At 70.5% G+C, this 228,981-nt stretch carries 206 protein-coding genes, 2 tRNA genes, 1 rRNA gene, 3 pseudogenes and 1 riboswitch (1 of these 213 only partly in view); of the genes and pseudogenes, 93 read left to right on the forward strand and 119 right to left on the reverse strand.

The features are described from left to right. Together AB0H86_RS19600 and AB0H86_RS19605 are read right to left on the reverse strand one after the other, a co-directional pair. Positions 1-85, reverse strand: a 16S ribosomal RNA gene (locus tag AB0H86_RS19600); the annotation flags it as partial. Positions 86-655: 570 nt separating this feature from the next. Then, positions 656-1,663: a stage II sporulation protein M gene (locus tag AB0H86_RS19605; RefSeq protein ID WP_362439768.1), complete on the reverse strand. Its 1,008-nt coding sequence runs from the start codon at positions 1,661-1,663 to the stop codon at positions 656-658. A gap of 131 nt (positions 1,664-1,794) precedes the next feature. Between AB0H86_RS19605 and AB0H86_RS19610 the strand changes: the two genes are divergently transcribed. Then, complete coding sequence (locus tag AB0H86_RS19610; protein WP_362439771.1) at positions 1,795-2,799, forward strand: RDD family protein; 1,005 nt, start codon at positions 1,795-1,797, stop codon at positions 2,797-2,799. A gap of 103 nt (positions 2,800-2,902) precedes the next feature. Here the strand turns inward: AB0H86_RS19610 and AB0H86_RS19615 are convergent, their stop codons facing one another. Beyond that, complete coding sequence (locus AB0H86_RS19615) at positions 2,903-3,517, reverse strand: hypothetical protein (protein WP_362439774.1); 615 nt, start codon at positions 3,515-3,517, stop codon at positions 2,903-2,905. A gap of 213 nt (positions 3,518-3,730) precedes the next feature. After that, a complete protein-coding gene (gene ahcY / locus AB0H86_RS19620; protein WP_362439777.1) occupies positions 3,731-5,185 on the reverse strand; it encodes an adenosylhomocysteinase in 1,455 nt (484 codons plus the stop codon). Between the two features lie 522 nt (positions 5,186-5,707). Here ahcY and AB0H86_RS19625 point away from each other — a divergent pair. Together AB0H86_RS19625 and lepB are read left to right on the forward strand one after the other, a co-directional pair. Next, positions 5,708-7,855 carry a PTS fructose transporter subunit IIABC gene (locus AB0H86_RS19625; RefSeq protein WP_362439780.1) on the forward strand — a complete coding sequence of 716 codons (2,148 nt, stop codon included), beginning with the start codon at positions 5,708-5,710 and terminating at the stop codon, positions 7,853-7,855. A gap of 154 nt (positions 7,856-8,009) precedes the next feature. Then, entirely contained in the window at positions 8,010-8,681 is a 672-nt protein-coding gene (lepB, locus tag AB0H86_RS19630) for a signal peptidase I (protein WP_362439783.1), read from the forward strand. A gap of 82 nt (positions 8,682-8,763) precedes the next feature. Here the strand turns inward: lepB and AB0H86_RS19635 are convergent, their stop codons facing one another. From AB0H86_RS19635 to AB0H86_RS19665, 7 genes are all read right to left on the reverse strand, one after another. Beyond that, positions 8,764-9,744, reverse strand: a complete 981-nt coding sequence (locus AB0H86_RS19635; protein WP_362439786.1) for a cation diffusion facilitator family transporter — start codon at positions 9,742-9,744, stop codon at positions 8,764-8,766. A gap of 140 nt (positions 9,745-9,884) precedes the next feature. After that, positions 9,885-11,036 carry a mannose-6-phosphate isomerase, class I gene (manA, locus tag AB0H86_RS19640; protein WP_362439789.1) on the reverse strand — a complete coding sequence of 384 codons (1,152 nt, stop codon included), beginning with the start codon at positions 11,034-11,036 and terminating at the stop codon, positions 9,885-9,887. A gap of 133 nt (positions 11,037-11,169) precedes the next feature. Continuing rightward, positions 11,170-12,303, reverse strand: coding sequence for an SIS domain-containing protein (locus tag AB0H86_RS19645; RefSeq protein WP_362439792.1), 1,134 nt, complete (start codon positions 12,301-12,303; stop codon positions 11,170-11,172). A gap of 64 nt (positions 12,304-12,367) precedes the next feature. Beyond that, positions 12,368-12,538, reverse strand: a complete 171-nt coding sequence (locus AB0H86_RS19650) for a Trm112 family protein (protein ID WP_362439795.1) — start codon at positions 12,536-12,538, stop codon at positions 12,368-12,370. A 231-nt stretch (positions 12,539-12,769) separates the two neighbouring features. After that, a complete protein-coding gene (locus AB0H86_RS19655) occupies positions 12,770-14,176 on the reverse strand; it encodes a phosphomannomutase/phosphoglucomutase (protein ID WP_362439798.1) in 1,407 nt (468 codons plus the stop codon). 116 nt (positions 14,177-14,292) lie between these two features. Next, positions 14,293-15,909 (reverse strand): L-lactate permease, encoded by a 1,617-nt coding sequence (locus AB0H86_RS19660; protein ID WP_362440644.1) that lies wholly within the window; start codon positions 15,907-15,909, stop codon positions 14,293-14,295. A gap of 174 nt (positions 15,910-16,083) precedes the next feature. Next, on the reverse strand, positions 16,084-16,464 hold the full coding sequence (locus AB0H86_RS19665) for a DUF3499 domain-containing protein (RefSeq protein WP_362439801.1): 381 nt from the start codon (positions 16,462-16,464) through the stop codon (positions 16,084-16,086). 342 nt (positions 16,465-16,806) lie between these two features. Between AB0H86_RS19665 and AB0H86_RS19670 the strand changes: the two genes are divergently transcribed. After that, complete coding sequence (locus tag AB0H86_RS19670; RefSeq protein WP_362439804.1) at positions 16,807-17,256, forward strand: metallopeptidase family protein; 450 nt, start codon at positions 16,807-16,809, stop codon at positions 17,254-17,256. Between the two features lie 28 nt (positions 17,257-17,284). On the opposite strand, the gene AB0H86_RS19675 is transcribed toward AB0H86_RS19670, so the two are convergent. The 3 genes from AB0H86_RS19675 to AB0H86_RS19685 form a co-directional block, all read right to left on the reverse strand. Next, positions 17,285-18,775, reverse strand: a complete 1,491-nt coding sequence (locus AB0H86_RS19675) for a DUF5719 family protein (RefSeq protein WP_362439807.1) — start codon at positions 18,773-18,775, stop codon at positions 17,285-17,287. Further along, complete coding sequence (locus AB0H86_RS19680) at positions 18,772-22,452, reverse strand: glycosyltransferase (protein WP_362439810.1); 3,681 nt, start codon at positions 22,450-22,452, stop codon at positions 18,772-18,774. The genes AB0H86_RS19675 and AB0H86_RS19680 overlap by 4 nt, the downstream gene beginning before the upstream one ends. Before the next feature lie 243 nt (positions 22,453-22,695). Beyond that, positions 22,696-22,959, reverse strand: a complete 264-nt coding sequence (locus tag AB0H86_RS19685; protein ID WP_003975777.1) for a WhiB family transcriptional regulator — start codon at positions 22,957-22,959, stop codon at positions 22,696-22,698. 737 nt (positions 22,960-23,696) lie between these two features. Between AB0H86_RS19685 and AB0H86_RS19690 the strand changes: the two genes are divergently transcribed. The 4 genes from AB0H86_RS19690 (at position 23,697) to AB0H86_RS19705 (ending at position 27,790) form a co-directional block, all read left to right on the forward strand. After that, positions 23,697-24,242 (forward strand): cysteine dioxygenase family protein, encoded by a 546-nt coding sequence (locus tag AB0H86_RS19690; protein ID WP_362439813.1) that lies wholly within the window; start codon positions 23,697-23,699, stop codon positions 24,240-24,242. 73 nt (positions 24,243-24,315) lie between these two features. Next, the gene (gene cofD / locus AB0H86_RS19695; protein WP_362439816.1) at positions 24,316-25,275 is read left to right on the forward strand and encodes a 2-phospho-L-lactate transferase; all 960 of its coding nucleotides are present in this window, start codon (positions 24,316-24,318) and stop codon (positions 25,273-25,275) included. Further along, complete coding sequence (locus AB0H86_RS19700; protein ID WP_362439819.1) at positions 25,272-26,582, forward strand: coenzyme F420-0:L-glutamate ligase; 1,311 nt, start codon at positions 25,272-25,274, stop codon at positions 26,580-26,582. Before cofD ends, AB0H86_RS19700 begins: the two co-directional genes overlap by 4 nt. A gap of 203 nt (positions 26,583-26,785) precedes the next feature. Further along, positions 26,786-27,790 carry a DNA-3-methyladenine glycosylase 2 family protein gene (locus AB0H86_RS19705; protein ID WP_362439822.1) on the forward strand — a complete coding sequence of 335 codons (1,005 nt, stop codon included), beginning with the start codon at positions 26,786-26,788 and terminating at the stop codon, positions 27,788-27,790. Positions 27,791-27,926: 136 nt separating this feature from the next. Here the strand turns inward: AB0H86_RS19705 and AB0H86_RS19710 are convergent, their stop codons facing one another. Next, entirely contained in the window at positions 27,927-29,009 is a 1,083-nt protein-coding gene (locus AB0H86_RS19710) for an NDP-sugar synthase (RefSeq protein WP_362439825.1), read from the reverse strand. A gap of 287 nt (positions 29,010-29,296) precedes the next feature. Further along, positions 29,297-30,817 carry a peptidoglycan recognition protein gene (locus AB0H86_RS19715; protein WP_362439828.1) on the reverse strand — a complete coding sequence of 507 codons (1,521 nt, stop codon included), beginning with the start codon at positions 30,815-30,817 and terminating at the stop codon, positions 29,297-29,299. 140 nt (positions 30,818-30,957) lie between these two features. Between AB0H86_RS19715 and AB0H86_RS19720 the strand changes: the two genes are divergently transcribed. The 5 genes from AB0H86_RS19720 to AB0H86_RS19740 all read left to right on the forward strand — a co-directional run bounded on the left by AB0H86_RS19720 (position 30,958) and on the right by AB0H86_RS19740 (position 39,059). Next, positions 30,958-31,713: a TIGR03089 family protein gene (locus AB0H86_RS19720; RefSeq protein WP_362439831.1), complete on the forward strand. Its 756-nt coding sequence runs from the start codon at positions 30,958-30,960 to the stop codon at positions 31,711-31,713. Positions 31,714-32,204: 491 nt separating this feature from the next. Beyond that, positions 32,205-33,446, forward strand: a complete 1,242-nt coding sequence (locus AB0H86_RS19725) for an LCP family protein (protein ID WP_362440647.1) — start codon at positions 32,205-32,207, stop codon at positions 33,444-33,446. Between the two features lie 225 nt (positions 33,447-33,671). Beyond that, positions 33,672-35,399, forward strand: coding sequence for an LCP family protein (locus AB0H86_RS19730; protein WP_362439834.1), 1,728 nt, complete (start codon positions 33,672-33,674; stop codon positions 35,397-35,399). A gap of 77 nt (positions 35,400-35,476) precedes the next feature. Further along, on the forward strand, positions 35,477-37,192 hold the full coding sequence (locus AB0H86_RS19735) for an LCP family protein (RefSeq protein ID WP_362439838.1): 1,716 nt from the start codon (positions 35,477-35,479) through the stop codon (positions 37,190-37,192). A 121-nt stretch (positions 37,193-37,313) separates the two neighbouring features. Continuing rightward, complete coding sequence (locus tag AB0H86_RS19740; RefSeq protein WP_362439841.1) at positions 37,314-39,059, forward strand: LCP family protein; 1,746 nt, start codon at positions 37,314-37,316, stop codon at positions 39,057-39,059. A 53-nt stretch (positions 39,060-39,112) separates the two neighbouring features. On the opposite strand, the gene AB0H86_RS19745 is transcribed toward AB0H86_RS19740, so the two are convergent. Beyond that, positions 39,113-40,165, reverse strand: a complete 1,053-nt coding sequence (locus AB0H86_RS19745) for a glycosyltransferase family 2 protein (RefSeq protein WP_362439844.1) — start codon at positions 40,163-40,165, stop codon at positions 39,113-39,115. Between the two features lie 128 nt (positions 40,166-40,293). On the opposite strand from AB0H86_RS19745, the gene AB0H86_RS19750 reads away from it, so the two are divergent. Next, positions 40,294-41,760 (forward strand): LCP family protein, encoded by a 1,467-nt coding sequence (locus tag AB0H86_RS19750; protein ID WP_362439847.1) that lies wholly within the window; start codon positions 40,294-40,296, stop codon positions 41,758-41,760. A gap of 155 nt (positions 41,761-41,915) precedes the next feature. Further along, positions 41,916-42,275, forward strand: coding sequence for a four-helix bundle copper-binding protein (locus AB0H86_RS19755; RefSeq protein ID WP_362439850.1), 360 nt, complete (start codon positions 41,916-41,918; stop codon positions 42,273-42,275). A gap of 69 nt (positions 42,276-42,344) precedes the next feature. On the opposite strand, the gene AB0H86_RS19760 is transcribed toward AB0H86_RS19755, so the two are convergent. After that, positions 42,345-42,971 (reverse strand): HAD-IA family hydrolase, encoded by a 627-nt coding sequence (locus AB0H86_RS19760; RefSeq protein WP_362439853.1) that lies wholly within the window; start codon positions 42,969-42,971, stop codon positions 42,345-42,347. Further along, complete coding sequence (locus tag AB0H86_RS19765; protein ID WP_362439856.1) at positions 42,968-44,263, reverse strand: LCP family protein; 1,296 nt, start codon at positions 44,261-44,263, stop codon at positions 42,968-42,970. The genes AB0H86_RS19760 and AB0H86_RS19765 overlap by 4 nt, the downstream gene beginning before the upstream one ends. A 335-nt stretch (positions 44,264-44,598) precedes the next feature. Between AB0H86_RS19765 and AB0H86_RS19770 the strand changes: the two genes are divergently transcribed. The 6 genes from AB0H86_RS19770 (at position 44,599) to AB0H86_RS19795 (ending at position 47,528) form a co-directional block, all read left to right on the forward strand. Then, entirely contained in the window at positions 44,599-44,790 is a 192-nt protein-coding gene (locus AB0H86_RS19770) for a hypothetical protein (RefSeq protein WP_362439859.1), read from the forward strand. Further along, complete coding sequence (locus AB0H86_RS19775; protein WP_362439862.1) at positions 44,774-45,298, forward strand: DUF6879 family protein; 525 nt, start codon at positions 44,774-44,776, stop codon at positions 45,296-45,298. The genes AB0H86_RS19770 and AB0H86_RS19775 overlap by 17 nt, the downstream gene beginning before the upstream one ends. After that, positions 45,295-46,125 (forward strand): helix-turn-helix transcriptional regulator, encoded by an 831-nt coding sequence (locus AB0H86_RS19780; RefSeq protein ID WP_362439865.1) that lies wholly within the window; start codon positions 45,295-45,297, stop codon positions 46,123-46,125. Before AB0H86_RS19775 ends, AB0H86_RS19780 begins: the two co-directional genes overlap by 4 nt. A gap of 244 nt (positions 46,126-46,369) precedes the next feature. Next, positions 46,370-46,624, forward strand: coding sequence for a hypothetical protein (locus AB0H86_RS19785; protein WP_362439868.1), 255 nt, complete (start codon positions 46,370-46,372; stop codon positions 46,622-46,624). Positions 46,625-46,731: 107 nt separating this feature from the next. Then, positions 46,732-46,956: a DUF397 domain-containing protein gene (locus AB0H86_RS19790; protein ID WP_362439871.1), complete on the forward strand. Its 225-nt coding sequence runs from the start codon at positions 46,732-46,734 to the stop codon at positions 46,954-46,956. Between the two features lie 92 nt (positions 46,957-47,048). After that, entirely contained in the window at positions 47,049-47,528 is a 480-nt protein-coding gene (locus AB0H86_RS19795; protein WP_362439874.1) for a hypothetical protein, read from the forward strand. 66 nt (positions 47,529-47,594) lie between these two features. On the opposite strand, the gene AB0H86_RS19800 is transcribed toward AB0H86_RS19795, so the two are convergent. The 3 genes from AB0H86_RS19800 to AB0H86_RS19810 all read right to left on the reverse strand — a co-directional run bounded on the left by AB0H86_RS19800 (position 47,595) and on the right by AB0H86_RS19810 (position 50,511). Continuing rightward, on the reverse strand, positions 47,595-48,011 hold the full coding sequence (locus AB0H86_RS19800; RefSeq protein WP_362439877.1) for a site-specific integrase: 417 nt from the start codon (positions 48,009-48,011) through the stop codon (positions 47,595-47,597). 594 nt (positions 48,012-48,605) lie between these two features. Then, positions 48,606-49,238, reverse strand: coding sequence for a hypothetical protein (locus AB0H86_RS19805; protein WP_362439880.1), 633 nt, complete (start codon positions 49,236-49,238; stop codon positions 48,606-48,608). Positions 49,239-49,353: 115 nt separating this feature from the next. Then, positions 49,354-50,511: an acyl-CoA dehydrogenase gene (locus AB0H86_RS19810; RefSeq protein ID WP_362439883.1), complete on the reverse strand. Its 1,158-nt coding sequence runs from the start codon at positions 50,509-50,511 to the stop codon at positions 49,354-49,356. 230 nt (positions 50,512-50,741) lie between these two features. On the opposite strand from AB0H86_RS19810, the gene AB0H86_RS19815 reads away from it, so the two are divergent. From AB0H86_RS19815 to AB0H86_RS19840, 6 genes are all read left to right on the forward strand, one after another. After that, positions 50,742-52,085 carry a UDP-glucose/GDP-mannose dehydrogenase family protein gene (locus AB0H86_RS19815; RefSeq protein ID WP_362439886.1) on the forward strand — a complete coding sequence of 448 codons (1,344 nt, stop codon included), beginning with the start codon at positions 50,742-50,744 and terminating at the stop codon, positions 52,083-52,085. 545 nt (positions 52,086-52,630) lie between these two features. Further along, positions 52,631-53,275: a hypothetical protein gene (locus tag AB0H86_RS19820; RefSeq protein ID WP_362439889.1), complete on the forward strand. Its 645-nt coding sequence runs from the start codon at positions 52,631-52,633 to the stop codon at positions 53,273-53,275. Continuing rightward, on the forward strand, positions 53,272-54,624 hold the full coding sequence (locus AB0H86_RS19825; RefSeq protein ID WP_362439892.1) for a copper resistance protein CopC: 1,353 nt from the start codon (positions 53,272-53,274) through the stop codon (positions 54,622-54,624). The genes AB0H86_RS19820 and AB0H86_RS19825 overlap by 4 nt, the downstream gene beginning before the upstream one ends. Before the next feature lie 27 nt (positions 54,625-54,651). Further along, the gene (locus AB0H86_RS19830; RefSeq protein ID WP_362439895.1) at positions 54,652-55,707 is read left to right on the forward strand and encodes a plastocyanin/azurin family copper-binding protein; all 1,056 of its coding nucleotides are present in this window, start codon (positions 54,652-54,654) and stop codon (positions 55,705-55,707) included. 118 nt (positions 55,708-55,825) lie between these two features. Next, positions 55,826-56,437, forward strand: a complete 612-nt coding sequence (locus AB0H86_RS19835; RefSeq protein ID WP_362439898.1) for a hypothetical protein — start codon at positions 55,826-55,828, stop codon at positions 56,435-56,437. Positions 56,438-56,481: 44 nt separating this feature from the next. Then, the gene (locus AB0H86_RS19840) at positions 56,482-57,171 is read left to right on the forward strand and encodes a cupredoxin family copper-binding protein (protein ID WP_362439901.1); all 690 of its coding nucleotides are present in this window, start codon (positions 56,482-56,484) and stop codon (positions 57,169-57,171) included. Positions 57,172-57,257: 86 nt separating this feature from the next. On the opposite strand, the gene AB0H86_RS19845 is transcribed toward AB0H86_RS19840, so the two are convergent. Beyond that, on the reverse strand, positions 57,258-57,761 hold the full coding sequence (locus tag AB0H86_RS19845) for a CGNR zinc finger domain-containing protein (protein ID WP_362439904.1): 504 nt from the start codon (positions 57,759-57,761) through the stop codon (positions 57,258-57,260). A 121-nt stretch (positions 57,762-57,882) separates the two neighbouring features. Between AB0H86_RS19845 and AB0H86_RS19850 the strand changes: the two genes are divergently transcribed. The 3 genes from AB0H86_RS19850 to AB0H86_RS19860 all read left to right on the forward strand — a co-directional run bounded on the left by AB0H86_RS19850 (position 57,883) and on the right by AB0H86_RS19860 (position 58,975). After that, positions 57,883-58,242 (forward strand): VOC family protein, encoded by a 360-nt coding sequence (locus AB0H86_RS19850; RefSeq protein ID WP_362439907.1) that lies wholly within the window; start codon positions 57,883-57,885, stop codon positions 58,240-58,242. Positions 58,243-58,256: 14 nt separating this feature from the next. Further along, positions 58,257-58,649: a VOC family protein gene (locus tag AB0H86_RS19855; RefSeq protein WP_362439910.1), complete on the forward strand. Its 393-nt coding sequence runs from the start codon at positions 58,257-58,259 to the stop codon at positions 58,647-58,649. A gap of 101 nt (positions 58,650-58,750) precedes the next feature. After that, positions 58,751-58,975 (forward strand): hypothetical protein, encoded by a 225-nt coding sequence (locus AB0H86_RS19860; protein ID WP_362439913.1) that lies wholly within the window; start codon positions 58,751-58,753, stop codon positions 58,973-58,975. A 35-nt stretch (positions 58,976-59,010) separates the two neighbouring features. Here AB0H86_RS19860 and AB0H86_RS19865 read toward each other — a convergent pair whose 3' ends face one another. The 3 genes from AB0H86_RS19865 to AB0H86_RS19875 form a co-directional block, all read right to left on the reverse strand. Further along, positions 59,011-60,198, reverse strand: a complete 1,188-nt coding sequence (locus AB0H86_RS19865; protein WP_362440650.1) for a dipeptidase — start codon at positions 60,196-60,198, stop codon at positions 59,011-59,013. A gap of 32 nt (positions 60,199-60,230) precedes the next feature. Next, entirely contained in the window at positions 60,231-60,731 is a 501-nt protein-coding gene (gene purE / locus AB0H86_RS19870) for a 5-(carboxyamino)imidazole ribonucleotide mutase (protein WP_362439915.1), read from the reverse strand. 77 nt (positions 60,732-60,808) lie between these two features. Continuing rightward, positions 60,809-61,969 carry a 5-(carboxyamino)imidazole ribonucleotide synthase gene (locus AB0H86_RS19875; protein ID WP_362439918.1) on the reverse strand — a complete coding sequence of 387 codons (1,161 nt, stop codon included), beginning with the start codon at positions 61,967-61,969 and terminating at the stop codon, positions 60,809-60,811. A gap of 152 nt (positions 61,970-62,121) precedes the next feature. Between AB0H86_RS19875 and AB0H86_RS19880 the strand changes: the two genes are divergently transcribed. Beyond that, positions 62,122-62,667, forward strand: a complete 546-nt coding sequence (locus tag AB0H86_RS19880; RefSeq protein ID WP_362439920.1) for a GtrA family protein — start codon at positions 62,122-62,124, stop codon at positions 62,665-62,667. Between the two features lie 15 nt (positions 62,668-62,682). Here the strand turns inward: AB0H86_RS19880 and AB0H86_RS19885 are convergent, their stop codons facing one another. Together AB0H86_RS19885 and AB0H86_RS19890 are read right to left on the reverse strand one after the other, a co-directional pair. Then, complete coding sequence (locus AB0H86_RS19885; protein ID WP_362439923.1) at positions 62,683-63,966, reverse strand: ATP-binding protein; 1,284 nt, start codon at positions 63,964-63,966, stop codon at positions 62,683-62,685. 59 nt (positions 63,967-64,025) lie between these two features. Next, the gene (locus AB0H86_RS19890) at positions 64,026-64,703 is read right to left on the reverse strand and encodes a response regulator transcription factor (RefSeq protein WP_356772541.1); all 678 of its coding nucleotides are present in this window, start codon (positions 64,701-64,703) and stop codon (positions 64,026-64,028) included. 343 nt (positions 64,704-65,046) lie between these two features. Here AB0H86_RS19890 and AB0H86_RS19895 point away from each other — a divergent pair, with 343 nt between their 5' ends. After that, positions 65,047-66,585 carry an oligopeptide:H+ symporter gene (locus tag AB0H86_RS19895; RefSeq protein ID WP_362439927.1) on the forward strand — a complete coding sequence of 513 codons (1,539 nt, stop codon included), beginning with the start codon at positions 65,047-65,049 and terminating at the stop codon, positions 66,583-66,585. An 84-nt stretch (positions 66,586-66,669) separates the two neighbouring features. Here the strand turns inward: AB0H86_RS19895 and AB0H86_RS19900 are convergent, their stop codons facing one another. The 6 genes from AB0H86_RS19900 to AB0H86_RS19925 form a co-directional block, all read right to left on the reverse strand. Then, positions 66,670-67,935, reverse strand: a complete 1,266-nt coding sequence (locus AB0H86_RS19900) for a hypothetical protein (protein ID WP_362440653.1) — start codon at positions 67,933-67,935, stop codon at positions 66,670-66,672. A 65-nt stretch (positions 67,936-68,000) separates the two neighbouring features. Continuing rightward, positions 68,001-69,149 (reverse strand): hypothetical protein, encoded by a 1,149-nt coding sequence (locus AB0H86_RS19905; protein ID WP_362439930.1) that lies wholly within the window; start codon positions 69,147-69,149, stop codon positions 68,001-68,003. Continuing rightward, a complete protein-coding gene (locus tag AB0H86_RS19910) occupies positions 69,146-69,523 on the reverse strand; it encodes a hypothetical protein (RefSeq protein WP_362439933.1) in 378 nt (125 codons plus the stop codon). The genes AB0H86_RS19905 and AB0H86_RS19910 overlap by 4 nt, the downstream gene beginning before the upstream one ends. A 62-nt stretch (positions 69,524-69,585) precedes the next feature. Beyond that, on the reverse strand, positions 69,586-70,281 hold the full coding sequence (locus AB0H86_RS19915) for an LPXTG cell wall anchor domain-containing protein (RefSeq protein ID WP_362439936.1): 696 nt from the start codon (positions 70,279-70,281) through the stop codon (positions 69,586-69,588). Between the two features lie 265 nt (positions 70,282-70,546). Then, positions 70,547-71,083, reverse strand: coding sequence for an ATP-binding protein (locus AB0H86_RS19920; protein WP_362439938.1), 537 nt, complete (start codon positions 71,081-71,083; stop codon positions 70,547-70,549). Between the two features lie 211 nt (positions 71,084-71,294). Then, entirely contained in the window at positions 71,295-71,690 is a 396-nt protein-coding gene (locus tag AB0H86_RS19925) for an STAS domain-containing protein (protein ID WP_362439942.1), read from the reverse strand. 251 nt (positions 71,691-71,941) lie between these two features. On the opposite strand from AB0H86_RS19925, the gene AB0H86_RS19930 reads away from it, so the two are divergent. Next, positions 71,942-72,835 (forward strand): RNA polymerase sigma factor SigF, encoded by an 894-nt coding sequence (locus AB0H86_RS19930; RefSeq protein ID WP_362439945.1) that lies wholly within the window; start codon positions 71,942-71,944, stop codon positions 72,833-72,835. Positions 72,836-72,946: 111 nt separating this feature from the next. On the opposite strand, the gene AB0H86_RS19935 is transcribed toward AB0H86_RS19930, so the two are convergent. Genes AB0H86_RS19935 through AB0H86_RS19945 form a run of 3 tightly spaced genes read right to left on the reverse strand, consistent with a single transcriptional unit; the run spans position 72,947 to position 74,647 of the window. Continuing rightward, complete coding sequence (locus AB0H86_RS19935; RefSeq protein ID WP_362439948.1) at positions 72,947-73,243, reverse strand: hypothetical protein; 297 nt, start codon at positions 73,241-73,243, stop codon at positions 72,947-72,949. A gap of 3 nt (positions 73,244-73,246) precedes the next feature. Beyond that, complete coding sequence (locus AB0H86_RS19940; RefSeq protein WP_362439951.1) at positions 73,247-74,182, reverse strand: hypothetical protein; 936 nt, start codon at positions 74,180-74,182, stop codon at positions 73,247-73,249. Positions 74,183-74,215: 33 nt separating this feature from the next. Then, complete coding sequence (locus AB0H86_RS19945; RefSeq protein ID WP_362439954.1) at positions 74,216-74,647, reverse strand: ATP-binding protein; 432 nt, start codon at positions 74,645-74,647, stop codon at positions 74,216-74,218. A gap of 220 nt (positions 74,648-74,867) precedes the next feature. Between AB0H86_RS19945 and AB0H86_RS19950 the strand changes: the two genes are divergently transcribed. Then, positions 74,868-75,719: a helix-turn-helix transcriptional regulator gene (locus AB0H86_RS19950; RefSeq protein WP_362439957.1), complete on the forward strand. Its 852-nt coding sequence runs from the start codon at positions 74,868-74,870 to the stop codon at positions 75,717-75,719. A gap of 8 nt (positions 75,720-75,727) precedes the next feature. After that, positions 75,728-75,934, forward strand: a complete 207-nt coding sequence (locus AB0H86_RS19955; protein WP_362439960.1) for a DUF397 domain-containing protein — start codon at positions 75,728-75,730, stop codon at positions 75,932-75,934. Between the two features lie 19 nt (positions 75,935-75,953). Here the strand turns inward: AB0H86_RS19955 and AB0H86_RS19960 are convergent, their stop codons facing one another. The 6 genes from AB0H86_RS19960 to hutU form a co-directional block, all read right to left on the reverse strand. Further along, the gene (locus tag AB0H86_RS19960) at positions 75,954-76,325 is read right to left on the reverse strand and encodes a hypothetical protein (protein ID WP_362439963.1); all 372 of its coding nucleotides are present in this window, start codon (positions 76,323-76,325) and stop codon (positions 75,954-75,956) included. Continuing rightward, positions 76,322-76,585 (reverse strand): hypothetical protein, encoded by a 264-nt coding sequence (locus AB0H86_RS19965; RefSeq protein WP_362439966.1) that lies wholly within the window; start codon positions 76,583-76,585, stop codon positions 76,322-76,324. The genes AB0H86_RS19960 and AB0H86_RS19965 overlap by 4 nt, the downstream gene beginning before the upstream one ends. Before the next feature lie 50 nt (positions 76,586-76,635). Then, the gene (gene hutI, locus AB0H86_RS19970; protein ID WP_362439969.1) at positions 76,636-77,826 is read right to left on the reverse strand and encodes an imidazolonepropionase; all 1,191 of its coding nucleotides are present in this window, start codon (positions 77,824-77,826) and stop codon (positions 76,636-76,638) included. A 32-nt stretch (positions 77,827-77,858) separates the two neighbouring features. After that, complete coding sequence (locus tag AB0H86_RS19975) at positions 77,859-79,205, reverse strand: formimidoylglutamate deiminase (RefSeq protein ID WP_362439972.1); 1,347 nt, start codon at positions 79,203-79,205, stop codon at positions 77,859-77,861. Then, the gene (locus tag AB0H86_RS19980) at positions 79,202-80,404 is read right to left on the reverse strand and encodes an allantoate amidohydrolase (protein WP_362439975.1); all 1,203 of its coding nucleotides are present in this window, start codon (positions 80,402-80,404) and stop codon (positions 79,202-79,204) included. Before AB0H86_RS19980 ends, AB0H86_RS19975 begins: the two co-directional genes overlap by 4 nt. A 290-nt stretch (positions 80,405-80,694) precedes the next feature. Further along, a complete protein-coding gene (hutU, locus tag AB0H86_RS19985) occupies positions 80,695-82,377 on the reverse strand; it encodes a urocanate hydratase (protein WP_362439978.1) in 1,683 nt (560 codons plus the stop codon). Positions 82,378-82,492: 115 nt separating this feature from the next. Between hutU and AB0H86_RS19990 the strand changes: the two genes are divergently transcribed. The 5 genes from AB0H86_RS19990 (at position 82,493) to AB0H86_RS20010 (ending at position 86,370) form a co-directional block, all read left to right on the forward strand. Further along, a complete protein-coding gene (locus AB0H86_RS19990; RefSeq protein ID WP_362439981.1) occupies positions 82,493-83,908 on the forward strand; it encodes a diaminopimelate decarboxylase in 1,416 nt (471 codons plus the stop codon). 169 nt (positions 83,909-84,077) lie between these two features. After that, on the forward strand, positions 84,078-84,488 hold the full coding sequence (locus AB0H86_RS19995; RefSeq protein ID WP_362439984.1) for a hypothetical protein: 411 nt from the start codon (positions 84,078-84,080) through the stop codon (positions 84,486-84,488). Then, a complete protein-coding gene (locus AB0H86_RS20000) occupies positions 84,485-85,414 on the forward strand; it encodes a hypothetical protein (RefSeq protein ID WP_362439987.1) in 930 nt (309 codons plus the stop codon). The genes AB0H86_RS19995 and AB0H86_RS20000 overlap by 4 nt, the downstream gene beginning before the upstream one ends. Before the next feature lie 46 nt (positions 85,415-85,460). Beyond that, positions 85,461-85,985 carry a roadblock/LC7 domain-containing protein gene (locus AB0H86_RS20005; protein ID WP_362439990.1) on the forward strand — a complete coding sequence of 175 codons (525 nt, stop codon included), beginning with the start codon at positions 85,461-85,463 and terminating at the stop codon, positions 85,983-85,985. A gap of 10 nt (positions 85,986-85,995) precedes the next feature. Beyond that, the gene (locus AB0H86_RS20010) at positions 85,996-86,370 is read left to right on the forward strand and encodes a hypothetical protein (RefSeq protein WP_362439992.1); all 375 of its coding nucleotides are present in this window, start codon (positions 85,996-85,998) and stop codon (positions 86,368-86,370) included. A gap of 38 nt (positions 86,371-86,408) precedes the next feature. Here the strand turns inward: AB0H86_RS20010 and AB0H86_RS20015 are convergent, their stop codons facing one another. The 3 genes from AB0H86_RS20015 to AB0H86_RS20025 all read right to left on the reverse strand — a co-directional run bounded on the left by AB0H86_RS20015 (position 86,409) and on the right by AB0H86_RS20025 (position 89,491). Then, positions 86,409-86,993: a hypothetical protein gene (locus tag AB0H86_RS20015; RefSeq protein ID WP_362439994.1), complete on the reverse strand. Its 585-nt coding sequence runs from the start codon at positions 86,991-86,993 to the stop codon at positions 86,409-86,411. A gap of 84 nt (positions 86,994-87,077) precedes the next feature. After that, the gene (locus AB0H86_RS20020; protein ID WP_362439997.1) at positions 87,078-87,986 is read right to left on the reverse strand and encodes a MurR/RpiR family transcriptional regulator; all 909 of its coding nucleotides are present in this window, start codon (positions 87,984-87,986) and stop codon (positions 87,078-87,080) included. Next, a complete protein-coding gene (locus tag AB0H86_RS20025; protein WP_362439998.1) occupies positions 87,983-89,491 on the reverse strand; it encodes an aromatic amino acid ammonia-lyase in 1,509 nt (502 codons plus the stop codon). Before AB0H86_RS20025 ends, AB0H86_RS20020 begins: the two co-directional genes overlap by 4 nt. A gap of 142 nt (positions 89,492-89,633) precedes the next feature. Between AB0H86_RS20025 and AB0H86_RS20030 the strand changes: the two genes are divergently transcribed. The 5 genes from AB0H86_RS20030 to AB0H86_RS20050 all read left to right on the forward strand — a co-directional run bounded on the left by AB0H86_RS20030 (position 89,634) and on the right by AB0H86_RS20050 (position 93,483). Further along, entirely contained in the window at positions 89,634-90,680 is a 1,047-nt protein-coding gene (locus tag AB0H86_RS20030) for an ATP-binding cassette domain-containing protein (protein WP_362440000.1), read from the forward strand. Continuing rightward, positions 90,677-91,318, forward strand: a complete 642-nt coding sequence (locus tag AB0H86_RS20035; RefSeq protein WP_362440003.1) for an ABC transporter permease — start codon at positions 90,677-90,679, stop codon at positions 91,316-91,318. The genes AB0H86_RS20030 and AB0H86_RS20035 overlap by 4 nt, the downstream gene beginning before the upstream one ends. Then, entirely contained in the window at positions 91,318-91,980 is a 663-nt protein-coding gene (locus tag AB0H86_RS20040) for an ABC transporter permease (protein ID WP_362440656.1), read from the forward strand. The genes AB0H86_RS20035 and AB0H86_RS20040 overlap by 1 nt, the downstream gene beginning before the upstream one ends. Positions 91,981-91,991: 11 nt before the next feature. Beyond that, positions 91,992-92,927, forward strand: coding sequence for an ABC transporter substrate-binding protein (locus tag AB0H86_RS20045; RefSeq protein ID WP_362440005.1), 936 nt, complete (start codon positions 91,992-91,994; stop codon positions 92,925-92,927). Positions 92,928-93,042: 115 nt separating this feature from the next. Beyond that, a complete protein-coding gene (locus AB0H86_RS20050; protein WP_362440659.1) occupies positions 93,043-93,483 on the forward strand; it encodes a hypothetical protein in 441 nt (146 codons plus the stop codon). 406 nt (positions 93,484-93,889) lie between these two features. On the opposite strand, the gene AB0H86_RS20055 is transcribed toward AB0H86_RS20050, so the two are convergent. Continuing rightward, complete coding sequence (locus AB0H86_RS20055; RefSeq protein ID WP_362440007.1) at positions 93,890-95,278, reverse strand: cystathionine beta-synthase; 1,389 nt, start codon at positions 95,276-95,278, stop codon at positions 93,890-93,892. A 160-nt stretch (positions 95,279-95,438) separates the two neighbouring features. Between AB0H86_RS20055 and AB0H86_RS20060 the strand changes: the two genes are divergently transcribed. The 3 genes from AB0H86_RS20060 to AB0H86_RS20070 all read left to right on the forward strand — a co-directional run bounded on the left by AB0H86_RS20060 (position 95,439) and on the right by AB0H86_RS20070 (position 98,952). Further along, a complete protein-coding gene (locus AB0H86_RS20060) occupies positions 95,439-96,464 on the forward strand; it encodes an SGNH/GDSL hydrolase family protein (RefSeq protein WP_362440009.1) in 1,026 nt (341 codons plus the stop codon). A gap of 177 nt (positions 96,465-96,641) precedes the next feature. Then, positions 96,642-97,862, forward strand: coding sequence for an acetyl-CoA C-acetyltransferase (locus tag AB0H86_RS20065; protein ID WP_362440012.1), 1,221 nt, complete (start codon positions 96,642-96,644; stop codon positions 97,860-97,862). A gap of 289 nt (positions 97,863-98,151) precedes the next feature. Then, complete coding sequence (locus AB0H86_RS20070) at positions 98,152-98,952, forward strand: hypothetical protein (protein WP_362440015.1); 801 nt, start codon at positions 98,152-98,154, stop codon at positions 98,950-98,952. 266 nt (positions 98,953-99,218) lie between these two features. Here the strand turns inward: AB0H86_RS20070 and AB0H86_RS20075 are convergent, their stop codons facing one another. Then, positions 99,219-99,530: a hypothetical protein gene (locus AB0H86_RS20075; RefSeq protein WP_362440018.1), complete on the reverse strand. Its 312-nt coding sequence runs from the start codon at positions 99,528-99,530 to the stop codon at positions 99,219-99,221. Positions 99,531-99,634: 104 nt separating this feature from the next. Between AB0H86_RS20075 and AB0H86_RS20080 the strand changes: the two genes are divergently transcribed. Further along, entirely contained in the window at positions 99,635-99,865 is a 231-nt protein-coding gene (locus AB0H86_RS20080; protein WP_362440021.1) for a DUF4287 domain-containing protein, read from the forward strand. A 65-nt stretch (positions 99,866-99,930) separates the two neighbouring features. Here the strand turns inward: AB0H86_RS20080 and AB0H86_RS20085 are convergent, their stop codons facing one another. From AB0H86_RS20085 to AB0H86_RS20095, 3 genes are all read right to left on the reverse strand, one after another. Continuing rightward, a complete protein-coding gene (locus tag AB0H86_RS20085) occupies positions 99,931-100,827 on the reverse strand; it encodes a Bax inhibitor-1/YccA family protein (RefSeq protein WP_362440024.1) in 897 nt (298 codons plus the stop codon). Between the two features lie 149 nt (positions 100,828-100,976). Beyond that, positions 100,977-102,152, reverse strand: a complete 1,176-nt coding sequence (locus AB0H86_RS20090; RefSeq protein ID WP_362440027.1) for a 4-hydroxybenzoate 3-monooxygenase — start codon at positions 102,150-102,152, stop codon at positions 100,977-100,979. 221 nt (positions 102,153-102,373) lie between these two features. Then, a tRNA-Leu gene (locus tag AB0H86_RS20095) sits at positions 102,374-102,457 on the reverse strand. Positions 102,458-102,857: 400 nt separating this feature from the next. On the opposite strand from AB0H86_RS20095, the gene AB0H86_RS20100 reads away from it, so the two are divergent. Both AB0H86_RS20100 and AB0H86_RS20105 read left to right on the forward strand, forming a co-directional pair. Continuing rightward, a complete protein-coding gene (locus AB0H86_RS20100) occupies positions 102,858-103,628 on the forward strand; it encodes an ABC transporter ATP-binding protein (RefSeq protein WP_362440030.1) in 771 nt (256 codons plus the stop codon). Then, positions 103,628-106,156, forward strand: a complete 2,529-nt coding sequence (locus AB0H86_RS20105; protein WP_362440033.1) for an ABC transporter permease — start codon at positions 103,628-103,630, stop codon at positions 106,154-106,156. The genes AB0H86_RS20100 and AB0H86_RS20105 overlap by 1 nt, the downstream gene beginning before the upstream one ends. Positions 106,157-106,245: 89 nt before the next feature. Here the strand turns inward: AB0H86_RS20105 and AB0H86_RS20110 are convergent, their stop codons facing one another. The 15 genes from AB0H86_RS20110 to AB0H86_RS20180 all read right to left on the reverse strand — a co-directional run bounded on the left by AB0H86_RS20110 (position 106,246) and on the right by AB0H86_RS20180 (position 124,896). Next, on the reverse strand, positions 106,246-107,547 hold the full coding sequence (locus tag AB0H86_RS20110) for a cyclopropane-fatty-acyl-phospholipid synthase family protein (protein WP_362440036.1): 1,302 nt from the start codon (positions 107,545-107,547) through the stop codon (positions 106,246-106,248). A gap of 435 nt (positions 107,548-107,982) precedes the next feature. Then, positions 107,983-109,389 (reverse strand): NAD(P)/FAD-dependent oxidoreductase, encoded by a 1,407-nt coding sequence (locus AB0H86_RS20115; RefSeq protein ID WP_362440039.1) that lies wholly within the window; start codon positions 109,387-109,389, stop codon positions 107,983-107,985. Between the two features lie 464 nt (positions 109,390-109,853). Beyond that, positions 109,854-110,795, reverse strand: coding sequence for a Ppx/GppA phosphatase family protein (locus AB0H86_RS20120; RefSeq protein ID WP_362440042.1), 942 nt, complete (start codon positions 110,793-110,795; stop codon positions 109,854-109,856). Beyond that, a complete protein-coding gene (locus AB0H86_RS20125) occupies positions 110,792-111,322 on the reverse strand; it encodes a DUF501 domain-containing protein (protein ID WP_362440045.1) in 531 nt (176 codons plus the stop codon). The genes AB0H86_RS20120 and AB0H86_RS20125 overlap by 4 nt, the downstream gene beginning before the upstream one ends. Before the next feature lie 35 nt (positions 111,323-111,357). After that, positions 111,358-111,834: a septum formation initiator family protein gene (locus AB0H86_RS20130; RefSeq protein ID WP_362440048.1), complete on the reverse strand. Its 477-nt coding sequence runs from the start codon at positions 111,832-111,834 to the stop codon at positions 111,358-111,360. Positions 111,835-111,994: 160 nt separating this feature from the next. Next, positions 111,995-113,281 (reverse strand): phosphopyruvate hydratase, encoded by a 1,287-nt coding sequence (eno, locus tag AB0H86_RS20135; RefSeq protein ID WP_362440051.1) that lies wholly within the window; start codon positions 113,279-113,281, stop codon positions 111,995-111,997. A 348-nt stretch (positions 113,282-113,629) separates the two neighbouring features. Continuing rightward, the gene (locus AB0H86_RS20140; protein WP_362440054.1) at positions 113,630-114,334 is read right to left on the reverse strand and encodes a transglycosylase family protein; all 705 of its coding nucleotides are present in this window, start codon (positions 114,332-114,334) and stop codon (positions 113,630-113,632) included. A gap of 3 nt (positions 114,335-114,337) precedes the next feature. Further along, positions 114,338-114,503: riboswitch (cyclic di-AMP (ydaO/yuaA leader) on the reverse strand. 193 nt (positions 114,504-114,696) lie between these two features. Next, a complete protein-coding gene (locus tag AB0H86_RS20145; RefSeq protein WP_362440057.1) occupies positions 114,697-115,701 on the reverse strand; it encodes a transglycosylase family protein in 1,005 nt (334 codons plus the stop codon). 124 nt (positions 115,702-115,825) lie between these two features. Beyond that, positions 115,826-117,139 (reverse strand): cytochrome P450, encoded by a 1,314-nt coding sequence (locus AB0H86_RS20150; RefSeq protein WP_362440060.1) that lies wholly within the window; start codon positions 117,137-117,139, stop codon positions 115,826-115,828. Further along, positions 117,136-118,188: a nucleoside triphosphate pyrophosphohydrolase gene (locus tag AB0H86_RS20155; RefSeq protein ID WP_362440662.1), complete on the reverse strand. Its 1,053-nt coding sequence runs from the start codon at positions 118,186-118,188 to the stop codon at positions 117,136-117,138. The genes AB0H86_RS20150 and AB0H86_RS20155 overlap by 4 nt, the downstream gene beginning before the upstream one ends. A gap of 163 nt (positions 118,189-118,351) precedes the next feature. After that, a complete protein-coding gene (locus tag AB0H86_RS20160) occupies positions 118,352-118,999 on the reverse strand; it encodes a SurA N-terminal domain-containing protein (RefSeq protein WP_362440063.1) in 648 nt (215 codons plus the stop codon). Between the two features lie 145 nt (positions 119,000-119,144). Continuing rightward, positions 119,145-119,972, reverse strand: a complete 828-nt coding sequence (locus AB0H86_RS20165; RefSeq protein ID WP_362440066.1) for a glycoside hydrolase domain-containing protein — start codon at positions 119,970-119,972, stop codon at positions 119,145-119,147. A gap of 331 nt (positions 119,973-120,303) precedes the next feature. Continuing rightward, on the reverse strand, positions 120,304-121,797 hold the full coding sequence (locus AB0H86_RS20170; RefSeq protein ID WP_362440665.1) for a protein kinase: 1,494 nt from the start codon (positions 121,795-121,797) through the stop codon (positions 120,304-120,306). A gap of 38 nt (positions 121,798-121,835) precedes the next feature. After that, positions 121,836-122,507 (reverse strand): hypothetical protein, encoded by a 672-nt coding sequence (locus AB0H86_RS20175; RefSeq protein WP_362440068.1) that lies wholly within the window; start codon positions 122,505-122,507, stop codon positions 121,836-121,838. Positions 122,508-122,715: 208 nt separating this feature from the next. Beyond that, positions 122,716-124,896 (reverse strand): N-6 DNA methylase, encoded by a 2,181-nt coding sequence (locus tag AB0H86_RS20180; RefSeq protein ID WP_362440071.1) that lies wholly within the window; start codon positions 124,894-124,896, stop codon positions 122,716-122,718. A gap of 205 nt (positions 124,897-125,101) precedes the next feature. Here AB0H86_RS20180 and AB0H86_RS20185 point away from each other — a divergent pair, with 205 nt between their 5' ends. Beyond that, the gene (locus AB0H86_RS20185) at positions 125,102-125,797 is read left to right on the forward strand and encodes a hypothetical protein (RefSeq protein WP_362440074.1); all 696 of its coding nucleotides are present in this window, start codon (positions 125,102-125,104) and stop codon (positions 125,795-125,797) included. Positions 125,798-125,965: 168 nt separating this feature from the next. Beyond that, positions 125,966-127,693, forward strand: coding sequence for a murein biosynthesis integral membrane protein MurJ (murJ, locus tag AB0H86_RS20190; protein ID WP_362440077.1), 1,728 nt, complete (start codon positions 125,966-125,968; stop codon positions 127,691-127,693). Positions 127,694-127,791: 98 nt separating this feature from the next. On the opposite strand, the gene AB0H86_RS20195 is transcribed toward murJ, so the two are convergent. Continuing rightward, complete coding sequence (locus AB0H86_RS20195; RefSeq protein WP_362440668.1) at positions 127,792-128,568, reverse strand: HNH endonuclease family protein; 777 nt, start codon at positions 128,566-128,568, stop codon at positions 127,792-127,794. A gap of 164 nt (positions 128,569-128,732) precedes the next feature. On the opposite strand from AB0H86_RS20195, the gene AB0H86_RS20200 reads away from it, so the two are divergent. Beyond that, positions 128,733-128,915: an Rv0909 family putative TA system antitoxin gene (locus AB0H86_RS20200; protein ID WP_362440080.1), complete on the forward strand. Its 183-nt coding sequence runs from the start codon at positions 128,733-128,735 to the stop codon at positions 128,913-128,915. A 147-nt stretch (positions 128,916-129,062) separates the two neighbouring features. Here AB0H86_RS20200 and AB0H86_RS20205 read toward each other — a convergent pair whose 3' ends face one another. Continuing rightward, positions 129,063-129,977, reverse strand: coding sequence for a hypothetical protein (locus tag AB0H86_RS20205; RefSeq protein ID WP_362440083.1), 915 nt, complete (start codon positions 129,975-129,977; stop codon positions 129,063-129,065). Between the two features lie 121 nt (positions 129,978-130,098). Here AB0H86_RS20205 and AB0H86_RS20210 point away from each other — a divergent pair, with 121 nt between their 5' ends. The 3 genes from AB0H86_RS20210 (at position 130,099) to AB0H86_RS20220 (ending at position 132,021) form a co-directional block, all read left to right on the forward strand. After that, positions 130,099-130,683, forward strand: a complete 585-nt coding sequence (locus AB0H86_RS20210) for a TetR/AcrR family transcriptional regulator (protein ID WP_362440086.1) — start codon at positions 130,099-130,101, stop codon at positions 130,681-130,683. A gap of 118 nt (positions 130,684-130,801) precedes the next feature. Continuing rightward, positions 130,802-131,611, forward strand: a complete 810-nt coding sequence (locus tag AB0H86_RS20215; RefSeq protein WP_362440089.1) for an SDR family oxidoreductase — start codon at positions 130,802-130,804, stop codon at positions 131,609-131,611. Positions 131,612-131,649: 38 nt separating this feature from the next. Then, a complete protein-coding gene (locus AB0H86_RS20220; RefSeq protein ID WP_362440671.1) occupies positions 131,650-132,021 on the forward strand; it encodes a MerR family transcriptional regulator in 372 nt (123 codons plus the stop codon). 18 nt (positions 132,022-132,039) lie between these two features. Here the strand turns inward: AB0H86_RS20220 and mfd are convergent, their stop codons facing one another. Beyond that, a complete protein-coding gene (gene mfd / locus AB0H86_RS20225) occupies positions 132,040-135,594 on the reverse strand; it encodes a transcription-repair coupling factor (RefSeq protein WP_362440092.1) in 3,555 nt (1,184 codons plus the stop codon). A gap of 403 nt (positions 135,595-135,997) precedes the next feature. On the opposite strand from mfd, the gene AB0H86_RS20230 reads away from it, so the two are divergent. Next, positions 135,998-137,455 carry a DUF2079 domain-containing protein gene (locus AB0H86_RS20230; protein WP_362440095.1) on the forward strand — a complete coding sequence of 486 codons (1,458 nt, stop codon included), beginning with the start codon at positions 135,998-136,000 and terminating at the stop codon, positions 137,453-137,455. 137 nt (positions 137,456-137,592) lie between these two features. Here AB0H86_RS20230 and AB0H86_RS20235 read toward each other — a convergent pair whose 3' ends face one another. Further along, positions 137,593-140,157 carry an FtsX-like permease family protein gene (locus tag AB0H86_RS20235; protein WP_362440098.1) on the reverse strand — a complete coding sequence of 855 codons (2,565 nt, stop codon included), beginning with the start codon at positions 140,155-140,157 and terminating at the stop codon, positions 137,593-137,595. Beyond that, positions 140,154-140,942, reverse strand: a complete 789-nt coding sequence (locus AB0H86_RS20240; protein WP_362440101.1) for an ABC transporter ATP-binding protein — start codon at positions 140,940-140,942, stop codon at positions 140,154-140,156. The genes AB0H86_RS20235 and AB0H86_RS20240 overlap by 4 nt, the downstream gene beginning before the upstream one ends. A gap of 522 nt (positions 140,943-141,464) precedes the next feature. Here AB0H86_RS20240 and AB0H86_RS20245 point away from each other — a divergent pair. After that, positions 141,465-142,958 (forward strand): MFS transporter, encoded by a 1,494-nt coding sequence (locus tag AB0H86_RS20245; protein ID WP_362440104.1) that lies wholly within the window; start codon positions 141,465-141,467, stop codon positions 142,956-142,958. A 19-nt stretch (positions 142,959-142,977) separates the two neighbouring features. Here AB0H86_RS20245 and AB0H86_RS20250 read toward each other — a convergent pair whose 3' ends face one another. Next, the gene (locus tag AB0H86_RS20250) at positions 142,978-144,174 is read right to left on the reverse strand and encodes an alpha/beta hydrolase (protein WP_362440107.1); all 1,197 of its coding nucleotides are present in this window, start codon (positions 144,172-144,174) and stop codon (positions 142,978-142,980) included. A 231-nt stretch (positions 144,175-144,405) separates the two neighbouring features. Here AB0H86_RS20250 and AB0H86_RS20255 point away from each other — a divergent pair, with 231 nt between their 5' ends. After that, a complete protein-coding gene (locus AB0H86_RS20255; RefSeq protein ID WP_362440110.1) occupies positions 144,406-144,894 on the forward strand; it encodes a GNAT family N-acetyltransferase in 489 nt (162 codons plus the stop codon). Positions 144,895-144,919: 25 nt separating this feature from the next. Here AB0H86_RS20255 and AB0H86_RS20260 read toward each other — a convergent pair whose 3' ends face one another. From AB0H86_RS20260 to AB0H86_RS20270, 3 genes are all read right to left on the reverse strand, one after another. Further along, a complete protein-coding gene (locus tag AB0H86_RS20260) occupies positions 144,920-145,807 on the reverse strand; it encodes a cellulose-binding protein (protein WP_362440113.1) in 888 nt (295 codons plus the stop codon). 213 nt (positions 145,808-146,020) lie between these two features. Next, positions 146,021-149,017: an SUKH-4 family immunity protein gene (locus AB0H86_RS20265; RefSeq protein WP_362440673.1), complete on the reverse strand. Its 2,997-nt coding sequence runs from the start codon at positions 149,015-149,017 to the stop codon at positions 146,021-146,023. 8 nt (positions 149,018-149,025) lie between these two features. After that, complete coding sequence (locus AB0H86_RS20270) at positions 149,026-150,015, reverse strand: SMI1/KNR4 family protein (RefSeq protein ID WP_362440116.1); 990 nt, start codon at positions 150,013-150,015, stop codon at positions 149,026-149,028. Positions 150,016-150,379: 364 nt separating this feature from the next. Between AB0H86_RS20270 and AB0H86_RS20275 the strand changes: the two genes are divergently transcribed. Together AB0H86_RS20275 and AB0H86_RS20280 are read left to right on the forward strand one after the other, a co-directional pair. After that, entirely contained in the window at positions 150,380-151,027 is a 648-nt protein-coding gene (locus AB0H86_RS20275) for a YwqJ-related putative deaminase (RefSeq protein WP_362440119.1), read from the forward strand. Between the two features lie 92 nt (positions 151,028-151,119). Beyond that, complete coding sequence (locus AB0H86_RS20280; protein WP_362440122.1) at positions 151,120-151,614, forward strand: SUKH-3 domain-containing protein; 495 nt, start codon at positions 151,120-151,122, stop codon at positions 151,612-151,614. Between the two features lie 56 nt (positions 151,615-151,670). Here AB0H86_RS20280 and AB0H86_RS20285 read toward each other — a convergent pair whose 3' ends face one another. Continuing rightward, entirely contained in the window at positions 151,671-152,984 is a 1,314-nt protein-coding gene (locus AB0H86_RS20285; RefSeq protein WP_362440125.1) for a histidine kinase, read from the reverse strand. 260 nt (positions 152,985-153,244) lie between these two features. Here AB0H86_RS20285 and AB0H86_RS20290 point away from each other — a divergent pair. From AB0H86_RS20290 to AB0H86_RS20315, 6 genes are all read left to right on the forward strand, one after another. Continuing rightward, positions 153,245-153,316 (forward strand) — tRNA-Gln (locus AB0H86_RS20290). Between the two features lie 116 nt (positions 153,317-153,432). Then, positions 153,433-154,881 (forward strand): bifunctional UDP-N-acetylglucosamine diphosphorylase/glucosamine-1-phosphate N-acetyltransferase GlmU, encoded by a 1,449-nt coding sequence (gene glmU, locus AB0H86_RS20295; RefSeq protein WP_362440128.1) that lies wholly within the window; start codon positions 153,433-153,435, stop codon positions 154,879-154,881. A 133-nt stretch (positions 154,882-155,014) separates the two neighbouring features. Beyond that, positions 155,015-155,995: a ribose-phosphate diphosphokinase gene (locus AB0H86_RS20300; protein ID WP_362440131.1), complete on the forward strand. Its 981-nt coding sequence runs from the start codon at positions 155,015-155,017 to the stop codon at positions 155,993-155,995. Between the two features lie 187 nt (positions 155,996-156,182). Next, positions 156,183-156,776, forward strand: a complete 594-nt coding sequence (locus tag AB0H86_RS20305) for a 50S ribosomal protein L25/general stress protein Ctc (protein ID WP_362440134.1) — start codon at positions 156,183-156,185, stop codon at positions 156,774-156,776. Positions 156,777-157,022: 246 nt separating this feature from the next. After that, positions 157,023-157,619, forward strand: coding sequence for an aminoacyl-tRNA hydrolase (gene pth, locus AB0H86_RS20310; RefSeq protein ID WP_362440137.1), 597 nt, complete (start codon positions 157,023-157,025; stop codon positions 157,617-157,619). A 53-nt stretch (positions 157,620-157,672) separates the two neighbouring features. Continuing rightward, positions 157,673-158,179, forward strand: a complete 507-nt coding sequence (locus AB0H86_RS20315) for a hypothetical protein (protein WP_362440140.1) — start codon at positions 157,673-157,675, stop codon at positions 158,177-158,179. A gap of 65 nt (positions 158,180-158,244) precedes the next feature. Here the strand turns inward: AB0H86_RS20315 and ppc are convergent, their stop codons facing one another. Next, a complete protein-coding gene (gene ppc, locus AB0H86_RS20320; RefSeq protein ID WP_362440143.1) occupies positions 158,245-160,998 on the reverse strand; it encodes a phosphoenolpyruvate carboxylase in 2,754 nt (917 codons plus the stop codon). 291 nt (positions 160,999-161,289) lie between these two features. Here ppc and AB0H86_RS20325 point away from each other — a divergent pair, with 291 nt between their 5' ends. From AB0H86_RS20325 to AB0H86_RS20335, 3 genes are read left to right on the forward strand one after another with little or no spacing between them, the layout of a single operon-like run. After that, the gene (locus AB0H86_RS20325) at positions 161,290-162,300 is read left to right on the forward strand and encodes a fatty acid desaturase (protein ID WP_362440146.1); all 1,011 of its coding nucleotides are present in this window, start codon (positions 161,290-161,292) and stop codon (positions 162,298-162,300) included. Then, positions 162,297-162,974 carry a TetR/AcrR family transcriptional regulator gene (locus AB0H86_RS20330; RefSeq protein WP_362440149.1) on the forward strand — a complete coding sequence of 226 codons (678 nt, stop codon included), beginning with the start codon at positions 162,297-162,299 and terminating at the stop codon, positions 162,972-162,974. The genes AB0H86_RS20325 and AB0H86_RS20330 overlap by 4 nt, the downstream gene beginning before the upstream one ends. 51 nt (positions 162,975-163,025) lie before the next feature. Further along, the gene (locus AB0H86_RS20335) at positions 163,026-163,304 is read left to right on the forward strand and encodes a type II toxin-antitoxin system prevent-host-death family antitoxin (protein ID WP_362440151.1); all 279 of its coding nucleotides are present in this window, start codon (positions 163,026-163,028) and stop codon (positions 163,302-163,304) included. Here the strand turns inward: AB0H86_RS20335 and AB0H86_RS20340 are convergent. Next, positions 163,246-163,662 (reverse strand): glyoxalase, encoded by a 417-nt coding sequence (locus AB0H86_RS20340; protein ID WP_362440154.1) that lies wholly within the window; start codon positions 163,660-163,662, stop codon positions 163,246-163,248. The genes AB0H86_RS20335 and AB0H86_RS20340 overlap by 59 nt on opposite strands. Then, a complete protein-coding gene (locus AB0H86_RS20345) occupies positions 163,662-164,474 on the reverse strand; it encodes a trans-aconitate 2-methyltransferase (RefSeq protein WP_362440157.1) in 813 nt (270 codons plus the stop codon). Before AB0H86_RS20345 ends, AB0H86_RS20340 begins: the two co-directional genes overlap by 1 nt. Positions 164,475-164,592: 118 nt before the next feature. On the opposite strand from AB0H86_RS20345, the gene AB0H86_RS20350 reads away from it, so the two are divergent. After that, on the forward strand, positions 164,593-165,090 hold the full coding sequence (locus AB0H86_RS20350) for a MarR family transcriptional regulator (RefSeq protein ID WP_362440159.1): 498 nt from the start codon (positions 164,593-164,595) through the stop codon (positions 165,088-165,090). On the opposite strand, the gene AB0H86_RS20355 is transcribed toward AB0H86_RS20350, so the two are convergent. Continuing rightward, positions 165,049-165,816: a response regulator transcription factor gene (locus AB0H86_RS20355; protein ID WP_362440162.1), complete on the reverse strand. Its 768-nt coding sequence runs from the start codon at positions 165,814-165,816 to the stop codon at positions 165,049-165,051. The genes AB0H86_RS20350 and AB0H86_RS20355 overlap by 42 nt on opposite strands. A gap of 259 nt (positions 165,817-166,075) precedes the next feature. On the opposite strand from AB0H86_RS20355, the gene AB0H86_RS20360 reads away from it, so the two are divergent. Then, a complete protein-coding gene (locus tag AB0H86_RS20360) occupies positions 166,076-166,531 on the forward strand; it encodes an N-acetyltransferase (RefSeq protein WP_362440165.1) in 456 nt (151 codons plus the stop codon). A 1-nt stretch (position 166,532) separates the two neighbouring features. Here AB0H86_RS20360 and AB0H86_RS20365 read toward each other — a convergent pair whose 3' ends face one another. The 21 genes from AB0H86_RS20365 to rsmI form a co-directional block, all read right to left on the reverse strand. Further along, the gene (locus AB0H86_RS20365) at positions 166,533-167,318 is read right to left on the reverse strand and encodes an enoyl-CoA hydratase/isomerase family protein (RefSeq protein ID WP_362440168.1); all 786 of its coding nucleotides are present in this window, start codon (positions 167,316-167,318) and stop codon (positions 166,533-166,535) included. Continuing rightward, entirely contained in the window at positions 167,221-168,579 is a 1,359-nt protein-coding gene (locus AB0H86_RS20370; protein ID WP_362440171.1) for a cytochrome P450, read from the reverse strand. Before AB0H86_RS20370 ends, AB0H86_RS20365 begins: the two co-directional genes overlap by 98 nt. Positions 168,580-168,720: 141 nt before the next feature. After that, positions 168,721-170,025, reverse strand: a complete 1,305-nt coding sequence (locus AB0H86_RS20375) for a cytochrome P450 (protein ID WP_362440676.1) — start codon at positions 170,023-170,025, stop codon at positions 168,721-168,723. A 101-nt stretch (positions 170,026-170,126) separates the two neighbouring features. Beyond that, positions 170,127-170,729, reverse strand: coding sequence for an ATP/GTP-binding protein (locus AB0H86_RS20380; RefSeq protein WP_362440174.1), 603 nt, complete (start codon positions 170,727-170,729; stop codon positions 170,127-170,129). Then, positions 170,704-171,078, reverse strand: coding sequence for a DUF742 domain-containing protein (locus AB0H86_RS20385; protein WP_362440177.1), 375 nt, complete (start codon positions 171,076-171,078; stop codon positions 170,704-170,706). Before AB0H86_RS20385 ends, AB0H86_RS20380 begins: the two co-directional genes overlap by 26 nt. After that, positions 171,075-171,476: a roadblock/LC7 domain-containing protein gene (locus AB0H86_RS20390; RefSeq protein ID WP_362440180.1), complete on the reverse strand. Its 402-nt coding sequence runs from the start codon at positions 171,474-171,476 to the stop codon at positions 171,075-171,077. Before AB0H86_RS20390 ends, AB0H86_RS20385 begins: the two co-directional genes overlap by 4 nt. Beyond that, positions 171,473-172,696, reverse strand: a complete 1,224-nt coding sequence (locus AB0H86_RS20395) for an ATP-binding protein (RefSeq protein ID WP_362440183.1) — start codon at positions 172,694-172,696, stop codon at positions 171,473-171,475. Before AB0H86_RS20395 ends, AB0H86_RS20390 begins: the two co-directional genes overlap by 4 nt. A gap of 282 nt (positions 172,697-172,978) precedes the next feature. Continuing rightward, positions 172,979-174,142, reverse strand: a complete 1,164-nt coding sequence (galK, locus tag AB0H86_RS20400) for a galactokinase (RefSeq protein ID WP_362440186.1) — start codon at positions 174,140-174,142, stop codon at positions 172,979-172,981. A gap of 31 nt (positions 174,143-174,173) precedes the next feature. After that, complete coding sequence (gene galE, locus AB0H86_RS20405) at positions 174,174-175,139, reverse strand: UDP-glucose 4-epimerase GalE (RefSeq protein WP_362440189.1); 966 nt, start codon at positions 175,137-175,139, stop codon at positions 174,174-174,176. Beyond that, positions 175,136-176,221, reverse strand: a complete 1,086-nt coding sequence (gene galT / locus AB0H86_RS20410) for a galactose-1-phosphate uridylyltransferase (RefSeq protein ID WP_362440192.1) — start codon at positions 176,219-176,221, stop codon at positions 175,136-175,138. The genes galE and galT overlap by 4 nt, the downstream gene beginning before the upstream one ends. Before the next feature lie 585 nt (positions 176,222-176,806). Continuing rightward, positions 176,807-177,514: a LuxR C-terminal-related transcriptional regulator gene (locus AB0H86_RS20415; RefSeq protein ID WP_362440195.1), complete on the reverse strand. Its 708-nt coding sequence runs from the start codon at positions 177,512-177,514 to the stop codon at positions 176,807-176,809. Positions 177,515-177,755: 241 nt separating this feature from the next. After that, complete coding sequence (locus AB0H86_RS20420) at positions 177,756-179,597, reverse strand: PQQ-binding-like beta-propeller repeat protein (protein ID WP_362440198.1); 1,842 nt, start codon at positions 179,595-179,597, stop codon at positions 177,756-177,758. A 64-nt stretch (positions 179,598-179,661) separates the two neighbouring features. Next, entirely contained in the window at positions 179,662-181,434 is a 1,773-nt protein-coding gene (locus AB0H86_RS20425; RefSeq protein ID WP_362440201.1) for a PQQ-binding-like beta-propeller repeat protein, read from the reverse strand. 194 nt (positions 181,435-181,628) lie between these two features. Beyond that, on the reverse strand, positions 181,629-183,437 hold the full coding sequence (locus AB0H86_RS20430) for an ABC-F family ATP-binding cassette domain-containing protein (RefSeq protein ID WP_362440204.1): 1,809 nt from the start codon (positions 183,435-183,437) through the stop codon (positions 181,629-181,631). A 72-nt stretch (positions 183,438-183,509) separates the two neighbouring features. Next, positions 183,510-184,637, reverse strand: coding sequence for an N-acetylmuramoyl-L-alanine amidase (locus AB0H86_RS20435; RefSeq protein WP_362440207.1), 1,128 nt, complete (start codon positions 184,635-184,637; stop codon positions 183,510-183,512). 181 nt (positions 184,638-184,818) lie between these two features. Further along, the gene (locus tag AB0H86_RS20440) at positions 184,819-185,730 is read right to left on the reverse strand and encodes a 4-(cytidine 5'-diphospho)-2-C-methyl-D-erythritol kinase (RefSeq protein WP_362440210.1); all 912 of its coding nucleotides are present in this window, start codon (positions 185,728-185,730) and stop codon (positions 184,819-184,821) included. Then, a complete protein-coding gene (gene rsmA / locus AB0H86_RS20445) occupies positions 185,731-186,636 on the reverse strand; it encodes a 16S rRNA (adenine(1518)-N(6)/adenine(1519)-N(6))-dimethyltransferase RsmA (protein ID WP_362440213.1) in 906 nt (301 codons plus the stop codon). Between the two features lie 100 nt (positions 186,637-186,736). Beyond that, positions 186,737-188,134, reverse strand: coding sequence for a ubiquitin-like domain-containing protein (locus AB0H86_RS20450; RefSeq protein WP_362440217.1), 1,398 nt, complete (start codon positions 188,132-188,134; stop codon positions 186,737-186,739). Between the two features lie 160 nt (positions 188,135-188,294). Further along, complete coding sequence (locus AB0H86_RS20455) at positions 188,295-189,206, reverse strand: TatD family hydrolase (protein WP_362440220.1); 912 nt, start codon at positions 189,204-189,206, stop codon at positions 188,295-188,297. A 58-nt stretch (positions 189,207-189,264) separates the two neighbouring features. Continuing rightward, a complete protein-coding gene (locus tag AB0H86_RS20460; RefSeq protein ID WP_362440223.1) occupies positions 189,265-189,642 on the reverse strand; it encodes a hypothetical protein in 378 nt (125 codons plus the stop codon). 300 nt (positions 189,643-189,942) lie between these two features. Continuing rightward, positions 189,943-190,815, reverse strand: a complete 873-nt coding sequence (rsmI, locus tag AB0H86_RS20465; RefSeq protein WP_362440226.1) for a 16S rRNA (cytidine(1402)-2'-O)-methyltransferase — start codon at positions 190,813-190,815, stop codon at positions 189,943-189,945. A 63-nt stretch (positions 190,816-190,878) separates the two neighbouring features. Here rsmI and AB0H86_RS20470 point away from each other — a divergent pair, with 63 nt between their 5' ends. The 3 genes from AB0H86_RS20470 (at position 190,879) to AB0H86_RS20480 (ending at position 196,159) form a co-directional block, all read left to right on the forward strand. After that, complete coding sequence (locus AB0H86_RS20470) at positions 190,879-192,621, forward strand: phospholipid carrier-dependent glycosyltransferase (RefSeq protein ID WP_362440229.1); 1,743 nt, start codon at positions 190,879-190,881, stop codon at positions 192,619-192,621. Between the two features lie 124 nt (positions 192,622-192,745). Then, positions 192,746-194,383, forward strand: a complete 1,638-nt coding sequence (locus AB0H86_RS20475; RefSeq protein ID WP_362440232.1) for a penicillin-binding transpeptidase domain-containing protein — start codon at positions 192,746-192,748, stop codon at positions 194,381-194,383. Between the two features lie 96 nt (positions 194,384-194,479). Beyond that, positions 194,480-196,159 carry a penicillin-binding transpeptidase domain-containing protein gene (locus AB0H86_RS20480; protein WP_362440236.1) on the forward strand — a complete coding sequence of 560 codons (1,680 nt, stop codon included), beginning with the start codon at positions 194,480-194,482 and terminating at the stop codon, positions 196,157-196,159. Here AB0H86_RS20480 and AB0H86_RS20485 read toward each other — a convergent pair. Further along, positions 196,136-196,507, reverse strand: a complete 372-nt coding sequence (locus AB0H86_RS20485) for an SsgA family sporulation/cell division regulator (protein WP_362440239.1) — start codon at positions 196,505-196,507, stop codon at positions 196,136-196,138. The two genes, AB0H86_RS20480 and AB0H86_RS20485, sit on opposite strands and share 24 nt — an antisense overlap. A 222-nt stretch (positions 196,508-196,729) precedes the next feature. Between AB0H86_RS20485 and AB0H86_RS20490 the strand changes: the two genes are divergently transcribed. The 6 genes from AB0H86_RS20490 (at position 196,730) to AB0H86_RS20515 (ending at position 201,665) form a co-directional block, all read left to right on the forward strand. Further along, entirely contained in the window at positions 196,730-197,779 is a 1,050-nt protein-coding gene (locus AB0H86_RS20490) for an energy-coupling factor ABC transporter permease (RefSeq protein WP_362440242.1), read from the forward strand. Then, the gene (gene cbiQ / locus AB0H86_RS20495; RefSeq protein WP_362440246.1) at positions 197,779-198,540 is read left to right on the forward strand and encodes a cobalt ECF transporter T component CbiQ; all 762 of its coding nucleotides are present in this window, start codon (positions 197,779-197,781) and stop codon (positions 198,538-198,540) included. Before AB0H86_RS20490 ends, cbiQ begins: the two co-directional genes overlap by 1 nt. After that, complete coding sequence (locus tag AB0H86_RS20500) at positions 198,537-199,286, forward strand: ABC transporter ATP-binding protein (protein WP_362440249.1); 750 nt, start codon at positions 198,537-198,539, stop codon at positions 199,284-199,286. Before cbiQ ends, AB0H86_RS20500 begins: the two co-directional genes overlap by 4 nt. 14 nt (positions 199,287-199,300) lie before the next feature. Continuing rightward, complete coding sequence (locus AB0H86_RS20505; protein WP_362440679.1) at positions 199,301-199,771, forward strand: MarR family transcriptional regulator; 471 nt, start codon at positions 199,301-199,303, stop codon at positions 199,769-199,771. Between the two features lie 150 nt (positions 199,772-199,921). Further along, positions 199,922-200,404 carry an organic hydroperoxide resistance protein gene (locus tag AB0H86_RS20510; RefSeq protein ID WP_362440252.1) on the forward strand — a complete coding sequence of 161 codons (483 nt, stop codon included), beginning with the start codon at positions 199,922-199,924 and terminating at the stop codon, positions 200,402-200,404. Positions 200,405-200,483: 79 nt separating this feature from the next. Further along, positions 200,484-201,665: a serine hydrolase domain-containing protein gene (locus AB0H86_RS20515; protein ID WP_362440255.1), complete on the forward strand. Its 1,182-nt coding sequence runs from the start codon at positions 200,484-200,486 to the stop codon at positions 201,663-201,665. Here the strand turns inward: AB0H86_RS20515 and AB0H86_RS20520 are convergent. From AB0H86_RS20520 to AB0H86_RS20530, 3 genes and pseudogenes are all read right to left on the reverse strand, one after another. Further along, positions 201,655-201,930 (reverse strand): DUF1876 domain-containing protein, encoded by a 276-nt coding sequence (locus AB0H86_RS20520; protein ID WP_362440258.1) that lies wholly within the window; start codon positions 201,928-201,930, stop codon positions 201,655-201,657. The genes AB0H86_RS20515 and AB0H86_RS20520 overlap by 11 nt on opposite strands. Positions 201,931-202,028: 98 nt before the next feature. After that, a pseudogene (locus AB0H86_RS20525) lies at positions 202,029-202,157 on the reverse strand (EamA family transporter); the annotation flags it as partial. Positions 202,158-202,178: 21 nt separating this feature from the next. Next, entirely contained in the window at positions 202,179-202,940 is a 762-nt protein-coding gene (locus AB0H86_RS20530) for a methyltransferase domain-containing protein (protein ID WP_362440261.1), read from the reverse strand. Positions 202,941-203,610: 670 nt separating this feature from the next. On the opposite strand from AB0H86_RS20530, the gene AB0H86_RS20535 reads away from it, so the two are divergent. After that, positions 203,611-204,255 (forward strand): CBS domain-containing protein, encoded by a 645-nt coding sequence (locus AB0H86_RS20535; RefSeq protein ID WP_362440264.1) that lies wholly within the window; start codon positions 203,611-203,613, stop codon positions 204,253-204,255. A gap of 545 nt (positions 204,256-204,800) precedes the next feature. On the opposite strand, the gene AB0H86_RS20540 is transcribed toward AB0H86_RS20535, so the two are convergent. The 3 genes and pseudogenes from AB0H86_RS20540 to AB0H86_RS20550 all read right to left on the reverse strand — a co-directional run bounded on the left by AB0H86_RS20540 (position 204,801) and on the right by AB0H86_RS20550 (position 206,096). Next, positions 204,801-205,394, reverse strand: coding sequence for a hypothetical protein (locus tag AB0H86_RS20540; protein WP_362440267.1), 594 nt, complete (start codon positions 205,392-205,394; stop codon positions 204,801-204,803). Continuing rightward, positions 205,391-205,510: pseudogene (locus tag AB0H86_RS20545) on the reverse strand (peptide-methionine (S)-S-oxide reductase); the annotation flags it as partial. The pseudogene AB0H86_RS20545 and the gene AB0H86_RS20540, both read right to left, overlap by 4 nt. 286 nt (positions 205,511-205,796) lie before the next feature. After that, the gene (locus AB0H86_RS20550; protein ID WP_362440270.1) at positions 205,797-206,096 is read right to left on the reverse strand and encodes a hypothetical protein; all 300 of its coding nucleotides are present in this window, start codon (positions 206,094-206,096) and stop codon (positions 205,797-205,799) included. Positions 206,097-206,284: 188 nt separating this feature from the next. On the opposite strand from AB0H86_RS20550, the gene AB0H86_RS20555 reads away from it, so the two are divergent. Further along, positions 206,285-206,968, forward strand: coding sequence for a maleylpyruvate isomerase N-terminal domain-containing protein (locus AB0H86_RS20555; RefSeq protein WP_362440273.1), 684 nt, complete (start codon positions 206,285-206,287; stop codon positions 206,966-206,968). Here the strand turns inward: AB0H86_RS20555 and AB0H86_RS20560 are convergent. Continuing rightward, the gene (locus AB0H86_RS20560; RefSeq protein WP_362440276.1) at positions 206,955-207,833 is read right to left on the reverse strand and encodes a DMT family transporter; all 879 of its coding nucleotides are present in this window, start codon (positions 207,831-207,833) and stop codon (positions 206,955-206,957) included. The two genes, AB0H86_RS20555 and AB0H86_RS20560, sit on opposite strands and share 14 nt — an antisense overlap. Beyond that, positions 207,830-208,351: a YbaK/EbsC family protein gene (locus AB0H86_RS20565; RefSeq protein WP_362440279.1), complete on the reverse strand. Its 522-nt coding sequence runs from the start codon at positions 208,349-208,351 to the stop codon at positions 207,830-207,832. The genes AB0H86_RS20560 and AB0H86_RS20565 overlap by 4 nt, the downstream gene beginning before the upstream one ends. A gap of 100 nt (positions 208,352-208,451) precedes the next feature. Here AB0H86_RS20565 and AB0H86_RS20570 point away from each other — a divergent pair, with 100 nt between their 5' ends. From AB0H86_RS20570 to AB0H86_RS20580, 3 genes are all read left to right on the forward strand, one after another. Further along, the gene (locus tag AB0H86_RS20570) at positions 208,452-208,910 is read left to right on the forward strand and encodes a hypothetical protein (protein WP_362440282.1); all 459 of its coding nucleotides are present in this window, start codon (positions 208,452-208,454) and stop codon (positions 208,908-208,910) included. A 117-nt stretch (positions 208,911-209,027) separates the two neighbouring features. Continuing rightward, complete coding sequence (locus tag AB0H86_RS20575) at positions 209,028-209,672, forward strand: GNAT family N-acetyltransferase (protein ID WP_362440286.1); 645 nt, start codon at positions 209,028-209,030, stop codon at positions 209,670-209,672. Continuing rightward, on the forward strand, positions 209,665-210,123 hold the full coding sequence (locus tag AB0H86_RS20580) for a MarR family transcriptional regulator (RefSeq protein WP_362440289.1): 459 nt from the start codon (positions 209,665-209,667) through the stop codon (positions 210,121-210,123). The genes AB0H86_RS20575 and AB0H86_RS20580 overlap by 8 nt, the downstream gene beginning before the upstream one ends. A gap of 76 nt (positions 210,124-210,199) precedes the next feature. Here the strand turns inward: AB0H86_RS20580 and AB0H86_RS20585 are convergent, their stop codons facing one another. Both AB0H86_RS20585 and AB0H86_RS20590 read right to left on the reverse strand, forming a co-directional pair. Then, positions 210,200-212,473, reverse strand: coding sequence for an MMPL family transporter (locus AB0H86_RS20585; protein WP_362440292.1), 2,274 nt, complete (start codon positions 212,471-212,473; stop codon positions 210,200-210,202). A 123-nt stretch (positions 212,474-212,596) separates the two neighbouring features. After that, on the reverse strand, positions 212,597-213,202 hold the full coding sequence (locus AB0H86_RS20590) for a TetR/AcrR family transcriptional regulator (protein ID WP_362440295.1): 606 nt from the start codon (positions 213,200-213,202) through the stop codon (positions 212,597-212,599). 221 nt (positions 213,203-213,423) lie between these two features. Here AB0H86_RS20590 and AB0H86_RS20595 point away from each other — a divergent pair, with 221 nt between their 5' ends. After that, positions 213,424-216,762, forward strand: coding sequence for a S41 family peptidase (locus AB0H86_RS20595; protein WP_362440298.1), 3,339 nt, complete (start codon positions 213,424-213,426; stop codon positions 216,760-216,762). 180 nt (positions 216,763-216,942) lie between these two features. On the opposite strand, the gene AB0H86_RS20600 is transcribed toward AB0H86_RS20595, so the two are convergent. The 4 genes from AB0H86_RS20600 to AB0H86_RS20615 all read right to left on the reverse strand — a co-directional run bounded on the left by AB0H86_RS20600 (position 216,943) and on the right by AB0H86_RS20615 (position 220,580). Then, complete coding sequence (locus AB0H86_RS20600) at positions 216,943-217,176, reverse strand: hypothetical protein (protein ID WP_362440301.1); 234 nt, start codon at positions 217,174-217,176, stop codon at positions 216,943-216,945. A gap of 88 nt (positions 217,177-217,264) precedes the next feature. Further along, entirely contained in the window at positions 217,265-218,149 is an 885-nt protein-coding gene (locus tag AB0H86_RS20605) for an SDR family oxidoreductase (protein WP_362440304.1), read from the reverse strand. Further along, the gene (locus AB0H86_RS20610) at positions 218,146-219,072 is read right to left on the reverse strand and encodes an alpha/beta hydrolase (RefSeq protein ID WP_362440307.1); all 927 of its coding nucleotides are present in this window, start codon (positions 219,070-219,072) and stop codon (positions 218,146-218,148) included. Before AB0H86_RS20610 ends, AB0H86_RS20605 begins: the two co-directional genes overlap by 4 nt. Then, positions 219,069-220,580, reverse strand: coding sequence for an NAD(P)/FAD-dependent oxidoreductase (locus AB0H86_RS20615; RefSeq protein WP_362440310.1), 1,512 nt, complete (start codon positions 220,578-220,580; stop codon positions 219,069-219,071). The genes AB0H86_RS20610 and AB0H86_RS20615 overlap by 4 nt, the downstream gene beginning before the upstream one ends. A gap of 155 nt (positions 220,581-220,735) precedes the next feature. Here AB0H86_RS20615 and AB0H86_RS20620 point away from each other — a divergent pair, with 155 nt between their 5' ends. Next, positions 220,736-221,401, forward strand: coding sequence for a MerR family transcriptional regulator (locus tag AB0H86_RS20620; RefSeq protein ID WP_362440313.1), 666 nt, complete (start codon positions 220,736-220,738; stop codon positions 221,399-221,401). A gap of 21 nt (positions 221,402-221,422) precedes the next feature. Here AB0H86_RS20620 and AB0H86_RS20625 read toward each other — a convergent pair whose 3' ends face one another. Next, the gene (locus tag AB0H86_RS20625; RefSeq protein WP_362440316.1) at positions 221,423-222,226 is read right to left on the reverse strand and encodes an exodeoxyribonuclease III; all 804 of its coding nucleotides are present in this window, start codon (positions 222,224-222,226) and stop codon (positions 221,423-221,425) included. An 80-nt stretch (positions 222,227-222,306) separates the two neighbouring features. On the opposite strand from AB0H86_RS20625, the gene AB0H86_RS20630 reads away from it, so the two are divergent. Next, positions 222,307-222,789 carry a GNAT family N-acetyltransferase gene (locus AB0H86_RS20630; protein ID WP_362440319.1) on the forward strand — a complete coding sequence of 161 codons (483 nt, stop codon included), beginning with the start codon at positions 222,307-222,309 and terminating at the stop codon, positions 222,787-222,789. Here the strand turns inward: AB0H86_RS20630 and AB0H86_RS20635 are convergent. After that, on the reverse strand, positions 222,779-223,447 hold the full coding sequence (locus AB0H86_RS20635) for a response regulator transcription factor (RefSeq protein WP_362440322.1): 669 nt from the start codon (positions 223,445-223,447) through the stop codon (positions 222,779-222,781). The genes AB0H86_RS20630 and AB0H86_RS20635 overlap by 11 nt on opposite strands. Continuing rightward, positions 223,411-224,697 carry a sensor domain-containing protein gene (locus AB0H86_RS20640; protein WP_362440325.1) on the reverse strand — a complete coding sequence of 429 codons (1,287 nt, stop codon included), beginning with the start codon at positions 224,695-224,697 and terminating at the stop codon, positions 223,411-223,413. The genes AB0H86_RS20635 and AB0H86_RS20640 overlap by 37 nt, the downstream gene beginning before the upstream one ends. Positions 224,698-224,877: 180 nt before the next feature. Between AB0H86_RS20640 and AB0H86_RS20645 the strand changes: the two are divergent. The 3 genes and pseudogenes from AB0H86_RS20645 to AB0H86_RS20655 all read left to right on the forward strand — a co-directional run. Continuing rightward, positions 224,878-225,603 (forward strand): annotated as a pseudogene (locus AB0H86_RS20645) (ABC transporter ATP-binding protein); the annotation flags it as partial. Positions 225,604-225,797: 194 nt separating this feature from the next. After that, on the forward strand, positions 225,798-228,272 hold the full coding sequence (locus tag AB0H86_RS20650) for an ABC transporter permease (protein WP_362440328.1): 2,475 nt from the start codon (positions 225,798-225,800) through the stop codon (positions 228,270-228,272). Positions 228,273-228,428: 156 nt separating this feature from the next. Continuing rightward, a protein-coding gene (locus AB0H86_RS20655; protein WP_362440331.1) for a LacI family DNA-binding transcriptional regulator crosses the window boundary here: on the forward strand, positions 228,429-228,981 show its 5' portion. Its footprint extends 464 nt past the window's final position; only the first 553 of its 1,017 coding nucleotides appear in the window; it begins with the start codon at positions 228,429-228,431; the stop codon falls past the right edge of the window.

Genomic DNA, 228,981 nt, shown 5'->3' on the forward strand with positions numbered 1-228,981 from the left:
CCACCGAAGTGGTTCATCGTTCGACTTGCATGTGTTAAGCACGCCGCCAGCGTTCGTCCTGAGCCAGGATCAAACTCTCCGTGAATGTTTTCCCGTAATCGGGACGACACCACGAGAGCGGAACAGTCAGGCGGAATAAGCCCGACGTTCACAACGTCCTCGCTGTGTTTTTCTTCAAAGGAACCTCGTCCCGACCATGACGGCCGGAGACGGGGTATCAACATATCTGGCGTTGACTTTTGGCACGCTGTTGAGTTCTCAAGGAACGGACGCTTCCTTTGTACTCACCCGAGAGACTCTCTCGCGGCTTTCCTCCGGGCGCTTCCCTTCGGTCTTGCGTTTCCGACTCTATCAGATCTTTTTCTCGATCCGATTTCCTCGGCGCTTTCCAGGTTCCCGCTTCCGCGTTTCCCTTTCCGGCAGTCCCAACATTATCAGAAATTTTGGGCCGGATTGACCGGGCATCCATTTCCGATTCATCGGGAGGGTGGCTTCTGTGAAATCGAACTTCTTGAAGCCGACAGACACTCACTGTCACCGAGCCGGTTCAACCGAGCTCCAGGCAACTGTTCGAATCTACCTCCCCGCACGATCCGTGTCAACGGCTCCTGTGGGGCGAAGGAGACAGTAGCAGCTCAGCCGAGGCATCCGCACATCAGGCGGCCGTCGGGACGGTGGCGCTGCGTTCGGCTGCCTCGACGTCGCCCGTGGCGCCGGCTCGGGCCGCTCGTCCGCCCAGGACATAGACGTAGGCGAGGAAGGCCAGTTCCGCGACGATGCCGATGCTGATGCGGGCCCAGGTGGGCAGACCGGACGGAGTGACAAAGCCTTCGATGGCGCCGGAGACGAAGAGGACCAGCGCGAGTCCGATCGCCATTCCCACGGCGGCTCGGCCTTCCTCCGCCAGGGCCGAGCGTCGGGAGCGCGGGCCTGGGTCGATCACGGTCCAGCCCAGGCGCAGTCCTGTGCCGGCGGCCACGAAGACCGCGGTCAGTTCGAGCAGGCCGTGCGGGAGGATGAGGCCCAGGAAGGTGTCGAGGCGGCCGGCCGACGACATCAGGCCGATGCCGACACCGAGGTTGAGCATGTTCTGGAAGAGGATCCAGAGCACCGGCAGACCGAGGAAGACGCCCAGGACCAGGCACATGGCGGCGGCTTGGGCGTTGTTCGTCCAGACCTGGGCGGCGAAGGAGGCCGCGGGGTGGCTGGAGTAGTACGTCTCGTACTCTCCGCCGGGGCGGGTGAGTTCGCGCAGTTCGCTCGGGGCCGCGATGGTGCCCTGGACTTCGGGATGAGTGCCGATCCACCAGCCCAGGAGAGCCGCGACGACCGTGGACAGGAGCGCGGTGGGTACCCACCAGTGGCGGGACCTGTAGACGGCGGCGGGGAAACCGTGGGTGAGGAAGCGGGTGACGTCGCGCCAGGAGGCACGTCGAGTGCCCGTCACGGCACTACGCGCGCGTGCCACCAGTTGACTGAGCCGGCCCGTCAGTTGTGGGTCCGGGGCGCTGGACTGGATCAGCGAGAGGTGGGTGGCGGTGCGTTGGTAGAGAGCGACGAGTTCGTCGGCCTCGGCTCCGGTGAGACGGCGCTGGCGTCGGAGCAAGGCGTCCAGGCGGTCCCATTCCGTGCGGTGTGCGGTGACGAAGACGTCGAGGTCCATCGGTTTGTCCGCTCCTCCGTTGGTCGTCGGCGGTTCGTCATGGATGTCAGCTTGTCCTACTGCGGCGCGATGCGCCCTCAGCTTGGCAGACTGGCTGTTCACAGGGCAGGTCAGGGGAAGGGCGGGCGGGCGTGAGTGAGCTGGTGACGGGCGAGGCGGTGGCGCTTGAGTTGCGTCCTGCGAGGCTGCCCAGCAGGGCGTTGGGCGTCCTGATCGATCTGGTGGTGGCAGTCACCCTCTACATCGTCGTGACGATCGCTGTGGTGGCTTCCACCTCCTCTCTGGACGAGGCGGCGCAGATCGCGTTGTCGATCGCCGCGTTCCTCCTGGTGCTGGTGGGTGGACCGATCGCGGTCGAGACGCTCAGCCATGGGCGTTCGCTCGGGAAGCTGGCGTGCGGACTGCGCGTGGTGCGGGACGACGGCGGGCCGATCCGGTTCCGGCACGCGCTGGTGCGGGGGGCGATCGGCACGGTGGAGATCCTGATGACGTTCGGGGTCGTCGCCTGCATCGCTTCGCTGGTGTCGGCACGCGGGCGGCGACTCGGTGACGTGTTCGCGGGGACTCTGGTCGTACGGGAACGGGTGCCGACCTCGCAGGTGGGCTTCGTGCCGCCGCCACCTCCGTGGTTGTCCGGCCGTTTCTCGGCACTTGATCTGTCGGCGGTCCCTGACGGCTTGTGGCTTGCGATCCGCCAGTACCTGACGCGGATGCAGCAATTGGATCCGCAGGTCGGTTGGGCGATGGCGGAACGGCTCGCCTCCGACCTCGCGGCTCACACGGGGGCTCCGGCTCCGCAGGGCGTTCCGCCGGCCGCGTATCTGGCGGCGGTGGTGCAGGAACGTCAGGCCCGGGAGGTTCGCCGGAACTACGCCGCAGGTGCGGCCTCGGCCGCGGGAGCCGCGGCGGGTACCGGCACGGGCCTCGGTGCAGACAGCGGTACGGGCCCGGGCACGCCGTTGATCGATGCCGGGGCCCCGCATCGTGCGCCGGGAGCTTACGGGCCCCCGCCGGGCCCGATCTCGGTCACTCCACGGCCCTCCACGCCTGCCACCGGGGCACAGGCTGTGGTTCCCCACGAGGGTTCGGATCAGCCCGACCGCCGTCCCGGCACAGGGTTCGCGCCTCCCGCGTAGGTCTGCGGGCATCGGAGGCGGACGGTCTGCACGAGGGGTGGCCTGCCCACCCTGTCCCGGGCCTCGGACGCGCTCCTCCTCGCGCAGGCCCACTCCGCCTTATTCAGGGGAATTGGGACGGTGGCGAGTCGAGGTCTTCCAGTTCGATGCCGGGAGCCGCGAGCACGACGTCGCCGGCGATGTGCACGGTGTGCTGTTCACCGGTGTCCAGCGCTGTGACCTGGTATTCCTCCACGGTCAGAGGGCCGTTGTCAGTGGCGTGTGCTTCGATCTTCAGCAAGGCCCAGGACTGGTCCACGGTGCGCGGGGCAAGGACCGGGTCGGTGAAGGCGACGAGGCGTACGCGGGTGGCCGAGCTGGAAGGGGTGAGGCGCAGGAGACGAGTGGTGGCGATGAGGAATGCCGGAGACGTGCCGGTGAAGGCGTGGGCGCGCACGCTGCCTTCCGTGGCATGGGTTCCGGTGGGGTCCGTGCGGACCCAGGTGACGCCGTCGAGGGCGGCGCCGCGGACCTGCCAGCTCGCGGCGTGCAGTTCGAGGCGGATGGGGCGGCCGAGTTCGTCGAGGGTGAGGTCGACGGAGCCGCTGTGGTCGCCCGAGGGGGTGGTCAGTTGGGAGACGTAGCGCCAGCCGGACGGGCCGGGGGCGCAGCGGAAGTGCTCTTCGGCGAGAGGGGTGTGATCGTGCGGATCATGGAGCGAATAACGGCCGCGGGGCATCGGGGTCCTGGGGCTTGACGGGCTGGTCCGGGTACAGCGGCCAAAGGGGCAGGCCCCCGGCACGGGGGTGCGGGGGCCTGCCTCGGAGGCACTGCTGGCGATGAGCGAGTCAGCGCACCGACGCGCTCATCACGGCTACGGCCCGGACACTGCGGCTGAGTCGCTCAGCGGGGGTACGGGGCGCTGAGCCACTCAGCGGCGGCTGGGGTCCGGTCAGTAGCGGTAGTGGTCCGACTTGAACGGGCCGTCGACCTCGACACCGATGTACGAGGCCTGCTCGGGGCGGAGCTTGGTGAGCTTGACTCCGAGCGCGTCCAGGTGGAGACGGGCGACCTTCTCGTCGAGGTGCTTGGGCAGCACGTAGACGTCGGTCGGGTACTCGTCGGGCTTGGTGAACAGCTCGATCTGGGCCAGGGTCTGGTCCGCGAAGGAGTTGGACATCACGAACGACGGGTGGCCGGTGGCGTTGCCCAGGTTCAGCAGGCGGCCCTCCGACAGCACGATCAGCACCTTGCCGTCGGTGAACTTCCAGGTGTGGACCTGCGGCTTGACCTCGTCCTTGACGATGCCCGGGATCTTCGCGAGGCCGGCCATGTCGATCTCGTTGTCGAAGTGGCCGATGTTGCCGACGATCGCCTGGTGCTTCATCTTGGCCATGTCGGCGGCCATGATGATGTCCTTGTTGCCGGTCGTGGTGATGAAAATGTCGGCCTTGTCGACGACGTCGTCGAGGGTCGCCACCTGGTAGCCGTCCATCGCCGCCTGGAGCGCGCAGATCGGGTCGATCTCGGTGATGATCACGCGGGCGCCCTGTCCGCGCAGGGACTCCGCGCAGCCCTTGCCCACGTCGCCGTAGCCGAAGACGACCGCGGTCTTGCCGCCGATGAGGACGTCGGTGGCGCGGTTGATGCCGTCGATCAGGGAGTGGCGGCAGCCGTACTTGTTGTCGAACTTCGACTTGGTGACGGCGTCGTTGACGTTGATCGCCGGGAACAGGAGGACGCCGTCGCGCTGCATCTCGTACAGGCGGTGGACGCCGGTCGTGGTCTCCTCGGTCACGCCGCGGATCTCCGAGGCGAGCTGGGTCCACTTCTGCGAGCCGTCCGTGATGGTGCGGTGCAGGAGTTCGAGGACGACGCGGTGCTCGTCGGACTCGGCGGTGTCGACGTCCGGGACCTTGCCGTCCTTCTCGTACTCGACGCCCTTGTGGACGAGGAGGGTGGCGTCACCGCCGTCGTCCAGGATCATGTTCGGGCCGCCGGTGGGGGTGTTCGGCCAGGTCAGGGCCTGCTCCGTGCACCACCAGTACTCCTCCAGGGTCTCGCCCTTCCAGGCGAAGACCGGGATGCCCTGCGGGTTGTCGGGCGTGCCGTTCGGGCCGACGGCGATGGCGGCGGCCGCGTGGTCCTGGGTGGAGAAGATGTTGCAGGAGGCCCAGCGGACCTCAGCGCCCAGAGCGGTCAGGGTCTCGATGAGGACCGCGGTCTGGACGGTCATGTGCAGGGAGCCGGTGACGCGGGCGCCGGCCAGGGGCTGCGTCTCGGCGTACTCCCTGCGGATCGACATCAGACCGGGCATCTCGTGCTCGGCGAGGGTGATCTCCTTGCGGCCGAACTCGGCCAGGGAGAGGTCGGCGACCTTGAAGTCCTGGGTGTCGACAGTCGTCATTACGTGCTGCTCCTCGGGGTTGGGGCGAGGTGGGTACGGCTGTTCTGCGCGGCGGTGGACACAGGAGTGCCCGAAAGAGGACACAGGAATGCCAGCGTGCGCGCAGCGCAGTCCGTCGGAGGCCCTCTCTCCCTCGGTCGGTCCGCGGTGGGACCGCCCGACCGCCATCAGCAGCGACGTCTGGCTCCCACCCAAGCTACACCGGTGGACCCGGCGGCCCCCAGTCCGCATGCGAATGCGAACACGTCGCGCCATCACGGCTTGGGGTTGGGGCTTGTGCCCGGCTGCCGCCGGACTCATGCCGGGTGCGGAGAGTGGGCCTGCTCACGGGTGAGAACAGGACATGCGCGAGCGGGGCGTGGAGGAGCTCGAAGTAAGGGCAGAGCGGGACCCGCAGGGGCATTTCGATCTTTGGGGCTGCGGGCGGGTCTGCGGCAGGATGCCGGAGGATCGGAACAACTGATCGATCTTGCGGGGCGCTCGGGACAGCGTTCCGTTTGACGAAGGCGTTAGGAGATCGACGTGACAAGTCCGGCCGGCCCTCCCCCCACGGGCCGCGGCAACACCGAACAGAAGCCCCTGAGGCTGCTGGCGGTGACCGCGTGCCCGACCGGCATCGCCCACACGTACATGGCGGCCGAGAAGCTCGCGCAGGCCGCCGCGAGCCGCGGTATCGAGATGAAGGTGGAGACGCAGGGATCCATCGGGGCCGAAAACGTCTTCGATGACAACGATGTCAGCAGTGCGGACGGGGTCATCGTCGCTGCGGACAAGGACGTGGACCTCAGCCGTTTCGTCGGCAAGCGAGTCCTGACCGTCGGGGTGGCCGAAGGTATCCGGCACCCCGAACGGCTGATCGAGCTAGTGCGGTCGGCGCCCGTGCACGCGCCGGGCGGGACCACGGCGCCCACGGCGGCCCCCGGTGGCGGCAAAGAGCGCGGTGTCGCGTACAAGGCGCTGATGAACGGGGTCAGTTACATGATCCCGTTCGTGGTGGTCGGCGGGCTGCTGATCGCCATCTCACTGTCGCTCGGCGGGCACACCGACCCGTCCGGCGGGCTGGTCATCCCGAAGGACTCCTTCTGGATGGACGTGAACAACATAGGTGTCATCGGCTTCACGCTGATGGTGCCGATCCTGTCCGGATACATCGCCTACGCCATCGGGGACCGGCCCGCGCTGGTGCCGGGCATGATCGGCGGCTGGATCGCCAACACGGGGTCGCTGTACGACTCGAAGGCGGGCGCCGGGTTCATCGGGGCGATCGTGACCGGGTTCCTGGCCGGGTATCTGGTGCTGTGGATCAAGAAGGTCAGGGTTCCGAAGTTCGCGCGGCCGATCATGCCGATCATCGTGATCCCGATCGTGGCGACCACGGCGCTCGGGCTGTTCTTCGTCTATGTGATCGGGAAGCCGATCTCCTGGGTGTTCGAGCACCTGACCGACTGGCTCAGCGGGATGACGGGCACCAGCGCGATTCTGCTGGGCGCGATTCTCGGGCTGATGATCGCGTTCGACATGGGCGGCCCGGTCAACAAGACGGCGTTCCTCTTCGGTGCCGGGCTGATCGCGACCGGCAACCAGACGGTCATGGGCATGTGCGCCGCGGCCATCCCGGTCATGCCGCTGGGGCAGGGGCTGGCCACGCTGATACGCAAGCGGCTGTACACCGAACAGGAGCGGGAGACGGGTCTGGCCTCGCTGTTCATGGGCTGTTTCGGCATCTCCGAGGGTGCGATCCCGTTCGCGGCGGCACGGCCGGCGCAGGTCATCCCGGCGAACATGCTCGGCGGCGCGGTGGCCGGTGCGGTCGCCGGGGTCGCCGGGGTCGAGGACGCGGTGCCGCACGGCGGACCGATCGTGGCGGTACTGGGCGCGGTGAACGGCGTACCGATGTTCTTCGTGGCGGTGGTGATCGGCACGGTGGTCACCGCGTTGACGACGGTCGCGCTGGTGGACATCGGTGAGCGTCGGCGAGGGCTTGCCTCGGCCCCCGCTGCCGAGCCCGTGCTGGTCGGCGCGGGCGCGGGCCTGGGGGCAGGCGTGGGTGCGCCGAGCGGCCCCGAAGCGGGCACACCCGCTGCCTCGGCTGTCCCAGCTCCGGATACGTCGTCGGGCGAAGGTACTCCGGACGCCGACGCCGACGTACCGCATCAGAGCGGACCCAAGTCCGGGGCGGCTGCCGCGTCCGGTGGGAGCGATGGTGTCGGTGCCGAGGTCCTCTCCGGCTATCTCAGCGAGCGGACCGTGAAGGTTGAGCTCGACGCGCGGGACAAGGAGTCCGCCATTCGGGAGATGGCGGAACTGCTGGCGCGGACCGGCAAGGTCGTCGATGCGGACGAGCTCGTGGCGACCGCGCTGCGACGGGAAGCGCAGGGAACGACCGGGCTCGGTGAGGAGATCGCGATTCCGCATGCCAAGACGGACGCGGTGAGCGCGCCCGTGGTCGGCTTCGCACGTTCCGCCGAGGGTGTCGAGTGGGACTCCCTGGACGGCACGAAGGCCAAGTTGGTGTTCATGATCGCCGTACCGGAGGCGGCCGCCGGCGATGAGCATCTGCGGATTCTTGCGCTGTTGTCACGGAAGTTGATGGATCCCGGGTTCCGGGACCGGCTGTCGGCGGCCGTGGACGAGGCGGCGGTTCTCGACGTGCTGAGCGAGATCCGTTAGCCGAGCGATCCGTTGGCCGAGGACTCCGTTGGCCGACCGATCCGTTGGCCGGTGGGCCCGCGTCCGAGTGCCGGGGAAGCGGGCCCGCACAGCCAGTTCACAGGCTGCCGATACTCTCTGCGCCGCGGGAGTTGCGTGTGGGGAGGGAGCGGCGATGGGCAAGGCGCGGAAACTGGGGATCGCGGCGGGGGTCCTGGGACCGCCGGGGTTGCTGCTGCTGATCGGGACGGCGGTGGGTCTGTGGACGGGCTTCCACGGCAGCACCGTGTCGAGCGACAGGATGTCGCCGACGTACACGGAGGGGCGGCAGCTCGTTTACGAGCGTGTCGACGGGACGGAGGTGCGCCGCGGTGACGTGGTGCTCTACACCGCGCCCGAGCGGTATCACTTCGACGGCGCGGTCATGCAGCGTGTCATAGGCGTGGGCGGCGATCACATCGTGTGCTGCACGGGCGAGGAGGCGCACGAGCGGCTCACCCTCAACGGGAAGCCGCTCGACGAGCCGTACGTGTCGGAAGGCATCGCCGACGGGACGCACCAGCCGTACGACGTGAAGGTGCCGGAGGGCCGGCTGTTCCTGCTCGGGGACCACCGGACGAACTCGCTGGATTCCCGGTTCTTCGCCGACGACCACGGTGGGACGGTGCCGGTCGGGTCGGTGCTCGGCCGGGTGACGGACGACCACACCGTGCCGGTGCTGCTCGGCCTGGGCGCGTTGGTCGGGCTCCTGGTCGGGCTCACCGGGCTCGGCCTGGGGATCGCCGCCCTGGCTGTGCGGCAGCGGAAGCCGGTTCCCGCGCGTCCGCCCTGGATGGCGCAGGTGTGACGACGGCCGACGGGGCCCTCCGACCACTCGGCGGGCCCCGTCGCCGTACGGGAGATCAGTGCCGGCATCGCCGTGCGGCAGATCAGTGCCCGGTCGGGTGCTGTGCGGGTCCCCCGGGTGTGGCCTCGCGGTCGGCGCCCTTGGCGGCTTCGGCCTCGCTGAAGATGTCGGGTTCGAGGTAGATCACGCGGGCGATCGGGACGGCCTCGCGGATACGGGCCTCGGCGGCGTTGATGGCGGAGGCGACCTCGGCGGCGGTGTCGTCGTGCTGGACGGCGATCTTGGCGGCGACCAACAGCTCCTCGGGGCCCAGGTGGAGCGTGCGCATGTGGATGATGCCGGTGACCGTGGCGCCGTCGACGATCGCCGCCTCGATCTTTCGGACCTCCTCGACGCCCGCGGACTCACCGAGCAGCAGGGACTTGGTCTCGGCGGCCAGGACGAGGGCGATCAGGATGAGCAGGATGCCGATGCAGAGGGTGCCGATACCGTCCCAGACGCCGTCACCGGTGAGCAGGGCCAGGCCGACACCGCCGAGCGCGAGGACCAGGCCGACGAGCGCGCCGAGGTCCTCCAGGAGGACGACCGGGAGTTCGGGGGCCTTGGCACGGCGCACGAACTCCTTCCAGGAGAGGGTGCCCCGCAGCGGGTTGGACTCCTTGATGGCCGTCCGGAAGGAGAACGACTCGGCGATGATCGCGAAGATCAGGACGCCCACCGGCCAGTACCAGTGCTCGATCTCGTGCGGGTGCTTGATCTTCTCGTAGCCCTCGTAGACGGCGAACATGCCGCCGACCGAGAAGAGGACGATGGAGACGAGGAAGGCGTAGATGTAGCGCTCGCGGCCGTAGCCGAAGGGGTGCTGCGGGGTGGCCTCGCGCTGGGACTTCTTGCCGCCGAGCAGGAGCAGGAACTGGTTGCCGGAGTCGGCGAGCGAGTGCACGCCCTCGGCGAGCATCGACGACGAACCGCTGAACGCGAACGCCACGAATTTCGATGCCGCGATCGCGAGGTTGGCGCCGAGTGCCGCCACGATCGCCTTGGTACCGCCTGACGCGCTCATGTGTTCGCGTTGTCCCTTCACCTTCGTACGCGGTCGCCCAAGGAAGGTCTCCAAGGACCCGGGCCTTTGCCGGTCCTTTGCCGGTGGGCCATTCTTGCAGCCCCGTGCGGCACAGACGCGTCAGGTATCCACAGAGCCGGTCAGACAATCACAGTGGCCCGGAAAAGCGTGCCCGCCCCGGACACCTCGGCCTTCTCGCCCGCCGGCACGAACACGGACTGCCCGGCCGTCAGCTCGAACTCGCCCGCGCGTACCGACCCGGCCGCGCAGAGCAGGATCTGCGCGGCCGCGCGGGTGAGGTCGTGGACGGCGGCGCCCTCGGGCAGGACGTACCGGGAGAGCCGGAACTCGTCGATCGGGGTCTCGTAGACCTCCTCGCCGTCGGGTGAGGCCTCGGGGCGCAGCACGCCGGGGTCGCTCGGCTCGAAGCGGACGATGCGCAGGAGTTCGGGCACGTCGACGTGCTTGGGGGTCAGGCCGCAGCGCAGGACGTTGTCGGAGTTCGCCATGATCTCGACGCCGAGGCCGTTCAGGTACGCGTGCGGGATGCCGGCGCCGAGGAACAGGGCCTCGCCGGGCTGGAGTCGGACGTGGTTGAGGAGCATCGCGGCGATGACGCCGGGGTCGCCCGGGTAGTGGTGGGCGATGTCCGCGTAGGGGGCGTAGGCGCCACCGATGCGGCTGCAGGCGGACGTGGCCGCGGTGACCGTGCGGGCCATCTCGTCCGGGTCGGCCGTGAGGATCGCCGTAAGGACCTCGCGCAGGGCCGCGTCCTCGGGGCGGGCGTGCAGCAGGTCCACGTAGGGCTTGAGGGCGTCGATACCGAGCCCGTCGAGGAGGTCGGCTGCGTCGGCCGGGTCACGGAAGCCGCACAGGCCGTCGAACTCGGTGAGCGCGCAGATGAGTTCGGGCTTGTGGTTGGCGTCCTTGTAGTTGCGGTGCGGGGCGTCGACGGGGATGTTCCGGCGTTCCTCGTCGGCGTAACCCTCCTTCGCCTGCTCCAGGTTGGGGTGCACCTGGAGGGAGAGCGGGGCGCCGGCGGCGAGGATCTTGAGCAGGAAGGGCAGTCGCGGACCGAACTTGGCCACGGCCGGCGCGCCCAACTCCCGTTCCGGGTCGGCCTCGACGACCTCGACGAGGGTGCCGCGCTCCGTGCGGGAGGGTGCGCCCGGGTGGGCGCCCATCCACATCTCCGCCTGCGGCTCGCCGGTCGGCTCGACGCCGAGCAGTCGCGGGATCGCGGTGGCCGAACCCCAGGCGTAGGGGCGGATCGTGTTGTCGAGGCGGTCCATGGGGTTCTTCCTGCCGGTTCTGTGCGTACGACGTCCCTGTGGTGCACGGCGACGTGTGTACGACTTCTGCGTTCACGAGTTCGGTGCGTACGACGCCTCTGTGCCTACGACGGTCAAGGCGTCCTGGGCAAGATCAGGCCCTGGAAGCGAGCGCCAGGTAAACGGCGGCGAAATCCGTCATGGCGATCAGTTCCGCGAGGGTCTCCAGTTCACCACCGGATTCCGGCTCCAGTTCGCTGATCGGTGTGTCGTGGTTGAGGGCCAGGTCGCGGGCGCCGGGGGCGGCGGTGAGGCCGCCTATCGGGCGGTCGCGGAGCAGCACCACGCGCGCGTGCAGGGCGGGCGCTTCCTCCACCCGGTCGCGGAAGAAGTCGTCGGGGTCGGCGCCGGCGGCCAACGTGCCCGTGAGGAGGGCACTGTGCGCGGCGAGGGCCTCGGGCAGTTCGGCGACGACCGCGGGCGTACCGGACAACTCGGCGAGGGCGGCGGCGAAACGGCGCCCGGCGGGGCCCGCGGAGGTGCCCTCGGTCCAGATCACCGGGAGGGCGTCGGCGAGTTCGGCGGCCAGGGTCTTGGCCGGGTTGCTGTAGGTCGCGATGGCGGGCCCGCAGCGCTCGGCGACGCGGTCGAGGCGGTCGGCGACCTTGGCGAGGGCGTCCGGCCCGGCGGTGAGCAGACCGGCGCGGTCGAGGATCGCGAGCAGTGGCGTGAGCAGCGCCCACAGGACACCGGGGGCGGACGCGGCGAGGGGTCCGTCCTGCTGCTCGTCGTACGGGGCGGTCGCCAGCGGTACGAAGAGGCCGTGGGCGCCGTTCACCGCTTCGGTGAGCGGGGTGCCGGCCGGGGCCACCGCGACGACCGTGCAGCCCCGCCGGTAGGCCGCCTCGGCGAGCAGCGACAGGCCCGGTTCGGTGCCGTCGGGGGTGGCGATCAGGAGCAGGTCCACGGAGCCGGCCCAGCCGGGCAGTTCCCAGCGCAGGGCGCCCGCGGCGGGGGCGACGCCGGTCGGGGCCAGGCGGACGACCGGGCTGCCGGGGCCCGCGAGTGTGCCGAGGAGATCGGCGACGCAGGTGGCGGCGGCGCCGGGGCCCGCGATGAGGACGGCGCGGGGGCGGCCGTCCGGTTTGAGGTCGGGCACACCGGCCTCAGCCGCGTGCCGGGCGGCGGTGCGGACGCGGGCGCCGGCCTCGGCGGCGCCTCGGAGCAGGCCGCGATGGTCGGCCCCCGCGAGTGCGTCAGGGGTGTCGAGGAGCGATTCGTCGAGCATGGGCGGCAGCCTCCGGTGGCCGGGTTCGTCGGATGCGCGGGTCTCCGGGTCGCCAGGTGGTGGCTTACGCGGGGCGGCGGGCCTCGTCGACGAGGAGGACGGGGATGCCGTCACGGACGGGGTACGCCAGGCCGCAGTCCTGGCCGGTGCAGATCAGCTCGGTGTCCTGCTCCTTGAGGGGGGCGTGGCAGGCCGGGCAGGCGAGGATCTCCAGGAGGCCGGCTTCGAGCGACATGAGGTGTCCCTTCGGGGCGGGTTCGCGTGCTCTTGCGTGTGCGGATGTGCCTGGTCAGGGTACCGCCGGGAGCGCGGGGTGTGGATGCCGGAGCGGGCCGGGGTTCGTGGGCGGCCGTATGGGCTCGGCCGCCGCCGAGTCGGCCCCCTGTGCCGTGCCCGTCCCGTCGGACGGCCACCGTGCCCGTCCCGTCGGACGGGCTCGGTGGCGCTCAGCCTCGGATGATCTCCCTCAGCCTCGGATGATCCCCAGGACCTCGTCCCGCACCTTCGTCATCGTGGCCTCGTCCCTCGCCTCCGCGTTCAGCCGCAGCAGCGGTTCCGTGTTGGAGGGGCGGACGTTGAACCACCAGTCGGCGGAGGACACCGTCAGGCCGTCCAGCACGTCCAGCTCGATGCCCTCGTGGCCCTCGTACGCGGAGCGGATCGCGGTGAGGCGGCCCGCCTGGTCGTCGACCGTGGAGTTGATCTCGCCGGAGCCGGCGTAGCGGTCGTACTGCGCCACCAGGGCCGAGAGGGGGCCCTCCTGGCCGCCGAGTGCGGCGAGGACGTGCAGGGCGGCGAGCATGCCGGTGTCGGCGTTCCAGAAGTCCTTGAAGTAGTAGTGCGCGGAGTGCTCGCCGCCGAAGATCGCGCCGGTCCTCGCCATCTCGGCCTTGATGAAGGAGTGGCCCACGCGCGTGCGTACCGGTGTGCCGCCCTGCTCCTTCACGACCTCCGGCACCGACCAGGACGTGATCAGGTTGTGGATGATCGCGCCCTTGCCGCCGTGCTTGGCGAGTTCGCGGGAGGCCACCAGGGCGGTGATGGCGGACGGGGAGACCGGGTCGCCGTGTTCGTCGACGACGAAGCAGCGGTCGGCGTCGCCGTCGAAGGCGAGGCCGAGGTCGGCGCCCTCCTCGCGGACGCGCTTCTGCAGGTCCACGATGTTCGCGGGGTCGAGGGGGTTGGCCTCGTGGTTCGGGAAGGTGCCGTCCAGTTCGAAGTACATCGGGACGACGTCAAGCGGCAGGCCGGCGAAGACCGTGGGGACGGTGTGGCCGCCCATGCCGTTGCCGGCGTCGACGACGACCTTCAGATGGGAGGGGCCAGAAGCGCCTTCCCCGGAAGGACGGTGGTGGGCGACGGACGTCAGGTCGACGAGGGAACGGAGGTAGGCGGCGTAGTCCCGCAATGTGTCCTGCCGCGTGATCGTTCCCGGTGCCGCGGCCGGCTCGGGGGCGCCCGACTCGCTCCACTCCTCGACCAGTTCGCGGACCTCGGCGAGGCCGGTGTCCTGGCCGACCGGGGCGGCTCCCGCGCGGCACATCTTGATGCCGTTGTACTGGGCGGGGTTGTGCGAGGCGGTGAACATCGCGCCCGGCAGGTCCAACACGCCGGACGCGTAGTACAGCTGGTCGGTCGAGCACAGGCCGATCTCGGTGACGTCCACGCCGCGTGCCGCCGCTCCGCGCGCGAAGGCTCGCGACAGTCCGGGCGACGACGGCCGCATGTCGTGCCCGGTCACGATCGCGCTCGCGCCGGTCACCTGGACGAACGCGGCACCGAAGAGTTCGGCCAGCGACTCGTCCCACTGGTCCGGGACGACCCCGCGCACGTCGTACGCCTTCACGAGCTGTGAGAGATCAGCCACGGCCAACCCTTCGATAAGTTCTGTAGGTCGCCCCAAACTACCCGTACCGACTGACAGCGCGCTGTCCGGTAGCCGAGTGGATTCCCAGCCGTAACCTCAGGTCAGACCGCGCAGGGGTGTCGTCAGGGCAGCATCCAGCCCAGTACCGGGGAACTCTGCCCGACCACGATCAGGCACATCACAAGGAGCAGTCCGGCGCTCCAGGGCAGCACCTTGCGCAGCAGATCCCCCTCACGGCCCGCGAGGCCCACGGCCGCGCAGGCGATGGTGAGGTTCTGCGGCGAGATCATCTTGCCGAGGACGCCGCCGGAGCTGTTGGCGGCGGCCAGGAGCTCCGGGGACAGTCCCGACTCGCGGGCCGCGGTCACCTGCAACGCCCCGAAGAGCGCGTTGGCGGAGGTGTCCGAGCCGGAGACGGCCACCCCGAACCAGCCGAGGACCGGTGAGAGGAAGGCGAGCCCGGCGCCGGCGGCCGCCACGAAGTGGCCGATGGTGGCGGCCTGTCCGGAGAGGTTCATGACGTAGGCGAGGCCCAGGACGGACGTCACGGTCAGGATCGCGAACCTCAACTCGTGGACCGTCGCGGCCCATTCCCTGACCGCCACGCGCGCGTGCACCTTGAGCACGACGGCCGTGCACACGCCGGCGAGCAGCACGAGTGTGCCGCCGGTGGACACGATCGGCCAGCTGAAGAGGTTCCCGCCGACCGGATCGCCGTCCGGGGTGACGACGTTCAAGAAGGGCCAGTCGTAGGTCTGCGTCGTCTGGGCCAGCCAGTCCTTGACGGCCGGGATCTGGGCGATGGAGAAGATCACGACGATCAGCGCGTACGGGGCGTAGGCGCGCAGGACTTCGCCGCGCGGGTCGGTCTCGTCCAGGTCCTCGCTGCGGGTGCCGGTCAGTACCGCCGCGCGGACGGGCTCGGCGGCCGGCCTGCGCGCGTGCGGTACGGCGACCAGGGCGCCCGCGCCCGCCAAGGCGGCCCCGATGTCGGCGAGTTGCGCGGAGAGGTAGTTCGAGGCGGCGAACTGGGCCACGGCGAAGGCGATTCCGCACGCCAGGGCGGGCACCCAGGTCTCGCGCAGGCCCCTGCGGCCGTCCACCAGCCAGACCAGCACCAGCGGCACCACCAGGGCCAGCAAGGGGGTTTGACGGCCCACCACGGACGCCACGGTGTCCAGGGGCAGTCCGGTGACCTGGGCGAGGGTGACGACCGGCGTGCCCATCGCGCCGAAGGCGACGGGCGCGGTGTTGGCGACCAGCGCGACGACCGCCGCGCGCACCGGGTCGAAGCCCAGCGCCACGAGCATGACGGAACAGATCGCGACGGGCGCGCCGAAGCCGGCGAGGGCCTCCAGGAGCGCGCCGAAGCAGAAGGCGACCACGAGGGCCTGGATGCGCGGGTCGTCGGACAGCCGCCCGAAGGAGCGGCGCAGGATGTCGAAGTGCCGGGTGCGGACCGTCATCCGGTACACCCACAGGGCGTTGACGACGATCCACAGGATGGGGAAGAGGCCGAACGCGGCTCCCTGGGCGGCGCTGGAGACCGTCTGTCCCAGTGGCATGCCGTACCCGAGCCAGGCGACCAGTACGGCCGCGAGGAGGCCGGTGAGGCCCGCCAGGTGCGCGTTCACGCGGACACCGCCGAGCAGCACGAGGACGATCACCAGCGGAAGTGTCGCCACGAGGGCGGACAGGCCGAGCGAGTCGGCGACGGGTTCCAGTTCCTGGACGTACACGGGCGGCTCCCCGGATTCCGTCATGCGGAAAGCAATTTCTCACTTCGGCTTACGGAATGGTCGTGTCCGCGCCAACGACACGTCAATGGGTGTGCGTCATCCGGTAGTTCGGCGAAACGGATCGGAAGCGGCCGTACTCAGCGGCCGTACTCAGGGCCGCGCTCAGGTCCGTGCTCAGTTGTCCGGTGAGCGCAGCACCCGCAGATGGCCGCGGCGCGCGACCTCCATCGGGTCCGCCCCACGCCCTCCGCCACCGCCGCCGGCCCCGGCCGCGCGTCCCCGGGGGCGGGCCGCCTCGCGCACCGCGTTGGCAAGCGCTTCCAGATCGTCGCCGCTGGGCCGGGCCGGAGCCGAGCTGTCGAGGAGGCGGACGACCTCCCAGCCGCGCGGGGCGGTGAGGCGCTCGGAGTGCTCGGCGCACAGGTCGTAGCAGTGGGGTTCGGCGTAGGTGGCGAGCGGGCCGAGGACCGCGGTCGAGTCGGCGTAGACGTACGTCAGCGTCGCGACGGCGGGGCGGCCGCAAGCGGTTCGCGAACAGCGACGTACAGGGCTCACGACGTTGGACGGTACCGCACTCTTGAGCGGGCCGCGACGACTCTCCCCCGGGCCACTCCACTGTGTCGTGTTGTGGAACGCCCCACACGCCTCACCGGACACACCTCTCTGACCTGCACCGACACCATTTTCCGAGAGGCCGAACGACCCCGAGCCCGGTCACCACTCGACACAAACCATGCCAATCGCCTTGAGGTCGACGGTCTCGTGGAGATACGGAAACGAGCCCATTCTTGGCTGGAATGGTCAACTACCGACATGCGTGCGGCATGGACGGATGCCGTCCCGACGCCGCGTGGGGGTCGGGCACGCGCGCGTGGCGGGGACTACGCTTCACCAGTGATGGACAACCCCGTAACGCCCCGTGCCGCCGGACCCGGGCCCCGCCGTCGTGATCGCCACGGACGGGGCATGCGCGGCCCGATCGCGCCGCCGCAGGTGCCGCTCGCCGCGAGCCGTGCGGAAGGGTTCGCGGATCTGGTGCAGGACTCCGTGGAACGGCTGGAGCGGCGCTGGCCGCAGCTCGCCGACATCGACTTCCTGGTGATCGGAGTGCCGCGGCTCGACGGGCCGAGGGAGGCCTGGAACGACGAGGCGGTTCCCCTGGGCGGCACGATTCCCTCACAGGAGGGGCTGCGGGCTCGGGTGATCGTGTACCGGCGGCCGGTGGAGATCCGCACCAAGGGCCGGGACGAGCGGGCCGCGCTGGTGCACGAGATCGTCGTGGAGCAGGTCGCGGAGCTGTTGGGGCTGACTCCGGAGACGGTGGATCCCCGGTACGGGGAGGACTGACCTCAGCCGGTCCTCCCGCCCGGCCCGGCTACTTCTGCAGCACCGACAGGTCCTCGTCGGCTTCCGGTACCGCCACCGTCCCCCGGTCGTCCGCCAGGGTCTGGACGGTGAAGCCGGAAATGCCGTCCTCGGTGGCCGCCAGGGTGCGGGCCCCGTAGACCGGGCCCCCCGACAGCGGCTCCACCGTCAGCGCGTACGTACCCTTCAGGCCACTGGGGACCGGTGCCTCGACGTTCTGGGTGGTGCCCGCCTTGATCGTGAACGTCTTCGACGCGGGAGTGCCGCCGCCGCTGCCCGCCGAGGCGGTGACCTTGACCTTCGCGGCACCGCCTGGGGCGGTCAGGGCGAGCGTGCTGCCCTTGGAGCTGTTGTGGACGGACGTCGCGCGCTTGCCGACGGGAGCGGCGGCGGGGATGAACGCCGTCTCCTGCTTGTCCCCCTTGCCGCGGACGACCCTCAGGGCGGCGACCACCGGAACGGACTGGTCGGTGGGGGTCAGGATCAGGGAGCCGGCCTCGCCTCGGGTGACGTCCCCGAGATCGACCGCGCTTGTCATGCCCGCCTTCACGTGCAGTGTCTCGTTCCCGGCGGGCGTGATCGGCCCGGTCGGGGAGGCGAGGCGCACCTTCAGGTCGGCGTCCGCGTCGCCGGGCGTGAAGGCGACCAGGCGTACGGCGGTGGCGTCCTTCGGGATGCCGGGCAGGACGAGGCTGCCCGCCGGGTCCGTGGCCGCGGCCAGCCAGTCACCGCCGAGCCGGTCGTCCAGCGCCTGCACGGACGCGGCCACGCGCCCGCTGCGGACGTTCACATGGACGGTGAGGTTCTCCTGCTTCGCGGCCGTGAGCGTGGACAGCAGCACCGGCTCACTGGAGTGCGGCTGGACCGTGATGCCCTCCCCCACCGTGGTCTGCAGGGCGCCGTCCTTGCCGTAGAGATCCAGGTCGACGACGGCGGCGGAGTCGTCGGGGTTCGTGAGGTGCACGTAGTCGGTGCGGTCGGCGGCCGTGCTGGCTCCGGGGAACCAGAACTCCGTGTCCGGGGCGGTGCAGTTGACGCCCTGGAGACCGCGGCCCGTGCCCACCGCGACCTCGGTGGTCTCCTGGAGGGTCCAGCCGGGCGCGTAACCGCCCTCGGCGGTGCCGAGGAGTGCGGGGCTTTCGGCGCCGGAGACGTCCCCGGTGACCGGGGTGCCGGGCTCCTTCGGGGTCAGGACCGGCTTGTCGGCCTTCTTCTTCGTCGCGCCCTTGCCGTCCGTCGACTGCCCGGCGGCGGGCTGGAGTTCGCCCTTGCCGTCGCTCCCGGCGCCCTTGGTGACGGGCGTGAAGGACGTGTACGACGTCTCCGCGAGGTCGGAGAGGCTGGGCGCCGGGCACAGCAGGCTGGTGCGCTCCACGGGCAGTTCGGCGGCCGTCCGCGCGGTGTTCGTGCCGGCGGCGTCCGGTGTGTGGAGGGCGGCGAACCCGGTGACGGCGGCGAGTGCGGCGGTGCCGCCGATCAGGGACAGGGTGGTGCGGTTCACTGCTGGCTCCCGTCGGGGCGCTGCTCAGGGTCGGTGCCGTGCGGATGCGGCTGCTGCGCCGGGTCGTACGCGGGGTCGTAGCCCTGGTCGTAACCCTGCTGTGGGTACTCCTGGCCGTAGCCCTGGTCGTACGGCGTCTGCTGGGACTGGCCGCCGTACGCGTACGGGTCGTACGGGCCGCCCTGGTACGGGTCCGCCTGGTAGGGCTGTTGGTCGTAGCCGCCCGCGGGGTACTGCTGCTGGGCGTCCTGGTACTGCTCGCCGCCGTAGCCGTTGCCGTACTCGGCGCCGGTGTAGCTCGGGGTGTCCCACTGGCCGTAGGACTGCTGCGGGACGGGAGCGGGGGCGGGCGCCTCCTCCGGGGGAGGCGCCGGGAACTCGTCGGGCCGGCCGCCTTCCTCGGCCTCCGCCTGGGCGCGCAGACGGCGGGCGCGGCGGCCCTCGCCGGCGACGGCCTGGGCGGGGACGACGGGCTCCTCGGGGAGGTCGTCGTCGACGTGACGGCGGCGGCCGGGCAGCGCCATCACGACGAGGACGACGGCGAGGGCGCCCTGCGCCCACAGCCAGGCGGTGTGGGCGAACGGGTCGTCGAAGGTGACGTCCAGCTTGCCGCCGGAGGCGGGGAGTTCGAAGCCCTGGGCCCAGCCGTCGACCGTGGTGCGGGTGAGCGGCCGGCCGTCCAGGGTGGCCGTCCAGCCCTCGGCTGCGGTGTCGGCCAGGCGCAGGACGCGGCCGTCGGCGCCGGACGGGATCGTGGTGTGGATGTCGACGGGACCGGCGGCGACGGGCCGCGGGGTTCCGGACTCGGTCACGATGGTGGCGCGCGCGACCTCCTGGTCGACCCGCCACAGGCCGCTGCCGTCCTGCTGGCTGAGCCGGGACAGCCCCGGCGTGGCGTCCAGGACGCGGGTGACCTCGCGGGGCGCGCCCTTGTGGACGAGGACGTAGCGCACGGCGAACTTGCCGAGCTGGTCGGTCTGGTCGGCGCCGGAGCCGGCGACGAGGTTGGCGACGACCTTGTCGAGCCCGCTGTTCTCGCCGTCGGCGGCGGTGAGTTCGGCGTCGCCGAGGCGGCCGCCGGAGCCTCGGACGAGCAGGTAGCCGACATGGGCGGCGGAGTCGCTGTCGAGGACGAGGGTGCGGGCCTGGTCGCTGCTGCCGCTCTCCTCGGCGACGAACGCGGGCACCTGCACGGGGTCGCGCCGCTCCAGCGGCCCGTCGGCGCCGCCGATCATCCAGCCGGCGGCCACGAGCAGCGGGCCCGCGGCCGAGGCGAAGGCGATCAGCGCGGCGACCGGCTGGCGCCAGCCGAAGCTCTGCTCGGCCACGCGCGCGCGTGCCCCGTCGGCGCCGAGAACGGCGGCGGCCAGGAAGGCGAGGCCGTAGACGAGGGTGGCGGGCCCGGCCCAGGTGGAGGCGTTGGACAGGACCGCGAAGACCAGGCCGACGAGGGCCGCGGTCCAGGCGGTCCAGATGCCGAACTGCCGCTCGGAGCGCAGCAGGGCGGCCAGCGCGGCCAGGACCACGCCGATGAGCATCAGTCCGCTGACCGTGCCGGGGCCGCCGGGGCTGATGCCGAGCAGGTCGAGGGCGGTGGCCGCCGAGGCACCGTACTCCAGGCCGGCTTCCCGGAAGAAGCCGAACGGGAGCAGCGTCAGCGACCAGGGCGCGAGGACGAGCAGGGGGACGCCGAACTGGGCCAGGAAGCGCAGGCCGTAGGCGATGATCTCGGCGCGGCGCACGGCCAGCAGGCCGATGCCGAGGACCAGCGTGATGGGCCAGATGATCGGCGTGAACGCGGTGGCGACCGTCAGGAGCAGTGCGTACGCCCAGGTGGCGCGCCAACTGCCGCGCGTGCCGGAGGCGTTCGCGAGGCCGCTGGCCGCGATGCCCGCGCGCGCGATGAGCGGCAGCAGAATGGCCAGGACGGCGGTGCCGAGGCGGCCGCCGGCGAGGGCGCCGGTGGCGGCGGGCAGGAAGGCGTAGACGACGGCGGCCCACGCGCGCAGGAGGCGGGACTCGACGAGCGGGCGGGAGGCGAAGTACGCGGTGAGGCCTGCCAGCGGGACCGAGCAGACCAGCAGGACAGTGACCGCGAGGCCGGTCGAGCCGAACAGCACGGACGCGAGCATCGCGACGAGGGCGAGGTACGGCGGCGCGGGCGGGGTGCCGCCGACGCCCACGGTGTGCCAGGCGTCGAGGTAACGGGACCACAGTTCACCGGAGTCGGCCGGGGCCGGCAGCAGGGCGCCGCCCGCCAGCGCGCCGCCGCCGAGGAGGGCGCGGCAGGCGACCAGGGAGACCAGCAGCAGCATCAGGAAGAGGACCGGGCCGGGCTTGCGGGCGACGCGCTTGAGGCGGGCGAACTGCTCGATCTCCAGGAAGTCGGCGTCGTCGCCGCCGGGCCCGGACTCGATCCCGCCGCCGTGCCGGCCGGCGCCGGGGGTGGCCTCCGGGTCGGAGCTGCCGAAGAGGTCGCCCGCGGCCTGTTCGACCGTGGCGCGGATCGTCGCGCCCGGCGGCGGGAACAGCGGCCGCGTCTCCTCCTTGCCGACGGCCGGACGGCCGCGCCTGCGGCGGCCGGCGAGGATCCGCTCGGGCCGCAGCAGGGTGCCCACCAGACCGCGGATCTCGTCGACGGCCTGTCCGGGAACCTTGCCGACGAGGTAGGCGACGGTCCGCAGCAGGGTGCCGAGGACGATCCGCAGCAGCACCCAGGGCAGCACGGCCGTGCGCGTGTTGACGAGCAGGGTGTAGACCGCGCCGGCCTTGTCGACCTTGTGCGGAGAGGCGGTGGTGCGGCCCGCGCAGTCGACGGCGCGGCGCTCGCGCGAGGCGGCCTCGGCGTGTCGTACGACGGCTTCCGGGGCGATCAGGACGCGGTAGCCGGCCGCGTGGGCGCGCCAGCACAGGTCGACGTCGTCACGCATCAGGGGCAGTCGGCGGTCGAAGCCGCCGAGTTGCTCGAAGACATCGCGCCGGATCAGCATGCCCGCGGTGGAGACGGACAGCACCGGGCGGACGTGGTCGTGCTGGCCCTGGTCCTGTTCGCGGCGGTCGAGGCCGGTCCAGCGGCGGCCGGAGTGGGCGATGGTGACGCCGACCTCCAGCAGTTGCCGGCGGTCGTACCAGCCGCGGAGTTTGGGGCCCACGGCGGCGACGTCGTCCCGGCCCAGTTCGTACTCGCTGTCCACCACCCGCAGCAGCTGGGCCAGGGCGTCCGGTTCGGGGGCGCAGTCGTCGTGCAGCAGCCACAGCCACTGGACCGGTTCTCCGTGCGGGAGTTCCGGCAGGTCGTAGGCGTCGTCGCGCCAGGTGCGGCTGACGGGGTCCCAGCCGCTCGGCCGCTTCAGGTACGGCAGCTCCTCGGGCGTGAGGACGGGGGCGGTGCGGCCCGCCTCCTCGACGGCCTGGCCGAAGCCCGTCCGCCGGGCGAGGTGCAGCACGTGGTCGGCGCCGAGGGCGTCGGTGACCAGCTGGGCGGACTGGTCCGCGCTGCCGGTGTCGGCTCCCATGGCGAACTGCACGGGGCGCTCCTGGGAGAGCAACCCGGCGAGCGCGTCGGGCAGCCAGCGGGCGCCGTCGTGGGAGACGAGGACCGCGGTCACCACATGACGCGGAAACTCAGGTGTGGCAGCGCTGTCTTGCTGGGCTGCCGTGTGGCTGTGCACGGACATCGAGGTACGGGCCCCGGTTCGGTGGACTGCGGTGGACGCCTCTGCCCCGAGGGGGCAGCGGGGCGTCTCGGACGAGCGCCCACACTATCGGCAGAACCAAAAGGGGCGGCGCGAAGCGCCTCGATGAGGGGCGGTGGCCGGGCGACGGGAGGGCGAGGACGGCCCGCCGCTGTGGACAACCCACCGGCGACGGGCCGTTCGTGAAGGTATGTGTGCGCGGACGGGAGGCGGATACCCCTCGGGTCAGACGGCGGCCTTCTTGAGTCTGCGGCGCTCACGCTCGGACAGACCGCCCCAGATGCCGAACCGTTCGTCGTTGGCGAGGGCGTACTCGAGGCACTCGGAGCGGACCTCACAGGCGAGGCAGACCTTCTTGGCCTCGCGGGTGGAGCCGCCCTTCTCGGGAAAGAAGGACTCGGGGTCGGTCTGGGCGCACAGCGCGCGCTCCTGCCAGCCGAGTTCCTCGTCCGCGTCGTCGACCAGCAGTTGCTGCACCAGCTCGGTCATGTGCGCCCCTCGTCTGTCTTTCGCGTCCCCGTGATCTAGCCGTTACCGAATTCGGCTGAACGACACGAGTGAAATTACAAGTGTGCTGCTCCGGGCGAGTCAAGCCGAGATCTGCTATTGGGTCCCTTATTCACTCTGCGGAACCAAGGCCTAGCAGAAAGTGTTCAAATCGGCATAAACCTTGACAACCAGACTGGGCCCGAGAGGGTGCCCCATGTCGCGCAGGGTCTTTCCGGACCTGTACGGAGAAGGACGCCCGGGAGTTCGATCTCGTTCCGACACGCGCGCCGCAGCGAACCGGATCACAGTCGGATCACGGGATCACAACGGGGCTTGCGCACCCGGCTGTGCCCATGTGTCCCGGGTGACGCCTGCACAAACCTTTCACCTCGGAGATGGACCGGATGAGGTGAAACATGTCCCACTTCGCGAGTCCCGAGTTGACAGTGAAGGTGTGAACCGATGTCCTTGTGGGCATGCTCGCGAACTTGGCACTCACCTCGACCCGCTCGGCCGGGTCCCTCGGTGCTGCCCACGCTCGCTGTAGCTGTTGTTGCTGTCCCAGCTGTTGAGCCCAACGCGCTCCGGCTGTACGTGAGTCCACCGCGACTCGGCTGCTGTTTCCTTTGATCCCCACCCGGATCGAGCCCTCACCGGGCATCCCTCCCGCTCGCGACCCGGGCGGACGGTACGCGACACCCAGCCCCCACTCTTCCGTCGAGGAAACACCCCATCCCATGAACAGCGACAGCGACATCCAGATCGCCGGCGACCTCCTCGAAGTCCCGCACCTGCTCCAGGCCCCGCGTGAGCACCCGGCCACCGTCGCCGAGTTCGTCGGCCTGGCCCGCTCCCTCGCCGCCGACCGCTCCCAGTGGGAGCACCTCGTCCGGTACGACGCGACCACGCGCTGGTACCACCGGCTGCGTACCGGGCCCGGCTACGAGGTGTGGCTGCTGTCCTGGGTGCCGGGGCAGGGCAGCGGGCTGCACGGCCACGGCCGCTCCTCCGGCATTCTGACCGTCCTGGAGGGCACGCTGACCGAGCGGACCGATCGGGGCACCCGCGCGTTGGGAGCGGGCGCCCAGCGGGTCTTCGCCCCGGGGTACGTGCACGAGGTGGTCAACGACGCGCTGGAGCCGGCCGTGAGCCTGCACGTCTACTACCCGGGCCTCACCGAGATGCCGATGCTCCCCCAGTCCCCACCGCGTGCGACCGGGGAGGCCCCCATGGCGTGCGCGGCCCCCGCGACCTACGACGACGTGGACGTCGTGACCGCCTGACGCATGGCGGGACCGGCTGACGCTTCACGTGACCGCGTGACGCGTTGTCGTACCCGCCTGCAAGACTTGGCCCATGCGCATTGTGGTTCTGGCAGGCGGCATCGGTGGTGCCCGGTTCCTGCGCGGTCTGAAGCGGGCCGCGCCGGACGCGGACGTCACGGTCATCGGTAACACCGGGGACGACATTCACCTCTTCGGGCTGAAGGTCTGCCCGGACCTCGACACGGTGATGTACACGCTCGGCGGCGGCATCAACGAGGAGCAGGGCTGGGGGCGGGCCGACGAGACCTTCCACCTCAAGGAGGAGCTCGCGGCGTACGGAGCCGGGCCCGAGTGGTTCGGGCTCGGCGACCGGGACTTCGCGACGCACATCGTGCGGACGCAGATGATCAGTGCGGGTTATCCGCTCAGCGCGGTGACCGAGGCGCTGTGCGACCGGTGGAAGCCGGGCGTACGGCTGATCCCCATGACGGACGACCGGGTCGAGACCCATGTCGCCGTCGACGTCGACGGGGAGCGCAGGGCGGTCCACTTCCAGGAGTACTGGGTGCGGCTGCGGGCCGGTGTGCCGGCCGAGGCGATCGTGCCGGTCGGGGCGGAGCAGTCCAAGCCGGCACCGGGCGTCCTGGAAGCCATCGCGGAGGCGGACGTCGTGCTCTTCCCGCCCTCCAACCCGGTCGTCTCCATCGGCACGATCCTCGCCGTGCCCGGCATCCGCGAGGCGATCGCCGACGCCGGGGTGCCGGTGGTGGGCCTGTCCCCCATCGTCGGGGACGCGCCCGTGCGCGGGATGGCGGACAAGGTGCTCGCGGCGGTCGGCGTGGAGACGACGGCCTCGGCGGTCGCCGAGCACTACGGCTCGGGACTGCTGGACGGCTGGCTGGTCGACACCGTGGACGCGGGCGTGGTGGAGCGGGTGGAGGCCGCCGGGATCCGGTGCCGGGCCGTGCCACTGATGATGACCGACCTCGAGGCGTCCGCGCAGATGGCTCGGGAGGCGCTGACGCTGGCCGAGGAGGTGCGGGCGGTTTGAGCGGCGTACCTGTCGACGGTTACCGGGTCTGGGCGGTGCCCGGGCTCCCCGAGGTGCAGCGGGGCGACGACCTCGCCAAGCTGATCGCCGCCGCCGAGCCGGGGCTGGCCGACGGGGACGTCCTCCTCGTCACCTCGAAGATCGTGTCGAAGGCGGAGGGGCGTGTACTGCGGGCGTCCGACCGGGAGGCCGCGATCGACGCCGAGACCGTACGGGTCGTGGCGCGGCGCGGTGCGCTCAGGATCGTCGAGAACCGGCAGGGGCTGGTGATGGCCGCCGCCGGTGTCGACGCCTCCAACACCCCTTCGGGGACGGTCCTGTTGCTGCCCGAGGATCCGGACGCGTCCGCGCGGGCGATCCGGGACGGCCTGCGGGGCGCCCTCGGTGTCGACGTCGGCGTCCTCGTCACCGACACCTTCGGGCGGCCCTGGCGCGCGGGGCTCACGGACGTGGCGATCGGCGCCGCCGGAGTGCGGGTGCTCGACGACCTGCGCGGCGGCACGGACGCGCACGGCAATCCGCTCAGCGCGACGGTCGTCGCGACGGCGGACGAACTGGCCGCCGCCGGAGACCTGGTGAAGGGCAAGACCGCAGGGCTGCCGGTCGCCGTGGTGCGCGGGCTGGCGCACATGGTGGCCGAGGAACACAGTGAGGGTGCGCGGACCATGGTGCGCGTCGCGCGCGACGACATGTTCCGGCTGGGCACCTCGGAAGCGGTACGGGCCGCGGTGACCCAGCGGCGTACGGTACGGGCCTTCACGGACGAGCCGGTCGACCCGGGCGCCGTCCGACGGGCCGTGGCCGCGGCCGTGACGGCGCCGGCGCCGCACCACACGACGCCGTGGCGGTTCGTGCTGCTGGAGTCCGAGGCCGCGCGGACCGGGTTGCTGGACGCCATGCGTGAGGCCTGGATCGCCGATCTGCGGCGGGACGGGAAGAGCGAGGAGTCCATCGCCAAGCGGGTGCGGCGGGGGGATGTGCTGCGGGGCGCGCCGTATCTCGTGGTGCCGTGTCTCGTCATGGACGGGTCGCACACGTACGGCGACCCGCGGCGGGACGCGGCGGAGCGGGAGATGTTCGTGGTCGCCACGGGGGCCGGTGTGCAGAACTTCCTCGTCGCGCTGGCCGGGGAGCGGCTGGGGTCGGCGTGGGTGTCGTCCACGATGTTCTGCCGTGAGGTGGTGCGGGAGGTGCTGGGGCTGCCGGAGGACTGGGATCCGATGGGGGCGGTGGCGGTCGGACATCCGGCGGAGGAGCCGCGGGCGCGGGCTGAGCGGGACGCGGGGGACTTCATCGAGGTGCGGTGACGCTCCGCTGGGTGAGCCGACGCCTACGGTTTTGGGGGCCCAGGGTCACGTGTGCGACTGCGGGCTTGTGGGGGCTGGTCGCGCCCGCGCGGCGGAGCCGCATATCGATGCAGCCCCGCGCCCCTTGGGCGTTGTTGGCACCCGGTGGTCGTATGTACCGCTTAGTCTCGTCAGGCATCCTCGACACCTTCAGGAACTCACCCGTGGCAGGACGGTTCGCTCCCCGGCCCACGCGTACGACCGTGCGCGGTGGGGAGGTCGTCGTGCCCGCCGCGCGCGGTGCGGCGCCGGTGGCCGCGGGGCGGGTGCGGAGGTGGGTGCCCAACTGGCCGCTCGATCTCGGGCTGGTGCTCGGGCCGCTTCGGCGGGGGCCGGGCGATCCGACGTTCCGGGCAATGCCGGACGGGTCCGTGTGGCGGGCCAGCCTGACGCCGGTCGGGCCGGGCACGCTGCGGGTCGCGGCGGTCGGGGGTGAGGTGCGCGGGGAGGCGTGGGGGCCGGGCGCGGAGTGGCTGCTGGATCGGCTGCCGGGGATGTTGGGCGCCGATGACGACCCGGCCGCGTTCACGCCTCGGCACCGGGTGGTGGCGGGGGCTTGGCATCGGCGGCCGGGGCTTCGGCTGACGAGCACCGGGCTGGTGCTGGAGTCGTTGATTCCGTCGGTTCTGGAGCAGAAGGTCACGACCGACGAGGCGTACCGGGCGTGGCGGTCGCTGGTGCGGAAGTTCGGGGAGCCGGCGCCGGGGCCCGCGGCGGGTGGGCGGCTGTGGGTGATGCCGACGCCTCGGACGTGGGCGTTGATCCCGTCGTGGGAGTGGCACCGGGCCGGCGTCGACAACAAGCGGGCGTCGACGATCCTGCGGGCTGTCCGGGTGGCGGGTCGGATGGAGGAGGCCGTTCGGATGGAGGCGGCGGCGGCGCAGGCTCGGTTGGAGGTCCTGCCGGGAATCGGGCCGTGGACGTCTGCGGAAGTGGTGCAGCGCAGTCACGGGGCGGCGGACGCGGTGACCGTGGGCGATCTGCATCTGCCGGGGATCGTGGGGTGGGCGTTGGCCGGGGACCGGGACGCGGACGACTCGGTGATGCTGGAGTTGCTGGAGCCGTATGCGGGGCAGCGCCATCGGGCGGCCCGGTTGATCCTGCTGAGCGGGAGGGTTCCGGCTCGGCGGGCGCCGCGGATGCCCCGGGGGGACATCGGGCGGTTGTAAGCCGGCCGGCGTCATGGAGATGTCCCTGGGGCTCCCCCCCAGAGGGACTCCCCCCCAGGCCCCATCCCCCATCTGCCGACCAATCCCACCGGTCCCCCGCCTACCGGCCCCCGCCTACTTCTCAACTGACCCCCGCCTACTGGTCCGAAGAGAACCGCACCGCCCCCGCCGGGATACGCGCGTCGCACCACACCCGCATCCCGTCGCGGAGTTCGTTGTCGGCGCCGATGACCGCGCCGTCGCCGATGACCGTCCCGGTGAGGACGGAGCGTTCGCCCACGCGGGCGCGGGTTCCGATGAGGGAGTCGGTGATGACGGCGCCGGGTTCGATGACGGCACCCGGGAGGATCGTCGACCCGAAGACCCGCGCCCCCTCCGAGACGAGGGCGCCCTCGCCGACCACCGTGCCGCCCGTCAGCTTGGCGTCGGGGGCCACGGTGGCCGTGGGGAGGATCAGGCGGTCGGCGCCGCGGCCGGGGACCGCGGGCGACGGGGCCCGGCCCAGGACCAGGTCGGCCGAGCCGCGGACGAAGGCCGCCGGGGTGCCGAGGTCCAGCCAGTACGTGGAGTCGACCATGCCCTGCAGGTGGGCCCCGGCCGCCAACAGGTCCGGGAACGTCTCGCGTTCCACCGAGACCGGGCGGCCCGCCGCAATCGTGTCGATGACCGAGCGGCGGAAGACGTACGCCCCCGCGTTGATCTGGTCGGTGACGATCTCCTCGGGGGTCTGGGGCTTCTCCAGGAACGCCAGGACCCTGCCCGTGTCGTCCGTGGGGACCAGTCCGTAGGCGCGCGGGTCGGTGACCTTGGTGAGGTGCAACGACACGTCCGCGCCCGTGGTCTCGTGGGTGTCCACCAGCGCGCGGATGTCCAGGCCGGTCAGGATGTCGCCGTTGAAGATCAGGACCGGGTCGTCGGGGCCCGAGTGGAGGCGGGCCGCCACGTTGCGGATGGCGCCGCCCGTGCCGAGGGGCTCCTCCTCCGTGACGTACTCGATGTGGAGGCCCAGCGCGGAGCCGTCGCCGAAGTACGGCTCGAACACCTCGGCCAGGTACGAGGTGGCGAGCACGATGTGGTCGACGCCCGCCGCTCTCGCTCTCGCCAGTTGGTGCGTGAGGAAGGGGACCCCGGCCGCGCGGACCATGGGCTTCGGCGTGTGCACCGTGAGGGGGCGCAGCCGGGTGCCCTTGCCGCCGACCAGGAGGATCGCTTCTGTCACCTGTCGTCTCCGCTTCCTGCCGGGACCGGCCGAACTGTCTTTCGACCGGACAGTGTATGCAGACCGTTGTGTGCTGCTGTCGACGGCCAGGCGGCATTCAGCCCCTTGTCCCCGACTGCGGCGAATGTGTCCTCCGGCCAGTCGAACAGACTCCGCCGACTCTCGAACGGTTCCCGTTCCTGAGCCGACCCGGGCCAGGTCCGGGTCCAGGTCCGGATCCAGGCCCGGGTCCAGGTCAGAGTCCGGGTCGGAGTCCGGGGCCAGGCCCCGCCCCGCCCCGCCCCGCCCTAGCGTCCTTGGTAGCGGGCCGCGGCCGTGCGGGCCGTGCCGAGCTTGCCGTAGAGCTTTCGGCCGGGGCACTCCGTGGCGAAGCCGTCCCGATGACCGGAGATCACATTCAGTCGCACATTCTTTCCTTTTCGGTAGAGATTGCCACCACCGGACTTCAGGTATGTCTTTCCACGCGGATTGACCCCGTGAAGGCCGAGTTTCCACGCGGCGAGCCGAGCGATGGCCGTCACCGAAGCGGCGGACGGCTTGGTGGTGCCGTAGCTGCCGAGGACGGCGATCCCCATGCTGTTGGTGTTGAAACCGAGCGTGTGTGCGCCCATGACCGGCTTCGCCACGCCCCCGGCACGTCCCTCGTAGATGTTTCCGCACTTGTCGACGAGGAAGTTGTAGCCGATGTCACGCCAGCCCATGCTGACGACGTGGTAGCGGTAGATACCGCGGATGACTGAGGGGGCCTGCGCGCAGCGGTACCCGTTGCCGGACGCCGTGTGGTGGACGAAGGCCGCCTTGACCTTGCTCGTGTAGCCGAACCACTGCTCCCGCAGCTTCTCGTTCGCGCCCCAGCCGCGCCGCGTGACGATGCGCGGGCGCGGTCCGATGTACGGCTTCGCCCGCAGCGACTTCGTCGACTCGCCGGCCCGCAGGGCCGACAGCTCCCGCTCCGTCGCCTTCCGATCGAGCGCCGGGATCTCGGTGGCGCCGAGGGGAACCGACAGTTCGGTGTTGGCGGCGGAGGCCGCCACGGCGGCGAGGGCCGCGGCCGGTTCGGCGGTCGGGGCGATGCCACGGACGGTGGTGCGGTCCGCCAGGACCTGCGGGGAACTGCCGCGGACCGTGGTGGGGCCGGCCACGGTGTCCGCGACGGTGGCGCCTGGTGCGGCCGGGGCCGCCTCCACGCCGGGATCCACCAGTTCGAGGCGCAGGCCCGCGGGCAGGGGGGAGGTCGCCGTCGCCGTACGGGGGCTGCCGGTGGTCCCGTCGGCGCTGGGCACCTGGCTCTCGGCGTCAGCCCGGACGCGTACCTCCACGCCGTCGGAGTCGCCCACCCACAGTGGGGCCGTGGCGCCGCGCACGCGGCCCGAGTTGCGTTCGGCGGTGTCCGGGTCGGCCGCGTGTTCGGCGTTGTGGGTCTCGACGTCCTGCCAGCCGGACCACCTGCCCGTGCCGGCGGCGCGGGTACGGACCTGGACGCGGCCGTGGAGTTCGGTGGCGGGGTCGTCCCAGACCACGCCGACGAGCGAGAAGTGCCGTACGCCCCGGCGGGGCAGGCCCTGTTCGGCGGCGGAGCCGGGGGTGCGGTCGCGGGCGAGGGGCGCGAGCGGCAGCGACTGGGTGCCGCCGGACGCTTCCGCGGTCAACCGTCTCGCGGTCGCCGAGGCCGCACTGTCCGTCAGGGCCGCGACGGCCTCCGCACCCGCCGGGGCCGGGGTGTTCGCCGCGGCCGCGGGCGGGGTCAGCGAAAGAGCCAGGGCGGCCGCGCACATGACACCGATCGAGGAAGCAAGGAATCCACGCATGTTCCCGATACTGGACATAGCAATACATATCTGTCCATCGGGGAGTTGACGGGCCGTCGGGCGACGTTGCGCCGAACCGGTGGCGCGGCGGGGGCCCGGCGGCTCGATGCGCGGGGGCGGGCCCGCGTACGCTTCGGTGGGTGAACGCCACCGACCGCACCCCTGCCGACCTGCTGAGTTCCGCGCTCGCCGCGGACCCCGGACGCCCGCTGGTGACCTTCTACGACGATGCCACGGGCGAACGTGTCGAATTGTCCGTGGTCACCTTCGCCAATTGGGTGGCCAAGACCGCCAACCTGCTCCAGGGCGACCTCGCCGCGGCGCCCGGCGACCGGGTCTCGCTGTTGCTGCCCGCGCACTGGCAGACCGCGGTGTGGCTGCTGGCGTGTTCGTCGGTGGGGGTGATCGCGGACGTCGGCGGGGATCCGGGGGCGGCCGACGTGGTGGTGAGCGGGCCGGACTCGCTGGAGGCCGCGCGGGCGTGTTCCGGGGAGCGGGTCGCGTTGGCCCTACGGCCGCTCGGCGGGCGTTTCCCGCAGACTCCGGCGGGGTTCGCGGACTACGCCGTCGAAGTTCCGAGTCAGGGTGACCGGTTCGCGCCGTTCGCGCCGGTGGATCCCGAGGAGCCGGCGCTGATCGTGGCCGGGCGGGGGTTCAGCGGGGCGGAGATCGTCGAGCGCGCCCGGGCGGAGGCGACGGTGGTGGGGCTGACGGGGCCTGGATCCCGGCTGCTGTCGGGGCTGTCGTACGACACCTGGGAGGGACTGAACGCCGGGCTGTACGCGCCGCTGGCCACCGGCGGCTCCGTGGTGCTGTGCCGGAACCTGGATCAGCTGGGCGAGGACGCGCTGGCCAAGCGGATCGAGAGCGAGCGGGTCACCACGACCGCGAGGTAGGCGACCCCGTCGGGCAGCCTCCGCGCCCCCGCTCAGGCAGCCTTCGCGTTCCCGCTCGGAGAGCCTCCGCGCCCCCGCTCGGGCAGCCTCCACCTCCCCGCTCGGAGAGCCACCGCGCCCCCGCTCGGAGAGCCACCGCGCCCCCGCTCGGAGAGCCACCGCACCCCCGCTCGGAGAGCCTCCGCGCCCCCACTCGGAGAGCCACCGCACCCCCGCTCGGAGAGCCTCCGCGTCCCCACTCGGAGAGCCTCCGCGCCCCCGCTCGGGCAGCCTCCACCTCCCCGCTCGGAGAGCCACCGCACCCCCCTTCGGACACCCCCGCATCACCCGTTCGGCTCAACTCCACCCGCCCCCGGCGCGCCGTCCGCGCCATCGTCGTAGGAGCAGCCCGCACGACGCGCTCGTACGCCATGAGGGGTGGATCCGACGTGACCGACACCGCAGGCGCGCCCTCCGGACGGAACGGCGCCGACGTCGGCCTCGGTCCGGGGGTGGGGGCCTCGGCCGGCGGGAGTGGGCTGGCACGGCGGCGCAGGCGGCGGTGGATTCGCGGGGTGGGGCTGGCCGTCGTGGTCCTGCTGCTCGCGGCGGGCGGGGCCGGGTGGGCCGTCTACGCGAAGCTCGACGGCAACATCACGCCGGACGAGGAGGCCGCGGCCGAGCTCGCCCGGTATGAGCGGGAGCGGCCCACCTCGCTGGTCGCGGGGGCGCAGAACATCCTGGTGATCGGGTCGGACTCGCGGTCGGGGAACGGGAACCGGCGCTACGGGCGGGACTCCGGGACCGCGCGGTCCGACACGACGATCCTGCTGCATCTGTCCGCCGGGCGGCGCAGCGCCACCGCCGTGTCGCTGCCCCGGGATCTGATGGTGGACGTGCCGGGTTGCCGACGGCGCGACGGCGGCCGCACCGAGCCCATGTTCGCGATGTTCAACTACGCCTTCCAGGTGGGCGGTTCGGCCTGCACGGTCCGGACCGTCGAGCGGCTCACCAACATCCGCGTCGATCATTACGTGGTCCTCGACTTCCACGGGTTCAAGGACATGGTCGACGCGGTCGACGGCGTCGAGGTGTGCCTGGCCGAGCCGATCCACGACAAGGCGGCCAAGCTGCGGCTTCCGGCGGGGCGGGTGAAGCTCGACGGCGAGCAGGCCCTCGGTTATGTGCGTGCGCGGAAGTCGCTGGGCAACGGCAGCGACACCGACCGGATGGACCGTCAGCAGCGTTTCCTCGGCGCCCTCGTCAACAAGGTGCGCGGCAACGACGTCCTGCTGAATCCGGTGCGGCTCTACCCCGTGCTGGACGCGGCCACGTCCTCGCTCACGACGGACCCGGGTCTGGCCAGCTTGCGCGCTTTGTACGAACTCGCGCGCGGGGTGCGCGACATCCCCACCGAACGTGTGCAATTCCTCACCGTGCCACGGGAGTCGTACGTCTACAACGCCAATCGCGACCAACTCGTGGAGCCCGAGGCCGAGAAACTGTTCGAGCGATTGCGCATGGACAAACCGGTCGCGGTGACGGCGGCCGGTGCACGGAATTCAGCTACGAAAAGCCGCAATTCGACCGCGGGGATCGAGAGCGACTACAGCGGGTACGGCACCGGCGACCCCGCCGCAGTGACGCGCGAGCCCGGGAAAACGGGCGAAAAGGATCTGGACGCGCCCGCGAGCGATGCTTCCCCCGCACCCACCTTCCGCGGGAACACGGCCGCCGAAGGCCCCTGTGAGTAAAGCATTTGCCAAGGTGATGAACCCTCATCCGAGAAAATGAGCGAATTGCCCGGTTGTAGGGAAGTGGAATATGTCACCGACGTCGCTCTACGCCTTAGTGGGCGGTTAGTGTGAGCGACCCGGTGCACCCGGCCAGGTCTGTCCTTCGGCCGTGCACCGTGTGACCGAGACCCGGGCGCCTTGGAGGGGAAGGCGCCGCGTGCCCCGACGGAGGAATCGACAACCGTGGACGCGCAAGGCCGTGGGCGGGCGGACGATATCGATCCCGCCGACCAGTGGGTGCTCAATCCGAACACCGGCGAATACGAACTGCGACTGGCCCCTTCCGCACCGCAGTCGGCGGTACCGGGACCGCGCTCCACCGCCCCGGTCGGGGCGGGCGCGACACGCGGCCGTACGGCGACGCCCGCGGCCCCCGGCCGTGGGGTCCCGCCGCCGCGCAGACGCCGTGGCGCGCCCCCCGAGGAACCGCTGCCGGGGCGGCGCGGACGCCGGCCGGTCAAGAAGGCGTCGAAGGCCAAGAAGGCCCTGCTGTGGACCGGCGGCACGATGGCGTTCGTGCTGGTGGCCGGGGCGGGGGGCGCCTACCTCTACATAGAGCACCTCAACGGCAACATCACGTCCATCTCCGACGACGGTGCGAGCACCGGCGGCTTCCAGAAGGACAAGGCGATCAACATCCTGTTGATCGGCACGGACAAACGCACGGGCTCGGGCAACGAGGGCTACGGCGACGCCGGCAGCGTCGGGCACGCCGACACCACGATCCTGCTGCACGTCTCCAAGGACCGTACGAACGCGACCGCGCTCAGCATCCCGCGCGACCTCATCGTCGACGTCCCCGACTGCCCCACCACGCAGGCGGACGGCACCCAGAAGATCATCCCCGGCACCACGGGCGTCCGCTTCAACACGAGCCTCGGCCAGGACGAGCGCACGCCCAGCTGCACCATGCGGACCGTCACCGAGCTGACCGGGGTCAAGCCGGACAACTTCATGGTCGCCGACTTCAACGCGGTCAAGACGCTGACCACGGCGGTCGGCGGGGTCGACGTCTGTCTCGCCAAGGACCTCAAGGACCCGGACTCGCACCTGGACCTGAAGAAGGGGACGCAGCACATCTCGGGCGAGACGGCGCTCGCGTTCGTGCGCACCCGGCACGCCGTCGGGTTCGGCGGTGACCTGAGCCGGATCGGGCTGCAACAGCAGTTCCTCAGCGCGCTGATGCGGAAGCTGAAGTCCAATGACACGCTGACCAGCCCGTCGAAGATGATAAAGCTGGCCGAGTCGGGCACCAAGGCACTGACCGTCGACTCCCAGCTGGACAGCATCAACAAGCTCAAGGACCTCGGCCTGGAGCTGGGCAAGCTCGACGTCAAGAACCTGACGTTCACCACCGTGCCGGTGATCGACAACCCGGAGGAGAAGGTCAAGGCGACCGTCGTCGTCAACCCGTCGACGGCTCAGCAGGTCTTCGACATGGTCAAGAACGATGTGTCGTTCACCGAGGTCAAGGCCCAGAAGAAGAAGGAGGCGGCCGCCGTGGCCGCCCGTCTGGACGGCGCCAAGTCGGCAGCTTCGGAGGTGCGGGTGCGCATCTTCAACGGCGGTGCCGTGGCCGGCAGCGCGCAGGCGGAGCTCCAGTACCTGCAGAACGACGAGGGCGTGGTGAAGTCCGAGAACGCCGGCAACGCGCCCGCGGAGCTGGCCAAGACCACCCTCGAGTACGCTCCCGACCAGGCGGACCAGGCACGTCGGCTCGCGGACATCATGGGGTTGTCCGGATCGGCGATGAAGCCGGGCAAGAGCGTCACCAACTCCCAGGGTCTGCCGACGATGACGCTGACTCTGGGCAAGGACTTCGAAGAGGCCGGCGTATCGCTCACCGCTCCGACGAAGGCGCCGGAGGGCGTTCAGAAGTCCACGGCTGACAAGGTCGAGTGCGCCAAGTGACCTGACGGGCCTGTCGTACGTCTATAGGGACGTACGACAGGCCCGTTCGATGGTGCGAGGGTGGGGAGACAGGGGAGATGACGCGCAGCAGCGTGCATGGGGAGGGAACCCGACCGGACGTCCAACAGGACGCCGCGGGCCGGGAGGGCGGCCGCCGTGGGGACGGCGGGACCGGCCGACGCAAGGAGCGCTCCGGCGGCGAGGCGGGAGGCGGGGACGGCTCCGGCAGACGTGACACGGGGGGCGGACACGGCGGGCGGCGCAACCGGCAACTGCCCGGGCGCAAGCACCGGGTGCTGCGGTGGTCGGCAACGACCCTGGCGGTGCTGATACTTGGCACGGCCGGCGCCGGATATCTCTACTACGAGCACCTCAACGGCAACATCCAGAAGGGCAAGCGCAGCGGCGGCGACTCCAAGGCCCGCAAGACGGAGCCGAACGCGGCCGGCCAGACGCCGATGAACATCCTGCTGATCGGCTCGGACAGCCGTAACTCCGACGCGAACGTGGCGCTCGGCGGCAGCAGGGACAACCGCGGCAACCCGCCGCTGGGCGATGTGCAGATGCTCATCCACCTGTCCGCGGACCGCAAGAGCGCGGCGGTGGTCAGCATCCCGCGCGACACCCGGGTCGACATCCCCAAGTGCGAGGACCCGGACACCGGCGAGAAGTTCTCCGCGACCAACAAGATCATCAACGAGTCGCTGGCCCGCGGCGGAGCCGGCTGCACGCTGACCACCTGGGAGAACCTCACCGGGATCTACGTCGACCACTGGATGACGATCGACTTCGCGGGCGTGGTGAGCATGGCGGACGCCATCGGCGGCGTCGAGGTCTGTGTGAACCAGAACGTGTGGGACCGACCGCTGCCCCGCGTGCCCGGCGGCTCCGGACTGAAGCTGACGGCCGGGACGAAGAAGGTGCAGGGCAAGCAGGCGCTGCAGTGGCTGCGCACCCGGCACGCCTGGGGCAGCGACCCGCTGCGGGCCCGGGCCCAGCACATGTACATGAACTCGATGATCCGCACGCTGAAGGACCAGAACGCCTTCACCGACACCGGCCGTCTGATGAACCTGGCCGAGTCGGCCACCAAGTCCCTGAAGGTCTCCGAGGAGATCGGCACGGTGAAGAAGCTGTACGACCTCGGGATGCAGCTCAAGACGGTGCCCACGGACCGCATCACCATGACGACGATGCCGACCGTGCCCGACCCCGAGGACGCCAACCATCTGCTGCCCGCCGGCGCCGACGCGGAGAAGATGTGGGCGATGCTCCGTGACGACGTGCCCTTCGACGACAAGGGCACGAAGACCGACGGGAAGACGGACGCGAAGCAGACCGCGAGCACCGAGAAGACCTCCGAGGACCCCGCCGCGGCGAAGGACCAGATCGGCGTCCTGGTGACCAACGCCACCCGCACCTCCACGCTCGGTCCGGTGTCCGGCCGCGCGGGCACGATCGCCCAGGCGCTCGTCGGGAAGGGGTTCACGAAGGCGGCCCGGGACTCCTCGGCGGCGGTCTCCGAGGACCGGACCGTGGTGCGTTATCCGAGCGCCGAACTGGAGGGCGACGCCCAGGCGGTCGCCAAATCCCTCGGGATTCCTGTGAGTTCGGTGAAGAAGTCGACAGACGTGTCCGGCGTCACGGTCGTCGTCGGCGCCGACTGGCGTACGGGCACGGCGTATCCGAAGACGTCGGCTCCCAAGGCCGGTGACCTGCCCAGTAGCTCGGATGCCATCAACGGCTCGGACGACGGTCAATGCATGGACGTGTACCAGCCCTACCGCTGGTAGTCGAACTCCCACTCCACTGAATCCTCAGGAAAATTCACTCGCCGTCGAAGTGTGCGGATAGTGTGAGCGGTCCAGTGATCCCCGGCCACGAGGTCTGGCCCAGACGGAGGATTCCGAAACGGTGGACACACAAGGCCGTGGGCGGGCGGAGAACATCGACCCCGCCGACCAGTGGGTGTTAAACCCGGACACCGGCGAATACGAACTGCGACTGGCCCCTTCCGCACCGCGGTCGGGGGTCGCGTCGCCGTCGACGATCGCGCCCAAGTCGACGGTTCCCCGGCCCCGGGGAGCGGGTACGGCCCGTACGCGTACGGCGCCGCCCTCGTCCCCCGGGCGCGAGGTACCGCCCCCTCGCAGACGCCCCGGTGCGCCCGAGGAGCCGCTGCCGGGGCGGCGCGGACACCGGCCGGCCAAGAAGGCGTCGAAGGCCAAGAAGGCCGTGCTGTGGACCGGCGGCACCATGGCGTTCGTCATGGTCGCCGCCGCGGGCGCCGGCTACTTCTACCTCCGGCATCTGGAGGGCAACGTCCAGACGACCGACGTCGGTGACGCGGGCGCCAGCAACTTCAAGAAGGACGAGGCCTTCAACATCCTCGTCATCGGTACCGACAAGCGCACCGGCGAGGGCAACGAGGGCTACGGCGACAAGGGCAGCGTGGGCCACGCCGACACCACGATCCTGCTGCACGTCTCCAAGGACCGCTCGAACGCGACCGCGCTCAGCATCCCGCGCGACCTCATCGTCGACATTCCCAACTGCCCGACGAAGCAGGACGACGGCACCGAGAAGACCGTTTCGGGCCTGCAGAACGTCCGGTTCAACAGGAGCCTCGGCGAGGACGGCCGGGACCCCGGCTGCACCATGCGCACGGTGACGGAGAACACCGGAATCCCGGTGGACCACTTCATGATGGCCGACTTCAACGCGGTCAAGACGCTGACCACGGCGGTGGACGGCGTCGAGGTGTGCGTGGCGAAGGCGGTCGACGACAAGGAGTCGAAGCTCGTCCTGCCGAAGGGCGAGTCCACCGTCGAGGGCGAGCAGGCCCTCGCCTTCCTGCGTACCCGCCACAGCTTCGGCAACGAGGGCGACCTGGACCGGATCAAGGTGCAGCAGCAGTTCCTCGGCTCGCTGATGCGCAAGATGGCCTCCGGCGACACCCTCACCAGCCCCACGAAGCTGCTGAAACTCGCCGAGGCCGCCACCGAGGCGCTGACCGTGGACAGCGCGATCGGCAAGGTCGGCACGCTCAAGGACATGGCCCTGGAGCTGAAGAAGGTGCCGACGAAGAACATCACCTTCACCACGACCCCGGTGCGGGACAACCCCGCCGAGAAGGTCAGGGCGACGGTGGTCTTCGACGATTCGACGGCACCCCAGGTCTTCCAGATGATCAAGAACGACGTGTCGTTCACCGAGGTCAAGCAGGAGCAGGCGAAGGAGAAGGCCGAGATCGCCGCGCGGCTCAAGGGCACCAAGGCGGACGCCTCCGAGGTGCGGGTGCGCATTCTCAACGGCGGTGCGGTGGCCGGCAGCGCGCAGAAGGAACTCGACCAGTTGCAGAACAGCGAGGGCGTCCGCAAGTCGGAGAACGCGGGCAACGCGGAGGCCACGCAGGCGAAGACGACATTGGAGTACGCCCCCGAGCAGGCCGACCAGGCGCGTCGGCTCGCCGACATCATGGGCCTGTCCGGGTCCGCGATGAAGCCGGGCGAGAGCGTGGCCAACGCGCAGGGTCTGCCCACGATGACCCTGATCCTCGGCGAGGACTTCAAGGGCGCGGGCATCAAGCTCAACGCCGCCTCGGCCAAGACCCCGAACGTGGACAAGTCCACGGCGGACAAGGTGCAGTGCGCCAGCTGAGCCGGTGAGTGGACCGGGGCGACCGCGGCGGGCGCGGTCGCCCCGGCTCCCCGTCAGCCGGAGGTGACGTCCGCGCGAACCGCCGGGCGGCGCGAGGCGATGACCCTCTTCGCCAGTGACTTCGGGCTGGTCAGGAAGCCCCATCCCCACGACATGTGCATGGTGGCGAGGGCGACAGGGATCCGCAGCCGGGCCTTCAACGGCAGTCCCTTGCCCGCGGGAAGGGAACCGAGGACGATCGCCGCGAGATAACCGCCGGGGATCACCAAGCCCCACGGGGTGAGCGCGGCGCCGACCACGATCCCCGCCGCGATCGCGCACACCGCGGTCGGCGGGGCGAGGTAGCGCAGGTTGATGGAGCCCTCGTGGTAGCGGGCGACGACGTGCCGCCAACGGCCGTAGTCCTTGTACTGCTTGGCCAGCGCCCGCACCGAGGGCCTCGGCCGGTACGACACCTTCAGCTCCGGCGAGAACCAGATCAGCCCGCCCGCCTCCCGGATCCGGAAGTTGAGCTCCCAGTCCTGGGCGCGGATGAACTCCTCGTTGTAGCCGCCCTGTTGCTCCAGCGCCGCACGCCGGAACACCCCGAGGTACACGGTCTCGGCCTCGCAGGCCGCGCCCCCGGTGTGGAAGACGGCGTTGCCGACCCCGATCTTCGAGGTCATGGCGGCGGCGACCGCGTGCTCCCAGTCGTTCTCACCCTCGGCGTGCATGATGCCGCCGACGTTCTGCGCGCCGGTCTCCCCCAGGAGCCGTACGGCGGTGGTGATGTAGTTCGGCGAGAGCATGCCGTGCCCGTCGACGCGCACCACGATCGGATGGCGGGAGGCCTTGATCGCGGCGTTCAGCGCGGCGGGCGTGCGGCCGGTCGGGTTCGGGACGGTGTGCACACGTTTGTTCGTGTGGGACGCGGTTTCCGCGACGAGCTCGGCCGCGATCTCGTCCGTACGGTCCGTGGACGGACCGAGGGCGATCACGACCTCCATCTCGCCGGCGTACTCCTGCGCGAGGATCGCTTGGACGGCTCCGCGCAGATGCCGTTCCTCGTCGAGGACGGGCATGATCACAGAAACGGCGGGGAGCTGCACGTCGGGCTTGGCGTTCATAGGGGGCTCACGTTACCGCGAACGGGGGACACCAGTGCGCCCCACCCGGGGCGGCGCCCGTGGTCGCAGATCGTATGGACCTACGGTGCTCACGATCCCACGTTCGGCCCTAGCGGAGGTGTCCCGCCATGCCCACGCCGCCCCGCCGCTCCCCCACCCCGGCGCAGCGCAGCCCCCTGCCGCAGCGCAGCGCGCCGCGGCCGCCCGAACGGCGGAAGAAGCCGCGCTGGGCCATGCGGACGGTGACCACGCTGTCGGTGGTCGTCCTCGCGTCCGCAGGGATCGGCCACACGGTGGTGACAAGCCTCGACGCGGACATCGCCCGGGTCGACCCCTTCAAGGACATGAAGAACCGTCCGCAGGCCGGTCACGGCATGAACGTGCTGCTGGTCGGCACCGACGGCCGGGACAAGATCACAGAGGTCGAGCGGCGGAAGTACCGGCTCGGCGGCGCCCCCTGCCGCTGCACCGACACGATCATGATCGTGCACATCTCGGACGACCGTGAGCGGGCCAGCGTGGTGAGCCTGCCCCGCGACTCGTACGCCGTGACGCCCGCGCACACCGACCGGATCACCGGGAAGCAGCACGTCGGCCACCCCATCAAGATCAACGCGGCGTACGCGGAGGGCGGCCCGAACCTCACCGTGCGCACGGTCGAGAACATGACCCATGTGAAGATCGACCACTATCTGGAGATCGACTTCACCAGTTTCATGAAGACGGTGGACGTCCTCGGCGGGGTGAGGATCTGCACCATCGACCACCTCAAGGACTCCTACACCGGCCTCGACCTCCCGCCCGGCGGGCACAACCTGCACGGCGGCCAGGCCCTCCAGTACGTCCGCGCCCGGCACGTCGACGGCACCTCCGACCTGGGCCGGATGCAGCGCCAACAGCGCTTCATGGCCGCCCTGATCGGGCGGGCGACCTCCTCCGGGATCCTCCTCAACCCGATGAAGTTCCGGGACATCATCCGGGCCGTACTGGGCTCCGTACGCGCCGACAAGGGCTTCGGCACCGGCGAACTGCTGGACCTGGGCCGGGCGATGCGGAACTTCTCCCCGTCGTCCTCGGAGTTCACCACCGTCCCGATCGGTCAGATGGCATACGTCGTGAAGGGCGTCGGTTCCACCCTGAAATGGGACCCGAGGAAGTCCGAGCGGCTCTTCCGGTCCCTGCGCGACGACCGGCCACTGTCCGCGCACCGCAAGAAGAGAAAGGCGGTGCGGGTGGGGGTGGCCCCGCAGCAGATCCGCGTCCAGGTGGAGAACGGGACACACACGGCCGGCCTCGGCAAGCGCGTGGACAACGCACTGGCGTCGACCGGATTCCGTACGACGCACCGGCCCGTGGACGCGGCCGACCGTTCCGTGAAGCGGACCGTCGTCGTCTACGACCCCCGCTGGGACCGCTCCGCGAAGTCGCTGGCGACCGCCCTGCCGGGCAGTGAACTACGGGCGGCGAAAGGGCAGGGAGCGACGCTGAAGGTGATCGCGGGCACGGACTTCATGAAGGTACGCAAGGTGGAGGCCGAGGACCCGTATCAGGGCGAGTTCGGGGTGATGCGGGGGGACGACGCGGGGTGCTCGTAGGGCCCGGCACTCCGACGCTGTGCCCCCTGACATGGAACCTCCGACACGGATTCCGTTCGTTTGCTTTTGTCCACCCCATGGCGGAGGCGGGCGAGCAGGCGTAGGACGGAGGTGCGGGAGCCGATCCCGCGGTTCCCGCCACCGAAGGAGGAACCATGCAACAGCCCACCGCCACCGCCCTCAGCAAGGAAACGCAGGACTGCGTCGAGGCGTGCATGGCCTGTCACAGTGCATGCGAGGAGACCATGAGCTCCTGTATGCAGATGGGCGGACAGGCCCAGATGCAGATCATGCGCGCGCTGATCGACTGTTCCGAGACGACCCGTATGTGCTCGGACATGATGATGCGCCGCTCCCCGATGTCGTCCGAGATGTGCGCCATGTGCGCCAAGGCCTGTGACATGTGCGCCGAGGCCTGCATGTCGATGCCCGACGACGCCCAGATGATGGCCTGCGCTCAGGCCTGCCGCCGCTGCGCCGAGACCTGCCGCGCGATGGCGGGCGCCACGATGTGACCCGCCCACCGAGCCCGGGGGCACCCCGCGGGGTGCCCCTGGTTCGCGGCCGGTGCGGGGGCTCGGGCCCTACGAGAACAGCGGCTCCAACGCTCTCGCCAGGTCCGCCGGGTCGCGGAAGTGGAGCGGGCGCATGCCCACGGCGGCGGCCGCCTCGACGTTCTCCTCGCTGTCGTCGACGAACAGACAGCGGTCCGGACGGACGGTGGCCAGGGACGCGGCGAGCCGGTAGATACGCGGGTCCGGCTTGACCATACCGACGCGGGCGCTGTTGACGACGTGGTCCGCGAGGTCGGTCAGACCCAGCGCGGCGAGGTCGTCCTCCAGGCGGAGGGTGGCGTTGCTGACGAGGACCAGGGGGACATGGCTGCGGGCCCGGCGCAGCAGGGACACCACCTCGGCGTCGGCCCGGAACGGCGACTCCAGCAGGGTGGTGCCCAGGTCCCAGGCCGTCGGCTCGGGCACAAGACCGGTCAGGCCCTCGGCGATCGACCGCACCCATTCCTGCGCGTCGATCCGCCCCAGCAGCAGCGGCAGATCGGTCTCCGGGGCGAAGGCCACCTTCATGGTGGTGCCCTCGGTCAGCCCGGCCGCGCGTTCCAGGGCGTACAGCCGGGACGGGTCGTAGAAGCGGATCACGTTGTCGACGTCGCAGAGCACCGCGTCGAAGGGTGCTCTGCCGCTCGGGTCAGTCACTCGACCGTGACCTTCTCATCGCTGTTCAGCTCCTCGACCAGGGTCTTCACCTTCGCCTTGTCCCAGACGAGGTTGCCGCCGGAGGAGCCGGAGATCGGCATGTTCATCGACTTGCCGTCGCCGCCGTTGACACCCTTCATCGCCCAGAACATCTTGCCCAGGTCGTACAGGCCCATGTCCTTGTCGACGATCAGCGAGTCCAGGCCCGAGCCCATGGTCGGGTAGAGCTTGAACGGGTTGAGGATGGTGCTCGGGGTGGCGACCTGGCTGGCGAGCGCGTTCAGGAACTTCTGCTGGTTCTTCGTGCGGTCCAGGTCGGAGCCCGCCAGCGCGTACCGGGTACGGACGAAGGCGAGGGCCTCCTCGCCGTTGAGGGTCTGCTTGCCCTTCTTGAAGTCCGCGCCGGACTTGGTGTCCTTGATGTCCTGCGGGATGTCGATCTCGACGCCGCCGACCGAGTCCACGATGTTCGCGAAGCCGGCGAAGCCGATCTCCACGTAGTGGTCGATGTGCAGGCCGGTGTTGTACTCGACGGTGCGCACCAGCAGTTCGGGGCCGTCCTCGGCGTAGGCCGCGTTCAGCTTCACGTGCCGGCCCTTGCCCTGGTACGTCTTGCCGGAGTCGGAGCCCGTGTACGTGGGTATCTCCACGTCCGAGTCACGGGGCAGGGAGACCAGGGTGTCGCCGTTGCTGCCGACGTGCAGCAGCATCATCGAGTCGGTGCGCTTGCCCTCGGCGGAGCCGGTGTGCAGCTTCTTCTTCTCCTCGGCGGACATGCCCGCACGGCTGTCGGAGCCGACGATGAGGTAGTTGGTGCCGGCGCCCGTCTCAGGCCGGTCGATGACCTTGGACAGGTCGACCTCGCGGTTGAGCTTGGAGTCGGCCCAGAAGTACGTGGCGACGGTCGTCACGGCCAGCACGGTCGTCACGGTGATCGCCGTCCACTTGATGCGGCGGCGCCAGTTCGGCGCGGGGCGCGGCCCTCTGCCGCCGCCGGGGCCGCCGGGGCCACCGCCGCCGGGGCCACCGCCGTAGACCTGGCCCGTGTTGTAGCCGCTGTCGTACCCGTTGCCGTAGGCGTTGCCGTCACCGCCGTCGACGTACGACGGCTGCTGCGGGATCCCGCCGTACGGCGGTGCCGCTTGGCCGGGGCCGTAGCCGCCCTGGCCGGGCGGTGCCGCCGAGCCGCGGCGGACCTGCCGCATCACACGGGCGCTCTCGGGCTGCGCGCCTGCGCTGCCGCGTCCGTACCGGCTGCCGCGGTTGTCGGATCCCTCGGGCCAATCGCTCATGGGCCCCAGTGTGCAGGGCGAAGGTATGTCCCTTACAAGGTTCGTCGGAAAATAAGGGCAGCCCTGTTGCGAAGCTGACACAAAATACGACGCCCTCCACCCGACAAAGCGGACGGAGGGCGACCAGAGGAGCGGGCGCGTGCCCTACGGCAGGTTGCGGGCCATCACGATCCGCTGCACCTGGTTCGTTCGCGCAACAGACGAGCAGGCTCGGCGCAGGTTACGCGGTTTCCTGTTCTGTCAACCGTGATCGCTTGACCCACGCACCTCATCCTCGGGAGCATCGAGCCACACGCGGGGCACTGACAGCAGCACGCGAGACGGGAATCAGGACCATGAAGGTCACCAAGCTGGTCAGCACGTGCGACATCAAGGACTGCCCGACGATCTACGCGACGGATCGCGGCACCTTCCTGGTACAGGGCGAGACTCCAGCCGATCACGGGCTTCAGATTCCCGCTCACGAAACCCTCGTCGAGATCCCGATGGAACTGATCCAAAAGGCCATCCGTGACGACCTCATCTAGGAACCTCGGCGACCTCTTCGACGCGTTCGAGCGTGAGGCGTTCCGGCTGGAAACCCTGGACGACTACAGCAAGTCCGGGAACGTCGACACTTATCACGCGTTCCTGACCGGGGAGCCGCAGCCGGACGACTACAACGCGGGTTGGATCGAAGAACTCCGCTCCCACACCGAGAAAGGGAAGCGGGTTTACCGGGTGCATATCCTGTCCCGCCCACTCACGGACTATCTTAGGTTCGAACTCGGGTGGGGCTACCAGAGGAACATGACCGGGGGTGAGGAGTTCTTCATCCTCGACGTCACCGATAAACCCAACCCCCTGGAGAACGTTCCGGACTTCTGGTTCTTCGACTCCGAGTCCGTGGCTGTGATGAACTACGGCGGAACCGGGAAGTACCTGGGATCGGAAGTGCTGCCACCGGAACGAGCGGCGGAATTCACGCGCTACCGTGACGCGGCACTCGCGCACGCTGAACCGTTCACCGAATGGTGGGCCAAGTACGGGACGTGAACAGAGCACAGCTCGGGGCCGCGCTGCGGGCACTGCGAGTGGCATCCAGCAAGGAAGCCAAAGCAGTAGCCCGCAGCGCCCTCATGTCTCCGTCCAAGCTGTCCAAGATCGAGAATGCGAAGCTCGCGGCCAGCGCGACGGACGTAGAGCGCATCCTGACAGCCATCGGCGTCTCGGATGAGGTCAAGGCGGAGTACACGGAGGCCGCCCGCGCGTCGGCTACGGAAGCGACGGCATGGCGACTTCTGAAGCGCATCGGGGTCCACAAAGGCCAGCAGGCCGCCAAGGCTCTGGAAGCCCAGATGTCGATGATGCGGCTGTTCCAACCGGCGCTGGTTCCCGGCCTGCTCCAGACGCCGGAGTACATCCGGGCCGTTCTGCAACGTCACAACCTGAGTGAGGACGCTCTCACACGGACGATCAGCGGGAGACTCGAACGCCAAGCAGTCCTCTACGACAATGCGAAGGCACTGCGGTTCATCATCACGGAACCTGTCCTTCGGTGGCGAATCGTCCCGCCACAGATGATGGCTGCGCAGCTCGACCGCATCGTTTCCATTTCACGACTCTCCCATGTGGACATCCGCATAGTTCCCCTACAGATTCAGCAAAACGACATTGCAAATCACGCGTTCGTCATCCGCGACGACCGAATGGTCACGATAGAAACGGTCCACGCAGAGGTGGCCGTCACAGACCCCAGGGATGTGGGGCTCTACGTCGATAAGTTCGATGGATTCGAGCAAGTGGCGCTGTCTGGAAACGAAATGCGTAGTCTGGTCGAGGACATCCGCGATGACTTTTTGCGGGAACAGGAAACAGGCTAGAGCCGCACCCGTGAGCCACCGAAGATGGCGCCATGGAGATCGAAGAGAGAACTTCCGATCCTTGGCCCCAGACCACGGCAGGAACCAGCCTGAACGAACTCCCGCATGAGCCTTCAGCGGTGCCTGGCTGCTCTGACTGCCTGTCCCTGTCGGTTGCCCGCGAGAATGCGCGTTCCGCAGGGGATTACAGCGCCGTGTCCGACTGCAACGTCAAGCTGCGCCGGCATCAGACGGAGGCGCACTGATGGATATGCAGACGTGGCGTGACAGCCGCACTCGGGCGGACAACGCCACCAAGGTGCTCCGCGAAGCGCTGGCCGCTCTCGGCCTCCCTGAGCGCGTGCAGCAGCATCTGCGACCGATGGTCACCCATTCCGGAACACCGCTCGTGCACGTGGGAATGCTCAACGCCGAGTACATCGAGCAGATAGCCGAGGCGCTTCGCGTCGTGGCCGAGGCGCGGAGCCTGACGGCCGCTGCCCAGGAACCCGGGCCTTAGTTCCGGGGGCACCGCACGCCCACCTCTCTCCCTCCCTTGAACTCCCGTCCGACATGGGCGGCGGCGGCCAGTCATGGCCGTGATCAGTTGAGCAGGAAGGTGCAGCGATGCAGAACGGAACTGATCTGTACGGGCTCAACATCGACGGGGCCTCGTTCGTCCAGGCGTGCGGAGGCCCCTGCACCGAAGGGTGCGTAACCCTGGCCCGCATCGGCGACGACGCCTGGGCCCTGAGTGACAGCAAGCGGCCGGACGCTCAGCCGCTGCGGTTCACCACGGAGGAGCTGGACGCGGCCGGTATCGACCCGGCGCGGTTCGGCCTGAACGTCTAACCCTCCGCCCCCTCCAACCGGTCCCGGTCCAGCCCTCCACAGGGCCGGGACCGGTTGGTCCCGCGACCGCCAACACCGAACAGGAACGACTGGTGCACCATCACGGCTATCTGTGGACCGGCCCCAAACAGCTCTTCGACCAGGAAGCACTACGGCGGCCCCCACATCCCGAGCCGCCCCCGGCCGGAAGCAAGCCGGAACTGATCCAGCGCTACCGCGAGGTGGCCGCAGAATTCCCCACTTCTGATCTACCGCCCCTGGAAACAGCGTTCTGGCTCGTCAAGCCGCGTTCACTGGTTCGTGGCACGTGGGATGAGGCGAAGGAAGCAGCGTCATGGCTCGGGGAGCGGCTGGCCGAGTACGCACCCCGATTTTCATCAGAGGCGCAGCGCGACACGACCCACCTGGCCCTTCTCGTGAACTCCGCTGCTGAGCGGCTGGACTCGGGGGCTGATGTCTCGCTCGGCTTCTATCTCGAACGCCCCTCGTACCTGACCGTTGCCCTGGTGACCTGTTCGCGGAATCGCGCGGTGCCTGAACTGGCTTGTCCAGTCGGCCAGATAGGCACGTGATCCATCGACCGGGGTTGTCGAGCGGACACCTGAGCGATCTGACCGCTCGGCAGTTCCTTCGGCTCGCTATACCGACGCCGCCCGTAGAAGCTCAGGCCTGCCGATTGCGGCCGCCTCCTGTCGATTCGGTCCCAGGGCGCCGTCGATCGCGAGCCTCGCGCGGTCGGGGGCGTCAGGCATCAAATCGGAGTAGTACCGCTCGGTGAAGCTCACCGACATGTGGCCCAACCAGGCCGAGACCTCGGAAATCGCGACCCCCTGGCTCAGCAGCGACGCTGCGTAGAAGTGCCGGAGACTATGAGGCTTGAAGTACTCGATACCGGCTGCGGCAAGGGCTGGACGCCAGATCCTGCCGTACCAGTAGTACGGGTAGAGCAATCCGGTGCCCGTCGCGTTGCTGAACAGCAACTCGTCCTCACCCCAGGTGTCGTAGTCCCTAAGGTGACGGCGCAGGGCCAAGGCCACAACGTCAGGCAGGGGCACTCGACGCCCCGCTCCCCATCCTCACGCCATTTGGTGTGGCGCAGCCTCATGCTGCCGTATCGACCCGATCCAGTGTCCCGGTCGCAGGCAACTTGCCGGTCGACTGTGATCAGCTGGTTGCCGAAGGAGATTCGGTCACGGCCGAGGCCCATGGCTTCGCCGAGACGTAACCCGCAGCCAGCCATCAGCCAGAGCATTCCCCTGTATCGCTCCGGAGCGGCCGCAACTACGCCGAGCACTGCCTCCGTGCTGGGGATGTGGACGTCCGCTCGCTGATCTCGGTGTGTCCGAGCGCCACTTACGGGGAGGATCACTGGCCTGCACGGGTTGGTGTCCACCAGCCCGTGCTCGGTCGCCCAACTGAACACCGACATGAGGATGCTGAATCGGAATCGGACGGTGGAGTGCTTATAGGCACGTGAGTGCGTCATCCACTCCACCCACTTCTCGATGTGCGCCGAGGTGATACACCTGATGCCGTCGGCTCCAAAGAACGGCATCACAGCCGTGTTGAGCATCGTCCGGTACTGCTTGACGCTGCTGTTCTCCACCCCTCTCGTGGTGGCCCATCGTTCGAAAACCGCCACGAGCGGCTCATCGTCCGTCGAACCGGTCCCGTTCCGAGTCACTGTCGTCCCCCTTCAGATACCACCTGGCCTTTTCGGTCAGGCGGTCCGCGGGTCGGCCCGGCGGCCCGTCGAGGAAGCCCATGGCACGTGCCCGCCTGACGCGGCCGCTGATGGTGTTCCGGCTGAGCCCCCACGCCGTCGCCAGCCGCGTGACAGGACTCCGGTAACCCTGCTGCACCAGACACACGTACTCACGAGCCATCAAGGCGTACTCCCGCTCCGTCTCGACCCGATGAAGCACCGCCGCAGCGGTGGCTTCGTCAGTCGACCGGCCCAGGCGCGCACGCAGTTCCTTTGCTGTCCTGCGGATCTCCGCCAGGGAGATCGATCGCATGAGCTCCGTTGTGATGCCGTCCGTCCCAACTGTGGCGCGTGGATCGTCAGGCGGCTCGATGCGGAGGCTCGTCGGGCCGTCCCACGGCGCGTCGAGCAGGCTGACGACAGTCAGCTTCCATCCGTACAACTCGGCTTCGTGGACGAGCTGTTCCCCGTCCAGACGCCATCCCGCGGGCAAGTCCCCGCCTGACGATGCTTCGGTCACAAGTCGAAAGTAGCGCGGCACGCAACGACCGCCGTGTGCCAGGAAGTCCCCGGCCACACGAGAACGCTAGGACATGACACACGGATCTTTCCATGCTTCATGTCTCCGTAGACCCAAAAGAGTGAAGGGTGCCCAGCATCCGGGCACCCTTCGGCAGTCAGTTCACCAGCAGTTACGGCAAGTTGCGGGCCATCACGATCCGCTGAATCTGGTTGGTCCCCTCATACAGTTGCGTGATCTTCGCGTCGCGCATCATCCGCTCCACGGGATAGTCCCGCGTGTAGCCATAGCCGCCAAGGAGCTGCACCGCATCGACGGTCACCTCCATCGCCACGTCGGAGGCGAAGCACTTGGCCGCCGCGCCCTGGAAAGTGAGATCACTGTCACCGCGCTCGGACTTGGCGGCGGCCGCGTAGGTCAGCTGACGAGCCGCCTCCAGCTTCATGGCCATGTCGGCGAGCATGAACTGGATGCCCTGGAAGTCGGCGATCGGCTTGCCGAACTGCTTGCGCTCGCGGACGTACCCCTTGGCGTAGTCCAGGGCGCCCTGGGCGATGCCGAGGGCCTGGGCGGCGATGGTGACGCGGGTGTGGTCCAGGGTCTTCATCGCCGTCGCGAAGCCGGTGCCCTCCTCGCCGATCATGCGGTCCGCCGGGATGCGGACGTTGTCGAGGTAGACCTCGCGGGTCGGGGAGCCCTTGATACCGAGCTTCTTCTCGGGGGCGCCGAAGGACACACCCTCGTCCGACTTCTCGACGACGAAGGCCGAGATGCCCCTGCTGCGCTTCTCGGGATCCGTGACCGCCATCACCGTGTAGTACTCGGACTCGCCCGCGTTGGTGATCCAGCGCTTCACGCCGTTCAGGACGTAGTGGTCGCCGTCGCGGACCGCCTTCGTCTTCATGCCGGCCGCGTCGGAGCCCGCGTCCGGCTCGGACAGGGCGTACGAGAACATCGCGTCGCCCTTGGCGAGCGGGGCCAGGTACTTCTTCTTCAGGTCCTCGGAGCCGGAGAGGATCACCGGGAGCGAGCCCAGCTTGTTCACGGCCGGGATGAGGGAGGAGGAGGCGCAGACACGGGCGACCTCCTCGATCACGATCACCGTGGCCAGCGCGTCGGCGCCCCCGCCGCCGTACTCCTCGGGTACGTGCACCGCGTGCAGGTCGTTGGCCACCAGCGCGTCGAGGGCCTCCTGGGGGAAGCGGGCCTCCTCGTCGACCACGGCTGCGTACGGCGCGATCTTCGCCTCGGCCAGCGAACGGATCGCGTCCCGGAGCATGTCGTGCTCCTCTGACGGGCGGTACAGGTCGAAGTCAGCCGATCCGGCCAAGGTCTCTCACGCTCCAAAGACGCTGCGGTGCCTACGCTAATTACCGTTAAGTAACTCAAATTTTAAGGGCCTGCCCACCCGAGTGATACGTGAGCTTGGCGACAGCCGTGAAGCTGGCCTTCCGGGTCCGTTCCCCTACCCGGACTATGCTCTTCCAGCGCACCTCATGTACCCCACAGCCGTACCCGAAGCCGCACCGCGCCCCCCACAGTCGGACCCCTGGAGCATCCATGAGCCTCAAGATCACCGTGATCGGAACCGGCTACCTCGGCGCCACCCATGCCGCGGCCATGGCCGAGCTCGGATTCGAGGTGCTGGGGTTGGACGTCGTGCCGGAGAAGATCGAGATGCTCCAGCGGGGCGAGGTCCCCATGTACGAGCCCGGCCTCGAGGAACTGCTGCGCAAGCACGTCGCCGGGATCAAGGGGTCGACCGGCCGGCTGCGGTTCACCATGGACTTCGCGGAGGTGGCGGCCTTCGGCGACGTCCACTTCGTGTGCGTGAACACGCCCCAGCGGCACGGTGAGTACGCCTGCGACATGTCCTACGTCGACGCGGCCATCACCTCCCTCGCGCCGCACCTGACCGGGCCCGCCCTCGTCGTCGGCAAGTCGACCGTGCCCGTCGGGTCCGCCGACCGGCTCGCCGCCTATCTCGCCGCGAACGCCCCCGCGGGCCCGGCCGCCGAGCTGGCCTGGAACCCGGAGTTCCTGCGCGAGGGCTTCGCGGTCCAGGACACGCTGCACCCGGACCGGATCGTGGTGGGCGTGCGCAGCGAGCGGGCCGAGAAGCTGCTGCGGAAGGTGTACGCCGGCCCCGTCTCCGCCGGCTCGCCCTTCGTGGTCACCGACTTCCCGACCGCCGAGCTGGTGAAGACCTCCGCGAACTCCTTCCTGGCCACGAAGATCTCGTTCATCAACGCGATGGCGGAGATGTGCGAGGCCTCCGGCGGCGACGTGGCCAAGCTGGCCGAGGCCATCGGGTACGACGACCGGATCGGCAAGAAGTTCCTGCGGGCGGGGATCGGCTTCGGCGGCGGCTGTCTGCCGAAGGACATCCGGGCTTTCATGGCGCGCGCCGGTGAGCTGGGTGCCGACCAGGCGCTGACCTTCCTGCGCGAGATCGACTCGATCAACATGCGCCAGCGCGGGCAGATGGTGGAGCTGGCGCGGGAGGCGCTGGGCGGCGGGGCCTTCCTGGGCAAGCGGGTCGCGGTGCTCGGCGCCAGCTTCAAGCCGGACTCGGACGACGTCCGGGACTCGCCCGCGCTCAATGTCGCCGGGCAGATCCACCTCCAGGGCGGCCAGGTGACGGTGTACGACCCGAAGGGCATGGACAACGCCCGCCGTATCTTCCCGACGCTCGGGTACGCGGACTCCGCGGTGGAGGCGGTGCGGGGCGCGGACGCGGTGCTGCATCTGACGGAGTGGCGTGAGTTCCGCGAGCTGGACCCGGCGGCGCTCGGCGAGGTCGCGGCGACCCGGCTGATCCTGGACGGGCGCAACGCCCTGGACCCCCAGCTGTGGCGGAAGGCCGGCTGGACGTACCGGGCGATGGGGCGACCGACGGCCTGAGGCGATTGTTCGTCACCTGACTCCTCACCTGACTCGTCACCTGACTCCTCACCTGACTCGTCACCTGACTCGTCACCTGACTCGTCACCTAACTCCTCACGGAACTCGGCACCGAGATCGATATCGGGTCGACATCGGGATCGGCATCGGGTTCCGTGAATTCCTGACGGATTTTCGGGAGGGCGGGGAATTCTCGCGGGTTCCGTGAAGGAACAGGCAGATCTGCGGGGATTTTCTGTACGCCATTCGTCGCCACGTCCGGTGGGACAGGGGGCGTTGGGGTGAGTTCCCCAAGGTTGGGGCCTGTTTCCCGGGGACGGCACATGCCACCCTCCTCAGAATCATCAACATGAGTTCGAATTCCATCCGGGTTCCATTCGAGCGGCATGCGGAATGGACCGTTCTCACAGTGGGCACCCCCACGATGGAGAGCTAGGCAACAATCGGTTAACCGAGGCGTATTCGCGCGGAATCCGCTCTCCACTCCACTGGTGGTCATTCGCCGCACCCCCATGCGGATTGACCTGACCATGCCAGGAGTGAACATGCCCTTGTTCCACAGGGCGGAGTTGCCACGGGATCACCGCGACGAGTTGGTGGCGGGGGCCCTCGTCGGCGCCGTGGTGATCGTGCTGGGCTACGCGTCGGGCATCGGCGCCCCCTCCGCCTCCGGAGAGGCCGCCACCTCTCCGACGCCACCGCCCGTCGCCACGGCGCCGGCGATCCCCGAGCCGACCGCCCCGGCCGGCGCCGGCGCGCAGGCCCCCGGCACCGGAGCAGGCCAACTCCCTGCCGGGAACGGCGAGTTGCCCGGATACGGCGGGATCGGCGTGGGCTCCGGCTACGGCACCGGCGGCCAGGCGGGCGGCCCCGGGGGCCCCGCAGGCACCGGCGAGGCCGGTCACAGCGGCCACCAGACCGCACCGCCCGCCGGCACCGGCTCCCCCGCACCCACGCCCACCCCGTCCCCCTCGGGCTCCACTCCCGCCGACGGCGACACCTGCGAGGACGGCGAGGTCACACTCGTACGGCCGCTGCTGGGAGGGCTCACCCAGCCGGTGTTCGGGCTGCTCGACGGCACCGACGAGACACCCGAGCCGCAGCTGTCCCCCTGCGTCGGTCTCGCCCCTCTCTCCCTGACCGGTCTCCTCGGCGTCAGCGCCTCCCCCGGGTCGGAGGCGACGCCGTGACGCCGCCGCTCCGCCGCACCCTGCTGCTGCTCCTCCTCACCCCGCTCCTCTACGCCCTGGTCGGGGCGCCCCAGGCCGCCTCCGCCCATACCGAGCTGGTCTCCTCCTCACCCGAGGACGGCGCCGAGCTCACCCGGGCCCCCGACCACCTCACCCTCACCTTCGACGAGGCCGTCGACCTGACCGGCGTCCGGGTAATGACCGTGGACGGCGGCGACCGGCTGCCGGTGTCCCATGCGCCGGGCGGCGACGAGGACACCGTGCGGGTGGCGCTCGCCGCGCCGGAGCACGGTGAGCTCGCCGTCGTGTGGTCCGTCGTCGACGAGGAGGACGGACACGCCTCCTCCGGCCGGATCGCCCTCACCGTCGGCGCGCCGGCCGTCGGCGCGGCTGCCACCAAGACCGGCGGTGACGAAACCGTCGCCGCAGCTCCCGTGCCCTCCCCCTCGGTGCGCAAGGCCCTCGTCGCCGCCCGCTGGACCGGCTATCTCGCCCTCGCCCTGTTCGTCGGCGGTCTCGCCTTCCTCGCGCTGCTGTGGCCGCGCGGCGCGGACGTACCGCGGGCCCGGGCGCTGCTCGTGCTCGGCTGGGCGGCCGGACTGCTGGCCACGGTCGCCACCATCGGCCTCCAGGGCGCCTACACCTCTTTCGGCGGCCCGCGGGACGCACTGCGCCCGGCGACCTACGCGGAGGTGCTGGCCACCGAACCCGGTGTCGTGCTCGCCGCGCGCGGTCTGCTGTGGGTGCTGGCGGCGGTGGTGCTCGGCGCGCTGCTCCAGGGCGGGGCCCGCACCTCCCGCTCCCCGGGCTGGCGGGTGGGCGCCCTCGCGGTGACCTTCGGGCTGCTGCGTACGACGGGCATGACGGGCCACAACTCCGAGGGCGGCGAACCGTCCTGGGGCGCGGTCGCCGACTTCGTCCATCTGCTCGGCGCCTCGCTGTGGATCGGCGGGCTGGCCCTGCTCGCGCTGGCCGTACTGCCGCGTCGGCGGGCCGCGGAGCTGGCGGCTGTGGTGTCGGGCTACTCGCGGCTCGCGGCCGTGAGCGTCACCGCCATCGTCGGCGCCGGGCTGGTGCTCGCCTGGCAGGTGGTGGGCTCGTACGACGCTCTGCTGCACACCTCGTACGGACAGCTGCTGCTGGTCAAGACGGGCGTGCTCGGGTGCGTGCTGCTCGCCGCTTACGCGAGCCGCCAGTGGGTGCGCACCCGCCTCGATCTCGCCGTGCTGCTGCGCGGCGACGCCGCCACCGTGCGGCCCTTCGGTTACTCGGTCGCGGTCGAGACGGGGCTCGTCCTCGTCGTGCTCGCCGTGACGAGTCTGCTGGTCACGGCCGACCCCGGCCGCTGAACTCCCCCCAAGCACAAAGGAGTCGAAGTGAAGAACAGCAATGAGTCCGGTGACAGGCGGCGCAGGCCGCCCACCGGGAACCGGGGCCTGCTGGTCGCCGGGCTCGGTGCGGCGCTGGCCGCCGTGCTCGGCCTCGGGCTGCTGAGCGCGGTCTCCGCGTCCGGTTCCTCGGAGCAGACCGCGGGCGCGGCTCAGGCGCCCGCGGCCGCCGCTGCCGAGGCACAGCCCGCCGCCGCCCCCGCTGCCGACCACCAGGTCGACATCATGGGCAACAAGTTCGGCGACGGAAAGCAACTCGTCGTCGAGGTCGGCCAGACCGTCCAGTGGACCAACCACGACAGCGTGCCGCACACGGTCACCACCACGAAGGCCCCGGTCAAGTTCGACTCGGGGACCCTGAACCAGGGCGACTCGTGGTCGTACACCTTCAAAAAGGCGGGGACGTACGAGTACTACTGCGCGGTGCACCCGGACATGGTCGCGTCGGTGAAGGTCGTCGAGGCCGGCGGTGGTTCGTCGGGCGGTACGTCCGGCGGTACGTCCGGCGGGTCCTCGGGCGGTTCGAGCGGTGGTTCGACCGGCGGGTCCTCGGGCGGTACGAGCGGTGGTTCGACCGGCGGGTCGACCGGCGGGTCGACCGGCGGGTCCTCCGGTGGTACGACGCCGACCCCGACGCCCACCCCCACGCCGACCGGCGGCACCTCCGGCGGCGGTTCCGGTGACGACGAGCAGTGCGCCAGCGTCCAGAACGTGCTGATGCCGATCCTCCAGCACCTCTACGTGGCGCACCTGGAGCGGTCGCCGGGCGAGCAGGTGCAGGACGCTCTCGCGCTCGACTCGTACATCAAGATGCACACGGTGTGGGTGGAGAGCATCCTCAAGCCCGCCGTCGAGGGGGGCGGCTCAGTCGTCGACGACACGCTCGGCGCGCTGCTGAACCACGTCGAGAAGGCGCACCTGCAGGAGTCGCTGGGGCAGCAGGTCACCGACCTGCTCGACGTCGACAGCTACACGAAGATGCACACCGTCTGGGCCGGGCAGATGCTCACGCCCACCACGGACTTCCTCACCACCAGCTGCTGACGGGGTCAGCGACACAGAGGGACGCCGCTCCGGCCGGGGCTCAGCCGGCCGGAGCGGCGCCCACCCCATTCTCCACACCATCGCCATGCTTCGGGAACCGCTTTCCAAGGAGACCGGGATGACGACCGTCACCCTGCCCACCGTCCCTCCCCCGCCGGAGTCGCGCGCGGGCGCCGACCACCGGCTGCCCCTGCCCCTGCCCGGCCGGTACACCGTGGACCCCTGCCGCTCGCTCACCGAACTCACCGCCTGGTACGGCCCGTTGCCGACCCTGCGCCGCCGGGTGGCGCTGGCCGGGGCGTCCCTCACCGTGCCGGCCGACACCGAAGCCACGGAACCCGCCGAACAGGGCGAACACGCCGCGTACACCGCGTACACCGAGCGCGCCGAGCGCGCCGAAGACGCCGAGCACTCCGAGCATGCTGTCGGGCGCCAACACCCTTGCTTCCGCTTCGAGTTCGGCGGCCGCCACCTCACCGCCGCCCTCACCTCCGAGCACGTCGAAGAGACCCCCGGCCGTCTCCAGCTCACCGGCGATCTCGACGTGAACGGTGTCGCCTTCCCCGTGCTGCTGCGGTTGCGGGTGGTGGAGCGGTCCGACGACCGGCTGCTCGTCGTGGGGCGCGCCCGGCTGCCGTACCGGCTGCTGCGCCGCGCCACCGGGTTCCGGCTGCCATGGCGGCGGCCGGCCACCCGGCTACGGCTGCTCGTCGCGGCGGAGTTCGCGTGAGGGCGGCCCGGCGGACGACACGGCGGGCCGCCCGGGGTGCCGCCGTGTCCGCCGTGCTCACGCTCCTCGCGCTGCCGCTGCTGCCGGCCGGGCAGGCGTCGGCGGCCTCGTTCAGCGTGGCCATGAAGGGGTACGCCTTCTCGCCCGCGAACCTGACCGTCCCCGTCGGGTCCACGGTCACCTGGACCAACCAGGACACGGCACCGCACGACGTGAAGACCACCTCGGGCCCGGTCTCGATCCACTCCCCCATGCTCAACAAGGGGCAGAGCTGGAGCTTCACGTTCACCGCGGCCGGGTCGTACGGCTACTACTGCACCGTCCACCCGAACATGACGGCCGGCATCACGGTCCGCGCGGCGGCACCGGCGACGACGGCGCCTCCGGCGACGCACCAGCACACCGGATCCTCGGGGGAACACCGGGCGCCCGTACCGAGCCGGACCACCGCGAGGAGCGAGCCCCCGACGATGCGCATGCCGTCCTCGTCACCCTCCCCCAGCGCGTCCGGGGCGGCCGTACCGCAGTCGCCGCAGGCATCCTCGTCGCCTCAGGGCGCCCAGGCCGGGCAGGCGTCGCCGGTCACGCAGCTGCCCCCGACCCAGTCCACCGCCTCGGCCGCCCGGCCGCTGGACCCCCTGCTGGTGCTGACCGGCATCGTCGCCGGGATCGCGGTGCTGTGTCTGTTGCTGGTCGGCTCCCGGGCGACGGCGGCCCGGGAGGAGGAGGCGTAGGAGGAGGCGTGGGGGGTGCCGTTCGGGTCGTCCCGAGTCATCCCGGATCGGTGGCTCGGGGTGATCCGAACGGCGGCGCCCTTGGCTCAGTCCTTCGCCCGGTACCGGCGCATCTTCGCGCGCGCCCCGCACACCTGCATCGAGCACCAGCGGCCGCGGCCGGCCGGGCTGCGGTCGTAGTACGCCCAGTGGCAGTCGGCCGCCTCGCAGGCCTTCAACCGGGTCCAGGTGCCCTCGACGAGCGCCTGGCCGACGGCCGCCGCGACCCGGGAGAGCAGCGGGTCCGCGTCGGCGGGGGCGAGGCCGGCCGAGCCGTCGCCCGCGTCGACCGTCACCACCAGGGGAGCCGCCGCGAGCAACTCGCCCAGCGGGGTCACCGCGCGGTGCGGCGGGTGCCCGGCGTGGGCGAGCAGGGCCGCACGCAGCGATTCGCGCAGTTCACGGGCCGACTCCAGCTCGCCCAGGGCGATGCCGAACCCCGCCCGGCCCTCCACCCCGTCCAGCGAGTCGGCTCCCGACTCGATGTCCAGCGTGTTCACCAGGGACTGGACCAGGTCCAGGCCTCCGGGGGCGGGCAATCTCTCACTCATGCTTGCGACGTTACCGTCAATGCGTGAGTATGCAGTAACCGTTACTGGTTACTCGCCTGTACAGGTAACCCCGACCATGGGGAATCCGAAGGCAGGTAACCCCGACTTCGAGGAGGAAGTCATGGCTTTCGCCAAGCTGGGTGTCGTCGTCCTGGACTGCCCCGACCCCCGCGCCCTCGCCGAGTTCTACGCCGGTGTGCTCGGCGGCATCGTCGAGGACCAGGGGGAATGGGTGGAGCTGAAGCTGCCGGACGGGCAGGCGCTGGCCTTCCAGGCCACTCCCGGGTACGTACCGCCGAAGTGGCCCGCGCCCGACCACTCGCAGCAGTTCCACCTGGATCTCGTCGTGGCGGACCTGGACGCGGCCGAGAAGGAGGCGCTGGCGCTGGGCGCCAAGGCGCTGGACACGGAGGACCGCTCGCGGACCTTCCGGGTTTACGCGGATCCGGTGGGGCACCCGTTCTGCCTCTGTCTCAGCTGACCTGGGAGGACCTCATGGCACCCGTCGCACGCGTCCGCTCCGTGGTCGTCGACTGTCCCGACCCGCGCGCGCTCGCCGAGTTCTACGCACAGGTCGGCGGCGGCACGCCCGAGGGGGCGGACGACGACTGGGTGGTGCTGCGCGTTCCGGACGGGCCGCGGCTGGCCTTCCAGCGGGCACCCGGCCTCACCCCGCCGGAATGGCCGCGCGCGGACCGCAACGCGCAGCAGTTCCACCTCGACTTCGACGCCGGGAGCACCTGGGAGGAGATCGACGCGGCCGAGGAGAAGGTGCTGGCGCTGGGAGCGCGCGTCCTGGACCGGGAGGACTACGAGAAGAGGGACTTCCGGGTCTACGCCGATCCGGCCGGGCACCCCTTCTGCCTCTGCCGGATCGACCCGGTCTGACCACGGCCCCTGCTTCTTCCTCCCCGGCCTGAAAGCCGGGGCCTCCTCGAAGGAGACCCAGCGAGGAGGCCCCGGCGGCCCGGGCCGCGGTGCGCCGCGTGATGGCGGGCACCGACGGGCACGTCACCAAGCCGTTCGCGCTCGCCGAGGCCGTAGCGCGTCTCCAGGAGCTGCTGGAACGGGACCGGGCCGACGAGAGCCGACTGTTGCGCGGCGGTCTCACGGTGGACGTGGCTCGCCGCGCGGTCTGGCGGGACGGCACCCGGGTCGAGCTGTCGCTGATCAGGACGGTCCGAGGCCTCGGCTACACGATCACGCGCGATTGACGCCCGCCAGCCCGCAGGGCCCCGCGCCCCCAGGGTCAGCCGTCCAGTGACGCGATCGTCGCGTTGGACGGTCCCCGCGTCGACTGGAGGTCGCGGGCCACGTCCTCCGCCGCGCCCAGGACCCGTACCGCGTTCTGCCAGGTCAGCTTGACCAGGTCGGGCTTCGACCAGCCGCGGTCCAGGAGTTCGGCGATCAGGTTGGGGTAACCGGAGACATCGCCGAGGCCGTCCGGGGTGAACGCCGTGCCGTCGTAGTCGCCGCCGATGCCGAGGTGGTCGATGCCGGCGACCTCACGCATGTGGTCGAGGTGGTCCGCGACCGTGGCGACCGTCGCGATCGGACGCGGGTTGCTCTCCTCGAAGGCGCGGTGCACCTTCATCGCCTCCGGGGTGGTGGCGAGATGGTGGAAGCCGTGCGCGCGCATGTTCTCGTCGGCCGCCGCCGTCCAGTCCACGGCCGCCTGGAGTACGAACTTGGGGACGAACGTCACCATCGCCACGCCGCCGTTGACGGGCAGGCGTTCCAGCACGTCGTCCGGGATGTTGCGCGGATGGTCGCACACCGCCCGGGACGAGGAGTGCGAGAAGATCACCGGCGCGGACGAGGTGTCCAGCGCGTCCCGCATCGTCGTGGCCGCCACGTGCGAGAGGTCGACCAGCATGCCCTCGCGGTTCATCTCCCGCACGACCTCACGGCCGAAGGCCGAAAGACCGCCGACGCGGGGCCTGTCGGTCGCGGAGTCCGCCCATGCCACGTTGTCGTTGTGGGTGAGGGTCAGGTAGCGGACACCGAGGGCGTACAACCCGCGCAGCGTGGCGAGGGAGTCGGCGATCGAGTGGCCGCCCTCCGCGCCCATGAGCGAGGCGATACGGCCCTCGCCACGCGCCGCCGTCATGTCCGCCGCCGTCAGCGCGGGGCGCAGGTCCCGCGGGTAGCGGGCCAGCAACTGCCGTACGCAGTCGATCTGTTCCAGCGTCGCCGGGACCGGGTCGGGCAGGTCCGAGCGCACGTACACCGACCAGTACTGCGCGCCGACCCCGCCCGCCCGCAGACGGGGGATGTCGGTGTGCAGGTGGGCGCCCTGGTGGGTGGCGATGTCGCGGGCGTCGAGGTCGTAGCGGACCTGTTCGCGCAGCGCCCACGGGAGGTCGTTGTGCCCGTCGACCACGGGGAACTCCCGCAGCAGCTCCCGGGCTTCGTCCAGCGAGGTCGCCGAAGTCACCGGGGTGATCGGGGTCGCCGGGGTCACCGGGGTCACTTCCCGAAGCCGAAGCCGTTGCCCGACCCCTCGACCTTGGCGCGCAGCCGCTTGCCCTTCTCGGTGGCCTGGTCGTTCAGCTCCTGCTGGAACTCCCGCATCCGGACGAGGAGTTCCTCGTCGTGCGTCGCCAGGATCCGGGCCGCGAGCAGGCCCGCGTTGCGCGCGCCGGCGACGGAGACCGTGGCGACCGGGACACCGGCCGGCATCTGCACGATGGACAGCAACGAGTCCATGCCGTCGAGGTACTTCAGCGGGACGGGAACGCCGATCACCGGCAGCGGCGTCACGGACGCGAGCATCCCGGGCAGATGGGCCGCGCCGCCGGCACCGGCGATGATGACCTTCAGCCCGCGCTCGGCGGCCTGCTCCCCGTACGTGATCATCTCGCGGGGCATCCGGTGCGCGGAGACGACGTCCACCTCGTACGGGATCTCGAACTCGTCGAGGGCCTGGGCGGCGGCCTCCATGACGGGCCAGTCGGAGTCCGAACCCATGACGATGCCAACCAATGGAACAGAGCGCGCGTCAGCGCTCGTTGAGGGGTGGTGGTCGGGCGACGGGTGGGCGGGGCTCATTCGGTGATCGTGCCTCTCAGGTAGCCGGCAGCGTGACGGGCGCGCTCCAGCACGTCGTCCAGGTCGTCGCCGTAGGTGTTGACGTGACCGACCTTACGGCCGGGCTTCACGTCCTTGCCGTACATGTGGATCTTCAGCTGGGGGTCGCGGGCCATGCAGTGCAGGTACGCGGAGTACATGTCCGGGTAGTCGCCGCCGAGCACGTTGACCATGACCGTCCACGGGGCACGCGGGCGCGGGTCGCCGAGCGGGAGGTCGAGGACCGCGCGGACGTGGTTGGCGAACTGGGACGTGATCGCCCCGTCCATCGACCAGTGGCCGGAGTTGTGCGGGCGCATCGCGAGCTCGTTGACGAGGATGCGTCCGTCGCGGGTCTGGAACAGCTCGACGGCGAGGTGCCCGACGACGTCCAGTTCCTTGGCGATGGTCAGGGCCATCTCCTCGGCCCGCAGCGCCAGCGTCGGGTCCAGGTCCGGAGCGGGCGCGATCACCGTGTCGCAGACGCCGTTCACCTGGCGGGACTCGACGACCGGGTAGGCCACGGCCTGGCCGTGCGGGGAGCGTACGACGTCGGCGGCGAGCTCCCGGGCGAAGTCGACCTTCTCCTCGGCGAGGACGGCGACGCCCGCGCGGAAGGGCTCCTGGGCCCCAGTCACGTCGTCGACGACCCACACGCCCTTGCCGTCGTAGCCGCCGCGGACGGTCTTGAGGACGACGGGGAAACCGTCCCCCTCGGCGCCTTCGGCGAGGCCTTCCGCCGCGAAGGCCGCCACGTCGGCCGGGTCGCTCACGATCCGGTGCCGTGGGCACGGCACCCCGATCGCGTCGAGCCTCGCCCGCATCACGCCCTTGTCCTGGGCGTGCACGAGCGCGTCCGGGCCGGGGCGGACAGGAATGCCATCCGCCTCCAGCGCCCGGAGGTGCTCGGTGGGTACGTGTTCGTGATCGAAGGTGATCACATCGCACCCGCGCGCGAAGTCACGCAGCGTGTCGAGATCGCGGTAGTCGCCGATGACGACATCGCTCACGACCTGCGCCGCGGAATCCTGGGGGGTGTCACTGAGGAGCTTGAACCTGATGCCGAGCGGGATGCCCGCCTCGTGTGTCATACGAGCGAGCTGCCCCCCGCCGACCATGCCGACTACCGGGAACGTCACGCTCCTAGGGTATCGGCCACGCGGCGGTGGCCGGTTTCCAGCCCTCGCGGCCCGGCTTTGCCGTCCTGAGAGCTCACCCATAGGCGATCACTAAGGGGGGATGGTTAGCATGGTTGAGTTGACGAAATCTACGGACGGGGGCCTGGACAGCCATGGAACGTGGTTCCTCGGGGCTTCCTGCGGCACCTCCGGCGCCTGCCAGTGCGGCGCGCCAACGGGTCGACCGGCTCGTGCGTGAGGCCGTCAAGTTCGGCGCCGTGGGCGGTGCCGGAGTGCTGGTCAACCTGCTCGTCTTCAACCTGGTCCGGCACTCGACCGACCTCCAGGTGGTGCGGGCGAGCGTCATAGCGACCGTCGTCGCCATCGTCTTCAACTATGTCGGCTTCCGGTACTTCACCTACCGGGACCGCGACAAGAGCGGCCGTACCAAGGAACTCTCCCTGTTCCTGCTGTTCAGCGCGGTCGGCCTGGTGATCGAGAACGGCGTGCTCTACGCGGCGACCTACGGGTTCGGCTGGGACAGCTCGCTGCAGAGCAACATCTTCAAGTTCGTCGGCATCGGCGTCGCGACCCTGTTCCGCTTCTGGTCGTACCGCACCTGGGTCTTCCGCACACTTCCGGCCAAGGAAGCGGTGGCCAGCGCGGAATCGTTCCTGACGACGGACGCGAAGAAGCGCCCGGCGAAGCAGCAGGCCTGACTCTCCTCGCCGCGCTCAGCGGACCGTCGGTTCCCCGTCCTCCGGCTCCGTCGCCGCCGTCTTCCGCAGTGGCGTACGTGACAGGAACAGGCCGAACACCGGGGGCAGGGTCTGGAGCATCTCCAGGCGGCCCCCGTCGGCCTCCGCCAGGTCCCGGGCCACCGCCAGGCCGATGCCCGTGGAGTTGCGGCCGCTGATCGCCCGCTCGAAGATCCGCGCCCCGAGGTCGGTGGGCACCCCGGGCCCCTCGTCCGTGACCTCGATCACCGCCTGGTTGCCGGTGACCCGGGTGCGCAGCGCCACCGTGCCGCCGCCGTGCATGAGGGAGTTCTCGATCAGCGCGGCCAGTACCTGCGCGACCGCCCCCGGGGTACCGACCGCCGTCAGGTGCCGCTTCCCGGAGCTGACGATGGCCCGGCCCGCGCTGCGGTAGGCGGGGCGCCACTCGGCGAGCTGCTGCTGGATGACCTCGTCGAGGTCGAAGGTGACGGCGGAGCCGGTGCGCGGGTCGCGGGAGTTGGTGAGCAGCCGTTCGACCACGTCGGTGAGGCGCTCCACCTGCGTCAACGCCACGTTCGCCTCCTCCTTCACCGTGTCCGGGTCGTCGGTGAGGGTGATCTCCTCCAGGCGCATGGACAGGGCCGTCAGCGGCGTACGGAGCTGGTGGGAGGCGTCGGCGGCGAGCCGGCGTTCCGCGGTGAGCATGCGGGCGATGCGCTCGGCGGAGGAGTCGAGGACGTCGGCGACCCGGTCCAGCTCGGGGACGCCGTAGCGCTTGTGCCGGGGGCGCGGGTCGCCGGAGCCGAGGCGTTCGGCGGTCTCCGCGAGGTCGGTGAGCGGGGAGGCGAGCCGGTTGGCCTGGCGGATGGCGAGCAGCACGGCGGCGATCACCGCGAGCAGCGCCACCAGCCCGATGATCAGCAGGGTCCGGCCGACCTCCCGGGTCACCGAGGAACGCGGCTCCTCGACGACGACGGTCTCGCCCTCCTCGCCGTCGGCCCTGCCCTGGATCACGTCACCGGGCAGCCGGGTGCCGACCTCGATGGTGCGCTCCCCCGGGATCCGGATCACGGCGTACCGATCCTGCGCCACCTGGTCACGCAGGATCTTCGCGTCCACGGTCGCCGAGGTGAGCAGCCTGCTGTCCACGATGCTGGCCAGCCGCTGCGCCTCGGAGTCCACCCGCTCCTGCGCACTGGTGCTGATGGTGCGGGTCTCGACGATGACGAGGGACACCCCGAACACGGCGATCACGACGAGCACCACGGCGAGGGTGGACTGGATCAGACGGCGACGCACGAGGCCCTCCGGGCAGCTTTACGACGAACGGTGCGCCTGTTTTACGACGAACGGTGCGCCTAACTCTTCTCGAACCGGAACCCCACGCCACGCACCGTGGCGATGTACCGGGGGTTCGCCGCGTCGTCACCGAGCTTCTTACGCAGCCAGGAGATGTGCATGTCGAGCGTCTTGGTCGACGACCACCAGGTGGTGTCCCAGACCTCCCGCATCAGCTGGTCGCGTGTGACGACCCGGCCGGCGTCCCGCACGAGGACCCGCAGCAGGTCGAACTCCTTGGCGGTGAGCTGGAGCTCCTCGTCGCCCATCCAGGCGCGGTGCGACTCGACGTCGATACGCACCCCGTGGGTGGCGGGCGGCTGGGCCGGCTCGGCGGCGCCGCGCCGGAGCAGGGCCCGGACACGGGCGAGCAGTTCGGCGAGCCGGAAGGGCTTGGTGACGTAGTCGTCGGCGCCCGCGTCGAGGCCGACGACGGTGTCCACCTCGTCGGCGCGCGCGGTCAGGATGAGGATCGGGACGGTGAGGCCCTCGGCGCGCAGCCGGCGGGCCACTTCGAGGCCGTCCATGCCGGGCAGACCCAGGTCGAGCACGACCAGGTCGACACCGCCCTGCGTTCCGGCGTCGAGCGCGGTGGGACCGTCCTCACGCACCTCGACCTCGTACCCTTCCCGGCGCAGTGCGCGGGCCAGCGGCTCCGAAATGGACGCGTCGTCCTCGGCGAGCAGTACACGGGTCATGAGGTGATGGTAGTCCGCGCAGGCCAGGACCTGGGGTGTGATCGACGGCCCGTTGTTCTTACCTTCGGACGCGATGGTGTGAACCCGCGAGGCCCCATGGAGTGAACCTCTACCTATGGGGTGCGAACGGTGTAGAGACCTTGGAAAGAGTGTGCGAGGTTCCCGTCTTACCTGTGATCCGTGTCTCAAGTCCTTTTATTTCCGGCACTGTCCTGCCGTATGGTGAATGAAAGCCTGTAGCACCGCGGGGACCTTTGGCGAGTAGTTGACGCTGAAGGTCTCTTTTGTGTGCGGGCCGGCTACCCACCGGCCTCCAAGGAAATCCCCCCAGCAAGGATCGACCATGGCGTCCAGCCTGACGAAGGACTCGGTCAACCCGGGCACCCCGGGGTCCGGGAAGACCTTCTTCGGCCACCCCCGCGGACTGGCCACACTCTTCATGACCGAGATGTGGGAGCGATTCTCCTACTACGGCATGAAGGCCCTGCTCACCGTCTATCTGCTCTCCGGCGGCCCCGGCGCCGGCAAGGGCAGCATGGGCGGCGGCCTGGCCATGGACGTGGCCACCACCACGGTGATCGTCTCCGTCTACTCGGCGATGGTGTACCTGCTCGCCATGCCCGGCGGCTGGCTCGGTGACCGCGTCTGGGGCCCACGCAAGACGGTGGCCATCGCCGCCGTCACCATCATGGTCGGCCACCTCGTGCTGGCGCTGCCCGGCGGTCAGGCACCGTTCTTCGCGGGCCTGGCACTGGTCGCGGCCGGTTCCGGTCTGCTCAAGGCCAACATCTCCACGATGGTGGGCCACCTGTACGACGGCCCCGAGGACCCGCGCCGCGACGGCGGCTTCACGATCTTCTACATGGGCATCAACGCGGGCGCGTTCTTCGCCCCGCTGGCCATCGGCACCGTCGGCCAGGAGGTCAACTGGCACCTCGGCTTCGGCATGGCCGCGGTCGGTATGGCGATCGGTCTCGCCGCGTTCCTGCTCGGCACCCGCAACCTGAGCCCGCGCAGCAGCCTCGTCCCCAAGCCGCTGGCGTCCGAGGAGCGCGTCGCCTGGCTGCGCAAGGGCCTGCTCTGGGTGATCGCGGCGGCCGTGTTCTACGGCGTCGTCGGCGTCACCGGCCACTTCACCCTGAACTGGGCGATGATCCCGCTCACGGTCATCGGTCTGATCGTGCCGGCGGGCGTGCTGCTGCGCATCAAGCGGGACAAGGACCTCTCGGGTACCGAGCAGTCGAAGATGACCGCGTACATCTGGTTCTTCGTCGCGGCCGCCGTGTTCTGGATGATCTACGACCAGGGCGCGTCCACCGTCCAGGCGTTCGGTGAGGGCAAGGCGGCGGGCTCACTGCTCGGCTTCGACTTCCCGTCCTCCTGGTACCAGTCCCTGAACCCGCTGTTCATCATGGCGCTGGCCCCGGTCTTCGCCTTCGTCTGGCTGTGGCTCAACCGCGAGGGCAAGGAGCCCAGCACCATCGTGAAGTTCGCGATGGCGCTGGTCCTGATCGGTGTCTCGTTCTTCTTCTTCCTCATCCCGCTGGGCATGTCGTCGAACGGCACCGCGGTCAGCCCGATGTGGCTGGTGGGCATCTACTTCATCCAGACCGTCGGCGAGCTGTGCCTCTCCCCGGTCGGTCTGTCGGTGACCACGAAGATGGCCCCGGCCAAGTACGCCAGCCAGATGATGGGCGTGTGGTTCCTCGCGGTCACCGCGGGCGACTCGGTCACGAGCCTTCTCTCCAACCCGGCGATCGCCGGTGTCGACCTCGGCGGCACCCCCGCCGTCCTCGGGGAGGCGGTCCTCGCCGCCCTCGCCGGCGTGGCGGTGTGGATGTACCGCCGCAAGGTGAAGTCCCTGATGGGTGACGTCCACTGAGGCCTGTCGGCCCGGCCTGACGCGTGGAGGGCCATCGCACCTGCCCGGTGCGGTGGCCCTCCACGCGTCGCGGCCCCGGGTGGGTCAGCGCAACCTCCGCCGTCCCGGCATGAACGTGAACACCGCGCCCCCCAGCAGTACCGCTGTCCCGGCCACCAGGCCGAGGGCCTTGAGGGCGCCGTCCGACTCGGCGCCGGTCTCGGCCAGGCCGCCACCGGACGTCGTACCGGAGGTGCCGCCCGAGCCCGAGGAGCCGGCCGAGCCACCGCCGGACGCGCCGCTCGCCTGCTCGGCGGTGTCCAGCGTGAGGGAGACCTCCGACTTGGTCGGGGTGCAGGTCGTGGTGGTGCCGAGGGCCTTGACCGTCAGGACGCCCGGCGACAGCGTGGACTCGCCGCTCGCACCCGGTTTGTACGTGCCCTTCAGGTCCGGGATCGTCATCGGGTCACCGGCCTTGATGTCCTCCGCGTTGGTCGGGCCCTCCACATGCACCGTGCCCTTGTCGGCACCGCCGAGGACCACCTCCATCGACGGCTTGACCGAGTCCTTGGGAATGGGGGCCGGGCTGTCCATCACCGACCCCTTGAACCGGACGGTGAGGTCGTAACTCCCGCCGTTCTTCTTCGCGTTGATCTGCACGGGCGAGGTCGCGTTCTTGTTGCCGATGGGCGTCTTGCAGGCGTACGGCACCTGGACCTCCTTGCCGGTGAAGTCGGTCTGCCCGGTCCCGTCGTCCCCGCTCTCGGTGGCGCTCGGCGTGCTCGTCGGGGTGGTGGTCGGGGTGCCGGTCGGCGTCGGGGAGCCGGTGCCGGTCCCGGTGGGAGTCGGGCTGGTCGTCGAAGTGCCGTCCCCCGCCGTCACGTTGATGGTCGCGGCCGACTGCACCGCCGCCGTGGGCGCGCACTTGGTGTCCGTCGTCATGACGTTGACGTCGTACGCGTCCGGCGTCAGCGTGACCTGGCCCGGCGCCGTCAGCTTCAGTTTGCCCTTCATGTCGGACAGCACCATGTCCCCGCCCTTGGGGATCGCCGGGTTCTCCCGCGGCCCCTCCATGGCGACGGCGGTGGTCTGCGCGCCGGCCGCCTTCAACGTGCCGGACGGCTGGACGGAGTTCGCGGGCAGGTCGATCAGGTCGGGGTTCTTCGAGGCGGCCTGCACGAACTTCCACACCACCTCGACCTCGTCGCCGACCTTCGCGGTGGCCGGCGCGGTGATCTCCGCCTTGGTGGTGCCGTCGACGGGAGGCAGGCCCGCGGCGGCGGGCGGCACGCAGCGGGTCGCGTACGACACCTCGGCGGCCTGCGCGGACCCCGCGGTCACCCCGAGCAGCGCGCCCGCCCCGCCGAGCACCAGCACGAGGCCCGCCGCGCCCGCTCTTCTCGGCCCGTGGGCCGGTATGACTCTCCTTCGCTCGCTCACGTGGGTCCCTTCGTGGTGGGAGTCGTAGGACTCGTCGGACTGTCGTCGTGCGGTGCGGAGAGCCGACCGGCCGTGCCCGGACCGGCGTCCGGGGTGAACCACGGCAGGGCCGAAGCGGAGGGGGGCGGCCGCTCGGGAGCCTTCGGTCCGGAAGCACCGCGGGCCTTCGGTCCGAAGACACCGCGGGCCTTCGGTCCGGAGGCACCGGAGGTCTTCGACCCGGGCAGGCGCAGCGGGAGTTCGGGCAGTCTGAGGCCGCGGTGCCGGATCCCGCCCGCGCGGCGCGGCCGGACCCGGTCCACCACCGCCATCCCGGCGCGGAACAGCGCGGCCGGCACGACCAGGCAGACCAGGATCCAGAACAGGGTCACGCCCCAGGGCCGGCCCACGTCCCAGTGCTGCTCGGCGAGGACCTTCCCGCCGTACTTCAGCGAGACCGTGTAGTCGCCGTGCGCACCGGCCCCCAGCTCGACGGGCAGCTTGATCCGTGCCTTCCCGCCGGGCTGGAGCGTGCCGCGCCACTGCTGTTCCTCCCACTGCGGGGCGAACACACCGTGGGCGGTGCCGACCTGGAAGACGGGGTCCTTGACGGCGGAGGTGCCGACGTTGCCGACGGTGAGGTCGAGGGTGCGGGAGGGCGGCGCTCCGAACCAGGTCAGCAGCCCACTGGAGCCGTCGAGCCGGGTGTCCGTGAGCACCGACAGGCGGCCGCCGGCCGGCTCGGTGGGCAGCGGCTCGACCGCGTGTCCGGCCACCTGGAAGATCGCGTCGGCCTGGGCCTGAGCCCCGGTCACCGTCGCCACGTGCACCACACACGGACAGGGCACCGGCGGCTCGGCGACCGGCAGCTTCCGGCTGAACCGGCCCTTCCCGTCGGTCGTCACGGCCCGGCCGTCCGCGTTGGCACAGGAGTTGGTGCCGCCGACCACACCCCGGGACGGCACGGCCTGCCCGCAGATCAGGATCATCAGCAGCGCCCGCTCCCGCCAGCCGCCGCCGGTGACGGTGATCGAACCCCCGGTGCCCGCCTGCGAGGTGGACAGCTTCACGCTCGGCCTGTCGGCCGCGTCCGCGCTGCCCGCCAGGGGCAGCAGGAGCAGCGCGAGCACCATCGCCAGCGCCGGGATCCGCAGCTTCCCGCTCACGTCGTCGCTCCCGTCAACTCGGCTTCCGCCCACGGCACTTCGGGCATAGCGCCACCTTCGTCGCCACGACCCGCACCGAGCCCACGGCACCCACGGCGTCGTACGACGAAGAAGGCACCGCCCGCCGGCATCGCTCCCCCGGCGCCCGCCGACGCGCCCCACGGCACGAACCGCGCTGATCCGAGGGCGGTGTCCTGGAGGACCGCCCCGGGCGCGCCCTCCGCGCAGCAGGCGGGTCGGCCGCCGCCGGACGGCGCGACGGACCAGCCGTCGGCGGCCGTGGCGGCCGGAGCGGCGCCGAGCAGCGTCAGGAGGGGCCGGAGGGGCCGGAGGGGCAGGCACAGGGCGCTGAGGGCACGGTCGGTGGACGGCATCGGGCGGCTCCAGCGGCGGGGCAGGTGCGGATGCTGACGACGACGGTCGTCCGCGGACGCGGTCAGCGGCGGGCCGCCTGGTTCCTCCGGGTCAGCCACAGCGTGCCCGCCGCGCCCGCGAGCAGCACCGTGCCGCCGAGCGTGCCGAGGGCGACCACGGAGTCCTCGGGGCCGGTCTGCGGGAGTTCGGTCCCGGAGTCGCCGTCGGCGCTCTGGGTGCCCCCAGAGGAGCTCCCGCCCGCCGCCGTCACGTCCAGGGACAGCGACGGCTGCGGGCTGTTGGTCGGCGTGCAGGTCGTCGTCGTACCCAGCGCCTTGATGGTGAGCACGCCCGCCGTGAAGGTGACCTTGCCGGACTTCTTCGGGGTGTACGTGCCCGACAGGTCGTTGATCTTGATGGGGGTGCTCGCGGGAATCGCGGCCTGGTTGGCGGGGCCGGTGACGGTCAGCGTGCCGCTGTCCGCGCCGCCCAGCTTGATGGTGGCGCTCGGGTTCATCGACCCCTTGCCCAGTTCGACCGGGCTGGAGGAGACACCCTTCTGCCACGACATGGTGACCTTGTAGCCGCCGCCGCTCTTGACGCCCTTGATGTCGATGGGCGAGAGGGCGGACTTGACGCCGATCGGTGTCTCGCACCGGTAGTTGACGTCGACGACCTCGGCGTGGGCCGCGGGGGCGGCCATCAGCACCGCCGAGCCGGCCAGGGCCGCGGCGGACGCGAGCGCGACGGTTCGTTTCTGGTACGTCCGGTTCGACACTGTCCCCTCATTCCTGAAGGCGTTCCTGAACGCGTTCCTGACGGCACATCAGATCGGCCGTCAAGGTACGCCCGGGCTCCAGAGGAAGGAAGACAAAGGAAGCGCCGGATCTGTGGCGATCCGGCGCGGGTGACGTGACGTACGAAGAAGGGGTCGAACCGTGGGTAACCCCTAGGCGGGGCTCATGGCGGAGCTCAAGGCGGGACCCATGGCAGGGCTCATGCGGAGCTCAAGGCGAGAATCGTCGCGAACCTCGTTGCCGGATTCACGCGGGCGCCCCGAGCTCGGCCCACACCGTCTTGCCCGCGGCCTCTGGGCTACGCACCACACCCCAGTCCAGGCACAGCCGCTGCACGATGAACATGCCGTGGCCGCCGGGGCGTCCGGCGCGGTGCGGGGTGCGCGGCGACGGCTGGCCGGTGCCCTTGTCGGAGACCTCGAGGCGGATCACCTTGTTGTCGCAGGTGATCCGCAGTTCGTCCGGCCCCTCGGCGTGCAGACAGGCGTTGGTGACCAGCTCGGAGACGACGAGCAGGACATCCTCGGCGGCGGCCCGCTGGTCGGCGCCGGCGGCGGGCAACCAGCCCCACGCGTGCAACGCCTGGCGGGTGAAGTCGCGGGCGAGCGGGACGACACCGCTCTGCCCTTCGAAGCTCAGCCCGCGCACCTGACGCCCCCCTGACGACACGGCCCCGCCCCCGTCGGACGCCCCGCTCGAGGGCACGCCCCCCTCGGACGTCCCGGAAGCGCCGCTGGGCTCCGGACCGCGGTCGCCCGGCGGGTTAGGCCGGGTGATGCTCATCAGCGCTTCACCTCACCGATTCACCAGTTCACGATTCAAAACATCACTACTCAGTCGGTACATCCGGCCGGTACCCGCAGAGCGGGTACGGATGTCTCCTGCCCGACCGGACCGTGCGAACACCCCCGTATTTCGACACGGAGGGCGTGACGCCCGGAAAGCGCCGGTCACAGGGGGACGAGCGAGGCGTCCCCAGACCCGGCCCGGCGGCTCAGCCGGACTCGTCGGCCTCGTCCGGTACGCCGGCCAGGGCCGCTTCCAGGGTGTCATGGACAGTGAAGACCGCATCCGCCCCCGTGATCTCGAAGACCCGCGAAACCACAGGCAGCATCCCCGCCAGATGCACTCCACCCCCGGCCGCCTCCGCCTTCAGTCGCGCTCCCAGCAGCACGTTCAGCCCGGTGGAGTCGCAGAACTCCAGGCCCGAGCAGTCGACCACCAGTCGACTGAATCCCTTGGCAAGGCAGGCCTCAAGCGGCTCGCGCAACAAATCGGCGGTGTGGTGATCCAACTCACCCGCCGGGGTCACGACGGCACTAGAGCCCGCTTCCCGAACCTCGACCAGAAGCCGGCCCGACTGTGCGCTGCCGACTGTCCCGCGGTCCATGCCGACTTCTCTCCCGACGTCGTGGCTGCTGACTGACGCCCCCGAACACTACGCCTTCTCCACAGCCTCCGACACCCGAACAATCACACGCAAACGGACATAATCACACATAATGCACTTGCGGTGGCCTCGGGAAACCGGGTAGGGCTATGTAGAGACACGTACTCGACACGGCCGGCTTTGGAGGCGCCGCACACCGCAGTGCACAAACTGGCTTCGGCAGCCATATGCCGAGAACGATGGAGGACATCATGTCACCCCGGCTCGACGCATCGCATACCCATGAGTCGACGTCGACACCCCCTCCGGAACATCTGGATCCCATCGAGCAGGACGACGTACTCGCCGGGCTTCCGGAAATCCCGCCTTACGCCGAGGTGGGACCGGTCGACGCGCGGGCACTGTCCAAGACCCTCTTCGCGCGCCTCGAGTCGCTGGAGGAGGGCACCCACGAGTACTCGTACGTCCGCAACACGCTCGTCGAACTCAACCTCGCCCTGGTCAAGTTCGCCGCCTCCCGCTTCCGCTCCCGCAGCGAGCCGATGGAGGACATCATCCAGGTCGGCACCATCGGCCTGATCAAGGCGATCGACCGCTTCGAACTCAGCCGCGGAGTGGAGTTCCCCACTTTCGCGATGCCAACCATCGTCGGCGAGATCAAGCGCTTCTTCCGCGACACCTCGTGGTCCGTGCGCGTCCCGCGCCGGCTTCAGGAGCTCCGGCTCGACCTGGCCAAGGCCGGCGACGAGCTGGCCCAGAAGCTCGACCGCGCCCCGACGGTGGGGGAGCTCGCGGAGCGTCTCGACCTCTCGAAGGACGAGGTCGTCGAGGGCATGGCCGCGTCGAACGCGTACACCGCCTCGTCGCTGGACGCCCAGCCCGAGGAGGACGACGCCGAGGGTGCCCTCGCGGACCGTATCGGCTACGAGGACCACGGGCTCGAAGGCATCGAGTACGTCGAGTCGTTGAAGCCGCTGATCGCCGGCCTTCCCTCGCGGGACCGGAAGATCCTGTCCCTGCGTTTCGTCGCGGGCATGACCCAGTCCGAGATCGGCGACGAACTCGGCATCTCGCAGATGCACGTGTCCCGGCTGCTGTCGCGCACGCTGGTGAAGCTGCGCAAGGGATTGACCGTCGAGGAGTGACGGCGAGCGCGGCTGTCGGTGACTTGGCGACCCGGCCCGGGGTGGGCCGGGTCGCAGTTGTCGCCGATGCCATCGCCGACGAGGAGAAGTCTGGGCCTGTGGCCGTTCGGCTCAAGAGCCGTCGGCAAACAGCTCCCACGCGTCGGCGACCTGGTGGGAGCGGTCGAGCCAGGCGCCGAGCTCATCCATGTCGGTGCAGGACAGGACACGGTCGCGGACTTGGCCGGGGACGTCGATCTGACGCCACTGGAGAGTACGCAGGATGAAAGCCGCCCGCTCCTGAGCCCGCCCTTCCTCCCGGCCCTCCTCCCGGCCTTCCTCCCGGCCCTCCTCCCGGCCTTCCTCGCGGCCCTCTTCGCGCACCTGCTCGGCCAGTGGGTGCCGCCAGAAGTACTGGATCCCGGTCACGGCTCAGAAACCTTCGCCGAACAGATCCGCCGCGTCGGTGACCTGGAAGGAACGGTCCAGCCAGGTTTCGAGTTCGTCCATGTCAGTGGAGGAGAGGATGCGCTCGCGGACGGAATCGGGGACATCGATCCGGCGATACCGGAGACTGCGAAGGATCATCTGCGCCCTCTCCGAGGCACGCCCCTCTTCCCGGCCTTCCTCCCGACCTTCCTCGCGGCCTTCCTCCCTGCCTTCCTCCCGGCCTTCCTCGCGCACCTGCTCGGCCAGCGGGTGCCGCCAGAAGTACTGGATCGTCGTCATCAAGTCCCTCCACATCTGCTGGGCCTGGGGGTCCGCCAGGCATGAGTCGATGAACTGCACGAAGACCGCGGCAGTGTCCGCGTCGATGGTCCGCAGGGCGGCTGCCAGGGATTCCAGTATGGCGGCGGCCTGCGGGCCTTTGCCATGTGTCATCGCCGAAAGCACCGCAAGGGGTACGTCTCGTTCGGCCTCCCGCTCGTCGACGATCACCGGCACGTTGTCCGGCCCCAGGACGAATGGCCGTACCGTCAGCGAAGGGCACCCCCGCACCCCGAGATGAATGGGCTCCGCCGCCCAGCGGGCGGTGGCGCTGTTCTGCGTGATGACGATGAGCACCGGTTCACAGCGGTACTTCTCGTGAAGGTAGCTGAGGTAGTACGGCCAACTGCCACGCTTCCTCTCGTCCGGCTTGCCTTGGGACTCGACGACCAAGAGGTAGACGCCCTCGTCGGTCTCCGCCCGAAGCAGCGTGTCCACGCGTCGCTCAACCGGCTCGACCTCGGTGAGGTCCACGTTCATCGCAGCGAAGTCGCGGGGCTCGGGGAAGGGGACGCGTAAGACGTGTTGCAGGGCACGGGTCAGCAGCGCGGGATCCTTCTGGAAGATCCGGTGCAGCGCCTCGTGTGACGAGCCGACCATCGGCTCTCCTTTCTGTCCGACTCGATCAACGAGCTACGCGGCGACCAGGTCACACCCCACGTACTTGCCCCGGTTGCCGAATCTGGAGAGCGGCTGCCAGCCCCAGACGTCGGCGCACGCTTGGACCAGGGCGAGCCCTCTGCCCGCCTCCGCATCCGTGAGGCTCGCCAACTCGCCCGGGGGTCCAGGCGGTTCGGGGTTCGCGTCCCAGGCTCCGATCCGCAGCACGCCCGCCGACCAGCGGACACGGAGGGTCGCGGGGCCCTTCGTGTGGAGTACGGCGTTGGCGACCAGCTCGGTCGCGAGGAGTTCGGCGGTGTCCGCGAGGCGGATGAGGCCGTGCATGGTGAGGATCAGACGGAGGGTGCGGCGGCAGATGGTGACGGCGCGGGGGTCGTTCGGGATGGAGAGGGAGTACTCCCACGGTGCGGGTGCGGGTGCGGGTGCGGGTTCGTTTTCGGGCATGCGGCAGCTCCAGGGGGATGGCGGGTGGTGAGTAGCGGGCGGTGGCAATGCCGCAGCCGTCGTGGCAGGACGGAGTGGTGCGCTTCCGAGGTCCCGGCGTTTCGCAGCGTGTGCGTCGCGTCACTGACGGTAGAGCAAAAATTTTTCCTCACGCAAGCCGATGCCGTAATCTGACACCCGAACGAGGCAGGGCGCAGGCCAGTTGAGGGGGGAGGAGTACATGGCGCCAAGGAGCCAACCCACGGCACGACAGGTGCGCCTGGGCACCGAGTTGCGCCGCCTGCGCGAGGCAGCCGGTTTGAAGGCCCGGGAGGCAGCAGGGCTGTTGAACTCAACGTCGGCGCAGATCAGCCAGGTGGAAGCCGGCTTCGCGGGCGTGAGCGCGGAGCGCGTTCGACGGCTGGCCGCTCACTACGCCTGCACCGATGAGGCGTTGCTCGATGCCCTCGTGGCGATGGCAACCGATCGGACACGGGGTTGGTGGGAGGACTTCCGGGGCGTCCTGTCGACACCGTTTCTGGATGTCGCCGAACTGGAGCACCACGCGACGTTCCTGCGAGACGTGGTCATCATCCACGTACCAGGGATGCTCCAAACGCCGGACTACGCTCGCGCGGTGTTCTCGTACATGAATCCGGGGCTACCCGCGAGCGAGCTGGAACCCCGGGTCGAACATCGGATGCGGCGACGCGCGGTCCTGGAAAGAGACAAGCCCACCCCGTACGAGGCGATCGTCCACGAAGTCGCCCTACGCATCCGCGTCTCCAACCGCCGTGTCGCTCGCGCCCAGCTCAGGCAGATGCTGGACTTGAGCGAGCAGAACGACGTCACTGTGCGCGTCATCCCCGTCGACCAGGACGACTTCGCCGGTGGTGGAGCCGCGATGATGTACCTCGGCGGTCCGGTGCCAAGACTGGATACCGGGCTCCGCGATGCCCCCGTGAACAAGGGTCCCATCGTTGCCGAAGCCCAGCTGCAACGGCTCCGGACCTTGCTCCTCAAGGTGAGCAAGGCGTCACTCGCTCCCGCGCAGTCGCGGGATTTCATCCACAGTGTGGCGAAGGAACTGTGAGGACCCGCGTGACCCAAGCAAGGCAATGGCAGAAGTCCAGCTTCTCCGACGGCAGTGACGGCGACACCTGCGTCGAACTCGCCGCCACCCCCACCACCCTCCACCTCCGCGAAAGCGACACCCCCGACACCGAACTCACCACCACCACCGCCCCGTTGGCCCACCTCATACGCGGCGTGAAGTCAGGCCTGCTCCCCGTCGCGACCCCCGACTGATCAATCTCTCCGTGCGCCGTCACGGCTTCCCGATGTCCACGACCCACACTCCCGTACCGTCATAGACCTCGGGCGTCGCGGTCAGGATCTGCCCCTCGACACTGTCGGCGGCGGCTGCGTAGACCGCGTGCCCGAACGCCCAGTCCAACCCTTCGGACACGACCTGTTCGACGGCGGCGGTACCCGCGAAATCGAGCGGCAGGAACTCAAGACCGGGTAGGGCCCCGACGTGCGCTGCCACGCCAGGACGTTCAAGACTGGCCGCGACGAGACACAGGGCGGGAACGTGCGCCCGCTGGGCCGGATCGTCTACCTCCACGACAGCCAGCCCGGAGAGCAGCCGATGTCCGCGGCAGAGGGCGAGGACCGCCGTGTGATCCAGAATGATCACCTCCTGCTCCCCACCTGACCGGCGGCAATCGCCGCCCGCCATTCCTCCGCCTCATGCACGTCGCCCTCCGTGAAGTCCTCCCGCAGGTGGGTACGCACATATGCCACGGCCCGGGCCGTGCGCTCGGCCCGCTCGACCTCGGTGGGCGTGGCGGCGACGACGCGCTCGACGTATGCCCGAGTACTCATGCCACGCTCTTCCGCCAGCGTGCGGAGGCGGTCCCTTATCGATTCACTGATCTTGATCGTGGTGTCGGTCATGGGGCAAGAATACATTTGAATACCAGCGGTGACGTCAGATGAATTGACGCTCACCCTTCTACACGGGCGCCCCGCCGCCACACCCCGCTGACCAGCGGAACCCCCGGCCGGTAGGCCAGGTGAACGTGGCTCGGGGCGTCGAGCAGGGTCAGGTCGGCGTACGCCCCCGGCGTGAGGCGGCCGACGTCCTCACGGCGCAGCGCCCGGGCCCCGCCCGCCGTCGCGGACCACACCGCCTCGTCCGGGGTCATCCCCATGTCCCGTACCGCGAGGGCGATGCAGAAGGGCACGGATGAGGTGAAGGACGAGCCCGGGTTGCAGTCGGTGGACAGGGCGACGGTCACGCCGGCGTCCAGGAGGCGGCGGGCGTTCGGCCATTCGGCGCGGGTGGAGAACTCTGCGCCGGGGAGCAGCGTCGCCACCGTGTTGCCGTCGGCCAGGGCGTCGATGTCCGCGTCCGTCAGGTGGGTGCAGTGGTCGGCGCTGGCCGCGTCCAGCTCCACCGCCAGTTGGACGCCGGGGCCGTACGACAGTTGGTTGGCGTGGACGCGGGGGTGGAGCCCCTTCGCCTTGCCCGCCGTGAGGATCGCGCGGGCCTGGTCGCCGTCGAAGGCGCCCTTCTCGCAGAAGACGTCGATCCAACGGGCGTACGGGGCACAGGCGTCGAGCATCTCGCCGGTGACGAGGGCGACGTACGCGGCGGGGTCGTCGGCGTAGTCGGGGGAGACGATGTGGGCGCCTAGGTAGGTGACCTCGTCGGTGTGGGCGGCCGCGATACGCAGGGCGCGGGACTCGTCGGCGACAGTCAGTCCGTAGCCGGACTTGGTCTCGAAGGTGGTCGTGCCCTGGCGGAGGGCTTCGTCGAGGTAGCGGGTGAGGTTGGTCTCCAGTTCGCTGTCCGTCGCCGCGCGGGTCGCCAAGACCGTCGTACGGATGCCGCCCGCGCTGTACGGGCGCCCCGACATCCGGGCGTTGAACTCCTGCGTCCGGTCGCCCGCGAAGACCAGGTGGGAGTGGGAGTCGACGAAGCCGGGGAGGACCGCCCGGCCGCCGGCGTCGACCCGATTGTCAGTGGTGGGTGCTTTGCTTGATTCACCGGTCCACGCGATGCGGTCGCCGTCGATGACGACGGCCGCGTCCTGGATCAGACCGAGTGGGGAGCCGTCACCGAGGGAGGGATCGTTGGTGACCAGTGTGGCGATGTTGGTGATGACGGTGGTCGTGCCGGTGGTGCTGCTCATCGTGTCCTCGTGGGGGCGGGGTTCGGAGGTCCTTACGCGCGCAGGGCTTCGACGGCCCGCGCCAGAGCTTGCGGCACATCGGGTACGAGCGTGTGCGCCCCGTCGCGTACGACGTGCCGCCCGCCCACGATCGTGTGCCGTACATCCGCTGCCGTCGCCGCGAATACGGCCGTCTCGGCACCGAGCCTGGGCAGCGGCCCCGCTGTCCTGACGGTGTCGAGCGCGATCGTCGTGAGGTCGGCGAGCGCGCCTGCCTCGATGGTGCCGGCCTCGCCCCAGCCGAGGGCCGCGTGACCGTCGGCGGAGGCGGCCCTCAGTAGGGCGGCGGCGGTCCAGTGGCCGCGGGTGCGGGTGCGCAGGCGCTCGTTCAGCTCCATCGCGCGCGCCTCTTCGAGCAGGTCGATGACGGCGTGACTGTCGGAGCCGAGGGAGAGGGGCGAGCCGGCCTTCTGCAGGGCGACGGCGGGTCCGATGCCGTCGGCGAGGTCCCGCTCCGTCGTGGGGCACATGCAGGTGCCGGTGCCGGAACCGCCGAGCAGAGCGATGTCCTCGTGGGTGAGGTGCGTGCTGTGGACGCCCGTGGTGCGCGTCCCGAGGACGCCGTGGTCGGCGAGCAGCTGGGTGGGCGTGCGCCCGTGGGCGGCCCGGCAGGCGTCGTTCTCGGCGGTCTGCTCGGACAGGTGCACATGGAGCGGGGCCCGCCGCTCCTCGGCCCACCGGGCCACGGTCGCCAACTGCCGGGCGGGTACGGCCCGTACGGAGTGGATGGCGGCCCCGATCCGCGCGTGATCCCGGTCCTTGAGAACTGAACAGCGTGTCGCCCAGGCGTCCGCGTCCCTGTCGGAGAAGCGGAGTTGGTGGGTGTTGGGCGGCTGTCCGAAGCCGGAGGAAAGGTAGGCGGTGTCGAGGAGGGTGATGCGGATACCGGCTTCGGCGGCGGCCTGGATCAGGGCCTCGCCCATCGCGTTCGGGTCGGCGTACGGGGTGCCGCCCGGGGCGTGGTGCACGTAGTGGAACTCGCCGACGGCGGTGATGCCGGCCAGGGCCATCTCGGCGTACACGGCCCGGGCGAGCGCGAGGTAGGTCTCGGGGGTCAGCTTGTCGGCGAACGAGTACATGACCTCGCGCCAGGTCCAGAAGGTGCCGGAGCCGACCTGCACGGTGCCGCGCAGGGCACGGTGGAAGGCGTGCGAGTGGGTGTTCGCCAGGCCGGGGAGGGTCAGCCCGCGGAGGGCTTCGGCGCCGGGCGGCGGGGTGTCGATGTCTGTGCGGACGGCGGTGACACGGCCGTCCTTGACCTCGACGACGACCCCCGGCTCGACGTGGGTGTCGAGCCAGGCGTGCTCCAGCCAGTACGTCCGTGTGTGGGGATGGGTCACCTGCGGGCCAGCCCTTCCAGTACGTCGGCGAGTGCGGTCACCCCGGCCACGCAGTCGTCCTCCGTCGCGTACTCGGCCGGGGAGTGCGAGACGCCGGTGGGGTTGCGTACGAACAGCATGGCGGTCGGGATGCTTGCGGAGAGAATCCCGGCGTCGTGTCCGGCGCCGGTGCCGAGGACGGGGACCTTGAGGTCCGTGTCCTTGCCCAGGATGCGGGCGAGTTCGTCGCGCAGGGCGTGGTCGAACTCGATGACGGGCGTGAAGGACTCACGGACGACGTCGAGGTCGACACCGTGTTCCCGGGCGTGGGCGCGGGCCGCCTTCTCGATCCCGTCGACCACGGTGTCCAGGGACTCCTGGTCGGCGGCGCGGGAGTCGAGCCAGCCGCGCACCAGGGAGGGGATCGCGTTGACGCCGTTGGGCTCCACGGCGATCTTGCCGAAGGTGGCGACCGCTCCCGCGAGTTGTGCCTCGCGGCGGGCGGCGAGGACGGTCTCGGCGTAGGACAGCATGGGGTCGCGCCGGTCGACCAGCCGGGTGGTGCCGGCGTGGTTGGCCTCGCCCCGGAAGTCGAACCGCCACCGCCCGTGCGGCCAGATGGAGCTCGCGATGCCGACCTGGTCGCCGCTGAGGTCCAGCGCGCGCCCCTGCTCCACGTGCAGTTCGACGAAGGCACCGATCCGGGCGAGCCGCTCCGGGTCCGGTCCGATGGCGTCGGGGTCGTATCCGGCGGCCGCCATGGCCTGCGGCAGGGTGATCCCGTCACCGTCGGTCAGCCGGTGTGCCTGCTCGACGCCGAGTTCCCCGGCGGCCAGCCTCGACCCGACACAGGCGAGCCCGAACCGGGCGCCCTCCTCGTCACCGAAGTTGACGATCGCGAGCGGCTTGGCGAGCGTGACGCCACGCACGCGCAGTTCGTCGAGCGCGGCGAAGGAGGACACGACTCCGAGGGGGCCGTCGAAGGCACCGCCGTCCGGTACGGAGTCGAGATGGGACCCGGTGACGACAGCGTCCCCGGCGTCGGGGTCCCCGAGCCACGCCCACTGGTTCCCGTTCCGGTCGACCTCGTAGGCCAGCCCACGGCTCTCAGCCTGCTCCCTGAACCAGGCCCGGCAGTCGACGTCGGCACCCGTCCAGGCGAAGCGCCGATAGCCCCCGGAGTCGGGGTGCCGCCCAATGGGCCGCAGCTCACGCCACATCGAGTGGAACGAGCTGCCACCCGAACCGGCATCCGCCACAGGCCGCGAGCCGCCAGGCCGCGAGTCGCCAGGCCGCGAGTCGCCAGACTGCGGGCCGCCAGGCCGCGAGTCGCCAGACTGCGGGCCGCCAGACTGCGGGCCGCCAGGCTGTGGGCAGTCGTTCCGCAGGGCGGAACGGGTGGGCACAGCCGCACCCGCACCCGCACCCGCACCCGCACCCGCACCCGCACCCGGCGACGAGACCTCAGCCCCCACCGAAGAGCTGCCGCCCCGCTCACCTCCCGGAAGGGTCACGCGTCGTCACCCTCGCGCATAGGAACCCGCACATCCCGCTCGTCCGCGACGGACTCCGCGATGTCGTACCCCGCGTCCACATGCCGGATGACCCCCATGCCGGGGTCGTTCGTCAGCACCCGCCGGATCTTCTCGCCGGCCAGCTTCGTGCCGTCGGCCACCGTCACCTGCCCGGCGTGGATGGACCGCCCCATGCCGACACCGCCACCGTGGTGGATGGAAACCCAGGACGCGCCCGACGCCACGTTGACCATGGCGTTCAGCAGCGGCCAGTCGGCGATCGCGTCGGAGCCGTCGAGCATGGCCTCGGTCTCGCGGTAGGGGGAGGCCACCGATCCGCAGTCGAGGTGGTCGCGGCCGATGGCCAGCGGGGCGGCCAGCTCACCGGAGGCCACCATGTCGTTGAACCGCTCACCGGCCTTGTCCCGCTCGCCGTAGCCGAGCCAGCAGATCCGGGCGGGCAGGCCCTGGAAGTGGACGCGCTCGCCGGCCAGCTTGATCCAGCGGGCGAGGGACTCGTTCTCGGGGAAGAGGTCGAGCATCGCCTTGTCGGTCTTCGCGATGTCGGCGGGGTCCCCGGACAGGGCCGCCCAGCGGAAGGGGCCCTTGCCCTCGCAGAACAGCGGGCGGATGTAGGCGGGGACGAAGCCGGGGAAGGCGAACGCCCGCTCGTACCCGGCGAGTTGGGCCTCGCCGCGGATCGAGTTGCCGTAGTCGAAGACCTCCGCGCCGGCGTCCATGAAGCCGACCATCGCCTCGACGTGCCGGGCCATCGACTCGCGGGCGCGGGTGGTGAAGCCGGCCGGGTCCTTGGCCGCGGCCGACGCCATGTCGTCGAAGTCGACGCCCACGGGCAGGTAGGCCAGCGGGTCGTGGGCCGAGGTCTGGTCGGTGACGATGTCGATGGGGGCGCCTTCGGCGAGCATCCGCGGGAGCAGCTCGGCCGCGTTGCCGAGCAGGCCGATGGAGAGCGGACGGCGGGCGTCACGGGCCTCGACGGCGAGCTGGAGGGCGTGTTCCAGGTTGTCGGCCTTCACGTCGAGGTACCGGTGCTCGATGCGCCGCTCGATGGCCCGCGGGTCGCAGTCGATACAGATGGCGACGCCGTCGTTCATGGTCACCGCGAGGGGCTGGGCGCCGCCCATGCCGCCGAGGCCGGCGGTGAGGGTGATCGTCCCGGCGAGGCTGCCGTCGACCCCCTTACCAATGGAATGCAGCTTGGCGGCGACAGCGGCGAAGGTCTCGTAGGTGCCCTGGAGGATGCCCTGGGTGCCGATGTAGATCCAGGAGCCGGCGGTCATCTGCCCGTACATGGTCAGGCCGAGGGCCTCCAGGCGGCGGAACTCCTCCCAGTTGGCCCAGTCGCCGACGAGGTTGGAGTTGGCGATGAGGACGCGCGGGGCCCACTCGTGGGTCTGCATGACGCCGACGGGGCGGCCGGACTGGACCAGCATGGTCTCGTCCTGCTTCAGGGTCCTGAGCGTGCGCACCATGGCGTCGAAGGAGCGCCAGTCGCGGGCGGCCTTGCCGGTGCCGCCGTAGACGACGAGCTTGTCGGGGTGCTCGGCGACCTCCGGGTCGAGGTTGTTCTGCAGCATCCGCAGGGCGGCTTCCTGCTGCCATCCCAGGGCGCTCAGTTCCGTACCGCGTGGCGCTCGTACGGGGCGGGGTCCTGACATGGTCTGCCTCCTAGCGGATTATTTCTGCCGTTATTCACATCCTGACGCTCTGAATAGAACTAGTCAATACATGGGGGCGACGGCAGGGGCCCGGTCCGAATGTTTGGCTGGATGCATGGGCGCAGACACCGACCCGACGGGGGAAGCCGTGAGCAACGCCGACGAGAGCCATGTGAGCGACGACGAGGGGCGGGCCACCCGCCGGGACGAGGCGGTCCGCGCGGCCGTGGAGCAGGGGCTGCTGGGGCCTGACCGCCCCATCGTCGGCCTGCTCGACGTCACCGGGATCCGGGAGTCCGCGGCCCTTCTGCGGGCGGCCTTCGACGAGGTCACCGCGCCCGGCACACCCGTCCTGCACGCCTTCGCGGTGAAGGCGACCCCGCTGGTGCCGGTGCTCCGGCTGCTGCGGGATGAGGGGATCGGCACGGAGGTGGCGAGCCCGGGTGAGTTGGCGCTGGCGCGGGCGGCGGGGCTGTCGGCGGCCCGGACCGTCCTCGACTCGCCCGCCAAGACACCGGCCGAACTGCGCGAGGCACTGGCGCTGGGGATCGCGATCAACGCCGACAACCCCCAGGAGCTGGACCGCATCGACGGCCTGATGCGCTCGGCGCCCAGCCGCTCGCCCCTCGGTATCCGGGTGAACCCGCAGGTCGGGGCGGGCGCGATCGAGGCCCTGTCCACTGCCACGGCGACCTCGAAGTTCGGGGTGGCACTGCGCGACGAGGGGGCGCGCGAGTGGGTGGTGCGGGCGTACACCGAGCGCCCCTGGCTGTCCCGGCTGCACGCGCACACCGGGTCGCAGGGCGTCCCGCTCGCCCTGATGGCCGAGGGCGTGGCGGAGACGTACCGGCTCGCGGAGGAGATCAACCGGCGGATCGGGCGGCCGCAGATCGACACCATCGACATCGGCGGCGGGCTGCCGGTGAACTTCGCGTCGGACCGGACGACACCGACGTACGCGGACTACGCGCGGGTGCTGAAGGAGACGGTGCCGGGACTGTTCGACGGGCGCTACGGGCTGGTGACCGAGTTCGGGCGGTCGTTGCTGGCCGAGCACGGGACGGTGGTGGCGCGGGTCGAGTACACCAAGAGCGCGGGCGGGCGACCGGTGGCGGTGACGCACGCGGGCGTGCAGGTGGCGACGCGGACGGTGTACGCGCCGGAGGCGTGGCCGCTGCGGATCGCCGGGTACGACGGCAAGGGGCGGCCGAAGGAGGGGCCAGAGGTGGTGCAGGACATCGCCGGGCCGGCGTGCTTCGCGGGCGACCTGCTCGCCCAGGGTTACCCACTGCCGCTGCTGGCGCCGGGCGACTACGCGGCGGCGCTGGACACGGGCGCGTACTACTTCGCGCACCACTACGCGTACAACTCCCTGGCCCGGCCGGCGATCCACGGCTTCGCGCGGGACGGGTCCGGGCGGACCGTCTTCGCGACGGTGCGCGAGGAGCAGACCGTCGAGGAGATCGTGGCCGAATCAGGAGGGGCGCACGCCGGTGCGCTCACCACCCTGCGCGCACCCGGGCACCGTTGACGCACGCCGGTGGGTCTGCTGGTCAACTGGCCTGAGACACAGGTCAGTTGACCAACCTTAGTCGCTCGCCGCATGTTCCACTGGAAAATGCCAGATCCCTCACCCCTCACGCACACGTTGCGTAGCTTCGGCGTCACTCAGCCGAACCCCAGGCGGGAGGGGAGCCAAGGTGCCCGGAATCGACGAGTGCCTGCTGGAAGCCATGCGACTGCCCGGTGCCCGGGGCGCCGCACTGGTCGACTGGACGAGCGGACTGGCCCTGGGCACCGTCGGGGAGTCCCCGGGCGGCGACCAGGAGGCGGCCGCGGTCGAGGCCGCGGAACTCGCCCGGCTCGCCGCCGAGCAGCACGCGTTCGCGGCCGGCGCCGACGCCGGCGGGGAAGGCGAAGGTGACGGCGCCGACCCACCGGTCGAGGACCTGATCATCAGCAACCGGGACAGCTACCACGTCCTGCGGTTCGTGCCGACGTCCTTCGACAGCAGCGTGTGCCTGCACCTGTGGCTGGCCCGCGCCGAGGGCAATCTCGCGCTGGCCCGCATCCGGCTGGGCGAGATGGCCGGACGGCTGGTGCTGGGATGACCGCCGTGCAGACCACGCCACCGCCCCGGCTGCCCGTGCGGGACAAGGCGGCGGCCCTGGACCGGGGCTGGGGCGGCGTCTCGCCGATGCTGACCCGGCTCGCCGCCGAGCGGGCCACCGGCGTCCTGGTCCGCGAGCGCGGCACGCTCCATCTCACCGAGGGCCGGGTGGTGCACGCGGAGAGCCCTGCCGCGCCCGGCCTGGACGTCCTACTCACCGCCCGCGGCACCCTCGACGCCGGTACCTGGCGGCAGGCGCTGACCGAGACCGGCGACCGGCACCGCGCCGGCCACCTGCTGGTCGACGGCGGGCACCTCACCCCGGGCACGCTGGACCTGTGCCGGCTCGTCGCGCTGTACGACGCGGCGTACTTCGCCCTCGCGCCCAGCAGCACCCCGGGCCGCTTCCGCTACGCCACCGAGGACGAGCCCGGCTGTCCGTGCCCGGTGCCGGTGGCCGCCCTGGAGCGCGAGACCCTGCGCCGCCGTGACCTGCTGCACCGCATCTGGCCCGACCCGGCCACGGACGACGCGCCCCTCGTCCGCACGCACCGCCCCGCGCCCCCACCGCCCACCGCACGCCAGCGCGCGGTCCTGGCCCGCCTGGACGACGCCCGTACGGCGGCGGACATCGCCAGGGACCTGGGCCGCCCGGCGTTCCACACCCTGGTGGACCTACGGCGGCTGGCGGCGGCCGGTGCCATCTCACCCCGCCCGCCGGCCGTCGCCGAGACGCCCGAACCGCCCGAGAAGTCCGAGGCGCCCGAAGCCTCCGAGGCGCCAGGCCGATCCAGATCATCCATCCCACCCGGCCCGCTGCCCGTTCGGCCCGTCCGGTCCGACCCGCTCGCGGCGCTCCCCACCGATGTCGCCGACCCCCACATCACGCTGCTGAAGAGGCTCAGGGATGCGCTGGAGGCCCTTTGAGTGGCAGCGGGAGCAGCAGCGGACCCGCGCCGAGAGGAGAGACCTGATGGCAGCGGAGGCAGAGATCCTGGAGGAGTTGCACCGGCTCAGAGCCCGTGTGCCCCAACTGACCGGTGCCCTGGCCGCCGGGGCCGACGGTCTCGTCCTCGCCCAGGACACCCCCGGCGTCGACCCGCAGACGATGGCCGCGCTCACCGGCACCGCCCACGACCTCGCCGGCCGGCTGACCGACGCGACCGGCCAGGGCGACTTCCGCGAACTGCTCGTCCGCGGGGTGTACGGCTACGTGGCCACGTACGCGGCGGGTCGCACCGCCCTGTTGACCCTGCTCGCCCAGGACCGAGTGAACGTCGGCCGCCTCCATCTGGAAGGCCGCCGGGCCGGGGCCCGCATCGGAGAGCTGGTCGACGCCACACCGGCGCCCCGGCCCCCCGCGAAGGCACCCGCCAAGACCACCGCACCGCGGGCCAGGACCACCCGTACGTCCCGGTCCAAGCCCGCAGACACACGCGACCCGGTCGCCGAAACGCCCACCGCACCCAAGGTGGCGCGTACCACCACCGAAAGTTGAGGGAACCGTCATGGCCAACACCGAAACCACACTCAAAGAGGCGCTGGCCTCCATCGAGGGCGCCACCGCCGCCGCGCTCGTCGACTACACCAGCGGTATGGCGCTGGGCACCCTGGGCGGCAGCAAGAGCTTCGACCTCAATGTCGCCGCCGCCGGCAACACCGACGTCGTCCGCTCGAAGATGCGCACCATGGAGCACCTCGGGCTCAAGGCCCAGATCGAGGACATCCTGATCACGCTGTCCGACCAGTACCACCTGATCCGTCTGATCAGCGGCCGGGGCGGCAACGGTCTGTTCCTCTATCTGGTCCTCGACGCCAAGCGGGCCAACCTGGCGATGGCCCGCCACCAGCTGAAGAGGATCGAGGAGGACCTGGAGGTCTGACGAGACGGGTCTTTAGGACCCGTCCGGCCGGACGGGTCCTAAACGAGGGCCGCGGTGCGGCGGCGTGCTCCACCCGGGGCCGCGTCGCCCGCCGCGATTCCCGTACTGCGGTACGCCCTGACCGCCTTGCCGGCCGGGCGCCCGCCGTTCGCGGCGAGCCAGTCGACCCGCACCCACAGCAGCGCGTCCTCGGCCCGCTCGCGCCGCCCGAGCCAGGCGGCCTTCAGCCGGAGCCCGGTGCCGCAGCCGGCGAGCAGCATGCCCCCGGCGGCGGGCACGGCGAACGCGCTGCCCAGCGCGGCGAGGAAGCCGAGCAGCAGCCACCAGCGGTGTCCCCGGCGCCAGTTGCGCACACTCACCGCACGATCCTGGAGCACATCGTGCTTGCCCGCGCGGACGGCCGAGCGGGCCAGCCCGACGTACCGCTTGCGACGGGCGTAAGCCACCACCGCGACCGCGACGACGAACAGCGCCGCCCCGGCCATCACCCCGATCCGCCGGCCCGTGACACCCGGCACCAGTACACCGATCCCCGCCGCGAACACCCCGAGCCACCACATGGGCGCGGCTCCGGCCCGTACGACGACAGCCACCCGAGCCAGTCCCTGACCTCCGCGTGACACGCTCCGCCTCCTCGTCGCCCAGCACGATTTCTGGTCGCGGAGACTAACGGGTGAAGGTGAGACGAGTCTGAGAGCGACCCGCGTTCACTCGACGAACAGCCCCCGCGCCGCGGCTTTCGCGTCGAACTCCTCCAGCCGGGCCTGCGCGTCCGGCAGGTCGTCGCACATCGCCTCCAGCAGGACCCGGCCCAGCAGCATCGGCGCGCAGGCCGTGTCGAAGGCGAGCCCGGTGCCGACGGCGGCCGGCAGCAGCAGGTCGGACACCTTGGCGACCGGCGCGAAGGCGGAGTCGGCGACGGTCACCACGGTCAGCCCCGCCTCCTTGGCGTAGGCGAGGGTGTCCACGACCTCGCGCGGGTGCCGGGGCAGCGCGAAGCACAGCAGTGTGGTGGCGCCCGCGTGCACGGCGGCGTCGATCCGGTCGTGGATCATCGTGCCGCCCTCGTTGAGCAGCCGTACCTCCGGATGGACCTTGGCGGCGAAGTACGCGAAGCCGTACGCCTGCGAGGCCGCGGCACGCAGCCCGAGCACGGGGAGGGGGCGCGAGGCGGCGAGCAGCCGCCCCGCCCGCAGCACCGGCCGTGGGTCGGCCAGCACCTCCGCCAGGTGCCGCAGGTTCTCGATCTCGGCCTCGACGGCCTGCTGGTACTCGTTGTACGAGGACGCGTCCACGGCCGGTTCGGCGGGCGCGACCTCGCGCAGGTGCTTGCGCAGCGCCGGGTAGCCGTCGAAGCCGAGGGCGACCGCGAAGCGGGTGACGGACGGCTGGCTGACCCCGGCCAGCTCCGCCAGCTCCACGCTGGACAGGAACGGCACGTCGGAGGCCCGCCGCACCATGCTGTGCGCGATACGCCGCTGGGTGGGCGTCAGCCGGTGTCCCTCGAACAGGGCCTGAAGCCGTGCGGCGGGGCTGTCCGGCACGGCCGCGCCGCCACCGGGCACACCCGTGTCCACGCTCTCGTCCGCAGCTTCCGCGTTCCCGTCCACGCTCATGCGTCGATCCCCCTCCAGATGTCCGTGAACCGGTCGAGCAGTGCGGCCGCGGCTGTCACGTCGTGCGTGAGCGGCCGGTCGACCGGGTCCTCGTCGAGCACCGACTCGGCGAGTTCCAGCGCGTCGCCCACCCCGAGCCCGGGCTCGGGCTCGAGGCCGCGCTGGCGCAGCGCCCGTACGGCGGCGACGAGTTCGCAGCCGACGACGAGACGGTACGCGCCGCACAGACGCAGTGTCTGACGTGCGGCGAGCGAGGCGAAACTGGCCTGTTCCTCGACGCCCCGGGAGAGTACAGCGTGGCCGAGCGAGGCGGGGGCCGAGAAGGCCCGCAGGTCGCCGAGGGCGGCCGCGGCGGCGTACTCCAGGATCATCACGCCGGAAGCACCGGGCTCCTGGTCGGCGAGGAAGGGCCGCAGCCTGGTGAAGCCGGGCTCGTTCAACGAGGCCAGCCGGGACGTCGACAGCCGGGCCACCTGCGTCAGCGCCAGCCTGAAGTGGTCCAGGGCAAGGGCGAGTTGGGCCTGGTAGAAGCCACCGTGGTGGTAGGCGGCCATGTCCTCGGAGGTGATCAACGGGTTCTCCGCGGCCGCGTTGATCTCGATCGCGAGGATGTCCTCCAGGGCGTCCGCCGCGTCGTGCGCCGGGCCATGCACCTGGGGCAGGCAGCGGAAGCCGTACGGGTCCTGGATCCGGCCGAGCGGCGGGGTCGGCCGGTCGGCGGCGCCGATCAACGTCCGCATCCGGCGGGCGACTTCGCTGGAGCCGCGGTGCGGGCGGGCGGCGTGCACGGGGGCGGCGTAGGCCTCGTGCGAGCCGTCGACGGCGAGCAGGGACAGGGCGCCGACGACCTGGGTGGCCTCCAGTAGTCCACGCAGTTCGTGCAGGGCGAGGGCGGACTGGCCGAGGGTGAGGGCGTTGCTGCTGATGAAGGCGAGGGCGTCGTTGTTGTCGAGCGGCTGGGGTTCGGGGGCGCCCGTCCCCCGCCAGGGGTGTTCGCCCGCCAGTGCCAGGGCGGCCTGGGCGAGGGCGGCGATGTCGCCGGTGCCGACGGATCCGAACTCGTTCACGACCGGGTGGGCCTCGCTCTCCAGCGCCTCGCACAGGGCGGTGACGACGGTGGGCCTCAGGCCCGCCCCGCCGGCCAGCAGTTGGTTGGCGCGCACGGCGAGCATCGCGCGCACCTCCCGGGCGGGCAGTTCCTCACCGATGGCGCCGGCGTGGCTGCGCAGCAGCCTGAGGCCGTGCTCGGTGGCCGCCTCGGTGGGCACGTCCTCGTTCCGGTTGGCTCCGACGCCGGTGGAGCGGCCGTAGACGCGGCCGGTGGCGGCGATCTGCCGGGCGGCGTCCCATGCCTTCTCGACGCGCCGTGTCGCCTCACTCCCAGGAACTGGGCGCGCGGTCCCGTCGGCGAGCCGGACGACGTCCAAGACGCCGAGGCCGACCCCGTCGAGGACGACTGGAGCGGAGCCCGCCATCCGCGGCGGGTCCACGATCTGAGACGACATTAGACCCCAAACCTTCCTCAATTCGGACAGCTGATCTTGCTTCCCGGTCATCTGTTACCTCGGATTAACGCCGAGGCGTTGACAATCTATTCACCTACCAAGAACTCTGCATGACGTTATACAGCCGGGCAAGGGACAACTCATGATCCAGTTCGACGCGGTCCACAAGCGCTTCCCCAACGGCACGACAGCAGTCCACGACCTCTCCCTGGAAATGCCGGAAGGCGGCGTGACGGTCCTCGTCGGATCCTCCGGTTGCGGCAAGACCACCACCCTGCGCATGGTCAACCGGATGGTCGAACCGACCTCCGGCACCATCCGGGTCGGCGGCAAGGACGTCCAACGGCAGGACGCGGCCGAACTGCGCCGCTCCATCGGGTACGTCATCCAGCAGTCGGGCCTCTTCCCGCACCGCACGGTGCTCGACAACATCGCCACGGTGCCGCTGCTGCTTGGCCACGGCCGCCGCAGGGCGAGGGCCCGCGCCGCCGAACTGCTGGAGACCGTCGGTCTCACCGCGGAGGCCGGCAAGCGGTACCCGCACCAGCTCTCCGGCGGCCAGCAGCAGCGCGTCGGCGTCGCCCGCGCGCTCGCCGCCGACCCGCCGGTGCTGCTCATGGACGAGCCGTTCGGCGCGGTCGACCCGGTGGTGCGCACCCAACTCCAGGACGAACTGCTGCGTCTGCAGAAGGAGTTGAGCAAGACCATCGTCTTCGTCACGCACGACATCGACGAGGCGGTACGGCTCGGCGACCGCATCGCGATCTTCCGCACCGGGGGCCACCTCGTCCAGTGCGCCCCGCCCACCGAACTCCTCGCCCGCCCGGCCGACGACTTCGTCGCCGACTTCCTCGGCGCCGAGCGCGGCCTGAAGCTGCTCTCGCTGAAGACCCTCGCCAACGTCCCGCAGGGCCCGGCCCCCGAGGGCGGCGCCTGGACGCTGGTCCTCGACGAGGCACGCAAGCCGCTGCACTGGACGTCGAAGGACGCCGACATCCCCGTACGGCCGCTCAAGGACGACGACTCCCTGCTGTCGGCGCTCAACGAGTCGGTGGCCTCCCCCACCGGTCTGGTCGCCCGGGTCGACACGGCCGGGGTCCTCACCGGCGTCTCGTCCCGCGACGACATCCACGCCCACGCGGGCCGGGCCCACACCGAAGCCCGCGCGGAGACGGGTGTGGCCGCATGACCGTCGACTGGTCGTGGATATCCGGCCACACCGACGACCTCACCACCCTCACGCTCTCCCACCTCCAGGCGGCCCTGACCGCCGTCCTCCTCGGCCTGCTGATCAGCCTTCCGCTGGCCGTGGTGGCCCACCGGGTCCGCCCCCTGCGCGGCTTCCTGCTCGGTCTGTCGAACGTCCTGTTCACGATCCCGTCGATCGCGGTCTTCGTGCTTCTGCTGCCGATCAGCGGCCTCACCCGCACCACGACCGTCATCGGCCTGACGATCTACACCCTGGTCGTCCTGCTCCGCAACACGGTCGAGGGCCTCGACTCGGTGCCCGCGCGGACGAAGGAGGCCGCGAAGGCGATGGGCACGCGCCCGCTGCGCGCGCTCCTCACCGTCGAACTCCCCCTCGCGCTCCCCGTGATCATGGCGGGCGTCAGGATCGCGACGGTCATGTCGATCTCCCTGGTCTCGGTCGCCACCTACATCGGCGACGGCGGCCTGGGCCAGCTCTTCACCGACGGCTTCCAGCGCGACTACCCGACCCCGGTGATCGTGGGAGTGGTCCTGACCCTGTTGTTGGCAGTGGTGGCGGACGCGCTCCTGGTCGCCCTCCAGTACGTCCTCACCCCGTGGAAGAGGCGGCGAGCCTGATGTACGAACTCCTCAAGAACCTCGGCTCCTGGCTGACCGGCGCCGCCCAGTGGTCCGGCTCGGACGGCATCGCCCACCGCCTCGCCGAACACCTCCAGTACTCGCTCCTGGCCACGCTCATCGCGACCGCGATCGGCCTTCCGCTGGGCCTGCTGATCGGCCACACCGGCAGGGGCGCGTTCCTCGCCATCAACCTCGCGTCCTTCGGCCGCGCCCTGCCGACCGTCGGCCTGGTCGTCCTGGTGTTCCTGGCCAGCGGCCTGTCGATGTGGCCTGTGTACATCGCGCTGGTCGCCCTCGCGGTCCCGGCGATCGTCACCAACACCTACGCCGGGATGACCGCCGTCGACCCGGACGTCAAGGACGCGGCCCGCGGCCAGGGAATGCGCGCCCACCAGGTCCTCCTCCAGGTGGAACTCCCCCTCGCCCTCCCGCTGATCATGACGGGCCTGCGTCTCGCGCTCATCCAGGTGGTGGCCACCGCCACGATCGCCGCCTACGTCTCCTTCGGGGGCCTCGGCCGCTATGTCTTCGACGGCCTCGCCCAGCGCGACCTCGTCCAGGTGCTCGGCGGCGCGGTGCTGGTAGCCGCCGTCGCCGTCGTCCTGGACCTGGCCCTCAGCGGCCTCCAGCGCTTCCTCTTCCGCCACCGCACCGCCTAGGGAACCCCGAAATGAACCGTCGTACTCTCCTCGGCGCGCTCGCCGGAGCGGCCGTCACCGTCCCCGCCCTCTCCGCGTGCTCCAGCGGCATCACCTCCCTCGACAGCCAGGGCACCACCTCCGGTGGCGGCGGCTCCAGCAAGGGCGGGGTCACCATCGGCACCGCGAACTTCACGGAGAACCAGGTCCTGGGCTACCTGTACGCGGCCGCCCTGGAGGCAGCCGGCGTGCGGACCACCGTCCGGCCCAACCTCGGCACCCGCGAGATCCTGATCCCCGCCCTCAAGGGCGGCGACATCGACCTCCTCCCCGAGTACCAGGGCGCCCTCCTGCACTACCTCGCCCCGAAGGCGACGGCGACCGAGGAGGGCGAGATGCAGAACGCCCTCGCCATCACCCTCCCGGCCGGCCTCCAGGTGCTGCCGTACGGCATGGCCGAGGACTCGGACGCCTTCGTCGTCACCCGGGGGACCGCCCGGAAGTACGGCCTGACCTCCCTCGCCGACCTGCGGAAACAGAACGGCAAGCTGGTGGTCGGTGCCGCGCCCGAGGTGAAGAAGCGCCAGGTGGGCGTGGTCGGCCTGAAGGACGTCTACGGGGTGGAGTTCAAGGAGTTCAAGTCCCTCGACTCGTCCGGCCCGTTGGTCAAGGGGGCCCTGAAGAAGGGCGATGTGGACGTGGCGAACCTCTTCACCACCGACACCGACATCCAGGCCAACGACTGGGTGGTCCTGGCCGACCCGAAGAACCTGATCCCCGGCCAGCACGTCGTCCCGCTCATCGCCGACCGCAAGGCCGACTCCACGGTCCGCAAGGCCCTCGCCCGCCTCGGCAACGTCCTCACCACCGCCCAGCTCACCGAGCTCAACCGCCAGGTGGACAAGGACAAGAAGGACCCGGAGGACGTGGCGAACACGTACGCGAAGCAGCACGGGCTGGCGAAGTAGACGGCCCCTCCGGACGCCCGGCACGCCCGACCGGCGTGTCCCGCTTCCGAACACAGGGGGGCTAACCCCAGTGCGGCGGGCGCGCGGGCTCCTTACCGTGGGTCCCATGAGCGGAATGGACGCGCGGGACACCGAGCTGAAGAAGGAACTCGACGCCACCCTGCAGGCCCGCAGGGAACTGGGCGAGGAGTACGAGTCCGCGTTGGTCGACTCGTTCCTGGAGAAGGTCGATCAGCGCATCGACGGCGCCGTGGAGCGCCGGGTGCGCCGGCAGATGGCCGAGCAGCAGATGGTGGTGGCGCGGGGTTCCCGGTCACCGCAGACCACGGACTCCTGGGGCGAGCGGTACGGCTTCGGCATCGTCTCGCTGGTCCTGGCGATCCCGCTGTCCGCGATCGGCGGCGGTATCGCCGACCTCCCCGGCCTGCTGATCACCTGGGCCGGCATCGTGGGCGTCAACGGCTTCCAGGCCGCCCGCACCAACCCGGACCTGTTCCGGGGCCGCCGCCACCGCAAGGGCGCCGACGACGCCGGGGACGGCGACTGGAAGGACTGACGGCCGACGCCCGCCCGGGCGCACAGAGCGCACCGCGGGAACAGCGGGGATGCAGAAGTTCGTGCGCGGGGACCGCCGCACCCCCGTTACGGGGGGCGGGACGACGGCGGTCCCCGCGAGGGACGCGGGCCGGGTCAGGGACTGGCTTGCGCGTCCTAGGCGTCTGTGGAGGTCCGGGAGCCGCTCCGGAGGTCCGTGACGCCGTTTCAGTGCCGGCCGGGCGGGGAGCCGCTCCCGCCCTGCCGACACCCCCTAATGTGCCGGACCCGTGTTAAGCGGGTGCTGCCAGGACGTGACACGCTCGTACCACTTCTGCGAAGTGCACCGATGCGGTGGGCGAACCGCAAGTTCGCCACCGGCACCGGCAGTTCACCGCAGGTTTGCCGTCACTTCCCGCGTCCGGCCGTCACTTCCCGCCCTTGGCCAGGAAGGCCAGCAGGTCCTGACGGCTGACCACACCGGTCGGCTTGCCCTCGACGAGGACGATCGCCGCGTCCGCCGCACCGAGCACGGTCATCAGGTCCCCGACCGGCTCACCGGAGCCGACCTGCGGCAGCGGCGGCGACATGTGCTTCTCCAGCGGATCCTCCAGCGAGGCGCGCTGGGCGAACAGGGCGTTGAGCAACTCCCGCTCCACGACCGAGCCGACGACCTCCGCGGCCATGACGTCCGGGTGACCGGCGCCGGGCTTGACGATCGGCATCTGCGAGACGCCGTACTCACGCAGTACGTCGATGGCCTCGCCGACGGTCTCGTCCGGGTGCATGTGGACGAGGGACGGGATGGCGCCGTGCACCTTGTCGTTGAGGACGTCGGCGACGCGGGCGCTGGGGCCCTCGTCCTCCAGGAAGCCGTAGTCGGCCATCCACTCGTCGTTGAAGATCTTGCTGAGGTAGCCGCGCCCGCTGTCGGGCAGCAGCACGACCACGACGTCGTCCGGCCCGAGCCGCTCGGCCACCCGCAGCGCCGCGACCACGGCCATCCCGCAGGAGCCGCCGACCAGCAGCCCCTCCTCCTTCGCGAGCCGGCGGGTCATCTGGAAGGAGTCCTTGTCGGACACCGGCACGATCTCGTCGGCGACGGTCCGGTCGTAGGCGGTGGGCCAGAAGTCCTCACCCACGCCCTCGACGAGATACGGCCGCCCGGAGCCGCCCGAGTACACGGAGCCCTCGGGGTCGGCGCCGACGACGTTCACCTTGCCGTCGCTGATGTCCTTCAGGTAGCGGCCGGTTCCGGAGATGGTGCCGCCGGTCCCCACGCCCGTGACGAAGTGGGTGATCCTGCCCTCCGTCTGCTCCCACAGCTCGGGGCCGGTGGAGTGGTAGTGGGAGAGCGGGTTGTTGGGGTTGGAGTACTGGTCGGGCTTCCAGGCTCCGGGGGTCTCGCGGACCAGCCGGTCGGAGACGTTGTAGTACGAGTCAGGGTGCTCCGGGTCCACCGCGGTCGGGCACACGACCACCTCGGCGCCGTACGCCCGCAGCACGTTGATCTTGTCGGTGCTCACCTTGTCGGGGCACACGAAGATGCACTTGTACCCCTTCTGCTGCGCCACGATGGCGAGCCCGACACCGGTGTTCCCGCTGGTCGGCTCGACGATCGTGCCGCCGGGCTTGAGCGCCCCGCTCTCCTCGGCGGCCTCGATCATCCGCACGGCGATGCGGTCCTTCACGGAACCGCCGGGGTTGAAGTACTCCACCTTGGCCAGGACGGTAGCCCGAATGCCCGTGGTCACGCTGTTGAGCCTCACCAGCGGGGTGTTGCCGACGAGGCTGATCATCGAGTCGTGGAATTGCACCGTTGTCTCCGGATGCTTGCAAAAGAAGTGGTCGCGATGGTGGAGCCAGCCTATGGCTTCCCCACGGTCCGTGGCGGCCGTTCACTGCCCGTTGAGATTGGGCGACGGTCCGTACGGGGCAAGGAGTGGATGTACGGATACGAGGAGGTGGCGGCGACGCATGACGAGGATGTCGAGGGCGAGGGTGGCCCGGCGGATCGCGGCCGGTGCCGCGTACGGCGGCGGTGGGGTCGGTCTGGCCGGCGCGGCGGCGATGGGTCTGCTGCTGGCGGAGGTACGGATGGCCAGGCGGCTGGTGGGCAACGGCACGACACCGCATGTCCCCCAGGCGGAGGGCCGCTACGGCCATGTCTACGCCACTCCCGACGAACCGGCCCTGCGCCTGGTGATGCTGGGCGACTCCACGGCCGCGGGCCAGGGCGTCCACCGCGCCGCCCAGACACCGGGCGCGCTGCTCGCGTCGGGACTGGCGGCGGTGGCGGAACGCCCGGTGGAGTTCCGTAACGTCGCTCTTCCCGGGGCCCGCTCCGACGACCTCGACCGCCAGGTGGCGCTGATCCTGGCGGATCCGGGCCAGGTGCCCGACATCTGCGTGATCATGGTTGGCGCGAACGACGTGACCCACCGGATGCCCGCGACCCGCTCGGTGCGTCATCTGTCGACAGCGGTACGACGGTTGCGTACGGCCGGCGCGGAGGTGGTGGTCGGCACCTGTCCCGACCTCGGCACGATCGAGCCGGTGCAGCAGCCGTTGCGCTGGCTGGCCCGCCGCGCCTCCCGGCAATTGGCGGCTGCCCAGACGATCGGAGTGGTCGAACAGGGCGGCCGTACGGTGTCGTTGGGCGATCTGCTGGGCCCGGAGTTCGAGGCGAACCCGCGGGAGCTGTTCGGCCCGGACAACTACCACCCCTCCGCGGAGGGCTACGCCACGGCGGCGATGGCGGTCCTGCCGACGCTGTGCGCGGCCCTGGGCCTGTGGCCGGCGGAGGAGGAGCGCCCGGACGCCTTCCGCCGCGAGGGCTTCCTCCCGGTGGCACGAGCGGCCGCGGAGGCCGCGTCCGAGGCGGGCACGGAGGTCGCGGCGGCGGTGCCGAGCGGCCCGAAGGGCCCGTGGGCCCTGCTGAAGCGACGCAGGCGTCGGAGGGTGCAGGTGACGGAACCGGCCCCGGTCACCCCGTCGCCCTGAAGCGCGGGGGGCGCGGGGGGGGGGACTGGGGGTGCCACCCCGGCGCCCCGAGCACCGCCGCCGCAAAAGCAAGCGCTTAGAAACTGCGGCAAGGGTCACACCGCCATACCCGTGACCAAGCCCATACGTACAGGTAACTTCCCAGACAGCCCCACCCCCGTCGCCAATGGAGCCGTCATGCCCGAAGCCGTGATCGTCTCGACCGCCCGCTCCCCCATCGGCCGCGCCTTCAAGGGCTCCCTCAAGGACCTGCGCCCGGACGACATCACCGCCACGATCATCCAGGCCGCCCTCGCCAAGGTCCCGGAGCTCGACCCCCGGGACATCGACGACCTGATGCTCGGCTGTGGTCTGCCCGGCGGCGAGCAGGGCAACAACCTCGGCCGGATCGTCGCCGTACAGATGGGAATGGACCACCTCCCCGGCTGTACGATCACCCGCTACTGCTCCTCCTCGCTCCAGACGAGCCGCATGGCCCTGCACGCCATCAAGGCCGGCGAGGGCGACGTCTTCATCTCGGCCGGTGTCGAGATGGTCTCCCGCTTCGCCAAGGGCAACTCCGACAGCCTCCCGGACACCCGCAACCCCTTCTTCGCCGAGGCCGAGGCCCGCACCGCCGCCGTCGCGGAGCAGGAGGGCACCACCTGGCACGACCCGCGCGAGGACGGCCTCGTCCCGGACGCCTACATCGCGATGGGCCAGACCGCCGAGAACCTCGCCCGCTCCAAGGGCGTCACCCGCCAGGACATGGACGAGTTCGGTGTCCGCTCGCAGAACCTCGCCGAGGAAGCCATCAAGAACGGCTTCTGGGAGCGCGAGATCACCCCGGTCACCCTCCCCGACGGCTCGGTCGTCTCCAAGGACGACGGCCCGCGCGCCGGCGTCACCCTGGAGGGCGTCCAGGGCCTCAAGCCGGTCTTCCGCCCCGACGGCATGGTCACCGCCGCCAACTGCTGCCCGCTGAACGACGGCGCCGCCGCGCTCGTCATCATGAGCGACACCAAGGCCCGCGAGCTCGGCCTGACCCCGCTCGCCCGCATCGTGTCGACGGGTGTCTCCGGCCTGTCCCCCGAGATCATGGGCCTGGGCCCGGTCGACGCGTCCCAGCAGGCCCTGCGCCGGGCCGGCCTCGGTATCGACGACATCGACCTGGTCGAGATCAACGAGGCGTTCGCCGCCCAGGTGATCCCCTCCTACCGCGACCTCGGCATCGACCCCGACAAGCTGAACGTCAACGGCGGCGCCATCGCCGTGGGCCACCCGTTCGGCATGACGGGCGCGCGCATCACCGGCACGCTCATCAACTCCCTCCAGTTCCACGACAAGCAGTTCGGCCTGGAGACGATGTGCGTCGGCGGCGGGCAGGGCATGGCGATGGTCATCGAGCGCCTCAGCTGACGAGGTCCGCGACCCTCAACCCCCCGTAGCCGTAAGGGAACCCAGCGTCATGCGTCGGCCCAGAACCCGGGAAACTCCAAGGTTCTGGGCCGATTTGTGATCCAATCTCCCCCAGGATGTGACCTAACTCGCTCAGGAGGGGATTCATGCAGGTCAGCCCTGCTTCGGCGGTAAACCGCGAGCCCAATGTCCTGTCCGTTTCGTGATGTTACGCACTGACAGCGGGTTAGTCCGCCCTTCAAGCTGATGTAGGAAGTCGGGGGTCGACTTTGGAACCGGGAGTACGTCAGTGAGCGCCATGCCGATCGCCTTGTTGGTCACCACGGCCGCCACCGGTGCCGTGGGCGTCGCCGTCCTGCGCACCCTCATGGTGCTGCGCCGACAGGTCGCCGCCCTGCACACCGAGCTCGCCAAGAACAACGCCACGGCCGCGCGGGGCTTCGTGCCCGCCGCCCGGCCCGCCGCGGATGTCGGCGAGATACGTGCCGCCGTGGCCGAGGCCCTCGCGGAGGAACGCGAGCGCGAGCTCGCCGAGGCGCGCGCCTTCTGGGCCGCCCAGGAGGTGCGTGACGCCTCCGATGCGCCCTCGCTGCTTGGCCTGCCCGACAGTGAGCTGTTCCTGCCCCGGCAGACCGATTTCGTGGGTCTGGAGCCGGTCGCCGAGTCCGGCGCCGACACCGACGAGTTCGCCGGGGGCTCCTCCTCCGGGGGCGATTCGCCGGAGCTGGCCGCAGCCCGCCGCCGTCACCCCTCCCACCCGGACTTCGTTCCGGTGGCATCCCCCGTCGTCAACGACCACGAGCGCACGGTGGCCACGCTGGAGGAGCTGGCCGCCACCGCCACCGAGCTGACCGACGTCCGCCCCGGCCCCCTCGGCACCCTCGACGTCTACGTCTTCGCCGACGGCACCACCCTGTGCATGACCCCGGGCCACCGCGAAACAGCGGAACGCCTCGCGGCGTCCCTCCGCGCCGGCGAGACGCCGGTACTCCTGGGCGGCTCGGGCATCTCGGGCGCGTACACCCTGACCTTCGCGTGCGGCGAGGAGAACGTCTACATCCTCGCGGACCGGGTCATAGCGTCGCTCTAGCGCACGCAGGGCCAGGAGGCCGGGGGCTGGAAGGCCGGGAGACCGGAGGCCGGGGGTCGGGAGACCGGAGGCCGGGGGTCGGGGCCGGGAGACCGGAGGCCGGAAGACCGGAGGCCGGGGGCCGGAAGAGCGGAGGCCGGAAGACCGGAGGCCGGGGGCCGGAAGACCGGAGGCCGGGGGCCGGAAGAGCGGAGGCCGGAAGACCGGAGACCGGGGGCCGGAAGACCGGAGACCGGGGGCCGGGAGGCCGGAGGGCCGAGCGCGCCCTACACGCCCGCCCTCTTCTGCGCCTCCTCCACCAACCGCACAGCGTCATCGACCTGGCCCTCGTCCTTCAGCACGAGGGTCAGGTCATGCACGGCCACGGTGATCTGGTCGGCGACGGCGAACATCCCCGCGTCCGGCATCACCCGGGGCTCCGCTCCGGGCGCCTCCACGGCCTGCGCCCACCGGGCCATCTCTCTGGCCAGTCCCAGAGCCTCGGCGGCAGCGCTGCGCTGCAGCCGACTCTGCGGCGCCGCCCTCAACCGGTCGGCAAAGTGATCCACGGCTTGCGTCAGGCGCGTCGTATCCACCACGCCGTGAGCGTACGCGCCGTACCGAGACTGTTGCCAACGGGCGAACCCTCAGGCACGGTGACCTGAAGGACCGGCTTACATCCCCTTTGCGTCCGGAGGCGCCGATGTCCCACGTCCTCTCCGAGGAGACCCACCGCAACATGCTCGCCCGCATCCCCCACTGCACCGGTCGTGAAGTATCCGACTGGCTGCGCACCGTCGAGGACGGCCCGGCTCTCTTCCGCTTCGAGGAAAAGGTCAGCTGGCTCCGCCACGAACACAACCTCGCGTACGGCCACGCGAAGGCGATCGTCCACGAGTACGACCTGAGGAGGGCGGCGCGCAAATTCCTCTAGGCGCGCACAACGTGAAAGGGCCCCGGGAAACACCCGGGGCCCTTTCACGCTCACGTCACTGCTCATCAGTCGCTGCTGTTGAGGATCGCGATGATCCTCAGGAACTCCATGTAGATCCACACCAGCGTCAACGTCAGGCCGAAGGCCGCCAGCCACGCCTCGTCCTTCGGAGCCCCGTAGGCGACGCCGTCCTCGACCTGCTTGAAGTCCAGGGCGAGGAAGCAGGCGCCGAGCAGGATGCCGACGACACCGAAGACGATGCCGAGCGGGCCGCTGCGGAAGCCGAGGCCGTCACCGCCGCCGAAGACGGCGAACAGCAGGTTCACCATCATCAGCAGGACGAAGCCGAGCGCGGCCGCCATCACGAAGCCGTAGAACCGGCGGTTGACGCGGATCCAGCCGGCCTTGTACGCCACCAGCACGCCGGCGAAGACCGCCATGGTGCCGATCACGGCCTGCATGGCCGCACCGTCGGCGATGCGGTTGTCGACGATGTTGGACAGAACGCCGAGGAACACGCCCTCGAAGGCGGCGTACGCCAGGATCAGCGCGGGCGAGGCCTTGCGCTTGAAGGACTGGACGAAGGCCAGGACCATGCCGATGAGCGCGGCACCGATGCCGATCCCGTACGACCGGCCGATGTTCGCGTCGTCGATGGGCAGCAGCGCCCAGGCGAGCGCGGCCGTGACGATCAGGACGCCGAGCGTGGTACCGGTGCGCTGGATGACGTCATCGATCGTCATCCTGCCGGTGGTGACCGGGGCCTGCGGCGGTGCGCCCTGCTGCAGGTCCTGCTGCGCGTACGGGTTCTGGGCGTACGGGTTGCCGGCCTGCGGCTGCGCGTAGGGGTTGGCCTGCGTGCCTACGGCTGCGCCCCCGGCCTGCGGCGCGGTGTTGAAGCCCGCGTAGCCGTTGTCGCGGCTGAACCCCCGTCGCGAGAAGACCGGGTTGCTGCTCCTCATTTCACTCCTCCATGGCCGCCTTGTGTGGGCCTTGGCTCAAGAGTAATAGGTAGGCAAAAGAATGCCTCTAGTGCTTGGGGAGGATCTTTCCCCTGCCGTGCTGCCCAACACGCTACGCGAGCGGGTGATTCCCACCACGGGAGGGGTGTTCACCCGAACGGGAACCCGGTGTACGCCTCGGCCAGGTCGGTCTCGGCGGCCCGGGAGGAGGCGATCCGCTCCAGACGGGCCAACTGGAGGCGGTCCTCGAAGGCGGAGGTGCCGGGGGCGCGGTGCAGGAGGGTCGTCATGTCGTAGCTGAAGCGCTCGGCCTGCCACACCCGGCGCAGACAGGTCGCCGAGTACGCGTCGAGCAACTCCGTCGAGCCCTTGCCCCGTTCGTGCGTCAGGGCCCGCGCGAAGGTCACGACGTCCCCGACGGCCAGGTTGAGTCCCTTGGCTCCGGTGGGCGGCACGATGTGGGCCGCGTCCCCGGCGAGGAAGAGGCGGCCGTACCGCATGGGCTCGTGGACGTAGGAGCGCATGGGGGTCACCGACTTCTGGGTGATCGGGCCGCGTGCCAGCCGCCAGTCGTCGGCGGTCTCGAAGCGGCGCTCCAGTTCCGCCCAGATGGCGTCGTCGCTCCAGGAGTCGGCATCCGTGCCCTCGGGGACCTGGAGGTAGAGACGGGAGACGGAGGGGGAGCGCATGGACAGGAGCGCGAAGCCGCGGTCGTGGCGGGCGTAGACCAGTTCGTCGTGCGAGGGCGGGACGTCGGCGAGGATGCCGAGCCAGCCGAAGGGGTACGTCCGCTCGAACACCTGGGTGAGCCCGGTCGGGATCGCCTTGCGCGCCACCCCCCAGAAGCCGTCGCAGCCGACGATGTAGTCGCACTCCAGGACGTCCTCGCGGCCCTCGTGCCGGAAGCGGACACGGGGCCGGTCGCTGTCGGCGTCCTCGACGGCCAGCGCCTCCGCCTCGAAGAGCAGGGGGCCGCCCTCGGCGAGCTGGAGGGCGATGAGGTCCTTGCAGACCTCGGTCTGGGCGTAGACCATCACGGACCGGCCGCCGGCGAGGGCGGTGAAGTCGACGCGGTGGCGCTGCTTGGCGAACCGCAGTTCGATGCCGTCGTGGCGCAGGCCCTCGCGGTCCATGCGTGCCCCGGCGCCGACGTCGCGCAGCACATCGACCGTGCCCTGTTCAAGGATCCCGGCACGCTGCCGATGTTCGACATAGGCCCGGTCGCGGCTCTCCAGGACGACCGAGTCGATGCCCGCGTCATGGAGCAGCCGGGCCAGAAGGAGGCCGGCCGGACCGGCTCCGATGATGCCGACGGTGGTGCGCATCGACCAGCCTCTCTGTTCACACAGCCGTGTCATGCGATCGCGTTCACATGATCCCGTTCACTGTTCACGCAAATTTGTTCGCGTGGTGAAATTTGCTTCACCAGCTTTCAGACGTGAGTTTCCGACCGCACGCGTCTGCTGTCAACGGTCGTGCGTCGAAGTCTTCAATGAAGGGTGCAGGCAACAGAAGCCGCGAACGGCGGCTCGCAGAGGTGCGGAAGTGCCCGGAGCCGGACTTGAACCGGCACGCCCGCGAAGGGGCAGCGAGGTTTAAGCTCGCCGTGTCTGCATTCCACCATCCGGGCAGGCCATGGGCTCCGCATCGAGGTCCCGAGCCTATCGGGAGGCTCCCCCCGAACATCGGGCGGGCGGACCGATGTTGTCTTATTTTATTGAGGTCTGAGGGAGCATCAGCACCTGGAACAGGCCATCCGCACTTGCCAGCAGCCTTGCGCGCGACGCTCGGCCTCGCATGCGGAATGACGGAATTTCACCGTCTGAACAAGGACGCTCCACCTGTTCTCGACGTGACCCCCTCTCAGGGGCGGCCGTCATCCCCAGGTATGACAGCGCGCGGTGTGGTCCGACCCGAGGCTGTGTTCGGAACCGGAACAGCGGCTGACTACACGGCGGCTTACGGCAGCCACGATGGAACAAGTCCCGTCGGGGCCCCATCCGTCGTCGTTCCCTCAGGAGTGCCTACTCGTGACCACCGCATCCATCGCCGACCGGACCACCGCAGTGGCCGCGCGCGCCACGGATCTGTCGAAGATCTACGGACAGGGCGAGACCCAGGTGGTCGCCCTGGACCGGGTCTCCGTCGAGTTCCGGCAGGCCGAGTTCACCGCGATCATGGGCCCCTCGGGCTCCGGCAAGTCCACGCTGATGCACTGTGTGGCCGGCCTGGACACCTTCTCGTCCGGTTCGGCGCGCATCGGCGAGACGGAACTGGGGTCCCTCAAGGACAAGCAGCTGACCAAGCTGCGCCGGGACAAGATCGGCTTCATCTTCCAGGCCTTCAACCTGCTGCCGACGCTGACGGCCCTGGAGAACATCACCCTCCCGATGGACATCGCGGGCCGCAAGGCCGACAAGCAGTGGCTGAACTCGGTGATCGGGATGGTGGGCCTGGCCGACCGTCTCAGCCACCGACCCTCCCAGCTCTCCGGCGGCCAGCAGCAGCGCGTCGCGGTGGCCCGCGCCCTGGCCTCCCGGCCCGAGATCATCTTCGGCGACGAGCCGACCGGAAACCTCGACTCGCGCGCGGGCTCGGAGGTCCTCGGCTTCCTGCGCAACTCCGTACGGGAGCTCGGGCAGACGGTGGTGATGGTGACTCACGACCCGGTGGCCGCGGCATACGCGGACCGGGTGGTGTTCCTGGCGGACGGACGGATCGTCGACGAGCTGCACGGACCGACCGCGGACTCGGTCCTCGACCTGATGAAGCAGTTCGACGCGAAGGGCCGTACCAGCTGATGTTCCGCACCGCCCTGCGCAACGTATTCGCGCACAAGGCCAGATTGCTCATGACCGTGCTCGCCGTGATGCTCGGCGTGGCCTTCGTCTCGGGAACCCTGGTCTTCACCAACACCATCTCCGAGGCCTTCCAGAAGAGTTCGGGCAAGGGCTTCGACCAGGTCGACGTGGCCGTGGAGGCCGAAACCCAGGAGGACAAGGGCGACACCGTCGGCAAGACGGCCGAGCTGACCCAGGCCCTGCTCGACGACAGCGCGAAGGTGCCGGGGGCCGCGTCCGCCGTCGGCGTCGTCAACGGGTACACCGCGATCGCCGACAAGGACGGCAAGCTCATCGGCGGCGGCTTCCAGTCGCAGGGCGGCAACTACTGGGGCACCAAGGACACCCGGTATCCGCTCACCGACGGGCACGCCCCGAGCGGTGCGAACGAGGTCCTCATCGACTCGGAGACCGCGAAGCGCGCCGGGTACGAGGTCGGCGACACCGTACGGCTCTCCGTGGACGGTCCGGTCCTCGACCCGAAGATCACCGGCATCTTCACCACCGACGACGGCAATGTCGCCGCCGGCGGCAGCCTCGCCCTCTTCGACACGGCCACGGCCCAGCAGCTGTTCGGCAAGAAGGGCACGTACGACCAGATCGACGTGCGGGCGAAGCCCGGCGTCAGCCAGACGGCGCTGAAGGCGGAGCTGGACAAGGCGCTGCCGAAGGACCTCGTCTACACCACGACCGGGCAGCAACTGGCCGACGACCAGGCGCAGATGATCTCCGCCTCGATGTCCGGGATGAAGCAGGGCCTGCTGGTGTTCGCGGGCATCGCGCTGTTCGTCGGCACGTTCATCATCGCCAACACCTTCACCATGCTGGTCGCCCAGCGCACCAAGGAACTGGCGCTGCTGCGCGCGGTCGGCGCCTCCCGCCGTCAGGTCACCCGGTCGGTGCTCCTTGAGGCATTCGTGGTGGGCGTGGTCGCCGCGGTGACCGGCCTGGTCGCCGGTATCGGCATCGGGGCGGGCATGCGGTCGCTGATGGGCTCGCTCGGGGCGACCGTCCCGGACGGACCGCTGATCATCACGCCGAACACGGTCGGCGCGGCCCTCGCCGTCGGCATCCTCATCACCATGCTGGCCGCGTGGCTGCCCGGCCGCCGGGCCGCGAAGATCCCGCCGGTGGCGGCGATGAGCAGCCTGCACGCACAGGCCACCACCAAGTCGCTGGTGCTGCGCAACACGCTGGGCGCGCTGTTCTCGGCGGCGGGTGTCGCGGTGGTCCTGGCCGCGACGACGATGTCCGGCTCCGACGGCCAGGCCCCCATGGGCATCGGCGCGGTCCTGCTGATCATCGGTGTCTTCATCCTCACGCCCCTGCTGTCCCGCCCGCTGATCGCGGCCGCGGCACCGGTGCTGCGGGTGTTCGGCGTCTCGGGCAAGCTGGCCCGTCAGAACTCGGTGCGCAATCCCCGTCGTACGGCGGCCACCGCCTCCGCGCTGATGATCGGCCTCACCCTCATCACCGGCATGACGGTGATGGCGGGCAGCCTGCAGAAGTCCATCGACAAGATGGCCTCCTCGGCGATCCGCGCGGACTACGTGGTCTCCATGGCCAACGGCAGCGAGCTCTCCCCCGACGTCGAGAAGAAGCTCCGGGGGATCGACGACATCACCGCCCTCAGCCCGATGCGCAACGCGCCCTCCCGCATCGGCGGCGAGACCGAGTACCTCACCGGCGTCACGGGCGACGCGATCGGCAAGCTGACCGACCTCAAGGTCGACAACGGCTCCTTCGAGGTCGGAGGCACGCGGGTCGTCGTGGACCGCACGACGGCCAAGTCGCACGGCTGGAAGGCCGGTTCGGGCTTCACCGTCGCCTACGAGGACGGCAAGAAGCAGAAACTGACCGTCGCCGGGGTCTACGAGGGCAACGACATGATCCAGGGCATCATCCTGGACAACAGCGCGCTCGCCCCGCACCAGTTGGACCCGGCCGACATGCAGGTGATGGTCAAGACGTCCGACGGCGCGTCCGAGGCGACGAAGGACAGGCTGGAGAAGGCCCTCGGCTCCAACCCGGCCATCAAGGTCCAGAGCAAGCAGGACATCTCCGACGACATCGCGAAGATGTTCACGCTGATGCTGAACATGCTCTACGGGCTGCTCGCGATGGCCGTGATCGTCGCGGTGCTCGGGGTCATCAACACCCTGGCGATGTCGGTCTTCGAGCGCTCCCAGGAGATCGGGATGCTGCGCGCGATCGGCCTGGACCGCAAGGGCATCAAGCGGATGGTCCGCCTGGAGTCCCTGGTCATCTCGCTCTTCGGCGGGGTGCTCGGCATCGGTCTCGGTGTGTTCTTCGGCTGGGCGGCCGGTGAGCTGATGGGCACGAGCCTGCCGACGTACGAACTCGTCCTGCCGTGGGCGAGGATGGCCGTCTTCCTCCTCCTGGCGGCGACGGTGGGCATCCTGGCGGCGCTGTGGCCGGCCCGGCGGGCGGCCCGCCTGAACATGCTGACGGCGATCAAGTCGGAGTAGGGGGCAGGGGCACCCCGCCCTGGGGCCCGCTTCCGTCGACGGGAAGCGGGCCCCTTCCCTCAGTTCCAGATCCCTCAGTTCCAGTTCCCTCAGTTCCAGGTGCGGGAGCGTAGAGGCATTCCGGAGTCGCCGGACTCGGGTGTCCTGACGGCGAGGACCTGGTTGACGCCGATGTGGTTTTGTTCGAAGGCGAGTGCGGAGGCGGCCATGTAGAGCCGCCAGACGCGGGCCCGGCCGGGGCTGGTCAGCCGTACGGCCCGGGCCCAGTCGGCCTCCAGGTTGGCGACCCAGCGGCGCAGGGTGAGGGCGTAGTGCTCACGGATCGACTCGACGTCACGCACCTCGAACCCGGCGCGTTCGAGCTGGGTCACGGTGGTGCCGACCGGGGCCAGCTCCCCGTCGGGGAAGACATAGGCGTCCATGAACTCGTCGAGGTCGTACGTCGATTCGTCGTGCTGCGGGCGGCGGCCGATCTGGTGGTTGAGCAGCCGTCCACCGGGCTTGAGGAGCCGGAAGAGGTCCTCGGCGTACTCCAGATACCGTTCGGAGCCGACGTGTTCGGCCATCCCGATGGACGAGATCGCGTCGTACGGCCCGTCGGCGACGTCCCGGTAGTCCTGAACGCGGATCTCGATCCGGTCGGTCAGCCCCTCGCCGGCGATCCGCTTGCGGGCGTATGCGGCCTGCTCGTGGGAGAGGGTGACGGCGACGACGTGCACGCCGTGCTCGCGGGCCGCGTGGATGGCCATCGAGCCCCAGCCGCAGCCGACGTCGAGGAGCCGCTGACCGGGCCTCAGGGCGAGCTTGCGGGCGACGAGTTCGAGTTTGTCGCGCTGGGCGCCCTCCAGGGTGCCGCCGTCGGCCTCGGGGGCGGGCCAGTAGGCGCAGGAGTACACCATGGACGGACCGAGGACGATCTCGTAGAAGTCGTTGCCGACGTCGTAGTGGTGGCTGATGGCGCGCCTGTCGGTGCGCTTGGTGTGCAGGCGACGGCGTGGTCTGCGGACCTCCTCGCGTGGCGGGGCTGGTGGCAGCGGGGACCCGGCGAGGGCGATGAGTCCGCGGGCGGCGGCGCGGAACCCGGGGTCGCGGAGTGCCTGGGCGAGCGTGCGGGCGCCGTCCTCGCGCTGCCAGACGAGCCCCGACATCAGGTCGAGACAGGCGTAGAGGTCCCCCTCGATGTCCAGGTCACCGGCGACCCAGCCACGGGCGAGACCCAGCTCGCCCGGCTTCCACAGGAGGCGGCGTACGGCCCGGCGATTACGCACCACGAGTGCCGGCGCGCCCGGCGGCCCCGCCTGCGACCCGTCCCAGGCGCGGATACGCACCGGTAGGGGGCCTCCCAGCAACTGTTCGACGAGGTTCTTCAGTCGCAACGCGGCGTCCGGCATGACGTGCACCTCCGTGACGGTGGATCCCGGAATGTCCAACACCACGTAAACGCCTGCGGGGCCGGAGCGCAGTCCCCCATGCGCGTTACAGCTGGGCAAAAAGATGTAAACGCCACGAGTCAGAGGCCGAGGGCAGACGCTCCAGCCAGAAGTGCGGGATGCCGGCGGCAGCGTACTTGCGGGGCTTGGTGTCGCGGTCGCGGGGCCGGCCCGTTGTCGGTTCGCCGCGTACGAATTCCTGGCCTAGGGGCATGGATAGCCTGGTGGCGGGGTCACCCGATACCTGGCGCGCCACTCGGCAGGCGCTCGGCGCCTGTGCGATGCCGAATGTCCTGGGCCGCATGCCATGCGCCGGGTGAGAACCGAAGCACGCCGAAGGGGCCGCCCGCACCACGGATGGCGGGCGGCCCCTTCGGGGGGTTCGGTGAGGGGAGGTCAGGAGGCCTTGGCCTGCTCGGCCTTGGGCTTTTCCTCGGCCTTGTCGGTCTTGTTCGCGGCGGCGACCGGCGCCGGCTTGGCCGCCTCGTAGAACTCCTCGCGCGGAGTCTCCAGGGCGCCCAGCGCGACGACCTCGCGCTTGAGGAACATGCCGAGGGTCCAGTCGGCGAAGACACGGATCTTCCGGTTCCAGGTCGGCATCGCCAGACCGTGGTAGCCGCGGTGCATGTACCAGGCGAGACGGCCCTTGACCTTGATCTTCACCTTGCCCATGACGATCATCGCGACGCCCTTGTGGAGGCCGAGGCCCGCGACAGCACCCTTGTTGGCGTGGCTGTATTCCTTCTGCGGGAAGCCCCGCATACCGGAGATCACGTTGTCACCGAGGACCCGCGCCTGACGCAGCGCGTGCTGCGCGTTCGGCGGGCACCAGGCGTTCTCGTTGCCCGCCTTGCGGCCGACGAGGTCCGGAACCTGGGCGTTGTCACCGGCGGCCCAGATGTAGTCCGTGCCCTTGACCTGCAGCGTGGGCTCGCAGTCGACGTGACCGCGGGGGCCCAGCGGAAGGCCGTAGCGGGACAGGGCCGGGTTGGGCTTGACGCCGGCCGTCCAGACGACGGTGTTGGAGTCGACCTCGAGGCCGTTCTTGAGCACCACGTGGCCGTCGACGCAGGAGTCCATGGAGGTGGAGAGGTAGACCTCGACCCCGCGGGTCTCCAGGTGCTCCTTGCCGTACTGGCCGAGCTTGGGGCCGACTTCGGGGAGGATCTTGTCGGCGGCGTCGACGAGGATGAACCGCATGTCCTCGCGGGACACGTTGTTGTAGTACTTCGCCGCGTCGCGGGCCATGTCCTCGACCTCGCCGATGGTCTCCGCACCCGCGAAGCCACCGCCGACGAAGACGAAGGTGAGCGCCTTGCGGCGGATCTCCTCGTCGGTCGTGGAGTCGGCCTTGTCCAGTTGCTCAAGCACGTGGTTGCGCAGGCCGATGGCCTCCTCGATGCCCTTCATACCGATGCCCTGCTCGGCGAGGCCGGGGATCGGGAAGGTGCGGGAGACCGCGCCGAGCGCGATCACCAGGTAGTCGAAGGGCAGCTCGTACGCCTCGCCGACCAGCGGGGCGATCGAGGCGACCTTGCGGTCCTGGTCGATGGTGGTGACCCGACCGGTGAGGACCTCCGCCTTGGGCAGCACGCGTCGCAACGGGACGACGACGTGGCGCGGGGAGATGCTGCCGGCGGCGGTTTCGGGGAGGAAGGGCTGGTAGGTCATGTACGACCGGGGGTCGACGACCGTGACGGTCGCCTCGCCGTAGCGCATCTTCTTCATGACGCGCCGAGCTGCGTACAGGCCTACGTACCCACCGCCTACTACGAGGATCCTGGGACGCTCCGTGGTGCTCATGGCATCGAGTATCCACCCGCCACTGGACCATCGCTCGTGCGCCCCTTCACAAGCATGGTCGGGGTGTGTGCTATCCTCCGCGACTCGCGTGATCCAGGTCATGGCGTGAACCGGGAACCTGTGCGCAGGTGATGCCGTTGTCAATGCCGCGTGAGCTGCCTCTCCGGGCTATCGACCCCCCTGTAAATCCCTCTCGCCAGACCCTCCGGAACCCTCTCCGAAGCGTCCCCGCACGCCCCTTCTGAACACGTTCAAAGGGGCGTTGACCCCCCGGAAGGACCAACGGGGCGCCTTTCGTGCTCCGAGAGGGCCGATTTCCTTGTGAAGAACTTCACGAACTTTCTCGAGAGCGCGACGCCGAGGGGCTCGCAAGGGCCCCTCGGCGTCGCTCATACGTTGTCCGACCTGCTCAGTAGAGGCCTATCGATCATCGGTGGAGGCCCATTGATCATCGGTGGGCGTACCTACGCCACCGACCACGCGATCCCGTCGAGGATGTCGTGTTCGCTCACCACGACCTCCTCCGCGCCGACCCGTTCCATGATCGAGAGAAGGACGAGGGCGCCCGCGCCGATCACATCGACGCGGCCCGGGTGCATGGAGGGGACGGCCGCGCGCTCGGCGTGGGTGGAGCGCAGCAGCCAGTCGGTGATCTCGCGGACCCGGTCGCGGGAGACCCGGGAGTGGTGGATGGCCACGGAGTCGTACTCGGGGAGGTTCTGCGCGATCGCGGAGATCGTCGTCACCGAGCCGGCCAGGCCCACCAGGGTGCGCGCCTCGCGCAGCGGGACCGTCTGTTCGGCGAGGTCGAGCGCGGCCTCGATGTCGGCGCGTATCGCCGCGATCCGCTCCTCGGACGGCGGGTCGGACACGACACCGTCCCGGACGAGATGGCGCTCCGTCATACGGACGCAGCCGATGTCCACCGAGCGTGCCGCGCGCACATGGTCCTCGCCGACGACGAACTCGGTCGAGCCGCCGCCGATGTCCACGACCAGGAAGGGCCGGTGCAGGTAGTCCCGTCCGGTCAGCTCCCGCGTCGCGCCGGTGAAGGAGAACTCGGCCTCCTGGTCGCCGGAGATGACCTCGGGCTCGACGCCCAGGATGTCCAGCACCCCGCGGACGAACTCGTCCCGGTTCTCGGCGTCCCGGGAGGCCGAGGTGGCCACGAAGCGCACGCGCTGCGCCCCGTGCTCCTTGATGACCGCCGCGTACTCACGGCAGGCGGCGAAGGTCCGCTCCAGCGCCTCGGGGGCGAGGCGGCCCGTCCGGTCGACGCCCTGGCCGAGACGGACGATCGTCATACGGCGGTCCAGGTCGACCAGTTCCCCGGTCTCCGGGTCGGCGTCGGCGACCAGGAGCCGGATCGAGTTGGTACCGCAGTCGACGGCGGCGACCCTGGTCACTTGGCGTCCTCCTGAACCCGCGTCACACACGTGCCCTTGCGCCACCACTCCGGCAGCATCTCCAGCGCCTCGTCGCCCAGCGGGTTCACCCCGGGGCCGGCCGCGAGGGAGTGGGCGACCAGGACGTGCAGGCACTTCACCCGGTCCGGCATGCCGCCCGCGCTGGGGAAGCCCGTCAGCTCCTCGATCTCGTCGCGGCGGCGGATGTAGTCCTCGTGCGCGGCGCGGTAGGCGGCGGCCAGCTCCTGGTCGCTCTCCAGACGGGCCGTCATCTCCTTCATCACGCCGTTGGCCTCCAGCGTGCCGATGGCCGAGGCGGCCTTCGGGCACGTCAGGTAGTACAGCGTGGGGAAGGGCGTGCCGTCGGGGAGGCGCGGGGCCGTCTCCACCACGTCCGGCTCGCCGCACGGGCAGCGGTGCGCGATCGCGCGCAGGCCGCGCGGCGGGCGCCCGAGCTGCTGCTGGAAGGCCTCGACGTCCGCGTCGGTGGGCTCGGTGCGCGGGGTGGGCGGCGGGGGCGTTTGCATGCCTGTACGGGAGTCTCTCTGGAGTGTCTGTCGGTTCACTGGTCGGAGGCGTCGGACGACTCGACGCCGTCCCAGAAGTTCGCGTACCAGGGCCGGTCCGCGGCGCCGAGGTCGGTGCGGGACTTCCTGGCCGCGTTCGGGTCGATGACGACGAAGCCCGTCTCACCCGGCATGACGTAGTGCAGCCGCTGCCGGATCTGTTGCTCCGCGTACGCGTCGTCCTGCCATCGTGCCTTCAGGTCACGCAGCTGCTCGACCCGCTGCCGGGTCTGCTCCTGCTTGCGCTGCACATCGGCGATCTCGGCGCGCTGGGAGACGTACTGCCTTATGGGATAGGCGAGCGCCACGATCAGCGTGCACAGCACGAGGGCGAGCAGCGCTGCACGGCCGGTGAGCCGGGAGCGGCGGGCCTGCCGTTTGGTCTGGGAGCGGTAGACACGGGCCGCCGTCTGCTCGCCGAGCAGCCTGATCCTGGTCGTGGTGGAGAAACGGTCCCGGTCCTTCACGGCCATGTCCCCGCCTCCCGTCTCACACGTGCGTACGTCCCCGGACACGGTACGGGACCGGGTACGGGGACGTACGTACGACTGGCTAAGGCTTGGACCTTAACGGGTCAGCCCTTGGAGATCTCGCCGCGGCTGTGCCTACTGGTTCGCAGAGCGGCTGTGCCTACTAGTTCGCGGAGCGAAACCGCGGGAAGGCCGAGCGGCCGGCGTACACCGCGGCGTCGTCGAGGATCTCCTCGATGCGCAGCAGCTGGTTGTACTTGGCGACGCGCTCGGAGCGGGCCGGGGCGCCGGTCTTGATCTGGCCGCAGTTGGTGGCGACGGCGAGGTCGGCGATGGTGACGTCCTCGGTCTCGCCGGAGCGGTGGGACATCATGCACTTGAAGCCGCTGCGCTGGGCCAGCTCGACGGCGTCCAGGGTCTCGGTCAGCGAGCCGATCTGGTTGACCTTGACGAGCAGCGCGTTGGCGGCGCCTTCGTCGATGCCGCGGGCCAGGCGCTCCGGGTTGGTGACGAACAGGTCGTCGCCGACGATCTGGACCTTGTCACCGAGCTTGTCGGTGAGGACCTTCCAGCCGGCCCAGTCGTCCTCGAACAGCGGGTCCTCGATGGAGACGAGCGGGTACGCCTCGACGAGCTCGGCGTAGTAGTCCGTCATCTCGGCGGCGGAGCGCTCCTTGCCCTCGAAGGTGTAGACGCCGTCCTTGTAGAACTCGGACGCGGCGACATCGAGCGCGAGGGCGATCTGCTCGCCGGGGGTGTAGCCGGCTTCCTTCACGGCCTCGAGGATGAGGTCGAGGGCCTCACGGTTGGAGCCGAGGTTCGGGGCGAAGCCGCCCTCGTCGCCGAGGCCGGTGGACAGGCCGCGGCCCTTCAGCACCTTCTTGAGGGTGTGGTAGACCTCGGTGCCCCAGCGCAGCGCCTCGGAGAAGGACTCCGCGCCGATCGGCGCGATCATGAACTCCTGGATGTCCACGTTGGAGTCGGCGTGCGAGCCGCCGTTCAGGATGTTCATCATCGGCACCGGCAGCAGGTGCGCGTTCGGGCCGCCCAGGTAGCGGAAGAGCGGGAGGTCGCTGGCCTCGGAGGCGGCGTGGGCGACGGCGAGGGAGACGCCGAGGATGGCGTTGGCGCCGAGGGAGCCCTTGTTGTCGGTGGCGTCCAGGTCGAACATGGCCTGGTCGATCAGGCGCTGCTCGGTGGCGTCGTAGCCGACCAGCTCCGGGCCGATCTGCTCGATGACGGCGAGGACGGCCTTCTCGACACCCTTGCCGTGGTAGCGGTTGGGGTCACCGTCGCGGAGCTCGATGGCCTCGAAGGCACCCGTGGAGGCACCGGACGGAACGGCGGCACGACCCGTGCTGCCGTCGTCGAGGCCGACCTCGACCTCGACCGTGGGGTTGCCTCGGGAGTCCAGGATTTCCCGGGCTACGACGACGTCGATGGACGGCACGAGCATCTCCTTCTGGGATGTGACGCGGGTACGCGGGGCCGCGAGGCCCGTAGTGCACGGAGTCGCGGTCGGCTCCGCGAGATGAGCCTAACCGCCTTGGGGCGATCGGCCAGCCTGTCACCCACCTCTTGGACAGAACCGAGAGGAAATTGTTTCCGAACGGAACAAAGACCGGCGAGAAAGACCACACGAAGGTCGCGGGAAAGACCGCACAAAAAACCCCGCTCCGGTGCGTACGGGGGAACGCGCACCAGAGCGGGGAGCCCGTGGGGACGGGGGGCCCTCACGAGGCCTTCAGTATGAGGACCACACATGTGAGGGCGCTGTGGTTCGGACGGGCGCCGCGTATTACTTCAGGTGCAGCTGCTGGCCCGGGTAGATGAGGTTGGCGTCCTGAACGATGTCCTTGTTCAGCTCGAACAGCTTCTGCCAGCCGCCCTCGACCTTGTGCTTCGCGGCGATCGAGCCGAGGGTGTCACCCTTGACGACCTTGTACTCCCCGTCACCCTTCTTGACCTTCTTGCCGGTCGGGGTGGTGACGGTCTTCTTGGCCGCCGGACGGTCGTTGGAGCGGGAGGCCGGCTGCTCGCTCGAGCGGTCGGCGGTGCTGTTGGAGGACGAGCTGGAAGAGCTGCTGGACGAGCCGCTGCCGGACGAAGTGTCGGTGCCGCCGCCGGTGGAGGCGCCGGACAGACCCTTGCCGCAGACCGGCCAGGCACCCTTGCCCTGGGCGGCGAGAACCTTCTCGGCGACCGCGATCTGCTGCGTCTTGGAAGCCTGGTTGGCCTGCCCGGCGTACTGCGTGCCGCCGTACGCGGCCCAGGTCGAGGCGGAGAACTGCAGACCGCCGTAGTAGCCGTTGCCGGTGTTGATGGACCAGTTGCCGCCGGACTCGCACTGGGCGACGGTGTCCCACTCGGAGGCGGTGGCGGCGGAGGCGTTGCCGGCCGCCATCAGCGGAGCGGCGATGGCGACACCGGTGACGCCCGCTATCGCGGCGGCGCGGGTGGCCTTGGACGGACGGCGGTGCTTGCCCTGACCGGAAAACAGCATGCTTGATCCCCTCACCGACGCCTACGAGGTGAGCTGTCGGGTTCGGGCCGGTTGAGTTGCCCGGCCGCGTCCCTTCCGGGACGCGACTTCACCCCAAGCCGGTCCAGCTGACTGCTGGGCCCGGCACTTACCTTGGGTCCCCCGCTCCTGCCTACGGCGCTTTACGCGACGACTGTTCCCGTACGGCCACTGGCAGGATTCGGCGTTGCGGCAGACGGGGCTCGTGTTGGCGAGCGGTCCTGACCGTAGACACGCGATCCGCGGAATTTCAAAGACGATCAGGGCTTCTGAGAGTCATCCCACACTTTCACCAAATGGGACATTCAGCGCGAAGTGTGACGTGAACTCCCGTCGGTTTAGCCCTATTCGGCACCAAGTCCAAGGGTCTGACCGGGGGCGATATGACTTGGGTCGGAGCCGATCGCCTGCTTGTTCTCCTCGTAGAGGGCGCGCCACCCTCCTTGGAGGTCAAGGGAGTCGGCGATGGACTCGAGCGTGTCCCCGACGCGGACGGTGTACTCACCGCCGGCGGCGTGACGGCCGGCGGAGGTGCCGGTGTCGGCGGTGTCGGCGGCCGCGTCCTCGTCGGCACTGTCGCCGCGGTGCTTGCCGCCACCGAGGGCTCCGGTGTCGACCAGGCTCGAAGAGCCGCCCACCCGCCAGGAGTTGTCCGAGTCATCCTGTTTTGCCGCACTCGTGGAGGGGCTGTCGGATGCCTGCGAGTCACTGGATCCGGATCCGGAATCAGCGGACGTGCCGGACTTGGCCGAATTGCCCGCCCTGCTCGAACCGTCCGACGGCGCCTCGGAGGAGTCGGAGGGAGTCTTCGACGCGGACGCCGAAGGCGTGCCCGACGCTTCATCCGAGGATCCATTTCCGGACGAACCCGTTGATGAACCATCAGAGCCGAGCAATCCGGACGAGCCCGAGTCGCTCGACTCCTCCGATCCCTCACCGCTCCCCACACCCGTGTCGACATCGGCTGCCTGGGAGTCCTTGGTGAGCCCGTTGAGCAGCCCGCAGGTGGACCAGTAGCCGACACCCTGGTCGGCGAGGATCTTCTCGGCGACGGCGATCTGCTGGTTCCGGCTGGCCTGGTCGGCGCGCGGGGCGTAGTCGAGGCCGCCGTACTCGTCCCAGTCCTTCTGGGCGATGTGGAGTCCGCCGTAGTGCCCGTCGCCGTCGTTCGCGCTCCAGGAGCCCTCGGTCTCGCAGTTGGCGACCTGGTCCCACGTGGTCCCGGTGGCCGCGCTGGCGCCGGTGGCACCGAGCAGCGGGATCGCGATGGCGGAGCCAGTCACTCCGGCCGCGACGAGGAGAGCCGGAGCCTGACGGGGGCGACGATGCCGGCCGTTCCCGGAGAGCATGCGGAGACCTTTCGCGAGACAACAGTGATGGCGCGGCTGGTAACACTCAGCACCGCGTTGATCCGTGAACGTATAGGCAGACGATCACTTGTCACAAGTTAATGCCGCGTAGATCACGTGAAGATCACAGAGTGGAGGGCCTGTCACCTTTACGCAGGTGGGGGGCTCGATCACGTGGCGTGAACTCGACGGGCAGCGTGCGCAGTCCCCGCATGATGAGCCCGCCACGCCAGCGCAAATCGGCCGAATCCACGGCGAGTCGCAGGTCCGGGAGACGGGTGAGGAGCGTGCCGAGCGCGCTCTGGCCCTCCAGCCTGGCGAGGGGCGCGCCGAGACAGTAGTGGATGCCGTGGCCGTATCCGAGGTGCTGGTTGTCACTCCGGGAGAGATCGAGCACATCCGGTTCGGCGAACCGTCCCGGATCCCGGTCCGCGGCGGCGAGTACGACGAGCACGGGGTCGCCGGCCGCGATGTCCTGCCCGCCGATGCTGACCGGCTGGGTGGCGAACCGCCAGGTGGCGAGCTCGACGGGGCCGTCGTAGCGCAGGAGTTCCTCCACGCCGGTCTCCAGGAGGCCGCGTTCACCGGCGGCGAGGGACTGGTGCAGCCGGGCACGCTGGTCGGGGTGGGTGAGCAGGGCGTAGGTGCCGTTGCCGATGAGGTTGACGGTGGTCTCGAACCCGGCGAACAGCAGGATGAAGGCCATCGCGGCGACCTCGTTCTCGGTGAGGTGCTCGCCGTGGTCGGAGGCTCGGATGAGCCCGGAGATGAGGTCCTCACCGGGGGCGCTCTCGGCGGGGAGCGCCTCGCGTTTGCGGTGGATGAGTTCGGCGAGATAGCCGCGCATTTTCTTCACCGACCGGGCGACACCGCCGCGTGGCCCGCCCCCGTGACGGATCATCATGCCCGCCCAGTCCCGGAAGTCGTCCTGGTCCTCGCGGGGGACGCCGAGCAGGTCGCAGATCGCGTAGATGGGGAGGGGGAACGCGAACTCGTGGATCAGATCGGCACTCCCCTTCTCCACGAACGCGTCGATCAGGTCGTCAGTCAGTTGCTGCACCCGAGGGGCGAACTCGGCGACCCGTCTCGGAGTGAACGCCTTCGACACGAACCGACGGAGCCTTGTGTGGTCCGGCGGGTCGATGTTGAGCAGATGGGTCATCAACTGGGCATTGCGCTCACCGGGGATACCGGTCTTGCCCTTGGCGTGCGCGGGCTCGTCGTGGTGCGCCGGGTTCTTCGAGAGCCGTTGGTCGGCGAGGGCCTGCTTGGCGTCGGCGTAGCGGGTGACCAGCCATGCCTCCACGCCACTCGGGAGCTTCGTCCGGTGCACGGGGGCATGTTCCCGGAGCCAGGCGTACGCCGGGTAGGGGTCGGTGGCGAACTCCCAGGTGAAGAGTTCCGGGGCGGGGTTCGTGGAGGTGGGCTGGTCGGTCACTCCTTGACGGTATCCGGATCGTGGGACAGGCCCTGCGTGCCGAGTCCCTCGGCGGCCCTTACCGCATCCCGGTAGGCCCGGGCGGCGACGCGCAGTGCGGCCTCCGGGTCCACTCCGGCCGCTTCCGCTCGGACCGCCTGGGTCAGCAGCTCGTAGCCGATGCCCTCGCCGGTCGGGAGCGGTACGTCGAGCTCCGCCGTGCGCACTCGTGACGCCAGCTTCGCGGCCAGGGCGAGGCCCGGCTGGCCCAGAGGTATGCCGTCCGTCACCGACTCGCGGCGCTTCTCGATCGCCTTGGTGCGGAGCCAGTGCTCCTTGACCTCCTCGGGGGTCGTCGCCGTCTCGTCGCCGAAGACGTGCGGGTGGCGGTGGATGAGCTTGGCGACGATGCCGCCGGCCACGTCGTCGATGGAGAAGGGGTCGGCGCCGTCCTCGGCGCGGCCCTCCTCCGCGATGCGGGCGTGGAAGACGACCTGGAGGAGGACGTCGCCGAGCTCCTCCCGCAGTTCGTCGCGGTCGCCCTCCTCGATGGCCTCGACGAGTTCGTACGCCTCCTCGATGCCGTACTTCGCCAGGCCCTGGTGGGTCTGCTGGGACGACCAGGGGCACTCGGCGCGGATGCGGTCCATGACCTGGACGAGGTCGAGGAGGCGGGCGCCCGGAAGGTCGTACGAGGCGGGGAGCAACTCCAGGTCCGGCATCGGGACGCGGCCGGAACCCGCGAGGCGGGCGAGGCCGTCCGTGAGGGTGGGCTCGCCCTCGCCGGTCGCGACCACGACCACCGTCTTCCCCCCGGCGCAGGCGGCGACCAGTTCCTCGGCGGTCGGCGACGCCTCGTCGACCGCCGTCCCCGCCTCACGCAGATACGGCAGCTGCGGATGCGCGCCGTCCGCGCACAGCACGCGGTCGGCGGCGTGCAGTGCCTGCCAGGCGGGCCAGGACAGCAGACCGGGCGCGACGCGGTGACTGGTGGTGAGCAGGACGACACGGCCGGGGGCGGGGGTGGCGTCCGGAGGATGACCTGGGGTCGAGGCGGCTTCGGGCCTGATTGCGTTCACGATTCGAAGCTAACGCACGCCGCCGAGGAGGCGATCAGGTTGTCCACAGGCGAGGGGTGACAGTGCGATCGTATGAACATCCATCGTGTGGAGGATGTACGCGCCGGATCGTCACGCGCCCCTCAGCCCCTAGCGGCGCCCCTCGCAGCGCCCCTCACGCCGTCTGCTGGCTCCCCGCCGCCGTGACCTCGCGTACCCACGGCGTCTTCGAGTCGACGCGGCTGCTCTTCTCCACGTCCCAGGTGCCGTAGCGCGGGTTGAGATCGACGCCGATTTTCTTGGACGCCTTGGTGAGGGCGCTCCAGAAGGCGGGGTCGCGGGTGTCGGTGCCGAGCTTGGCGGCGAGCTTCTGGGCCTCCAGCTGGAGACGGAGGTTGTCGTCGAGGCGCTCCGGGGCGATGCCGTACTCCTGGAGCCAGGCCGTCTCCAGCGCCTCGGCTCCGCCGGTCTGCTGCTCCAGGCCGGCCCGCATCTGCTGGATCTCATGGCGGCTGACGGTCACGCCCTCGTCGTCGGCGGCACGGTGCAGCACCCGGTCGAGGACCATGTTGTGCAGGGTGTCGCGGGCGAGCGTGCCCGTCTTGGCGATGACCTGCTGGTACTGCGCCTCGTCCGGCACCGCCGCCCGCTGGGCGTCGCGCACCTCGCTCACCCGGTTCTCCAGCTGGGCGACGGTGATCCGCTGGTCGCCGACGACGGCCGCCGCGCCCGGATGCGCGTCGTTTCCGCAGGCGGTGAGGAGGGGGGCCGCGGCGATCGCGGCGGAGAGCAGTAGCGCGGTGCGACGGCGACGGCGGTGCAAGGAAACCTCCCGAGGAGATTGTGCGACGGTGCACAAGGTCTTGCGATGATCGATGTTAGGCAGTGGGCAGGCTCTGGCCAACCCATTCGACCAACGATTCACCAGGACTTCCGGCACCGCCGCGCCTCACCGCCGGGTAGAGCGGTCAGCCGGTGATGGCCACCGGGGCGTCCCACGCGTCGCGGTCCACGGTGATCGTGTAGCCGTTCCGCGTCTCCTTGCTGTTGACCATGTACTGGTGGGCCCGGCTGTGGTTCGTGAACTGGGTCGCGCCGAACGGCCAGTCAGCCGTCGTGGTGTTCTGCTTGTCCCACAGCGCGTACCACATGTTGCCCGGCAGGTCCGTCTTGTCCGTGGCCTTGGCGATCGCCTTCGCGCTGGAGCTGGTGAAGCCGTAGTAGCCGCTGCGGTACGTCTTCGCGCGCAGTGCCTTGTCGAAGGCGCGCACATAGGTGAGCACGGCGTCGTCGCACGCCTTGTTCGTGATGTCGTACGGCTCCATGTCCAGGTAGACCGGGCTGCCGGCCTTCATGCCGAGGGCGGATGCCTTCGCCACCGCGTCGGCGGCGTCCTTCGCGCCGAGGGACGCGGCCGTGGAGGCGGTGAGCTTCTCGGGGCTGGAACCGGTCTGGCAGGACGGCTGGGCGCCGACGTAGAGCGGGATGAGCTTCCAGCCGGCCGTGCTGACCGACTTCACCCAGGAGGCGGTGAGGTTGGGCTGGGAGCAGCCGCGGTTCTTGCCGCCGATGTAGACGGCGGCGGCTCCGTAGAAGCCGGTGTTCCAGGCCTTCATCGCGGACAGGGAGGGCGCGGCGCAGGTGTCGAAGGCACGGCCGGTGTAGGTGCGCTGGGCGGGCCAGGCGGTGGCGGCCATGGAGGTCTGCGCGGCGATGCCGGCTCCGGCGACCACGGCGGCACCGGCGACGGCCCAGGTGACGTATCTGCGCTTCTTGGACTGACGATGGCTGGACATGAGTGACCCCACCCCTGATTGCACGACGCCTCACCGGGAGGCGTCGCGTGACGGAAGGCGCGCACGGCGCGCGGACCTGACGTGCACGACCGATGCGCGACCGGGGCGCATACGGCGTACGAAACTTACGAAGGCATACGAAGAGGTGCGCGGCACGCAGCAGGGGCGCGCGCCGCGCGGGAAGCGGATCGCAACCTATCCCGCGCCGTACCCCTGTTCGGGAAACACCGCCCCCGGAGGAGCACAAGAATCCTTCGGGGAGGAGCAAAATCCAGCCATCGCGGGCCTTCGGCGTCGGCCTGCCCACGCGTCGGCCTCAACCGCGTCGGCCTCAACCGCGTACCTGTCCCAGCCACTGCAGCGTCCTGCGGATCTCCGTCGCGAGCGGGTGTCCGGGTCCGTGCAGGCGTTCCGTGTCGTGCAGAAGGCGGGCCAGGGTGTCGTGCGCGGCGGCGCGGTCGCCGAGGGCGAGGAGCAGGTGGCCGATGCGGCGGCGCACGTCGTGGGCGAGTTCTGGATCGCCGGCCACGTACTGGTTCTCGTAGTACGGCAGCAGCGCGCGGTACTCGGCGAGCGCCGCCGCCGGTTCGCCGAGCTGCTCCAGGCACTGGGCGGCCTCGTAGCGGAAGCGGAGGGACTGCGGATCGGACTGGCCCGACTCGGCGGCGCGTTCGTCGGCGAGGCGGCGCAGTTCGGGCAGCGCGCGCCGGTACTGGCCGTCGTCCATGAGCGTGGCCGCGTACTGCTTGCGCAGGGTGCGTACGACCGGGGAGCGCTCGCCGTGCTGCTCGGCGGCGGCGGGCAGGATCGCGCCGAGGATGTCGACGGCCTGGGTGATGCGGCCCTCGCCGAGGAGCCGCTTGACCTCGTCGACGGCACGCGCGACATCGGGCTTCTCCGCGGCGGGCGCGACCGGTGAGACAGGGGCGGGCTGGGGCGCGGGTGTACGCGCGCGGTCCGGCCAGGGGGCGTGCGGGCGCAGGAAGGGGCGGGTCGGGTCGAGGGGCGCCCCTGTGGGCATCCCGCGCGCGGGCAGCAGCGGCGCGAGGTCCTCGTACACGTCCTGCGCGGAGGCCGGGCGGTGTTGCGGGTCCTTGGCGAGCAGGCGCAGGACGAGTGTTTCCAGCGCCTCGGGCACCTCGGGGCGGATCCGGCGCACGGGCAGCGGCGGCTCGTACAGGTGCCGGTGCAGCACACCGAGCGCCGTCGATCCCGCGAACGGCACGTCGCCGCTGAGCAGTTCGTGCAGGAGTACGCCGAGTGCGTACAGGTCCGTGTACGGGCCGACCGCGCCGCCCATCGCCTGCTCCGGCGCCATGTAGGCGGGCGAGCCGATGGGTGAACCGGTGTGCGTGAGGCGGGTGGTGTCGGTGTCCATGACGGACGCGACGCCGAGGTCGAGGACGGTGACTGTGCCGTCCTGCTTCACCATCACGTTGCGCGGCTTGAGGTCACGGTGGACGATCGGCACCGCGTGCACGGCGCTCAGCACGGCGCACAGTTGCGCGGCGACCGCGACCGCCCACTGCCAGGGGTACGGGTCGTGCTCGGCGAGGTGGTCGGAGAGGTCCGCGCCGTCGACGTACTGCATGACGAGGAACAGCTCCTCGCCCTCGCTGCCCGCGTCGTGCACGGTGACCAGCCCCGGGTGGTCGACCTGCGCGGTCACCCGGCACTCGCGCACGAACCGCCGACGCAGCTCCTCCGCCTCCTGACCGGCCACCTTGTCGGGGCGCAGCAGCTTCACCGCCACGCGCCGGTCCAGCCTCCCGTCGTACGCCGTCCAGACCTGGCCCATGCCGCCCTGCCCGATGAGCGTGGACAGTTCATAGCGGCCGGCGACGACGCGTCCCGTCGTCACGCTCACTTTCCGCCCTCGTGGTTGCCGTCGTGGTGGCCGTCCTGCCGGCGCAGGTAGTCACTGAGTTCGTCGAGCTCGGCGCGCACCTGGTCGATGCGGGCGGGCGCGGGGCGCTGCGGTGGCGGGGGCGGGACCGGGCCGTGCTGGGCGGCGGCGCTCGGTGCGGACGGCTGCGGTATCGGTGCCCGGGGCGGCGGGCTGTGAGGGATCGGGGCCTGCGGGGCCGTCGCCGCGTTGTACGGCGGCCGGGGCGGCGACTGGGCCTGGGCCTGGGCCTGGGGGTAGCCGTACGCCGGTGCCGGGGGCCGCTGCGGGGCGTAGCCGGCGAAGCGGAGCTGGTGGAAGTGGCGTACGTCAGCCGCGAGGTAGTACGAGACCGATGCCACGAGGGTGCCCAGGAGGAAGGCCAGACCTATCCAGCCGCCCGGGGTGTGGATCTCGTCGCCCGGCTCGGAACCGAGCAGGTAGAGGCCGAGGACCTCCGCCACGATCACCCCCGCGCACAGCCACCAGTCGAGCGCCCTGCGGGTCACGATGGCCAGGCGCACCATCATCGTCCACATCAGGAGACCGAAGCTCATCACCGAGATCACCACGAAGAGCACGCGCAGGAAGACGAGCAACCCGGTCGGCGGGGCCTGCCTCACCGGCTGCGCGTAGCCGTGGCCTTGCATGGCTGCTCCTGATCCCTGAAGTGAGGGGTACGTGGTCGACCGGCACTGTCCGGTACGGGACAACGCCGGTCGCTTGATTGTCGCTTCGAGCGTATAGGCCGACACCGACAAGCGGTCCTGGGTTGTACCGAACCGTTGTCATGCCGATCACATCGCCCCGGCCGAGAGGTCAGTGGGGCGGGTTCGTGGGGCGGGTCAGTGGGGCGAGTCAGTGGGGCGCGACCGTACCGTCCGTCAGGCCGTCGTACATCCCGCGCACGAGCTGCTCCCCGAGCCGGCCCGCGCGCCTCAGCGCCCGCTCGAACTCGTCGAGCGCGCGGAACCGCGCCCCGTAGCGCCGCTGTTCGTCGAGCGGGAGCCGGGGCAGCTGGAGGCGGCGCACGTCGAGACGCGTGGCCGTGGACGCGTAACTGCTGGCCTGCCGGTTGTTGGCGGAGCCGCGCAGGAACCCGGCGAGGAACCACGGGTCGAGCGCTGTGGCATCGGGGCGCAGGAGCACAAGGTTGCGCCCCAGGGCGGCGCCCCCGGTCGCGTCGTCGATCACGCGCGCCACCGAGCCTCCGCCCAGCACCGGCACCACGACATCGCCCGGTGCGGTCAGTACGGCCTCCTCGTCGCTCGCCGGAAGCGATCCGGAGGGAGCCGTTCCGGCGAGGACGTCGTGGTCGGTGAGCACGGGCACGCGCGCGTGGCCGCCGTTTCCGCCGGTACGCATCACCAGGGCACCCCCGCGGGCGAGTTCACCGATGGTGGTGAGCGGCCACCGGGGTGCGGGCTGGGCGGTGTCGGCGGGCGGCGGGGTGAGGTCGGTGGTCAGCCGGAGCGTCTCACCGAGGCGCTCGCGCACGGCCGTGAGCGCCCCCGCGCCGTCGGTCGCCGCGGGCGGCGGCAGGTGACGCGCCGGGGCGAAGTCCACGTCGTCGTCGAGAAGTTCGATGACCGGCACCGAACGGGCCAGCCCCGGACGTTCCTGAAGGGTGCCGGCCCGGTCGAACGCCCGCCAGGCGTCGAGCACGACGTCCCGCACGGCCCGCCAGTCCGGCCCGCCACGCCCCTCGGTCGCGAACTGCCCCGCGTCGGCGAGCAGCACCTCGGGCTGTGCGGGCGCCTTGTCGGGCCGGTGCAGCACCCACAGGTGGAGCGGGATGTTGTACGGCGGCGCCGCACCCACCGGCAGGGCGATCACGGCACGCAGCGCACCCCGGCGCAGCAGGTCGGCGCGGACACGACGGCCGGAACGGCGGGACGCGGCAGCCGGCGGCATGAGCACGACGGCGGTACCGCCGTCCTTGAGACGCGCGAGCGCGTGCTGCACCCAGGCCAGCTCGGACTCGGTTCGCGCCGGGAAGCCGTACTCCCAGCGGGGGTCGTACGCGAGCTCGTCGTGGCCCCAGTTGCGCTCGTTGAACGGGGGATGACACAGGACGGCCTCGGCACGCAGCCCGGGGAAGGCGTCGGCGCGCAGGGTGTCGCCGGCGGCGGCGCGTACGGCGGCCCGGGAGTGCAGCGCGAGCCGGAGCGCGGCGAGCGCGGCGAGGTCGGGGGCGCTGTCCTGGGCGTACAACTCCTGGTCGGGGCGCGAGGCGACGGCGCGCAGCAGGGCGCCGGTACCGCAGGCAGGGTCGAGGACGGTGAGAGCGGGTCCGGCGAGGTCGGCCATGAGACCGGCGAGTTCGGCGGGGGTGAGCGTGTACTGGCGCGGGTTGGCGTCGAGGTGCCGGCCCAGCAGGAACTCGAACGTCTGCCGGGCGCCCAGCTCGGCGGCGAGCTCGGCGACTCCGCGGAGTAGGGGGGCGGAGGGGAGCAGGTCGGGGCCGGTGGGGGTGTTCACAGCCGCCGAGTCCCTCGCGCCGGACGTGGGGTGAACAAGCCCCGACGGGTTCACAGCAGACGGAGAGTTCACAGCCGACGCCGATCCTGCGGGCGAGCCGCCGTGAACACCCGGGCCCAAGCTGCCAGGAGCTCCGCCGTGAACACCCCAGCCGCCCCGGACCGAACCGAACCGAGGTGTCAGCACCTGCTCCAGCGCACGCGGCAGCATCGCGGCCAGGCGTTCGTCCGAGCCCGCGCTCACCTCCAGCCAGACCGTGGGGCGGTCGTGAATCAGCAGCAGGACGCAGCCGGCGTGGGCGAGGGCGGTGACCGGGCCCCCGGGATGGCCGGCGAGTTGCTGCCAGACCCGTTCCCGCAGCGGGACCTCGGCGAGTTTGCCCTGGTGACGCAGCCACGCCTCGACTTCGGCGAGTGCGAAGGACGGGCTGGTCTCGGTGCCGCCGACCGGCTTGGGAAAGTCCGCGTGCCGGCGCCGCCAGTTGCTGACGGCGGCGCGGCCGACGCCCGCGAGCCGTGCGATTCCGGCGGCGGTCACCTCTGTCGCGTTGTCCTGCACTCGCCCCGCTCCCCTCACGCCAGCCCTTGTCCCGTGTGTGTCGCCGAGCATACCGACGTACGCAAGATCTACTCATTCACAGCCGTGTACACGCGATATCTTGTGAATCGTGTTGACTCGGTTCACAGACTCTGTTCTTATTGACCCAGCGAACGAGCGACAGCCGAAAAGGACGGCGGTCGCCGTGCTGGGAGGGGACACAGTCATGGGCATGAAGGGCAAGCTCGTTCTGGGCGCCGTCGTGGGGGTCGTCGTCATCGGGGTCGTCTCGGCGAACGCCGACGGCAATGGAAACGACGAGGACTCCGGCAACAACGGCAAGGGTTCCTCGGCGTCCGCGAACCGCGAGACCGGTGACACCAAGGCCAAGACCAAGGCCGGGACCGAGACCGCGAAGAAGAAGGCCGCGTTCGCGGGGGACGGCGACTTCCAGGTCGGCTCGGACATCAAGCCCGGCACCTATCGCACCACCGGCAACAGCGACGGCATGTGCTACTGGGAGCGGGCCAAGGACGCCTCGGGTGAGATGAACTCGCTGCTCGCCAACGACAATGTGAGCGGCGCCAGTTACGTCACCGTCAAGGCCGGCGACAAGATCTTCAAGTCCAGCGACTGCGCGGACTGGGAGGCCGTCGACCTGAAGGCGAAGGGCTCCCCCGCGACCAAGATGGCCGGCGACGGCGGCATGTTCAGAGTGGGCGCCGACATCGCCCCGGGCACCTACAAGTCGACGGGCAACACCGACGACTCCTGCTACTGGGAGCGCGAGAAGGACGCCGAGCACTCACTCGAGTCGATCATCGCGAACAACAACGTGACCGGGACGGCCGTCGTGACGATCAGTTCCTCGGACGCGTACTTCAAGACGTCGGGCTGCCAGGACTGGAAGAAGACCTCCTGACCCGCTCGTCACAAGGGGTGCCGCATCGAGACTCGACACCTTCAGCTCCATACGGTCACCGTAGGCCGGGTGCGGGTGGGGGGCATCAGAATTTCTCGCCCTGTTCCCAACAGCCGTGCGGCTCCGGCCGGTTGGTGTCCGTGGATCTCGGCGACGTAGGTTGGCGGCATGCTGGAGGGGGCGGGGACCACGGGGAAGACAGCGGGGACGAGATCGGGGGCGGGAACGGGGGCGACACCCGGGAACGCCACGACAGAGGCCGTATCGGAAGCCGTATCGGAGTCCGCGTCGGCGACCACCGCCGGCCTGGCCCGGTCCTCGTTGCTCATGGCGGCGGGCACCATCGTGTCGCGGGCGACGGGACTGATCCGTACGGTGCTCCAGGCCGCGGCGCTCGGCACGGGTCTGCTGGCGACCACGTACAACACCGCGAACACCGTGCCGACCAGCCTCTACACGCTGCTCATCGGCGGAGCGCTGAACGCGGTCCTCGTACCGCAGCTGGTGCGGGCCCGCGCCACGCACCCGGACGGCGGGCGGGCCTACGAACAGCGCCTGGTGACCCTCGTCCTGACCGTGCTGGGTGTCGGGACCGCGCTGGCGGTGTGGGCGGCGCCGGAGATCGTCAGCGTGTACGTCCGGGACACACCCGGCAATCACCAGTCCTTCGAACTGACGGTGGTCTTCGCCCGGTTCCTGCTGCCGCAGATCTTCTTCTACGGCGTGTTCGCCATCCTCGGCCAAGTCCTCAACGCCCGGGAGAAGTTCGGGGCGATGATGTGGACACCGGTCCTCAACAACGTCGTACTGATCGGCATGTTCGCCGCCTATCTGGGACTGATGACCGTGCCGGGCGGGGTGGAGGACGTCACCGCGGGGCAGGTGCGGCTGCTCGGCATCGGGACCACCGTCGGCATCGCCGTGCAGGCTCTGGCGTTGGTTCCGTTCGCCCGGGCCGCCGGGTTCCGGTTCCGGCCGCGGTTCGACTGGCGTGGCACCGGCCTCGGCTCGGGCATCCACGCGGCCAAGTGGACGCTGTTGTTCGTGCTGGCCAACCAGGTCTCCCTGACGGTCGTCACCAACTTCGCCAACAGCGCCGACCGGAAGCTGCCGACGTCGGGCGTCGGCTACACCGCCTACACCTACGCGCAGACCATCTGGATGCTTCCTCAGTCCATCGTCACCGTCTCGCTGGTGACCGCGCTGCTGCCGCGGATGAGCCGGGCCGTGGCCGAGGGCCGGATCGGGGATCTGCGGGCGGATCTCGCGCGGGCCCTGCGGGTCAGCGGTGTCGTGATCGTGCCCGCCGGTTTCCTCTTCGTCGCGCTCGGGCCGCAGCTCGCCGTGCTGCTGTTCGCGCACGGGACCGCCGACGCCGCCTCCGCCGAGCCGCTCGGGCAGATGTTGCAGGCGTTCGGGCTCGGTCTGATCCCGTTCTCCGCGCAGTATCTGTTGCTGCGGGGTTTCTACGCCTTCGAGGACACCCGTACCCCGTTCTTCATGGCCTGCTGGATCGCCGCGGTGAACATCGCTCTGGCCACGGTGTGCCAGGTGGTGTTGCCCGTGCGGTGGGCGGTGACCGGCATGGCCGGTGCCTACACGCTGTCGTATCTGGCCGGACTCGCCCTGACGGCACGGCTGTTGCGCCGGAAGGTCGGTGGCCGTCTCGACGACGGGACCCTGCGTCGCACCTACGCGAAACTGCTGTGCGCCGCCGGTCTCGCCGCCGCGCTGGGCTGGGTCGCCGCGCGCGCCTGTGCCGCCTTCACCGATTCGGGCACCTGGTCCACCGCGCTCGCCCTCGTGGCAGGGACGGTCACCATCGCGCTGGGCTATCTCGGTCTCGCCCGTCTGCTGCGGGTCGATGAGGTGCGGAGGCTGCCCGGCCTCCGGTGAGTGTCACCGATCGCTCGCCGAAGCCCGCAGCACCCCGAGGCCCGCAGCACCCCGAAACCCGCGGCGCCCTCAGCGCCCGCGACCGCACTGTCGCCGCCTCACTCCTCGCACTGCGTCAGCATCATCTCCCGGTCCGGCGCGGTCACCGCCAGCTCGTACTTGACGGCGACCTGCGCGAAGCGGACCACATAGGCGCATCGGATCTGCTTGCTCGGCGGCAGCCAGGACGCGGGGCCGGAGTCGCCCTTGGACGAGTTCGCGCGGCCCTCGGCAGGGATGAGGTTGAGAGGGTCGTTGGCCAGTTGTTTGCGTTTGTCCTCCGACCAGCGCGAGGAGCCCATCTGCCAGCTGTAGGAGAGCGGCACCACATGGTCTATCTGCACCTCGGTGGCCTTCTGCTTGCGCCACTGGATGGTCGTACCGGTGTACGGGTCATTCAGGGTCATGGCGATGACCACGCAGTCGGAGCCGGAGCGGAAGCGCAGACTCCGGCCGTCGCGCTTGAGAAGGTCGTTGCGGGTGTCGCAGCCGTTCCGCGCCAGCGGGACACCGTCAGCCGTGTCCATCCACGCGTAGCCGAACTCGTCCCGGTCGTAGCCCGTCTTGGGGCCGCGGCCCTTTGTCCGCAGGCTCTCGATGAGCTTGCGGGCCGTGGCCTCGTCGGTTTCGCTCGTGACGGGTGCGAGGCCCGGCTTCGTGCCGTCCGGATTCTTCAGGGGACTGACGGATCGCCCGTCCGTCGCGGGTGCCGGCGCGCCGCTCTCCGGTAGGGAGCCGCTCGTGTCGAGGCCCTCACATCCGGCGACCAGCGTCATGGTGGCGCACGCGGCCAGTCCGGTCATGACGGCGGAACGCGCCCCGCCCCTCAGACGCATCATGATGCGCCCCTCCCCTGCCTCCTGGTTCCGCCTCCGCACGGGCGGTTCTCGCTGTTCTCACGGTAGCGGCCAAGAGGTCCAGACCATATGGGGCCTAAAAGCGCATTCCTCAGGTGTCGGGCGTATCGTCGATTGCGAGTCGCCTCCGGAAGGAGCTCTGGATGGGCATCTTCGACAGATTCAAGCACCAGGCGAAGGGCAGCAAGTCCAAGGACGCGTCCGACGCCGCGGAACGCAAGGCCAACGAGAAGACCGGCAACAAGTACGAGAGTCAGGTCGACGACGCGCAGCAGCGCATCGAAGGCCAGATGGGTATGGATCGCGACCGGCCCGAGCAGCCGTAGGGCCGAAGACTCACGGGGGGCCGTGAGGCCTGTCCGCGCCGGACCCGGCGGCTGACCCGGCGGCCTCGGCGGCTGACCGGTCCGCTGAATCACGTTGGAAATGGAAGCCGCTCGCGCAGACCCACATCCCGCGGGCGGCTTCGCCGTTCACACCTTTCCGATTCCCAGTGTCGTCTCCGAGGGCAGCAGTCCCGAGGACAGGACGGCGACCCAGAACTCGCCCAGCAGGTCGGCGAGTCGGGCTGTGCTGTCCGAACCGAGTCCCTGCCAGGGGGCGGCGGCGAGCCGGTCGGTGTCCTGCTCGACGCGGTGGCGCAGTGCGCGGCCCGCGTCCGTGGCCGTGCCGTCCGCGTCGACCAGGCCGCGCACGGACAGACGCTCCCGGGCCGCCGTCCATTCCGCAGCGGTCCAGCCCCGACTCTCGAAGCGCTCGGCGCTGGCGGCACCTATCGCGGCGAAGGACACCAGTGATTCCACCGGGTCCAGGCCGGCCACCAGCAGGGCGGCGACATGGCCGTCGCCACGGTGTTCCCGCAGGATCGTCGCCGCGTGCCATAGCTGGAGGTGCGGGGCCTGGGGCCATTCCAACTCGGCGTTGGCCGCGGCCAGGGGACGGCCCGCGGTGTTCGCCGACTCGGCCGCGCGTCGGGCCAGGGCGGCGGCCTCGGCCAGTTCGGGGCTGTCCGCCCGGTCGCCGAATATGGCGCGGTAGGCCCGGTCCACGCCGCGTGTTCTCGCCGCCACCATCACCTCCGGGCTCGCGATACCCCACGCGGGAGCCATGTGCTCGGCGACCATGCGCGGACTGAAGCCGTAGAAGGCGGACGTCACGCGCTCACCGCCCACCGCCCCCAACGGGGCCGCGCGATACGGGAAGTAGGTCGGCCAGCGCTCCTGGACCTCATACCCCAGAGCCGCCGCCTCCTCGAAGACCTCCGGTGCGTAGTACAGCACCGCGTGCAGAGGCTCAAGCAGGTGCCAGAGCTGACGCACACGGGACAGTTCCACACCGCCCTCGCCCAGGGTCGCCGCCCCCGCGGCCTCACCGCCGTACTCCGACATGACGCGCCTCCTCGCCTTGTTCTCCACACGCTCGGCTCCCGCCCGCACAACTTGACACTGACAAGATTGCCCGAGCCGCCCCCAACTTGTCAATGCCTAGATCCGGCGTACGCTGCTTGCCATGGCCCCCACGGAAACGAAGCCCGGCAACCGCCCGTACCACCACGGCGACCTGCGCCGCGCGATCCTCGCCGCCGCGCTCGATGTCATCGCCGCCGACGGCCCCGCCGCGCTGAGCCTGCGCGATCTCGCCCGGCGCGCCGGCGTCTCGCACGCGGCGCCCGCCCACCACTTCAAGGACCGCACCGGGCTGCTCACGGCGATCGCGGCCGAAGGCTTCGGGCTGCTCGCCGACACGCTGCGGGAGGCGTCGGACCTCAAGGACGCGGGCGTGCGCTACGTACGCTTCGCCCGCGCGCGCCCGGCGCACTTCGCGGTGATGTTCGCGCCCGAACTGCTGCGCCCCGACGACCTCGAACTGACCACCGCCCGCGCCCTCGCCACCGACACCCTGCGCGACGCGGTCGCCGCCGTACGGTCCGAGGACTACGGCGTCGACGCCCGTCTCGCCTCAGTGGCCGCCTGGTCCCTTGCCCACGGTTTCGCCACGCTGCTCCTCGGCCACAACCTGGACGCCGCGGTGGGCGACAAGGATCCCGAGGAGGTGTTCCGGACCCTCGCGGCAACGCTGTTCCGCGCCCTGTGACGTCCCTTCACGCCCCTTGACCTCCCTTGACCTCCCTTGACCTCCCTTGACGTCCCTTGACGCCCCTGAGCGGCCGCACTTGACCTTGACACCGGCGGCAGGGTTCGAGCATCACCCCATGGACACCAACACGCCGCCGAGCAACACCAACGGCAACACCAACGGCAACACCAACGGCAACCCCAACCCGCCTCGAACCGTCCTCGTCACCGGCGCCGGCACGGGAATCGGCCGGGCCACCGCCCACGCCTTCGCCGCGCAGGGCGCACACGTCGTCGCCGTCGGCCGGCGCGAGACGCCGCTCGCGGAGACGGCCGCGTACGACGAAGCCCGCATCACTCCGCTCGCCATGGACATCACGGCCGACGACGGCCCCGAGACGATCGTCCGTACGGCACTGGAGTGGTACGGCCGTCTCGACGTCCTGGTCAACAACGCCGCGATCGTCACCACCGAGTCCCTGCGCACGTACACGCGCGCGTCAGCGCACACCCAGCTCGCGACGAACCTGCTCGCCCCCGTGCTGCTCACCCAGGCCGCGCTCCCGGCGCTGGAGGAGAGCCGCGGTGTCATTGTGAACGTGACGACGTCCGTCGGCCAGCGCGGCTGGCCCGGTAACTCCCTGTACGCGGCGGGGAAAGCGGCCCTGGAATTACTCACCCGCAGCTGGGCGGTGGAACTGGCCCCGCACGGCATCCGCGTCGCCGCCGTGGCCCCCGGCGCCATCGAGACCCCGATCGCGGACCACTCGGGTTACACCCCCGAGCAGCGTGCCGCGATCCGTAAGTGGCAGCTCGACCACACCCCGCTCGGCCGGGTCGGCCGTCCCGAGGAGGTTGCCTGGGCGATCAGCCAACTCGCCTCGCCCCAGGCCTCGTTCATCACCGGAGTGATCCTCCCGGTGGACGGCGGAGCCGTCGTCGCATAAGACTGGACTTCATGTCACAGCCCCGCCCACAGCACCTAATGCGGATCGGCGAGCTGGCCGAGGAGACCGGCACGACACCGCGGGCGCTGCGCCACTACGAGCAGGCGGGGCTCATCACCTCCGAGCGTGCCGCGAACGGCTATCGGCTCTACGAACCTGCCACGACCGTCCGCGTCCGCAACATCCGCCGTCTCCTGGACGCCGGCCTCACCCTCGACGACGTATGGGCGTTCCTGCCGTGCCTGGACGGTGACGTCACCGCCGGGCCGCCCTCCGACAAGGCCCTGCGGGTCGCCGCCGAGCGCCTCGCCGTGCTGGAGGATCGCATCGCCGCCCAGGCCGCCGTACGCGACAGGCTGGCGGCGGCACTGCGCCAGGCCACCGGCGCACGGGTACGTCCGGTGGCCTGATCTCCTTGCCGGGAAGGCCTACGACCCCAGGATCGACGTCAGGAACTCCCCCACCCAGCCGAGCAGTTCCCGCCCGACCAACGGCTTGCCGCCGACCTTCGCGGTCTTCGGGCGGGGGACCAGCACCTGGTGCGCGGCCGGCTTGATGACGGTGCCCGGGTACAGCCGCTTGAGCCTCAGTTCCTGGGACTCGCGCAACTCGACCGGGGCGAAGCGGATGTTGGTGCCCTGCAGGACGATCTCGCCGACGCCGCACGCGCGAGCGAGCATCCGCAGGCCCGCCACCAGAAGCAGGTTCTCCACCGGTTCGGGCAACTTGCCGTAGCGGTCGACGAGTTCCTCGCGTACGGCCTTCACGTCCGCCTCGGAGTTCACCGAGGCGATCGACCGATAGGCCTGGAGGCGCAGCCGCTCGCCGGGGGCGTAGTCGTGCGGGACGTGCGCGTCGACCGGGAGCTCGATCTTGACCTCCAGCGGCGGCTCCTCCTCCACGCCGCCCTCCAGGGAGGCGCGGTAGTCCGCGACCGCCTCGCCGACCATGCGGACGTACAGGTCGAAGCCGACGCCCGCGATGTGGCCGGACTGTTCGCCACCCAGCAGATTGCCCGCGCCGCGGATCTCCAGGTCCTTCATCGCCACGTACATGCCGGCGCCCATCTCCGTGTGCTGGGCGATGGTCGCCAGGCGCTCGTGGGCGGTCTCCGTCAGCGGCTTCTCCGGCGGGTAGAGGAAGTACGCGTACCCACGCTCGCGGCCTCGGCCGACGCGGCCGCGCAGCTGGTGCAGCTGGGAGAGGCCGAAGTTGTCGCCGCGCTCCACGATCAGGGTGTTCGCGTTGGAGATGTCGATCCCGGACTCGACGATCGTGGTCGACACCAGTACGTCGAACTTCTTCTCCCAGAAGTCGACCACCACCTGTTCCAGGGCCGATTCCGACATCTGGCCGTGGGCGGTCGCGATGCGGGCCTCGGGGACGATCTCGCGCAGCCGGGCCGCCGCGCGGTCGATCGACTCCACCCGGTTGTGGATGTAGAAGACCTGGCCCTCGCGCAGCAGTTCGCGGCGGACGGCGGCGCCGATCTGCCGCTCCTCGTACGGTCCGACGAAGGTCAGCACCGGGTGCCGCTCCTCCGGCGGGGTGGTGATGGTGGACATCTCGCGGATGCCGGTGACCGCCATCTCCAGGGTCCTGGGGATCGGGGTCGCGGACATGGTGAGCACGTCCACGTTCGCGCGGAGCTTCTTCAGCTGCTCCTTGTGCTCGACGCCGAAGCGCTGCTCCTCGTCGACGATGACCAGGCCCAGGTCCTTGAACTTGGTCTCCGAGGAGAACAGGCGGTGGGTGCCGATGACGATGTCCACCGAGCTGTCTCTGAGGCCCTCCAGGACGGCCTTCGCCTCGGTGTCGCTCTGGAAGCGGGAGAGTGCCCGCACGTTCACGGGGAACTGCGAGTAGCGCTCGGAGAACGTCCCGAAGTGCTGCTGCACCAGCAGGGTCGTCGGCACGAGCACGGCGACCTGCTTGCCGTCCTGGACGGCCTTGAAGGCGGCCCGGACCGCGATCTCCGTCTTGCCGTAGCCGACGTCGCCGCAGATCAGACGGTCCATCGGGACGGTCTTCTCCATGTCCTCCTTGACCTCGGCGATGGTGGTGAGCTGGTCGGGGGTCTCCACGTACGGGAAGGCGTCCTCCAGCTCGCGCTGCCAGGGGGTGTCCGGGGCGAAGGCGTGCCCGGGGGCGGCCATCCGCGCGCTGTACAGCCTGATCAGGTCGGCCGCGATCTCCTTGACGGCCTTCTTCGCGCGGGCCTTCGTCTTCGTCCAGTCGGCGCCGCCCAGACGGTGCAGCGTGGGGGCCTCGCCGCCGACGTACTTGGTGATCTGTTCCAGCTGGTCGGTGGGGATGTAGAGGCGGTCGCCGGGCTGGCCGCGCTTGGCCGGGGCGTACTCCACGACCAGGTACTCGCGGGTCGCGCCCTGCACGGTCCGCTGCACCATCTCGATGTAGCGGCCCACGCCGTGGTTCTCGTGGACGATGTAGTCGCCCGCCTCCAGGGACAGCGGGTCGATGGTCTTGCGGCGGCGGGCGGGCATCCGGGCGCCGTCCTTGCCGGCCGCCTTCTGTCCGGAGAGGTCGGTCTCGGTCAGGACGGCCAGCTTCAGCGCCGGGTCCACGAAGCCGTAGTCGATCGAGCCGCACGCCACGTGCACGACGGACGGCTCGATGTCTCCGAGCTCCGCGTCCAGGCGGGCCGCGATGCCCTCGCCGCCGAGCACCTCGACGGTGCGGGCCGCCGGGCCGTGCGCCTCGGTCACGAACACCGCGCGCCAGCCGTCGGCCAGCCAGCCCTTGGTGTCGGCGAGCGCCTTGGCGGTGTCGCCGCGGTAGGTCTCCGGGGCGTGCATGCCCAGCTTCAGGGTGTCCCCCGCCGCGTCAGCGGCAAATGTCCCCGTGAGCTCCTCGTCGGCCGCGAACGGCGACACCGACCACCACATCATGTCCAGCTCGCGCGCCCGGTCCCGGACGTCCGCGATGGACCACAGGGAGGCCGCGCCGACGTCGATCGGCGCGTCGCCGCCGCCCGCGGTGGCCGCCCAGGACGCCTGCAGGAACTCCTGGCTGGTGGCCACGAGGTCCGCCGCGCGCGTGCGGACCCGCTCCGGATCGCATACGACGGCCATGGCGCCCTTGGGCAGGACGTCCAGGAGGAGTTCCATGTCGTCCACCAGGACGGGCGCCAGGGACTCCATGCCCTCGACCGCGATCCCCTCGGCGATCCTGCCGAGCAGTTCGCCGAGCTCCGGGTGCTGTTCGGCGAGGTCACGCGCGCGTGTGCGGACGTCCTCGGTCAGCAGGAGTTCGCGGCAGGGCGGGGCCCACAGACCGTGCGCGGCGACCTCCAGGGAGCGCTGGTCGGCGACCTTGAAGTAGCGGATCTCCTCTACCTCGTCGCCCCAGAACTCGATGCGCAGGGGGTGTTCCTCGGTGGGCGGGAACACATCGAGGATGCCGCCGCGGACGGCGAACTCGCCGCGCTTCTCGACGAGCTCCACGCGCGCGTACGCGGCGGCGGCGAGGGCGTCGACGACCTGGCCGAGGTCGGCGGTCCGACCGGTCCTCAGAGCGACCGGTTCCAGGTCACCGAGTCCCTTGACCTGCGGCTGGAGCACGGAGCGGACGGGGGCCACGACGACGGAGACCGGGCCGGTCTCGGGGTCGTCGGGGCGGGGGTGGGCGAGGCGGCGCAGGACGGCGAGGCGGCGGCCCACGGTGTCGCTGCGGGGGCTGAGCCGCTCGTGCGGGAGGGTCTCCCAGGACGGGTAGTCGACGACGCCCTCCGGGGGGAGCAGCGAGCGCAGGGCCGCGGCCAGGTCCTCCGCCTCACGGCCCGTCGCCGTCACCGCGAGGACCGGGCGGCCGGACTCGCGGGCCAGGGCGGCGACCGCGAGGGGGCGGGCCGCGGGGGGACCGACCAGGTCGACGTGCATGCGGTTGCCGTCTGCGGCCGCGGTGATCGCTTCCGCGAGGGCGGTGTCCTTGACTACGGCGTCGAGCAGACCGTGCAGGCTCATTCGGGGGCGGCTTTCGTCCGGGGGTGGGCAACGCGAATCGCCCGACGCGGGTTAGGGGCCGGGGGGTCTCCAGCGTACGACGACGCCGTCGCGGACGTCGGGGCCTGTGGATAACCTCCCCCGCGGGGTGCGCGTGGCCGGTGTGGCCCTCGGTGTGTCTCGCCCCCGGTGCGCGTGGCCGGTGTGGCCCTCGGTGTGTCTCGCCCCCGCCGCCCCTACCCGTCCCGTCCCCCAGGGGCGCCGCCCCTTCGACCCCACCGGGGGCTGCGCCCCCTGGACCTCTTCGTGGACCCCTTCGGCCTGAACGGCCTTGTCCTCAAACGCCGGACGGGCTGAGATCTCCGCCTCCACTTACGCCCAGTAATCTTCGGCCCACACCCCGCCCCGATTCATGAGGCCCAACATGCCGGTTCCCGCTCTGCCGTCGACGTCCCCGCGTCCCCTCATATCGGCGCCGGTCACGTACTCCCCGCGTGACCGGCTCGTTCGTCCCGGCCGACGGGATCCGTGGCTGCTGGCCGGGGCGCTCTTCGTCGCCTACACGGCGGTGTCCCTCTTCCGGTACCGGCACATGGCCAGCCGTTCCTGGGACCTGGGGATCTTCGAGCAGGCGATACGGGCGTACGCGCATCTGCGGGTGCCGGTGGCGGATCTCAAGGGGCCGGGGTCCGACATCCTGGGGGACCACTTCAGCCCGGTGACCGCGCTGCTCGCCCCGGTGTACCGGGTCTTCCCCTCCCCCGTGACCCTCCTCGTTGCGCAGGCCGCCCTGTTCGCGGTGTCCGCGGTGCCGGTCACGCGGGCCGCCGGGGCGCTGCTGGGGCGGCGGCGGGGGCTCGCGCTCGGGCTGGCGTACGGACTGTCCTGGGGCCTTCAGCGGGCGGTCGACTTCGACTTTCACGAGATCTGCTTCGCGGTCCCGCTGATCGCCTGGTCCTTGGAGGCCGTGCTCGCCGGGCGGTGGCGTCGCGCCCTGTGCTGGGCCCTTCCGCTCGTCCTGGTGAAGGAGGACCTGGGGATGACGCTGGCCGCGATCGCGGTGGTGGTCGCGATACGCGCCCGGCGTACGTCCCCGCGGACCGCGTGGTCCGCGCTCGGCGTCGCCGTCCTCGGGGTGGCCGCGACCGTCGTCACGCTCACCCTGGTCATACCGGCCTTCAACACCACGGGGGCGTACGGCTACTGGGACAAGGTCGGCGGCTCGGGCGGCGACCCCTTCGACGGCTTCGACACGAAACTCCGTACGCTCGCCTGGCTGCTGATCCCCACCAGCGGTCTGCTCGCCCTGCGTTCCCCGCTCCTCCTGGTCGCCCTGCCGACGGTCGGCTGGCGGTTCGTCTCCTCCGACTCGAGCTATTGGGGCACGGACTGGCACTACAGCGCCGTCCTCATGCCGGTGGTGACCCTCGCGCTCGCCGACGCCCTGACCGTCGTAGGGAGCAGCCCGCGTCCCCGGCTGCGTTCGTACGCCCATCACGCGCCCACCGCCGTAGTCGCGGCAGCGCTGGCGCTGACCACCACCCTGCCGATGTCCGCGCTGAGCGAGCCGGACGCCTATGGCAAGCCGGCCGGGGTGAAGGCCGTCGAGCGGCTGCTGGCGCGGATTCCGGACGGGGCGAGCGTGGAGGCGAACATCGGTCCGATCAGCCGGCTCACCTCGCGGTGCCGGGTGTTCTGGGTCGGCAACACCCGTGGGATCGCACCGGACTTCATCGCCGTGGACAACAACAGGAAGTGGCTGTCCGACGCCGAGGAGTACGCCAAGCAGCTGCACCCGCGCGCCACATACACCGTCGAGGACTCCACCCACGGCTACGTCCTGATGAAGAGGGAGACCCCAGACGTGACCGGGGGGCCGTGACTGCCCTGCCGTGAACGTCCCTGCCATGAACGCCCTGCCGTGAACGCGTTGTCGGGCCCGGTGCCGAAGGCAGCAGCCTCCCGCACCGGGCCCGACGTCCCCCGTCCCCCGTTCCCCCGCTCCCCCGTCCGCGGTGGCTATTCGGTCGCGATCGCGTTCAGTACGTTCATCCGGCCCGCCCGGAACGCCGGGACCAGCGCGGCGAACAGGCCCACGAAGGCGGAGCCGATGAAGACGCCGATGATCGTCGGCCAGGGGATCTCAAGGACGTTCAGACCCTCCAGGGCGAGCAGCTTCTGGGCCGTCGCGCCCCAGCCCATGCCCAGGCCGAGGCCGAGCAGGGCGCCGAAGAGGGCGATCACCACCGACTCCATGCGGATCATGCGGCGCAGCTGGCGGCGCGAGAGGCCGATGGCCCGCATCAGGCCGATCTCCCTCGTCCGCTCGACCACCGACAGCGCCAGCGTGTTCACCACACCCAGGATCGCCACGATGATCGCCAGGGCGAGCAGGCCGTAGACCATGTTCAGGAGCTGGCCGATCTGATCCTTCAGTTCCTGCTTGTAGTCGGTCTGGTCGCGGACCTGGTACTGCGGGTACTCGTGCATCGACTTCTTCAGCGCCGCGTACGCCTGCTCCGCCTGGCCCTTCTCGGCCTTGGCGAACATGATCGTGTTGGGCGGGATCTGGGCCGGCGGAACGTATGTCCGCATCGTCTCGATGCTGAGGTAGCGCGCGCCCTGGTCGATGGCGGTGTCGTCGTCCGTGATGGCCGCGACCTTGAGCTTCGCCGTCTCGCCGCCCTTGAAGGCGACGGTGAGGCTGTCGCCGACGTGGACGCCGTGCTTGGCGGCGTAGTCGGAGCCGACCGACATGGCGTTCTTGCCGTAGGCGGCGGAGAGGCTGCCTGCCGTGGTCGGGCGGCGCAGGTCCTGGGCGTACGTCGGGTCGGCGGCCGTCACTCCGGAGTCGTCGGTCTTGCCGTCGGGCGAGGTGAGGGTGGCCTCCAGCTCCTTGTAGCGGGTGACGTGGGACAGGCCCGGGGTCTTCTGCATGGCCTTCTCGGCCTGCGGGACGATCCGCTGGTTGCCCTGGACGATGAAGTCCGCGCCGACCGACTTGTCGAGTTCGCTGGTGGCCGAGGCGACCATCGAGGAGCCGACGACCGACAGGCAGGCCACCAGGGCCAGGCCGATCATCAGTGCCGCGCCGGTGGCGCCGGTGCGGCGCGGGTTGCGCAGCGCGTTGCGCTCGGCCAGCCGGCCGACCGGGCCGAAGGCCCGCAGCAGCACCGCGCTGATCGCCCGGACGACACCGCCGGCCAGCAGCGGGCCGATGACGACGAAGCCGATCAGGGACAGCACCACACCGCCGCCGAGCATCAGCGCGCCGTCGCTCGCCTTGTCGGCGTTGGCCGCCGCGAACAGGGCCACGGCACCGGCGGCCGTCAGCACCAGCCCGATCAGGCCGCGTACCAGACCGGCCCTGCCGTCGGCCGGCGTACCGGCGTCGCGCAGCGCGGCCATCGGGGAGACCTTGCCGGCGCGGCGGGCCGGCAGATAGGCGGCGAGGACGGTGACCACGACGCCCAGGAGCACACCGGCGACCGGGGTGGTCACCTTCACGGTCAGGTCGTCGGTGGAGAGGTTCATGCCGGCCGCCGACATCAGCTTCATCAGGCCGATGGCGATGCCGACTCCGGCGCCCACGCCCAGGATGGAGCCGACGACACCGAGCAGCAGCGCCTCGACCAGGACCGAGCGGTTGACCTGCTTGCGGGAGGAGCCGATCGCCCGCATCAGGCCGATCTCCCGGGTGCGCTGGGCGACCAGCATGGAGAAGGTGTTGATGATCAGGAAGATGCCGACCAGGAACGCGATCCCGGCGAAGCCGAGCATGGCGTACTTGATGACGTTCATGAACGAGTCGATGCCCTGGCGGTTCTCGTCGGCGTTCTCCTTGGCCGTCTGGATCTTGTACGTGCCGTCCAGGGCCTGGGTGACGTGCTGCTTGAGCTGGGCGTCGGCGACGCCGGACGCGGCGTTCACGTAGATCTGGGTGAACCGGCCGGTGGCGCCGAGGAGTTCGCGCTGGGCGGTGGCCGTGTCGAAGTAGACGATGGCGGCACCGGGGTTGGTCACCTTGAAGGTGGCGATGCCGACGATCTTCGCCTTGAAGTCACCGGTCTGCGCGATGGTGCGCAGTTCGTCGCCCATCTTGAGGTGGTGCTTGTCGGCGGTGTCGGCGTCGACCATCACCTCGGTCGGGCCCCGCGGGGTGTGTCCGGAGGTGACCTCCATGGCCCGCGCGTCGCTCTTGGTCCAGTTGCCCGCGATCGTCGGGGCGCCGCTGGTGGACCCCATGTTGTCGTTGTCGCGGTCGACGACGGTCACGTTCATCGAACTGACCGCGCCCTCCACCGACTTGACGCCGTCCGCCTTCTTCACCTGCGCCAGCAGGGAGGCCGGCAGCGACTCGGGCTTGCCGTTCTGCGGGGTGTCGTCGCTCTTGGCCTCCTTGGGGGAGACCGTCACGTCGGACGCGGTCGTCGCGAAGAGCTTGTCGAACGTCGTGTTCATCGTGTCGGTGAACACGAGCGTGCCGCAGACGAAGGCGACCGACAGCAGGACCGCCACCGCCGACAGGGCCATGCGTCCCTTGTGCGCGAAGAAGTTGCGCATCGAGGTCTTCAGGACGGTCATGACGTACGCCCCCGGGCGTCGAAGTCCTTCATGCGGTCCAGGACCGCGTCCGCGGTGGGCTTGTACATCTCGTCGACTATCCGGCCGTCGGCGAGGTACAGCACCCGGTCCGCGTACGAGGCGGCCACCGGGTCGTGCGTGACCATCACGATGGTCTGGCCGAGTTCGTCGACGGAGCGGCGCAGGAAGCCCAACACCTCTGCTCCGGCACGGGAGTCGAGGTTTCCGGTGGGCTCGTCACCGAAGATGATCTCGGGCCGGGCGGCCAGGGCCCGGGCCACGGCGACCCGCTGCTGCTGGCCGCCGGAGAGCTGCGTGGGCCGGTGCTTGAGCCGGTCGGACAGCCCGACGGTGTCGACGACCCGCCCCAGCCAGGCCTGGTCCGGCTTGCGGCCCGCGATGTCCATGGGAAGCGTGATGTTCTCCAGCGCGTTCAGCGTGGGCAGCAGGTTGTACGCCTGGAAGATGAACCCGATCCGGTCCCGGCGCAGTTGCGTGAGCTTCTTGTCCTTCAGGCCGGTGATCTCGGTGTCGTCCAGGTAGATCTGTCCGGACGTGACGGTGTCGAGACCGGCGAGGCAGTGCATCAGGGTGGACTTGCCGGACCCCGAGGGGCCCATGATCGCGGTGAACTGACCGCGGGCGATGTCCACGTCGACGTGGTCGAGCGCGACGACACGGGTCTCGCCGGAGCCGTAGGCCTTCACGACCTGCCGCGCCCGCGCGGCAACGGCCGTACGCCCTCCAGTGCCCCCGTGCCTGGGAATGGTCACAGCCGATGTCACGGTATGTCTCCTATGCCGGTCAGTGTCAGTCAGTGTTGAGTCGGCGCTTCAGTCAGTGCTTCAGTCAGTGCTTCAGTCAGCGCTTCCGTCAGCGCTTCCGTCAGCGCTTCCGTCAGTGCTTCAGTCAGCGCTTCCGTCAGTTGATGGAGCGTGGGAAGAAGTGCTGACGTTGAGTCTGGTCCCCGGAGGGGGTCCGGCGCGCTGGTGCTCAGCGCAGTCTTCTACTGAGGAAAACCCCACCCCCACCGGTGTGGTGAACCGCCCCCCAGCGGCATAAAGCCAGGTTAAGGACCACACCCGTGCCGTCTCATCCTCCGGCGGTACGAACCCTCCCCGAGCCCTAGTACGGAGGTACCCCTAGGGGCCCTCCACCGCCAGGTGGATTCGTTCTCGGGGTCGGCTCCACCCTCCGGCCCACTCAGGCTCCACCCTCCCGTGGCGTGAGGGTCAAGCCCTGACGCGATGCGCGGGCGGGATGGGAAGCTGTCCCGCGGCAGGTAGATGCAAGGGGAAGGAATCCGCGTGGGCGACACGAGACCGGCGATACGCGAAGCCGGCCGGGGCACCGCACCCGACCGGCGCGGCGCGGTCGTCGCCGCCCTGATGCTCGCGATGGCGCTGGCCGCCCTCGACTCCACCATCGTCTCCACGGCCGTACCGCAGATCGTCGGCGACCTCGGCGGCTTCTCGGTGTTCTCCTGGCTGTTCTCCGGCTATCTGCTCGCCGTGACGGTGACCCTGCCGGTGTACGGCAAGCTCTCCGACACCTTCGGCCGCAAACCGGTGTTGGTCGCGGGCGCGGTCCTCTTCCTGCTGGGCTCCCTGCTGTGCGCGCTGGCCTGGAACATGGGCGCGTTGATCGCGTTCCGGATCGTGCAGGGTCTGGGCGGCGGCGCCCTCCAGGGCACGGTGCAGACGCTCGCCGCCGACCTGTACCCCCTGAAGGACCGCCCGAAGATCCAGTCAAAGCTGTCCACGGTGTGGGCGGTGTCGGCGGTCGCGGGGCCAGGGTTGGGCGGGGTGCTGGTGGCGTACACGGACTGGCGCTGGATCTTTCTGGTGAACCTGCCGATCGGCGCGGTCGCGCTGTGGCTGGTCGTCCGGTACCTGCACGAGCCGGAGCGGGAGGCGCGGGCCCGCGCACGTGTCGACTGGGCGGGCGCGCTGGCGGTGTTCGCGTGCGGCGGAGTGCTGCTGACCGCCCTGGTGCAGGGCGGGGTGGCGTGGCCGTGGCTGTCGGGGCCCTCGCTCGCCCTGTTCGGGGCGGGACTCGCGCTGGCCGGACTGGTCGTCGTCATCGAACGCCGGGCCGCCGAGCCGATCATCCCCGGGTGGGTGTGGCGCCGCCGGACGATCGCCGCGGTCAATCTCGCGCTCGGCGCGCTGGGCCTGCTGATGGTGGCGCCGAGCGTGTTCCTGCCGACGTACGCGCAGTCGGTGCTGGGACTGGCGCCGGTGGCCGCCGGGTTCGTGCTGTCCGTGTGGACGCTGAGCTGGCCCGTCTCGGCCGCCCTCAGCCAGCACGTGTACCGGCGTATCGGCTTCCGCAACACGGCGATGCTGGGCATCGGCACGGCGACGCTGATCCTGTTCGCGTTCCCCTTCCTGCCGTATCCCGGCGAGGCCTGGCAGCCGACCCTGCTGATGCTGCTGCTCGGCGGCGCGCTCGGCCTCTTCCAGCTTCCGCTGCTGGTGGGCGTCCAGTCGACGGTCGGCTGGTCGGAACGCGGCACGACGACGGCGTCCGTCCTGTTCTGCCGGCAGACCGGCCAGACGGTCGGCGCGGCGCTGTTCGGGGCGGTCGCCAACGGCGTGCTGGCGGCGCGGCTCGGCGGAGCGGGCGACCTGGACTCGGTGACGCGCGCCCTGGACGCGGGCACCGTGCCCGAGGCCACCCGCCGGGCCATCGCGGACGCGGTGCACGCCGTCTACCTGGGCGCGTCCTGCGCGGCGGCGGTGGCGTTCCTGGTGCTGCTGTTCCTGGCGCCGCGCAGGTTCCCGGTCCTCAAGGACTGACGTTCAAGGAGTGACACCTTCAGGGCAGCCGTACCGAGACCTCCGGGTTGTCCGGTGACGGTCCGTCCAGCAACGGCTGGGCGATGCCCTTCAGTTGCTGGTCGAAGAAGGCGGCGAGGTACGCGCGCGTGAGGGCCTCCCCGCGCTCGAAGGGAAGCGGCGTGGGACTGGGGATGCCGGCCAGCTCGGCGATCAGGGGTACGTCCGTGAAGGATCCGTGGTTGGCTCCTTCCACCGTCATCCAGCGCTTCCAGCCGTCCAGGCGGGCCCAGCCCTGGTCCCAGGTCTCGTCGACGATCCCGCGCTCCGCCCCGAACATCAGGAAGGGACGGCCGTCGAGGCCGGTCTCGGGAACGGGCGAGAACATGGTGCCGTCCATGTTCGCGCCGGCCCGCACGCGCGCGTCAGCGGCCATGGTGGCGACGGCGGCGGCGCCCCCGATGGAGTGCCCGGCCATGCCGATCCGCCGCGGGTCGATCGTGCGGGCGTACCGCCAGGCGGGATGACGGCCGGTCAGCCGGTCGAGCACGAAGGAGACGTCCACGGCCCGGCTCTCGGCGATGTCCCGGGGGTCGACCTCGGGCGACTCGTCGCAGATGGCGCAGGGCAGGGTCGTGCCGTCGGGCAGGGTCGTGCCGGCGTTCTCGTACGGGTGGTCGACCAGCGCGACGACGTATCCCCGGCTCGCCAGGTCCTCGGCGAGACCGGTGAGCGTGGCACGCGGGAACGTGAACCCGGGGGAGAGCACCAGGAGCGGGAACCGGCCGCCCAGGGGGCGCGCGTCGGTGTGCGCCCAGGTGCGGACACCGCTGATCACCTCGGGCGGGACGGTGGCGTCCGGAGCCCTCAGTTCCAGCAGGAGGCGGGCCTCCTCGGTGGTCATGTACGGCGCCGTCGGGCCGCCCGTGCCGGGCCGGGCGGGGTAGTACATCGACACCATCAGCTGCCGCGCGCCGGCGGCGGGCACCCAGGGGTCGGGGCGGTCGGCGTCGACGAGGTGGAGCGTGTCGCGACCGACGGGGTACGGGCCGGTGGGGCGCGGGAGTTGGGCGGACGCGGACACAGATGCGGACACAGATGCGGAGACGGACGCGGTGGCGGAGGCGGAGGCCGACGAGTTCACTGTGGTCGCGGAGGCGGCACCGGCCAACGGCAGGGTCAGGGTGAGCGCGAGCACGGCCGTCGCGGCCGTGGCTAAGCGGCGTGATCTGGTCATACCGAGGACGCTAGGCGTCGGGACACGGACCTGACGTCACCCCGCAGTCGTACCACCACGGGGTCCCGTAGTCCTAAAGGACCCTTACCTCAGACGGACGGCAGAGCACCCCCGTCCACCCCCGGTAGCACCCCGGCAGACCCCGGCCGGGGCCGTCCACCCCCGGCCGCACCCCTGGCGCCCGCCCATAACACCCACGACACCCACCCGCACCGTGCGTACGCTGGCACCATGCCGAACCTGGAGCGCCTGCGAGCCGATCACGCGGTCGCGCTGCTCGCCTTCGAGCGGGCGAACCGCGCCTACTTCGCGCGGTCCATCCCGGATCGCGGGGACGCGTACTTCGAGGAGTTCACCGCCCGCCACAAGGCCCTCCTCGCCGAACAGGACGCAGGGCCCTGCCACTTCCACGTCCTGGTGGACGAGCAGGGCGAGCTGGTCGGCCGGGTCAACCTGGTGGTCGTGGCGGCCGGATTCGCCGAACTCGGTTACCGCGTCGGCGAGTTGACGGCGGGGCGCGGTGTCGCGACGGCGGCGGTCCGGGACATCTGCCGACTGGCCGGGACGACGTACGGCCTCGTCTCACTCACCGCGATGGCCACCCTCGACAACCCGGCGTCGCACACCGTCCTGGAGCGCAACGGCTTCACCGCGACCGGATCCGTCACCATCGACGGCCGCCCGGGCGTCCGCTACCGGCGCACAGGGCTCAGCGACTGACCGGGCCTCAGCAGGTGAAGCCCTCTCACTCCAGCGCGGCTCGCCCCGTGAGCGCCGACAGGCTGTTCCGTACGTGGTCCATCTGCGTCCGCACTTCGTCCCACTGGTCGCCGTGGTCGCGCAGCATCTGTTCCGTGTCCCGGGCGATCCGCTCCTCGCGTAGCCGAGCCTCCGCGATCACCTCGGCCGCCCGCGCCCGCGCCTCCTCCGGCAGTCGGCGCCCCGCCAGCTCCGCGTCGGCGAACGCCTGCTTCGCCTCGGCCCACGCGGTCTCGGCCCGTGCCGCCCGCTCCGCGTTCCGCGCCTCCAGCGCGGCCTGCCGCTCCGCCGCCTCCCGCTCGGCGTCGGCCCACCGCTCGGCGTGCACCGTGGCCTGTTCGGCGAGCATCCCGGTGGTGCGCTGCCGCACCTCGCGTACCGCGGACAGTGCCTCCCCGCGCCCCTCCTTCACGTCTCGCCGGGTGCCGATCCGGATCTCGTCGGCCTCGGCGCGTGCCGCCAGCAGCCGGTGCCGGACGCGTTCCTCGGCCTCCGCGCGTACGGAGTCGGCGTACGCCTGAGCGGCCTCGCGCACGCCCTCCGCCCGCGCCCGCGCCTCCTCCACCACGCGCCGCGCCTCCTGCCGCGCGCCCTCCCGCACCGACGCGGCCTCCTCCTGCCCGAGCTCGAAGATCCGCCGCGCGTTCTCGCCGAGCGCCTCGTAGGTCTGCGGAACGAGCGCCGACACGGCCTCCCGCAACTCCGCCGCCTCCGCCTCCATCTGCTTGGCGAGCACGGTCAGCCGGGCGGCGCGTTCCCAGGCCGCGTCCCGGTCCCGGGAGAGGGCATCGGCGTACGCGTCGACCTGTTCGGGACGGTAGCCGCGCCCTCGTCCGGCCACGAACCCCTGCGCCGACACCGATGCGCTGCTCATCCTGGAACCCCTCTCCGCCGAACGGATGCGACATGATGATTTCGCGCACATCCTGATGTATCAGACGTAAGTGTTCATAACGCGACACTCCGAGGGTGGGTTACGGTCACGCACGCACACGCAGGCAACAAACGCGCACACAGAAGGGCCGGACCCGATCACTCGACCGGGCCCGGCCCTTTCTGCGACGCAGGTCGCGTCAGCGTTGACGCGTCACAGCAGTCCGTCCCACATCTGCTCCAGCAGCACCGACCACCAGCTCTCCGGCGAACCGAGCGCCGCCGGATCGAGCGAGGCCAACTGGACCTGGAAGTCCACGCTCCACCGGCCCGCCTGCTCCTGGTTCAGCCCGAACCTGAGCCGCCACATCCGCCCCAGCAGCGAGAGGCACCGCTGGAACTCCGGCAGCCCCGTGTTCACGAACTGCGGCGGTACGGGCGCGCCGCCCGGCCCCGCCTCCACGGGCACCGCCACGATGTTCGCCGTGCCGTACTGCACGCAGATCGCCTTGCCGAAGTCGCTGCCCATGACGAGGTACGACCCCGCGTCCGAGGAGGGCTGCACCCCGCGCTCGGCCGCCAGCTCGGCCAGCGTCGGCACCGGCCGGCCCGGCTGGGCCTGCGCCCAGAAGAACGGGCCCATGTCCGTCGGCAGCCCCGCCACCACCAGCGAGTGCGCCACGACCGGCGGCACGCCCTGCCGGGACACCGCGGCCTGTTCGAACCGGAACAACCCCGGCCCGAACGCCCCCGCCAACTCCTGCGCCACGCCCTCCGGCGGAATCGGCGGCGCCGGCTGCACCTGCGGAAGCGGTGCCCGGATCGGAGCGGGGCGAGCGGGGCCGTCGGCCACCTGGTGCAACTCGCCCTGGTGCGCGATCAGTTGCCGCATACCCTGCTGTCGGCTCGCGTGATCCGTGCCGTACGGGGCGATGCTCGCGATCCGTGCCTGCGGCCACTGCTCCCGGATCATCCGCGCACAGTACGCACCCGGCAGCTCGCACGACTCCAACTCCGTGTGCAGCTCCAGCACCTGGTTCGGCGGCACGTTCATGGCCCGCAGCTCGTGGAAGATCTGCCACTCCGGGTGCGGTGTCCCCGGCGCCGAACGCCGGATCAGCTGCTGCTCGGAACCGTCCTGCGCGCGGTAGCGCAGGACGGCCTGATACCCGGGCCCGACCGTCGGCTGCCCCTGCGGCGGATAGCCGTACGACGGCTGCCCGGCCCCCGGCGGCGGAGGCGGCGGCATCGCACCGGGCGGAGGCATGGCACCGGGAGCCATGCCACCAGGGGGCGGCATCACGCCGGGCGGCATCGCGCCCGGCGGCATCGCGCCCGGAGGCATCGGCTGGGGCGCGCCGGGCGGGGCGACGGGGGCGCCGGCCGGAGCCATACCGGGGGCACCCGGGCCACCAGGGCGCCCGGGAGCACCGGGCGGCTGTGGCGGCGGGGGTGCGCCGGGGGCGCCCACCGGGGGCCCGGACAGCACGGTCTCCGCATGGTGCACAGCCCCGCGCGGACCTCCGGAAGAGCCCTGCGGACCCTCGGCACCAGGAGCACCAGGGACCCCCGGATGCTGGGGCCCGCCCGGCATGCCCGGGGCGCCGGGAGGCTGGGGCGCGCCAGGAGCGGCGCCCGGCATCCCCGGAGCGCCGGGCGGTTGCGGTGCACCAGGCGCGCCCGCGCCGGGACCCGTCCGGCTCGGGTCGGCAAGCATCGTGGCGGCATGGTGGACACCGCCCGGAGGCGTCCCACCAGGCGCCCCCGGAGCACCAGGCGGATGCGGCGCGGGCGGCGCAGGGGGAGCTCCCGGCCCTGCGGGGGGCCCGTCGGGACCGAGCGCCGACACAAGCTGCGTAGGCACATACCCGCCCGCCGCCGGACCCGGCGTACCCGCCGGTCGCGCTCCCGGCGTACCCGGGGCGCCCGGCGGAGGCGGCGGGTTCGCGCCCCCACTCCGCGCACGTCGGAGCGGAGGCTCCGCCTTGCTCGTCGCGGCGTCGGCGATGTCCCCGGCGTTCGGCGCGAGCGACCGACCCGGAGCGCCGGTCCCCGGCGCCGGAGGCCGCGGTGCCCCACCGTCGGAGCCCTGCGGATACCCGTACGAGGACGCACCCGGCGCGGCCGAGGGCGGAGGCGGCGGCACGGCACCCGCCGAAGGAACCCCAGGCGGCGGAGTACCGGGCACCCCAGCACCACCAGACCCCTGCGGATACCCGTACGAAGACCCCTCCGGCGCGGCCGAAGGCGGAGGCGGCGGCACGGCACCCGCCGAAGGAACCCCAGGCGGCGGAGTACCGGGCACCCCAGCACCACCAGACCCCTGCGGATACCCGTACGAAGACCCCTCCGGCGCGGCCGAAGGCGGGGCACCCGCACCCCGCGGGTACCCATAAGAAGATCCATCCGGCGCTCCGGGCGCACCCGGAGTCCCCGTCCCCGGCGCGTTCGGTTCGTCCGCCGCCGGGCCGACCGCTGTCCTCGGGAGTTGGCTGCCGCCCGACATCAGTGCCGTCTTGGCGTCCGGCGGTGCCGCGGGCGGCCGGGCCTCGTCGTCGGAACCGCTCAGCGGCGGCGCGAACACCGTCGCCGGCAGCGGTACCGAACGGTCCTCGCCGGCATCCGCGTTCGTGTCCGTCCCGGCCCACGGTGTCGCCCCGGGCGGCACACTCAGCGCCCCGGAAGGCGCACCCGAAGGCACCCCGGCACCCACACCCCCAGGCCCGGCCTGCGTCTGCGGAAGCGCCCCCGCCCCACCGACCGAAGCCGAACCGGAATCAGAGCCCGCCCCCGCACCCGCCGCCGAAGGAGAAGCCGCCGCCCCCCGCTGATCCGGAATCCCCAGTTTGTCCGCCGCCTCCTGCAACCACTCCGGTGGAGTCAACAAGAAGGACGTCTGGTTCAGGTCCACCCGAGCCGCGGGCGCCGGCGCCGGCTGGTCCACCGGGTCGGGACGTCCGTACTCCTCCTCGTAGCGGCGGATCACCTCACCCACCGCCAGCGAGGGCCACAGCGTGGCCTCCCCGCTGTCCCGCGCGATCACCAGCCGCTGCGTGCCCCCGTCCCCGCGCGGCCCGTCCGCGCGGTCCTCGGCCCACACCACGAAGCCGAGCTCGAACTCCCGTACCCGCACCTCACGATGCTGGTACGACGGCACATCGCCGTTGATCCACTCTTCCGCGCGCTCCTGCGCCTGCGCGAACGTCACCATCGCTGAGCTCACTCCCCCACGGAAGAGACGGGGACGGACCGCGCGAACCCGCCGTCCACCATCAGGTTCGCCACGGTCTCCAACTCGGGCGGATTGCCCGCCAGCCGCGACAGGAAGACGTCGAAGTCCTCACCGCACGGCAACAACAGCCGCTCCACCCGTTCGGCCGGCGGCACTCCCGGGTCCACGTCCCGCGCGTCGTCGTAGGCGCAGAACCACACCGAGCCGATCCGCTCGCCCTTCACCTTCACGGCCAGCAGACCGCCCTGCACGAACCCGACGCCCAGGTAGTCCTTGGTCAGATGGTCCCGCAGGCACTTGTTGACGTACACGAGGTCATTGACCGCCGCCTCGTCCCGCACCGTGAAGAACGGCTGGTCCACCAGCAGTCCCAGTTCCGCGTCCAGCGCCGCGCCCACCGGCGCGCAGCCGCCCGCCGCCTTCAGGAACGTCCGGTACGCACCCGGCAGCCGGTACCCGAGGTCCTCCTCGACCCCCTGCACCTGCGCCTCCGTCACCGCCACTCCCGACTTCGGCAGCCGGACGTGCGCGGGGCGCGTCTCCTGAAGCGGCCTGGTCCCGCGCTTGTCCTGGGCGACCGTCGCCGTCGCGATACCGCCGTGATGCCGCAGCAGCGCCTTGACCTCGACCGGAACCAACTCCAGCCGTCGACCGCCGACCACGTGGTGCCACGTCCAGCCGTGCGGTGTCGCCACCGCCGGTACCGTGCCCCACAGTTCGTGCCCGGTCGCCGACAGCGCCGCGTTCGCGGACACGTAGTCCGTCAGCCGCAGTTCGTCGACCCCGAAGCCCTCCGGCGGCTCGGCGATGTCCACCGCCGCCCGCGCGTACGCCGAGAAGTCGGGGTAGCCGCGCTCGTCGATCCGTACCCCTCTGGGGTGACGGGCCGCCCGGACCGGATCCGGGAAATGCACGACCTGCCCGGCGTAGGCCGCGTTCGGCGGCGCTACTTGCTGCCCGAGCCGACCTGTCGTCATGGCGGTTGCCCCCTGCGGCACTCTGTACGACCCGTAGTGACCAGCTCAGAGCCACTACGCCCCGTATCGACTGTCTCGTCCGTCACGACGTCCGTCTCGACCCACGTCTCGACGCCCGTCCCGACTTCTCTCCGCTTCTCTCCACGCGTTGACCGCGTGGATCTGCGGTGCCGACAGCCTATGCGGTACGACGAGACCGGTCACCGGGCGCCGGTCAGCGGCCGTCCGCTTCCGTGACCAGCCGTCACCCTGCCGTGACAGCCCGACCGAACACGGGCGTGTCGCACCGCCCCAGCTTCCGCACGAGCCACGCCGTTTGGCAGTCTGTGTCCGCCGGGGGGATGCTCGGGAGGGGATAACGATCATGAACATGACGCAGACGGGACCACACCCAGGACCGCGGCCGGGCACGTCCGGAGACCCACGGGCCGGCACACAAGCGGGCCAGCACAGCGGATCACAGCCCGGGCAGCAGCCGGGAGCAGAGCCAGGATCGCGGCCCAGATCGCACGACGGTCCGCCCTTCGGGCCGTCCGGAGACCCCCGCATCGGCTGGAGCAGCACCGAAACCCCGCATGCCCCCACCCTGCGGCACCGTCGCGACGGCATACTCCCCACCGTCGCCGCCGCCCTCTCCGTCCGCGGCGCCACCCTCACCGGCACCGCCGCCCGCGGCGACCAGCCGCCCGCCCTGCACCCCCTGGTCCAGGACTTCCTCGACACTCTTCCGAGTGGACAGCGGGACCGCTTCACCGGCCGCTGCGCCGAGGCCATGCTGATATCGCGGCACATCGCCGCAGTCGACGCCGCCCGCAGCAAGCGAGCCGCGCGCAAGCCGATCACCAACGGCGAGGCCCGCAAGGCTCTCAAGCAGGCGAAGCTCACCACGCGGCGCATCCGCGAGGACGGCGACCCCCTGCACGGCAGCTTCGCGGCCCCCTGCCGGGCCTGCGCGGCGCTCAGCGACCACTTCGGTGTCCGTGTCGTCGACTCCACGACGACGGGCGGCTGAGCCGTTCGCCCACCCACCCCGTACCTCAGCGTGCACAGCCACACGTACATCGGCACGTACGACGGCAAGGCGCCACGACGAACGAAGGGCAGATGCACCCCGACCGCACCTCCACCACGCGTTTCGCCGTACCCGTCGACGCCACCCTCCGTGCCGCCGGCTGGCAACCCGGGCGCTGGGACATAAAGCAGGCCGAGATCTGGGCCGACGTCCTGCGTGAACACGCCTCACCCGCCGGACACCGGCACGCCGTCTTCCCCGCGGCCGTCGAGGCCTGGGCCGAGTTCGGCGGTCTCCACCTCGCCCCGACCGGACCCGGCCGCCAGGTCGCCCCCGTCGGTCTGCACCTCGATCCGCTGCACGGCCTCCACCTGGCCCGCACCCTCGTCGACCTCGGCCGCGCCCTCGACACCGAGGTCTGCCCCCTCGGCGCCGAGACCGACAGCCAGGCACTCCTCGCCATCGACGCCGAAGGCCGTGTCTACGCCCTCGACCACACCGGCGACTGGTACCTGGGGTCCGACCTGGACCACGCCCTCACCACGCTCGTCTCCGGCATCGAACCGACCCGCCTCACCGCGGGCTGACCGGCCGAAACCCCCGCCACCCCGCAGCCGCCCCGCACCTCACCGCCCCCACCGCACTACGAAGCCGGAATCACCGCCGACACCCGGAAACCCCCCGCGTCCGTCGGCCCGGACACGAACACGCCGCCCAGCGCGAGGACCCGTTCCCTCATGCCCACCAGCCCGTTGCCCCCCGACGGCAACCGGGCGGCCGTGGCGGCGGACACCTCGCCCGGAGGCTCGTTCTCCACCTGCATCGCGATCTCCGCCACCCGGTGAGCCAGCCGTACGTGCGTCTTCGCCCCGGCCGCGTGCTTGTGGACGTTCGTCAACGCCTCCTGCACCACCCGGAACGCCGTCTGCTCGATCTCCGCCGTGTACTCCCGCGACTCCCCGTCGACCGACAGTTCGACGACCATCCCCGCGGCCGCCGACTGCCCCACCAGCACGTCCAGATCCGCCAGCCACGGCCCGTCCGCCGCGCTCTGGTCGTCCGCGGCCCGTGAGGCCGCCGCCGCGGCCGCCACCCCCACCGCCGCCAACGGCACACCCTCGCGCCGCACCGGCGTGCTCTCGCCGCTGCGCAGCACACCGAGCATCTCCCGCAGCTCGGTCAACGCCTGGCGTCCCATGTCCCCCACGAGCGCCGCGTTCCGCACGGCCTTCTCGGGGTCCTTGCGCGCGACCGCCTGGAGCGCGGCCGCGTGCACCACCATCAGGCTCACCCGATGCGCGACGACGTCATGCATCTCGCGCGCGATCCGGGTCCGTTCCTCGCCCCGCGCCCACTCGGCCCGCTCCTCGGCCCGCTCCGCGAGCAGTTGAAGCTCCCGCTCCAGACTGTCCGCCCGCTCCCGCAAGCTCTCCATCAACCGCCGCCGGGCGCCCACATACAGCCCCAGCAGCACCGGCGGCGCGGTCAGCCCCAGCGATGTGGTGATCGACGCGAACGGGACGAACCAGTCCCCCATCGTCAGATCGCCCCGGGCCATGTCCTGCCGCACCCGCACGAACGTCACGATCAACGTCCCCACCAGCGACATCCCCGCCAGCGATCCGATGATCCGGCGCGGCAGCTCCGACGCGGCCAGCGTGTACAGGCCGACGATGCCCATCAGGAAGCCCATCTGGGCGGGAGTGATCGCGATCGACACCAGCACGACCGCGATCGGCCACCGGCGCCGCAGCACCAGCACCGAACCGGCCAGCAGCCCGAACACGATCCCCGCCGCCAACGGGATCCCCGCGTCCTTCGCGAACGGAATCCCCTCCACGGCACACTCCGCCGCGGACACCAGCGCCAGACCGACGTCCAGCACCGCACTGCGCCACCTCGCCCACCACCACGGCCCTTCCTCGGCCGCCGCGTGGTGTTCCCCCGTCGTGGTCATGCCCTCCAGCCTACGGTCGCCGGGCGCCCCTTTTCCGGTGAGTTTCCGCGACTGGCCCACACCACACTCCGTGACCGAACGGCGACGAATCCGCCCGATATCCCTCGAACTGCCGAATCGCTCACCGTTAGACACCGGAAGATCGGATTCCACCGCCGGCGGCGCCGAGTTGTACCGTCGCGTGGAAGGCGTTCGGTACGGCATAGTGTTGGGTGCCGACTCGACGATCCAGCCGAATTTCCGGTTCAGTCGAGCTTCATTCCCCCGTGGTGTAATTGGCAGCACTGTGGCTTTTGGTGCCATCTGTCCGGGTTCGAGTCCTGGCGGGGGAGCGATGGCCGGTCCGGGCCCTGACAGCACTGTCAGGGCCCTTACTCATATCCCTCACGAAACGCCCCGGTATCCTGCGGATGTCAAACCCCACCCCAGAAGCCGAAGGGCAAATTCCGTGAGCGCCATTCGCCCGGCAGCCGTCGTCGTTCTCGCAGCGGGTGAGGGCACCCGTATGAAGTCGGCCACACCGAAGGTCCTGCACGAGATCTGTGGCCGTTCCCTCGTGGGCCATGTGCTGGCCGCCGCCCGCGAGTTGCAGCCGGAGAACCTGGTCGTGGTCGTGGGCCACGCCCGCGAGAAGGTCACCGCGCATCTCGCCGAGGTCGACACCGAGGTCCGTACGGCCGTACAGGCGCAGCAGAACGGCACCGGGCACGCCGTACGGATGGCCCTCGAAGAGCTGGGCGGCTCGGTGGACGGGACCGTGGTCGTCGTCTGCGGAGACACCCCGCTGCTGACCGGCGAGACGCTGCAGCGGCTCGCCGCGACCCACTCCGCCGACGGCAACGCCGTCACCGTCCTGACGGCCGAGGTGCCGGACGCGACCGGATACGGCCGGATCGTGCGGGACGGGACGTCGGGAGCGGTCACCGCGATCGTCGAGCACAAGGACGCCTCCGAGTCGCAGCGGGCGATCCGGGAGATCAACTCGGGGGTGTTCGCGTTCGACGGCCAGTTGCTCGCCGACGCGCTCGGGAAGGTCCGTACGGACAACTCCCAGGGCGAGGAGTACCTGACCGACGTCCTGGGGATTCTGCGCGAGGCCGGTCACCGGGTCGGCGCCTCCGTCGCCGGCGACCACCGTGAGATCGCCGGGATCAACAACCGTGTGCAGCTGTCCGAGGCGCGGCGGACCCTCAACGACCGGTTGCTGACGCGCGCGATGCTCGCCGGTGTCACCGTCATCGACCCCGCGACCACATGGGTCGACGTCACCGTCACGTTCGAGCAGGACGCCACCGTTCACCCGGGGACGCAGCTGCACGGGTCCACGCATCTCGGCGAGGGCGCGGTGGTCGGCCCCAACAGCCGGCTCACCGACACCCGGGTGGGGGCCGGCGCCCGGGTCGACAACACCGTGGCGGACAGCGCGGAGGTCGGTCCGCAGGCGACCGTGGGGCCGTACGCCTATCTGCGTCCCGGCTCCCGTCTCGGACCCAAGTCCAAGGTCGGTACGTACGTGGAGACCAAGAACGCCTCGATCGGCGAGGGGACGAAGGTCCCGCATCTCTCCTACGTCGGTGACGCGACGATCGGCGAGCACACCAACATCGGTGCGGCGAGCGTGTTCGTGAACTACGACGGCCAGGACAAACACCACACGACGGTCGGCTCGCACTGCCGTACCGGTTCGGACAACATGTTTGTGGCTCCTGTCACGGTCGGGGACGGCGCGTACACCGCCGCCGGGTCCGTGATCACGAAGGACGTGCCGCCCGGTTCGCTGGCCGTGGCGCGTGGTCAACAGCGGAATATCGAGGGCTGGGTGGCCCGTAAGCGTCCGGGGAGCGCGGCGGCGAAGGCGGCCGAGGCTGCTTCTCGTCAGCAAGAGGGCGAAGAGTGACCGGAAACGGACGCGCCGGGCACGGCGTACCGTGATAGGTGCACACCCGCACCCCACCAGCCGAGACGGTCGTCCGCAGCCAGCCGAGACGGTCGTCCGGTTCCCGCTGAGAAACCTCTGAGGAGACAGTGCTGTGACCGGGATCAAGACGACCGGCGAGAAGAAGATGATGTTCTTCTCCGGCCGCGCCCACCCCGAGCTTGCCGAGGAGGTCGCCCAGCAGTTGGGTGTCGGGGTAGTCCCGACCAAGGCCTTCGACTTCGCCAACGGCGAGATCTACGTTCGTTATCAGGAGTCGGCACGTGGTGCCGACTGCTTTGTGATCCAGAGCCACACGGCTCCGATCAACCAGTGGATCATGGAGCAGTTGATCATGATCGACGCGCTGAAGCGAGCGTCGGCCCGCTCCATCACCGTCATCGTGCCGTTCTACGGTTACGCGCGGCAGGACAAGAAGCACCGCGGGCGTGAACCGATCTCGGCGCGCCTGGTCGCGGATCTGATGAAGACGGCCGGTGCCCACCGGATCCTGACCGTGGATCTGCACACGGACCAGATCCAGGGGTTCTTCGACGGGCCGGTCGACCATCTCTTCGCGCTGCCGCTCCTCGCGGACTACGTCGGCACCAAGGTGGACAAGGGCAAGCTGACGGTCGTGTCCCCGGACGCCGGACGCGTGCGGGTCGCCGACCGCTGGTGCGACCGGCTGGGCGCGCCGCTCGCCATCGTGCACAAGCGGCGCGACAAGGACGTGGCGAACCGGGTGACCGTCCACGAGGTCGTGGGTGAGGTCAAGGGCCGGGTGTGTGTGCTGGTCGACGACATGATCGACACCGGTGGCACGATCTGCGCCGCCGCGGACGCCCTGTTCGCGCACGGTGCCGAGGACGTCATAGTGACCGCCACCCACGGCGTGCTCTCCGGCCCGGCCGCCGACCGGCTGAAGAACTCCCGGGTGAGCGAGTTCGTGTTCACCAACACGCTTCCCACGCCGGGTGAGTTGAGCGGTGACCTGGACAAGATCACGGTGCTGTCGATCGCGCCGACGATCGCGAGCGCGGTGCGTGAGGTGTTCGAGGACGGCTCGGTGACGAGCCTGTTCGACGAGCAGTAGAGACCCCCGCGGTAAAGATCCTTTTGGGTACGGCCTCCCCCTCCGAGTAGACTGCCGAAGTTGCTCGGCGAGGGAGGCCGCACCTGTTCGCGCAGGTGCCGGCTGTCCGTTATCGACGCGCTCTTCGTAGCAGGCCGTTCGTGGCCGGGTGACCACGTCCGTCCTAGTTCCACGAGGAGTGATCCGCATGTCCGAGATCAAGATCGCCGCCCAGACCCGCAGCGAGTTCGGCAAGGGTGCCGCCCGTCGCATCCGACGTGACAACAAGGTTCCCGGCGTTCTCTACGGTCACGGTTCCGACCCGATCCACCTCACGCTTCCCGGCCACGAGCTGCTGCTCGCACTGCGTACGCCGAACGTCCTGATCGCCCTGGACATCGACGGCGAGTCCAACGAGCTGGCGATCCCGAAGTCCGTCCAGCGTGACGCGATCAAGGGCCACCTGGAGCACGTCGACCTGCAGCTGGTCACGCGTGGCGAGAAGGTCAACGTCGAGATCTACGTGCACACCGAGGGCGAGCTGGCCCCGGGTGGCAACCTGCTGGAGCACGTCCTGAACGCGCTTCCGGTCGAGGCCGAGGCCACGCACATCCCCGAGTCGGCCACGGTCTCCGTCCAGGGTCTGACCGCCGGTGACTCCATCCTCGCCAAGGACATCCCGCTGCCGGCGGGCACCAAGCTGGGCGTCGACGGCGACACCGTCGTCCTGCAGATCCTGGCCGCGCAGGCCGAGGAGGCCACCGAGGAAGGGGCCGAGGGCGACGAGGCCGCCGAGGCCTGATCCTCACCTTCGAAATTGTTCGTCAGCCGCTGTTCCCGAGAGGGGCAGCGGCTGACGAACAACTTGAGCGTGCTGAACGCGCGCTCGCTCTCCTCCGCGCGTATCAAGGAGACGTGACTCCGCCCGCCGCTGACTTGACGGGCTTCCAACCCGAAGGCTGCGGTCCAGCCCGAACCGATCCCCTTGGGGACTACAGGAAGGTACCACGGTGCTACGCACCGTGCGGACCAGGAAGTCGAGAAGGACATGACCAGCCCCGTCAACGCCCCATGGCTGATCGTCGGGCTCGGTAATCCCGGGCCCGAGTACGCGATGAACCGACACAACGTGGGCTTCATGGTCGCCGATCTGCTCGCGGAGCGGATGGGGGCCCGGTTCAAGCGGGCCGGCAAGGCGCAGGCGCAGGTCGTCGAGGGGCGGATCGGGCCGCCCGGGCCGGCGAACCGGCGGGTGGTGCTGGCGAAGCCGATGTCGTTCATGAACGTGTCGGGCGGCCCGGTGAACGCGCTCAAGGACTTCTACAAGGTGCCGGTCGCGAACATCGTGGCCGTGCACGACGAACTGGACATCGACTACGGCACCCTGCGGCTGAAGCTCGGCGGCGGGGACAACGGGCACAACGGGCTGAAGTCGATGACGAAGGTGATGGGCGCGGAGTATCACCGGGTGCGGTTCGGGATCGGGCGGCCGCCGGGTCGTATGCAGGTCGCGGACTTCGTGCTGAAGGACTTCTCGGCGGCGGAGCGCAAGGAGCTGGACTACTTCGTGGACCGGGCCTCGGACGCTGTCGAGGCGCTGGTGATCGAGGGGTTGGAGCGGGCGCAAAGCACGTACAACTCCTGACTTGTCCGCCCGCCGGGCCCTGATGAGGTTGACCGGGCGCAGGCCCATGGCCAATGATCCCGCCCATGTCGCGTGCCTCAGCCACCCCGTCCCGCCGGACCTCGGACGTCGCGCTGCTGTTCGGCCGGCTCTCGACGATGGGCACGGTCGTCGCGCTGATCCTGATCGCGGGTGTGTGGGCGTCCTGGGGCTCCGCTCAGCACGTGATGCTCACCAAGGGGCGGGAGCGGGGCACGATCCAGGTGACGCGGTGCGGTGCGGACACCTGCACGGGTCCGTACACGCCGTTGTCGGTGGGTTCGACGGCCCGCAAGAGCGTGGTCATCGAGCACACGGTCGCCGTGCGGAAGGGCCGGACGTACGACGTGGTCGTGAAGCCCGGCAGTGACGCGGTGGTGCGTTCCGGTCCCGCCGGGATCCTCTACGCGTGGGTGCCGATGGGCGGGGCCCTGTTGCTGGCGTCGGTGGTGGTCGCGGGCGGGTTGCGACGGACACGGGTGGCCTGGGCGATGGCGGGGTCGGGGGTCGCGCTGCTCACGGTGGCGTTCGTGACGGCCTGAGGCAGATGTGACGGTGCCCCCGAGCCGCGTACGAGCTCGGGGGCACCGTCGTGTCCGGGGTCCCGTCAGCCGGTGTTGCGCAGGCCCGCCGCCACGCCGTTGACGGTGAGCAGGAGGGCGCGGGAGAGCAGCGGGTCGGTTTCCTCGCCCTCGGCGGCCGCGTCGCGCTGCCGCTTGAGCAGGGCGACCTGGAGGTAGGAGATCGGGTCCAGGTAGGCGTCGCGGATGGTGACGGTCTGCTTGAGGACCGGGGTGGCGTCCAGCAGTTCCGTCTCGCCCGTCACCCTCAGCACCTCGCGCACGGTGAGTTCGTGCTCGGCCCTGATGGTCTCGAAGACGTGCTTGAGCTCGTCGGGGACCAGGGTGTCGACGTAGTGCTGGGCGATCCGCAGGTCCGTCTTGGCGAGGGTCATCTCGACGTTGGAGACGAAGTTGCGGAAGAAGTGCCACTGCTCGTGCATCTCGTCGAGCACGGTGTCCCCTTCTTGCCGCAGCCCGGCCTCGCGCAGTGCCTTGAGGCCGGAGCCGACGCCGAACCAGCCGGGGACGATCTGCCGGGACTGGGTCCAGCCGAACACCCACGGGATGGCGCGCAGTCCGTCGAGGCCGGCGCCGGAGTCGGGGCGGCGGGACGGCCTGGACCCCAGGTGCAGGTCGGCGAGCTGGTCGACGGGGGTGGCGGCGAAGAAGTACGCGGGCAGGTCGGGGTCCTCGACGAGCCTGCGATACGCGGCCTCGGCGGCGTTGCTCACCACGTCCATGGCCGCGTCCCAGCGGGCCAGCGCCTCGACCGACTGGCGGGGGGAGGTGTGCAGGGCGGACGCCTGGAGCGTGGCCGCGACGGTCAGCTCCAGGTTCTCCCTGGCCAGGGACGGCACGAGGTACTTGTCGGAGATGACCTCGCCCTGCTCGGTCACCTTGATCTCGCCCTCCAGGGTGCCCCAGGGCTGGGCGAGGATCGCGTCGTGGGAGGGGCCGCCGCCGCGGCCGACGGTGCCGCCGCGGCCGTGGAAGAGGCGCAGCCGGACGCCGTAGCGGTGGGCGACGTCACGCAGGCGCCGCTGCGCACGGTGGATCTCCCACTGGCTGGTGGTGATGCCGCCGAACTTGGAGGAGTCGGAGTAGCCGAGCATGACCTCCTGGACGTCGCCCCGCAGCGCGACCAGGCGCCGGTAGGACGGGTCGGAGAGCATGTCCTCCAGGATCGTGTCGGCGGCCTTGAGCTCGTCGGTGGTCTCCAGCAGCGGCACGATGCCGACCTTCGCCCAGCCGGCGTGCAGGTCGACGAGGCCCGCCTCGCGGGCGAGCACGGCGGCGGCGAACACGTCGTCGGCGCCCTGGCACATCGAGATGATGTACGACTCGATGACCTCGGGTCCGAAGACCTCCAGGGCCCGCTTCACGGTCTGGAACACACCGAGGGTCTTCTCGCCGGCCGCGTCCACCGGCGCCGGGGTGGGCGCGAGCGGACGGCGCGAGCGCAGCTCCTTGGCGAGCAGCTTGGCGCGGTACTCGCGGGGCATGTCCGTGTACCGCCAGGACTCCTCGCCGAGGCGGTCGAAGAGCTGGCCGAGGGCGTGGTGGTGGGCGTCCGCGTGTTCGCGTACGTCCATGGTGGCGAGCTGGAGGCCGAACGCGGCGAGGGTGCGGATCGTACGGTCCATGCGGCCGTCGGCGAAGAGGCCGCCGCGGTGCTCGCGCAGCGAGGTCTGGATCAGGGTGAGGTCGTGGATCAGCTCGGCGGTGCCGAGGTAGTCGCGGCCCTGCTCGTGCGGGATGCCCTTGGCCAGGCGCTGCTTGGTGTTCTCCAGCTTCTGCCGGATGCAGGTGGCCTTGAGGCGGTAGGGCTCCTCGGCGTTGAGGCGCTTGTAGCGGGGGCTTATCTCCGGGAGGCGCTCCAGGTCGGTGCCGAGGGAGTCGAGGAGCTCGTCGGTGGCGCCGGTGTAGCGGATCGAGTTCGACAGGAAGCCGCGCAGCTCGTCGATCGTCTCCAGGGCGTCGTTGATGCCGTGCTCGTGCTGGAGGATGAGAACGTCCCAGGTGACCTGGGGGGTGACGTTCGGGTTGCCGTCGCGGTCGCCGCCGATCCAGGTGCCGAAGGTGAGCGGCCGGGCCTCGTCGGGGAGCTTGACGCCGACGCGCTCCAGTTCCGCGGTCAGGTCCTCCAGGACGTCTCCGACCGCGCCCGCGTGCAGCTCGTCCAGGTAGTAGATGGCGTTGCGGGCCTCGTCGGCGGGCTCGGGGCGCACGACGCGCAGCTCGTCGGTCTGCCAGACCAGGTCGATGTTCTCGGCCAGCCGGGTGTCGTGACGGCGGCGGTCGGACTCGATGACCGGGGCCTCCAGGAGCGCGGCGATGCGCCGGAGCTTGTTGAGGACCGAGCGGCGGGCGGCCTCGGTGGGATGGGCCGTGAACACGGGGCGAACGTTCAGGTGGGCGACCGTCTGGCGCAGGTGCTCGGGGTCGGCGTCCTTGAGGCGGTCGGCGGTGCGGGCGAGGAGGCCGCCCTCGGCGGCGCGCCTGGCGCGCAGCTCGCGGCCGCGGTGGACCTGCTCGGTGACGTTGGCCAGGTGGAAGTAGGTGGAGAAGGCGCGGACCAGCTTGGCGGCGGTCTGCAGCTCGGTGCCGCGCAGCAGCTCGGCGGCGGCTTCGCCGTCCTCGCGGGTGAGACGGCGGACCTTCTCGACCAGTTCGAGCAGCTCAGGACCCTCCTGCCGGACGAGGGTCTCGCCGAGGAGGTCACCCAGTCGCCTGATGTCGGCGCGCAACGCGCTGCTCGTTGTCGTGGTCGGAGTGGTGAGGTCGTCGGCACTGCTCACAGGTGCGGCTCCTTGCAGTGTTGAAACTCGTCCGGGAGGGAACCCGGATGGGGGCCTCGGGCGGCTCTGCCGCATACGAGGCCGGACAGCCGGGAAGAATTCGGAGCGGACCGCGCTGTCCGACCGCCACAAGGATAGGTGTCGGTGCGGACGCGCAGACTGTCGGGCTCTTGCCGCCGGGCAGCGCACTGCCATACTTACGACGCCGTAGGTTACGGAACCGTAGGAAGACCCGCCACGGTTCCCGTGACCTGGCATCTGCCTCCTTCCAAGACCCCACAGGGGACGCGCATGACCTCAAGCTCCGACGTGATCGACGACCCTTCGAAGGCGACTGACGGCTCCGCGGAGCCCTTCGCCACCCTGGGGGGCGAACAGAAGGGTTCGATCGAGCAGATCGCACTGCTGCTCTTCATCACCGTCCCCTTCCTCGCGCTACTGGCGGCCGTGCCGCTGGCCTGGGGCTGGGGCCTGAGCTGGCTGGACGTCGGCCTGCTGGTCTTCTTCTACTACCTGGGCTGTCACGGCATCACGATCGGTTTCCACCGCTACTTCACCCACGGTTCCTTCAAGGCGAAGCGACCGCTGCGGATCGCGCTGGCGATCGCGGGGTCGATGGCGGTCGAGGGGCCGGTGGTGCGATGGGTGGCCGACCACCGCAAGCACCACAAGTTCTCGGACGCCGAGGGCGACCCGCACTCGCCCTGGCGGTTCGGGGAGACGGTCCCGGCGCTGATGAAGGGCCTGTGGTGGGCACACATCGCCTGGATGTTCGACGAGGAGCGGACGCCTCAGGACAAGTACGCCCCGGATCTGATCAAGGACAAGGCGATCCGGGCGGTCTCCCGTCAGTTCATCCTGTGGACGTTCCTCTCGCTGGCGCTGCCTCCGCTGATCGGCGGGCTGGTGACGATGTCCTGGTGGGGCGCGTTCACGGCGTTCTTCTGGGGCTCGCTGGTCCGGGTGGCGCTGCTGCATCACGTGACCTGGTCGATCAACTCGATCTGTCACGCGGTCGGCAAGCGGCCGTTCAAGTCACGGGACCGTTCGGGCAACGTGTGGTGGCTGGCGATCCTGTCCTGCGGTGAGTCCTGGCACAACCTGCACCACGCCGACCCGACGTCGGCACGGCACGGGGTGGAGCGGGGGCAGCTGGACTCCTCGGCCCGGATCATCCGCTGGTTCGAGATGCTGGGGTGGGCGTACGACGTGCGCTGGCCGTCACGCTCACGTATCGATTCCCGCCGCATCAGCGGGGAGGACGACTCCCGACGGAAGACGGAGACGGCCGAGGCGGCATGATTGACGCCGTGGCGACCGACTCCAGCAGCACCCCGAGCAACGACAAGCCGCGGCGTGCGCGTCGCACCCGGATGACCGGTGCCGAGCGCCGCCAGCAGTTGCTGGAGATCGGTCGCACCCTCTTCGCGGCGAAAGGTTTCGAGGGCACGTCGGTGGAGGAGATCGCGGCGAAGGCCGGGGTGTCCAAGCCGGTGGTCTACGAGCACTTCGGCGGCAAGGAGGGCCTGTACGCGGTGGTGGTGGACCGCGAGATGCGCCGCCTGCTGGACATGGTGACGAGTTCCCTCACGGCCGGTCACCCCCGGGAGCTCTGCGAGCAGGCCGCCTTCGCGCTCCTCGACTACATCGAGGAGTACACGGACGGCTTCCGCATCCTGGTCCGTGACTCCCCCATCCCGCAGTCGACGGGCACCTTCGCCTCGCTGATCTCGGACATCGCCACCCAGGTGGAGGACATCCTGGGCCGCGAGTTCAAGAGCCGCGGCTTCGACCCCAAGCTGGCCCCCGTGTACGCCCAGGCCCTGGTCGGCATGGTCGCCCTCACCGGCCAGTGGTGGCTGGACGTCCGCCGCCCGAAGAAGGCGGAGGTGGCGGCCCACCTGGTGAACCTTGCGTGGCACGGTCTGGACGGACTGGAGGCGAAGCCGCGCCTGATAGGTCACCGGAAGAGCTGAACCGAGCCGAATCGCCGGCTCGCGGGGTCGGCCCGGTGGCACCGTGGGGCCATGAAGATGTCGATCAGCGAGGCCGGTTCCCGGCTCGACGACCTGGTCAGGCGCGTCGCCCGCGGCCGAGAGACCATCGCCCTCACCGAGGGCGGTCACGTGACCGCTCTGCTCGTCTCACCCCAGGTCGTGGAGGACCTGGAAGACGCCTTGGCTGTCGCCGACTACCGGCGACGCAAGGCCGAGGGCACGCTCGGGGAGGGCATCCCGCTCAAGGAGGTCAGACGGATGCTGGGCCTGCCTCGCCCCGGTGCCTCCGCCCTCGATCCGGCTCCGTGATCACCGGTTCCAGGAACTCCAGCCGGTTGCCCACCGGGTCCTCGGAGTAGAAGCGCCGGTGACCCGGCAGGGAATCGTCCCAGGTGACCGTCGCTCCCCGCGCCTCCAGCCGGGCCGCGTACATCTTGATGTACGTCACCCGCAGCCCCGGGTGGGCCTTCCGTGCCGGGCGGAAGTTCGCCTCGATGCCCAGGTGCAGTTGTACCGGGCCCGACTGGAACCAGCAGCCGCCCCGCGCCGCGAGCACCGGCGGCTTGGGGATCTCCGTCATGCCGAGGGTGTCGGCGTAGTACGCCCGCAGCCGGTCCTCGGAGCCGGGTGGGGCCGCGAGCTGGACGTGGTCGACGGCCGTGATCATCACGTCTGCTTGCGGGCGACCGCGAACACCCGGCGGAACGGGAACGGGGTGCCGTGCGGGCCGGGCGGGTACGCCTCTCGCAGGGCCGCGCGGTACGCGTCCACGTACTCCTCGCTCGCCCGCGGGTCGTCCGCGAGGGCGGTGAGGACGGGGCGCAGGCCGGTTCCCTTGACCCAGTCCAGCACCGGGTCCTCGCCCTCCAGCAGATGGACGTACGTCGTCTCCCAGGCGTCCACCTCGCAGCCGAGGTCGGCCAGCCTCTCCAGGTAGGACCGGGGGGTGTGGACGGCGTCGTCGTGCCGGAGGGTGTCGGCCAGGCGGCCCCTCCAGCGGGCGGAGTGGGCGAGTTCGCGCATCAGCCGGTGGCTCGGGGAGTCGAAGTTCCCAGGCACCTGGAAGGCGAGGGTGCCGCCGGGTGTCAGCCCCGCCACCCAGTCCGCGAACCGCTCCACGTGCCCGGGCACCCACTGCAGCGTGGCGTTGCTGACGATCAGGTCGTACGGCCGGGTGGGCGCCCAGGTCCGTACGTCGGCGTGGGCGAAGTCGAGCCGGCCGCCCCCCGGGGTCGGGCCCTCGTACTCCACATGGGCCCGGTCGAGCATCTCGGGCGAGTTGTCGTACCCGGTGACGCGGGCGGCGGGCCAGCGGGCGGCGAGCAGGGCGGTCATGTTGCCGGGACCGCAGCCGAGGTCGGCGACGCGGGGCGGGTCGGTCGGCAGGTCGGGGATCCGGGCGAGGAGGTCGGTGAAGGGGCGGGCTCGGTGGTCGGCGTGACGCAGGTACTGGGCGGGGTCCCAGGTGGGGGCGGGCATGAGGCCTCCTGGATAGAGCCGTACGCGAACAGGGTTCAGCCTTCACCGGATTTAGCTCGCCGTCAAGAAACTCGACATCAAGAGACTTCACGTCGACACAACCACTACACTGATCGTCATGGAGGACGAGGTCGATCGGCTGGTCGCAGCGTGGCGCCGGGAGCGCCCGGACCTCGACGTGGAGCCGCTTGAGGTACTCAGCCGGGTGAGCAGACTGGCCCGGCACCTGGACCGGGCACGTCGGCTGGCCTTCGCCGAGCACGCTCTGGAGCCTTGGGAGTTCGACGTGCTGACCGCGCTCCGGCGTGCGGGGACGCCGTATCAGCTCTCGCCGGGGCAGCTGCTGACGCAGACCCTGGTCACCTCGGGCACGATGACGAACCGCATCGACCGGCTGGCGAAGAAGCGCCTGGTGGAGCGGCTGCCCGACCCGAGCGACCGGCGCGGTGTGCTGGTCCGCCTCACGGAGGAGGGCCAGGACCGCGCGGACCAGGCCCTGGCCGGGCTGCTGGACCAGGAACGCGCGATCCTCGCGGAGCTCTCCCGCGCCCAGCGCGGTGAACTGGCGGGACTGCTACGCCAGCTGACCGCCCCGTTCGACAACATCCCCGGCTAGGTCCACGGGGCCCACGCCCGCTCGCCGTGCCAGTGCGACGGCGGCCAGGGTGCTGTGCACGCCGAGCTTGCCGAGCACGTTCTGCATATGGGTGCGGACGGTGTGCGGGGAGAGGAACAGCCGCTCGGCGACCGCCTTGCGGCCGAGCCCCGCGACCATGCAGCGCAGCACCTCCCGCTCGCGCGGGGTGAGGGACTCCACCAGGCGTTCGCTCTCGGTGCGGTGCTTGCGGGCGGCCGTCAGCTCCCGCAGCACGCCGGTGAGCAGCGCGGGCGGCAGATGGGTCTCGTCGCGCAGCACGCCCCGGATGACCGTGAGCAGCCGGGACAGCGAGCAGTCCTTGGCCACCCAGCCACAGGCGCCGGCCTGCAGAGCCAGCGCGGCCCGCCGGGGGTCGTCCTTCTCGGCCAGCACGACGATCCGTACGGCGGGCTGCGCGGAACGCACCCCGACGACCAGCGAGATACCGTCCACGAGGCCGTCCTCTCCGACCTCCTGGACGGCCACGGCGGGCCGTATGCCCGGCATGGTGCCGCCCAGGTCGGCGTCTACGAGCAGCACGTCGTAGCGACGCCCCTCGGCTGCCGCGCGCTCCAGACTGCGCAGCGCGGCCGGGCCGCTGCCCGCCGCGGACACGTCCACGTCGGGCTCGGCGGCCAGGGCGGCGGCGAGCGACTCTGCGAAGATGCGATGGTCGTCGACCACCAGCACTCGGATGCGAACCACGAAACCCCCTTCCCCAAGCTCCTGAAGAGCAGGGGATACCCCAAGGTCCGGAGAACGGTGACGGAGCACGGGTACGACGCCTGGGGATGACGTCACCGCACGACCGCCGCCGTGCAGAGACCGCTACCCCCCATTCGGGCGTCGTACCCGACTGTCTCGCCCCCTGATCAGCACCGGCCCCCACCGGTGCTGTTCATCAGAGTACGGGCGGGGGCCGAGAGCGGAAGGTAATTTGCAGAACTGACTGTCCGACGCGTTTATGGTGAGCCGCATGTTTCGTATCGAGACAGAAGTCGACAAGGAACGGCGCGATCTGCTCCGGAATCGGCTGCTGGAGACGAACACTGCCGCCTCCCCCGTCCTACGCGCCCTGCGCGGGTCCCCCGGCGCACGCGAGGTCCCGCTCCACGTCTGGGCGCTGGACGACATGGGTGCCCTGGCCGGCGGCCTCGTCGGTCACACCTGGGCGAGCTGGCTGCATGTGACGCATCTGTGGGTCGACGAACGCCACCGGGGCTCCGGGATCGGCTCCCGGCTGCTCGCCCGGGCGGAGCGGACGGCCCGCGACAAGCGGGACTGTGCCGCCGTACGCCTGGAGACCTGGGACTTCCAGGCGCCGCGGTTCTATCAGCGGCGGGGCTACGAGGTGGTGTCCGTGATCCCCGACTATCCGCCGGGAATCACGGAGTACACGCTGGTCAAGCGGTGGGGGTGAGTCAGCGGCCGACGCCTCCTCGCCCGTTCTCGGCGACGACCGCCGCCATCAGTTCGGCGTCGAGGGCGGAGAGATCGGCCAGCCGTGTGGCGGCCGTGTAGGAGTTGAGCAGTGTTTTGGTGACGCGCAGGGCGGCGGGCGACCGTCTGGTGATCGGCTTGGCCCATGCTGTGACAGCCGCGTCGAGCTCTTCGGCGGGGACGGCCTTGTGCAGGATCGAGAGGGACAGAGCTTCTTGAGCGTCGAAGGCACGGCCCGTGAGGACCAGTTCACGGGCGCGGGCGGCGCCGGCCTCGTTGAGCAGCCGGGGCAGCAGACCGCCCCAGGCCATGGGCAGACCGAAGGTGAGTTCGGGCAGCCGGAAGCTCGCGTCCTCGGCGCCGACGCGCAGGTCGCAGGCGAGCGCCAGGGCGAACCCGGCACCTATCACCTTGCCGTGGACCCGGGCGACGGTGACCGCGGGGTTGGACGTGAGTGCCTCGCTCACGCGCCGTGCCTTGGTCCCCGAGACCCGGACACCGCCGCCCGCGGAGTCCTCGAGCAGATGCTCGGCGAACTCGGCGCGGTCGCCGCCGACGCAGAAGTCGTCCCCGGCACCGGACAGGACGAGCACGCGCACGTCCGGTTCCTGGTGGGCGAGGACGGCCCACAGGTCGTCCAGCATCGCGTCGGTGACGACGTTGCCCGGCTCAGGGGTGTTGAGCTCGATGAACAGGGCACTTTCCTGCCGGTGGACTCGCAGGGTCTTCAGCGAGAGGCGGGGGCGCAGGACCGGCGGGGTCGTCATCTGTGGTCACTTTCAGGGAGGTCACGCGTCGGAACACCATCCGGGGCGCGTAAGCGGGGGCGGACACCGGGCGCAGAGTCTGGAAACGATTCAGCAGCTCGTTCAGGAGCGTACGGCCTTCGAGCCGGGCCAGAGCCGCTCCCAGGCAGTAGTGGATGCCCCCGCCGAAGGTCATGTGACTGCTGCCGCGCAGGACGTCGAAGCGTTCCGGATGCTCGTTGCGCCGTGGGTCGTGGGCGGCCGCGCCGTACATCACATGGACCATCTGGTCCCGGGCGATCGGGGTGCCGGCCAGGACGGTGTCGTCGGCGGCGATACGGGTGTTGATGTGCACCGGGGGGTCGTAGCGCAACGCCTCCTCGACCGCGCCCTCGACGTGTTCGGGGTGTTGGCGCAGCCACTCCCACTGACCGCCGTCCCTGGTCAGTAACCAGACGGCGGTGGCCATCAGGGTCGCCGAGGTCTCCAGCGAGGCGATGGTGATGAACATGACCAGGTCGTAGACGGTCCGGTCGGCTGCGGCGGGATCGTCGGGGAACTGCTCGTCCCAGTACCGGATCCAGCCGGAGACGGCGTCGTCGCCGGGGTGGGCGCGGCGTTCCGCGATGAGCTCGGTGAAGAACTCCCGCATCTCCACGGTGGCCTGTTCGGAGACGGCCAACTCGCTCTTGGTGGGCAGGAGTTCCTGGGAGTGGACCTGGCGGTGGGTGAAGTCGAGGATGTGCGCGTGGTGTCGCGCGGGGATGTCGAGCCACTCTCCGACGGTGAGGACCGGCAGCTGGTCACCGACGACGGTGACGAAGTCGGCCTCGCCGCCGTCGCGTATTCGCTCGGCGAGTTCGTCCACGATCCGCCGGGCGTGGTCCGCGATGCGGGGTGCCAGGGAGTCGAGGGTGTGACGGTCGAAGAGGTTGCCCAGGCCGCGGCGTTGGCATGTGTGGCTCGGCGCGTTGAGCCGGAACAGGGCCCGGCTCATCGCCTGGACGGCGGAATCCTGCCAGCGTTCGGGATGGGGTTGCCGTTCCTGCCAGGCGAGGTCCGGCACGAGCCAGTCCCTGCCGCGCAGGATCTGGTTGCAGGCGTCGTATCCAGTGACCAGGTAGCCACCCCACGGAGCGGGAACGACGTCGCCGAGGGCGCGAAGTCGGTCCCACACGGGCAACGGGTTGCTCTGACCTTCGGGGGAACGCAGGCGCCGGAGAAGAGCGATAACGGCTCGACGGTCAGTGGTGGTTCCGCTTATGTCGCCAACGGCGGTCACGCGGAGCTCCTTTATAGCTGGGCGTTTCCGTTACTTGCGGAACCTACCCTTCCCCTATCCCACCTCATGCGCCGCTCCGTGTTGCTCCCATCACATGCGGTGCACCGGACTCTCGGTGCACCGCCGTCAGTTGGTCGGGCGTCAGACGCGGAACAGGTCGACCAGGGTGCTCCAGAAGCCCCTCTTGTGCGCCGGCCGCGGCTGCGGCGCGGGCTCGGCAGCGGTCGGTACACCCGGCTGCTCGGCCGCGGGCAGGGGCGCCGCAGTCTGCAGGGCCGAGACCATGCGGGTGGCCGGGGTCGGGCTGAACCGCACGGGCAGCGAGGCCAGCGCGTGCTGGAACGGCCCCGGACGGAACTGCAGAGCCTCGTCCGGCACCGCCAGGGTGAGGTCGGGCAGCGCGTTGAGGAGCCGCTCGATCGCGGCGATGGCGATCACCAGGGCCGGGTCCTTGGCCGGGCAGGCGTGCGGGCCCGCCCCCCACGCCAGGTGCGCGCCCTTGTTGTGGGACTCGCGGGCCTCCTTGAGGGCCGGGTCGCCGTTGGCGCCGGCGAAGCTGATGACGACCGGCGAGTTCGCCTCGACGACCACGCCGCCGAGGTCGACGTCCCGCACCGGGAAGTGTGCGGCGTAGTTGGCGATGGGCGGGTTGTTCCACAGGACGTGGTCGATGGCCTCCTCGATCAGCATGCCGGAGCCGCCCGAGCCCTCCTTCGACAGGAGCAGGTGCAGGGCGTGGCCGATGAGGTTGCGCTGGGGCTCGAAGCCGCCGCCCATCAGCATGACGAGCTGGTCCTTGAGCTCCTCGTCGGTCAGGCCCGCGGAATGCTGGATGAGCCAGGAGGTGACGTCCTCGGCGGGCTGCCGGCGCTTGAGGGAGATCAACTGCATCAGGCTGGCGGTCAGTTCCTCGTTGGCGCGCTGCACGTCGATGCCGTCGAAGAGGGCGCCCAGCGAGCTGGTGAGGGTGTCGCCGATGTCGGCGGGGCAGCCGAAGAGCTTGTTGAACAGCAGCAGCGGCAGCATCTTGGCGTAGTCGTTGATCAGGTCGGCGCGGCCGCGCTCACTGAACTGGTCGATGAGGAAGTCGGCGATCGGCTCGACGTCCCGGCGCAGCCGCGTCATGTTCAGCTTGTCGAAGCTCGCGGTGACCGCCTGGCGCAGCCTGAGGTGCACGGCGCCGTCGGTGAACAGGCAGTTGGGCCGGTAGGCCATCATCGCCAGGATGGGGCTGTCGAGGGGGACGCGGCCCTCGTTCAGCGCCTTCCAGCGGCGGGAGTCGCGGGCGAACAGGGAGGGGTTCTGCAGCACCCTGAGTGCCATCTCGTGCTCGACGACCAGGGTGGCGTCCACGCCGGGCGCGAGTTCAACGGGTCCCGCGGGACCGTGGGCGCGGACCTGGTCGTAGATCTGGTCCGGGTCGGCGGTGAACGTGGCGTCGAACATGGGGCATCTGGCCCCGGCGGGGGCGTCGGGCGAGTGGTGAGTGTCCACGGGGGAGTCCTTTGGGGGCCTGGGCCTCGCGGCCCGGCCGGGGAGGGAGTGGATCAGGCCGCGCGATCGAGCAGATGGCGGACCAGGGCGATCAACGCGTTCGCGGACGACCGCTGGTCGCGGGCGTCGCAGTAGACGACAGGGGTGTCCGGCAGCAGGTCGAGGGCCTCGCGGATCTCCGTCTCGTCGAAGAACTGCGCGTCGAAACTGTTGACGGCGATGGCGTACTCGAGCCCGTACTCGTCGATCAGGTCGATGACGGGGAACGTCTCCTCCAGCCGGGCGGGGTCGACCAGCAGCAGCGCACCGAGCGCGCCGCGGGCCATGTCCTCCCACAGCTGCATGAAACGCTGCTGTCCGGGCGTGCCGAACAGGTAGAGCACGAGTTCCTCGGTCAGGGTCAGACGCCCGAAGTCCAGGGCCACGGTGGTGGTCACCTTGTCCGGTGCGCCCCGCAGGTCGTCCACATGGAGGGACGCCTGCGTCATCTTCTCCTCCGTCCGCAGCGGCGTGATCTCCGACAGCGAACCGATGAAGGTCGTCTTGCCCACCGCGAAATGCCCCACGACCAGGATCTTCGCGGCGGTGGTGACCGCGTCGGAGACATAGATCGTGCCGTTCGCGGTCGTCTCAGACGATGAGGGTTTCGAGTCCATGCAGAACCTTCTCGAGGGTCTCTCGGTCAGCAAGCTGGGCGCGGGTGGGTTCGGAGCGACGCAGAAGGTGACCCTGTTCGAATAAATCGGTCAGCAGCAGTCGGGCCACGCCTACCGGCAGCGCCAGATGTCCGGCCACCTCCGCCACGGACAGGAAGCCGCCCCCGCACAGCTCCCAGATGGCACGGACCTCGGGACCGGCGCCCAACGGCAGTTCACGGTCGGGAGCCAGGGTGACCAGGGAGTGCAGCGCCAGGTCGTCCGCCGACGGCAGTCGCCGGCCGCCGGTGATGACGTAGGAACGGACGAAGTCGCTGGTGACCGGAGCTTCTTCGCCGGGACCGGTCATGCGTCGGCACCGGCGTTCAGTCGCGGCGCCGCACTCATCGCCTCACGCAGCGCGCTCACGGTCTTCTGCATCCGGAAGGACACGGCCTCCATGTCGACGTCCAGGGCCGCCGATACGGCCAGGTAGGCGCCGCTGCCCGCGGCCACGAGGAAGATCCATCCGCCGTCGTACTCGACGAGCGTCTGCTTCCAGGTCCCGTGGCCCCCGCCCACGAACCCGGACACGGCCCGGCACAGGGACTGGATGGAGCTCATCGCGGCCGCGTTCTTCTCCGCTTCGTCACGGCTGATGTCGTCCGAGCGCTGCATCAACAGGCCGTCGGCGGAGACCAGGATCGCATGGCGGGCCCCGCGAACCTCGAGCACACCGTTCAGCACCCACGACAGGTCGGGATTCACTGGTTCTGGGATCCTTCCGTGTTGTTCGAGACCCGGCCGAGGTGCGTCCCGCGGGCGAACGCACCGATACGTGACGCCGTCACTTCGCTGGTGTTCTCCCCGTCGGCGACCGGCCCGGCGGGTGCCGCCTGGTCGGGCTGGGGAACGACCGAGACAGGCCTGTTGCGCCGTCTGCGCCGCGGCAGACCACCCTGTGTGGTGCCGACGACGAGCGTCGGACCGGGGGCGGGCACCGCGACACGGGGCCGCTCGCGCCGCTCGGCTCGCTCGTCCTCGAACTCACGGTCGTCCTGCGATGCGGCGGGCTGGGGAGCGTCAGTGGTCAAGAGGCCCTCCGGCACACGGATCACGGCGCGCACTCCGCCGTAGGGGGAGACCGAGTCGACGGACACCGAGAAGCCGTAGCGGGCGGCGAGCATCCCGCACACGGCGAAGCCGAACTTGGGCGGGTCACCGAGGCCGGTGATGTCGACCGTGCTGTCGGGCGACAGCAGGGTCGCGGCACGGGCCTTGGTCTCCTGGCTCATGCCCACACCGGCGTCGTCGACCACCAGACACACCCCGGTCGGCACGGCCTGGATGTTGATCTCCACCGGCGACTGGGGCGCGCTGTATTTGGTCGCGTTGTCCAGGAGTTCGGCGAGGACGACGGCGACCGGCTCGACGGCCTTGCCGGTGATGGAGATGCTGACCTGGGCGTTGACCCGGACCCGGGAGAAGTCCTTGATCCGCCCCTGGGCGCTGCGGGCCACGTCATACACGGAGGCGCTCTCGTCGCGCCGCCCGAGCCAGCCGCCGCACAGCACCGAGATGCCCTTGGTACGGCGGCTGAACTGGCTGCTGGTGTGGTCGATCAGCATCAGGTCGGCCAGCACGCCGGAGTCGTCGCCGTACTCCTTCTGCAGGTTGTCCAGGAGCACCTGCTGCTCCTCGGCGAGGGACTGGAGCGTGCCCATCGCCGACTTGAGGACGGCCTTGGTGTCCGACTCCGCGTCCGCCCGGACCTCCGAGAGGTCCTCCGCATGCCGTGCGGTGAGGGTTTCGTAGCCGGTCTGCACCTGGCGCAGTTGTCCTTGTACGGCCACCAGGTTGCTTTGAAGGTTGTCGTTGTTGTTGCGGAGAGCCATGTTGGTTCTCCGCGCTCGCATCACCGCGAAGACCGCAGCGGTGATCACGATGAGCAGGATCCACAGAATCGGATCCTGGATGAATGACGTCATGAGACTCTCTTCAAGTCGCCTCGCACCGGGGGCCAGAGCAACAGCCACTCCTTCGCGACGGGGCCCTCAAGACTGTCCCCCCGTACGCGTTCATGACGCGTCGTCAGCCTACTGAAAAGTATGGTGATCTTATCAGTAGCAACATGGTCAACAGGCGTACCAGAAAGCGCATTTGAGGACCTTCACAAACACCACCCGCTGGATCTATCGTCCGTTCCCACTTGAACAAGCGTCAGCCCCGCGCTCGCTCGGGAGCACGGGGCCGACGTGGGAAACGGGAGCTCAGCGCAGGCGACGCGCCCCCTCCGAGGGCACCGCCTCGAACACCCTCGGCGCGGTGAACTCGGCCGCGGCAAAGGCCTCCTGGACCGCCTTGGTGATCGTCTCGACCTCGGCGGCCTCCGCCAGCACGATCGCCGAGCCGCCGAACCCGCCGCCCGTCATCCGCGCGCCGAGCGCTCCGGAGGCCAGGGCCGTGTCGACGACCAGGTCCAACTCCGGGCAGGAGATACGGAAGTCGTCGCGCAGGGAGGCGTGACCCGCGACCAGGACGGGCCCGATCGCACGGGTGTCGCCGGACTCCAGCAGGGACACCACCCGCTCGACCCGCTCGTCCTCGGTGACGACATGGCGCACCAGACGGCGCACCTCCTCCTCGTCCCCGAGCCGCTCCAACTCCGCGTCCAGGTCGGCGTAGGGGATGTCCCGCAGCGCGTCGACGCCCAGCAGGGCCGCGCCCTTCTCGCAGCCGGCCCGGCGCTTGCCGTACTCGCCGTCGCTGTGCGCGTGCTTGACCTGGGTGTCGACGACCAGCAGGCGCATGCCCTCGGCGGCCAGGTCGAAGGGGATCTGCTTCTGGGACAGGTCACGGGTGTCGAGGAACAGGGCGTGGCCCGCCTCGCAGCAGGCGGACGCGGTCTGGTCCATGATCCCGGTCGGGGCACCGACGTACACGTTCTCAGCACGTTGGCACAGCCGGGCCAACTGCCAGCCTTTGAGCCCCAGTTCGTACAGGTCGTTCAGGGCGAGCGCGACCACGACCTCCAGCGCCGCCGAGGAGGACAGGCCCGCACCGGACGGCACGGTGGACGACAGGTGGATGTCCGCGCCGGTGATCGGGTGGCCCGCCTCGCGCAGCGCCCAGACCACACCCGCCGGGTACGCCGTCCACTTCCGGTCCGACTCCGGGACCAGGTCGTCGAGCCGCAGTTCGACAACCCCGGCCTCGATGTCCGCCGAGTGCAGCCGCAGCACGCCGTCGGCGCGCCGGGACACGGCCGCGACGGCGATGTGCGGAAGGGCGAACGGCATCACGAAGCCGTCGTTGTAGTCAGTGTGTTCGCCGATGAGGTTGACCCGGCCCGGCGCCGCCCACACCCCCTGCGGACCCGCGCCGTACAGCTCCTCGAACCGCTCGGCGACAGCCCCTGCGACAGCCTCGCTCATTGCCCTGACCCTGACCTTCCGTACGTACCGGTTACTGATTGCCGCGCCGCTGCGCGAAGTCCCACGCGTCCGCGACGATCCCCGCGAGGTCCGCGCGGGACGGGTTCCAGCCCAGCTTCTCGCGCGCGCTGGCGGCCGACGCCACCAGGACCGCCGGGTCGCCGCCCCGACGGGGGGCCACGATCTCGGGGATCGGGTGTCCGGTGACCCGGCGGACCGTCTCGATGACCTCGCGGACGGAGAAGCCGTTGCCGTTGCCGAGGTTGCAGATCAGGTGCTCGCCGGGGGTGGTGGCCTCAACCGCCAGCAGGTGCGCCTCGGCCAGGTCGGCGACGTGGATGTAGTCGCGGACACAGGTGCCGTCCGGCGTCGGGTAGTCGTCACCGAAGACGGAGATCGCCTCGCGCTTGCCCTGGGCCACCTGGAGGACCAGCGGGATCAGATGCGACTCGGGGTCGTGCCGTTCGCCGTGGGCCCCGTAGGCGCCCGCCACGTTGAAGTACCGCAGCGACACCGCGCCCAGCCCGTGGGCCGCCGCCTCACCGGTGATCATGTGGTCGACGGCGAGCTTCGTGGCGCCGTAGGGGTTGGTGGGCTGGGTCGGCGTCGACTCGACGATCGGGGTCTCGGTCGGCTCGCCGTAGGTCGCGGCCGTGGACGAGAAGACGAGCCGGCGTACGCCCGCTTCCCGCATGGCCCCGAGCAGCGCCATGGTGCCGCCGACGTTGTTGTCCCAGTACTTCTCGGGCTTCACGACCGACTCGCCGACCTGGGAGGAGGCGGCGAAGTGCAGAACGGCGTCGAACGAGGAATCCAGCCACTTGGCGGCATCACGGATGTCGCCCTCGACGAAGGAGGCGCCCGCCGGCACCCCTTCGCGGAAGCCGGTGGAGAGGTTGTCGAGGACGACGACCTCGTGCCCCGCCTCCAGCAGATGCTGGGCGACCACGCTGCCGACGTATCCCGCACCGCCCGTGACCAGGTACTTACCGCTCATGAACTCGCTACCTCCCGCAGTCGCTGTGCCGCGGCCTCCGGCCGGATGTCGTTGATGAACACGTTCATTCCGGATTCGGAGCCCGCGAGGAACTTCAGCTTGCCGGACGTACGACGGATGGTGAAAAGCTCGAGGTGCAGCGCGAAGTCGTCACGACTGACACCCTCGAAGTCATCCAGCGCGCCGAACGGCGCCTGGTGCCAGGCGGCGATGTACGGTGTCGCGGGCTCCCCCGCCCCGTCCTTCTCTCCACCGGGACCGTCGAAGATCCGGTCGAAGCGCCTCAAGAGTTCCAGATAGACCTGGGGGAACTCTGTGCGCGCGTCCTCGTCGAGGCCGAGCAGATCGGGCACCCGGCGCTTCGGGTACAGGTGCACCTCGTACGGCCAGTGCGCGGCGTACGGCACGAAGGCGACCCAGTGTTCGCTCTCCAGGATGACCCGATCCTCGACGAGTTCACGCTCCAGGACGGCATCGAAGAGATTCTCCCCGCCGGTCGCCTCCTTGTGGGCCGCGACCGACCGCAGCATGAGCGCGGTGCGCGGGGTGGTGAACGGGTAGGCGTAGATCTGGCCGTGCGGGTGCCCCAGCGTCACGCCGATCTCGGCACCCCGGTTCTCGAAACAGAACACCTGCTCGACGGAGGGCAGATGAGACAGCTCCGACGTCCGGTCGGTCCACGCCTCCAGGACCAGCCGCGCCTGCTCCTCCGTCAGGTCGGCGAAGGACGCGTTGTGGTCGGAGGTGAAGCAGACGACCTCGCAGCGGCCGGAGTCGCCGGCCAGCGAGGGAAAACGGTTCTCGAAGACCACGACGTCGTACGACGAGTCCGGGATCTCACTCAGCCGCTCACCCTGCGAGGGGCACAGCGGGCACTCGTCGGCCGGCGGATGATAGATGCGCCCCTGCCGGTGCGAGGCGATGGCCACCGCGTCCCCGAGCAGCGGATCCCGCCGCACCTCGGACGTGGTGACGGTCCGCTCCAGCGGCCGCCGGTCGACCGCGTCCCGGACGAGATCGTCCCGCAGGTCGTAGTAGATGAGCTCGCGACCGTCCGCCAGCCGGGTCGAGGTCTTCTTCACTGCGGACTCCCTATTCGAGCCACTCAATCATCAAACAGAACCAAACACATCAAAACACAACTCACCATGACCGTCAACATCACAATCAAACAAAGAGCGTCACCAGAAGTGTTCAGCACCTGAACTCGGAGGCATAGGTTCCGCTACGGATCAGTTCACGCAGCGGAGCAACCCTCGATACGGTCGACCACCCTGGGGGCTCCACCCCCAGACCCCCGGACCTCACCCACCACACCCACCCGACTCGGCAGGACAAGAAGCGGACCTTGCTCCTGGGGGGCTACCGCCCCCAGACCCCCACCACCGGCCCCCACCGCCGTCCGCCGCCACAGTCCGCCGCCGCTGACCGACGGTGGGGGCTGGCGTTGGGTGTGCCCGGGGGGGGTGAGCGGGGATGTGGACGAACGACTGGGCCGGTGTCACATGGGTGGGGCCGCGCACCCACCCACGGCGGCAAGGGGACGGGACGGGGGTGTCCGCCCGCAGCGTCTGGCGCGTCAACACCGCCCAGTCATGAAGAAACCGATTCCGCGCCAGACCGAGGACGGACACCCCCGTCCCGTCCCCGACCCCCCACCGAACCCGTCAGCCCTCGGACACGCCTTCCCCCGCCAAAGGCACCCGAGACACCGGCCCCGCCCGATCCAACAACCCCGTCCGAGCCGCCAACGCCGCAGCCTCCAGCCTCGAACCAACCCCCAGCTTCATCAACACCCGCTGGACATGCGTACGAGCAGTGGACGGCGCAATCCTCATCCCCGCCGCGATCAGCCGCGTGTCCTCACCGTCGGCCATGCGGACCAGCACCTCGACCTCCCGAGGCGTCAGCATCTGCAGCAGCCGCTGCCCCTCATCGTCCGGCTGAGCCACCGGATTCAGCAGCTCGCTGAACGCCCCCTGCAGCAACTGCGGAGCAACCGCCGCCTCCCCCGCCCGAGCCTTCATGATCGCGCGCTCGACACCCTCGATGCGCTCGTCGTGCCGCACATAACCGGACGCCCCCGCAGCGAACGCCGCCGCGATCCCCCGAGGACTCGGCACCGGCCCCAGCACCAGCACCGCCACCTGCGGCCGCTCCCGCTTGATCTTGACGACAGGATCGAACATCCCCGGCTCAGCCGGCGTGGCCGTGCCCAGCAGGCACACCTCCGGCGCCCGGCTGATCACCAGCTCCGCCGCCCCCGCGGCAGGCGCCGCCGCGGCCAGCACCCGATGCCCACGCAGCTTCAACGCCGAGGCCAGCGCCTCGGCAAGCAATCGGTGGTCGTCGACCACCATGAGCCGAACACCCATCGAGCAACCCCCCAGTCCCCCACAGCACCCACGACACCCACAGCCCCCCACCCGGGCGGAAGCCCCCTCCCGGCCCCCGCCCTTCATGCCCCCGGAAGCTACACGCTTGTTCGACGTTGCGCTTCCCCTACCGGTGAGAAGTGCCCCGGATCGCCGAAAATCATCTCATTCGAGGGTGATCAGCGATAAGCGCGTGGCCCCGCCCCTGAACAGGGACGGGGCCACAACGGACCGACGACATTCAGCTGGCGCCGAACCCGACCACCAGATACTCCTCGTCGTCCGAGCTGGTCAGATCACTCGCGTACACCGCGGACAAGAACAGACGCCCCTGCGCATACAGGAACTCCGAGTAGTCCGGCGACATGCTGGTCTCCGCGTCCCGCACGGACTCCGTCGCCGGATTCTCCAGCAGCTTGGTCTCCTTGAACGAGCCGCCGTCGATGCTGACGATCTGACCGCCCTTGTCGTACGGCGGACGCTTGTACGCGATGATGTTGGTGCCATCCATCCGCAGCGGCATGATCGTGTAGTCGTCCCCCGCGTCGGCCCGCTGACCGGTCTGCTTCCCGGTAGCAAGATCGATCGCGACGATCTCGTTGGTGTCGCTGAACTCGCCGCTGCCGTCGTGCTCCTCGGTCGCCAGGTAGAGCCGGTCGTTGCCGACCGCGAGCTGGTGGCACTCCTCGACCTTGGTGATGCCGTCGCAGCCGGCCGCGTACTGGTCGCTGGGCGCGGAGATCCGGGTGCGCAGCTTGCCGGTCTTGTTGTCGATGGAGAAGAAGTCCGAGATCCCGCTGCCGTCCTTGGCGGCCTCGCCCACGTCGGCGGCCACGACCAGCGGATCGGTCGACACGACGCTGGCGTACTGGATCCCCGTCCCCATCTTGTACTCGGAGATCACCTTCCCGGACTTCGGCTCGATGGTCTGGATGTGCAGCTCGGGCGAGTCGTACGCACCGCACCGGCGGACCGCGACCAGTTTCGTGCCGCCGCCGTACCCGGAGTCGTAGCAGGTGTCGGTCGGCTTCGGGGCCCACAGCTGCTTGCCGGAGACGATGTCGAAGGCGGCGCCGCCGCTGGAGCTGCCCACGGCGGCCGTGCCCCCGCTGACGGTGACGTTGTTGAAGCTGATCGGCTCGTCACCGGAGGTGGCGGTCTTCGTCCACAGCTTCTTGCCCGCGGCGAGGTCGATGGCCGCGACCTGGCTGCAGCCGTGCGAGGGCTCGGCCTTGGTCGGCATCTCGGGCTGGTAGATGATCGCCGTCTTGTTGTCGCTGGTGTGGTTGCTGCCCTGGCACACCGGGCCGGGAAGCTTGATCGTCCACAGCTTGGTGCCCTTGTCGGGGTCGTAGCCGACGATCTCGGCGATGCCGCTCTTGGCGTACACCGTGTCGGTGAGCCAGGAACCGGCGGTGGCGATCGTGCTGTCCTTGGAGACCTTGGGCGCCGGAACCTGGAAGAGGACCTTGGAGGCGGTGTTGGCGGGCACCTTCTCCACGGGCTCGGTGGACGTGCCGCCGTCCCCACCCTCCCCACCGTCGCTGCCGCCGCTGCCCTCGTCGTCGTCCTTGCCGCCGGTGCCACCGTTGGAGCTCGCGGTGTCGTCCTTCTTCCCACTGTCGTCACCGGACGAGGACGCGTACCAGACGCCACCGCCGACGATCAGCGCGATCGCCACGACGGCCGCGACAATGATCAGGACCTGCGCGTTGAACTTCCGCTTGCCTCCGGGCTGCGGCTGCAGCGGCATGGTCGGCTGCGGATAGCCGTATCCCGGAGGAGGCGTGCCGGGATACCCGTAACCCGGAGGCTGCTGGGGGTAGCCATATCCAACCGGCGGCTGCCCACCGGGCGAAACCGGCGCACCCGGCGGAGCCACCGGCGGCGGACCGAAACCCCCCTGCTGCGGAGGCTGCTGCGGATAGCCATATCCGGCCGGCGCCTGCCCACCTGGCGGAACCGGCGGAACCGGCACACCCGGCGGAACCGGCGGAGCCACCGGCGGCTGCTCCTGGGGCGGACCGAACCCCCCTTGCTGCGGCGGCTGATTGGGAGGCGGAGGAGGAGGCGGCTGGGTCATGACGTGAGTACCTCGCTGGCGGGGACGGCAACGGAAGGAGAGAAAGGAGAAAGGAAGAGAAGGGTCACTTGCCGAAGGCGAGCATCAACTTCTCCTTCGTGTCCTCGTTGCCGGACAGCTGCGTGGTCGAGAGGTAGAAGCGCCCGTCGACCCAGTCGACGTCCTTCGAGTAGAAGCCGCTCTCGATCTGCGCGGTGCCCTGCGGGTTCTGCAGCAGCTTGGCCGGCGTGTGGCCGGCGCCGCCGGTCGGGATCGACACGATCCGGCCGCCCGCGTCGTACGAGGGCTCCACATACGCGACGAGCTTGCCGCCCTCGGTCTTGATCGGGAGCATCGACTCGTCCGTGGGCGACTTGACGCGCCACTTCTCCTTGCCGGTGGCGAGGTTGACCGCGACGATCTCGTTCGGCCCGCTGGTCGCCTCGGTGGGCAGGTACAGCGTGTCGGCGTCGGCGGCCACGCCCTCGCAGCCCTGGAGGTCACGCGCGAGGATGGTCAGACCGCAGGTGGGGGCGAAGTCCTCGTCGAAGCCGACCTGGGAGCGGAACTTCCCGGTGGCGGTGAACGTGGAGATGTTCCACGACTTCTTGTCCTCGTTGGTGCTGTAGACGACGAGCGGGTCGACGGAGTAGACCCGCGAGACCGTCCAGCCCTTGTCGAACTTCTGGGTCCACTTGGCCTTGCCGGTCTTGGGATCCAGCTCCTGGAGCTCGTCGCGCTCGTTGGTCCCGGTGGCGTCGCAGGAGGCGAGGGAGAGCAGCCTGGGGCCGCCCGCGAACGCGGTCGGGAAGCAGGCGGTGCCGTACTTCTTCTTGTCGAACAGCTTCTTGCCGGTCCGTACGTCGTACGCGGTGCCGGACTGCGAGCGGCCGACCATCAACGTGTCGCCGCTGACGGCCAGTTCGACCTGGAGCGTACTGTCGAACGACCCGCCGTCCTCGACCTTGGCGGTCCAGCCCTTGTCGCCCGTGTTCAGGTCGATCTGCTGGAGCAGGTTGCACTCGGCGCGGTCACTGGTGCCGTTCATGTACGCGACGACGATCTTGTCGTCGGACGTCTTCTGCGGGGTGACCGCGCAGATCTTCTGCGGGAAGGTGATCGGGTCCCAGGTCGGCTTGCCGTCGCCGACGTCGTAGGCGACGAGTTGCTTGTACGCCGACTTCACCGCGGTCTTGTCGGTGATCCACATGCCGGCGGCGTCGGCACCGTCTCCGGGTGCGTCGGGCGCCTCCTTGTACCAGAGCACCTTCGCCTCGCCCGCCTGCCGGCCCTCGTTGAGGTCCTCCGGGTCCTCGCCGCCGGCGCCGCTGCCGTCGCCGGGGTTGACCGGGGACTCGGAGGCGGTGGCCTTGGAGTCGTCGCTCTTCTCGGCGATCGGCTTCTTGTCGTCACCGTCGTCACCGCCGTTGGTGACCGCGAACACGGTCCCGCCGATGACGAGCAGCGCGGCGACGGCGGCGCCGATGACGATGGCCGTCTTCCCCTTGAAACGGTTCCCGGAGCCGGGCGGCGGGGTCCCGAACTGGGGCTGCGGCGGATACCCGTATCCCTGCGGCTGACCATACGGACCGGGCTGCTGCGGCTGACCATACGGCCCCGGCTGCTGCGGCTGTCCGTAGGGGCCGGGCTGACCGTAAGGCCCCGACTGCGGGGCGGCGGGCGGCTGTTGGGGAAAGCCGTAACCGGGCTGCGGGGCAGGGGCACCGGACGGCGGCCCTTGCGGAGGCGGCGGCGTCTGCGGCGCCCCGAATCCACCCTGCGGCGGCTGGTCCTGCGGCGGCTGGTCCTGCGGCGCTCCGTAACCGCCCTGCGGCGGCTGGTTGGGCGGCTGCGTCATCAGCGTGTTCCCCCGTTCAATCACTGATTTCTAGCCACGCCCTGAGGTACGTGATGGACCCAGAGTCGTACTCAGAAACTTCTCAGACGGCTCTTTCTATCACTCAGGACCGACAACGCACCGGGCCGGTTCCGCCCCTGTTCCCAAGGGAGGACCGGCCCGTGATGCCCCCGTTATGCGCCTTCACGCACCCTTCACGCGTCGTCGGCGAGTTCCAGCCAGCGCAGCTCCAGCTCGTCCCGCTCGCCCGCCAAGTCGCGCAGTTCGGCGTCGAGTTCGGCCACCTTCGCGAAGTCGGTGGCGTCCTCCGCGATCCGGGCGTGCAGCTTGGTCTCCTTCTGGGAGACCCTGTCCAACTGCCGTTCGATCTTCTGAAGTTCCTTCTTCGCGGCGCGCTGGTCGGCGGCGCTCTTCTCCGGTACGGCCTTGGCGGCGACCGGCGCGGGAGCCGACGCGGCGGCCGTCTCCTCCATCCGCCGGCGGCGCTCCAGGTACTCGTCGATGCCGCGCGGCAGCATCCGCAGGGTGGCGTCGCCGAGCAGGGCGAAGACCCGGTCGGTGGTGCGTTCGACGAAGAACCGGTCGTGGGAGATGACGATCATCGAGCCGGGCCAGCCGTCGAGCACGTCCTCCAGCTGGGTCAGCGTCTCGATGTCGAGGTCGTTGGTGGGCTCGTCGAGGAAGAGCACGTTGGGTTCGTCCATGAGCAGACGCAGCAGTTGCAGCCTGCGCCGCTCACCACCCGACAGGTCCCCGACCGGCGTCCACTGCTTCTCCTTGGTGAACCCGAACGTCTCGCACAGCTGCCCGGCGGTCATCTCGCGTCCCTTGCCGAGGTCGACGCGCTCCCGCACCTGCTGGACGGCCTCCAACACCCGCAGGTTCGGGTCGAGTTCGCCGACCTCCTGGGAGAGGTAGGCGAGCTTGACGGTCCTGCCGACGGCGACCCGGCCGGCCGCGGGCTGCGTCTCGCCCTCGGTCCACGATGCCTCGGCCATGGCCCGCAGCAGGGAGGTCTTCCCGGCGCCGTTCACCCCGACCAGGCCGATGCGATCGCCTGGTCCGAGCTGCCAGGTCACATGCTTGAGCAGCACCTTGGGGCCGGCCTGGACGGTGACGTCCTTCAGGTCGAAGACGGTCTTCCCGAGCCGCGACGAGGCGAACTTCATCAGCTCGCTGCTGTCCCGGGGCGGCGGCACGTCCGCGATGAGCTCGTTGGCTGCCTCGACACGGAAGCGCGGCTTGGACGTACGGGCCGGGGCACCGCGCCGCAGCCACGCCAGCTCCTTGCGCACCAGGTTCTGCCGCTTGGTCTCCTCGGTGGCGGCGATCCGCTCACGCTCGGCGCGCGCGAAGACATAGTCGGAGTAGCCGCCCTCGTACTCGTAGACGTCACCGCGCTGGACGTCCCACATGCGGGTGCAGACCTGGTCGAGGAACCACCGGTCGTGCGTCACGCACACGAGCGCCGAACGGCGCTCGCGCAGGTGCTTGGCCAGCCAGGAGATGCCTTCGACGTCGAGGTGGTTGGTGGGCTCGTCGAGGACGATCAGGTCCTGCTCGTCGATGAGCAGCTTGGCGAGCGCGATACGGCGGCGCTCGCCGCCGGAGAGCGGACCGATGACGGTGTCGAGCCCCTGCGGGAAGCCCGGCAGGTCCAGCCCGCCGAACAGCCCGGTCAGCACATCCCTGATCTTCGAGTTTCCGGCCCACTCGTGGTCGGCCAGGTCCCGGATGACCTCGTGCCGGACGGTGGCGGCCGGGTCGAGGGAGTCGTGCTGGGTCAGCACCCCGACCCGCAGCCCGCCCGAGTGCGTGACCCGCCCGGTGTCGGCGTCCTCCAGCTTGGCGAGCATCCGGATCAGGGTCGTCTTGCCGTCGCCGTTCCGCCCGACCACCCCGATCCGGTCCCCTTCGGAGACGCCGAGGGACACGCCGTCGAGGAGGGCACGAGTGCCGTACACCTTGCTGACGTTCTCGACATTGACCAGGTTGACGGCCATTTCTCTCCTGACAGGGGGGACGATCAGCCTCCCAGCGTAATGCGCACGGGTGGTGACCGATCCCCCGGCAGGTCAGCGGGCCGTGGCCGCGCGGACCTCGTCGAGCAGGTCGTACATCGTCTGGCCGGGGCAATCGGTCTGGAGCCAGTCGCGGTGGCCGCTGACGGTCGTCGCGTCCTTCGTCACGCCGTTGACCGGATTGACGTAGGTGATCTTCGCCCGCGGGTCCAGGCCCTTGAAGCGGGCGATCACCTTGATCAGGCGGATCAGGGCCTTCTTGGCCGCGTCCGTCGGAGGCTGGTCGGTCAGCGTGCCGAGGAAGGCGATGCCGAGGTTGCCGGAGTTGTAGCCCGCGGTGTGGAAGGCGGTGACGAGCTTGCCGTCGAGGTCGAAGGCCGGGACAAGCTCGTCGCCGGAGTAGCGGCCCTCGTAGACGGTGCCCACCTCGTCGATGAGGAAGTGGTAGCCGATGTCGCCCCAGTCGAGGGTGACAGCGTGGTACTCGTAGATGCCCCGGACGGTCGCGGCGGGGTCAGGGTCGTCGTTGGGCGTGTCCGTGTGGTGCACGGTGATCGCCTGCAACGGGTAGTACACCTCGGGGGAGTTGACCTTGCCGTCCTTGTAGCGCTTCGACTCGTCGGCACCCCAGGCCGGCCGCGGCAGATACGGCACTCCGCGCACGCGGCTGGGCTCGGACGGGACCTTGAAGGCGCGGTGCGGTCCGTCGGTGGTGTCGATCGCCAACGAGCGGATGTCGCTCGCACCGTCCGGCGCCTTCAGCTCGTACGCCGTGGCGTCGCCGGCCGGGATCAGTGCCGTACCGCCGTCGTCGACGGTCGCGCAGCCGCCGCTCAGCGTCTGCCAGGAGCCGGCCGACGCCGTGCCGTCGGTGAAACGGATGCCGACGCCGGTGGCGGCGCCGCTCCAGCGGGCCGCGACGAAGGAGGCGGCGAAGGAGGCGGTGGCCGGGCCGGTGCCGGTGGCCGCGTTCGAGCGGGTGGCCGGGAACGTCTCGGCCTTCGTACCCGACGGGGTGGCGCCGGAGTCGGCGGCCGTATCCGCGTCGGAGCCGGAGTCCGTCGCCGCGAAGACCGCCGGAGTCAGGGCGGCACCGGCGGCCACCGCTCCTGCGGCCCCGATCACGCCACGGCGTGAGAGGGGGATCTTCCGGCGATGGGAGGAGGTGGGGGATTCCGTCACGGACGTGGCCTTCCACAGGGGGGATCGCTCGAGAGGCACCGCGCCGAAACACCACGCGGCACTTTTAAACATCAAGTGACCCTAGAGGAACAGGAGTTCCCCCATGTACCGCAACTGGAGTATTTCGTGTGGAGATCGGGCGAAGGCGGCCACGGAGTGGCGAAGAACCGGTGCAGACCGGTCAGGACGCGACCCGGTCGCCGAGCACCGTCGCGCCCGGTGCCGGCCCCGACGCCGTACGCACCGTCCGGCACGTCCCGGACATCCGCAGCGCCTGTGCGACCTTCGACGCCGACCCGGGGTCGCGGACGAGGAAGGCCGTGGTCGGGCCCGAGCCCGAGACCAGCGTGGCGAGGGCGCCGGCGGACCGGCCGGCCGCGAGAGCGTCGGCGAGCTCCGGGAACAGGGACAGGGCGGCGGGCTGGAGGTCGTTGGTGACGGCGGCGGCGAGGGCGTCGGGGTCGCCCTTGGCGAGGGCGTCCAGCAGTTCCTGGGAGGCGACCGGCTCGGGAACGTCCCGCCCCTCGGCAAGCCGGTCGAACTCACGGAACACGGCCGGCGTCGACAGTCCGCGCCCCGCCATCGCGAACACCCAGTGGAAGGTCCCGCCGACCTCCAGGGCCCGCAGCTTCTCCCCGCGTCCGGTCCCGAGCGCCGCCCCGCCGACCAGACTGAACGGCACGTCACTGCCCAACTCGGCGCAGATGTCCAGGAGTTCCTCGCGCGAGGCGCCGGTCCCCCACAGCGCGTCGCACGCCACCAGCGCGCCCGCGCCGTCCGCGCTGCCGCCCGCCATCCCGCCGGCGACGGGGATGTCCTTGTCGATGTGGATGTGCACGGCGGCGTCCAGGCCGCGGCGCTCCGCGAGGGCGATCGCCGCCCGCGCCGCCAGATTCGTCCCGTCCAGGGGCACCTGGTCGGCGTCCGGCCCCGAGCAGGTGACGCGCAGTTCGTCGGCCGGGGTCACGGTGACCTCGTCGTGGAGGCCGACCGCGAGGAAGACGTTGGCCAGGTCATGGAACCCGTCGGCACGGGCGGCGCCCACCGCGAGCTGGACGTTGACCTTGGCTGGGACGCGTACCGTCACGCTCACTTATTCGGACTCTCCTTCGGGGGTGCGGGGGCCCGTCGTCCGCGCCGCGGCGGCCTCCGCGATCCGCGCGAACTCCTCGACCGTCAGGGCCTCCCCGCGCGCCTGCGGCGAGACGCCCGCGGCGACGAGGGCACTCTCGGCGGCGGCGGCCGAACCGGCCCAGCCGGCGAGCGCGGCCCGCAGGGTCTTGCGGCGTTGGGCGAACGCGGCGTCCACGACGGCGAACACCTCACGCCTGGACGCCGTGGTCTTGATCGGCTCGGCCCGCCGCACCAGCGAGACGAGCCCGCTGTCGACGTTCGGCGCGGGCCAGAAGACGTTGCGGCCGATGGAACCGGCCCGCTTGACCTCGGCGTACCAGTTGGCCTTGACCGACGGGACGCCGTAGACCTTCGAGCCGGGTGCGGCGGCGAGCCGGTCAGCGACCTCCGCCTGGACCATCACGAGGCTGCGCTCGATGCTCGGGAAGGTGCTGAGCATGTGCAGCAGCACCGGTACGGCCACGTTGTACGGCAGGTTCGCCACCAGCGTGGTGGGGGGCGGGCCCGGCAGTTCGGTGATGTGCATCGCGTCGGAGTGGACCAGCGCGAACCTGTCGGCCCGCGCCGGCATCCGGGCCGCGATCGTCGCGGGCAGCGCGCCGGCGAGTACGTCGTCGATCTCGACGGCGGTGACCCGGTCGGCCGCCTCCAACAGTGCGAGGGTGAGCGAGCCGAGTCCCGGGCCGACCTCCACCACCACGTCGTCGGGCCGGACCCCGGCGGTGCGGACGATACGGCGGACCGTGTTCGCGTCGATCACGAAGTTCTGACCGCGCTGCTTGGTGGGGCGCACCCCGAGGGCGCCCGCGAGTTCACGGACGTCGGCGGGGCCGAGAAGGGCGTCGGGGGCGGGGCTGCTGGTCACGGGACAAGGGTACGGGCGGTACTCGGCGCGGCCGACCAGTACTCCGCTCGACCAGTACTCCGCCGGGCCGGCCGCCCCGCCGACCAGCGGCTGGGGCGGCTCAGCCGTGCAGCCGTCCTCCGCAGTGCGGCCACGGACCGGTCCCCTGCCGCATGTACAGCTTCTTCGCCCGGAGCGTCTGTTCGGACTCCGTCGCGTCCTGCGGCCGTCCGGTCCCTCCGAGGCTCTGCCAGGTCTGCGTGTCGAACTGGTAGAGCCCGCCGTACGTCCCGGAGGAGTCGACCGCTCCGGGACGCCCCCCGGACTCGCACGCCGCGAGCCCCTGCCAGTTCAGCTGGTCCGCGCCCTCCACTGAGGTCGGCAGCGGCTTCGTGCCCACCTTCACCACCTGCGCCCGCGGCTCCCGCACCACCTCGGTCCTGACCCACCGGGGCTTCTGCCGTACCCCGTTGACGGTGCGCAGGGTGTACGTGACCCGCCGCAGCCCCGGCTGCCCGGCCCGTTCGACGACCTCGGTCCCCTGGAACAGCGAGGCGTCCTCGGTCCGCTCCACGCCGAACGGGATCAACTCCTCCCGGACCTCCTTCGTACCGGTGATCCGCAGCACGGTGACGGTCTGCCCGTCACGCGGGAAGCTCTCCGGCCCCACGGACGTGGCGTCCTGCCCGCGCAGGGTGATCCCGGCCTCCGCGACGGCCTCGCGCACGGTGGCCGCGTTGGTGCGGATCGTGCGGGCCCGGCCGTCCGCCATGACCGTCACGGAGCGCTCGGTGCGCACGCGCAGCGCGAGCCCCTCGCGCCCGATGCGCCGGGAGCGCGAGGCGGACAGATACGCGCCCTCCGCACGCACCCCCATCTGCTGAAGCGCCTCCTCCACGGTGTGCGCCGTCGTCCACACCTCGCGCCGCTGACCGTCCAGGGTGAGCCGTACGGGACGTGCGTAGTGCACCGCGACCTCGTCGCCGCTGGCGAGTGCCTCGCCGGGAGCGGGCACGATCACGTCGTGCGCGCCCACCTCCACGCCCTCCTCGGCGAGCAGTTCGGTGACGTCGTCCGCGAAGGTGTGCAGGGTGCTCGGCCGGCCGTCGACACTCAGCTCGATCGCCTTGTCCTCGGCGACGAACGCGGTGGTGCCGCCGGCGAGGAAGGCGACGACCAGCGCCTGCGGAAGCAGCCGTCGCATGGTGCCGTCGATCCGCTCGGCGGACCGCGCCCGGCGTCGGCGGGTACCGGATCGCCGGCCTGCCACGGCACTCGCGACGGCCTTGGGCGGGTTCTCGCCGGGCCCGCTCTCCGCCGGGCGCGGGAGCACCGGCTCGGGCACCTCGTAGGCGGGCCGGTAGGTGTCCTGGTACGCCGACGGAGCGGCTGCCTCGTACGCCGGCGGCGCCATGTACACGCCGTAGGACACCGTCTCCGCGGTGTGCAGGTCGGTGCGCGGCTCAGGGGCCGGCTCCGTGCCGTACGTCTCGAACGTCTGGTACTGCGAGTTGCTCACGCCGACACGCTCCAGGGGCCGGAGGGGTCCAGAGGGGTCCAGAAGGTCCAGAGGGGTCCGGATCGGGCCCCCAGAACCTAGCGGAGCGATGGTCACTCTCCAAAGTGGCGCGGCTACCCAGAGTTGTGTTCGGGTGGATCGGTAACGGCCCGGCAACGGGTCAGTAGTCGAACGCGCGTGCCGTGTTGGCGGCGAGTGCCGACGCCAACGCGTCCTCGTCGGCACCGCGTACGGCGGCCAGCGCGCGCACCGTGACCGGAATGAGATACGGCGCGTTGGGCCGTCCGCGGTACGGCACCGGCGTCAAGAACGGTGCGTCGGTCTCCACCAGCAGCAGCTCCACCGGGGCGACGGCCACGGCGTCCCGCAGGTTCTGGGCGTTCTTGAAGGTGACGTTGCCGGCGAAGGACATGAAGTATCCGGCGCCGGCGCAGATCTCCGCCATCTCGGCGTCGCCGGAGTAGCAGTGGAAGACGGTGCGCTCGGGGGCGCCCTCCTCCTTCAGCACGCGCAGCACGTCGGCGTGGGCGTCGCGGTCGTGGATGACCAGGGCCTTGCCGTGCCGCTTGGCGATCTCGATGTGGGCGCGGAACGACCTCTCCTGCGCCTCCTTGCCCTCGGGCCCGGTGCGAAAGTAGTCGAGGCCCGTCTCGCCGACGCCCTTGACCTGCGGCAGCGCGGCCAGCCGGTCGATCTCGGCGAGGGCGTCGTCCAGACCGGCGGCCCCGCCCGGCGTGCGCGCACCCTGCCGGGACCATCCTCCCCCAGCCCCAGGGGGCTGGGAGGTGCCCCCAGGGTCGCCGTGGACGATCCGCGGGGCCTCGTTCGGGTGCAGGGCGACGGTCGCGTGGACGGCGTCGTACCGCGCGGCCGTCTCGGCGGCCCACTGTGAACCGGCCACATCGCAGCCGACCTGCACGACCGTGGTCACACCCACCGAGGCGGCCTTCGCGAGCACCTCGTCCACGGTGCCCGTCTGCATGTCGAGGTGGGTGTGGGAGTCGGCGACCGGCACCCGGAGGGGCTCCGGGAGCGGCGGGGCGGCGTTCTTGTCGGCGGCGTTCGAAGACATGCCCCGATCCTACGAAAGGGGCAGGCCCCCCTCGGTCGCCGATCGGTCGCCGCTCGGCTCAACTCGCCTTGCGCTGGAACGGGTGCAGCAGATCGGACAGGTGCCAGTGGTGCTCCTTCTGCTGCCCCTCGGCCGCGGCCGCGGCCGCCGGCACCTCCACCGGACCGGCGGGCGGCGCCTGCTGCTGCCGGTGCGCGGCGTCGCGGGCCGACGCGACCCGGCCCGGCCGCATGATCCGTACGACGTGGTTGTCGCAGTTCGAGCAGGTGGGCCTGGACAGCGGGGAGGGCACGACCTGACCGTTCACGACGTACTGCACGAACTCCCGGCCATCAGCGTCCACATGGTGCTCTATCTGGTACGACTGCTCCCACCCGTGCCCGCAGCGCATGCAGGCGAAGGAATACGACTCGTGGACGACGGCGATCTCACTCATGCCAGCTCCTGTAGTCCGCTGGATCGAGGGGACGGGTACGTCCCTTCCACCAGTGGACGCCTGCGCCGACGCGAACGCACCAAGCCTGTCGAGTGTTGGATCCGATTTGGGCGTCCCTTGCCAAACCGCCCCTTCGACCCGCTCCTGGCTTTGCCTTCCGGGAAGGCTCTTTGCGCGTCCATGGGGCGCACGCTCAGAGGAGATACGCCCTGCTCAGGAACGTGTGCGCCCCTTTGTGCGCCCCTCGTGGAACGCACCTCGGGGGCCCGGGACGCACCTCGGGAAGGCCCGGGACACGCCTCAGAAAGGGCCCGTTCCGGACGCGGCGTTCTTCGCCGCCACCACCGCGTCGAACACCTGCCGCTTGGGCAGCCCCACCTCGGCGGCCACCGCGACGATCGCCTCCTTGCGCCGCTCCCCCGCCTCCTCGCGCACCCGCACCCGCCGCACGAGCTCCGCGGCGTCCAGCTCCTCGGGGCCGCGCTCCGCAGCGCCCTCCACGACGACGGTGATCTCCCCGCGCACCCCCTGTGCCGCCCACTCGGCCAGCTCGCCCAGCCCGCCGCGCCTGACCTCCTCGTACGTCTTGGTCAGCTCGCGGCAGACGGCGGCCCGCCGGTCGCCGCCGAACGCCTCGGCCATCGCGGCCAGGGTGTCGTCGAGCCGGTGCGGGGCCTCGAAGTAGACAAGGGTGCGGCGCTCCTCGGCCACCTCCCGCAGCCGGGACAGCCGTTCGCCCGCCTTGCGCGGCAGGAACCCCTCGAAGCAGAACCGGTCGACGGGCAGCCCGGACAGCGCGAGCGCGGTGAGCACCGCGGACGGTCCCGGTACGGCGGTGACGCGGATGTCCTTCTCCACGGCCGCCGCGACCAGCCGGTATCCGGGGTCGGACACGGACGGCATCCCCGCGTCGGTCACCAGCAGCACCCGCGCGCCGCCCACCAGTTCCTCGACCAGCTCGGGCGTGCGGGCGGACTCGTTGCCCTCGAAGTACGACACGACACGCCCCCTGGGCGTCACCCCCAGCGCCTGTGTCAGCCTGCGCAGCCGCCGGGTGTCCTCGGCGGCGACGACATCGGCACCGGCCAGTTCCGCGGCGAGACGGGGCGGGGCGTCGGATACGTCACCGATGGGAGTGCCGGCGAGGACCAGGGTTCCGGGCGTGTCTTTCACGTTTCCATCCTCGCAGGGCCCCAAGCACGGGACGCACACAGCGCCGTTCCTTACGATGGCGCGGTGACCAGTACCGCGTCCTCCATGGACACCCGGCAGGACCAGGCCCCCCAGGACCAGCGGCCCTCGTGGCAGCAGCGGCTGCGCCGTTTCGGTTATGCGGCGGCGCCCAGCAGCGACGTGCGCGACCGACTGGTGCCGCCGTATGTGCGGCCCAGCCCGCGCTTGTGGCAGGTGCTCGGGGTGTCCCGGCCGGCCGCCGATCGCATCGCCCGCTGGTCCGGCTGGGGCGGGCCGCTGCTGGTGACGCTGTTCGCGGGCGTGCTGCGCTTCTACCACCTGGGCAGCCCCAAGGCGGTGATATTCGATGAGACGTACTACGCCAAGGACGCGTGGGCGCTGGTCCACCGCGGGTTCGAGGTCAACTGGGACAAGAACGTCAACGACCTGATCCTGTCGGGCAGCGGGAACGTGCGGATCCCCACCGACGCGGCCTATGTCGTGCACCCGCCGGTCGGCAAGTACGTCATCGGGCTCGGGGAGCTGATGTTCGGGTTCAACCCGTTCGGCTGGCGGTTCATGACCGCGCTGCTCGGCACCCTGTCGATCCTGATGCTGTGCCGGATCGGCCGCCGTATCTTCCGCTCCACGTTCCTCGGCTGCCTGGCCGGCGCGCTGATGGCGGTGGACGGTCTGGCGTTCGTGATGGCCCGCACCTCGCTGCTCGACGGCGTGCTGATGTTCTTCGTGCTGGCCGCGTTCGGCTGCCTGGTCATCGACCGCGACCGGGCCCGGGAGAAACTCGCCGCCGCGCTCCCGGTGGACGCCGACGGCCGGGCCCGCCCGGACGCGCACATCGCGGAGACGACCCGCTTCGGGTGGCGCCCCTGGCGCTGGCTGGCCGGCCTGATGCTCGGCCTCGCCATCGGCACCAAGTGGAACGGCTTCTACATCCTGGCCGCGTTCTGTCTGCTGGCGGTGCTGTGGGACGTCGGCACCCGCAAGGTCGCGGGCGCGGGCCGCCCGTACGCGACGGTCCTCAGGCGCGACCTCGGGCTGGCGTTCCTCGCCACCGTCCCGGTCGCGATCGCCACGTACGTCCTGTCCTGGCTGGGCTGGATCCTCTCCGCCACGGACGGCAGCGGCGGCTACTACCGCGACTGGGCGAGCAGCGACGGCAGGAGCAGCAGCTGGTCGTGGCTCTTCCCGGACTGGTGGCTCAGCCTGTGGCACTACGAGCACGAGGTCTACAAGTTCAACATCAACCTCTCCTCGCCGCACACGTACCAGTCCAACCCGTGGAGCTGGCTCGTCACGGGCCGCCCGGTCTCGTACTTCTACGAGTCCCCCGCCCCCGGCAAGGACGGCTGCCCCCTCGACGCGCGCGAGAAGTGCGCCCGTGAGGTCCTCGCCCTCGGCACGCCGATGCTGTGGTGGCTGGCCTGCTTCGCGATCCTGTACGTCCTGTGGCGCTGGTTCTTCCGCCGCGACTGGCGCGCGGGCGCGATCGCCTGCGGCATCGCGGCCGGCTACCTGCCCTGGTTCCTCTACCAGGACCGCACGATCTTCTTCTTCTACACGATCGTCTTCGTCCCGTTCCTCTGCCTGGCCGTCGCCATGCTCCTCGGCGCGATCGTCGGCCCCCCGGGCTCCACCGACACCCGCCGCGTCGCCGGCGCGACGGGCGCGGGCATCCTGGTCCTGCTGATCGCCTGGAACTTCGTCTACTTCTGGCCCCTGTACACCGGCACGTCCATCCCGATCGACGAGTGGCGGTCGCGGATGTGGCTGGATACCTGGGTCTGACAATCGGCGAAATCTGTCTCCCGTGTGTCACACCTTCCGCATAGAGTGCCACCCACAACAAGCTTTCTGAACGCGTTCAAGAAGACGTGCGGAAGGCGACGGGGAACGGGGAGGGGGCCGCGGTATGGGCAGAGGGGTGAAGGTCGCCGTCATCGGTGGGGTGTTCGCCGTGATGGTGGGCGGGGCCGGGTACGGGACGTACAACGTCGTGTCCGCGTTGAACGGGGACGGCGGGGGCGGGTCGGGCTCGGCCGGGACCGCGTCCGTGAAGAGCGGGCCGCCGAGCGCGGACGAGGTCAAGGAGACGTCCGCCAAGTTCTTCGCGGCGTGGGAGGAGGGGCGGGCGGCGAGTGCGGCGGGGTACACGAACAACGACACGGCCGCCGAGCCGCTGCTGACGGCGTACGGCGAGGCCGCCCACATCGGCGACGTCAAAATCACGCCCGGGAAGGCGTCCGGTGCCACCGTGCCGTACACGGTGAAGGCGAAGGTGGCCTACGACGGCAAGGCCGAGCCGCTGACGTACAAGAGCGAGCTGACCGTGGTGCGCGGGGTCACCACCGGGCGGGCGCTGGTCGACTGGCAGCCCGCCGTGATCCACCCCGAGTTGCAGCGGGACGACACCCTGGTCACCGGGGAGTCGTCGAACCCGCCGATCGAGGCCGTGGACCGGAACGGGGCCGTGCTGACCGAGGACAGATACCCGTCCCTGGGGCCGATCCTGGACGCGCTGCGCGGCAAGTACGGCGACAAGGCCGGCGGCACCCCCGGCATCGAACTGGTGATCCAGCACGCCGACGAGAACGCCGCCGACACCCCGCTGCTGACCCTCGCCAAGGGCAAGCCGGGCAAGCTGCGGACCACGCTCAGCGCGGGCGCGCAGGCCGCTGCCGAGAAGGCGGTCAAGCAGTACGCCCAGTCCTCGCTCGTCGCCGTCAAACCCAGCACCGGTGAGGTACTGGCGGTGGCGAACAACCGCGGGGACGCCTTCAACGCGGCCTTCGAGGGCGAGGTGGCGCCCGGCTCCACCATGAAGATCATCACCGCCGCGACGCTCATCGACAACGGTGTGACCTCGATGAACGGCCCGGCGCCCTGCCCGGACACCGCGACCTGGCAGAGCCAGACCTTCAAGAACCTCACGAACATGCGGCCCAACGAGAGCGCCACGCTCGCCAACAGCTTCATGCGGTCCTGCAACACGGCCTTCGTCAAGCTGATCGACGAGAAGCCGCTCACCGACGAGTCGCTGACCACGGAGGCCCAGACGCGGTTCGGACTCGGCCTGGACTGGAAGACCGGCATCGTCTCCCGGGACGGCAAGGTACCCGCCGTCAGCGGTCCGGACCGGGCCGCGAACGCCATCGGCCAGGGCCAGGTCCAGATGAACCCGCTGAACCTGGCCTCGGTGACGGCCACTGCGATCACCGGCGACTTCCGTCAGCCCTACCTGGTCTCGCCCGAGCTCGACGATCGTCAACTGGCCACCGCCAAGGGGCTGCCGTCCGGCACCGCGGCGCAGCTGAAGCAGATGATGCGGCTGACCGCGACCGAGGGCACCGCCGTCAACGCGATGGCCGGACTCGGCGGGGACATCGGCGCGAAGACCGGTTCGGCGGAGGTCGACGGGCAGGCCGTGTCCAACAGCTGGTTCACCGGTTTCCGCAACGACGTGGCCGCGGCGGCCATGACGGAGGAGGGCGGCCACGGCGGCGAGGCGGCCGGACCGATTGTCGCAGCTGTGCTACGAGCTGCCGGCTGAACTCATCCACGCGGGACGGGACTCTAGGCTGTTGCCGTCGTTGGGACTGAAGAGGGCATCGGGGACCCTGGGCAATATCGCGGAGGAACAACAGCTGTGGGTAACAGAAGGCGCGTCGCCGAGCGACGGAAGACCAAGCCCGCCGTGGTCGGCGGGATGATCGCCGTCGTCGTCGGCGGCGCCGGCTTCGGCGTCTACGCGCTGTGGGGCGGTGGGGCGGCGGCCGACGACCGGACGCAGTCGACGTCCGCGGGCGCCGACCACAAGAAGGACATCCCGAGCGGTCCGCTCTCGGCGACCGAGGTCACCACCACGGCCCGGACCTTCCTGACGGCCTGGCAGCAGGGCAAGGTGCCCCGGGCGGCCGCCGCCACGAGCGACACCAAGGCGGCCACCACCCTGCTCACCGGCTACCCCAAGGACGCCCACCTCAAGGACATCACGCTCACCGCGGGCGCCCGCACCGGCGACAAGGTCCCCTTCTCCGTGAAGGCCACGGTGTCGTACAAGGGCACCGAGAAGCCGCTGACGTACGACAGCGCGCTCACCGTCGTCCGCGACACCACCGACGGGAAGCCTCAGGTCGAATGGCACTCCTCGGTCGTCCACCCCGACCTCCAGGACGGCGACACTTTGGTCACCGGCGAGTCCGGGACCCCGCCCGTGAAGGCGGTCGACCGGGACGGCGGCGAGATCACCACGGCCAAGTACCCGTCGCTGGGCACGGTCCTGGACGGGCTGCGCGAGAAGTACGGCAAGACGGCCGGCGGCAAGGCCGGCATCGAGCTCAGGGTGATCCGCGGGAAGTCCGCGAAGGCGTCGAAGGCGTCCGACAAGACGCTGCTGGAGCTGAGCAAGGGCACGCCGGGCACGGTGAAGACGACCCTCAACCCGACGCTCCAGGCGGCGGCCGAAAAGCAGGTCGCCAAGAAGGCCAAGTCGTCGGTGGTGCTGCTGCGCCCCTCGACCGGCGAGATCCTGGCCGTCGCGAACGCCTCCCACGGCTTCAACATCGCCTTCCAGGGTTCCCTCGCCCCCGGCTCCACGATGAAGGTCATCACCTCCTCGCTGCTGATCGACAAGGGCCTGGCCTCGGCCGACAAGAAGCACCCCTGCCCGAAGTACTTCACGTACGGCGGCTGGAAGTTCCAGAACGACGACAAGTTCGAGATCAAGGGCGGCACCTTCAAGGCGAGCTTCGCCCGCTCCTGCAACACGGCCTTCATCAGCCAGGCGCCCGACCTGGACAACGACGACCTGACCAAGCAGGCCCAGGAGGTCTTCGGGCTGTCCATGAACAACTGGGCCATCGGTGTGCCGACCTTCGACGGGGCGGTGCCGGTGCAGAGCGCGGCCCAGATGGCGGCCTCGCTGATCGGACAGGGCGGGGTCCGGATGAACCCGCTGAACATGGCGTCGGTGTCGGCGACGATCGAGTCGGGCACCTTCAAGCAGCCCTACCTGGTGTCCCCCACGGTCGACGACCGCAAGCTCGCCACCGCCTCCCGCTCGATGTCCTCGGGCACGCTGTCGCAGCTGCGGGAGCTGATGTCGTACACCGCGGCCTACGGCACGGCCGCCGAGGCGATGTCCGGGGTCACCGGCACCGTGGGCGCGAAGACCGGCTCGGCGGAGGTCGACGGGCAGAAGAAGCCGAACGGCTGGTTCACCGCCTACCGCGGTGACCTCGCCGCCGCTGGCGTCGTCCAGCAGGGCGGGCACGGCGGCGACACGGCCGGCCCGATCGTGGCGTCACTGCTGAAGATGGGTGGCTGAACTCCGTACCGGAGTGGCCATGTACGTCCGCCGCAGGAACCTGAGCAGCGCCTTCGCATCGAACTGCACCACCGAGACACCCTGCGTGGAGTGGAACTCGACGACGGCCTGGACGCGCCCGCACGGCCATACGCGGACCTCTCCGCTGCCGACCGGGGCGCGCAGGCCCTGTTCGAGGAGCGAGCGCGAGAAGGTCCATTCGTGCGAACCGGGCAGTCGGACCCGTACCGAGCGCGGGTCGGTCTCGGGGTCGTAGCGCAGGATGACCGGGACGGCCTCGTCGCCCTCGCGCGGGATGTCCGCGTCCGTGACGATATGAGCTCGAGCGTACTGTTCGACTACAGACATCGTGACGACCCTCTCACGCTGCGTAACCTGTGTGGAAGCTATGCGTCCGCTCCCCCTCCAGCCTCGCACGTTTCCGGGATCGCGCCCCCGGGAGCGGAAATGCTGTTCCTCACGCCCTCGCCGCGTTTCACGCGCTGTTCCCACGCCCACGCCGCGTTTCCCGCACTGTTCCTTCCACGGCGCTCTTGCAAGCCGTTCGCAACAAGCCACTATCATCGAACGGTGCATGTGCCTGACGGATTCATCAACGCGCCCGTATCCGCCGCGACCGGAGTCGTCGCCGCCGGCGCCGTCGCCCTGAGCCTGCGCGGCGCCCGCCGCGAACTGGACGAGCGCACCGCGCCGCTGGCCGGCCTGGTGGCCGCGTTCATCTTCGCCGTGCAGATGCTCAACTTCCCCGTCGCGGCGGGGACCAGCGGACATCTGCTCGGCGGCGCGCTCGCGGCGATACTCGTCGGCCCCTTCACCGGGGTCCTGTGTGTGTCCGTGGTCCTGCTGATGCAGGGCATCCTGTTCGCGGACGGCGGTCTGACCGCCCTCGGCGTGAACATCACGGACATGGCGATCGTCACGACGGTCGTCGCGTACGCCGTCTTCCGGGGGCTGGTGAAGGTGCTGCCGCGCACCCGCCGGTCGGTGACGGTCGCCTCGTTCGCCGCCGCGCTGCTCTCGGTCCCGGCCGCGGCCCTCGCCTTCACCTTCCTGTACGCCGTCGGCGGCACCACGGACGTCGCCATCGGCAAGGTCGCCACCGCCATGGTCGGCGTACACGTCCTGATCGGCATCGGCGAGGCCGCGATCACCGCGCTGACTGTGGGCGCCGTCATCGCCGTACGCCCGGACCTGGTGTACGGCGCCCGTGGCCTCCACCAGAAGCTGAAGCTGCGGGTGAACGGCGAACTCGTCGACGTCCCCGACGCTCAGCCCGTTCCCGTCGCCGCCCGCTCGCACCGCAAGCTGTGGATCACCGGCCTGGTGAGCTCCCTCGTACTGGCCGGATTCGTCAGCTTCTACGCCTCCGCCAACCCCGACGGGCTGGAGAAGATCGCCGCCGACAAGGGCATCGACAAGCAGACGAAGGAGCACGCGAACGCGGACTCCCCGCTCGCCGACTACGGCGTCAAGGACATCGAGGACGCCCGGCTCTCCGGCGGTCTCGCGGGCGTGATCGGCGTCGGCGTCACCGTCGTCGCGGGCAGCGCGGTGTTCTGGACGGTGCGCAGGCGCCGTACCGACGACACCTCTCCCGCGAGCACGAGCACGAGCGTCTGATGGGCGCCGGGCACGCGCACAGGCTCTACCGGCACGGGCACTCGCCCGTGCACGCCCTGCCACCGCACACGAAACTCGCGGCGACCTTCGCGTTCGTGGTGGTCGTGGTGTCGACCCCGCGGGAGGCGATGTGGGCGTTCGGCCTGTACGCCGTGCTGCTGGCGTCCGTCGCGTACGCGGCCCGGGTGCCGGCCAGGTTCCTGCTCAAGCGGCTGCTGATCGAGGTCCCGTTCGTCGCGTTCGCGGTGCTGATGCCGTTCGTGGCGGAGGGCGAGCGGGTCGAGGTGCTGGGGCTCTCGCTGAGCGTGAACGGCCTGTGGGGCGCCTGGAACGTGCTCGCCAAGGGCACTCTCGGCGTCGCCACCTCCGTACTCCTCGCCTCCACCACCGAACTGCGCGAACTCCTCCTCGGACTCCAGCGGTTGAAGCTGCCGCCGCTGCTGGTGCAGATCGCGTCCTTCATGATCCGGTACGGCGATGTCATCACGGACGAGATGCGGCGGATGCGGATCGCCCGGGAGTCACGGGGCTTCGAGGCGCGGGGCGTGAAGCACTGGGGCGTGCTGGCCAAGTCGGCCGGGGCGCTGTTCATCCGCTCCTACGAACGCGGGGAGCGGGTCCATCTGGCCATGGTCAGCCGGGGGTACGCCGGTTCGATGCCGGTCATCGACGAGGTGACCGCGTCCCGGGCGCAGTGGTCGTACGCCTTCACCCTGCCGTTCGCGGCTCTCGTCGTCTGCGTGTTGGGATGGGCACTATGACTGCTTCCCTCGAGGTCTCCGGCCTCGCCTTCGCCTACCCGGACGGGCACCAGGCGCTGTTCGGGGTGGACTTCGCCGTCGCCCGGGGCGAGCGGGTCGCGCTGCTCGGTCCGAACGGCGCCGGCAAGACGACCCTGGTGCTGCACCTCAACGGCATCCTGAGCGGCGGCACGGGCTCGGTGAAGGTGGCCGGGCTGCCCGTCGGCAGGCAGCACATGGCCGAGATCCGGCGCAAGGTCGGGATCGTCTTCCAGGATCCGGACGACCAGCTCTTCATGCCGTCCGTGCGTGAGGACGTGGCCTTCGGCCCGGCGGCGGCCGGGGTGAAGGGGGCGGAGCTGGAGGAGCGCGTGGACCGGGCGCTGGCCCGGGTCGGCATGGCGGAGTTCAGGGACCGGCCGCCGCACCACCTCTCGTTCGGGCAGCGGCGCCGGGTGGCCGTGGCGACGGTCCTCGCGATGGAGCCGGAGATCCTCGTCCTCGACGAGCCGTCCTCCAACCTCGACCCCGCCTCCCGCCGCGAACTCGCCGACATCCTGCGCTCGTTGGACGTGACCGTCCTGATGGTCACGCACGACCTGCCGTACGCCCTTGAGCTGTGCCCCCGTTCGCTGATCCTGAGCGACGGCACCATCGCGGCCGACGGCCGGACCGGCGAGCTGCTCTCCGACGACGCGCTGATGCGGGCCCACCGGCTGGAGTTGCCGTTCGGATTCGACCCGCGGTCCGTGACAATGGGCGCGTGACGAACCAAGGGCGCGTGACGAACCAGGAGTTCACCGGTGACGAGGGCTCGCTGCTGCTGGACGACCAGCTGTGCTTCGCGCTCTACGCGGCCCAGCGCGCGGTGACGTCCGCCTACCGTCCGCTCCTCGACGAGCTCGGGCTGACCTACCCGCAGTACCTGGTGCTGCTGGTGCTGTGGGACCGCGGCGAGATCACCGTCAAGGAGCTCGCGGGCGCGCTGCGGCTGGACTACGGCACGGTGTCGCCCCTGCTCAAGCGACTGGAGAGCGCGGGTCTCGTACGCCGGGAGCGGGCGGCGAGCGACGAGCGCTCGGTGCTCGTGGCGTGCACGGGCCGCGCGGAGGAGCTGAGGGAGCGCGCGGCACGGGTGCCCGGCGCCCTGCTCGCGGCGACCGGGCTCGACGGCGCGGAGGTCGCGCGGTTGCGTGCGGAGCTGTGGGCGCTGGCGGAGCGCGCCGAGGCGGCGGCGGACCGCGCCCGCTGATCGATCGGCAGGCGGGGCGCACCCGCTGATCTCGGGTTACCCACGGTTGCTACCCCCTGGTAACGGCAGCCTCCCTACCAGCAAGTACCTTGTGCACGATGCCCTTGTGCACGATGCACTTGTGCGCACCTGTTCCGGGGGGAGCCGGCCATGACTGACGACACCGCCGTCGAGGCGACTGTCAACACCACGGGCGACACCGCTGTCGACACCCGTCCTTCGAAGATCGTGTACGTCGCCGAGGCCACCGCGCACGGCGGCCGGGACGGCTATGTCACCAGCCAGGACGGCCGGATCGAGCTGAAGGTCGCGATGCCGCCACAGCTCGGCGGCGACGGCGACGGCACCAACCCGGAGCAGCTGTTCGCGGCCGGCTACAGCGCCTGCTTCCACAACGCGCTGGTGCTGGTCGGCCGCCGCTCCGGCTTCGACCTGACCGGGTCCACGGTCACCTCGAAGGTCGGCATCGGCCCCAACCCACAGCGCGGCTACGGCCTCGCGGTCGCCCTCAGCGTCTCGCTCCCGGTCCTCGACCCTGACATCGCGGCCAAACTGGTGGACGCGGCCCACGAGGTCTGCCCGTACTCGAACGCGACCCGCGGCAACATCGACGTCACCACCGTTCTCGGCTAGCGAGACACCGGAATCCAAGGCCGTACGGGCATGTTTCACTCGCTGTCGTAGGCGAAGCCATCGGACAGGGAGTACGGACGTGGACGTGAACGGCACTGTGGCCGAGGGCTTCGAGCCGGTCAGGGACGCGTTCGTGCGGAACTTCGAGGCGCTCGGGGACCGGGGCGCGGCCGTCGCCGTGTACCGGGACGGGCGGCGGGTCGTCGATCTGTGGGGCGGCACCAGGGACGTCGACGGGAGTGCACCCTGGCAGCGCGGCACCGCCCAGGTGATGCGCTCGGCGACCAAGGGCGTCGCCGCCGCCGTACCGCTGCTGCTGCACCAGCGCGGGGAGCTGGATCTGGACGCGCCGGTGGGTGAGTACTGGCCGGAGTTCAAGGCGCGCGGCAAGGACCGGGTGCTGGTGCGGCAGGTACTGAACCACCGGGCCGGGCTGCCGCTGCTCGACCACCCGATCACGCCGACGGACGCCCTGGACCCGCGCCGGGGCCCGGAGGAGGTCGCCGCGCAGGCCCCCGTCTGGGAGCCCGGCACGGACCACGGGTATCACGCGCTGACATACGGCTGGATGCTCGACGAGCTGGTGCGGCGTGTGACCGGGCAGGGCACCGGTGAGTGGATCGCGGCCGAGATCGCCGGGCCGCTGGGCCTGGACCTGTGGCTGGGGCTGCCTCAGGCGGAGGAGGCGGCGGGCCGGACCGGCCGGGTCGGCCGGATCGAGGACCCCGAGCCGGCCCCGGGTCCGGGACTGCGGGTGCGCCCGAAGCGCTCGGTCACCAAGGCCTACGACGACCCGGACTCCCTCACCCGCCGGGCGTTCGCCGCGATCACCCCGTTCCCCGACCAGAACGACCCGGCGTACCGGGCGGCGGCCCTGCCCGCGACCAACGGCATCGCGACCGCCGACGCACTGGCCCGCTTCTACGCGGCACTGATCGGCGAGGTCGACGGCATACGGCTGTTCGACCCGGCCACCGTGGCGGCGGCACGCGCCGAGGAGTCGGCGGGACCGGACCGTGTCCTGGTGGTCAACACCCGCTTCGGCCTCGGCTACATGCTGCACGGCAGCGCGTCCCCGCTGCTCGGCCCGGGCTCGTTCGGGCACCCCGGCCGCGGCGGCGCGCTAGGCTTCGCCGACCCGGAGGCCGGCGTCGCCCTCGGCTATGTCACCAACGGTTTCCGCAAGTCCGTGACGGCGGATCCGCGTGCGCAGGCACTGGTCAGGGCCGTACGCGGGGTGCTGGAGCAGGTCACACGTTGATCGGGTGGGACGTCCGCCCGGACACCTCGTCGATCTCGCCGTGCGCCTTGGTCAGCAACCGCATCGCGAGTTCGTTCAAAGCGCGGGCCGCGGCGATCTCCTCCCCCACCCTCGGCTGGTTCGAGTCGATGTGATGGCGGCTGGCGTGCCCCTGCGTACGTACCTCGGTACCGTCGGGCAGGCGCACCATCGCAGCCGCCCGGGTGCGCTGATCGTCCTCCTTGAACTCCAGCTCGATGTGCCATCCCACAGTGGTGTGCACCATGACGATCACCTCCGGAAGACCTGCTTCCAGGGTGCTCCTCGACGGCCCCGGACGCACCAGTGGGGCGCGGGGCCCCTGTCCGCCGGTCCGCCCTATCCCTATCCCGACCCCGCGTGCAGCATCAGCCCGATCCCGAGCACCAGCAGCCCGGCCGCCGCGATCCTGGGCGCCCCGAACCGCTCCTTGAAAAACACCGCCCCGATGGCCGCGCCGACGATGATCGACGTGATGTTGCTGGTCATGTTCGTCTACCTGCCTGCAACGAGCAGGCGGTATCCGTAGTCCATGCTCTGCTGGCCCAGAAGGTCGCCGTGGCGGCGGAGCCAGGTTCCGGAGTCGAGGTCGGCGTGGAGCCGGGCGATCGCCGGCTCCACGACGGACGGCGGCAGCTGGGCGAAGGTGGAGCTGGCCCGGCGGATGACCGGGTCGAGGTAGCGCTCCGGGCGGCGCCAGTGGGCGCACTGAAAGCCGTCAGTGAAGTCGTGCGGGATGGCAAAGGGCATCACCGTGTGCGCGTCGAGCGCGTCGGCGACCTCGGTCACCGGGGTGAAACGGGCATGGTCCAGCTCACGGATCTCCGGCAGGTACTCCTCGAGTAGCCACAACTCCGGCCGGTGCGTCGGATCCCAGGTGAAGACGACCTGCCTGCGGGCGACGCGGCGCAGTTCGCCAAGTCCCCGATGCAGGTCGGGCCAGTGATGGACGGTCAGGATGGCCATGGCCGCGTCGAAGGAGCCGTCCGCGAACGGCAGGGCTTCGGCTCCGGCCATCACCTTCTTCGTCCCAGGGTGCTGGTCGAGCATGACCTGAGAGGGATCGACAGCTGTCACGTCGGCGTCCTCCGGCTCATAGGAACCGGTGCCGGCGCCGACATTGACAACGGTACGGGCGCCTTCCAGGGCCTGGCCGATCAAGGCGTGCAGTCGGGGATCGGGACGTCGGATGTCGCTGTATCCGATGCCGATGCGGTCGTAGGTCGCCGACGGACGGTCGGCAGCGGCGGTGTCCATATGGCCAAGCCCAGCAGGTCGGCATAGGCGAAGACCAGAGATTAATGGGCCGAATGTTGCCAGGGACCAGCAGGACACCGCAGGCACCAGACTCGGATCCTGGACGAATGGCGTGGCCTCAGCACTCCTGAACAGCGAACTTATTACTGTATGAGCGAAGCTTGATCGACGTCTTGCGTAGCCAAGCGTCGGGGTGATGCGGGGCCTCGACCGTAGCGTCACGTCGAATGGACAGCGCTACAGCCGATCAAGGTGGACTTGAGCTTGGCGCAGCTACTCGTCCTTGAGATCTGGTGCAGGAGCCACTCCCGTCGGGCAAGACGTCCCCAGTTCGTCGAACGGGATACCTAGCTTGACTCCCGTCCCGCCCAGCCCGCAGTACCTGTCCGGGTTTTTGCTGCCCGAAAGGTACTGCTGGTGACTGCTCTCGCTTGACCAGGATGGGTGTTTTGGCTCGCGCTGTCGGCTGCTCAGCGCTCGACGAAGCGAGTCGGCCATGCGGTGATCGGCTCGCTGGACGCCGCCGTGGGACCGCCGGCCCTTCCCGTCAGGCCGAACGTCACTGGCCGCCGGAGCGGCGCGGTGCTGTCATGGGTAGGGAGACGGGCGTGGACGAGCGGCCGCGGAGGCCGGGGCGCCGCCCCGTCGAGAAGCGGAGGAGGCCGATGCCATGCTGCACCGCCGCAAGGTCGGTGACGTGATGACCGAGGAGGTCATCACCCTCCGCCCCAACACACCGTTCCACGAGATCGCCGCCCTGCTGGACGCGAACGACATCGTCGCGGCCCCGGTCATCGACGACGAGGGCGCCCCCATCGGCGTCGTGTCCGCGTCCGACGTGCTGCGGCGCGAGACCGGCATGCCCGATCCGCAGGGGCAGGACGGGAACGACGAGCGTGCCTGGGGCAAGGCCCGGGCCCGGACCGCGAGCGCGCTCATGAGCAGCCCCGTCTTCACCGCCCGTGCCGATTGGACAATCCCCCGGGCCGCGCGGGAACTCCGCAGGCGGCACGTCAAGCAGCTGCCGGTGGTCGGCGACCACGGGCTCCTCACCGGCATCGTCAGCCGCAGCGACCTGTTGGACACTTTCATCCGCTCCGACGTTGAGATCCGCGGCGAGGTCGAGCGGGACGTCCTGGGGCGCATCCTCGGCCTGGAAGAGGGCACCGTCGCGGTCGAGGTCCGGGACGGGGACGTTACCCTGCGGGGTGACGTCCCGGAATCGCGTCTCGTCCCGGTGGTCGTGGGCCTGTGCCAGGGCGTCGACGGTGTCGTCGCCGTGGAAGCCCACCTCGCGGCCGCCCGGGCGGACTAGTCGTTGGTGACTTCGCGGGCCGGAGCGATGCGCCTCGAGCTGTACGTCCCTGTTTGATCGCTCGACGTCCTGGACTCACGGAACTGCCCAAGCAGGTTGAAGAGCCCGGCCACCGCGGCAGCGTCTTCGTCTGCGGTCAGCGACCGGAAGCGCGATGCGTCGACCGCCGGCAGTACGAGGCGGAGGGCGAGTGCTTCCCAGATGAGGTTGGTGCCATGGCCCAGCTCTTCGGCCAGCCACTCGCGGAAACCGGCGAGCGCCGTTCGTCCGCTGCCCTCGTGGTACCCGTTGAGGTAGGCCGCGTAGCACCAGAAAGTGCCGTCCAGGCCGTAGGCGCCGGGGCGCCGCCGGATGTCCGCCAGCAGATCCGGGAGATCAAGCCGTACAGCGAGTCACTCACTCTTCGGTGAACTTCGCGACCCCGATCGGGCACGACACCCCGGTCCCGCCCAGCCCGCAGTACCCGTCCGGGTTTTTGCTGCCCGAAAGGTACTGCTGGTGTCAGACCTCGGCCGGTGGGATGCCCTGCAGTACCTGCTTCCCTTTCAGAGGCCGGCTGGGTGGCTGGAGAGCCAGTCGGTGTGCTGACCGCGCACCCGGTCGCGTTCCGCGGGCGTGGCGAGGATGACGTCTGCGCCGCCGTCGTAGGGGTGGTGGATGCGTCGTAGTTCCGTGTCGGTGATGAACACTTCGACGAGCGTCTCGTCCGCGACGGCGCGCAGCAGATCATCGACGCAGCCGCGTTCCCACGGGCGCCGGTCGGCGTACAGGCGTGTGTGGGTGTGGAACTCCGGGTCGGGGTCGTCCTGCTCCGACTCGGTCCACCAGCGGATGCCGTCGGGATGCAGCGTCTGTCGCGGTGTCGGGTGGCCGGCGGGCCCGGTCGGCGTGTTCGACCAGTCCATGGTCACCACGAACACGTCCGTGCCCGCGAACAACTCGTCGAGGACCGTGTTGTACCGGTCCAGCACGATCGCGTACTCGTCCTCGGACTCCGGGTAGCGTTTCGAGCCCGGAAGGCTGTGGAAGCGCGCCCAGCGATCCGCGTACGTGCTGCGGAACGTGTGGGCGACGGGAGGGCCCGACGGATGCCGGTACCTCCACAAAGCCGCCAGATCGGGCGTTGCGGCGAGACTCACCCCTCGGCCCGAGCCACGCCGGTCGGGCAGGAGACGCCGGTCCCGCCCAGCCCGCAGTACCCGTCCGGGTTTTTGCTGCCTGAAAGGTACTGCTGGTGGTAGCACTCGGCCGCGTAGCAGTCGCACCACCTGCGGGGGAGGATCCCTGCGCTCGATGTTGAAGTAGCCCGTGAGGACACCTGGCGAGGAACGACGCCGGGGTGTTCGGGATGCCTCATCCAGCCCCCTGACCAGCGAAGTTATTACTGCATGAACAGAGGTTGACTGAAAACAATCTCAGGGCGGCCAACGACTGATGCCGGATGAAGATCCGTGCCTCCCGCCTGAGGAGCGGTGGTCCCCCGTCCCGGCGAACCTGCGCTGTCATGTCCCCTGGTACCGCTCCAAGGGCGACGGAGTCTGTCACGAGCCGTCCCACAGTCCCCGCCGACGCAGGCGGCGCTGTCGGAGCCTCTCGTACAACGCCGTGAGTCCGAGGATCCCGCCGAGCAGGAAGCCACCGACCGGAGCGATGACGAAGTCCGACTGCTGCACTCCTGGCAGCAACAAGAAGTAGGCGGCCCACACCGTCCCTGTCACAAGCGCCAGGAGGACCGGATGCCGGGCCGTGAACTTCTGTGTACGTGTGGGAGGGCGTTCGCCGCCCAGAAAGCGGTCCACGGCCCAGAAGACGCGCACCAGTCTTCGACCTACCTCCGACATGGCCGAGAGCGTATCGCGCGCCGATCGGTCCGCGACCGGCGATCGTCTAGCAGGACGCATGCCAGCTGGCGCACGCCTATGGGTGACCAACCCCGACGTGCGCCAGATGCGACCTCGACCGTGCCGATGACACGGAGCGTGTTTGAGATCTGCTGCTGCGCCAGTTCTGGTTGGGTAGCTTGATCGGCATGGATCAGGGGCGGGTAGTTGAAGCGTTTCGTCTTGAGGCGGGGCAGCTCGCGCGGGCGATGACTGGGGTCTCGGCTGCCGAGTGGGGTCTGCCGACGCGGTGTGCACCGTGGAAAGTGAGCGACTTGCTGGCTCATGTCCGGGTGGTGATTGCCTGGCTGCCGGGCATGCTGGCCGCGCCGGCGCCGACCCGTGCCGAGGTCTCGGCAGTGGAGTACTACCGGCCCGACGACCGTTTCGCTCCGGACACCAACGCGGCTCGGATCGCTCTGGCCCAAGATCACGCGGCCGAACAGCTCAGCGGTGCCGCACTCGCCGACGACTTCAACGCCACTTGGCAAGAGGTGGACCGACTGTGCCGGGCCGAGCCCGAAGGGCGTGTGGTTCGCACGCGGCACGGCGATCCGATGCTCTTGTCGGAGTTCCTGCTGACGCGCGTGGTTGAGGTCGCCGTGCACGGCCTGGACCTGGCCGACGCCCTGGGTCGCGAGCCGTGGCTGACTTCCCAGGCCGCAGATTTGGTGCAGGGTCTTCTGCTCGGCCCGGATGGGGCAACGGCACTGGAGAAGCTGGGCTGGAGTCAGCTTCACTTCCTGCGCAAGGCAACGGGGCGCGAGCCGATCACCAGGGAGGAAGCATTGGACGTCAGCCGCCTGGGCATCCGATGGCTCACGCTGGGTTGAGAACGTCGCCAACTGACGCCAGCGAAATGGTAGATGGCAATCGCGCTTTCATGGTGCGGAACGGCGCCGGGGCGTACGGAATTACTTCTCTGGCCCCCTGACCAGCGAAGTTATTACCGCACGAGCAGGACTTGACTGACGATTCGCGCAAGGCCGCGATAGGGGCGAGTTCCGCCTTGGTCTGCGCCCACAGGACCAGCCCGTACGCGCCGACGGAGAGCGCCGCTCCCAGTAGCCCGACGCCCGCGAACGGCCGTAGCACGGGGACGAATTCGCCCCGCCACCGATGCAGCGCGTACGCCGGGATCGCCATGCCCTGCACCGCCAGGAGCCAGGCGATGTACCCGAGGGATGCGCCGGAGGCGCGGACCCCCAGACCGTCCACGACCGTGTAGCCGGCGATGGTCAGGCCGGTCGCCAACGCGGCCCCGATCGCCGCCCAGTTGGGCCGCCGCCCGCGCAGTCCCCACACCGCGACGCCTGTCAGCCCCGCGCAGGACAGCGCGATTCCGGCCGCCGCCCACCCGTCCGGCACCTCGTGGGCGAAGACCGCGGCGAGCAGGGTGACCACCAGGGGCGCGGTGCCGCGCGCGATCGGATAGGCCTGCCCGAAGTCGCCGAGCCTGAAGGACCTCATCAGCAGCACGTAGTAGACGAGGTGGATGACCGCCGAGACGATCAGGTACGGCCACGCCCCCGCCGCCGGAACCGGCACGAACGGCATCATCGCCAGTCCGATCAGCGCCCCTCCGCCCGCGATCAGCGTGAACCCGACCAGTTTGTCGGTGATTTGATGAGCGATCGCGTTCCAGCTGGCGTGGGTGACCGCGGCCAGCAGTACGGCCGCGGTCACCAGCGGGGTCACGAGGTCCGCTCGCGCACATCCACCAGGGTGGCACCGGCGTGCGCCACAAGGTCCTTGGGCTGCATGGGGAAGACGGTGTACGGGGTACCGGCGGCGGCCCACACGACCTCGTGTTCCAGCAGCGACCGGTCCGCGAGCACCCGGGTCCGGGTCCGGTGGCCGAAGGGCGGCACGCCCCCGATCGCATACCCCGTCGTCTCCCGTACGACATCGGCCCTGGCCCGCGTGACCTTGTCCGCGCCGAGCGCCTCGCGGACCAGCTCCAGGCCCACCCGCGAGGCGCCGTCCATCAGCACCAGCACCGGCACCCCGTCCGCCGCGAAGATCAGCGACTTGCAGATCTCGCTCAACTCGCATCCGAGCGCCGCGGCGGCCTCGGCGGCGGTGCGGGTGGCGTCCGGGAAGCGGCGGATCCTGTGGGTCAACTCGTCGAGCCCCAGCTCACGCAGGGCTTCGGCGAAACGGGGGTGGGCTCCGGAATCCTCGGGGCGGGCGTCGGGCGCGGGTGTCGTCGTCATGGACGGCACGCTAGCGGTCGGTGTGCGGGACAGGCGAACGGGTTCTCTGTCAGTGTCGCCAACGGGTTCACTGTCAGTGCCGGATGCCATGATCGGCCGTATGGGAGTTCTCTACGGCTACTACTCCGCCGCCGACGACAAGGATGCCGGCCGGGCCATCGTCCGCGAGGACGAGCAGCCCAGCGGCACCGGATACGACCAGTTCGTGCTCAAGGGCATCGACCCGACGGTCAACCTGCTGCCCGCCGAGTCACTGATAACCGGCCGTTCCCAGGACGAAGTCAAGGCCGACCCCCGACACGGTCATCTGGTCGCCATGGTGGGAGAGGGCGAGGTCGTCAGCGTGTCGCTCACCGACACCTTCCGTGACGCCCTCGTGCGCTTCGACAGGGCGTTGTTCGACGCCGTCGCCCAGGGCTGGGCCGTCTCGGACGCCTTCTACTCACCACCGGACAAGGAGGCCGTCGACGATCTCACCGCGTTCCTCCGCCAGTTGGCCGACCTCGCCCAGCGGGCAACGGGCAAGGGACACCACCTGTACTGCTGGATCTCCCCGTAGCCCGGACCCCACCACCACCATCCCGGGCCGCTCGCAGGCGACGCCCGGTGCACGCCCCTGCGTCCGAACACCGCACGACCAGTTGTGAGAGCGCTCCCAACTGGGCAGGATGCGTCGATGACTTCAGCACCCGCCATACGTCCGTACCGTCCCGAGGACCGCGAGGCCCTCGACGACATCTGCGTCCGCACCGCGCACGTCGGCCAGGACAGCCGCCCCCACTACACCGACCCGAGCATCTTCCCGGCGATCTTCGCGGCGCCGTACGTCCACCTCGAACCGGAGCTGGCCTTCGTACTGGACGACGGGCACGGACAGGCCGTCGGGTACGTCCTCGGCACCGCGGACACGCCCCGTTTCGTCGAGGCCTACCGGGCGAAGTGGCTGCCGTCGATCGCGGAAAGGTACCCGGAGTCGAGCGGCCCGCCGCGCACCCCGGACGAGGAGATCGTCCCCCTCCTCCACCGTCCGGAGCGCATGCTCGTGCCGGAGGTCGCCGCCTACCCGGCCCATCTCCACATCGACCTGCTCCCCCCGTGGCAGGGGCGCGGACACGGGCGGGCCCTGATGGAGACCTTCTTCGCCGCGCTGCGCAAGAACGGCGTCCCGGCCGTACACCTCTGCATGGTCACCGCCAACACCCCCGCCCGGGCCTTCTACGACCGTCTCGGCTTCGACGAGATCGAGGTGCCCGGCTCCGATCCGGGTGTCACCTATCTCGGACGCGAGACAGTAGCCATGTACGGTACCGGGCGTGAGTGACGCACCGAAGGCCCTTTCCCCCACCCCCGGCTACCTCGTCTGGCGTCTGGCCAACAAGTGGCGTACCGCCGTCGACCAGGCGCTCGCCCCCCTGAACCTGACGCACGCCCAGTACGTCCTGCTGGCCTCCCTGAGCGGGATGGAGCGGTCCGGACGGCAGCCGAGTCAGCGGGAGCTCGCCGACCACACGGGCCTCGAAGCCCTGTACGTGTCGAAGCTGGCCCGTTCCCTGGAGGCGGCCGGGCTCGTCGGCCGTACCCGGGACACCGAGGACACCCGGGTCGTGCGGCTGGCGCTGACCGGTGAGGGGCGGGTGGCCGTGCGGCCGGCCATCGACGCCGTACAGGTACTGCTGGACCAACTGCTCACCCCGCTCGGAGGGTTGGACGATCCGCGGACCGACGAACTCAAGCGCACCCTCACCACGCTCCTCGACACCCCGCTGGGCTGAGACGAGGAAGGCCGGTGAGGGCGCCCCGTCCCCGCGGAGCCCTCACCGGCCGGTCAGGCACGGAAAGCGAGGTGGGTCAGACCCCTACCAGCTCCCGGTCCTCGTCCGCGTCCCGCGGCTTGTCGTCCAGCGCGCGCAGCCCCTCGCCCTCGACGTCCACGTTCGGCAGCGCGCGGTCCAGCCACTTCGGCAGCCACCAGGCCTTCTTGCCGAGCAGCGCGAGCACCGCCGGGACGATGGCCATGCGGACGACGAACGCGTCGAAGAAGACGGCGATCGCGAGGCCGAAGCCGATCATCTTGATCATCGACTCGCTGGAGCTGATGAAGCCGCCGAAGACGGCCATCATGATGACCGCGGCGGCCGCCACCACCCGGGAACTGTGCCTGAAGCCGGTCACCACGGCCTGGCTCGGCGACTCGCCGTGGACGTACGCCTCCCGCATGCGGGTCACGAGGAACACCTCGTAGTCCATCGCGAGACCGAAGACCACGCCCACCATGAAGATCGGCATCATCGACATGATCGGGCCGGTCTGCTCGACGCCGATCAGGCCGGAGAGCCAGCCCCACTGGAAGACCGCGACCACGGCACCGAGCGCGGCGAGCACGCTGAGCAGGAAGCCGAGGGCCGCCTTCAGCGGGACCAGGATGGAGCGGAAGACCACGATCAGGAGGAGGAAGGCCAGGCCCACCACCAGGCCCAGATACGGGATCAGGGCGTCGTTGAGCTTCTGCGAGAAGTCGATGTTCATCGCGGTCGTGCCGGTGACCAGTACCTCCGCGCCCGTGTCCGCCTTGACGTCGGCACCCTCGCCGCGGATGGCGTGGACCAGGTCCTCGGTCTGGACGGAGGACGGCTTGGAGCCCGGGATCACGGTGATCGTCGCGGTGTCGCCGGCCTTGTTGAACGCCGCCGGGGTCACCGTCGCGACGTCCTTGAGGCCCTTGACCTCATCGGTCACCGCGGTGGCCGCCGCCTGGGGGTCGTCGCTGTTCCTGGCGTCGACGACGATCATCAGGGGGCCGTTGAAGCCGGGGCCGAAGCCCTCCGACAGCAGGTCGTACGCCCGACGCTGCGTCGTGGACGTCGGCTGCGAGCCGTCGTCGGGCAGGCCCAGTTCCAGCTGGGTGGCCGGGACGGCGATGGCGCCCAGACCGACCACGCCGAGCAGCAGCACGGCGGCCGGACGGCGGATGACGAAGCTCGCCCAGCGGGTGCCCATGCCGGGCTTGGCCGGTGCCTCGGAGGACTTCCCGGACCTCGCGGACCTCTCGGCCCCTTCGGTCCGTTCGGTTCCTTCGGCCTTGTTGCCGCCGCGCTTCCCGCGCTTGTCGCCCGCCGGACGGATCTTCCGGCCGGCGTACCCGAGGAGCGCCGGGACCATGGTCAGCGCGATAAGGACGGCGATCACGACCGTGCCCGCCGCCGCGAGGCCCATCTTGGTCAGCATCGGGACGTTGACGACCGCGAGGCCGCCCAGTGCGATCACGACCGTGAGGCCCGCGAAGACCACCGCCGAACCGGCGGTGCCGGTGGCGCGGCCGACCGCGTCCTCCCGGTCGCGGCCGTCGGCCAGCTCGCCGCGATAGCGGGAGACGATGAACAGCGCGTAGTCGATACCGACCGCGAGCCCGATCATCAACGCGAGCGTGGACGTGGTGTCGCCGAGGTCGAGCGCCTTGGCGAGGGTGGTGATGGTGGAGACGCCGATACCGACGCCGATGATCGCCGTCAGCAGCGGCAGTCCGGCCGCGACCAGCGAGCCCAGGGTGACGACGAGGACGACCGCAGCGATGGCGAGGCCGATGATCTCGCCGACCGCCCCCGGCTCGGCCCCGGCCTGGAGCGCGTCACCTCCGACGTCGACGGTCAGTCCGGTGGCCCGGGCCTCGTCGCCGGCCGCCTCGAGGGCGACCCTGGTCGAGTCCGCCAGCTCCATGCCGGGGAGCTCGTACCTCACCGATGTGTAGGCGACCGTGCCGTCCTTGCTCACGGCGTTCGTCGTGAACGGATCGGTGACGGAGACGACCTCGGAGCCGTCGCCCAGTTCCTTGACGGTCTTGTCGACGGTCGCCTTGTTGGCGGCGTCCGTCATCTTCTGGCCCTCGGGCGCCTTGAAGACGATGCGCCCGGTCCCGCCGTCGGCGCTGGCGCCGGGGAAACGCTGTTCCAGCAGGTCGAAGGCCTTCTGCGCTTCGGTGCCTGGGATCGAGAAGGAGGTGGTTCCGGCGGCGGGGGCGCTGGCCGCGCCGACGCCCGCGAGGGTCAGCAGGGCGACCCATATCAGGGCGACGAAGTGCCGTCGCCGGAAGGCGAGCCGGCCGAGTCGGTAGAGGAACGTGGCCACGAAGGCGTCTCCCGGTCAGGTCGTGGGTTCTTCAGGGCAGGGGTGATCAGCCCGGTGGGTGGCAGGGGTGATCGACCCGACGACTTGAGCGGTGGCGTCAGGTTGGGCGGACCGTGGGGACGGTCAGGTGGTGATGGGCGCGCAGAGGGCGGGGAGAACCACTGCGTCGATGTACGAAAGAAGGAAGCACTGCGTCGGCGGCTGCTCGTCGAGCAGCGTGCGGGCGGCGAACGCGCCGATCATCATGTGCATCATGAACTCGGTCGCCGGGTTGTCCGCACGGACCTCGCCCCGGTCGACCGCCCGATCCAGCACACGACGGAACTCCGCCAACTCCGGCCCGATGAGATGCTCCTTGAACGACTTCAGGAGGTCCGGGTTCTCGTGGACCGCCATGGCCAGACCCCGCATCAGCGCGGAGTTCTGCTCCATCTGGCAGTCGTCCGAGCGCAGCGTAAGAGCGTGCAGGTCGCCCCTGAGGGACCCCGTGTCGATCTCCGCGAGGGAGCCGCCCGGCTTGTTGTGCCGCACGGCCTTCGCCACCAGTTCGGGCTTGCCGCCCCACTGACGGTAGAGCGTGGCCTTGCTGGACCGGGTGCGGGCGGCGACGGCGTCCATGGTGAGGGCGTCGTAGCCGACCTCGCGGAGCAGTTCGAGGACGGCCGTGTACAGCTCGGCCTCGCGTTCGGGTGTGATCCGACTGCGACGTGCCGTTGCTGCCTCAGCCACTTGGCTCACCTTCCAGCTCCGAACGACACGGCTTCGTACACCACGAATATATCGCACCCTCAAGCGAAACGAAACGGTTTCGTTCGTGTTGTGGCTCACGCGCTGAGTAGGTGTGGCTCACGCGCTGAGTAGGTGTGGCTCACGCGCTGCGTAGTCGCGGGTCACGCGCTGGGCAATGGTCATAAGTTGCTCCGGTTCATCCCCAGGAAAAGCATGGGGAGGTGAGCTATCTGCGCTTTCCGCATCTGAGCGGCGACCAGCTGTGCTTCGTGGCCGAGGACGACCTCTGGCTGGCCCCCCTCGACGGGCCGGGCCGCGCCTGGCGGCTCACCGTCGATCGCACCAAGGTCGGCCACCCCCGCTTCTCGCCCGACGGCGGCCGGCTCGCGTACACGAGCTGGCGCAGCCTGGTCCCCGAGATCCATCTGGTGCCGGTGGCGGGCGGGCCGGGCAGACAGCTCACCCACTGGGGCTCGCCGGACACCCAGGTGTGCGGCTGGACGCCCCCGGACGCGAACGGGCACAGCCAGATCCTCGCCGTCGCCTCCCATGGCGAGCCCTTCTCGTACTTCACCTGGGCCTACAAGATCCGTCCCGACGGCGACCCGGGCCGCAAGCTCCCCTGGGGCCCGGTCTCCGACATCCAGTGCGCCGACTTCGACGGCGAGCGCCGGACCCTGCTCCTCACCGGTACCCCGCCGCACGAACCGGCCGCCTGGAAGCGCTACCGGGGCGGCGCCACGGGCCGGCTGTGGCTGCACGGGGAGCGGCTCCTGGCCGACCTGAACGGCCACCTCCACTCCCCTCTGTTCGTCGGCGACCGGATCGCCTTCCTCTCCGACCACGAGGGCGTCGGCAACCTCTACTCCTGCGCCCACGACGGCTCCGACCTGCGTCGGCACACCGACCACGACGCCTTCTACGCCCGGCACGCCGCGAGTGACGGCACCCGGGTGGTGTACCAGTGCGCGGGCGACCTGTGGATCGTCGACGACCTGGCCGCCGGCTCCGAGCCGCGCCGGCTCGATGTCCGGCTGAGCGGGCCGCGTGCGGGACGCCGTCCGTACCAGGTCCCGGCCGCTCAGCACGTGGACGGCGTCTCGGTCGACGAGACGGGCCGCGCGAGCGCCGTCGTCGTCCGGGGCAGCCTGTACTGGCTGACCCACCGGGACGGCCCCGCCCGCACGATCACCGACACCCCCGGGGTACGGGTCCGGCTCCCGGAGATGCTCGGCTCGGGCGGCCAGGTCGCGTACGTGACGGACGCGGAGGGCGAGGACGCGATCGAGATCGCCTATCTCCCGGGGGCGACGGGACATCGTGCGCCCCGGCGACTGGCGTCGGGCGAGCTGGGGCGGGTGCTGGAGCTGGTCTCCGACCCCCAGGGCGATCGGCTGGCCATCGCCTCACACGACGGACGGCTGCTTCTGATCAGCGTGTCCGACGACGCGAGCGCCGGTGCGGGCACGGACGTTTCGGGTTCGCGCACGGAGGATTCGGGCTCGCGTACGGAGGATTCGGGTGGCGAGGTGACGGAACTCGTCCGCTCGGCGAACGGCCCGGTGCGCGATCTCGCCTTCTCCCCGGACGGGGCCTGGATCACCTGGTCCCACCCGGGCATCGGCCGCACCCTCCGCCAGATCAAGATGGCGCGCGTCTCCGGCACCGGGCAGGGCGGCCCGCTGATCGTGGACGTCACCAACGGCCGCTTCGAGGACGAGAACCCCGTCTTCACCAGGGACGGCCGCTATCTCGCGTTCCTGTCCTGGCGGGGCTTCGACCCGGTGTACGACGTGCACACCGGCGACCTGTCCTTCCCGCTCGGCTGCCGCCCCTACCTGGTCCCCCTGTCCTCCGCCACCCCCTCCCCCTTCGCCGTGAACCCGGAGGGCCGGCCCGCCGCCGGGGGCCTGGACCCCGTGGCGGAGGACGAGGGCGGCGACGGCGGAGGCGACGGCACGGTGATCGTCGAGGTCGAGGGCCTGGAGAGCCGGGTGACGCCCTTCCCGGTCACCGCCTCCAAGTACTCGGCGCTGTACCCGGTCGCGGGCGGCGGCCTGGTCTGGCTGCGCTGGCCGATCTCCGGCGCGCTGGGTGAGACCTTCGCGAACCCGGACGACACCAGCGGCCGCCCCACCCTGGAGCACTTCACCCTCGGCAAGGCGAAGAAGTCCGAACTCGTCGAGCACCTGGACTGGTTCGCGGTGAGCGGCGACGGCAGCCGGCTGGTCCTCGTGGACGAGGGCGAGCTGCGCGCGGTCCCCTCCGACGAGTCCGGGGACGGCGACTCGACGGTCTGGATCGACGCCCGCCGCATCCTGCACGAGGTCGACCCGGCCGCCGAATGGCGCCAGTCCTACGAGGAGGCGGGCCGGCTCATCCGGGCGTACTTCTGGGAGCCGGGGATGTGCGGCATCGACTGGGACGCGGTCCTCGACCAGTACCGTCCGCTGGTCGAACGGGTCGCGTCCCCGGACGAGTTCGCGGACCTCCTGCGCGAACTGCTGGGCGAACTCGGCACCTCCCACGCCTACGTCTCGGCCGCCCGCCGCAACGAGGGCCCACCGCACTACCAGCGCCGCCAGGGCCTCCTCGGCGCCAACCTGGTCCGACGGGACGATGGTTGGACGGTCAAGCGGATCCTGGCCGGCGACTCCTCCGACTCCAAGGCACGGTCACCGCTGGCCGGCACGGGCATCCGGGAGGGCGCGGTGCTCACCCACGTCGACGGCCGTCCGGTGGATCCGGTGCGGGGCCCCTATCCGCTGCTGGCGGGGGCGGGCGGTACGACGGTCGAGCTGACCTTTACCCCGGCCGAGAGCGAGGGGCACGCTCGCCGGGTGGCGGTCGTCCCGCTCGTCGACGAGCGCCCCCTTCGCTACCAGGACTGGGTGGCCAAACGCCGGGCTGTCGTACGGGAGTTGAGCGGGGGCCGCTGCGGCTATCTGCACATCCCCGACATGGGCGGCTCGGGCTGGGCCCAGTTCAACCGGGACCTGCGCATGGAGGTCTCGCGCCCCGCTCTGCTCGTGGACGTACGGGGCAACGCGGGCGGCCACATCAGCGAGTTGGTCGTGGAGAAACTGACGCGCACGATCCTCGGCTGGGATCTGACCCGCGACGCGCAGCCCGTGTCGTACGCCTCGAACGCCCCGCGCGGCCCGGTGGTTGCCCTGGCCGACGAGGCGACCTCCTCGGACGGCGACATGATCACGGCCGCCTTCAAGCTCCTGAACCTGGGCCCCGTGGTCGGCCAACGTACCTGGGGCGGAGTCGTCGGCATGACCGGCCGCCACCAACTCGGCGACGGCACGGTGATCACGGTCCCGATGAACGCGGCCTGGTTCGACGCGTACGGCTGGTCCGTGGAGAACCACGGCGTCCCCCCGGACCTGGAGATCCTCCGCACCCCGCTCGACTGGGCCGAGGGCAGACACGCCCAGCTGGCCGACGCAGTACAACTCGCCCTGACCCTCCTGGAAACCAACCCCCCATCAACTCCCCCACCCCACAAGAACATCCCGAACAGATCCCGGCCGAAGCTACCCAAGCGCTTCTGACGACTCGCAAGGGCCACTACCTGACAGGCGCCAGGGCCACTGACTTAGGGGCGCGGGGAACTGCGCGACAAGCCCCCACCGACCCGCACCCGACAACGCACCCCCAACGCAAACCAAAACGTGGGGCACCCCCTCAAAGAAAGGGCACCCCACGTTCACAGGCCGAAGCCAGCGCCAGCGTCAGGCGTCGTAGTCCTGCGCGAAGCGGTCTTCCTCCTCGCGCCGCATACGCTCGGGCTCCTCGTCCCGCATGCGCTCACCCGGCCGGCCACGCTCCTGGCCTCGCTCCTCACGCGGCCGGCCGCGGCCCTGACCCTGACCCGGCTGACCCTTCTCCCGGGCCTGCTGGGCCTTCTGCTTGGCCTGCTCCTGCCGCTGCTCCGACTTGTCCTGGAACTGGTCCTTCATACCCATGTGGGTTCACTCCTGTAGTGAGTGGGGGATGGGCCCTGAGGTGGGGCCTCGACCAGATTCACACGACCGGACACAGCGCGCATTTCGATCAACTACGGTGCGTAGCGCGGGCCTCCTCGTCCGCTGCCCCACCTGCGCCGACGAGCCCCGTCCGCATTCCCTCCAAGCGGGACGCGAACCGCCTCATCTCCCGTTGTCCCACGGTCCCGATGAGCCCGGGCAGGTACCCCCGCACCCCCTGCGTCCCGCGCAGCCACCCCTGCCCGTAGACATGGCTCGACCTGCGCTCGATCCCGGCCACGATCCTGTCCACCGCCGGACCCAGCGGATACGTCTTGTTGGACGGCCACGGCAGCCGCTGCCGCAGCTCCCGCATCACGTCCTCCTGATCGGCCCCGCGCACCATGTCGGTGTCGGTCCAGGACAGGTAACCGACCCCGACCCGCACCCCCTTGTAGCCGACCTCGGCCCGCAGACTGTGCGCGAACGCCTCCACGCCCGACTTGGACGCGCAGTACGCGGTCATCATCGGCGCCGGGGTGATCGCGGCGAGAGAGGCGATCTGGAGCAGATAGCCCCGGCTCTCCATCAGCACCGGCAGGAACGCCCGGGCGGTCACCGCCGACCCGATCAGGTTGACCTCGATCACCCGCCGCCAGGCCACCGGATCGGAGTCCATGAAGGGCCCGCCGGTGGCGACACCCGCGTTGGCGACGACGATGTCGACCTTCCCGAACCGCTCCTTGACCTCCCGGGCGACCTGGGCCATCGCCTCGTGGTCGGTGACATCGGCGTACCAGTGGCCGCTGTCGCCGTGCAGCCGCTCGGAGACCTCCTTGAGCGCGGCGGGCTCCAGCCCGACCAGTGCCACCGTCGCCCCGCGCGCGGACAGCTTGCGAGCCAGCAGCTCCCCGACACCGCGCGCGGCTCCGGTGACGACCGCGACCTGCCCTTCGAGACCGACCCTGCTCATGCGTCCTCCTTGACGTGACCGATCTGGACGTACGTGGTGACGAGTTCCCGGATCTTCCCGGTGACCGGCGCGGGCGCCTCGACCGGGGCCATGTGACCGATGCCGGGCAGCTCGGTCAGGCCCACACAGTCCGGCAGCGCGGCGACCAGCGCGCGGGCCTGCACGGGCGGGGTGAGCCGGTCGGACAGGCCCACGACCACGGCCGTCGGTGCGCGCAACTCCCGTACTCCGTGGTCGAGATCGAGCAGGTCGAGCACATGCGACCAGGCGTACCGCACCGCACGCGGGCAGGCGTGCACGATACGGGCGCACGCCTCCACCATGCCGGGGGCCGAACCGGCGCCCATCGTCCCGTACTTGAGGATCCGGCGGGCGAGCGGCGTGACCGGTCCGAGCGGGGCGCGGGAGCCGAGGAGCCGCCGGGTCAGCCAGGTCCGCGACCGGCCCGCGCGAATCGGTATCACCAGCGACTCGGCGACCAGCCGCGAGGAACCGGTGCTGCACAGCAGGACGGCCGCCGTGTGTTCCCGGAAGGCGGGCCGGGTGGCCGCGGCCAGCACCGTCATGCCGCCCATGGAGTGACCGGCGATCACCGCCTTCTCGCCCGGCGCGAGGGTCGCCCTCAGGACGGCTTCGAGGTCGTCGGCGAGAGCGTCGGTGCTGCAGGCCGGGCTCGCCGGGCTGCGTCCGTGGCCGCGCTGGTCGTAGGCGATGACCCGGTGGTCGACGGACAGGTCCCGTATCTGCGCCGCCCAGAAGGCCGTCGAGCAGGCCCAGCCGTGGGCGAGGACGACAGGTGCGGCGCCCTCGGGTCCGTGCACCTCGACGTGCAGGCGGGCACCGTCGGCGGAGGTGGCGGTCAGTTCGCGGGCGGGCACCGGCGGGGCGTACGGCCCGGAGGAGACGTGCAGGACACGGCTCACGCGCTGACCTCGGCCTTCTTCTCCGTGGGCACCCGTACGACGTGGTACTCCCCGAGGTCCACCCGCCGGGTCGCGCGCCGGAACTCCGTCGTCGTGCCCGGCCAGATGGTGGTGTTGCGGCCGCTCTCGTCCAGGTACCAGCTGGTGCAGCCGCCCGTGTTCCACACCGTGCGCTTCATGCGCTCCTGCACCCGGTCGTTCCAGGCGCGCACGGCGCCGGGCCGGGCGTCGAGGGCGACCCGGCCGCCGAGGACGTCCAACTGCCGTACGAAGTCGGCCATGTAGTTCAGCTGGGCCTCGATCATCAGGATCATCGAGGAGTTCCCGAGGCCGGTGTTGGGGCCGATGACGGTCATCCAGTTGGGGAACCCGGCGGCCGAGGCGCCGCGCAGGGCCGCCATGCCGCCCTTCCAGGACTCGGCGAGCGTACGCCCGTCCGCGCCCACCACCCGGTCGGCGATCGGCATGTCCGTGACGTGGAAGCCGGTACCGAAGACGATCGCGTCGGCCTCGGTCTCGGTGCCGTCGGCGGCGACCAGCGTCGAGCCGCGGATCGCGCTCAGTCCGCTCGCGACGAGGTCCACGTTGGGCCGTGCGAGGGCCGGGTAGTAGGTGCCGGACAGCAGGATCCGCTTGCAGCCGATGCGGTAGTCGGGCGTGAGTTTGGCGCGCAGGGCCGGGTCCTTGATGGAGCGGGCCATGTTGCGTCTGGCCAACTGCTCGACGACGCCGAGCTCGTTGGGGCGCTTGGTGAACGCCTGGACCTGCAACTCCCGGATGCCCCACAGCAGTCCGCGCCGGGCCTGCGCGGTGAAGGGCAGCGCCCGGTGCAGTGCGCGTTCCGCGCCGCTGATCGCCCGGTCGGCGCGGGGCATCACCCAGGGCGGGGTGCGCTGGAAGAGGGTGAGCCGGGAGACCTCGGGCTGGATGGCCGGGACGATCTGGATGGCGGAGGCGCCCGTGCCGACCATGGCGACCCGCTTGCCGCGCAGGTCGACGTCGTGGTCCCAGCGGGCCGAGTGGAAGACCTTGCCGGGGAACGAGTCGAGCCCCGGGATGTCCGGGATCCTCGGTTCGGACAACGGCCCGGTGGCGGAGACGACCATGTCGGCACAGAGTGAGCCGCTGCTGGTCTCGATGTCCCAGCACAGCCGCTCGGCGTTCCAGGTCATCCGCTTGACCTCGGAGTCGAGGCGCAGGTGCGGGCGCAGTCCGAAGACGTCCGTCACCTGCTCCAGGTAGGCGCGGATGTGCTCCTGCCCGGAGAAGGTGCGCGGCCAGTCGGGGTTGGGCGCGAAGGAGAACGAGTACAGATGGGACGGCACGTCACAGGCGCACCCCGGATACGTGTTGTCCCGCCAGGTCCCGCCGACACCGCCCGCCCGCTCCAGCACGACGAAGTCGGTGACGCCCTCGCGCCGCAGTCGTACGGCGGCACCCAGTCCGCCGAACCCGGACCCGATCACCGCAACCCGCACGTGTTCCCGCACGTGTTCCCGCTCGGCCATCCCGAAGCCTCCACGCATCGCCCTGAACCCTGCCAGTGAATACTGGCGCAATGGGAGAGTAGAGCAGCTCCGTACGCATGGGTAGGGGGCGGGCCAGGACTTTCACCTCAGCGGCCGCCCCCGCGGGCACCGGGAGGACGACATAGGGTGCGGGCGTGGCAGACAAGCGTGAGTACCGCATGGAGGAGCTGGCCGGGGAGGCCGGGATCACGGTGCGCACCCTGCGCTTCTACCGCGAGCGCAAGCTGATCCACCCACCGCGCCGCGAGGGCCGTATCGCCTGGTACGACGACAGCCATCTGGCCCGCCTGCGCACCATCACCGCCCTGCTGGAACGCGGCCACACCCTGAACGGCATCGCCGAACTGGCGGAGGCCTTCGACCACGGACGCGACTTCGGTGAACTCCTCGGCGTCGACACCCCCACCGAGGAGGAGCCGGTCCGCCTCACCCCGGAGGAACTCGCCGCCCGCTTCGAGGGCCAGGTCACTCCCGAGAACTTCGCCGCCGCCCTGGACCTCGGCTACCTCGGCACCGCCGGCGACGAGATCGTCCACATCAGCCGCCGCCTTCTGGACGTCTCCTCCACCCTGGTCCAGGAGGGCATCCCGCTCGCCGAGGTCCTGTCCGTGGGCGCCCGCGTCCGCGAACACGCCGACGCCCTGGCCGACCTCTTCACCGAGCTGATCCTCCGCCACGGCCCGGAGGAGAACCTCCAGCGACTGCGCCCGCTGGCCCGGAGCGTGGTGGAGGCGGAACTGTCACTTGCGTTGGACCGGCGGTTGCGGAAGCGGGGCCGCACGGGTCCGGACCAGGGCTAGACCAGGGCCAGCAGGGTGCTCCTAGCGGTCGTAGACCACGGTCACCGGAGCGTGGTCCGACCAGCGCTCGGCGTGCGTGGCGGCGCGCTCGACGTACCCCTTGACCGCCTTCGCGGCGAGACCGGGCGTCGCACAGTGGTAGTCGATCCTCCACCCTGAATTGTTCTCGAAGGCCCGCCCCCGGTACGACCACCACGTGTACGGCCCCTCCGCCTCCGGATGCAGCGCCCGTACGACGTCGACGTACCCGCCCTCCGTCGCGTCCAGAACCCGGGTCAGCCACGCCCGCTCCTCCGGGAGGAATCCGGAGCTCTTCTGGTTGGCGCGCCAGTTCTTGAGGTCGGCCTGCTGGTGGGCGATGTTCCAGTCACCGCAGATGACGACCTCCCGGCCGTCGGCGGCGGCGCGTTCGCGCAGGTCCTTGATGTGGGCCAGGAACTCGCCCATGAAGCGGACCTTCTCGTCCTGACGCACGGTGCCGACCTCACCGGAGGGCAGGTAGAGCGAGGCGACCGTGACGCCCGGCAGGTCGGCCTCGACGTAGCGGCCGCTGGTGTCGAACTCCGAGGAGCCGAAGCCGATCCGGACCCGGTCGGGCTCACGGCGGGTGTAGAGGGAGACACCGGCCCGCCCCTTCGCGACGGAGGGCGCGTGCACGACGTGCCAGCCTTCGGGGGTGCGGACGTGCTCGGGCAGCTGCTGCGGCTCGGCACGCACCTCCTGAAGACAGACGACGTCGGCGGAGGTCTCCGCGAGCCACTCCACGAACCCCTTCTTCGCGGCGGCCCGCAGCCCATTCACGTTCACGGTGGTCACAGTCAGCACCTGCGGCACCCTACCGGCAGGTCCACGCCGGACTGGACGGGGCCCGGACGTCGATCCAGTACAGATGTACGATTATGCGCGTGCATATACGCCAGGTCCCGTTCGACCACCCCGACGCAGTGAAGCTCAACGACGCCGTCCAGGCCGAATACCACGTGCGCTACGGCGACGGCGGCGACTCCACTCCGCTCGCCCCGTCGGACTTCGAACCGCCGAACGGCGTCTTTCTCATCGCCTACGACGAGGCGGACCGGCCCGTCGCCACGGGCGGTTGGCGGCGCCAGGACACCAACGGTGAGGGCAACGAGGACGGCGACGCCGAGCTCAAGCGCATGTACGTGATCGACGACATGCGCGGCCGCGGTCTCGCCCGGCGCCTGTTGGCGGCCCTGGAGGCGGACGCCCGCGCGGCCGGCCGTATCCGCATGGTCCTGGAGACGGGCATCAAGCAGCCCGAGGCCATCGCCCTGTACACCTCCTCCGGCTACGAGCCGTGCGTCAGGTTCGGCTACTACCGCGAGTACGAGGAAAGCCGCTGCTACGCCAAGAGGCTCAGCTCCTGAGGTAGGCCAGCACGGCGAGCACCCTTCGGTGCACGTCGTCCGCCGGCGGCAGGTCCAGCTTGGTCAGGATGGAGCCGATGTGCTTGCCGACGGCCGCCTCCGACACCACCAGCGCCCGCGCGATCGCGTTGTTCGACCTGCCCTCCGCGATCAGCGCCAGTACCTCCCGCTCCCGCGGGGTGAGCCGCGCGAGCGGATCCCGGCGCCTGCGCAGCAGTTGTCGTACGACTTCGGGGTCGACCACCGTGCCGCCCGCGGCGACCTCCCGCAGCGCCGCCACGAACTGCTCGACCTGCCCCACCCGGTCCTTGAGCAGATAGCCGACGCCGCTGCCGTCCCCGGAGTCGAGGAGCTCGGCGGCGTACGCCCGCTGCACGTACTGGCTGAGCACCAGCACCGGCAGCCCGGGGCGTTGCGCGCGCAGGCGCAGGGCCGCGTGCAGCCCCTCGTCCTGGAAGCCGGGCGGCATCCGGACGTCGGTCACGACGATGTCGGGCCGGTGCTCGGTGGCCGCGACGAGCAGCGCGTCCGCGTCGCCGACGGCGGCCGAGACCTCGTGACCGAAGCGGGTGAGCAGTCCGATGAGGCCCTCGCGCAGCAGCACGCTGTCCTCGGCGAGGACTATGCGCAGGCGTCGGTCTGTCGTCTCGGACGGCAAGGAATCTCCACACGCAGCAGGGTCGGTCCGCCCGATGGGCTGGACAGGGAGAGTCTGCCATCGAGCACTGACACCCGGTCGGCGAGACCGGTCAGTCCGGTGCCGCCGGCGCTGTCGGCGCCGCCGCCCCCGTCGTCGCGGATGGCGAGGGTGAGCCGCCCGCCCGCGTATCCACCGCTGACGGCGGCCCGGCCGGCCCCGCTGTGCCTGGCGACGTTCACGAGGGCCTCGCAGACGACGAAGTACGCGGCGGATTCGACGGGTTGGGGCAACCTTCCGGGCAGCTCCAGGTCCACGTCCACCGGGACCGGGCTGCGCTCGGCCGCGTCGGCGACGGCGGCTTCCAGGCCGTAGTCGGCGAGGACCTTGGGATGGATGCCGTGGATCAGTTCACGCAGCTCCGCGAGAACCTGCCCGGCCTCCTCGTGGGCCTTGGCAAGCTGGTCGGCGAGCGGTCCCGGCGGGACGTCGAGGCGGGCCAGGCCGAGGGTCATGGTGAGGGCGACCAGGCGCTGTTGGGCCCCGTCGTGCAGATCCCGCTCGATCCGCCGTCGCTCCGCCTCGAAGGCGTCCACCAACCGCACCCGGGAGCGCGCCAGTTCGGTGACCCGCTCGTTGTCCTTCGAGGTCAGCAGGGCCCGCGTCAGCTCGGCGCGGGCCCCGGCGACGATCCCCAGGGCGTAGGCGCCGGCCGCCAGCAGGACCAGCCCGAGCGCGGCGGACCCGAAGGCCCCCGGCCAGGTGTCGACCGTCCACAGCTTGGCCACCCTCGCCTCCCCGTTGACGGCGACCCACCACGGTACGGCGACCATGGCCAGCGGAACCCCGGCCGCGAAGGCGACGGCCAGCGCGTCCAGCGGCCACAGCACCAGCCCGAACAGCACGGCGTACGCCAGTTCCCGCCAGGTCGCCGGCTCCCGCAGCCGGGTCACCAGCCAGATACGCAACCCCGGCCCGTCGGGCACCCGGTGACCGTCGCCCGGTGCGGGTCCCACCCCGACCAGGCGCAGCCGCAGCCGCTCCAGGGCGGCCACGGGGATCCCGGCCAGCGCGGTCAGTACGAGCAGCGGCAGCCCGAACAGTACGACGGCCAGGGCCCCGCCGACGACGAGTCCGCCGAGGATCACGACCAGGACGACCACGCCGAGCAGCGCACCGCTGCCCAGGTAGGCGACCGCTCGCCAGGGCCACGCCGATCTCAGGTATCCGCGCCCGCCGGGGGCTGCGCTCAGTGCCTGCCACACGCTCATGGGGATCACCGTAGAAGCCGGGCGGGGGTGAGGCCATGGGCCCAGGCGGAGGCTCGGGGGTATGCCTGGCCCTACCCCAAGTGTCGGTTCTGCCGCACTGCTTCGGGGTGTGGTCGCGCGGTTGTCTTGCCCCACGTACACCGAACCAGTGGGAGCAGAGGCGGAGTTGAAATGGCGCAGATGAGACCCGACGCGATCGAACTGAGGGCCGTGAGCAGGCGGTACGGGACCGGCGGGAGCGCCGTGACCGCGCTCGACGACGTCACGCTCGCCTTCCCCACGGGCACCTTCACCGCCGTCATGGGGCCGTCCGGTTCGGGCAAGTCGACCCTGCTGCAGTGCGCCGCCGGGCTGGACCGGCCGGACTCGGGCTCGGTACGGCTCGGTGACACGGAACTGACGGCACTGAGCGAGCGCCGGCTGACCCTGCTGCGCCGCGCGCGCATCGGCTTCGTGTTCCAGGCGTTCAACCTGCTGCCGTCCCTGACCGCCGCGCAGAACGTCGCCCTGCCGCTGCGTCTGGCGGGCCGTCGGCCCTCGAAGGCCCGGGTACGGGAGGCGCTGCGCCAGGTCGGCCTCGGCGACCGCGCCGGCCACCGTCCCTCCCAGCTCTCCGGCGGCCAGCAGCAGCGCGTCGCGCTCGCCCGCGCCCTGATCACCCGCCCCGAGGTCCTGTTCGGCGACGAACCGACGGGCGCGCTGGACTCCCGGACCGGACGGGAGGTCCTGGCCCTGCTGCGGGACCTCGTCGACACCGAGGGCGGCACGGTGGTGATGGTGACCCACGACCCGGTGGCCGCGTCGTACGCGGACCGGGTGGTGTTCCTGGTGGACGGCAGGGTGAGCGGGGAGCTGCGAGGGGCGTCGGCGGGGGAGATCGCGGCGCACATGACAGAGCTGGAGGCCGCACCCCTGTCCTCGGCGGCGCCCAAGTCATCAGCGGCGCCCATGTCATCGGCGGCGCCCCAGTCCCCGGTGGCGCCCATGTCCTCGGCGGCACCCCTGTCCCCAGCGGCGCCCCAGTCCCCAGCCGCCCCCATGCACCGAGCCGGACCCGTCTCGAACGCCGCCTCGTCCGGCCCCGCCACGGAGGCCGCCCCGTGCTGAGCCTCGCCCTCCACACCCTGCGCACCCGCTGGGTGACCTTCACCGGCACGTTCCTGGCCCTGTGCCTCGGGGTCGCGCTGCTCACCGTGATGGGGCTGGCCCTCGCCTCCTCCACAGACGCCCCCGACCGGAAGCCGGAGCGGTTCGCGGCGGCGCCGGTCGTGGTGCGGGGGCAGGACACCCTGCGCGTGCCCACCCCGATCGGTGTCCGCACCGAGAAGCTGGCCCACCCCCGCCCCGTCCCGCCCCGCACCGTCGCCGCGCTGCGCGCCCTCGGCCCGGTCGTCGAGGACCGCACCTTCGCCGTACGGGCCACCGGCGCGCCCGCCGACCTGGTGGGCCACCCATGGTCGACGGCCGCGTTCGCCCCGTACGAACTGGCCGCGGGCCGCGCCCCGCGCGCCGCGGACGAGGTCGTGGCGACCGGTGACTGGACGGCCGTGGGCCGCCGGCTGCACACCGCCCACGGGACGGTCCGGGTGGTCGGCACGACCCCCGGCCTCGGCTTCGAGAACGCCCTCTTCTACTCTGACGCCCGCGCGGCCCGCCTGTCCCCGGTGAGCACCCAGCTGGTCGTGGCCGCGGACGCTGCGGCGGTACGGCGGGCGACCGCACCACCACGGCCCGTCGGTCCGAGCGTCCTCACCGGTGACGCCCGGCGGCTCGCCGACCCCCGACCCGACCAGGACCGGGAGGCGGTGACCGCGTTGAACGCGCTGTTCGGCACGGCCGGCGGGGTCGCCGGGTTCGTGTCGGTGTTCGTCGTGGCGTCCACCTTCGCCTTCGCGGTCGCCCAGCGGCGCCGTGAGTTCGGCCTGCTGCGCACGGCGGGCGCCACCCCGGGCCAGATCCGGCGGACGGTGGTCGCGGAGGCCCTCCTCATCGGTGTGCTCGCCTCGGCGGCGGGCTGCGCACTCGGCGGACATGCCGCCCCGTACCTGGCCGCACGGGTCGTGTCCGACGGTCTGGCGCCGGCCTGGTTCACCATCGGCGAGCATGTCTGGCCGTACCATCTGGCCTTCTGGACGGGCCTGTTAGTGGCGCTGAGCGGCGTGCTGGCCGCGTCCTGGCGGGCCGGCCGGACCGCCCCCACGCAGGCCCTGCGCGAGGCGTCCGTCGACACCGGCACCCTGACCCGGGGCCGCCTGCTGAGCGGTACGGTCCTGCTCCTGGCCGCCGCCGTGACCCTGGCGACGGCCCTGCTGACCGACCCGGGCGAGCTGCTGCACCGCAAGTCGTACGTCAGCCGTCCCATGCTGCTGATCACCGCGGTGGCCCTGCTCTCCCCGGTCCTGGTGCGGCCGGCGGTCCGGGTGGTCGCGTGGCTGCCGGCCCGACTGCCGGGCGCCTGCGGGCTGTTGGTGCGGGAGAACGCCGCCGCGGCCGTCCGCCGCACGGCCGCCGTCGCCGCTCCCGTCCTGGTCACGGTCGCCCTCACGGGTTCACTGCTGGGTGCCACCGCGACCCTGAACGAGGCGAAGGAGGCGGAGCTCCGGCACCGTACGACCGCCGACTTCGTGGTGACGCCCACGGCGTCCGGTACCGGCCCGGCCCTGGAGACGACCGGCACCGGACTCGCCCCGGAGACCGTACGGCGGCTGCGCGCGCTGCCCGGCGCCGAGGTCTCCGTGAGCGCGGCGAGCGCGGTGCACACGCTGGAGGACGGCGTGGCCCTGGTCAGGTCCGAGGTCCGCGCCGCCGACCCGAAGGCGCTCGCGGCGGCCGTACGCCTGCCGTTGACCGCCGGCCGGATCGCCGATCTCGACGACGACTCGATCGTGGTGAACGAGGAGTGGGCCCGGCACACCGTCGGCGAGCAGGTGACGGTGTGGCTGGGCGACGGCACCCGCAGGTCCCTGCGCATCGCCGCGGTCATGCCCACCGGCACGGGCGACAACGGCGTGTACGTCACCCCGGCGAACGCTCCGGACGCCCCCGTGGACCGGATCGACGTGAAGGTCATGCCCGGCGCGGACGCGAGCGCGGTGCGCACGCGGCTGCGGCAGGCGGTCCAGGCGTCCTCGCCCACGGGGGCCCGGGTCCTGACCCGGGAGGAATGGCTACGGGCGGTCTCGCCGCACACCGACGGCACGACCCGGCTCGGCTTTCTCCTGGTCCTCGGCCTCGCCCTGCTCTACTCCGGCCTCTCGCTGGCCAACACGCTGGTCATGGCCACCTCGGACCGGGTACGGGAGCTCGCCTCGCTCCGGCTGGCGGGAGCCACCGGCGGGCAGGTGCTGCGGCTGGTCGCGGCGGAGGCCCTGACCGTGGTGACGGTCGGCGCGGTGCTCGGCCTGCTCGTCGCCGCGCTCAACCTGCTCGGCATGAGAGCCGCCCTGGGCCTGCTCTCCGCACCGGCCCCGATCCACCTGCCCTGGCCTTCCCTCGGCACGGCGACGGCCGCGTGCGCACTGGTCGCGGTGGTCTCCGCCCTCGCCACACACAGAAGGGCCCGCCCGATCAACTGATCGGATCGGACGGGCCCTCGATTCCGCGTCACAACTTTTCCTTGTCGCAAATCTTGACAAACTTGCGCAATATTGCCAAACATTGCAGCACCGTTCAGGCATCACCGCTCATGCATCACCGTTCAGACATCGTCGTCGAGGAAACGGAGTACCGGCATGGCCCCCACCTTGACCGATGTGGCGAAGCGCGCGAACGTCGCGCTCTCCACGGCTTCCCGGGCCTTCAGCGCCCCGCAGCGACTGGGGCCGGAAAGCCTGCGCAAGGTCCTGGAGGCGGCCGACGAACTGGGGTACGAACCGCCTCTGCCACGCTCGGTCGACATGCAGTCGGACACCGCCACGGTGGCCGTGGTCGTCCCCGACATCGCCAACCCGGTGTTCGGCACCTTCGTCAAGGCCGCACAGGCCCGGGGATGGCACCGACGGCAGACGATCGTGCTGGCGGACACCGCCTTCGATCCGGACCACGAGCGAGAGGTCATCGCCCACCTCAGCGCCAGGTCCGCCGGCCTCGTCGTGTGCTCACCCCGCCTCGACGCCGAAGAGGTGCTCGCCCTGTGCGGTGACACTCCCGTCGTCCTCGTCAACCGCGAGACCACGACCGCCGACTGTGTCCTCGCCGACGCCACCGACGGGCTGCGTCAGGCCTTCGACTACCTGACCGCGCTGGGGCACCGCCACATCGCGTACGTCCAGGGATCGCAGCACT

Origin of the sequence: Streptomyces sp. NPDC050997 (assembly GCF_040660135.1) — a bacterium.
GTDB lineage: Bacteria > Actinomycetota > Actinomycetes > Streptomycetales > Streptomycetaceae > Streptomyces.

Bases quoted from the DNA above. Each gene is read 5' to 3' on its own strand.
- AB0H86_RS19605 (WP_362439768.1), bottom strand. From the start codon at position 1,663: ATGGACCTCGACGTCTTCGTCACCGCACACCGCACGGAATGGGACCGC.
- AB0H86_RS19615 (WP_362439774.1), bottom strand. From the start codon at position 3,517: ATGCCCCGCGGCCGTTATTCGCTCCATGATCCGCACGATCACACCCCT.
- ahcY (WP_362439777.1), bottom strand. From the start codon at position 5,185: ATGACGACTGTCGACACCCAGGACTTCAAGGTCGCCGACCTCTCCCTG.
- lepB (WP_362439783.1), top strand. From the start codon at position 8,010: ATGGGCAAGGCGCGGAAACTGGGGATCGCGGCGGGGGTCCTGGGACCG.
- AB0H86_RS19635 (WP_362439786.1), bottom strand. From the start codon at position 9,744: ATGAGCGCGTCAGGCGGTACCAAGGCGATCGTGGCGGCACTCGGCGCC.
- manA (WP_362439789.1), bottom strand. From the start codon at position 11,036: ATGGACCGCCTCGACAACACGATCCGCCCCTACGCCTGGGGTTCGGCC.
- AB0H86_RS19645 (WP_362439792.1), bottom strand. From the start codon at position 12,303: ATGCTCGACGAATCGCTCCTCGACACCCCTGACGCACTCGCGGGGGCC.
- AB0H86_RS19650 (WP_362439795.1), bottom strand. From the start codon at position 12,538: ATGTCGCTCGAAGCCGGCCTCCTGGAGATCCTCGCCTGCCCGGCCTGC.
- AB0H86_RS19670 (WP_362439804.1), top strand. From the start codon at position 16,807: ATGGACAACCCCGTAACGCCCCGTGCCGCCGGACCCGGGCCCCGCCGT.
- AB0H86_RS19680 (WP_362439810.1), bottom strand. From the start codon at position 22,452: ATGTCCGTGCACAGCCACACGGCAGCCCAGCAAGACAGCGCTGCCACA.
- AB0H86_RS19685 (WP_003975777.1), bottom strand. From the start codon at position 22,959: ATGACCGAGCTGGTGCAGCAACTGCTGGTCGACGACGCGGACGAGGAA.
- AB0H86_RS19690 (WP_362439813.1), top strand. From the start codon at position 23,697: ATGAACAGCGACAGCGACATCCAGATCGCCGGCGACCTCCTCGAAGTC.
- cofD (WP_362439816.1), top strand. From the start codon at position 24,316: ATGCGCATTGTGGTTCTGGCAGGCGGCATCGGTGGTGCCCGGTTCCTG.
- AB0H86_RS19715 (WP_362439828.1), bottom strand. From the start codon at position 30,817: ATGCGTGGATTCCTTGCTTCCTCGATCGGTGTCATGTGCGCGGCCGCC.
- AB0H86_RS19735 (WP_362439838.1), top strand. From the start codon at position 35,477: ATGACGCGCAGCAGCGTGCATGGGGAGGGAACCCGACCGGACGTCCAA.
- AB0H86_RS19745 (WP_362439844.1), bottom strand. From the start codon at position 40,165: ATGAACGCCAAGCCCGACGTGCAGCTCCCCGCCGTTTCTGTGATCATG.
- AB0H86_RS19750 (WP_362439847.1), top strand. From the start codon at position 40,294: ATGCCCACGCCGCCCCGCCGCTCCCCCACCCCGGCGCAGCGCAGCCCC.
- AB0H86_RS19755 (WP_362439850.1), top strand. From the start codon at position 41,916: ATGCAACAGCCCACCGCCACCGCCCTCAGCAAGGAAACGCAGGACTGC.
- AB0H86_RS19765 (WP_362439856.1), bottom strand. From the start codon at position 44,263: ATGAGCGATTGGCCCGAGGGATCCGACAACCGCGGCAGCCGGTACGGA.
- AB0H86_RS19770 (WP_362439859.1), top strand. From the start codon at position 44,599: ATGAAGGTCACCAAGCTGGTCAGCACGTGCGACATCAAGGACTGCCCG.
- AB0H86_RS19785 (WP_362439868.1), top strand. From the start codon at position 46,370: ATGGATATGCAGACGTGGCGTGACAGCCGCACTCGGGCGGACAACGCC.
- AB0H86_RS19790 (WP_362439871.1), top strand. From the start codon at position 46,732: ATGCAGAACGGAACTGATCTGTACGGGCTCAACATCGACGGGGCCTCG.
- AB0H86_RS19815 (WP_362439886.1), top strand. From the start codon at position 50,742: ATGAGCCTCAAGATCACCGTGATCGGAACCGGCTACCTCGGCGCCACC.
- AB0H86_RS19820 (WP_362439889.1), top strand. From the start codon at position 52,631: ATGCCCTTGTTCCACAGGGCGGAGTTGCCACGGGATCACCGCGACGAG.
- AB0H86_RS19835 (WP_362439898.1), top strand. From the start codon at position 55,826: ATGACGACCGTCACCCTGCCCACCGTCCCTCCCCCGCCGGAGTCGCGC.
- AB0H86_RS19845 (WP_362439904.1), bottom strand. From the start codon at position 57,761: ATGAGTGAGAGATTGCCCGCCCCCGGAGGCCTGGACCTGGTCCAGTCC.
- AB0H86_RS19850 (WP_362439907.1), top strand. From the start codon at position 57,883: ATGGCTTTCGCCAAGCTGGGTGTCGTCGTCCTGGACTGCCCCGACCCC.
- AB0H86_RS19855 (WP_362439910.1), top strand. From the start codon at position 58,257: ATGGCACCCGTCGCACGCGTCCGCTCCGTGGTCGTCGACTGTCCCGAC.
- AB0H86_RS19860 (WP_362439913.1), top strand. From the start codon at position 58,751: ATGGCGGGCACCGACGGGCACGTCACCAAGCCGTTCGCGCTCGCCGAG.
- purE (WP_362439915.1), bottom strand. From the start codon at position 60,731: ATGGGTTCGGACTCCGACTGGCCCGTCATGGAGGCCGCCGCCCAGGCC.
- AB0H86_RS19880 (WP_362439920.1), top strand. From the start codon at position 62,122: ATGGAACGTGGTTCCTCGGGGCTTCCTGCGGCACCTCCGGCGCCTGCC.
- AB0H86_RS19890 (WP_356772541.1), bottom strand. From the start codon at position 64,703: ATGACCCGTGTACTGCTCGCCGAGGACGACGCGTCCATTTCGGAGCCG.
- AB0H86_RS19895 (WP_362439927.1), top strand. From the start codon at position 65,047: ATGGCGTCCAGCCTGACGAAGGACTCGGTCAACCCGGGCACCCCGGGG.
- AB0H86_RS19910 (WP_362439933.1), bottom strand. From the start codon at position 69,523: ATGCCGTCCACCGACCGTGCCCTCAGCGCCCTGTGCCTGCCCCTCCGG.
- AB0H86_RS19920 (WP_362439938.1), bottom strand. From the start codon at position 71,083: ATGAGCATCACCCGGCCTAACCCGCCGGGCGACCGCGGTCCGGAGCCC.
- AB0H86_RS19925 (WP_362439942.1), bottom strand. From the start codon at position 71,690: ATGGACCGCGGGACAGTCGGCAGCGCACAGTCGGGCCGGCTTCTGGTC.
- AB0H86_RS19930 (WP_362439945.1), top strand. From the start codon at position 71,942: ATGTCACCCCGGCTCGACGCATCGCATACCCATGAGTCGACGTCGACA.
- AB0H86_RS19940 (WP_362439951.1), bottom strand. From the start codon at position 74,182: ATGGTCGGCTCGTCACACGAGGCGCTGCACCGGATCTTCCAGAAGGAT.
- AB0H86_RS19945 (WP_362439954.1), bottom strand. From the start codon at position 74,647: ATGCCCGAAAACGAACCCGCACCCGCACCCGCACCCGCACCGTGGGAG.
- AB0H86_RS19950 (WP_362439957.1), top strand. From the start codon at position 74,868: ATGGCGCCAAGGAGCCAACCCACGGCACGACAGGTGCGCCTGGGCACC.
- AB0H86_RS19965 (WP_362439966.1), bottom strand. From the start codon at position 76,585: ATGACCGACACCACGATCAAGATCAGTGAATCGATAAGGGACCGCCTC.
- hutI (WP_362439969.1), bottom strand. From the start codon at position 77,826: ATGAGCAGCACCACCGGCACGACCACCGTCATCACCAACATCGCCACA.
- AB0H86_RS19980 (WP_362439975.1), bottom strand. From the start codon at position 80,404: ATGTGGCGTGAGCTGCGGCCCATTGGGCGGCACCCCGACTCCGGGGGC.
- hutU (WP_362439978.1), bottom strand. From the start codon at position 82,377: ATGTCAGGACCCCGCCCCGTACGAGCGCCACGCGGTACGGAACTGAGC.
- AB0H86_RS19990 (WP_362439981.1), top strand. From the start codon at position 82,493: ATGGGCGCAGACACCGACCCGACGGGGGAAGCCGTGAGCAACGCCGAC.
- AB0H86_RS20000 (WP_362439987.1), top strand. From the start codon at position 84,485: ATGACCGCCGTGCAGACCACGCCACCGCCCCGGCTGCCCGTGCGGGAC.
- AB0H86_RS20005 (WP_362439990.1), top strand. From the start codon at position 85,461: ATGGCAGCGGAGGCAGAGATCCTGGAGGAGTTGCACCGGCTCAGAGCC.
- AB0H86_RS20010 (WP_362439992.1), top strand. From the start codon at position 85,996: ATGGCCAACACCGAAACCACACTCAAAGAGGCGCTGGCCTCCATCGAG.
- AB0H86_RS20020 (WP_362439997.1), bottom strand. From the start codon at position 87,986: ATGAGCGTGGACGGGAACGCGGAAGCTGCGGACGAGAGCGTGGACACG.
- AB0H86_RS20025 (WP_362439998.1), bottom strand. From the start codon at position 89,491: ATGTCGTCTCAGATCGTGGACCCGCCGCGGATGGCGGGCTCCGCTCCA.
- AB0H86_RS20030 (WP_362440000.1), top strand. From the start codon at position 89,634: ATGATCCAGTTCGACGCGGTCCACAAGCGCTTCCCCAACGGCACGACA.
- AB0H86_RS20035 (WP_362440003.1), top strand. From the start codon at position 90,677: ATGACCGTCGACTGGTCGTGGATATCCGGCCACACCGACGACCTCACC.
- AB0H86_RS20040 (WP_362440656.1), top strand. From the start codon at position 91,318: ATGTACGAACTCCTCAAGAACCTCGGCTCCTGGCTGACCGGCGCCGCC.
- AB0H86_RS20045 (WP_362440005.1), top strand. From the start codon at position 91,992: ATGAACCGTCGTACTCTCCTCGGCGCGCTCGCCGGAGCGGCCGTCACC.
- AB0H86_RS20050 (WP_362440659.1), top strand. From the start codon at position 93,043: ATGGACGCGCGGGACACCGAGCTGAAGAAGGAACTCGACGCCACCCTG.
- AB0H86_RS20060 (WP_362440009.1), top strand. From the start codon at position 95,439: ATGACGAGGATGTCGAGGGCGAGGGTGGCCCGGCGGATCGCGGCCGGT.
- AB0H86_RS20065 (WP_362440012.1), top strand. From the start codon at position 96,642: ATGCCCGAAGCCGTGATCGTCTCGACCGCCCGCTCCCCCATCGGCCGC.
- AB0H86_RS20080 (WP_362440021.1), top strand. From the start codon at position 99,635: ATGTCCCACGTCCTCTCCGAGGAGACCCACCGCAACATGCTCGCCCGC.
- AB0H86_RS20085 (WP_362440024.1), bottom strand. From the start codon at position 100,827: ATGAGGAGCAGCAACCCGGTCTTCTCGCGACGGGGGTTCAGCCGCGAC.
- AB0H86_RS20090 (WP_362440027.1), bottom strand. From the start codon at position 102,152: ATGCGCACCACCGTCGGCATCATCGGAGCCGGTCCGGCCGGCCTCCTT.
- AB0H86_RS20105 (WP_362440033.1), top strand. From the start codon at position 103,628: ATGTTCCGCACCGCCCTGCGCAACGTATTCGCGCACAAGGCCAGATTG.
- AB0H86_RS20110 (WP_362440036.1), bottom strand. From the start codon at position 107,547: ATGCCGGACGCCGCGTTGCGACTGAAGAACCTCGTCGAACAGTTGCTG.
- AB0H86_RS20115 (WP_362440039.1), bottom strand. From the start codon at position 109,389: ATGAGCACCACGGAGCGTCCCAGGATCCTCGTAGTAGGCGGTGGGTAC.
- AB0H86_RS20125 (WP_362440045.1), bottom strand. From the start codon at position 111,322: ATGCAAACGCCCCCGCCGCCCACCCCGCGCACCGAGCCCACCGACGCG.
- AB0H86_RS20130 (WP_362440048.1), bottom strand. From the start codon at position 111,834: ATGGCCGTGAAGGACCGGGACCGTTTCTCCACCACGACCAGGATCAGG.
- AB0H86_RS20140 (WP_362440054.1), bottom strand. From the start codon at position 114,334: ATGCTGTTTTCCGGTCAGGGCAAGCACCGCCGTCCGTCCAAGGCCACC.
- AB0H86_RS20145 (WP_362440057.1), bottom strand. From the start codon at position 115,701: ATGCTCTCCGGGAACGGCCGGCATCGTCGCCCCCGTCAGGCTCCGGCT.
- AB0H86_RS20165 (WP_362440066.1), bottom strand. From the start codon at position 119,972: ATGTCCAGCCATCGTCAGTCCAAGAAGCGCAGATACGTCACCTGGGCC.
- AB0H86_RS20175 (WP_362440068.1), bottom strand. From the start codon at position 122,507: ATGCAAGGCCACGGCTACGCGCAGCCGGTGAGGCAGGCCCCGCCGACC.
- AB0H86_RS20185 (WP_362440074.1), top strand. From the start codon at position 125,102: ATGGGCATGAAGGGCAAGCTCGTTCTGGGCGCCGTCGTGGGGGTCGTC.
- murJ (WP_362440077.1), top strand. From the start codon at position 125,966: ATGCTGGAGGGGGCGGGGACCACGGGGAAGACAGCGGGGACGAGATCG.
- AB0H86_RS20195 (WP_362440668.1), bottom strand. From the start codon at position 128,568: ATGCGTCTGAGGGGCGGGGCGCGTTCCGCCGTCATGACCGGACTGGCC.
- AB0H86_RS20200 (WP_362440080.1), top strand. From the start codon at position 128,733: ATGGGCATCTTCGACAGATTCAAGCACCAGGCGAAGGGCAGCAAGTCC.
- AB0H86_RS20205 (WP_362440083.1), bottom strand. From the start codon at position 129,977: ATGTCGGAGTACGGCGGTGAGGCCGCGGGGGCGGCGACCCTGGGCGAG.
- AB0H86_RS20210 (WP_362440086.1), top strand. From the start codon at position 130,099: ATGGCCCCCACGGAAACGAAGCCCGGCAACCGCCCGTACCACCACGGC.
- AB0H86_RS20215 (WP_362440089.1), top strand. From the start codon at position 130,802: ATGGACACCAACACGCCGCCGAGCAACACCAACGGCAACACCAACGGC.
- AB0H86_RS20220 (WP_362440671.1), top strand. From the start codon at position 131,650: ATGCGGATCGGCGAGCTGGCCGAGGAGACCGGCACGACACCGCGGGCG.
- mfd (WP_362440092.1), bottom strand. From the start codon at position 135,594: ATGAGCCTGCACGGTCTGCTCGACGCCGTAGTCAAGGACACCGCCCTC.
- AB0H86_RS20230 (WP_362440095.1), top strand. From the start codon at position 135,998: ATGCCGGTTCCCGCTCTGCCGTCGACGTCCCCGCGTCCCCTCATATCG.
- AB0H86_RS20235 (WP_362440098.1), bottom strand. From the start codon at position 140,157: ATGACCGTCCTGAAGACCTCGATGCGCAACTTCTTCGCGCACAAGGGA.
- AB0H86_RS20250 (WP_362440107.1), bottom strand. From the start codon at position 144,174: ATGACCAGATCACGCCGCTTAGCCACGGCCGCGACGGCCGTGCTCGCG.
- AB0H86_RS20255 (WP_362440110.1), top strand. From the start codon at position 144,406: ATGCCGAACCTGGAGCGCCTGCGAGCCGATCACGCGGTCGCGCTGCTC.
- AB0H86_RS20260 (WP_362440113.1), bottom strand. From the start codon at position 145,807: ATGAGCAGCGCATCGGTGTCGGCGCAGGGGTTCGTGGCCGGACGAGGG.
- AB0H86_RS20265 (WP_362440673.1), bottom strand. From the start codon at position 149,017: ATGGTGACGTTCGCGCAGGCGCAGGAGCGCGCGGAAGAGTGGATCAAC.
- AB0H86_RS20270 (WP_362440116.1), bottom strand. From the start codon at position 150,015: ATGACGACAGGTCGGCTCGGGCAGCAAGTAGCGCCGCCGAACGCGGCC.
- AB0H86_RS20275 (WP_362440119.1), top strand. From the start codon at position 150,380: ATGAACATGACGCAGACGGGACCACACCCAGGACCGCGGCCGGGCACG.
- AB0H86_RS20280 (WP_362440122.1), top strand. From the start codon at position 151,120: ATGCACCCCGACCGCACCTCCACCACGCGTTTCGCCGTACCCGTCGAC.
- AB0H86_RS20285 (WP_362440125.1), bottom strand. From the start codon at position 152,984: ATGACCACGACGGGGGAACACCACGCGGCGGCCGAGGAAGGGCCGTGG.
- AB0H86_RS20305 (WP_362440134.1), top strand. From the start codon at position 156,183: ATGTCCGAGATCAAGATCGCCGCCCAGACCCGCAGCGAGTTCGGCAAG.
- pth (WP_362440137.1), top strand. From the start codon at position 157,023: ATGACCAGCCCCGTCAACGCCCCATGGCTGATCGTCGGGCTCGGTAAT.
- AB0H86_RS20315 (WP_362440140.1), top strand. From the start codon at position 157,673: ATGATCCCGCCCATGTCGCGTGCCTCAGCCACCCCGTCCCGCCGGACC.
- AB0H86_RS20325 (WP_362440146.1), top strand. From the start codon at position 161,290: ATGACCTCAAGCTCCGACGTGATCGACGACCCTTCGAAGGCGACTGAC.
- AB0H86_RS20330 (WP_362440149.1), top strand. From the start codon at position 162,297: ATGATTGACGCCGTGGCGACCGACTCCAGCAGCACCCCGAGCAACGAC.
- AB0H86_RS20335 (WP_362440151.1), top strand. From the start codon at position 163,026: ATGAAGATGTCGATCAGCGAGGCCGGTTCCCGGCTCGACGACCTGGTC.
- AB0H86_RS20340 (WP_362440154.1), bottom strand. From the start codon at position 163,662: ATGATCACGGCCGTCGACCACGTCCAGCTCGCGGCCCCACCCGGCTCC.
- AB0H86_RS20345 (WP_362440157.1), bottom strand. From the start codon at position 164,474: ATGCCCGCCCCCACCTGGGACCCCGCCCAGTACCTGCGTCACGCCGAC.
- AB0H86_RS20350 (WP_362440159.1), top strand. From the start codon at position 164,593: ATGGAGGACGAGGTCGATCGGCTGGTCGCAGCGTGGCGCCGGGAGCGC.
- AB0H86_RS20360 (WP_362440165.1), top strand. From the start codon at position 166,076: ATGGTGAGCCGCATGTTTCGTATCGAGACAGAAGTCGACAAGGAACGG.
- AB0H86_RS20365 (WP_362440168.1), bottom strand. From the start codon at position 167,318: ATGACGACCCCGCCGGTCCTGCGCCCCCGCCTCTCGCTGAAGACCCTG.
- AB0H86_RS20375 (WP_362440676.1), bottom strand. From the start codon at position 170,025: ATGTTCGACGCCACGTTCACCGCCGACCCGGACCAGATCTACGACCAG.
- AB0H86_RS20380 (WP_362440174.1), bottom strand. From the start codon at position 170,729: ATGGACTCGAAACCCTCATCGTCTGAGACGACCGCGAACGGCACGATC.
- AB0H86_RS20385 (WP_362440177.1), bottom strand. From the start codon at position 171,078: ATGACCGGTCCCGGCGAAGAAGCTCCGGTCACCAGCGACTTCGTCCGT.
- AB0H86_RS20395 (WP_362440183.1), bottom strand. From the start codon at position 172,696: ATGACGTCATTCATCCAGGATCCGATTCTGTGGATCCTGCTCATCGTG.
- galK (WP_362440186.1), bottom strand. From the start codon at position 174,142: ATGAGCGAGGCTGTCGCAGGGGCTGTCGCCGAGCGGTTCGAGGAGCTG.
- galE (WP_362440189.1), bottom strand. From the start codon at position 175,139: ATGAGCGGTAAGTACCTGGTCACGGGCGGTGCGGGATACGTCGGCAGC.
- AB0H86_RS20415 (WP_362440195.1), bottom strand. From the start codon at position 177,514: ATGGGTGTTCGGCTCATGGTGGTCGACGACCACCGATTGCTTGCCGAG.
- AB0H86_RS20420 (WP_362440198.1), bottom strand. From the start codon at position 179,597: ATGACCCAGCCGCCTCCTCCTCCGCCTCCCAATCAGCCGCCGCAGCAA.
- AB0H86_RS20425 (WP_362440201.1), bottom strand. From the start codon at position 181,434: ATGACGCAGCCGCCCAACCAGCCGCCGCAGGGCGGTTACGGAGCGCCG.
- AB0H86_RS20430 (WP_362440204.1), bottom strand. From the start codon at position 183,437: ATGGCCGTCAACCTGGTCAATGTCGAGAACGTCAGCAAGGTGTACGGC.
- AB0H86_RS20455 (WP_362440220.1), bottom strand. From the start codon at position 189,206: ATGTCTTCGAACGCCGCCGACAAGAACGCCGCCCCGCCGCTCCCGGAG.
- AB0H86_RS20460 (WP_362440223.1), bottom strand. From the start codon at position 189,642: ATGAGTGAGATCGCCGTCGTCCACGAGTCGTATTCCTTCGCCTGCATG.
- AB0H86_RS20475 (WP_362440232.1), top strand. From the start codon at position 192,746: ATGGGCAGAGGGGTGAAGGTCGCCGTCATCGGTGGGGTGTTCGCCGTG.
- AB0H86_RS20485 (WP_362440239.1), bottom strand. From the start codon at position 196,507: ATGTCTGTAGTCGAACAGTACGCTCGAGCTCATATCGTCACGGACGCG.
- cbiQ (WP_362440246.1), top strand. From the start codon at position 197,779: ATGGGCGCCGGGCACGCGCACAGGCTCTACCGGCACGGGCACTCGCCC.
- AB0H86_RS20500 (WP_362440249.1), top strand. From the start codon at position 198,537: ATGACTGCTTCCCTCGAGGTCTCCGGCCTCGCCTTCGCCTACCCGGAC.
- AB0H86_RS20510 (WP_362440252.1), top strand. From the start codon at position 199,922: ATGACTGACGACACCGCCGTCGAGGCGACTGTCAACACCACGGGCGAC.
- AB0H86_RS20520 (WP_362440258.1), bottom strand. From the start codon at position 201,930: ATGGTGCACACCACTGTGGGATGGCACATCGAGCTGGAGTTCAAGGAG.
- AB0H86_RS20530 (WP_362440261.1), bottom strand. From the start codon at position 202,940: ATGGACACCGCCGCTGCCGACCGTCCGTCGGCGACCTACGACCGCATC.
- AB0H86_RS20535 (WP_362440264.1), top strand. From the start codon at position 203,611: ATGCTGCACCGCCGCAAGGTCGGTGACGTGATGACCGAGGAGGTCATC.
- AB0H86_RS20550 (WP_362440270.1), bottom strand. From the start codon at position 206,096: ATGTCGGAGGTAGGTCGAAGACTGGTGCGCGTCTTCTGGGCCGTGGAC.
- AB0H86_RS20555 (WP_362440273.1), top strand. From the start codon at position 206,285: ATGGATCAGGGGCGGGTAGTTGAAGCGTTTCGTCTTGAGGCGGGGCAG.
- AB0H86_RS20565 (WP_362440279.1), bottom strand. From the start codon at position 208,351: ATGACGACGACACCCGCGCCCGACGCCCGCCCCGAGGATTCCGGAGCC.
- AB0H86_RS20570 (WP_362440282.1), top strand. From the start codon at position 208,452: ATGGGAGTTCTCTACGGCTACTACTCCGCCGCCGACGACAAGGATGCC.
- AB0H86_RS20575 (WP_362440286.1), top strand. From the start codon at position 209,028: ATGACTTCAGCACCCGCCATACGTCCGTACCGTCCCGAGGACCGCGAG.
- AB0H86_RS20600 (WP_362440301.1), bottom strand. From the start codon at position 217,176: ATGGGTATGAAGGACCAGTTCCAGGACAAGTCGGAGCAGCGGCAGGAG.
- AB0H86_RS20605 (WP_362440304.1), bottom strand. From the start codon at position 218,149: ATGAGCAGGGTCGGTCTCGAAGGGCAGGTCGCGGTCGTCACCGGAGCC.
- AB0H86_RS20615 (WP_362440310.1), bottom strand. From the start codon at position 220,580: ATGGCCGAGCGGGAACACGTGCGGGAACACGTGCGGGTTGCGGTGATC.
- AB0H86_RS20640 (WP_362440325.1), bottom strand. From the start codon at position 224,697: ATGAGCGTGTGGCAGGCACTGAGCGCAGCCCCCGGCGGGCGCGGATAC.